At 66.7% G+C, this 226,826-nt stretch carries 201 protein-coding genes and 2 pseudogenes (2 of these 203 running past the window's edge); 109 read left to right on the top strand and 94 right to left on the bottom strand.

Going from position 1 to position 226,826, the window contains the following annotated elements; translation table 11 throughout:
* The 3 genes in view from HB681_RS01555 to ccsA are tightly spaced (each overlapping or abutting the next) and all read right to left on the bottom strand, a layout consistent with a single transcriptional unit that may run on beyond the window.
* Positions 1–690: the beginning of an ATP-binding protein gene (locus tag HB681_RS01555; protein WP_213952979.1), read on the bottom strand. Its footprint begins 1,011 nt before the window's first position; 690 of the gene's 1,701 nt are visible here — the first part of the coding sequence; it begins with the start codon at positions 688–690; its stop codon lies off the left edge, out of view.
* Positions 687–932, bottom strand: a complete 246-nt coding sequence (locus HB681_RS01560) for a PP0621 family protein (RefSeq protein WP_213952980.1) — start codon at positions 930–932, stop codon at positions 687–689. Before HB681_RS01560 ends, HB681_RS01555 begins: the two co-directional genes overlap by 4 nt.
* On the bottom strand, positions 929–1,726 hold the full coding sequence (gene ccsA / locus HB681_RS01565; RefSeq protein WP_213952981.1) for a cytochrome c biogenesis protein CcsA: 798 nt from the start codon (positions 1,724–1,726) through the stop codon (positions 929–931). The genes HB681_RS01560 and ccsA overlap by 4 nt, the downstream gene beginning before the upstream one ends.
* 193 nt (positions 1,727–1,919) lie before the next feature.
* Between ccsA and ffh the strand changes: the two genes are divergently transcribed.
* Both ffh and HB681_RS01575 read left to right on the top strand, forming a co-directional pair.
* Positions 1,920–3,308 (top strand): signal recognition particle protein, encoded by a 1,389-nt coding sequence (gene ffh, locus HB681_RS01570; protein ID WP_213952982.1) that lies wholly within the window; start codon positions 1,920–1,922, stop codon positions 3,306–3,308.
* 159 nt (positions 3,309–3,467) lie between these two features.
* A complete protein-coding gene (locus HB681_RS01575) occupies positions 3,468–4,214 on the top strand; it encodes a sterol desaturase family protein (protein ID WP_213952983.1) in 747 nt (248 codons plus the stop codon).
* Between the two features lie 128 nt (positions 4,215–4,342).
* Here the strand turns inward: HB681_RS01575 and mdoH are convergent, their stop codons facing one another.
* The 6 genes from mdoH to HB681_RS01605 all read right to left on the bottom strand — a co-directional run bounded on the left by mdoH (position 4,343) and on the right by HB681_RS01605 (position 12,311).
* Positions 4,343–6,355: a glucans biosynthesis glucosyltransferase MdoH gene (mdoH, locus tag HB681_RS01580; RefSeq protein ID WP_213952984.1), complete on the bottom strand. Its 2,013-nt coding sequence runs from the start codon at positions 6,353–6,355 to the stop codon at positions 4,343–4,345.
* A gap of 394 nt (positions 6,356–6,749) precedes the next feature.
* Complete coding sequence (locus tag HB681_RS01585; protein WP_213952985.1) at positions 6,750–8,159, bottom strand: sigma 54-interacting transcriptional regulator; 1,410 nt, start codon at positions 8,157–8,159, stop codon at positions 6,750–6,752.
* A 43-nt stretch (positions 8,160–8,202) separates the two neighbouring features.
* Positions 8,203–8,790 carry a hypothetical protein gene (locus tag HB681_RS01590; protein ID WP_345944607.1) on the bottom strand — a complete coding sequence of 196 codons (588 nt, stop codon included), beginning with the start codon at positions 8,788–8,790 and terminating at the stop codon, positions 8,203–8,205.
* A 58-nt stretch (positions 8,791–8,848) separates the two neighbouring features.
* On the bottom strand, positions 8,849–10,276 hold the full coding sequence (locus HB681_RS01595; protein ID WP_213952987.1) for a HAMP domain-containing sensor histidine kinase: 1,428 nt from the start codon (positions 10,274–10,276) through the stop codon (positions 8,849–8,851).
* Positions 10,276–11,646: a tRNA (N6-isopentenyl adenosine(37)-C2)-methylthiotransferase MiaB gene (gene miaB / locus HB681_RS01600; RefSeq protein WP_213952988.1), complete on the bottom strand. Its 1,371-nt coding sequence runs from the start codon at positions 11,644–11,646 to the stop codon at positions 10,276–10,278. The genes HB681_RS01595 and miaB overlap by 1 nt, the downstream gene beginning before the upstream one ends.
* Positions 11,647–11,834: 188 nt before the next feature.
* The gene (locus HB681_RS01605; protein ID WP_213952989.1) at positions 11,835–12,311 is read right to left on the bottom strand and encodes a hypothetical protein; all 477 of its coding nucleotides are present in this window, start codon (positions 12,309–12,311) and stop codon (positions 11,835–11,837) included.
* A gap of 207 nt (positions 12,312–12,518) precedes the next feature.
* Between HB681_RS01605 and HB681_RS01610 the strand changes: the two genes are divergently transcribed.
* The gene (locus HB681_RS01610) at positions 12,519–13,736 is read left to right on the top strand and encodes an efflux RND transporter periplasmic adaptor subunit (RefSeq protein WP_213952990.1); all 1,218 of its coding nucleotides are present in this window, start codon (positions 12,519–12,521) and stop codon (positions 13,734–13,736) included.
* Complete coding sequence (locus HB681_RS01615; RefSeq protein ID WP_213952991.1) at positions 13,733–16,879, top strand: efflux RND transporter permease subunit; 3,147 nt, start codon at positions 13,733–13,735, stop codon at positions 16,877–16,879. The genes HB681_RS01610 and HB681_RS01615 overlap by 4 nt, the downstream gene beginning before the upstream one ends.
* Positions 16,880–16,998: 119 nt before the next feature.
* Here HB681_RS01615 and HB681_RS01620 read toward each other — a convergent pair whose 3' ends face one another.
* The 10 genes from HB681_RS01620 to HB681_RS01665 all read right to left on the bottom strand — a co-directional run bounded on the left by HB681_RS01620 (position 16,999) and on the right by HB681_RS01665 (position 35,532).
* Complete coding sequence (locus HB681_RS01620) at positions 16,999–17,952, bottom strand: alpha/beta fold hydrolase (RefSeq protein WP_213952992.1); 954 nt, start codon at positions 17,950–17,952, stop codon at positions 16,999–17,001.
* A gap of 1 nt (position 17,953) precedes the next feature.
* On the bottom strand, positions 17,954–18,766 hold the full coding sequence (locus HB681_RS01625) for an alpha/beta hydrolase (protein ID WP_213952993.1): 813 nt from the start codon (positions 18,764–18,766) through the stop codon (positions 17,954–17,956).
* Positions 18,757–19,461 (bottom strand): 4'-phosphopantetheinyl transferase superfamily protein, encoded by a 705-nt coding sequence (locus tag HB681_RS01630; protein ID WP_213952994.1) that lies wholly within the window; start codon positions 19,459–19,461, stop codon positions 18,757–18,759. Before HB681_RS01630 ends, HB681_RS01625 begins: the two co-directional genes overlap by 10 nt.
* A gap of 8 nt (positions 19,462–19,469) precedes the next feature.
* The gene (locus tag HB681_RS01635) at positions 19,470–24,479 is read right to left on the bottom strand and encodes a non-ribosomal peptide synthetase (RefSeq protein WP_256734782.1); all 5,010 of its coding nucleotides are present in this window, start codon (positions 24,477–24,479) and stop codon (positions 19,470–19,472) included.
* The gene (locus tag HB681_RS01640; protein ID WP_213952995.1) at positions 24,476–31,768 is read right to left on the bottom strand and encodes a polyketide synthase; all 7,293 of its coding nucleotides are present in this window, start codon (positions 31,766–31,768) and stop codon (positions 24,476–24,478) included. The genes HB681_RS01635 and HB681_RS01640 overlap by 4 nt, the downstream gene beginning before the upstream one ends.
* Before the next feature lie 368 nt (positions 31,769–32,136).
* Complete coding sequence (locus HB681_RS01645) at positions 32,137–32,775, bottom strand: histidine phosphatase family protein (protein WP_213952996.1); 639 nt, start codon at positions 32,773–32,775, stop codon at positions 32,137–32,139.
* Between the two features lie 25 nt (positions 32,776–32,800).
* Positions 32,801–33,445 carry a DUF4136 domain-containing protein gene (locus HB681_RS01650; protein ID WP_213952997.1) on the bottom strand — a complete coding sequence of 215 codons (645 nt, stop codon included), beginning with the start codon at positions 33,443–33,445 and terminating at the stop codon, positions 32,801–32,803.
* Between the two features lie 8 nt (positions 33,446–33,453).
* Positions 33,454–34,362 (bottom strand): tRNA 2-thiocytidine(32) synthetase TtcA, encoded by a 909-nt coding sequence (gene ttcA / locus HB681_RS01655; RefSeq protein WP_213952998.1) that lies wholly within the window; start codon positions 34,360–34,362, stop codon positions 33,454–33,456.
* A gap of 1 nt (position 34,363) precedes the next feature.
* The gene (locus tag HB681_RS01660; RefSeq protein ID WP_213952999.1) at positions 34,364–34,753 is read right to left on the bottom strand and encodes a dihydroneopterin aldolase; all 390 of its coding nucleotides are present in this window, start codon (positions 34,751–34,753) and stop codon (positions 34,364–34,366) included.
* On the bottom strand, positions 34,750–35,532 hold the full coding sequence (locus HB681_RS01665; protein WP_213953000.1) for an SDR family oxidoreductase: 783 nt from the start codon (positions 35,530–35,532) through the stop codon (positions 34,750–34,752). The genes HB681_RS01660 and HB681_RS01665 overlap by 4 nt, the downstream gene beginning before the upstream one ends.
* A gap of 19 nt (positions 35,533–35,551) precedes the next feature.
* On the opposite strand from HB681_RS01665, the gene HB681_RS01670 reads away from it, so the two are divergent.
* From HB681_RS01670 to HB681_RS01680, 3 genes are all read left to right on the top strand, one after another.
* Positions 35,552–36,658 carry an SAM-dependent methyltransferase gene (locus HB681_RS01670; RefSeq protein ID WP_213953001.1) on the top strand — a complete coding sequence of 369 codons (1,107 nt, stop codon included), beginning with the start codon at positions 35,552–35,554 and terminating at the stop codon, positions 36,656–36,658.
* A 499-nt stretch (positions 36,659–37,157) separates the two neighbouring features.
* Complete coding sequence (locus HB681_RS01675; RefSeq protein ID WP_345944608.1) at positions 37,158–39,062, top strand: tetratricopeptide repeat protein; 1,905 nt, start codon at positions 37,158–37,160, stop codon at positions 39,060–39,062.
* Positions 39,059–40,069 (top strand): dienelactone hydrolase family protein, encoded by a 1,011-nt coding sequence (locus tag HB681_RS01680; protein WP_213953003.1) that lies wholly within the window; start codon positions 39,059–39,061, stop codon positions 40,067–40,069. The genes HB681_RS01675 and HB681_RS01680 overlap by 4 nt, the downstream gene beginning before the upstream one ends.
* Before the next feature lie 78 nt (positions 40,070–40,147).
* On the opposite strand, the gene HB681_RS01685 is transcribed toward HB681_RS01680, so the two are convergent.
* Positions 40,148–41,419, bottom strand: a complete 1,272-nt coding sequence (locus HB681_RS01685) for a porin (RefSeq protein ID WP_213953004.1) — start codon at positions 41,417–41,419, stop codon at positions 40,148–40,150.
* Between the two features lie 719 nt (positions 41,420–42,138).
* On the opposite strand from HB681_RS01685, the gene HB681_RS01690 reads away from it, so the two are divergent.
* Entirely contained in the window at positions 42,139–42,372 is a 234-nt protein-coding gene (locus HB681_RS01690) for a hypothetical protein (RefSeq protein WP_213953005.1), read from the top strand.
* The gene (locus HB681_RS01695; RefSeq protein WP_256734803.1) at positions 42,369–42,575 is read left to right on the top strand and encodes an ABC transporter substrate binding protein; all 207 of its coding nucleotides are present in this window, start codon (positions 42,369–42,371) and stop codon (positions 42,573–42,575) included. Before HB681_RS01690 ends, HB681_RS01695 begins: the two co-directional genes overlap by 4 nt.
* Positions 42,576–42,613: 38 nt before the next feature.
* Here HB681_RS01695 and HB681_RS01700 read toward each other — a convergent pair whose 3' ends face one another.
* Complete coding sequence (locus tag HB681_RS01700) at positions 42,614–42,988, bottom strand: DUF5329 family protein (protein WP_213953006.1); 375 nt, start codon at positions 42,986–42,988, stop codon at positions 42,614–42,616.
* Between the two features lie 129 nt (positions 42,989–43,117).
* Here HB681_RS01700 and HB681_RS01705 point away from each other — a divergent pair, with 129 nt between their 5' ends.
* The 3 genes from HB681_RS01705 to HB681_RS01715 are packed head-to-tail and all read left to right on the top strand — an operon-like array spanning position 43,118 to position 45,078.
* The gene (locus HB681_RS01705) at positions 43,118–43,897 is read left to right on the top strand and encodes an inositol monophosphatase family protein (RefSeq protein WP_213953007.1); all 780 of its coding nucleotides are present in this window, start codon (positions 43,118–43,120) and stop codon (positions 43,895–43,897) included.
* Positions 43,898–43,919: 22 nt separating this feature from the next.
* A complete protein-coding gene (locus HB681_RS01710) occupies positions 43,920–44,114 on the top strand; it encodes a DUF2905 domain-containing protein (protein WP_213953008.1) in 195 nt (64 codons plus the stop codon).
* A 19-nt stretch (positions 44,115–44,133) separates the two neighbouring features.
* On the top strand, positions 44,134–45,078 hold the full coding sequence (locus HB681_RS01715; protein ID WP_213953009.1) for an ROK family protein: 945 nt from the start codon (positions 44,134–44,136) through the stop codon (positions 45,076–45,078).
* A gap of 42 nt (positions 45,079–45,120) precedes the next feature.
* On the opposite strand, the gene HB681_RS01720 is transcribed toward HB681_RS01715, so the two are convergent.
* A complete protein-coding gene (locus HB681_RS01720) occupies positions 45,121–45,879 on the bottom strand; it encodes an SDR family oxidoreductase (protein ID WP_213953010.1) in 759 nt (252 codons plus the stop codon).
* Positions 45,880–45,987: 108 nt separating this feature from the next.
* On the opposite strand from HB681_RS01720, the gene HB681_RS01725 reads away from it, so the two are divergent.
* Positions 45,988–46,911, top strand: coding sequence for a LysR family transcriptional regulator (locus HB681_RS01725; protein ID WP_213953011.1), 924 nt, complete (start codon positions 45,988–45,990; stop codon positions 46,909–46,911).
* Here HB681_RS01725 and otsA read toward each other — a convergent pair.
* The 3 genes from otsA to HB681_RS01740 form a co-directional block, all read right to left on the bottom strand.
* Complete coding sequence (gene otsA / locus HB681_RS01730) at positions 46,901–48,289, bottom strand: alpha,alpha-trehalose-phosphate synthase (UDP-forming) (protein WP_213953012.1); 1,389 nt, start codon at positions 48,287–48,289, stop codon at positions 46,901–46,903. The genes HB681_RS01725 and otsA overlap by 11 nt on opposite strands.
* Positions 48,286–49,056 (bottom strand): trehalose-phosphatase, encoded by a 771-nt coding sequence (gene otsB, locus HB681_RS01735; RefSeq protein ID WP_213953013.1) that lies wholly within the window; start codon positions 49,054–49,056, stop codon positions 48,286–48,288. The genes otsA and otsB overlap by 4 nt, the downstream gene beginning before the upstream one ends.
* A 232-nt stretch (positions 49,057–49,288) precedes the next feature.
* Positions 49,289–50,416: a multifunctional CCA tRNA nucleotidyl transferase/2'3'-cyclic phosphodiesterase/2'nucleotidase/phosphatase gene (locus tag HB681_RS01740; RefSeq protein WP_213953014.1), complete on the bottom strand. Its 1,128-nt coding sequence runs from the start codon at positions 50,414–50,416 to the stop codon at positions 49,289–49,291.
* Between the two features lie 207 nt (positions 50,417–50,623).
* On the opposite strand from HB681_RS01740, the gene HB681_RS01745 reads away from it, so the two are divergent.
* Positions 50,624–51,352 carry an OmpW family outer membrane protein gene (locus HB681_RS01745; RefSeq protein WP_213953015.1) on the top strand — a complete coding sequence of 243 codons (729 nt, stop codon included), beginning with the start codon at positions 50,624–50,626 and terminating at the stop codon, positions 51,350–51,352.
* A 16-nt stretch (positions 51,353–51,368) separates the two neighbouring features.
* Here the strand turns inward: HB681_RS01745 and HB681_RS01750 are convergent, their stop codons facing one another.
* The 3 genes from HB681_RS01750 to HB681_RS01760 form a co-directional block, all read right to left on the bottom strand.
* Entirely contained in the window at positions 51,369–52,064 is a 696-nt protein-coding gene (locus HB681_RS01750) for a glutathione S-transferase family protein (RefSeq protein ID WP_213953016.1), read from the bottom strand.
* A gap of 98 nt (positions 52,065–52,162) precedes the next feature.
* The gene (locus HB681_RS01755; RefSeq protein ID WP_213953017.1) at positions 52,163–52,717 is read right to left on the bottom strand and encodes an MgtC/SapB family protein; all 555 of its coding nucleotides are present in this window, start codon (positions 52,715–52,717) and stop codon (positions 52,163–52,165) included.
* Positions 52,718–52,989: 272 nt separating this feature from the next.
* Positions 52,990–54,990, bottom strand: coding sequence for a lytic transglycosylase domain-containing protein (locus HB681_RS01760; RefSeq protein WP_213953018.1), 2,001 nt, complete (start codon positions 54,988–54,990; stop codon positions 52,990–52,992).
* 9 nt (positions 54,991–54,999) lie between these two features.
* Here HB681_RS01760 and HB681_RS01765 point away from each other — a divergent pair, with 9 nt between their 5' ends.
* Positions 55,000–55,617 (top strand): 5-formyltetrahydrofolate cyclo-ligase, encoded by a 618-nt coding sequence (locus tag HB681_RS01765; protein WP_213953019.1) that lies wholly within the window; start codon positions 55,000–55,002, stop codon positions 55,615–55,617.
* A gap of 67 nt (positions 55,618–55,684) precedes the next feature.
* On the opposite strand, the gene HB681_RS01770 is transcribed toward HB681_RS01765, so the two are convergent.
* On the bottom strand, positions 55,685–56,692 hold the full coding sequence (locus HB681_RS01770) for a tripartite tricarboxylate transporter substrate binding protein (protein WP_213953020.1): 1,008 nt from the start codon (positions 56,690–56,692) through the stop codon (positions 55,685–55,687).
* Positions 56,693–56,803: 111 nt separating this feature from the next.
* Entirely contained in the window at positions 56,804–57,787 is a 984-nt protein-coding gene (locus HB681_RS01775; RefSeq protein ID WP_213953021.1) for a LysR substrate-binding domain-containing protein, read from the bottom strand.
* 126 nt (positions 57,788–57,913) lie between these two features.
* Between HB681_RS01775 and HB681_RS01780 the strand changes: the two genes are divergently transcribed.
* A complete protein-coding gene (locus tag HB681_RS01780; protein WP_213953022.1) occupies positions 57,914–58,225 on the top strand; it encodes a DUF2917 domain-containing protein in 312 nt (103 codons plus the stop codon).
* A 49-nt stretch (positions 58,226–58,274) separates the two neighbouring features.
* On the opposite strand, the gene HB681_RS01785 is transcribed toward HB681_RS01780, so the two are convergent.
* The gene (locus tag HB681_RS01785; RefSeq protein WP_213953023.1) at positions 58,275–58,673 is read right to left on the bottom strand and encodes a BLUF domain-containing protein; all 399 of its coding nucleotides are present in this window, start codon (positions 58,671–58,673) and stop codon (positions 58,275–58,277) included.
* A gap of 163 nt (positions 58,674–58,836) precedes the next feature.
* Here HB681_RS01785 and HB681_RS01790 point away from each other — a divergent pair, with 163 nt between their 5' ends.
* Both HB681_RS01790 and HB681_RS01795 read left to right on the top strand, forming a co-directional pair.
* A complete protein-coding gene (locus HB681_RS01790; protein WP_256734804.1) occupies positions 58,837–59,538 on the top strand; it encodes a Crp/Fnr family transcriptional regulator in 702 nt (233 codons plus the stop codon).
* A 17-nt stretch (positions 59,539–59,555) separates the two neighbouring features.
* Entirely contained in the window at positions 59,556–60,842 is a 1,287-nt protein-coding gene (locus tag HB681_RS01795; protein ID WP_213953025.1) for a hypothetical protein, read from the top strand.
* On the opposite strand, the gene HB681_RS01800 is transcribed toward HB681_RS01795, so the two are convergent.
* Positions 60,824–61,708 carry a DUF6279 family lipoprotein gene (locus HB681_RS01800; RefSeq protein WP_213953026.1) on the bottom strand — a complete coding sequence of 295 codons (885 nt, stop codon included), beginning with the start codon at positions 61,706–61,708 and terminating at the stop codon, positions 60,824–60,826. The two genes, HB681_RS01795 and HB681_RS01800, sit on opposite strands and share 19 nt — an antisense overlap.
* On the opposite strand from HB681_RS01800, the gene glmU reads away from it, so the two are divergent.
* Entirely contained in the window at positions 61,707–63,119 is a 1,413-nt protein-coding gene (gene glmU / locus HB681_RS01805) for a bifunctional UDP-N-acetylglucosamine diphosphorylase/glucosamine-1-phosphate N-acetyltransferase GlmU (RefSeq protein WP_213953027.1), read from the top strand. The two genes, HB681_RS01800 and glmU, sit on opposite strands and share 2 nt — an antisense overlap.
* Before the next feature lie 13 nt (positions 63,120–63,132).
* On the opposite strand, the gene HB681_RS01810 is transcribed toward glmU, so the two are convergent.
* Complete coding sequence (locus tag HB681_RS01810) at positions 63,133–63,624, bottom strand: Lrp/AsnC family transcriptional regulator (RefSeq protein WP_213953028.1); 492 nt, start codon at positions 63,622–63,624, stop codon at positions 63,133–63,135.
* Between the two features lie 367 nt (positions 63,625–63,991).
* On the opposite strand from HB681_RS01810, the pseudogene HB681_RS37895 reads away from it, so the two are divergent.
* Both HB681_RS37895 and glmS read left to right on the top strand, forming a co-directional pair.
* Positions 63,992–64,807 (top strand): annotated as a pseudogene (locus HB681_RS37895) (DUF481 domain-containing protein).
* A 303-nt stretch (positions 64,808–65,110) separates the two neighbouring features.
* Complete coding sequence (gene glmS, locus HB681_RS01825; RefSeq protein ID WP_213953031.1) at positions 65,111–66,991, top strand: glutamine--fructose-6-phosphate transaminase (isomerizing); 1,881 nt, start codon at positions 65,111–65,113, stop codon at positions 66,989–66,991.
* Positions 66,992–67,110: 119 nt separating this feature from the next.
* Here glmS and HB681_RS01830 read toward each other — a convergent pair whose 3' ends face one another.
* From HB681_RS01830 to HB681_RS01840, 3 genes are all read right to left on the bottom strand, one after another.
* Positions 67,111–68,673 carry an arylsulfatase gene (locus HB681_RS01830; protein WP_213953032.1) on the bottom strand — a complete coding sequence of 521 codons (1,563 nt, stop codon included), beginning with the start codon at positions 68,671–68,673 and terminating at the stop codon, positions 67,111–67,113.
* A 310-nt stretch (positions 68,674–68,983) separates the two neighbouring features.
* Positions 68,984–69,361: a hypothetical protein gene (locus tag HB681_RS01835; protein WP_256734783.1), complete on the bottom strand. Its 378-nt coding sequence runs from the start codon at positions 69,359–69,361 to the stop codon at positions 68,984–68,986.
* A gap of 157 nt (positions 69,362–69,518) precedes the next feature.
* Positions 69,519–69,806, bottom strand: coding sequence for an acylphosphatase (locus HB681_RS01840; protein ID WP_213953034.1), 288 nt, complete (start codon positions 69,804–69,806; stop codon positions 69,519–69,521).
* A gap of 444 nt (positions 69,807–70,250) precedes the next feature.
* On the opposite strand from HB681_RS01840, the gene HB681_RS01845 reads away from it, so the two are divergent.
* The 3 genes from HB681_RS01845 (at position 70,251) to HB681_RS01855 (ending at position 73,673) form a co-directional block, all read left to right on the top strand.
* Positions 70,251–70,580: an NIPSNAP family protein gene (locus tag HB681_RS01845; protein WP_213953035.1), complete on the top strand. Its 330-nt coding sequence runs from the start codon at positions 70,251–70,253 to the stop codon at positions 70,578–70,580.
* Between the two features lie 115 nt (positions 70,581–70,695).
* Positions 70,696–72,468 carry a serine/threonine-protein kinase gene (locus HB681_RS01850; RefSeq protein WP_256734784.1) on the top strand — a complete coding sequence of 591 codons (1,773 nt, stop codon included), beginning with the start codon at positions 70,696–70,698 and terminating at the stop codon, positions 72,466–72,468.
* Complete coding sequence (locus tag HB681_RS01855; protein ID WP_256734785.1) at positions 72,465–73,673, top strand: OmpA family protein; 1,209 nt, start codon at positions 72,465–72,467, stop codon at positions 73,671–73,673. The genes HB681_RS01850 and HB681_RS01855 overlap by 4 nt, the downstream gene beginning before the upstream one ends.
* Positions 73,674–73,689: 16 nt before the next feature.
* Here the strand turns inward: HB681_RS01855 and HB681_RS01860 are convergent, their stop codons facing one another.
* From HB681_RS01860 to cphA (HB681_RS01875), 4 genes are all read right to left on the bottom strand, one after another.
* Positions 73,690–74,295: a hypothetical protein gene (locus HB681_RS01860; protein WP_213953037.1), complete on the bottom strand. Its 606-nt coding sequence runs from the start codon at positions 74,293–74,295 to the stop codon at positions 73,690–73,692.
* A 156-nt stretch (positions 74,296–74,451) separates the two neighbouring features.
* Entirely contained in the window at positions 74,452–74,841 is a 390-nt protein-coding gene (locus HB681_RS01865; protein ID WP_213953038.1) for a hypothetical protein, read from the bottom strand.
* A gap of 351 nt (positions 74,842–75,192) precedes the next feature.
* Positions 75,193–77,760 (bottom strand): cyanophycin synthetase, encoded by a 2,568-nt coding sequence (gene cphA / locus HB681_RS01870; RefSeq protein WP_213953039.1) that lies wholly within the window; start codon positions 77,758–77,760, stop codon positions 75,193–75,195.
* A 4-nt stretch (positions 77,761–77,764) separates the two neighbouring features.
* Entirely contained in the window at positions 77,765–80,005 is a 2,241-nt protein-coding gene (gene cphA, locus HB681_RS01875; RefSeq protein ID WP_213953040.1) for a cyanophycin synthetase, read from the bottom strand.
* Positions 80,006–80,131: 126 nt separating this feature from the next.
* Between cphA (HB681_RS01875) and HB681_RS01880 the strand changes: the two genes are divergently transcribed.
* Positions 80,132–82,405 carry an ABC transporter ATP-binding protein gene (locus HB681_RS01880; RefSeq protein WP_213953041.1) on the top strand — a complete coding sequence of 758 codons (2,274 nt, stop codon included), beginning with the start codon at positions 80,132–80,134 and terminating at the stop codon, positions 82,403–82,405.
* The gene (locus tag HB681_RS01885) at positions 82,402–82,863 is read left to right on the top strand and encodes a DUF1854 domain-containing protein (protein ID WP_213953042.1); all 462 of its coding nucleotides are present in this window, start codon (positions 82,402–82,404) and stop codon (positions 82,861–82,863) included. The genes HB681_RS01880 and HB681_RS01885 overlap by 4 nt, the downstream gene beginning before the upstream one ends.
* A gap of 131 nt (positions 82,864–82,994) precedes the next feature.
* Here the strand turns inward: HB681_RS01885 and HB681_RS01890 are convergent, their stop codons facing one another.
* On the bottom strand, positions 82,995–84,227 hold the full coding sequence (locus HB681_RS01890; protein ID WP_213953043.1) for a DUF1254 domain-containing protein: 1,233 nt from the start codon (positions 84,225–84,227) through the stop codon (positions 82,995–82,997).
* A 297-nt stretch (positions 84,228–84,524) separates the two neighbouring features.
* Between HB681_RS01890 and HB681_RS01895 the strand changes: the two genes are divergently transcribed.
* Positions 84,525–84,752: a hypothetical protein gene (locus HB681_RS01895; RefSeq protein WP_213953044.1), complete on the top strand. Its 228-nt coding sequence runs from the start codon at positions 84,525–84,527 to the stop codon at positions 84,750–84,752.
* Here HB681_RS01895 and HB681_RS37900 read toward each other — a convergent pair.
* Positions 84,719–85,168, bottom strand: a complete 450-nt coding sequence (locus HB681_RS37900) for a hypothetical protein (protein WP_256734786.1) — start codon at positions 85,166–85,168, stop codon at positions 84,719–84,721. The two genes, HB681_RS01895 and HB681_RS37900, sit on opposite strands and share 34 nt — an antisense overlap.
* Before the next feature lie 19 nt (positions 85,169–85,187).
* The gene (locus HB681_RS01905) at positions 85,188–86,396 is read right to left on the bottom strand and encodes an AGE family epimerase/isomerase (RefSeq protein ID WP_213953046.1); all 1,209 of its coding nucleotides are present in this window, start codon (positions 86,394–86,396) and stop codon (positions 85,188–85,190) included.
* Between the two features lie 92 nt (positions 86,397–86,488).
* Here HB681_RS01905 and queC point away from each other — a divergent pair, with 92 nt between their 5' ends.
* Complete coding sequence (gene queC, locus HB681_RS01910; RefSeq protein WP_213953047.1) at positions 86,489–87,208, top strand: 7-cyano-7-deazaguanine synthase QueC; 720 nt, start codon at positions 86,489–86,491, stop codon at positions 87,206–87,208.
* On the opposite strand, the gene HB681_RS01915 is transcribed toward queC, so the two are convergent.
* From HB681_RS01915 to gspF, 5 genes are all read right to left on the bottom strand, one after another.
* A complete protein-coding gene (locus HB681_RS01915; RefSeq protein ID WP_213953048.1) occupies positions 87,169–87,510 on the bottom strand; it encodes an antibiotic biosynthesis monooxygenase in 342 nt (113 codons plus the stop codon). The two genes, queC and HB681_RS01915, sit on opposite strands and share 40 nt — an antisense overlap.
* A gap of 70 nt (positions 87,511–87,580) precedes the next feature.
* Positions 87,581–89,350: an ABC transporter ATP-binding protein/permease gene (locus tag HB681_RS01920; protein ID WP_256734805.1), complete on the bottom strand. Its 1,770-nt coding sequence runs from the start codon at positions 89,348–89,350 to the stop codon at positions 87,581–87,583.
* 198 nt (positions 89,351–89,548) lie between these two features.
* On the bottom strand, positions 89,549–90,889 hold the full coding sequence (gene argG / locus HB681_RS01925) for an argininosuccinate synthase (protein WP_213953050.1): 1,341 nt from the start codon (positions 90,887–90,889) through the stop codon (positions 89,549–89,551).
* Between the two features lie 257 nt (positions 90,890–91,146).
* Positions 91,147–92,046 (bottom strand): 5'-nucleotidase, encoded by a 900-nt coding sequence (locus tag HB681_RS01930; protein WP_213953051.1) that lies wholly within the window; start codon positions 92,044–92,046, stop codon positions 91,147–91,149.
* Positions 92,047–92,185: 139 nt separating this feature from the next.
* On the bottom strand, positions 92,186–93,418 hold the full coding sequence (gspF, locus tag HB681_RS01935) for a type II secretion system inner membrane protein GspF (RefSeq protein ID WP_213953052.1): 1,233 nt from the start codon (positions 93,416–93,418) through the stop codon (positions 92,186–92,188).
* Between the two features lie 99 nt (positions 93,419–93,517).
* Between gspF and HB681_RS01940 the strand changes: the two genes are divergently transcribed.
* Complete coding sequence (locus HB681_RS01940; RefSeq protein ID WP_213953053.1) at positions 93,518–94,084, top strand: hypothetical protein; 567 nt, start codon at positions 93,518–93,520, stop codon at positions 94,082–94,084.
* 182 nt (positions 94,085–94,266) lie between these two features.
* Here HB681_RS01940 and HB681_RS01945 read toward each other — a convergent pair whose 3' ends face one another.
* The 10 genes from HB681_RS01945 to gspG all read right to left on the bottom strand — a co-directional run bounded on the left by HB681_RS01945 (position 94,267) and on the right by gspG (position 103,840).
* Positions 94,267–95,658: an ATPase, T2SS/T4P/T4SS family gene (locus HB681_RS01945; protein WP_213953054.1), complete on the bottom strand. Its 1,392-nt coding sequence runs from the start codon at positions 95,656–95,658 to the stop codon at positions 94,267–94,269.
* A gap of 15 nt (positions 95,659–95,673) precedes the next feature.
* On the bottom strand, positions 95,674–97,977 hold the full coding sequence (gene gspD / locus HB681_RS01950) for a type II secretion system secretin GspD (protein WP_213953055.1): 2,304 nt from the start codon (positions 97,975–97,977) through the stop codon (positions 95,674–95,676).
* A gap of 7 nt (positions 97,978–97,984) precedes the next feature.
* Positions 97,985–98,785 carry a type II secretion system protein N gene (gspN, locus tag HB681_RS01955; protein ID WP_213953056.1) on the bottom strand — a complete coding sequence of 267 codons (801 nt, stop codon included), beginning with the start codon at positions 98,783–98,785 and terminating at the stop codon, positions 97,985–97,987.
* 8 nt (positions 98,786–98,793) lie between these two features.
* Positions 98,794–99,420, bottom strand: a complete 627-nt coding sequence (gene gspM, locus HB681_RS01960; RefSeq protein ID WP_213953057.1) for a type II secretion system protein GspM — start codon at positions 99,418–99,420, stop codon at positions 98,794–98,796.
* Positions 99,417–100,628, bottom strand: a complete 1,212-nt coding sequence (gspL, locus tag HB681_RS01965) for a type II secretion system protein GspL (RefSeq protein ID WP_213953058.1) — start codon at positions 100,626–100,628, stop codon at positions 99,417–99,419. The genes gspM and gspL overlap by 4 nt, the downstream gene beginning before the upstream one ends.
* A 129-nt stretch (positions 100,629–100,757) precedes the next feature.
* Positions 100,758–101,888 (bottom strand): type II secretion system minor pseudopilin GspK, encoded by a 1,131-nt coding sequence (gspK, locus tag HB681_RS01970; protein ID WP_213953059.1) that lies wholly within the window; start codon positions 101,886–101,888, stop codon positions 100,758–100,760.
* The gene (locus HB681_RS01975) at positions 101,885–102,535 is read right to left on the bottom strand and encodes a prepilin-type N-terminal cleavage/methylation domain-containing protein (RefSeq protein WP_213953060.1); all 651 of its coding nucleotides are present in this window, start codon (positions 102,533–102,535) and stop codon (positions 101,885–101,887) included. The genes gspK and HB681_RS01975 overlap by 4 nt, the downstream gene beginning before the upstream one ends.
* Before the next feature lie 15 nt (positions 102,536–102,550).
* The gene (gspI, locus tag HB681_RS01980; protein ID WP_213953061.1) at positions 102,551–102,952 is read right to left on the bottom strand and encodes a type II secretion system minor pseudopilin GspI; all 402 of its coding nucleotides are present in this window, start codon (positions 102,950–102,952) and stop codon (positions 102,551–102,553) included.
* Positions 102,949–103,425: a prepilin-type N-terminal cleavage/methylation domain-containing protein gene (locus HB681_RS01985; RefSeq protein WP_213953062.1), complete on the bottom strand. Its 477-nt coding sequence runs from the start codon at positions 103,423–103,425 to the stop codon at positions 102,949–102,951. Before HB681_RS01985 ends, gspI begins: the two co-directional genes overlap by 4 nt.
* Complete coding sequence (gene gspG / locus HB681_RS01990) at positions 103,400–103,840, bottom strand: type II secretion system major pseudopilin GspG (RefSeq protein ID WP_213953063.1); 441 nt, start codon at positions 103,838–103,840, stop codon at positions 103,400–103,402. The genes HB681_RS01985 and gspG overlap by 26 nt, the downstream gene beginning before the upstream one ends.
* A gap of 48 nt (positions 103,841–103,888) precedes the next feature.
* Between gspG and HB681_RS01995 the strand changes: the two genes are divergently transcribed.
* Positions 103,889–104,482, top strand: coding sequence for a type II secretion system protein N (locus HB681_RS01995; RefSeq protein WP_213953064.1), 594 nt, complete (start codon positions 103,889–103,891; stop codon positions 104,480–104,482).
* A gap of 49 nt (positions 104,483–104,531) precedes the next feature.
* On the opposite strand, the gene ilvA is transcribed toward HB681_RS01995, so the two are convergent.
* Positions 104,532–106,076: a threonine ammonia-lyase, biosynthetic gene (ilvA, locus tag HB681_RS02000; protein ID WP_213953065.1), complete on the bottom strand. Its 1,545-nt coding sequence runs from the start codon at positions 106,074–106,076 to the stop codon at positions 104,532–104,534.
* A gap of 265 nt (positions 106,077–106,341) precedes the next feature.
* Here ilvA and HB681_RS02005 point away from each other — a divergent pair, with 265 nt between their 5' ends.
* Positions 106,342–106,791 carry an OsmC family protein gene (locus HB681_RS02005; protein ID WP_213953066.1) on the top strand — a complete coding sequence of 150 codons (450 nt, stop codon included), beginning with the start codon at positions 106,342–106,344 and terminating at the stop codon, positions 106,789–106,791.
* Positions 106,792–106,923: 132 nt separating this feature from the next.
* Here the strand turns inward: HB681_RS02005 and coq7 are convergent, their stop codons facing one another.
* A complete protein-coding gene (gene coq7, locus HB681_RS02010; protein WP_213953067.1) occupies positions 106,924–107,553 on the bottom strand; it encodes a 2-polyprenyl-3-methyl-6-methoxy-1,4-benzoquinone monooxygenase in 630 nt (209 codons plus the stop codon).
* Positions 107,554–107,838: 285 nt separating this feature from the next.
* Here coq7 and HB681_RS02015 point away from each other — a divergent pair, with 285 nt between their 5' ends.
* The 7 genes from HB681_RS02015 to HB681_RS02045 all read left to right on the top strand — a co-directional run bounded on the left by HB681_RS02015 (position 107,839) and on the right by HB681_RS02045 (position 116,395).
* Positions 107,839–109,134 carry a porin gene (locus HB681_RS02015; protein ID WP_213953306.1) on the top strand — a complete coding sequence of 432 codons (1,296 nt, stop codon included), beginning with the start codon at positions 107,839–107,841 and terminating at the stop codon, positions 109,132–109,134.
* Positions 109,135–109,271: 137 nt separating this feature from the next.
* The gene (locus HB681_RS02020) at positions 109,272–110,252 is read left to right on the top strand and encodes an ABC transporter permease (protein ID WP_213953068.1); all 981 of its coding nucleotides are present in this window, start codon (positions 109,272–109,274) and stop codon (positions 110,250–110,252) included.
* Positions 110,252–111,505 carry a M20 aminoacylase family protein gene (locus HB681_RS02025; protein WP_213953069.1) on the top strand — a complete coding sequence of 418 codons (1,254 nt, stop codon included), beginning with the start codon at positions 110,252–110,254 and terminating at the stop codon, positions 111,503–111,505. The genes HB681_RS02020 and HB681_RS02025 overlap by 1 nt, the downstream gene beginning before the upstream one ends.
* Before the next feature lie 90 nt (positions 111,506–111,595).
* A complete protein-coding gene (locus tag HB681_RS02030; RefSeq protein WP_213953070.1) occupies positions 111,596–113,179 on the top strand; it encodes an ABC transporter substrate-binding protein in 1,584 nt (527 codons plus the stop codon).
* Between the two features lie 159 nt (positions 113,180–113,338).
* The gene (locus tag HB681_RS02035; protein WP_213953071.1) at positions 113,339–114,250 is read left to right on the top strand and encodes an ABC transporter permease; all 912 of its coding nucleotides are present in this window, start codon (positions 113,339–113,341) and stop codon (positions 114,248–114,250) included.
* Entirely contained in the window at positions 114,247–115,245 is a 999-nt protein-coding gene (locus tag HB681_RS02040; RefSeq protein WP_256734787.1) for an ABC transporter ATP-binding protein, read from the top strand. Before HB681_RS02035 ends, HB681_RS02040 begins: the two co-directional genes overlap by 4 nt.
* A gap of 109 nt (positions 115,246–115,354) precedes the next feature.
* Complete coding sequence (locus tag HB681_RS02045) at positions 115,355–116,395, top strand: oligopeptide/dipeptide ABC transporter ATP-binding protein (protein ID WP_213953072.1); 1,041 nt, start codon at positions 115,355–115,357, stop codon at positions 116,393–116,395.
* Positions 116,396–116,652: 257 nt separating this feature from the next.
* Here the strand turns inward: HB681_RS02045 and zwf are convergent, their stop codons facing one another.
* Positions 116,653–118,128, bottom strand: a complete 1,476-nt coding sequence (gene zwf, locus HB681_RS02050; protein WP_213953073.1) for a glucose-6-phosphate dehydrogenase — start codon at positions 118,126–118,128, stop codon at positions 116,653–116,655.
* 171 nt (positions 118,129–118,299) lie between these two features.
* Between zwf and HB681_RS02055 the strand changes: the two genes are divergently transcribed.
* From HB681_RS02055 to HB681_RS02070, 5 genes and pseudogenes are all read left to right on the top strand, one after another.
* Positions 118,300–119,310, top strand: coding sequence for an ABC transporter substrate-binding protein (locus HB681_RS02055; protein WP_213953074.1), 1,011 nt, complete (start codon positions 118,300–118,302; stop codon positions 119,308–119,310).
* Positions 119,307–121,508, top strand: coding sequence for an iron ABC transporter permease (locus HB681_RS02060; protein WP_345944609.1), 2,202 nt, complete (start codon positions 119,307–119,309; stop codon positions 121,506–121,508). The genes HB681_RS02055 and HB681_RS02060 overlap by 4 nt, the downstream gene beginning before the upstream one ends.
* 154 nt (positions 121,509–121,662) lie before the next feature.
* Entirely contained in the window at positions 121,663–122,709 is a 1,047-nt protein-coding gene (locus HB681_RS02065) for an ABC transporter ATP-binding protein (protein WP_213953076.1), read from the top strand.
* Between the two features lie 852 nt (positions 122,710–123,561).
* Positions 123,562–124,179: pseudogene (locus tag HB681_RS38675) on the top strand (PQQ-binding-like beta-propeller repeat protein); the annotation flags it as partial.
* A 177-nt stretch (positions 124,180–124,356) separates the two neighbouring features.
* The gene (locus HB681_RS02070) at positions 124,357–126,876 is read left to right on the top strand and encodes an alkaline phosphatase family protein (RefSeq protein WP_345944611.1); all 2,520 of its coding nucleotides are present in this window, start codon (positions 124,357–124,359) and stop codon (positions 126,874–126,876) included.
* Between the two features lie 176 nt (positions 126,877–127,052).
* On the opposite strand, the gene HB681_RS02075 is transcribed toward HB681_RS02070, so the two are convergent.
* The 6 genes from HB681_RS02075 to HB681_RS02100 form a co-directional block, all read right to left on the bottom strand.
* Positions 127,053–128,039 carry an acryloyl-CoA reductase gene (locus tag HB681_RS02075; protein WP_213953078.1) on the bottom strand — a complete coding sequence of 329 codons (987 nt, stop codon included), beginning with the start codon at positions 128,037–128,039 and terminating at the stop codon, positions 127,053–127,055.
* 25 nt (positions 128,040–128,064) lie between these two features.
* Positions 128,065–129,249 (bottom strand): acyl-CoA dehydrogenase family protein, encoded by a 1,185-nt coding sequence (locus tag HB681_RS02080; RefSeq protein ID WP_213953079.1) that lies wholly within the window; start codon positions 129,247–129,249, stop codon positions 128,065–128,067.
* Positions 129,246–130,223 (bottom strand): tripartite tricarboxylate transporter substrate binding protein, encoded by a 978-nt coding sequence (locus HB681_RS02085; protein ID WP_213953080.1) that lies wholly within the window; start codon positions 130,221–130,223, stop codon positions 129,246–129,248. Before HB681_RS02085 ends, HB681_RS02080 begins: the two co-directional genes overlap by 4 nt.
* A 140-nt stretch (positions 130,224–130,363) precedes the next feature.
* Positions 130,364–131,524, bottom strand: coding sequence for an acyl-CoA dehydrogenase family protein (locus HB681_RS02090; RefSeq protein WP_213953081.1), 1,161 nt, complete (start codon positions 131,522–131,524; stop codon positions 130,364–130,366).
* A gap of 151 nt (positions 131,525–131,675) precedes the next feature.
* A complete protein-coding gene (locus tag HB681_RS02095) occupies positions 131,676–132,905 on the bottom strand; it encodes a CaiB/BaiF CoA-transferase family protein (protein ID WP_213953082.1) in 1,230 nt (409 codons plus the stop codon).
* Between the two features lie 95 nt (positions 132,906–133,000).
* Positions 133,001–133,705 carry a lipocalin family protein gene (locus HB681_RS02100; RefSeq protein WP_213953083.1) on the bottom strand — a complete coding sequence of 235 codons (705 nt, stop codon included), beginning with the start codon at positions 133,703–133,705 and terminating at the stop codon, positions 133,001–133,003.
* 181 nt (positions 133,706–133,886) lie between these two features.
* On the opposite strand from HB681_RS02100, the gene tal reads away from it, so the two are divergent.
* From tal to xylB, 11 genes are all read left to right on the top strand, one after another.
* On the top strand, positions 133,887–134,837 hold the full coding sequence (gene tal, locus HB681_RS02105; RefSeq protein ID WP_213953084.1) for a transaldolase: 951 nt from the start codon (positions 133,887–133,889) through the stop codon (positions 134,835–134,837).
* Positions 134,834–136,381 (top strand): glucose-6-phosphate isomerase, encoded by a 1,548-nt coding sequence (gene pgi / locus HB681_RS02110; RefSeq protein WP_213953085.1) that lies wholly within the window; start codon positions 134,834–134,836, stop codon positions 136,379–136,381. The genes tal and pgi overlap by 4 nt, the downstream gene beginning before the upstream one ends.
* Before the next feature lie 72 nt (positions 136,382–136,453).
* Positions 136,454–136,786: a DUF805 domain-containing protein gene (locus HB681_RS02115; protein ID WP_213953086.1), complete on the top strand. Its 333-nt coding sequence runs from the start codon at positions 136,454–136,456 to the stop codon at positions 136,784–136,786.
* 219 nt (positions 136,787–137,005) lie between these two features.
* A complete protein-coding gene (locus HB681_RS02120) occupies positions 137,006–138,313 on the top strand; it encodes a sugar ABC transporter substrate-binding protein (protein WP_213953087.1) in 1,308 nt (435 codons plus the stop codon).
* A 104-nt stretch (positions 138,314–138,417) separates the two neighbouring features.
* Complete coding sequence (locus HB681_RS02125; protein ID WP_213953088.1) at positions 138,418–139,275, top strand: sugar ABC transporter permease; 858 nt, start codon at positions 138,418–138,420, stop codon at positions 139,273–139,275.
* A gap of 14 nt (positions 139,276–139,289) precedes the next feature.
* Positions 139,290–140,111, top strand: coding sequence for a carbohydrate ABC transporter permease (locus tag HB681_RS02130; protein WP_213953089.1), 822 nt, complete (start codon positions 139,290–139,292; stop codon positions 140,109–140,111).
* Between the two features lie 20 nt (positions 140,112–140,131).
* On the top strand, positions 140,132–141,163 hold the full coding sequence (gene ugpC, locus HB681_RS02135) for a sn-glycerol-3-phosphate ABC transporter ATP-binding protein UgpC (RefSeq protein ID WP_213953090.1): 1,032 nt from the start codon (positions 140,132–140,134) through the stop codon (positions 141,161–141,163).
* Entirely contained in the window at positions 141,163–142,596 is a 1,434-nt protein-coding gene (gene dalD, locus HB681_RS02140; RefSeq protein WP_213953091.1) for a D-arabinitol 4-dehydrogenase, read from the top strand. The genes ugpC and dalD overlap by 1 nt, the downstream gene beginning before the upstream one ends.
* A gap of 4 nt (positions 142,597–142,600) precedes the next feature.
* Positions 142,601–143,554, top strand: a complete 954-nt coding sequence (locus HB681_RS02145) for a carbohydrate kinase (RefSeq protein WP_213953092.1) — start codon at positions 142,601–142,603, stop codon at positions 143,552–143,554.
* Positions 143,555–143,566: 12 nt separating this feature from the next.
* Complete coding sequence (locus HB681_RS02150) at positions 143,567–144,505, top strand: AraC family transcriptional regulator (protein WP_213953093.1); 939 nt, start codon at positions 143,567–143,569, stop codon at positions 144,503–144,505.
* 181 nt (positions 144,506–144,686) lie between these two features.
* Positions 144,687–146,138, top strand: a complete 1,452-nt coding sequence (gene xylB, locus HB681_RS02155; RefSeq protein WP_213953094.1) for a xylulokinase — start codon at positions 144,687–144,689, stop codon at positions 146,136–146,138.
* Here xylB and msrA read toward each other — a convergent pair.
* The 3 genes from msrA to groES form a co-directional block, all read right to left on the bottom strand.
* Entirely contained in the window at positions 146,135–146,878 is a 744-nt protein-coding gene (gene msrA, locus HB681_RS02160) for a peptide-methionine (S)-S-oxide reductase MsrA (protein ID WP_213953095.1), read from the bottom strand. The genes xylB and msrA overlap by 4 nt on opposite strands.
* 188 nt (positions 146,879–147,066) lie before the next feature.
* Positions 147,067–148,719 carry a chaperonin GroEL gene (groL, locus tag HB681_RS02165; RefSeq protein WP_213953096.1) on the bottom strand — a complete coding sequence of 551 codons (1,653 nt, stop codon included), beginning with the start codon at positions 148,717–148,719 and terminating at the stop codon, positions 147,067–147,069.
* Between the two features lie 29 nt (positions 148,720–148,748).
* On the bottom strand, positions 148,749–149,039 hold the full coding sequence (gene groES / locus HB681_RS02170) for a co-chaperone GroES (RefSeq protein WP_093109638.1): 291 nt from the start codon (positions 149,037–149,039) through the stop codon (positions 148,749–148,751).
* 245 nt (positions 149,040–149,284) lie between these two features.
* On the opposite strand from groES, the gene HB681_RS02175 reads away from it, so the two are divergent.
* On the top strand, positions 149,285–150,274 hold the full coding sequence (locus HB681_RS02175; RefSeq protein WP_213953097.1) for an ABC transporter substrate-binding protein: 990 nt from the start codon (positions 149,285–149,287) through the stop codon (positions 150,272–150,274).
* A 21-nt stretch (positions 150,275–150,295) separates the two neighbouring features.
* Here the strand turns inward: HB681_RS02175 and HB681_RS02180 are convergent, their stop codons facing one another.
* From HB681_RS02180 to HB681_RS02230, 11 genes are all read right to left on the bottom strand, one after another.
* On the bottom strand, positions 150,296–151,525 hold the full coding sequence (locus tag HB681_RS02180) for an aminotransferase class I/II-fold pyridoxal phosphate-dependent enzyme (protein ID WP_213953098.1): 1,230 nt from the start codon (positions 151,523–151,525) through the stop codon (positions 150,296–150,298).
* Positions 151,526–151,570: 45 nt separating this feature from the next.
* A complete protein-coding gene (locus HB681_RS02185) occupies positions 151,571–153,106 on the bottom strand; it encodes a M20/M25/M40 family metallo-hydrolase (RefSeq protein ID WP_213953308.1) in 1,536 nt (511 codons plus the stop codon).
* 111 nt (positions 153,107–153,217) lie between these two features.
* Positions 153,218–153,853 carry a phosphatase PAP2 family protein gene (locus HB681_RS02190; RefSeq protein ID WP_213953099.1) on the bottom strand — a complete coding sequence of 212 codons (636 nt, stop codon included), beginning with the start codon at positions 153,851–153,853 and terminating at the stop codon, positions 153,218–153,220.
* Positions 153,854–154,056: 203 nt separating this feature from the next.
* Positions 154,057–154,959, bottom strand: a complete 903-nt coding sequence (locus tag HB681_RS02195; protein WP_213953100.1) for a polysaccharide deacetylase family protein — start codon at positions 154,957–154,959, stop codon at positions 154,057–154,059.
* An 8-nt stretch (positions 154,960–154,967) separates the two neighbouring features.
* Positions 154,968–156,011 (bottom strand): bifunctional UDP-4-keto-pentose/UDP-xylose synthase, encoded by a 1,044-nt coding sequence (locus tag HB681_RS02200; protein WP_213953101.1) that lies wholly within the window; start codon positions 156,009–156,011, stop codon positions 154,968–154,970.
* Positions 156,012–156,034: 23 nt separating this feature from the next.
* On the bottom strand, positions 156,035–156,976 hold the full coding sequence (locus tag HB681_RS02205; RefSeq protein WP_213953309.1) for a formyltransferase: 942 nt from the start codon (positions 156,974–156,976) through the stop codon (positions 156,035–156,037).
* Positions 156,976–157,968 carry a glycosyltransferase gene (locus HB681_RS02210; protein ID WP_213953102.1) on the bottom strand — a complete coding sequence of 331 codons (993 nt, stop codon included), beginning with the start codon at positions 157,966–157,968 and terminating at the stop codon, positions 156,976–156,978. Before HB681_RS02210 ends, HB681_RS02205 begins: the two co-directional genes overlap by 1 nt.
* Complete coding sequence (locus HB681_RS02215) at positions 157,965–159,122, bottom strand: DegT/DnrJ/EryC1/StrS family aminotransferase (RefSeq protein ID WP_213953103.1); 1,158 nt, start codon at positions 159,120–159,122, stop codon at positions 157,965–157,967. The genes HB681_RS02210 and HB681_RS02215 overlap by 4 nt, the downstream gene beginning before the upstream one ends.
* Positions 159,119–159,508, bottom strand: coding sequence for an SMR family transporter (locus HB681_RS02220; RefSeq protein ID WP_213953104.1), 390 nt, complete (start codon positions 159,506–159,508; stop codon positions 159,119–159,121). The genes HB681_RS02215 and HB681_RS02220 overlap by 4 nt, the downstream gene beginning before the upstream one ends.
* The gene (locus tag HB681_RS02225) at positions 159,505–161,154 is read right to left on the bottom strand and encodes a glycosyltransferase family 39 protein (protein ID WP_213953105.1); all 1,650 of its coding nucleotides are present in this window, start codon (positions 161,152–161,154) and stop codon (positions 159,505–159,507) included. Before HB681_RS02225 ends, HB681_RS02220 begins: the two co-directional genes overlap by 4 nt.
* 86 nt (positions 161,155–161,240) lie before the next feature.
* Positions 161,241–161,684, bottom strand: coding sequence for a hypothetical protein (locus tag HB681_RS02230; RefSeq protein ID WP_213953106.1), 444 nt, complete (start codon positions 161,682–161,684; stop codon positions 161,241–161,243).
* 262 nt (positions 161,685–161,946) lie between these two features.
* On the opposite strand from HB681_RS02230, the gene HB681_RS02235 reads away from it, so the two are divergent.
* A complete protein-coding gene (locus tag HB681_RS02235; RefSeq protein ID WP_213953107.1) occupies positions 161,947–162,288 on the top strand; it encodes a hypothetical protein in 342 nt (113 codons plus the stop codon).
* 59 nt (positions 162,289–162,347) lie between these two features.
* Here HB681_RS02235 and HB681_RS02240 read toward each other — a convergent pair whose 3' ends face one another.
* The gene (locus HB681_RS02240) at positions 162,348–162,629 is read right to left on the bottom strand and encodes a hypothetical protein (RefSeq protein ID WP_213953108.1); all 282 of its coding nucleotides are present in this window, start codon (positions 162,627–162,629) and stop codon (positions 162,348–162,350) included.
* A gap of 211 nt (positions 162,630–162,840) precedes the next feature.
* Here HB681_RS02240 and HB681_RS02245 point away from each other — a divergent pair, with 211 nt between their 5' ends.
* Positions 162,841–164,955, top strand: coding sequence for a TonB-dependent receptor (locus tag HB681_RS02245; RefSeq protein ID WP_213953109.1), 2,115 nt, complete (start codon positions 162,841–162,843; stop codon positions 164,953–164,955).
* A gap of 41 nt (positions 164,956–164,996) precedes the next feature.
* On the opposite strand, the gene metK is transcribed toward HB681_RS02245, so the two are convergent.
* Positions 164,997–166,223, bottom strand: coding sequence for a methionine adenosyltransferase (gene metK, locus HB681_RS02250; RefSeq protein ID WP_213953110.1), 1,227 nt, complete (start codon positions 166,221–166,223; stop codon positions 164,997–164,999).
* A gap of 183 nt (positions 166,224–166,406) precedes the next feature.
* On the opposite strand from metK, the gene HB681_RS02255 reads away from it, so the two are divergent.
* Positions 166,407–167,279 (top strand): lysophospholipid acyltransferase family protein, encoded by an 873-nt coding sequence (locus tag HB681_RS02255; protein ID WP_213953111.1) that lies wholly within the window; start codon positions 166,407–166,409, stop codon positions 167,277–167,279.
* A 61-nt stretch (positions 167,280–167,340) separates the two neighbouring features.
* On the top strand, positions 167,341–168,225 hold the full coding sequence (locus HB681_RS02260; RefSeq protein WP_213953112.1) for a lipid A biosynthesis acyltransferase: 885 nt from the start codon (positions 167,341–167,343) through the stop codon (positions 168,223–168,225).
* A gap of 77 nt (positions 168,226–168,302) precedes the next feature.
* On the opposite strand, the gene HB681_RS02265 is transcribed toward HB681_RS02260, so the two are convergent.
* Both HB681_RS02265 and yihA read right to left on the bottom strand, forming a co-directional pair.
* A complete protein-coding gene (locus HB681_RS02265; protein ID WP_213953113.1) occupies positions 168,303–169,214 on the bottom strand; it encodes an alpha/beta hydrolase in 912 nt (303 codons plus the stop codon).
* Positions 169,215–169,282: 68 nt separating this feature from the next.
* Positions 169,283–170,020, bottom strand: coding sequence for a ribosome biogenesis GTP-binding protein YihA/YsxC (gene yihA / locus HB681_RS02270; protein WP_213953114.1), 738 nt, complete (start codon positions 170,018–170,020; stop codon positions 169,283–169,285).
* 76 nt (positions 170,021–170,096) lie between these two features.
* Between yihA and HB681_RS02275 the strand changes: the two genes are divergently transcribed.
* The 5 genes from HB681_RS02275 to HB681_RS02295 all read left to right on the top strand — a co-directional run bounded on the left by HB681_RS02275 (position 170,097) and on the right by HB681_RS02295 (position 176,215).
* On the top strand, positions 170,097–170,753 hold the full coding sequence (locus HB681_RS02275; protein WP_213953115.1) for a c-type cytochrome: 657 nt from the start codon (positions 170,097–170,099) through the stop codon (positions 170,751–170,753).
* Positions 170,754–170,862: 109 nt separating this feature from the next.
* A complete protein-coding gene (locus HB681_RS02280; protein WP_213953116.1) occupies positions 170,863–173,019 on the top strand; it encodes a cytochrome c biogenesis protein ResB in 2,157 nt (718 codons plus the stop codon).
* A complete protein-coding gene (gene ccsB / locus HB681_RS02285; RefSeq protein WP_213953117.1) occupies positions 173,016–174,332 on the top strand; it encodes a c-type cytochrome biogenesis protein CcsB in 1,317 nt (438 codons plus the stop codon). Before HB681_RS02280 ends, ccsB begins: the two co-directional genes overlap by 4 nt.
* 234 nt (positions 174,333–174,566) lie before the next feature.
* Positions 174,567–175,565: a protein-methionine-sulfoxide reductase catalytic subunit MsrP gene (gene msrP, locus HB681_RS02290; RefSeq protein WP_213953118.1), complete on the top strand. Its 999-nt coding sequence runs from the start codon at positions 174,567–174,569 to the stop codon at positions 175,563–175,565.
* Between the two features lie 8 nt (positions 175,566–175,573).
* Positions 175,574–176,215, top strand: coding sequence for a protein-methionine-sulfoxide reductase heme-binding subunit MsrQ (locus tag HB681_RS02295; protein ID WP_213953119.1), 642 nt, complete (start codon positions 175,574–175,576; stop codon positions 176,213–176,215).
* 94 nt (positions 176,216–176,309) lie between these two features.
* Here the strand turns inward: HB681_RS02295 and lysA are convergent, their stop codons facing one another.
* Together lysA and HB681_RS02305 are read right to left on the bottom strand one after the other, a co-directional pair.
* The gene (lysA, locus tag HB681_RS02300; protein ID WP_213953120.1) at positions 176,310–177,581 is read right to left on the bottom strand and encodes a diaminopimelate decarboxylase; all 1,272 of its coding nucleotides are present in this window, start codon (positions 177,579–177,581) and stop codon (positions 176,310–176,312) included.
* A complete protein-coding gene (locus HB681_RS02305) occupies positions 177,578–177,889 on the bottom strand; it encodes a lipoprotein (RefSeq protein ID WP_256734788.1) in 312 nt (103 codons plus the stop codon). The genes lysA and HB681_RS02305 overlap by 4 nt, the downstream gene beginning before the upstream one ends.
* Positions 177,890–177,901: 12 nt before the next feature.
* Between HB681_RS02305 and cyaY the strand changes: the two genes are divergently transcribed.
* Positions 177,902–178,237 carry an iron donor protein CyaY gene (gene cyaY / locus HB681_RS02310; protein ID WP_213953121.1) on the top strand — a complete coding sequence of 112 codons (336 nt, stop codon included), beginning with the start codon at positions 177,902–177,904 and terminating at the stop codon, positions 178,235–178,237.
* Between the two features lie 10 nt (positions 178,238–178,247).
* Here the strand turns inward: cyaY and HB681_RS02315 are convergent, their stop codons facing one another.
* A complete protein-coding gene (locus HB681_RS02315) occupies positions 178,248–180,665 on the bottom strand; it encodes a penicillin-binding protein 1A (protein WP_213953122.1) in 2,418 nt (805 codons plus the stop codon).
* Positions 180,666–180,907: 242 nt separating this feature from the next.
* Between HB681_RS02315 and HB681_RS02320 the strand changes: the two genes are divergently transcribed.
* From HB681_RS02320 to hisA, 32 genes are all read left to right on the top strand, one after another.
* Positions 180,908–181,987: a pilus assembly protein PilM gene (locus HB681_RS02320; protein WP_213953123.1), complete on the top strand. Its 1,080-nt coding sequence runs from the start codon at positions 180,908–180,910 to the stop codon at positions 181,985–181,987.
* Positions 181,984–182,610 carry a PilN domain-containing protein gene (locus HB681_RS02325; protein WP_213953124.1) on the top strand — a complete coding sequence of 209 codons (627 nt, stop codon included), beginning with the start codon at positions 181,984–181,986 and terminating at the stop codon, positions 182,608–182,610. The genes HB681_RS02320 and HB681_RS02325 overlap by 4 nt, the downstream gene beginning before the upstream one ends.
* Before the next feature lie 5 nt (positions 182,611–182,615).
* Positions 182,616–183,299 (top strand): type 4a pilus biogenesis protein PilO, encoded by a 684-nt coding sequence (locus HB681_RS02330; protein WP_213953125.1) that lies wholly within the window; start codon positions 182,616–182,618, stop codon positions 183,297–183,299.
* Entirely contained in the window at positions 183,296–183,838 is a 543-nt protein-coding gene (locus tag HB681_RS02335; protein WP_213953126.1) for a pilus assembly protein PilP, read from the top strand. Before HB681_RS02330 ends, HB681_RS02335 begins: the two co-directional genes overlap by 4 nt.
* Positions 183,835–186,051, top strand: a complete 2,217-nt coding sequence (gene pilQ, locus HB681_RS02340) for a type IV pilus secretin family protein (protein WP_213953127.1) — start codon at positions 183,835–183,837, stop codon at positions 186,049–186,051. The genes HB681_RS02335 and pilQ overlap by 4 nt, the downstream gene beginning before the upstream one ends.
* 22 nt (positions 186,052–186,073) lie before the next feature.
* Complete coding sequence (locus HB681_RS02345; protein WP_213953128.1) at positions 186,074–186,634, top strand: shikimate kinase; 561 nt, start codon at positions 186,074–186,076, stop codon at positions 186,632–186,634.
* Between the two features lie 31 nt (positions 186,635–186,665).
* Positions 186,666–187,766 (top strand): 3-dehydroquinate synthase, encoded by a 1,101-nt coding sequence (gene aroB / locus HB681_RS02350; protein WP_213953129.1) that lies wholly within the window; start codon positions 186,666–186,668, stop codon positions 187,764–187,766.
* A 46-nt stretch (positions 187,767–187,812) separates the two neighbouring features.
* Entirely contained in the window at positions 187,813–188,949 is a 1,137-nt protein-coding gene (locus tag HB681_RS02355) for a deoxyguanosinetriphosphate triphosphohydrolase (protein ID WP_213953130.1), read from the top strand.
* A gap of 61 nt (positions 188,950–189,010) precedes the next feature.
* Positions 189,011–190,264 (top strand): MFS transporter, encoded by a 1,254-nt coding sequence (locus HB681_RS02360; RefSeq protein WP_213953131.1) that lies wholly within the window; start codon positions 189,011–189,013, stop codon positions 190,262–190,264.
* Positions 190,261–190,821: a DUF1415 domain-containing protein gene (locus HB681_RS02365; protein WP_213953132.1), complete on the top strand. Its 561-nt coding sequence runs from the start codon at positions 190,261–190,263 to the stop codon at positions 190,819–190,821. Before HB681_RS02360 ends, HB681_RS02365 begins: the two co-directional genes overlap by 4 nt.
* Positions 190,818–191,717 (top strand): SAM-dependent methyltransferase, encoded by a 900-nt coding sequence (locus HB681_RS02370; RefSeq protein WP_213953133.1) that lies wholly within the window; start codon positions 190,818–190,820, stop codon positions 191,715–191,717. Before HB681_RS02365 ends, HB681_RS02370 begins: the two co-directional genes overlap by 4 nt.
* A 15-nt stretch (positions 191,718–191,732) precedes the next feature.
* A complete protein-coding gene (locus tag HB681_RS02375; protein WP_213953134.1) occupies positions 191,733–192,434 on the top strand; it encodes a transposase in 702 nt (233 codons plus the stop codon).
* Positions 192,435–192,620: 186 nt separating this feature from the next.
* A complete protein-coding gene (locus HB681_RS02380; RefSeq protein ID WP_213953135.1) occupies positions 192,621–197,360 on the top strand; it encodes a glutamate synthase-related protein in 4,740 nt (1,579 codons plus the stop codon).
* 33 nt (positions 197,361–197,393) lie between these two features.
* Positions 197,394–198,872, top strand: coding sequence for a glutamate synthase subunit beta (locus tag HB681_RS02385; RefSeq protein ID WP_213953136.1), 1,479 nt, complete (start codon positions 197,394–197,396; stop codon positions 198,870–198,872).
* 87 nt (positions 198,873–198,959) lie between these two features.
* Positions 198,960–199,781, top strand: a complete 822-nt coding sequence (locus tag HB681_RS02390; RefSeq protein WP_213953137.1) for an ABC transporter ATP-binding protein — start codon at positions 198,960–198,962, stop codon at positions 199,779–199,781.
* A 217-nt stretch (positions 199,782–199,998) separates the two neighbouring features.
* Positions 199,999–200,781 carry a lipid asymmetry maintenance ABC transporter permease subunit MlaE gene (gene mlaE, locus HB681_RS02395; RefSeq protein WP_213953138.1) on the top strand — a complete coding sequence of 261 codons (783 nt, stop codon included), beginning with the start codon at positions 199,999–200,001 and terminating at the stop codon, positions 200,779–200,781.
* An 18-nt stretch (positions 200,782–200,799) separates the two neighbouring features.
* Positions 200,800–201,285, top strand: a complete 486-nt coding sequence (mlaD, locus tag HB681_RS02400) for an outer membrane lipid asymmetry maintenance protein MlaD (RefSeq protein ID WP_213953139.1) — start codon at positions 200,800–200,802, stop codon at positions 201,283–201,285.
* Entirely contained in the window at positions 201,282–202,037 is a 756-nt protein-coding gene (locus HB681_RS02405) for a VacJ family lipoprotein (protein ID WP_213953140.1), read from the top strand. The genes mlaD and HB681_RS02405 overlap by 4 nt, the downstream gene beginning before the upstream one ends.
* Before the next feature lie 121 nt (positions 202,038–202,158).
* Positions 202,159–202,821: an ABC transporter substrate-binding protein gene (locus HB681_RS02410; RefSeq protein WP_213953141.1), complete on the top strand. Its 663-nt coding sequence runs from the start codon at positions 202,159–202,161 to the stop codon at positions 202,819–202,821.
* Between the two features lie 5 nt (positions 202,822–202,826).
* Complete coding sequence (locus tag HB681_RS02415; RefSeq protein WP_213953142.1) at positions 202,827–203,099, top strand: STAS domain-containing protein; 273 nt, start codon at positions 202,827–202,829, stop codon at positions 203,097–203,099.
* 34 nt (positions 203,100–203,133) lie between these two features.
* On the top strand, positions 203,134–204,081 hold the full coding sequence (locus tag HB681_RS02420) for an ABC transporter ATP-binding protein (RefSeq protein ID WP_213953143.1): 948 nt from the start codon (positions 203,134–203,136) through the stop codon (positions 204,079–204,081).
* A 64-nt stretch (positions 204,082–204,145) separates the two neighbouring features.
* Positions 204,146–204,910: an ABC transporter permease gene (locus HB681_RS02425; RefSeq protein WP_213953144.1), complete on the top strand. Its 765-nt coding sequence runs from the start codon at positions 204,146–204,148 to the stop codon at positions 204,908–204,910.
* Positions 204,911–205,031: 121 nt separating this feature from the next.
* Positions 205,032–205,271 carry a BolA family protein gene (locus tag HB681_RS02430; protein WP_213953145.1) on the top strand — a complete coding sequence of 80 codons (240 nt, stop codon included), beginning with the start codon at positions 205,032–205,034 and terminating at the stop codon, positions 205,269–205,271.
* Between the two features lie 34 nt (positions 205,272–205,305).
* Positions 205,306–206,586 (top strand): UDP-N-acetylglucosamine 1-carboxyvinyltransferase, encoded by a 1,281-nt coding sequence (gene murA, locus HB681_RS02435; protein WP_213953146.1) that lies wholly within the window; start codon positions 205,306–205,308, stop codon positions 206,584–206,586.
* Positions 206,583–207,227 carry an ATP phosphoribosyltransferase gene (hisG, locus tag HB681_RS02440; protein ID WP_213953147.1) on the top strand — a complete coding sequence of 215 codons (645 nt, stop codon included), beginning with the start codon at positions 206,583–206,585 and terminating at the stop codon, positions 207,225–207,227. The genes murA and hisG overlap by 4 nt, the downstream gene beginning before the upstream one ends.
* Positions 207,228–207,231: 4 nt before the next feature.
* Positions 207,232–208,620: a histidinol dehydrogenase gene (gene hisD, locus HB681_RS02445; protein WP_213953148.1), complete on the top strand. Its 1,389-nt coding sequence runs from the start codon at positions 207,232–207,234 to the stop codon at positions 208,618–208,620.
* A gap of 62 nt (positions 208,621–208,682) precedes the next feature.
* On the top strand, positions 208,683–209,474 hold the full coding sequence (locus tag HB681_RS02450) for a hypothetical protein (protein ID WP_213953149.1): 792 nt from the start codon (positions 208,683–208,685) through the stop codon (positions 209,472–209,474).
* Between the two features lie 32 nt (positions 209,475–209,506).
* Positions 209,507–209,896 carry a hypothetical protein gene (locus tag HB681_RS02455; RefSeq protein ID WP_213953150.1) on the top strand — a complete coding sequence of 130 codons (390 nt, stop codon included), beginning with the start codon at positions 209,507–209,509 and terminating at the stop codon, positions 209,894–209,896.
* Positions 209,897–209,904: 8 nt separating this feature from the next.
* Entirely contained in the window at positions 209,905–210,996 is a 1,092-nt protein-coding gene (hisC, locus tag HB681_RS02460) for a histidinol-phosphate transaminase (protein WP_213953151.1), read from the top strand.
* Positions 210,993–211,622 (top strand): imidazoleglycerol-phosphate dehydratase HisB, encoded by a 630-nt coding sequence (gene hisB, locus HB681_RS02465; protein WP_213953152.1) that lies wholly within the window; start codon positions 210,993–210,995, stop codon positions 211,620–211,622. The genes hisC and hisB overlap by 4 nt, the downstream gene beginning before the upstream one ends.
* Before the next feature lie 52 nt (positions 211,623–211,674).
* Complete coding sequence (gene hisH, locus HB681_RS02470; protein WP_213953153.1) at positions 211,675–212,331, top strand: imidazole glycerol phosphate synthase subunit HisH; 657 nt, start codon at positions 211,675–211,677, stop codon at positions 212,329–212,331.
* A 24-nt stretch (positions 212,332–212,355) separates the two neighbouring features.
* Entirely contained in the window at positions 212,356–213,102 is a 747-nt protein-coding gene (hisA, locus tag HB681_RS02475) for a 1-(5-phosphoribosyl)-5-[(5-phosphoribosylamino)methylideneamino]imidazole-4-carboxamide isomerase (RefSeq protein WP_213953154.1), read from the top strand.
* Positions 213,103–213,185: 83 nt separating this feature from the next.
* Here the strand turns inward: hisA and HB681_RS02480 are convergent, their stop codons facing one another.
* The 4 genes from HB681_RS02480 to HB681_RS02495 form a co-directional block, all read right to left on the bottom strand.
* Complete coding sequence (locus HB681_RS02480) at positions 213,186–214,130, bottom strand: amino acid ABC transporter substrate-binding protein (RefSeq protein ID WP_256734789.1); 945 nt, start codon at positions 214,128–214,130, stop codon at positions 213,186–213,188.
* A gap of 8 nt (positions 214,131–214,138) precedes the next feature.
* Complete coding sequence (locus HB681_RS02485) at positions 214,139–215,455, bottom strand: dicarboxylate/amino acid:cation symporter (protein WP_213953156.1); 1,317 nt, start codon at positions 215,453–215,455, stop codon at positions 214,139–214,141.
* A 266-nt stretch (positions 215,456–215,721) separates the two neighbouring features.
* Positions 215,722–216,600 (bottom strand): amino acid ABC transporter substrate-binding protein, encoded by an 879-nt coding sequence (locus HB681_RS02490; protein ID WP_256354309.1) that lies wholly within the window; start codon positions 216,598–216,600, stop codon positions 215,722–215,724.
* A gap of 56 nt (positions 216,601–216,656) precedes the next feature.
* Positions 216,657–217,964, bottom strand: a complete 1,308-nt coding sequence (locus HB681_RS02495) for a dicarboxylate/amino acid:cation symporter (protein ID WP_213953158.1) — start codon at positions 217,962–217,964, stop codon at positions 216,657–216,659.
* A gap of 232 nt (positions 217,965–218,196) precedes the next feature.
* On the opposite strand from HB681_RS02495, the gene HB681_RS02500 reads away from it, so the two are divergent.
* The 9 genes from HB681_RS02500 to tatC all read left to right on the top strand — a co-directional run bounded on the left by HB681_RS02500 (position 218,197) and on the right by tatC (position 223,044).
* The gene (locus tag HB681_RS02500) at positions 218,197–219,027 is read left to right on the top strand and encodes a D-hexose-6-phosphate mutarotase (protein ID WP_213953159.1); all 831 of its coding nucleotides are present in this window, start codon (positions 218,197–218,199) and stop codon (positions 219,025–219,027) included.
* Between the two features lie 11 nt (positions 219,028–219,038).
* A complete protein-coding gene (hisF, locus tag HB681_RS02505; protein WP_213953160.1) occupies positions 219,039–219,839 on the top strand; it encodes an imidazole glycerol phosphate synthase subunit HisF in 801 nt (266 codons plus the stop codon).
* A gap of 84 nt (positions 219,840–219,923) precedes the next feature.
* Positions 219,924–220,313, top strand: a complete 390-nt coding sequence (hisI, locus tag HB681_RS02510; RefSeq protein WP_213953161.1) for a phosphoribosyl-AMP cyclohydrolase — start codon at positions 219,924–219,926, stop codon at positions 220,311–220,313.
* Positions 220,310–220,687, top strand: coding sequence for a phosphoribosyl-ATP diphosphatase (locus HB681_RS02515; RefSeq protein WP_213953162.1), 378 nt, complete (start codon positions 220,310–220,312; stop codon positions 220,685–220,687). The genes hisI and HB681_RS02515 overlap by 4 nt, the downstream gene beginning before the upstream one ends.
* Before the next feature lie 14 nt (positions 220,688–220,701).
* The gene (locus HB681_RS02520) at positions 220,702–221,091 is read left to right on the top strand and encodes a hypothetical protein (protein ID WP_213953163.1); all 390 of its coding nucleotides are present in this window, start codon (positions 220,702–220,704) and stop codon (positions 221,089–221,091) included.
* Positions 221,081–221,440: an HIT domain-containing protein gene (locus tag HB681_RS02525; RefSeq protein ID WP_213953164.1), complete on the top strand. Its 360-nt coding sequence runs from the start codon at positions 221,081–221,083 to the stop codon at positions 221,438–221,440. Before HB681_RS02520 ends, HB681_RS02525 begins: the two co-directional genes overlap by 11 nt.
* Before the next feature lie 46 nt (positions 221,441–221,486).
* The gene (gene tatA, locus HB681_RS02530; protein ID WP_213953165.1) at positions 221,487–221,729 is read left to right on the top strand and encodes a Sec-independent protein translocase subunit TatA; all 243 of its coding nucleotides are present in this window, start codon (positions 221,487–221,489) and stop codon (positions 221,727–221,729) included.
* A gap of 6 nt (positions 221,730–221,735) precedes the next feature.
* On the top strand, positions 221,736–222,194 hold the full coding sequence (gene tatB, locus HB681_RS02535; protein ID WP_213953166.1) for a Sec-independent protein translocase protein TatB: 459 nt from the start codon (positions 221,736–221,738) through the stop codon (positions 222,192–222,194).
* A gap of 55 nt (positions 222,195–222,249) precedes the next feature.
* Positions 222,250–223,044 carry a twin-arginine translocase subunit TatC gene (gene tatC / locus HB681_RS02540; protein WP_213953167.1) on the top strand — a complete coding sequence of 265 codons (795 nt, stop codon included), beginning with the start codon at positions 222,250–222,252 and terminating at the stop codon, positions 223,042–223,044.
* Positions 223,045–223,129: 85 nt separating this feature from the next.
* On the opposite strand, the gene HB681_RS02545 is transcribed toward tatC, so the two are convergent.
* Positions 223,130–224,293: a Do family serine endopeptidase gene (locus HB681_RS02545; RefSeq protein WP_213953168.1), complete on the bottom strand. Its 1,164-nt coding sequence runs from the start codon at positions 224,291–224,293 to the stop codon at positions 223,130–223,132.
* A 142-nt stretch (positions 224,294–224,435) separates the two neighbouring features.
* On the opposite strand from HB681_RS02545, the gene HB681_RS02550 reads away from it, so the two are divergent.
* Both HB681_RS02550 and pdxA read left to right on the top strand, forming a co-directional pair.
* Complete coding sequence (locus tag HB681_RS02550) at positions 224,436–225,209, top strand: Nif3-like dinuclear metal center hexameric protein (RefSeq protein ID WP_213953169.1); 774 nt, start codon at positions 224,436–224,438, stop codon at positions 225,207–225,209.
* The gene (pdxA, locus tag HB681_RS02555) at positions 225,206–226,237 is read left to right on the top strand and encodes a 4-hydroxythreonine-4-phosphate dehydrogenase PdxA (RefSeq protein WP_213953170.1); all 1,032 of its coding nucleotides are present in this window, start codon (positions 225,206–225,208) and stop codon (positions 226,235–226,237) included. Before HB681_RS02550 ends, pdxA begins: the two co-directional genes overlap by 4 nt.
* Here the strand turns inward: pdxA and mscL are convergent.
* Positions 226,224–226,655 carry a large conductance mechanosensitive channel protein MscL gene (gene mscL, locus HB681_RS02560; protein ID WP_213953171.1) on the bottom strand — a complete coding sequence of 144 codons (432 nt, stop codon included), beginning with the start codon at positions 226,653–226,655 and terminating at the stop codon, positions 226,224–226,226. The two genes, pdxA and mscL, sit on opposite strands and share 14 nt — an antisense overlap.
* Before the next feature lie 162 nt (positions 226,656–226,817).
* Here mscL and petA point away from each other — a divergent pair, with 162 nt between their 5' ends.
* Positions 226,818–226,826: the start of a ubiquinol-cytochrome c reductase iron-sulfur subunit gene (petA, locus tag HB681_RS02565; protein WP_213953173.1), read on the top strand. 606 nt of this gene lie beyond the right edge of the window; only the first 9 of its 615 coding nucleotides appear in the window; the start codon lies at positions 226,818–226,820; its stop codon lies off the right edge, out of view.

Raw genomic sequence — 226,826 nt, forward strand, 5'->3', positions numbered from 1 at the left:
CACCAGCACGCCTTCGCTCAGGGTCTCGATGACCAGGTCGTTCACCTGCGCATGCAACTGCGCGGTGCTGCGGCTGCGCAGAGCCAGGGCCTCCTCGCGGGCCAGGCGCAGGGCCAGCTGGTGCGCCAGCAGCGCCACGACGAAGAGGCCGGTGCCGGTGAGCGCGGCCTGCAGGAAGCGGGTCGACGGATCGCCCGAATGGTCGAGCCATTGCCAGCCCGCGTCGCCCAGCAGCAGCAGCGAAACCGCCGCCGTGGTGCCGAGGCCGACCGAAGCCGTGCCCAGTACCGCGCCCATCAGCACCGGCAAGGCGAACAGCGGCGTGTAGTTGATGCTGCCCGGCGACTGCACCAGTTGCAGCACGGTGAAGGTGGCCAGGTCGATGCCGATCGAGGCCAGCCATGCGCCCCGGAAGCCGCGGATGGGCGGGCGGAAGGGCACATAGCGCATGGCGCCGAGCACGGCCGCCAGGTAGAGGAGCGAGATGACCAGCGCGGTCGGGTGGATCGCCGGGCTGATGCCGACGCTCACGCCCTGCAGCATCACCAGCACGGCGGCCACGAAGCTGCGCGCCGTCATGAAGCCGCGCCAGAGGCGCTGCAGCGCCGGGCTGTCCGCCTGCGGTGTCTTGTCGAGGGTGCCCCATTCGCTGCCGGGCTCGCCGCGCGACCAAAGCAGCGGGGAACTCATCCGGCCGCGGCCTGGCGGTGCGCGATGCTGCAATAGACGCCACCGCCGGGTCCGGCGATGGCGTCGCTCGCCGGCAGGTGCAGGCCGCAATGGGCGCAGCGCACCATCTCTTGCGGCTCACCCGCGCGCCGGGGCGCGGATGGTTTCGCGGCCCGTGCGGCCTCTTCCATTTCCTCGCGGCGATTGCGGCGCCACAGCCAGATCGCCACCGCGACCACGAACAGCACGAGCAGGTATTTCATGCGACGCGGTCCAGCATGACTTCGAGCACGAAGCGCGAGCCCACATAGGCCAGCACCAGCAGCGCCGCACCCGCGTAGAGCACGCGCCGCGCCGTACGCCCGCGCCAGCCGACACGCGCACGTCCGGCCAGCAGCACCGCGAAGCAAAGCCAGGCCAGCACCGAGAGCACGGTCTTGTGGTCCCACTTCCAGGCGCGGCCATAGAGCGTTTCGCTGAAAAAGAAGCCGGCCAGCAGCGTGGCCGTCAGCAGCGCGAAGCCGGCGGTGACGAAGCGGAAGGTCAGCCGCTCCAGCGTGAGCAGGGGCACGCCGGCCTCCGGATCGTTGGCGCGGCGGATCTGCTTCTCTGCGCGGGTGATGAGCCACGCATGCACCACGGCCGCGCCAAAGAGCCCGTAGGACGCGATGCCCAGCGCCAGGTGCAGGGGCAGCCACGGCGACGCGGACACATCGAGCGGCTTGCCGGGAAAGAAAGTGGCCACCAGCACCGTGGCGGCCGCCAGCACAGCCAGCGCGCGGCGCACGGTGAGTTGGGGGTACATGCGGCTTTCGATGCCGTAGACCGTGAGCACCAGCCAGGCCGTCACGGAGAGCGCGGGCGCCCAGTCGAACCGGGGTTGTGCGCCGACGAGACCCTGCACCAGCGCGATACCGTGCAGCACCCACGCGAGGATCAGCAGCCATTGCGTGGCCGAGCGGCTCAGGCGGGAGGCCGCGACCGCGGTCACGCCATAGGCCGACGCGGCGGCGATGCCCAGTGCCACGCCGAGCGGGGAGGGGCTCGCTAAAATCATCAGCCGAGTTTAATGCGCTGGAGATTGTCACCAGCCTCCTGCGTCGGCCCGTTTCCGGCGTCGCGGCCCGTCGGCAGGCAGCCCGGCGCCACCGGCTCCGCGGCATTCCCCGCAGCCACCGGGCTCACGCATACTGTCCGGGTTTCTTTCGTCTTCCATCGGCTCGCGGCAGCGGGCAACAAGGCATCTCTTCATGGCCAACGCTCTCTCTGAAAAGTTCTCGCGCCTCGTCAAGCAGGTCAGCGGCCAGGCCCGCATCACCGAGGCCAACGTGCAGGACATGCTGCGCGAAGTGCGCATGGCACTGCTGGAGGCCGACGTGGCCTTGCCGGTGGTGCGCGATTTCGTCGCGCGGGTCAAGGAAAAGGCGCTCGGCCAGGAAGTGCTGGGCTCGCTGAAGCCGGGCCAGGCGCTGGTCGGCATCGTCAACCGCGAGCTGGCCGCGACCATGGGCGAGGGCGTGTCGGACATCAACCTCGCGGCGCAACCGCCGGCGGTGATCCTCATGGCCGGCCTGCAGGGCGCCGGCAAGACCACGACCACGGCCAAGCTGGCCAAGCACCTGATCGAGAAGCGCAAGAAGAAGGTGCTGACCGTGTCGGGCGACGTGTACCGTCCGGCCGCCATCGAGCAGTTGAAGACCGTGACGAAGCAGGCCGGCGCCGAGTGGTTCCCGAGCACCGCCGACCAGAAGCCGCTCGACATCGCCCGCGCCGCCATCGACCATGCGCGCCGCCACTTCTTCGACGTGCTGCTGGTCGACACGGCCGGCCGCCTGGCGATCGACGAAGTGCTGATGACCGAGATCAAGCAGCTGCATGCGGCGTTGAACCCGGTCGAGACGCTCTTCGTCGTCGACGCCATGCAGGGCCAGGATGCGGTCAACACCGCCAAGGCCTTCAAGGACGCGTTGCCGCTGACCGGCATCATCCTCACCAAGACCGATGGCGATTCGCGCGGCGGCGCGGCGCTGTCGGTGCGGCAGATCACCGGCGTGCCGATCAAGTTCGCCGGCACCAGCGAGAAGATCGATGGCCTCGAGGTGTTCGACGCCGACCGGCATGCCGGCCGCATCCTGGGCATGGGCGACATCGTGGCGCTGGTGGAGCAGGTCACGGCGGGCGTCGACGTTGCCGCGGCGCAGAAGCTCGCGAACAAGGTCAAGAGCGGCGGCGGCTTCGACCTGGACGACTTCCTCGGCCAGTTGCAGCAGATGAAGCAGATGGGCGGCCTCTCCAGCATCATGGACAAGCTGCCTTCGCAGATGGCGGCCAAGGCGACCGAGGCCGACCTCACGCGCGCCGAGCGCGACATCCGCCGCAAGGAAGGCATCATCAACAGCATGACCCCGCTGGAGCGCCGCAAGCCGGAGCTGCTCAAGGCCACGCGCAAGCGCCGCATCGCGGCCGGTGCCGGCGTGCAGGTCCAGGAAGTGAACCGGCTGCTCAACGAGTTCGAGCAGATGCAGGGGATGATGAAGAAGATGAAGGGCGGCGGCCTCATGAAGATGATGAAGCGCATGGGCGGCATGAAGGGCATGCCGGGGATGGGTGGGGGCGGGGGCGGAATGCCGCGCTTCTGAGCCTTCAATCCGGTGGGTAAGGCATAGCCACTCGGATTGGGGAGACGTGGCACATTCCACGGTTCGTCTGCGGCAAATCGCTGGAGTCGCACCGTCGGCCCTTCGGTGCCGCGCGACTGCCTGACACTCCGAAGCCAGTCCAATCTCCATCGAACACCCGTGTCCACTCTCCTCAGCTACCCCCTCGTTCTCAAGGGCTCCGCCTTCCTGTTGATGGTGACGATCTTCGGGCTGCTCGAATGGCGCTGGGGCGCGCGCGAAATTGAGTGGCGCAAGGTGCTATGGCGCGACCTCGTGGCCCAGGCCTTCTATGCGTTCGTGGTGATCAAGGCGGCGTTCTTCCTGAATCTCTGGTTCCATGTGCAGGGCCCTTGGCCCGAGGCCATCGGAACCTGGCCCTTCCCGGTGCGCTTGCTGGCCTACCTTCTGGTCGCGGATTTCGGCGCGTACTGGATGCACAGGCTCGTGCACGTCGGTGTGCTATGGCATGTGCACCGCTGGCACCATTCGCCGACACACATGTACTGGCTGGCCGGGTGCAGGGGTTCGATCCTGCAACAGGTGCTGTTCAACCTGCCCTACATCTTCGCGAGCCCGCTGCTCGGCGTCTCGCCCTGGTGGCTGGCGAGCGGCTTGTTCGGCCTCTATGCGCTGACCAATGCCTGGATGCACATGAACGTACGCTGGAAGCTGGGCTGGGTCGACTGGCTGCTGGTCACGCCGCGCACGCACGAGATCCACCACAGCGACAACCCGGCGCACTACAACAGCAACTTCGGCGTGCTGCTGTCGATTTGGGACCGGATGTTCGGAACGTACAGGAGCCCGAAGGATGTGGATTCCGCGGCGCTGAAGTTCGGGATTCCGGAGACGGTGCCGGTGGGGCGGATGGCGATCGGGTTTTGAATGTGGGAGGGTGATGCCCGGGCGTTCGGGTGCGTGAACGGAGCAAGGTACGCCGTCGGCGTGCTCCCGCTCCAGAACCCAAGAAAAAGCGCCCCAACAAAGTGGGGCGCTCATTGCCAGAAGCGGTCTCAGGCAGTCAGCGCCGCAGGACGCGCCAGACGCACCGCGTGCATCCACGCCCGGCGCAGCACCGCAGGCGAGCGGGACTCTTCCGGAATCAGCAGGTAGCCGCGTTCGCGCAGGCTGGTGCCCAGCCCGATCTGGCTCGTCAGCACGGTCAGCGGAATCGCCAGCAGCAGCGGCAGGCCAACCGGCATCAGCCAGATCAACGCACTCGGGTCGATCAGCGCGATGCCCAGGGCCAGGGCCAGCACGACCAGGCTCATCGGCGCCAGCGTCGAAGCCGCATCGCGCCACGGCACGGCATTGGCTTCACGCGGAGGCGACTTCCAGTCGAGCTTGATGCCGGTGAGGGCGACCACCACGAACAGCGAGTGCGCAATCATGCGGACCGGCGCCTGCACGATGGCCAACGCGCTCTCGAGCGCGGCGCTCTTGACCAGGCCCCACAGCCCGCCGTACTGGTTCTGCTCGCCACGCATCATCACGGCGGCAATGCCGAGGATGCGGGGCAGGAACAGCAGGCACAGCGTCCAGACCCACAGCCCGGCGAGTTCCGCCGGAAGCACGTCCCATTGGCCCAGCAGGCTGGTGCCGCTCAGCCAGAGCGCGGTGCCCAGCGTCAGGAACGCGAGCCACAGCGGGGCCGAGACATAAGCCATGGTGCCGGTCACGAACATCGCGCGGTGCACCGGGTGGATGCCGGGCTCGGCCACCAGGCGGGCGTTCTGCAGGTTGCCCTGGCACCAGCGGCGGTCACGCGTCAGCTCGGCCAGCAGATCCGGCGGTTGCTGTTCGTAGCTGCCGACCAGGTCGGACACCAGCCACACGTGATAACCGGCGCGGCGCATCAACGCGGCTTCGACGAAGTCGTGCGACATGATGCCGCCCGACATGCCGCCGGTGCCCTTGATCGGGGCCAGCGCGCAGTGGTCCATGAAGGGCTTGACGCGGATGATCGCGTTGTGGCCCCAGTAGTGCGACTCGCCGAGTTGCCAGAACTGCATGCCCAGCGTGAACAGGCGACCCGTGACGCGCGATGCGAATTGCTGCGCCCGGGCGTGCAGCGTGACGTGGCCGATGGCCTGCGTCGCGGTCTGGATGATGCCGGCGCTCGGGTTGGCTTCCATCAGCTTGACCATCGAGCTCAGGCAGTCGCCGCTCATCACCGAGTCGGCGTCGAGCACGACCATGTAGCGGTAGTCCTTGCCCCAGCGGCGGCAGAAGTCGGCGACGTTGCCGGCCTTGCGGTGCGTGCGACGGGTGCGCAGGCGGTAGTAGACCTCGACCTGCGGCTGGCTCGGGTTGGTGGCCAGCGCGGCGCGCAGGTCTTCCCAGGCGGCGCGCTCGGCGGCGGCGGTCTCGGGGGCGTAGCTGTCCGACAGGATGAACACGTCGAAGTGCCTGGCATTGCCGGTGGAGGCGACCGATTCGCAGGTTGCGCGCAGGCCGGCGAACACCGTGGCCACGTCTTCGTTGCAGATCGGCATGATGATCGCGGTGCGGGCTTCCGGGTTCATCGGATGGTCCGCCACCTGCTTGACCGACAGCGCATGCTTGTCTCCGCGCACGGAAACATAAAAACCCATCAGCGCGGTCACGAAGCCGGTGACGACCCAGCCGGAGAGCAGCGCATAGAGGCCGATCTGGCCGTATTCGAGCCAGGCGTTGTCGTAGTCCGGCTGGATGTTGGCAAACAACATGGCGGCGATCACGGTGCTGAACAGGGTCAGCGCCATGAAGGCGAGCCGGCGTCGTTGTGCGGCGCGTTCCCACGCCTCTTTCTTCGGCGCCGCGACAGGCGCCGAACGGCGCGCGCCGCCGGCGCCCAGGCGCACGAGCATGGCGGTGCCGATGCTGTTCCAGAAGCCGCGCCACGGCCGCGGCGCCATGGAACCGCGGTTCACCGGCGGGGCCGTGACGGAGTTCGGATGACGCTCTTCGCGCAACGGGCTGCGCGCCGGGGCGCTTTCAACCAGCGCCTGAAGTGTGCTCAGCTGTGAATAGTTGCTCGGCTTCATGGGGGCGGCCTACCAGTGTTGCCTGGCAGAGCCAAGCGTGTCGCCGATTGCCGGAAAGCGCTTGAAGACGCAATCAGGCGCCGCGCCGCTGGACGCATCGTGCGCCGCGTGCGGATGTGCCGCGCCACGGGGACGCGAGAGCGAAACCCGTTTTTGACGGAGGCCGTCGCGCTGCGAACGCAGTGCGAATGTGGGGCTGAGATGTGCTGTCATGCCAGTACAGGGGCAATACCTGTGCCAGCAGGGAATTCAGCTTGTGCATCAACGACTTGCGTCGCTTTACATGGGGTTTACCCGAGATTTCGGGTCCGGGAGGGGTGGAAACCTCCGCTTTTGTCGCCGCACGGCGACAAGCCCCGCCGTTCAATTTCGATAACTCAATGAAATCAAAGACTTAGCTGCGTCGCTCCTCGGCGACAGGCTCGCCGGGGCCGCCGCCGGCGTCGGACTTGAACAGGCCTGGTGTCAGTTCGTGCTTCTGCAGCAGCCGGTAGAACTCGGTGCGGTTGCGGTCGGCCATGCGGGCCGCATCGGCCACGTTGCCGTCGGTCAGCTTCAACAGGCCCACCAGGTAGTCGCGCTCGAAGCGCTGCTTGGCTTCGGCGTAGGTCTGCACCTCGACCGTCGGCACGCGCAGCGCCCGCTGCACCAGCGACAGAGGGATCAGCGGCGAGGTCGACAGGGCGCACACCTGTTCCACCACGTTGAAGAGTTGCCGCACGTTGCCGGGCCACGCGGAAGTCGTCAGCGCCTTGAGCGCCTCGGGCGCGAAGCCCGAGAGCCGCTTGCCGTACTTCGCCGACAGTCGGTTCAGGAAGTGGTTGGCGAGCAGCGGGATGTCTTCGCGCCGCGCGCTGAGCGGCGGCAGCGTCAGTGTCACGACGTTGAGACGGTAATAGAGGTCTTCGCGGAACTGGCCGGCTTCCATCGCGGCATCGAGGTCGCGATGGGTGGCCGAGATGATGCGCACGTCGACCGCGATCGACTGGCTGCCGCCGAGCGGCCGCACCGCGCGCTCCTGCAGCACGCGCAGCAGCTTGACCTGCAGGGCCGGCGGCATGTCGCCGATCTCGTCGAGCAGCAGCGTGCCGCCGTCGGCCTGCTGGAACAGGCCCTTGTGGTTGGCCACGGCGTCGGTGAAGGCGCCCTTCATGTGGCCGAACAGTTCCGACTCGAGCAGCGCCTCCGGGATCGCGCCGCAATTGACGGCGACGAAGGGCTTCTCGGCGCGCGCGCTGGCACGGTGGATGGCCCGGGCCAGCAGTTCCTTGCCGGCGCCGCTGTCGCCGCGCAGCAGCACACTGGCGTCCGACTTGGCGATCATGCGGGCCTCGGCCAGCACTTCGGCCATGCGGTTGCTGCGGCTCACGATCTCGGCGCGCCAGCTTTCGTCGCTGCCCTTGCTGGGCAGGTGGACCGGGGCGCCGAGGGCCAGCGCCTGGCCGATCTTCTCGAGCAGCTCGCGCGCCTCGTAGGGCTTGGTCAGGTAGGTGAAGACGCCGCGCGCGGTGGCCTCGACCGCATCCGGAATGGTGCCGTGCGCGGTCAGCAGGATCACCGGCAGGGAAGGATGGCGCTTGCGGATCTCGTCGAACAGCGCGAGGCCGTCCTTGCCGGGCAGCCGCACGTCGCTCAGCACCAGTTGCGGGTGTTCGATTTCCAGCTGCGTGAGCGCGGATTCGGCCGAGGTCACGGCCGTGACCTGGTAGCCGGCCGAGTTCAGCCGCATCGAGAGCAGGCGCAGCATGTCGGGGTCGTCGTCGACCACCAGCAGGCGCGCCCCGGGCGATGTCGTATCGGTCACGGGACGACTTTCGTGGTGCTTCGCACTGCGGTGCGACCGGCGTTCATGGCGTGGCCCTGATGGTGTTGCTGGGGCGGCCGAAGCTTCGCTCGATGGCGCGCAGCGCTTCCATCCGGTCGTTCAACTGGTCGATGCGCCGCTGAGCTTCGCGCACCTGCTGCGCCTGGCGGTCGCGATCTTCCTCGACGCGGCGTTGTTCCACATAGCGCTGTGCGAGCGCACGGGCCAGCGGCTGCAGCGACTGTGCCTCGGCGGCTGGGTTGCCGATCACGCGCTGCATCAGGCTGAGCGCGCGCACCAGGTCGGGCGGGTTGCGTGTCTGCGCCAGCGCGATCGCCAGTTGCATCTGTCCTACCGGGGAATCGGCGGGATCGCCGAGGCGCGCGATCTCGTTGCCCAGTTCGTTCCCGCCAAGGGGCCGGATCCGGTCGGCGTAGGCGAGAACTGTCGCGCTGGGCGAAGGGCTGTCGGCGGACGGCGGCAACAGGCGCGTCGCCGGCGCGGTCGGCTCGACTTCGACCGGTGTCACGCGCGGCATCGGCGGTGGCGGCGGCGGAGCCTGGACCGCGGGCTTGATCACCGAGGGCAAGGCGCAGCCGGCCAGGAGCAACGGCAAAGCAATCGCGGTCACCCGCGAGGTTCTGCGAACGATGTGGAACAACATGAAAAGGGAAACAGGGATATCCGGCTCATGCGGCGCGGGGTAGCTCGATGCGAAAACGTGCGCCGGGGCCGTCGGGCAGCAGCGTGATATTGCCACCATGTGCAGCAATGTACTCCTGCACGATCGAAAGGCCGATGCCTGTGCCTTTGACCGCATGCTCCGGCTGGCGTTCGCCGCGGAAAAAGGGTTCGAAGACGCGGTCGCGATCGGCCGGTGCAATGCCGGGCCCGGCGTCGCTGATGTCGATGCGGGCCACGCCTGGCTCATGCGACACGGCAATGGTGATGGTGCCGCCGCGCGTCGAGAAGCGGATCGCGTTCGACAGCAGGTTGGCGATGGCCGTGCCCAGCTTGACCGGGTCGACCGTGGCCGTGACGGGCTCGCCTTCGGCCCGTACCTTGAGGCCCTGGGCCTGCCATTGCAGGCGTTGCGCGTCGATCTGTTCCTCGATCAGCGGCAGCAGCGCGGTGCGCTCGCGCCGCAGTTCGCGCGCCTCGAAGGCTGCTGCATTGAAGCGCAGCAGCGCCTCGATCTGGCCCTGCAGCGACAGCGTGTTCTGCTGCAGGATCTGCGTGACCTCGCGCTGGGCCGGGTTGAGCGCGCCGGTCACGCCGTCCTCCAGCAAGGAAACGCCTTCGCGGAGCGCGGCGAGTGGGGTCTTGAGTTCATGCGACACGTGACGCAAAAAACGCGCCTTGTCGGCATCCAGTTCGGTCAGCCGCAGGCGCAGCCATTCGAGCTGCTGCGACACGCGCCGCACGTCGACCGGGCCACGGATGTTGATCGGCTCGTCCAGGCGGTTCTGCCCGAGCCCGACGATGGCGCGCTCGATGCGCTTGAAGGGCCGTGCCAGCCACACGCCAAAGGCCAGCGCCAGCGAGACCGCCAGCGCGCTGGCCGCCAGCACCTGGCGCATGAGCCGTTCGCCGGCGTTCTGGATGCGTTCGGCCAGCGCATTGTTCTGCGTCTCGATCAGGTTCTGCGCCTGCTGCGCGATGGCCGTGTTGAACCCGTCGAGTTCGCGGAACTGCAGGGCCACGCTGTTCTCGCGGGCCAGCGCGGTGTCGCCGGGGCCGTCCATGAGCCCTTCGATCGCGCCGAGCTGCTCGCGCCAGCCGACCACCGACTCCGGCGGCAGGCCGTTGTCCACCAGCTTTCCGACGACGGCGGTGGCGTCGCGCACCGCATCGTTGAAGCGGCGGCGCAGCATCGCGTCGTTCAGCACCAGCGACTGCCGGCCCGCGCGCTCCATCGCCGCGCTGCGCTCGGCCAGCGACTGCGCGCCGCCGGACAGCGCCAGCGCGCGTGCCGCCGCGTTGCGGCTCTCGGTCATCAAGGTTTCGTACTGGAACAGCGAGCGCAAGGCCACACCCACCAGCAGCGCAGTGATGACGAGGAACGCGAACAGCAGCAGTTGCTGGAACGAGCCGCGGGAATATTTTGATGTGGGCATCAGGTGGCGAGCGCCGCGGGGGCGGTGGCCGGCGCGGTGATGTCGTCGCGGATCGGCACCTCGCCGCGCAACGTGTAGGCCAGCGACTTCGTGATGCGCAGGTCGATCATCTGGCCGACCAGGCGCGGGTCGCCGGCGAAGTTGACGACGCGGTTGCATTCGGTGCGGCCCATGAGTTCGGTGGCGTCCTTGCGCGAGGCGCCTTCGACGAGCACGCGCCGGGTCTGCCCGACCAGCGCGTTGCCGAAGCGCTTGACGTTCAGGTCGATCACGGCCTGCAGTTCGTGCAGGCGCGCGAGCTTCACGTCGTGCGGCGTGTCGTCATGCAGCGCCGCGGCCGGTGTACCAGGGCGCGGGCTGAAGATGAAGCTGAAGCTGGCGTCGAAGTCGCAGTCGTGGATGAGCTTCATCATCTTCGCGAAGTCCTCGTCCGTCTCGCCAGGGAAGCCGACGATGAAGTCGCTGCTCAGGGCCAGTTCCGGACGGATGGCGCGCAGCTTGCGGACCGTGCTCTTGTATTCCATCGCCGTGTAGCCGCGCTTCATCGCCATCAGGATGCGGTCGCTGCCGTGCTGTACGGGCAGGTGCAGGTGCGAGACGAGTTGCGGCACCTTCGCATAGGCCTCGATCAGGCGCGGCGTGAACTCGTTCGGATGGCTGGTCGTGTAGCGGATGCGCTCGATGCCGGGGATCTCGGCGATGTATTCGATCAGCAGCGCGAAGTCGGCGATCTCGGCGGTGTCGCCCATCTTGCCGCGATAGGCATTCACGTTCTGGCCCAGCAGCGTGATCTCGCGCACGCCCTGGTCGGCCAGCCCGGCGACCTCGACCAGCACGTCGTCGAACGGGCGGTTGACTTCTTCGCCACGGGTGTAGGGCACCACGCAGTAGCTGCAGTACTTGGAGCAGCCTTCCATGATCGACACGAAAGCCGTCGCGCCCTCGACGCGCGCTGGCGGCAGGTGGTCGAACTTCTCGATCTCGGGGAAGCTGATGTCCACCTGCGGCCGGCCCTGCGACTCGCGCTGGTTCAGCATCTCGGGCAGGCGGTGCAGGGTCTGCGGGCCGAACACGATGTCGACGTAGGGCGCGCGGGCGATGATCGCCTCGCCTTCCTGGCTGGCCACGCAGCCGCCCACGCCGATCTTCACGCCCTTGGCCTTCAGGTGCTTCACGCGGCCGAGGTCGCTGAACACCTTCTCCTGCGCCTTCTCGCGCACCGAGCAGGTGTTGAACAGGATCAGGTCGGCCTCGTCGACGTTCTGCGTGGGTTCGTAGCCCTGGGCTGCGTTCAGCACGTCGGCCATCTTGTCCGAGTCGTACTCGTTCATCTGGCAGCCGAAGGTCTTGATAAATACTTTTTTGGACATGTTGTTTCCCTGGGGGCGATGTCCATCGTGGGCACTGTCGCACGCGATGGACGCAAACGAATTCGTGGAGGGCGGGATGCAGCCACAAGGAGCGTAGGCCGGATCGCCGGCATTTCTCCCGCGGCAGTTGCGAAGCCCTTGCGCCCCCTGTGTTCAAGGGTTCCTGGCGCAGGGCCCTGTTCGCGGCCCTATTCGCCGTATTTCGGCAGTTGGTCGAACGGCGTCTTGCCGTCGTCATGGGGCCGGCTGGCGGCTACGAAGGGCCAGAAATTCAGGAACGGCCGCTCGGCCGTTTCCCGCTCGATGGAGGCTTCCTCTGGCGTCAGGATCCACACCTGCGACACCAGTCCGGCCGGGTCGCGCGTGTAGTTGACAAGGAACTTCTGCCCCTGGATGGCGCCCACCATGACCAGCATGTTCTGCGGGCTGCGGATGCGGGCGCCGGGCGAGAGCCGGCCGGGCTGGCCGTCGAGCATGACCTCGGGAGCATTGAGGATCAGCAGCTTGCCGCGCAGGGTGCCGGTCGGAAAGTTGCGACCGCCGATGACGGCCTCGGGCGAGACCTGGGCTTGCGCGTCGGTGGCGAGAGGGCCGACCGCACTGGCCAAGCCAAGGGAAAGCGCTAGCAGGATTTGAGTTGTGGCGGATTTTTTGCAGCGATTCATGGGGTATATCCAGAGGCTGTGAAGCGGCGATTCTACCGAGGGGCCTCAGGGAATTCCCCAAGGGCTGGAATGCGATCCTTCGCTGGCGTTGGATCAATCTTTTTGCCGGTTGTGGACTCCACCCCTCGACCACTGGTCCAATGGTGACTATTCGTAAACAAGCTGGCGTTTTTTACTCGATGCTGGCAGTACCTTGCAAGTCGTTCCATGAAGAAAAAAATTGTTGTCACCCTTGCCGGCGTGTTGGCCGTCGCCGCAGCCGGGGGCTGGTGGTGGGCGGGCCACAGGCAGCAGGCCGCGGCCAAGGCCGATGGCGCCGGCGCGCCGGTGGCCGCGCCGGCACTGGTGACGCTCAGCGCCGCGCTGAAGCAAACCGTGCCGGTCACGGTGGAAGTCAACGGCAGCGTGGTGTCGCTCAACAGCGTCGACCTGCGTCCGCAAGTCACCAACACCGTGCGCGAGGTGCATGTGAAGGAGGGGCAGTTCGTCAAGGCGGGGCAGTTGCTGTTCACGCTCGACGACCGGCCCGACCAGGCCAACCTGGCCAAGGCCCGCGCCCAGCAGCAGAAGGACGAGGCCACGCTGGCCGACTATGAGCGCCAGTACCGGCGCGGTCAGGAAATGGTGGGGCAGGGCTTCATCGCCAAGAGCGCGGTCGACACGATCCTTTCGCAACTGGAAGCCCAGAAGGCCGCCATTGCCGCGGACCGTGCCGCCGTGCAATCGGCGCAGGTGGCGCTGGGCTATGCGACCTTGCGCGCACCGATCGCCGGGCGCATCGGCGCGGTCGCCATCTATCCGGGCAGCCTCGCGCAGCCCACGGTGCCGATGGTCACCATCACCCAGTTGGACCCGATCGCGGTGAGCTTCCCCGTGCCGGAAGGGCAGTTGCAGGACCTGTTGGCCGCGGCGCGGACGCAGACGCCGGTGGAGGCCGTGGTTGCCGGCCGGAAGAAGCCGCTGATGGGCGTGCTGAACTTCGTCGACAACACGGTCGACCCGCAGATCGGCACGGTGCGCGCCAAGGCGGTGTTCGGCAACGAGGACCAGGCGCTGTGGCCCGGCCAGTTCGTGGCCACGCGCGTCACCGTGCGCACGCTGCGTGACGCGACCGTGGTGCCCGCTGCCGCGCTGATGATGCTGGGCGACGGCGTGTCGGTTTATGTGGTCGACGCCGAGCAGAAGGCGACGCGGCGCCAGGTCAAGACCCCGTACACCTTCGGCACGCAGGTGGTGGTGACCGGGATCGAACCGGGCGAGCAGGTGGTCATCGAGGGCAAGCAGAACGTGCGCCCGGGCGGCAAGGTGCGGGTCGAGAAGCCGGCCGCGCCCAGGACTGCACCGGGCGAGCCTTCGTCGGCCGTGTCGCCCGCGTCGCTTTCGCCGGGGCAAGCGGACGCGCTGCCCAGGCAGGTGAAGTCATGAACGTCTCGGAGCTTTGCATCCGTCGTCCCGCGATGACGGTGCTGCTGTCCGCGGCGGTGGTGGTGATCGGCATCTTTGCCTACTTCAGCATTCCGGTGGCGGCCCTGCCGAGCTACAACACGCCGGTCATCAACGTCAATGCGCAACTGCCGGGCGCGAGTCCGGACACGATGGCCTCGTCGGTCGCGCTGCCGCTGGAGAAGCAGTTCTCCACCATCCCCGGCCTGCAGACCATCAGTTCGACCAACACGCAGGGCGTGACCTCGCTGACGCTGGAATTCGTGAGCACCCGCGACATCGACGCGGCCGCGGTCGACGTGCAGGCTGCGCTGCTGCGGGCGCAACGCCAGCTCCCGGCGGAACTGACGCAGATGCCGTCGTACCGCAAGGTCAACCCGGCCGACGCACCGGTGCTGTTCATCTCGCTGCAGTCGGATTCGATGAACCCGACCGAGCTGAACGACTATGCCGAGAACCTGATCTCGCCCACGCTCTCGACCATCGACGGCGTGGCGCAGGTGGCGGTGTACGGGCGCAAGGCCTTCGCGGTGCGCATCAAGGCCGACGCCAATCTGTTGAACGCCCGCAACATCACGCTCGACGAACTGGCCAACGCGGTGCGCCTGGCCAATGCCAACACGCCGGTGGGCGTGCTCGACGGCCCGCGCCAGACGCTGACCATCCAAGCCAACGAGCAGATGCTGAAAGCCGCCGACTTTGCCCGCGTCATCGTCGGCCAGCGCAACGGTGCGCCGGTGCGGCTCGACGAGGTCGCGACCATCGAGGACAGCTTCGAGTCGGTGAAGACGGCGAGCAGCTACAACGGCAAGGACTCGATCACGCTGGCCGTGCAGCGCCAGCCCAATGCCAACACCGTGCAGGTGGTCGACGCGGTTCGTGCGCTGCTGCCGCGCTTCAAGGCCGAGCTGCCGCAGTCCGTGCAGATCGACATGGTCAACGACCGGTCCCTCTCGATCCGCGAGGCGGTGCATGACGTGCAGCTCACGCTGATCGGCACCATCCTGCTGGTGGTGCTGGTGATCTTCCTGTTCCTGCACCGGCTGGTGGCCACGCTGATCCCGGCCGCCACCATTCCGATCTCGCTGATCGGAGCCGTGGCGCTGCTCTATGCCTTCGGCTACAGCCTCGACAACGTGTCGCTGCTCGGCATCACGCTGGCCGTGGGGCTGGTGGTGGACGACGCGATCGTGGTGCTCGAGAACATCATGCGCTACGTCGAGAAGGGCATGCCGCCGATGGCCGCCGCGCTGCGCGGCGCGCGCGAGGTGGGCTTCACCATCGTCTCGATTTCGATCTCGCTGGTGGCGGTGTTCATCCCGATCTTCTTCATGCCGGGCGTCATCGGCCTCTTGTTCCACGAGTTCGCGGTGGTGGTGGCGCTGGCGGTGCTGGTGTCGGCGATCGTGTCGCTCACGCTGGTGCCGATGCTCGCGAGCCGCTTGCTCAAGCAGGTCGACCACGAGCCCGGCAAGCTCGACCATGAGGAAGTGCATCCCGAGCCCGGCACCGCGATCGGCCGCGCTTTCGAACGCCTCTACCAGGCCACGCACGGCGGCTACATGCGCTCGCTCGACTGGACGCTGAAGCACCGTCCGATCATGCTGGGCTTGGCCGGCCTGACCTTCGTCGTCACCGCCTGGTTGTTCGTCACCATCCCGAAGGGCTTCTTCCCCGAGGAAGACATCGGCCAGATCCAGATCACGACCGAGGCCTCCGAGGACATCTCCTTCACCGCCATGAAGACCTTGCAGGCACGCGTGTCCGACGCGCTGCAGGCCGATCCCAACGTGGCCTACGTGACCTCCTTCGTCGGCGCCGGCGGGCCGACCGCCACGCAGAACGCGGGCCGCCTGTTCGCCGTGCTCAAGCCGCGCAGCGAGCGCATGAAGATGCCGCAGGTGCTTGAATCACTGCGCAAGCGTTTCCGCGAGATCCCGGGCATCGCCGTCTACATGCAGCCGGTGCAGAACCTGCGCCTGGGTGGTCGCCAGAGCAAGGCACGCTACCAGTACACGCTGCAGAGCGTGAACGCCGGCGCGATGGGCGAATGGGCCGGCAAGATGATGGAGCGCATGCGCGCCGACCCCGACTTCCGCGACGTCACAAGCGATTCGCAGAACCGCGGCCTGCAGGCCACGCTCGACATCGACCGCGACAAGGCCGGCGTGCTCGGCGTGCAGGTCGGCGACCTGCGCACCGCCCTGTACAACGCCTACGGCGACCGCCAGATCGGCAGCATCTACGGCGCCAGCAACACCTACCAGGTGATCCTGTCGGCGGCCGACAACGACCGCCAGTTCGAACAGGACATGTCGCGGCTGTCGGTGCGCAACAAGGCCGGCCAACTGGTGCCGCTGACCGCGTTCACCACCGTGCGCCGCACCATCGGCCCGACGGCGGTCAACCACCAGGGCCAGTTGCAGGCCATCACGCTGTCCTTCAACCTCGGGCCCGACGTGCCGCTGGGCAATGCGACCGCGAAGATCGACCAATTCAAGCAGGACATCAAGATGCCCGAGTCGATCATCACCAGCTACGGCGGCGATGCGGCGGTATTCCAGAGTTCGCAGGGCAGCCAGGCGGTGCTGCTGATCCTGGCGGTGCTGGTGATCTACGTGCTGCTGGGCGTGCTGTACGAGAGCTACATCCACCCACTCACCATCCTCGCGGGCCTACCCTCTGCGGCGGTCGGCGCGCTGCTGTCGCTCAAGCTGTTCGGCTTCGACCTGACGCTGATCGCGACCATCGGCATCCTGCTGCTAATCGGCATCGTCAAGAAGAACGCGATCATGCTGATCGACTTCGCGCTGGACGCGCAGCGCACCGAAGGCATGCGGCCGGTCGACGCGATCCGCGAGGCCTGCCGCCTGCGCTTCCGCCCGATCCTGATGACCACGCTGGCCGCGCTCATGGGTGCGCTGCCGCTGGCGCTGGGCCTGGGGGCGGGCGCAGAGTTGCGGCAACCGCTGGGCGTGGCCGTGGTGGGCGGGCTGATCTTCTCGCAGGTGATCACGCTCTACATCACGCCGGCGATCTACCTGGCGCTGGACCGGTACAGCGGCACCGGGCCTTTGTTGAGCTTGCCGGGGGAGCGCACTGTGGGCGTGGTGGCTCACCAATAGCCGGGGTCAGCGGCGAGCAACAGCGAAGCCTGTTCGTGGGCACCCGCGGAACCGGCTTTGCCGGGCCGCTGGGTGCGCCCTCTTGAAGGGGGTAGCGCCGCAGGCGCTTCGGGGGTGGGCTAATGTGACCCGACCGGGCCCAGCAGGCGCGGCGTCACGCTCGCCTGCAGCGGCGCGTTCACCGTCACCGGCTTGCTTCCCGCTGCGCGATGCTGCTGCGCCGGCGTCCGCCCGGCCACCACCCGCAGCACCCATTCGCTCACCACTGCCTGGAAGGTGTGCTGCGAGGCCAGCGTGGTGATGCTGTGGTCGATCTCGGCGATGAACTGGTAATCGATGTGCTGGGCGTACGGCTCCGACGCGAAGCGGCCAAGCTGGTCGCGGCCGCGGTCGCGCACGTGCTTCGTCCCGGTGTAGAGGAAGAACAGCGCGACGCCACGGCCCACCAGTTCGGTCATCGAGCGGTGGAAGGTCGCTTCCGTTTCCTCGCGCGACACGGCCCGCATGAAGTTGACCGGCGCTGCCGCCGCCGCTGCCTTGGCCGAGAACTTGCGATGCAGCCAGCGGATGGACTTGGCGATCACGGCCGGGTTGGTCGGCGCGGCCATGGCGCGGCGCAGGGTGAGTTCCAGCTGCGCGCGCCGGGTCGGGAACGCGTAGCTGTCGAACATCAGGATGCCGACGATGCGCGGGTCCACCATCGCGGCGGCCATGCCGTTGGTCGAGCCGGAGCACAGGCCGATCACGATGAAGCGGCGGATGCCGAGCATGGTCTCGATGAGGTTCATCGCGGCCTGCATGTCGAACACCACCTGCGTCATGTAGTGGTTGGCGCTGGCCGGCGCGCCGCTGTCGCCCAGGCCGGCCAGGTCGAAGCGGATGCTGCTGATGCCGTACTCCGACGACATGTGCCGTGCCAGCTTGACGTTGGCGCGGTGCGGGCCGACGCGGTGCGTGGCACCCATGTTGAGCATGAGGCAAGCGACGGGCGCCATGCGTCCTTCCTCGCTCGGCGTCGTGACGATGCCGACGAGGGAACTGTCGCCGCCGAAAAGAACCGGTGTTTCTTTCATGTCACTTACCTACTTCCGCCAGCAGGCGCTGCACAGCTTCGGCTGGCACCATGGCATTGTGGGGATGTGGATCGGAGACCCATTCCATTGGATGCTTGAAGGGCAGCAGGCGCAACGGCATGTGCCGCGCCAGCTCGCCCTCGGCCCAATGGCGGGTCGCGACGTCGTCTTCGCTCGCGAGAGCGGTTGTCTGGTAGAGCGCGGTCAGCGGCAGCGAGGCGGCGTCGAGCGCGCGCAGCTGCCCATGCAGCACCGGCGAGATCTCGAAGCCGAGCAGTTCGCCGGTGAAGGTCTCGGGCGGCTGGGCCAACTGGCGGCGCCATTCGGCCTTGGGCACGACGAAGGAGCGCTCCAGTGCGTCGACGTGCCGCTCCCGCAACTGCGAGAGGTAGTCCTTGCCGTCGACGATCGGGTCCCATAGCAACAATCGCGCAGGGTCGCAGCGCCCGCTGTGCGCAGCCATGATCGCCACCGCCGCACCGAGCCGGGCGCCGAGCCAGACCACGTTGCGCGCCTCGGTCAGGCGGACCAGTTCCTCGTGGGCCACGCAGACATCGCGACGCCAGCCTTCGAGCTCGGCCTCGGATTCGTCGCCGGGCGAGTCGCCGCTGCCGTAGTAATCGAAGCGCAGCACCGACACGCCGGAGCGCGCCAACCGATCCGCCAGCACGCGCACCAGCCGATGCGCGCGGATGGCTTCCTGGCCGAAGGGCGGGCAGATCAGCACTGCCGTTGCGCCGACCCGTTCGGCAGGGTGGAACAGCCCGAACAACTGGCGTGATGAAGGTCCGAACATGAGCGGGGTCATGCGCATGCCTCGCATTCCTCGGTTGCGCCGGCCTTGACGGTCAGCACCATGGCCAGCGCCGCCACCGCGCCGTCGCCGCCGTCGGTGGACACCAGCGCCAGGTGCATCGGCCCGCCGTCCAGCGGCATCGCCACGTGCATCGCCACCGGCCGGATGCCGACATGGAACGAGCGCGTGTCGAGCCCGAGGCCCACGCCGACAGCCTTGAGGCAGGCTTCCTTGCGCGTCCAGCAGCGGAAGAAGGCGAGGTCATGCGCCGGCCCGGGCTCGATGGCCGCGAGCGCGGCCTGCTCGGCCTCGTCGAAGTAGTTGGCGGCGAGTTCATCCGCATCGGGCATGGGGCGCACCAGTTCGATGTCGACGCCGATCTCGGCCTGCTCGCTCAGCGCGATCAGGCCCACGCCCTGGCTGTGGCTCAGGTTGAAGTGCACGCCCGTCGCGGCCTCCAGCTTCGGCTTGCCGAAGCTGCCCGCGGTGAAGTGCAACTGGGCCGCATGGCGGCGCGCCGGGCCGGCAAGCGTCTGGCGCAGCGCGACGTGGGCCGCCTGGTAGCGGCTGCGGTCGCGTGCGAAGACGAAGCGGCGTGCCCGGTCAGCCTCGGCCTGCGACAGGCCGCGCAGCGCGTCGGGCGCGGGCGGGGTATCGAGGTCGACGCGCCAGAGCGCGCAGGCCAGTGCCGAGGGGAGTGCCGTGATGGACATGCGCAATCCTAGTTCTTGCGGCCCCAGCCGAGCACGCGGCCGAGCAATCCGCGCTTCACAGGTGCGCGTTCTGTGCCAAATGGCGCAGCCGATGGGTCGAGGGGTGTGCCCAGCTCGGCGGTGGCGAGTTGGCCGAGGTTCTCGAACACGTAGCGGCGCGGCTCGACCCGGAAGCCGAGTACTTGTTCGGCCTGCTGGACGATGCGCATCGCCTGCATCGACTCGCCGCCGAGGTCGAAGAAGTTGTCGGTGCTGCGGATGTCGTTCACGTCGATGCCCAGCGTGCTGGCCCAGAGCTGCGCCAGTTGCGCCTGCTCGGGCAGCAGCAGTGGTTGCACGTTGCCGGGAGACGCCGCGGGCTGCGCCGGCGCGGCCGCGGGCTTGACCTCCGCCGAGCCCTTGCCCAGCCGTTGCAGGTGCGCGGCGGCGGTCGAATCACCGGGCGCGGTGAGGTCGTCGAGCTGGCCGTCGGGCTGCGCGGCGGCCGCACGCAACACCTCGATGTAGCGGTCGCGGAAGGCGGCGGCGGTGTCGCGGCGGTAGATGTCGGCGTTGTAGACCACGGCGCCTTCCAGGCCCTGCGCCTTTTCCATCAGCCAGACACCGAGGTCGTCGGTGGCGCCGCGCTGCAGCAGGTGCATCTGCCGGTCCTGCAGGCCGCCCAGGTCGCGCGGACGTTCGCGGGTGTCCTGGAACGAGAAGAGGGACTGGTAGAGTCCGCCGCCCTTGACGCGGGCCGAGAATTCCGGCTCGGCCACGAGGCGCTCGAAGGGCACCTGCTGGTGGCCCATGACGCCCAGCAGTTCGCGCTTGACGTACTGCAGGAAGTCGCCGAGGCGCTGGCCTTGCTTGACCTCGAAGGCGAGCGGCAGCACGTTGTTGAAGAAGCCCATCACGTTTTCCAGTTCGGGCTGCTCGCGGCCGCGCACCGGCATCGCGATGGTGACGGCGTCGCCCTCGGTCACGCGGCCCAGCATCGCGAGGTAGAGCGCGAGCGTCAGCATGTTCAGCGTCACGCCGTGTTCGAGCGCGACCTGGCGCAAGCGGTCGGCCAGCGTCTTGTCCACGCTGATCCACTGCGTGCCACCCTGGCCGCTCATGCCGGCCTTGCGCGGCATGTCGGTCTTCAGCGCGCTCGGTGTTGGCGCATTGGCGAAGCGGGCCTTCCAGTAGCGCAGTTGCTCCTCGAATTCCGGTTGCTTCAGCCAGTTGCTGTACCAGGCGGCGAAGTCGCCGGCATCGACCGACAACTCGGGCAGGCCGTGCGGCTCGCCCTTCACCAAAGCGCTGTAGATGGTGGCGAGTTCGCTTTGCAGCAGGTCGAAGGACCAGCCGTCCCAGACCAGGTGGTGCGGCACGAACACGAAGGCATGGTCGTCCGGCGCCATCCGGAACAGCGCGGCATGGAACAGCGGCGCGCGGTGGATGTCGATGGGTTGGTCGGCCAGGGTCTGCATGCGCTCGCCGAGTTCGGCTTCGCGCTGGTCGGCCGGGACCGATTGCAGGTCGATGATCGGCAGGTCGAACGCGATGGATGGCTCGATGCGTTGCACCGCTTCACGCGTGGCAGGGTCCACGCCGATGCTGGTGCGCATCGCGGGCTGGCGACGGATGATCTCCTTCAGCGCGGCGGCGAACTTGACGGCGTTGAGCGGCCCGGTGAAGCGGTGCGCCGAGGGCTCGTTGTAGACCGAGCGGCCCGGGTGCAACTCTTCCAGGAAGCGGATGCGCTCCTGCATCGGCGTGAGCGGCGCGCTGGTGCGGCCGGGCTGGTGCGGGATCTGCGTGGTGGTCGCGCCGGCGTCGAGCATCTCGGCGATGACGACGGCCAGTTGCTCGGTCGTCGGCGCCTCGAACAAGGTGCGCAGCGGCACGGTGATGCCGAACGTCCGCCCGAGCTGGGTGGTGAGGCGCGCCGCCAGCAGCGAGTGGCCGCCGAGGGCGAAGAAGTCGTCGCGAATGCCGAGGCCCGGCAGGTTCAGCACCTGCTCCATGGCTTGCAGCACGGTTTGCTCGCGCGGGTTGCGCGGCAGCACGCGCTCGGCAGAATCCACTGCCGCGGCTTGCGGCGCGGGCAGCGACTTGCGGTCGATCTTGCCGTTGGGCAACTGTGGCAATGCATCCAGCGTGACCACGTGCTGCGGCAGCATGTACTGCGGCAGGTGGGCGCGCAGGTGGCGGTCGAAGGCGGCGGCGTCGAAGGTGGCGCCGGGCGTCAGTGCGAGGTAGGCGACCAGGCGCACGTCGCCGGGCCGGTCCTCGCGGGTGATGACCACGCTGCGCGCCACGCCGGGGGCTTCGTTGGCGCGCGATTCGATCTCGCCCAGTTCGATGCGGTAGCCACGCACCTTCACCTGGAAGTCGAAGCGGCCCATGTGTTCCAGCAGGCCGTCGTTGCGCCAGCGGCCCTTGTCGCCGGTGCGGTAGATCAGCGTCTCCTGCCCGTCGATCAGCGTGGTGACGAACTTCTCTGCGGTGAGTTCGGGGCGATCGAAATAGCCCAGCGTCACGCCCGTGCCGCTGATGCAGATCTCGCCGGGCACGCCGACCGGGCAGGCTTGCAGCGCACTGTCGAGGATCCAGATGCCGGTGTTGTCGATGGGCTGGCCGATCGACACGCCGCTCTGCCTGATCTGGTCGCGGTCCATTTTCCAGACGGTCGACCAGACGGTGGTTTCCGTCGGGCCGTACACGTTCCAGACTTCGGCGCAGTTGTCGAGCAGCGCCAGGGCCAGGTCGGCCGGCACGCTCTCGCCGCCGATCCAGCCGCAGATCTGCGGGCCGCCGGTCCATTGCGCATCGAGCAGCAGGCGCCACATGCCGGGCGTGGCCTGCAGCACGGAAACCTTCTCGGTTTCGAGCAGCGCGCGCAATTGATTGCCGTCCATCGACACTTCGCGCGGCACCATGATGATCTCGGCGCCGGCGGTGAGCGGCAGCATCAGCTCGGCCACGGCAATGTCGAAAGAGAGCGTGGTCACGGCGGCCAGGCGGTCGCGCGGGCCGATGCCGGGGGCGCGCTGCATGCTCTGGATCAGGTTCGACACGGCGCGGTGCGGCACCACGACGCCCTTGGGCTTGCCGGTCGAGCCGGAGGTGTAGATCACATAGGCCGGGTCTTCTTCCTGCGCGTCGAGTGCGCTTGGGGCCAGCGCCTCGGCGCTGCCGGACTTCCATTCGCTCTCGGCGTCGATCTCGAACACGCGCTGGGCCGCATCGACGCACCAGCTGCGCGGCGCGCCGGACAGCAGGGCAGAGGTGAGCAGCAGGCTCAGGCGGGCGTCCTCGGCGTAATAGTCGAGCCGGGCCTTGGGGAAGGTCGGGTCGAGCGGGACATAGGCCGCGCCGGCCTTCAGGATGCCGATGAGCCCGATCAACATGTCGAAGCCGCGCTCGATACACAGGCCGACCAGCTGGCCATGGCCGACGCCACGTGCACGCAAGGCATGCGCGAGCTTGTTGGATTGCTCGTCCAGCTCGCGGTAGCTCATGGTGCGCGCGCCGTGACGGATCGCGCGGCGCTCCGGCTGCAGCGCCGCCATGGCGGTGAAACCGGTGTGCATCAGCGCAGGCACGGGCAACGCGGTGGGCTCCGGCTGCATCTCGGCCAGCGCCTGTGCCTCGACCGGCGACACCAGGTTGATCTGTGCCAGGGCCTGCTTCGGGTCCTGTGCGAGCGAACGCAGCAGGGTCTCGTAGATGGAGAGCCAGTGGACGATGGCGGCTTCGTCGAACAGGTCGGTGTTGTATTGCGCCTCGATGCGCATGCCGCCCGCGGCCGGCGTCAGGTTGACGAACAGCTCGAAGTTCTCGAAGGCGCGCGGGATGCTGCGCTGCTCGACTTCGAGGCCGGGGAAGCCGGCGCTCGGCGTCGCATCGCCGTCGACATTGAACAGCACGCTCACCAGTGGCAGGCGGCTCGGGTCGCGACGCACGGCCAGCTTGGTCAGCAGCGAGCCGTAGGTCAGGGTCTGGTGCTCGAAGGCGTCCATCAGCACGCTCGACGATGCGCGTGCAAACGCGTCGAAAGGCATCTTCGGGTCGACCGCGAGGCGCAGCGACAGCGTGTTGACGCAGTGGCCCACCAGCTTGGGCATGTCGCTGGCCAACTGGCCGGCAGCGGCGATGCCGACCACCAGGTCGTCCTGCCCGGTGAGGCGGTGCAGCAGCGCGCCAAAGCCGCTGAACAGCGTGGCGAACAGGCTGACGCCGGTGCCGGCGCCGACGCGGCGCAGTTCGCCGAGCAAGGCCGGATCCAGCAGGTGGTCGACGCGGCGTGACTTGAAGGTGCGGACGGCGGGGCGCGGGCGATCGAGCGGCAACTCCAGCACGGGCAGGTTGCCGCCGCCGAAACGGCCGAGCCAGTAGTCCACGTGCCCTTGCATGGCCGGGCTGGCAGCCTCGACCGCCTCCCAGGCCGCGTAGTCTGCGTAGCCGGTGGCAGGGTCGAGGGCAGGGCCCTCGCCGGTCTGTTCGGCATAGAGCTGTGGCAGTTCCTCGGCAATGACGCCCCAGGACCAGCCATCGCAGATTGCATGGTGTGCGGTCATCACGAGTTCATGCTCGGCCGCGCCCAGCTTGTAGAGCGCAGCACGCAGCAACGGACCTTGTGACAGCGGAAAGGGCTGGTGCATGGCCGCGGCATGTGCGGCGGCCAGGGCTTGTTGCCGCGACGACACGTCACCGGAGCTCAGGTCATGCTGCACCAGCGCGAGCGGCGCGGCTTCGCCGATCACGAGTTGCGTGCCGTCGGCCGAGAAGGTCGCGCGCAGCGACTGGTGCCGCTGGACCAGTTGATCCAGCGCCAGCGACAGCGCCTGCACCTGCAGTGCGCCCCGCAGGCGGAACACCATGGACTCGTTGTAGGCCAGCGAGGCTTCGGCGCTGAGCTGGTCGCCCAGCCAGACCTCGCGCTGGGCTTCGGTGCTGGGAACGATCTGCTCGATCTGGCCCGACGCAAAAGGGTCGAATGCAACCGCGTCGTCGTTTTCAAATGCCATGCTGCTTGCGTCGATCATGGTTGGATCTTGATGAACTTGCCCTGTGCGGAGGGGTCAGGAATGAACCACGCGGGTTGGCCGTCCTTGTCGCGGCCGAGCCGGGCGTTCGGGACGGGGGGATGGGCGGCGTCGAAGCGCTGCACGGCGGCGGCGCGGCGCGGCAGGAATTCAGCTTCCTGCATTTCCGCGATGGATTCCTTGAAGGCCGACTTGATGGTGGCGATGTCCTGCTGCGAATGCGCGGTCGTCATGAAGCAGGGGAAGTTGTCGAGGATGTGCACGCCGCGGCTGCGCATCATCGCGAACAGCAGGTCCTGCAGCGGGTGGTCTTCCAGCCAGTGCACGCGCCACAGCGAGGCAAAGTAGCGGATCTCCAGCGGCGCGCCGACTTCGCGGCAGAAGGCCGTGAGTTCGTCGGCCATTGCGGCCGTGTGCAGGTTGAGTTGCGTCTGCAATGCGTTGCCGGCTTCCTTCAGGTGCAGCAGCGAGGCCTTGCAGGCGGCCAGCGCCAGCGGGTGCCGCACGAAGGTGCCGGCGAAGTAGGTCACGCCCACGGTTGGCACCGAGGCGTCGCCGTATTGCCAGGCACCGCCGTCGAGCGCGTCCATGAACTCGCGCTTGCCGGCCACCACGCCGACCGGGAAGCCGCCGCCGATCACCTTGCCGTAGCAGGCCAGGTCGGCGCGGATGCCGAAGATCTCCTGCGCGCCGCCGAGATGCGAACGGAAGCCGGTGATGACCTCGTCGAAGATCAGGCAGGTTTCGGACTTCTCGGTGATGGCGCGCACCTCGCGCAGGAACTCGCGCGGCTGGAAGTCGGGACGGCGGCTCTGCACCGCCTCGCAGACCACGCAGGCCAGGTCGTCGGCGTTGGCACGGATGAATTCGAGCGATTCCGGCGTGCCGTAGTCGAGCACGCGCACGTCGCCGAACATGCCCTGCATCACGCCAGGCGCGGCGGACATGCCCTTGGCGTTCTTGCCGGCGCGCACCAGCACTTCGTCGAAGGTGCCGTGGTAGGAGCCGCTGAACAGCACGATGGTGCTGCGCCCGGTGACGGTGCGGGCGATGCGGATCGCGGCCATCACCGATTCGGAACCGGTGTTGCAGAGGGCGGCGCGATCGAAGCCGGTGAGTTCGCAGACCAGTTGCGTGACCTCGGCGGCCAGCGGATGCTGCGGGCCGATCTCGTAGCCGGCGTCGAGCTGCTTGCGGACCGCCTCCTGCACGAACTCGGGCTGCCAGCCGAACATGTTCATGCCGAAGCCGTTCAGCACGTCGACGTATTCATTGCCGTCGATGTCCCAGAGGCGCGAGCCCTTGGAGCGCTCGACCACGACCTGGTAGGTGATCTCCTTGGTGGCCGGGCGGAAGCCGTTGACCACGCGCGGATCGGCCATGTGCGAGCGGTTGTCCTGGGTGAAGGCCTTGCTCTTGGCGGTGCGGTCGGTGTAGCGGCGCATGAAGGCGGCCAGCCGCGCGCGCTGGCGCTCGGTCGGGTCCTTGCTCTGCGTGTGGATGCGGGCGATGGCGCCGAAGGCCTTCTTCACGTCGTACTTGATCGGGCCCTGGGGCTCGGACGGGTCGGCGGGGTCGGTTGCGGCGGTGGCGGGTGCGGCGGCCATTGCGACAGGTGCCGCGACAGGCGTTGCGGGTGCGACAGGCACGCTCGCCGCAACGGTGGGGACCACCATGGCGGCCGCTTGCTGCGGTGCGCCGGAGAGCAGCATCAATTGCTGCTGCATGAGTTGCATCTGCTGGGCGATGACCTGCTGCATCAAGGTACCGCCGGCGGCCGGCAGCGCCAGCGCTTGCACCGGCATCGCCTGCATTGGCATGGCGGCCTGCGGCAGGAGCTGTGGCGCGGCGGCGGTCGCCGGGGCAGTCGCCTGGGCTGCGATGGCAGGCGCCGCTGCGGGCGTGGCATCCGGCGGCAGTGTCACGTCGAGGAATTCGCCGAGCGCGTCGAAGCTGCGATAGCTTTCCATCAACTGGCGGAAGCTCAGGTTGACCTTGAAGTGCTTCTTGACCTGGGTGGCGGCCTGGGTCAGCGTGAGGGAGTCCAGGCCCATTTCGACGAAGGGCACGCCGCCGTCGGCGTCGCCCATCTCGATGCCGGAAATCTCCTCGAACAATTCGCGCAGGCGTGCCGTCAGGGCGGCGCGGCGCGCAGGGGCGGCGGTAGTGGGTGGGAGTACGGCAGTCATGGTCGGCTCCGGGAGGGGCTGTGAAAGTGGGGCGGCAAGGGCGGGTGCGGAAGGGGCGATCGCGGCGGCTGGGACAGGGGCCGGCACAGGGGCCGTGGCTGCGATGTCGACCCAGAAGCGCTTGCGCTCGAAGGGGTAGGTGGGAAGACGCAGGCGCAGCTTGCGCGCCCGTTCGTCGAGATTCAGGAGATCGATCTCGACGCCAGTGGCCCAGAGCCGGCCGGCGCCGAGCCGCCATGCGGCGCATTCGTCGGCCGGCTGGTCGCCCAGCAGCGCGACGGCGGGGGCGGGGAAGGACTTGGTCGCATGCTGGCGCACCAGCGTGGCGAGGGTGTTGCGCGGGCCGACCTCGATGAAGGTGGCATACGGCACCTCCGCCATCACGCTGCGCACGGCGGGGGAGAAGCGCACCGCTTCACGCAGGTGGCGGGCCCAGTAGCGCGGGTCGGTGGCTTCGGCGTCGGTCAGCAGGTGGCCGGTCAGCGTCGAGTAGATCGGCAGCGTGGGGGCAGAGAGTTGCACCTCGCGCACCAGCGCCTCGAAGGGCGCCACGGCCGCGTCCATCATGGACGAGTGGAAGGCATGCGAGGTCTGCAGCAGGCGCACCGCGACGCCTTCGGCTTCGAGCGTGGCGCGCAGCGTCTCGATGGCTTCGAACGGGCCGGCGGCGACGCAGGCAGTCGGGCCGTTCTCGGCGGCCAGCGAAATGGCGGTCGGCAGGCGGGCTTCGAGGTCGGCCGCTGGCAGGCGCACGCTGAGCATCGCGCCGGCGGGCAGGGCCTGCATCAGCGCGCCGCGGCGCGCGACCAGGCGGGCCGCGTCCTCCAGCGACATCACGCCGGCCAGCACCGCGGCGGCGAACTCACCGACGCTGTGGCCGATGAACGCGGCCGGCTTCAGGCCGAGCGACAGCAATTGGCGCGCAAGTGCATATTCCAGCGTGAACATGGCTGGCTGGGTCACTGACGTCGGTGACAACGCAGCCAAGTCCGCTGACAACATGCGCTCGCGCATATCGAAACCAAGCACGCCGTCGAAGGCGCGCAGGCATTCATCGAAGGCGGCGCGGAACACGGCGTCGCCTTCATGGAGGCCCTGGCCCATGCGCGGGTACTGCGCGCCCTGGCCGGGGAACATCAAAACGGGTTGCGGCGCCGATGCCGCGACGGTGGCGCTGGCGCGCATCGGCGAATCGGCCTTGCGCAGCGCGGCGACGGCTTGCGCCACGTTGCCCGCGACGACGACGGCGCGTTGCGCGAATGCCTTGCGGCCGACGCGCAGGGTGTGGGCAACGTCGGGCAGCGACACGTCCGGGTGCGCGTCGAGGTGGTCGGCCAGGCGCTGGATCGCGGCGGCCAGCGCGGCGGGCGTGCGGGCGGAGACCTGCAGCAACTGTGGCAGCGACGATGCATCGGAAGGCGCCTGCAGCGGCGCTTCCTCGACGATCACATGCGCGTTGGTGCCACCGACGCCGAATGCGCTCACGCCGGCGCGGCGCGGCTGTTGCGAGCGCGGCCAGGCGGCGCGTTCGTGCTGGACCTTGAAGGGCGTGGCGCTGAAGTCGATGGCTGGGTTGGGCGCGTCGTAGTGCAGCGTGGCCGGGAGGGTCTCGTTCTCGAGTGCCAGCACGGTCTTGATCAAGCCACCGGCGCCTGCCGCCGTGACCATGTGACCGACGTTGCTTTTTAGGGAGCCGATGGCGCTGAAGCCGAGGTCGCTGGTGTAGCGGGCGTAAGCCTGGCGCAGGCCTTCGACCTCGACCGGGTCGCCCATCGGCGTGGCCGTGCCGTGCGCTTCCACATAGGAGATGCTGCGGGCATCGACGCCAGCGTTGGCCAACGCCGCCGATACGACCGCCGCCTGGCCCTTGACGCTGGGCGCCGTGAAGCTGGCCTTGGCGCCGCCGTCGTTGTTGATGGCCGCGCCGCGCAGCACTGCATGGATGGTGTCCCCATCGGCGATCGCGTCGGACAGGCGCTTGAGCAGCACCACCGCCGCGCCGTCGCTGAACACCGTGCCCCTGGCCTGTGCGCTGAAGCTGCGTGTGTGGCCGTCGGGCGACAGCATCGAGCCTTCGTTGTAGAGATAGCCGCTGCGCGGCGGGCAGGTGACGGATGCGCCTCCGGCCAGCGCCATGTGGCATTGGCCGCTGCGCAGCGCATGGAAGGCTTGCGCAATCGCCACCAGCGAGGTCGAACAGGCGGTGTGGATCGCGACGGCCGGGCCGGTGAGATTGAGCCTGTTCGCCACGCGCGTGGTGATGTAGTCCTTCTCGTTGCCCAGCATCACCTGGAACTCGCCGACCGCCTCGATCAGGTCGGGCCGCGTGCTGACGTGGCGCTGGAAGTAGGTCGCGTTGTACATGCCCGCGTAGACGCCGACCGGTTCGACGCATTGGTCCGGCGCATGGCCTGCGCGTTCGAGGCATTCCCAGCACAGTTCGAGGAACACGCGCTGCTGCGGATCCATCAACTCGGCTTCCTTCGGGTTGATGCCGAAGAAGGCGGCGTCGAACATCTCGATGCCGTCGATCACGCCGCGCGCCCGCACATAGGACGGGTCGGCGCGGAGGGCGGCGCTGACGCCGGCGTCGAGCGTGGCGTCGTCGAAGAAGCTGATGCTTTCGCGGCCCTCGACGAGGTTGGTCCAGAACTGCTCGACGTCGGCTGCGCCGGGGACGCGGCAGGCCATGCCGATCACGGCGATGGGTTCCTCGGCATCCTTGCGTGCTGCGGGTGCAGCGGCTTGTGCTGCGGCCACCGGCGTGTCTTCCAGTTCCGCGGCGATCGCCAGCGGCGTCGGGTCGGTGAAGAAGAGGTTGGCGGACAGCGTGCGGCTGCTGTTGCGTTGCAGTTGCGCCAGCACCTTCAGCACCAGCAGCGAGTTGCCGCCCAGGTCGAAGAAGTTGTCGCGGCGGCCGATGCGGTCCAGGCCCAGCGCACTGGCGAAGGCCTCGCAGACTTTGCGTTCGGCCTCGCTGCGCGGCGCTTCGAAGGGCTGGGCAAGTTCGGGGCGTTCGCGGGTCGGCTCCGGCAGGGCGCGGCGGTCGAGCTTGCCGTTGGTCGTGACGGGCAGGCGCTCCAGCCAGACCTGTGCGGCCGGCACCATGACTTCGGGCAGGCGGGCCGCGATGTGCGCGCGCAGTTCGTCCCACGGCACCGGCGCGTCGCTGGCCACCAGGTAGGCCACGAGCCGGGTCTCGCCGCTGGCGTCCGGCCGCGGCACCACCGCACTGGCGCGCACGCCGGGATGGGTGTTGAGGGCGGTCTCGATCTCGCCGGTCTCGATGCGATGGCCGCGAATCTTGACCTGGCCGTCGGCGCGGCCGAGGAATTCAATGGTGCCGTCGGCCAGCCAACGGGCTTGGTCGCCGGTCCGGTAGAGCCGGTCGCCAGGTGCGCCGAAGGGGTCGGGCACGAAGCGTTCGGCCGTCAGGTCGGGGCGCTGCAGGTAGCCGCGCGCGAGGCCGCGGCCGCCGATGCAGAGTTCGCCGACGAAGCCGGCTGGCAGCAGGCCGAGCGTGGGCGAGAGGACGTGCAGCGTGGTGTCGGTGATCGGCTTGCCGATCGGCACCGAGCGCGCATCGGCCGGCAGGTCGTGCGGGATGCGATGCGTCGCGGCGAAGGTGGTGCACTCGGTGGGACCGTAGCCGTTGATCAGCGTCAGGCCCGGCAGCGCAGCCAGCGCGCGGCGCACATGGGCCACCGACAGCGCCTCGCCGCCGGCCAGAAGCTGGCGCAGGCCGGAAAGATGCGCGGGGTTGTCATCGATCACGGCGTTGAACAGCGCGGCCGTGAGCCAGGCGGTCTTGACGCCGTGGCTGCCTATGGTGCGCGCGAGGCCGGCGCCGGTGGGCATGTCCTCGTCGTGCACGACGCAGCAGCCGCCGTTGAGCAAGGGGCCCCAGATCTCGAGGGTGGAGGCGTCGAAGCCCAGCGGCGCCGCATGCAGCATCGGCTCGTCGGCACGCAGGTCCACATAGGCGGCGTCGACGACCAGACGCAGGATCGAGCGATGGCAGATCTCGATGCCCTTGGGTACGCCGGTCGAGCCGGAGGTGTACATGACGTAGGCGCGGGCATCGCCATCGACGTCGATGGCCTGTAGCGGCGCGAGGGTTGCCGCGTCGTCGGCTTGTGCATCGTCGAGCCACAGCGTGACCAGCCCGGAAGGAACGGCCGCGGCGTGTGCATGCTCGCTGACCAGCACCTTGACGCAGGCGTCGGCCAGCATGAACCCGAGTCGCTCGTGCGGGAAATCAGGTTGCACCGGCACGTAGGCCGCGCCGGCCTGGAGGATGCCGAGCAAGGCGGCGATGGCGTCGGGCGAGCGTCCCAGCAGCACGCCGACGGCATCGCCCGCGCGCACGCCTTGCGATTGCAACCGGCGGGCGATGCGTTCGGCGCGCTGGCTCAGTTCGACATAACTCATCGACTGGCCGGCGCCGATCAGCGCCGTGCGCCCGGCCGCCGCGGCCACCTGCTTCGCAAACAGGCCGTGCACTGTGAGCGCGGGATCGTAGGCGGAAACCGGGCGGTTCCATTCGCTCAGCATGCGCTGGCTGTCGGCCGGCGTCACGGCGGGCACCTCGGCCAGCGGCGCATCCAGGTCGGCCAGAAGCGCTCGCAGCGTCGTCGCCAGTGTTTCAAGCAGGTGCGAGGCGGTGGCCGGGTCGGCCTGGCCCGCGGCCGCATCCAGGTGCAGCGCCTGGTGATCGCCGGCCAGGCGCAGTTGTCCCTCGGCGGCGGCGCCGGGGAGGATGGCGCCCATCCAGCCGATCGCGGTGTCAGCCATGCCGCCCTCGCGCCGTGCGGCATCCACGCTGGCGATCCATTCGCGGCAAGTGCCCGCCCGTTCGGTGGGCACGGCGTCAAGCCACAGTTGGCGCAGCAATGACAAGGCCGCGACGTGCGGCGTGCCGGGCAGCCAGCCGGCCTCGGCGGTGGCGCGGCGAAGTCTCTCGCCGAAGGCCTCGTCGAAGCTGTGATGGAGGATGCAAGGGGCCGCTTGGGCGGCGCTGGATCCGGCGACCGGCGGGAACAGGCCGGGCAGCGACCCACCGATCTGCGCGGAGGTCACGGGTTCCTGTTGCGTAGCCATGGAGTCTGGGTCAGTCGGTTAGCAGTTGATTAACATTGGAGCAGTGAACACGCCGCCACTTGCTGCAAGAGAGGAAACATGATGTTTCTGGAGGTAGAAAGTAATGCAAAAGAGTTCATGGCGTGTCCGGTCCCGATATTGCCCTCTTGCAGCCCAAGGCACATTCACCAAATGGGCTGACCGAACGGCCTATTGCGCTGCACAATCTGTGTCAGTCCATATGCAATCGGTTTCGATTGAGTGGTTGACACCGGAAAAACTTCACACTCAAAAGATTCTGCGCCCGGTCACGTAGTTTGAATACGAAAAGCCTCGCACACGGGGCGCTCTCCCACGTAAAAGTTACGGGAAGCTGCCAAATTCCGGATTTAAGGGGCGTTCTCGTCCAGCGCATCACCTGTCAGATGGGTGGTGTCGCTCCAGCCCACGAGGGTGAAGCCCTCCGGCGTCCAGAGCAGGCGGTTGACGGCGGCGTTGCCCAGTTGCCAGGTGCGCGGCGCCTGTAGTTCCTGGCGAGTGGCGGCGCGGTAGAGCACGTCCATGACGCCGCCATGAGCCACCAGCACGATCAGCTCGCCCGGATGGCGCGCCGCAATGGCCGTGGCGGTCATGACCACACGGTCGCGGAAGACGACCAGCGACTCGCCGCCCTCGGGCGCGAAGGCGGTGTCCCGGGTGCGCCAGAGGCGAGCCTGCTCCGGCATCTCGGCCTCGATCCAGGCGAAGGTCTTGCCCTCGAAATGACCGAAGCCGCGTTCCCGCAGCCCTGCATCGCTGACGATGTCGATCCCGTGAGGCGCGGCAATCGCCTGCGCCGTCTGCCAGGCGCGGCTCAGGTCGCTGGCATAGACCGCCGCAATCGGCTCGCTGGCCAGGGCCTCGCCAAGGCGCGCAGCCTGCCAGGCGCCGGTGGCGTTCAAGGGGATGTCGAGCTGACCCTGCAGCCGCGCGTCGACATTCCAGGTGGTTTCCCCGTGGCGAACGGCGATCAGTCGGGTCACATCCATCGGGGCGAGCTTAGAACTTTCTGGTTCAGGGCCGGGGCTGGAGGGGAATATTGACCACTCGCTCGCCCGGCGGCGGATTCGGAAAGCCTTGCAGGGCCGCATCGAACATGACTGCGAGCACGACGCCGCTCGATGCGTAGGGGCCGTCGTTCCGGGCCCTCGTTTCGTAGACCACCTGCCCGGACTTCAGGTCGCGCAGCACGAGGCCCACTTCACGCTCGTACCAAGGGTTGGCAGCAGGCGGGATGAACGCAGACCCGTACCACCCGCCGCCGTACCAGCCGCGTCCGTAGCGAGGGCCGTAGCCGTAGCCGGGCCCCCAGCCCGGACCCCAGCCCCATCCGGGCCCCCAGCCCGGTGGGTAGAGCCATGGATCGGCCCACGGAGAGAGCGTCGCGGCCACGCGGGCCGTGATCTGCGCGCTGTAGACCGCCCGGACGTCGTCGCGCTGCAACCCGACGCGGGCCAACGCGGCGCCGGCCATGCTCTCCAGTTGCTCTTGCTGCGGCTCGGCAGCCTGCTGCGACGGCAGGCGTTCGAACCGGTAGGCGGTTCCGGCAGGCACTGCGTCCAGCTTGGAAAAGCTCTTGACGTTGCTGTCGACCACCCAGGTGGATGCGCAGCCGCTGAGGCTTGCAATCAGGAAGAGGGCCGCCAGCGCACGTCGCATGAGAACTCCTAGGCCATTCGCAGGACCCCGATGCCGGGGGACGGAAGTTCGGGCGGGTCGAAGGCCCTGTCGCCATCCTCGTCGGCCACGCCGGTCGCTTTCAGACCCTTGAAGTCGTGCAGCGTTCCGTCGAGCAGGTGCGAAGGCGCCACGTTCTGCAGCGCGGTGAACATGTTCTCCACACGGCCGGGGTGCTTCCTGTCCCATTCGCGCAACATCTCGCCGACCTGCTTGCGCTGCAGGTTTTCCTGGCTGCCGCACAGGGTGCACGGGATGATGGGGAATTCGCGGTGCTGGGCCCAGCGGACCAGGTCCTTTTCCGCGACGTTGGCGAGCGGGCGGATCACGATGTGCTTGCCGTCGTCGCTCACCAGCTTGGGCGGCATGCTCTTCAGCTTGCCGGCGAAGAACATGTTGAGGAAGAAGGTCTGCAGCATGTCGTCGCGGTGATGGCCGAGCGCGACCTTGGTGGCGCCAAGCTCGTCCGCCACGCGGTAGAGGATGCCGCGCCGGAGCCGGCTGCACAGGCCGCAGGTGGTCTTGCCCTCGGGAATGACGCGCTTGACGATGCTGTAGGTGTCCTGGTTCTCGATGTGGAAGGCCACGCCCAGCTCGCTGAGGTACTTCGGCAGCACTTCCTCGGGGAAGCCCGGCTGCTTCTGGTCGAGGTTGACCGCGATCAGGTCGAAGTGGATCGGCGCGCGGGCTTTCAGCTTCAGCAGGATGTCGAGCATCGCGTAGCTGTCCTTGCCGCCCGACACGCAGACCATGACCTTGTCGCCATCCTCGATCATGTTGTAGTCGACGATGGCCTGGCCGACCTGGCGGCACAGGCGCTTCTCCAGCTTGTGGGTTTCTCGTTCGATCTTGAAGGCGGCGGTCGTCGGGGCGACCTCGTCGATCCAGATGGCGCTCATTTCATTTGCTCCGGAATACTTCGACCCCGACCGCATCGCAGTCGGGATATACGTCGGGTTTGGCGGTGGACACGCGCACGGCGTGCACCTTCGGGTGGGCCAGCATGGCGGCGAGCAGGTCGTCGCACAGCGTCTCCTGCAACTGCACGTGGCCCTTGCTCACGCGCGTGGCGATGGTGCGGCGGATGAAGTCGTAGTCGACCACTTCGTCCAGTTCGTCCGCCTTCGGCGTTGAAAGTTCCAGCGGCACGTAGAGGTCGACGTTGATGATCACGCGCTGCTCGGCCTTCTTCTCGAAGTCGTGCACGCCGATGTTGATCCACACCTCGTAGTCGCGCAGGAACACGCGACGGCACGACAGCAGCAGGGGGTCGAGGGCGGCAAAGGTCAAGGGGTGGCTTTCAGGAGGTCGTCGACCACGAACATGATGTCGCGCTCGGTCGGCACCAGGTGCTGGCCGTTGTCGACGCAGAGGGTGGTACCGGTCACGCTGGGCGTGCCGGCGAGGAAGACGCAGGTCCTGGCCACGTCGGCGGGGTCGATCGGGCGGCGCAGCAGGTTGGCGCGCGCGGCCTTCTCGAAATTGGATGTGTTCTGCGGGCCGCTCGTGAACAGGATGCCCGGCGCCACGCCGCACACGCGCACGGCCGGCGCGAGCGCCTGCGCCTGCAGCGACACGGCGCGTTCCAGCGCGAGCTTGGACACCGTGTACGAGAAGTAGTCCGGGTTCAGGTTGAACACCTTCTGGTCGAGGATGTGGATGGCACAGCGGTCGGCGCCGTCGGCCGGTTGGCGGGCCAGCAGGCGCGCGAAGGACAGCGGCGCGACCAGGTTCACGCCCCACTGCTTCATCGCCGCGTCGGGGTCGAAGTCGAGGGCTGTGTCGGGGTCGAAGGCGGACGCGTTGTTGACGATGCAGTGCAGCGGGCCGTTTGCCGTGACGTGCGCGATGAGCGCCTCGCGTGCCGGTTCGCTCGTGATGTCGGCCTCGATGGCCTCGGCCGCGTGCCCGTCATCGCGCAGTCGCGCGCACAGCGCTTCGGCGGCCTCGCGCGAGGCGCGGTACTGGCACCACACGCGCCAGCCGGCATGCGCGAAAGCCGTGCAGATGGCGGCGCCGAGCCGCTGTCCGCCGCCCGTGACGAGTACGCCCGGAGCCGTTTTTGCCATGCTGATAGATTCCCGTTCCATGAAATTGGAGCCCGGCGCAGAACGCGCCCATCCGTTGACCCGGATTATCGACGCCACGCTCGCCCGCTCGGGCGGCTGGCTGCCCTTCGACCGGTTCATGGCGCTGGCCCTCTATGCGCCGGGCCTCGGCTACTACGCCAACGACAGCCGCAAGTTCGGCCAGATGCCGGAGTCCGGCAGCGATTTCGTCACCGCGCCGGAGATGACCCCGTTGTTCGGGCAGGCGCTGGCCGTGCAGGTGGCCGAGGCGCTGGAGAAAACCGGCACCGACACGCTGTGGGAATTCGGCGCCGGCTCCGGCGCGCTGGCGGCGCAACTGCTCGACGCCCTCGATGCAATGGGGCGTCGCGTGAAGCGCTACCGCATAGTCGACCTGTCCGGCAGCCTGCGCGCGCGCCAGCGCCTGAGGCTCGACCGCTTCGGCGACCGTGTCGAATGGCTCAGCGCCTTGCCCGATGCGATGCAGGGCGTCGTCGTCGGCAACGAAGTGCTCGATGCGATGCCCGTGCAGTTGCTGGTGCGCGTCAAGGGCCGGTGGTTCGAGCGCGGCGTGGTGGCGCACGGCGACGGCTGGGCCTGGGAAGACCGCCCGACCGAACTGCGTCCGCCAGTCGAGCCCGCAGGCCCGCAGGACTACCTCACAGAGATCCACCCGCAGGCCGAGGCCTTCATCGCCACGCTGGCCGACCGCCTGACGCAAGGCGCGGCCTTCTTCCTCGACTACGGTTTCCCGGAGGCCGAGTACTACCACCCGCAGCGCCACATGGGCACGGTGATGTGCCACAAGTCGCACCAGGCCGACCCTGATCCGCTGGTCGACCTGGGTGCCAAGGACATCACCGCCCACGTCAACTTCACCGGCATCGCGCTGGCGGGGCAGGACGCCGGCTTGCATGTGCTCGGTTACTGCAACCAGGCGCGCTTCCTCATCAACTGCGGCCTGGCATCGAAGATGGAACTGGCCCCGCTGGCGCAACGCACGCTGGCGGCGCGGCTCATCCATGAGCACGAGATGGGCGAGCTGTTCAAGGTGATCGGCTTTTCCGTCGGCGAGCCGTGGGACGCCGTCGGGTTCGCGGAAGGTGATCGCTCGCACACGCTGTGATGCTGGCGGCCTACGTCAGCCCGATGCAGTTCGAGCAGGACTGGCTCGCCAATCAACTAAAGCAAGCCAACTCATGAGCTCCGCTATGGGATACGGAATCAGGGGCAAGGTCGCTCAAAGCCTGACCGCCACATGAAAATCGCTATGCGCGCGCATGACACCATCGGTCTCCGTTGGATCGCTTGAGCGATCGCTCGTCGTTCTACCTAAGCTCGATGGCCTCAGTACTGTTAGCGGGCGGCAATCCCCACCTTGCTGAAATCTCGAGCAGTCGGATAGGCCGCCCGAAGGCGGACCCATTCCACCTCAAAATTGAGACGCATGGCGGATTGCTGCAGATAATCTTCGGGCAAGCTCTCGTCTGCCGTCTCCAACGGTGCACCTGAGTGCAACGATCCCGAAGCTTGCGTAGCGAAAGGTCGCGATGTCCCCTGGCGTCAGGCATCGACTTCTGGCCATCTTGGCCGCGGACGCGGCGAGTTACTCGCGCTGGATGTCCGTGGACGACCTCGCGACGCTGAGCGCCTTGGACATCGCGCGGCAGGTTTTCCGCACGGAGGCCGAGGCAAGCGACGGGCGGGTTGTCGACACCGCTGGCGATTCCGTGCTCCTGGTCTTTGAAACGGCCATTGGCGCGGTACGGGCGGCAGCAGCCATCCAACACCATCTCTCGCAGGCACATCACGATTCGACGAGCCTCAGCTTGCGCTTTCGAATCGGTATCCACCTGGGCGATGTCATCGAAAAGGCGGACGGTACCGTCTATGGCGACGGCGTGAACATCGCCGCGCGCCTGCAAGCGATTGCGGAGCCGGGCGGCGTGGTCGTGTCCCAGTCCATCCACGATACGTGCGCGGATCACCTCGGCGCTGCCTTCGAGGACATCGGCCAGCAGCGGGTGAAGAACATCGCCAAGCCCGTCCGTGCGTTCCGCCTGGTCCGTCTGCGGGACGTCCCGGTCAACGCGCACGGCGAAGGACGCGGGACCGCTTCAACGCAGGATGCCGGACGCTGGAGCCTCGCCGGCTGGACAGGCCGACTCGCGTCCTCGAAGCGATGGCGAGTGGGGTTGTCGGGCTTGTTCGGCGCATGCCTCGTCGGCGCAGCCTTGCTGGTTGCGCAAGGCTTCCGATCCGAAGGCGCCAGGCAGCCGCCCCCGGCCGTCGCATCACCCGTGAACATCGACCAGGAGATCATGTCCAGGCGCGCGACTGCCGTGCTCGCCTTCGTCGACAAGCAGGGGGCGAAGTCGAGTTCCACCCTGGGCGACGACCTGGCCGACGCGGTCGCCGCCCGCCTGCTGCGCGACGGCCAGCGCGTGATCGGGCGTGCGGCGACGATGCACCAGGACCCGTCCGCCCCCGACTTCGTTCGCATCGGCCAGGAGCAAGGCGTGCGCTTCGTGCTGGCCGGCCGCATCCGGCGCGAGGCAGACAACATCCAGGTCGACGCCTACCTGACCGAGATCGCATCCGGTGCCGTCTTCCGGCTGCATGAAGACGAGTTCAAGAGCGAGGAGGAAGCCATGCGCTCCGCTTACGGAAGTGCGGTGGTCCGCGCGCTCAACGCACGCTATTACGAGATCGAGACCGTGCGTGCCAGGCTCCCGGGCCATGAGAAGGATCCTGTCGACGTGCTCGCCCTGGCCTTGCGCGACTTGGATCGAGCGAACACGCCGGAAGAGCTGGACCGCGCGCGCAGTCAATTCGAGTTTGCCGCGAACGCCGACCCGGGTTCGGTGGAGGCGTCTTCCGGCTTGGCCCTGGCGCATCTCGCGCAGTTCTATTGCCTGTGCAGCGCCTCGCCCCGCGAAAAGCTTGATGTCGCGGAAAAGGCCGTCAGGCGGGCGTTGGACCTGGCACCGGACAGCCCGCAGAGTCTCGTGGCCTGGGGGGACATCCTCTTTCTGCGGCGGCGGCCCGAAGACGCCCTGCGGGTCTGGCGCAAGGCGCTTGAAATCACGCCGGACTACCAGAACGCACACGTTCGCATGGCGAGCGCGCTCATCAACCAGGGCCAACTGGCGGATGCCCGAGTCCATCTCGCCCGCGTGACGGACCTGCGCCCTTTCCAGATGCGTCGGCAGCAATGGCTGCTTCAAAGCCTTGCCGACGCTTCGTTCTCGCAAGGTCATGACGATGAAGCCTACGAAATCCTCAGGAACTGGACCGCGGAGTTTCCCAACAACGGAAAGCCCTACCTGATGATGGCGGCGATCGATGTCCTGCACGGTCGCAACGCCGAGGCCGCGGCCAACATGGCGAGACACCGCCAGATGCTGCCGCTCAGCACCATCTCCTATGTGGTCCTGACCTACCCGTCCACCAATCCTGGCTTTCTGTCCCAGCGCGAAAGACTGGTGGCCGGACTGCGCAAGGCAGGCCTGCCGGAGGGAGACAAATGACAAGTAAAACGACAACGCCAAAAGCAGCCATCGTCGCGCTGCTGGGGGCGATCCTGGCAACCAGCCTGCATGGCCAGCCGAAACTGCCGGCACCCATCGGCGCACGGCCGGGCGTGACGGTACCCATGAACGAACAGCCCCAGGGGGGCAAGCGCGTGACGTTCAACTCACCGCAGGCGGATGCCACCGATCTCCCCATCGATGCGATGCTCTACAAGCCCGACACCACGGCGCGGGGCGCCGTGGTCGTCGTCAATGCGGCGCCGGGCTGGAGCGACTTCCGGGAGGGCCAGTACGCCAGGGCACTGAGCTCGGCAGGCTACGCCGTGCTCACGATCGACACCTATGGTCCGCGTGGCATCGACGGAACCCAGGCGGACAATGCAAGTCTGAGCACTCTTGTGCAGGCGCGCGACGCCCTTGCGGCGAGACGGTACTTGGTTTCCATCGGCTATCCGGTGGATCGGATGGCCGTCATGGGCACCGGCCGGGGCGGGACGATCGCCCTCCTGGTCGCCGACCGGACATTCGTCCAGAACGAGCGCGAACGCTTCGTGGCGGCGATGGCGATCAGCGCGAGTTGCATCTTCCGTCCGAAGACGCCCAAGCCCGCATCCAGGGTGTTCATCGCCATCGGCGATAAGGACGACGTCGCGGGGGTTCAGCCCTGCAAGGATTTCGCGAGCGAGTTCGCGAACGCCGGCGGACGCGTCGACGTCAAGGTGTACCCGGGTGCGTCCAGCGGCTTCGACGGCCACCCTGGCGTCCTGGGCGTCATCAGGGATCCTTTCATGGAGACCTTCGTGAATTGCAGCGTCGCGGTGGAACCGGACGGACGATCCTCGTACAACGGCAAGACGTTCGCCGAAAGCGACACGGCCGCGCTCATTGGGGAAATGCGCAAATCATGCATCAAGCGCGGCGGATCCGGCTGGACCAATCTCACGCAGAAGGCGGCGGTGACCTTCGACCTGATCGAGTTCCTGGATGCCAACTTCCGTCACTGAGCAAGGCTCAGCGGCTGATCCACGACCCGGTCGGCAGGCCAAGGGTCAAACGTCGATTGCGTACGGCCGCCGAGTCCATCAAAAAGCGTGATGGATACCGAAGTCGTAGCCCATCACGTGATCGGCCTTGTAGCCAGAACCCGTGGTGAAGTAGTTGTTGGTGAAGAGGGGAAAATTGTTGCTGACGGGCATGATGAACGCAGCGCCGTTCTTTTCCTTGACGTAGGCAGCCGTCGCGTACAGTGCCGTGCGCTGCGACAGGTTGTACACATAGCCGACCGCGAACTTGTCAGCCGATGGATCCTGCGCGGTCGCGCTCACGATCGCAGCGACACCCGTCGGCGGCGACGTGTAGTTCAGCTTGACGTGCGACCATGCCACGCGGATCAATCCGACGCCGATCGGCACGGTGGCGCCGAGCAGGAAGCCGTCACCCTTGAAGTCGCCCGTGCCGATGATCGGCGGAACCACGTAGTCGTTCTTGTTCTGAGTGCGCGAGATCTCGCCGAAGAGCTTGACGACGCCGAAGTCATAGGAAGCGCCCAGGTTGGCGATGTCGACCTTAGTGGTGATGCCCTGGTAGTAGTTGTCGCCGCTGGTGCTCTCGCCATAGGAGGCAGAAACATCCAGCGGGCCGTAGGCATAGCCGAAGCGGCCGCCGACATAGCCGCCAGTGCGTTGGTTGTTCGCCACTGCCGGGGTCGTGGTGCCCGGGTCGTACTTGATGGCCTCGCTGAACGCATACATCACCTGGCCATAGAAGCCACCGAGGTTCGGCGGCAGGAAGTAGCCGATGCTGTTCGACGCGCGAACGTAGTTGGGGTTGCCGAACAGGCCGCGGTTCACGCCACCGAAGCTGACGGTGCGGGGACCGCTGTTCATCAGGTAGACCTGGCTGGCGCCAACGCCATTGGTGCCGAATGGATCGAACACGGAGTCGTTCCAGAACGTGGGCGTGTAGTCGCGGCCGAGCCGGACCTCACCGAGGCCACCCAGCAAGCTCACTGTCGAACGACGATCGAAGGCCGCAAGGCCGACAGCGCCATCGTCATTGGAGATAGCGGCTTCCAACCAGAAGGCTACAGCCACGCCACCACCGAGGTCTTCCGTTCCACGGAAACCGAGGCGACTCGCGTAGTGTGCCGAGTTGGTCATGGCCCACTGGCTCTGATGCCTGTCGGGCGCACCAATGAAGTTGAGACCTGGCGCACCGGGAACGCCAACGAACGAACTCGTCGTCTGGATGTAGGTGAGGGCCGTGTCAACCACACCGAACAGGGTCATGGACGACTGCGCCGAAGCGACTCCGGCAGCAGCCAGCGCGGCCAGGGATACCAAGGACTTCTTCATCGCAAGCTTCTCCTCGTTGAGCACAAGGTGCCGGCGCGGCAATCTCAACGCGGCGGGCACTTTTTCCTGCGCTTCATCAACCTCGGGCCACTCTTCTTCGAGAGTTGCAGCTATTGCACCAGACGCTCCGGATCGTGGCAAAAGAATTCGTCCAAATCGCCTGCCGGCCGACGTTTTGCGGACACATTGAGGCTCTTTGGGGGGATCCACTTCCTCGCCGGCGCTCGCATCCCAGGAGGGAGGCAGCCGCACGGTGGCATCTTGGCCCGTGTCAGTGCCCACGAAATCAGCAACGACCGGCACGCGCCCGTCGCCATCGAGGGCACGCTCCGATGCCGTGATCTCCCTGGCCCGGAATCACACAGCGTGCGCTCGCCAAGCGGGCCGCGAAGGACAGCAACCGCGCGGCATACCAGCGGCGCGGTCGCTGGTGGCGACAGACCGGGTTGGGCCCGGTGCCGCCGTCCGTCGGTGCGGAGGGACCGAGAGGTAATGCGGCAACTCTATTGAAAGTCGGTCAACTCGAGCGGCGGTCATGAAACCCGGATCCGCACCTACTGCGGGAAGGAGGCAACGTCACTGGCAATGCGAGCAGCGGCACCGAGATGCTTGCAAAACGTGTGCAATACATTGCCGAGGCAGCGGGTAGGCCCGCACGCATCGGCTACCTTACAACCCGTCGGTCAGTTTTCTCCCGGAATTTCAGTGAGTACAAGGCCATGCTTGACGCAGCCATCAGTTCCGTCGGTGCGGAACTGCAAATACTGCGAGTGGAAGACCCTGAGGAAGTCGACCCGGCGTTTGATGAAATGGAACGCTTGAAAATCGGAGCCCTTGTCGTCGACACGCCACCACTTTTTTACTTGAATCGAGACCGCATCGTGGACGTGCGGCCAAGCATCGCCTGCCTGCCATCGCTCAAGGACGGGCCTGGGCGGACTCGGGACTTCTGATGACTTTCGGGCTGGACTATCTCGACGTGGCACGCAGGACAGCCGACTGTACGGACCGGATCCTCAAGGGCGCGAAACCGGGAGACTTGCCGGTCCAGCAAGCATCGAAATTTGAGATGGTCATCAACCTGAAAACAGCCGACGCGCCGGGAATCAGGATCCCTCGTTCAATGTTGCTGCTGGCGGATGAAGTGATTAAATAGTCCGGGCGAACCGTGCCCGATGGATAGCGCGGGCCTGCCTAATGCGCCCGCAACGCGCGCAGCTCTTCCCGCAGGAAGTCACCCGCGTCGCGCACCGTGCCATCCGCCGTCCTGACCTTGTAGGCCTTGCGCGTCAGTTCGGAGCGTGAGCCGCAGCGCTCGATGAAGTCTTCCGCATCGATCAGTTCGACCTTGAAGTACTTGTACTTGCTGCGCAGGTGGGTGGCCGCTTCGGCCGCGTTGTGGTCGCTGCCGTTGCGCACGAACACCAGGTCGGTCCGTGCTTCCACGCGCTGGATGAGGGCCAGGATGATCTGGTCTTCCTTCGGTGGCGGCGTGGCGCCTGCGATACCCGCCAGCAGCACCAGCGCGAACAAAAGGTGGCGCAGGCCGTTGCGAACGATCAGTCTCATGCCGACTCCGTGCCGCGGGCCTCGTGGCGGGCGCTGGGCGAGTGCGTCGGATGCTAGGCGGGGCCCACAGGCCCTGTCAAATCAGGGCGGCTCGGTTCTAATCGACGCCTGTTCTGCATTCGAGAAGTCATGAGTTCCAGATCCCCCGAGGAATCCCTGCGGATCGCGCATGCGCTGGCCGACGCGGCGGCGGCCGAGTCGATGCGCTGGTTTCGCACCCCGCTCGATGTCATCACCAAAGCCGACGAGAGCCCCGTCACGCTGGCCGACCGGGCGGCCGAAACCGCCATGCGCGAAATCCTCGGCACGCTGCGCGCGGCCGATGGCATCTATGGCGAGGAGCACGGGCTGGAGCGGCTCGATGCGGAATGCGTCTGGGTGCTCGACCCCATCGACGGCACGCGCAGCTTTATCACCGGCTCGCCCTTGTGGGGCACGCTGATCGGCCTGCTCGAAGGCGGGCGCATCACGCTCGGAATGATCGACATGCCGGTACTCGGCGAGCGCTGGATCGGCCAGGCCGGCGAGGGGGCTACGCGCAACGGACAGTACGTCGGAGCGAGCACCGTGAGCGAGGTGGGCAAGGCTCGCATCGTCACCACCTCGCCCGACATCTTCGGCGCGGCCGACTGGCAAGCCTTCGACCGGCTCAGCCGCGAGTGTGCGATGCGGCGCTTCGGCGGCGACTGCTACGGCTATGCGCAGCTGGCCGGCGGCACCATCGACCTCGTGGTCGAGGCCGGCCTGCAACCCTACGACTACCTTGGCCCCGCAGGCCTGATCGAGGCCGCGGGCGGTGTCATCACCGATTGGAGCGGCCAGCCCCTCGGCCTGAAGTCCGACGGCCGCGTGATCGCCGCCGCCACGCCCGCATTGCATCGCGCGGCACTGGCGCTGCTGAACGGATGATCGGCCCGCCCGAGGAGGTCGCATGATCCGCTGGCTCATCGTCGTCGTGCTGGCCTTGCTGCTCATGAGCGGGCTGACCGAGTGGCTGCGTCGACACGGGTTCGGGCGCCTCCCCGGCGATTTCGAATTCAGGGCTTTGGGGCGAAACTGGCAGTTGCCCATCGGAAGCACGCTGGTGCTCAGCCTGATCGCCGCGCTGATCGCGCGCTGGATATGACCACAAGGACAAGGATTCCATGAGAGCCTGTGTAGACATCGGCGGCACCAAGATTGCCGTGAGCCTGGCGGCCGACGGCGAATCGCTGGACGGCAGCCCGCGGCCCCTGCTCGGCCGCCGCAGCGAACCCACCGCCAAGACCGGCGACAACCTCGCGGTGTCGCGCCAGATCCTGCGCATGGTGGACGAGGTGTGCGCGGAGCAGGGCATCGGCGCCGAGGCCGTGAGGCGCGCCGGCGTGTCGTCGGCCGGCCCGTTCGTCATTCGAGCTGGCGCCCTCGAACTGGCCACGCCCAACATCTGCGGCGGCATGGCCGGCCCGGCGCGCGGCTTGCCCAACAACTGGATGACGGCACCCATCGAGCAGCCGCTGCGCCAACGCTTCGACGTGGTGCGCGTGGAGAACGACGCGGTCGGCGCGCTCGAGGCGGAACGGCGCTGGGGCGCACTCAAGGGCGTCGACCATTGCGCGTACGTCACATGGAGCACGGGCATCGGCGTCGGCATCTGTGTCGACGGACGCGTGCTGCGCGGCAAGAACGGCAACGCCGGCCATTCAGGCCACAGTTTCGTGGTGGATGACGACACCAACGCCCTGTGCGGCTGTGGCAATGTCGGCGACGTCGAGGGATTGGTCGCCGGCAATGCCATCGCGCGCCGCTTCGGCCTGCCGGCGGAGCAACTGTTTCCCGCCGCGGTCGCGGGCGATCCTGCGGCGCTGGCGCGCGTCGACGAACTGTGCCGTGTGATGGGCCGCATGCTTTACAACCTCGTCGCCACGCTCGACCTGGAGCGCATCAGCCTCGGCGGCAGCGTGTTCTGGAACAACCGCGCCTTCCTGCTGCCGCGATTGCAGGCCGAAATCAAGGGCAAGTTGCCGTCATTGACGGAAGGGGTCACGCTGGAGCCGGCGGGGCTGGGCGACAAGGTCGGCGACTACGCGGCGCTCGCGCTGCTGGATTGAGCGGGCGCCGCGCCGCAGGCGCTTTCGGGGGTGGGCTCGACCTCAGAGGAACATGCCGCCCGACGCCTCGATGCGCTGGCCGGTGATCCAGCGGTTGCCGGGCTGCAGAAGCATCGAGATCGCGCCGCCGATGTCGTCCGGCAGGCCGGCCCGGCCGAGCGCGGTCTGGGCGGCGACCACGGCGTTCACCTGAGCGTTGTCGCGCACCACGCCGCCGCTGAAGTCCGTCTCGATGGCGCCGGGCGCCACCACGTTGACCGCGATGCCGCGCGGGCCGAGTTCCTTCGCCAGGTAGCGCGTCAGCACCTCGATGCCGCCCTTCATCGACGCATACGCGGCTTTGCCCGGAAAGCTGAAGCGCGCAAGCCCGCTCGACACGTTGACGATGCGCCCGCCGTCGGCGATCAGCGGCAGCAGCTTCTGGGTGAGGAAGAACGGCCCCTTGAGGTGGATGTTCATCATCTCGTCGAACTGCGCTTCCGTGGTGTTCGCGAAGCTCGCTTCGAGGCCGGTGCCGGCGTTGTTGACGAGGTGGTCGAAGCGGTCGCGCTGCCAGGTCGTGGCGAGCGCGCCCTTCACCGCGACGACGAAAGCGTCGAAGCCGGCGCTGTCGGCCACGTCGAGTTGCAGGGCCACGGCGCGGCGGCCCAGCGCCTCGACCTGCCGCACGACCTCCTGCGCTTCCGCGGCGCCGCTGCGGTAGGTGAGGATCAGGTCGCTGCCCTGCTGCGCGAGGTTGAGGGCGGTGCTTTTGCCGAGGCCGCGGCTGGCGCCGGTGATGAGTGCGATCGGGGTGGTCATGTCGGAGTCCTTGTGGAAGTTGATGGGATGGGTGAACTTTAGGATGGAACAATCAGGCGATAAACTCGTCTGAACTGACTTCATCGTTCTCTCAAAAAGAACAATCCATTGGACCTCGCCCTGTTGCAGACCTTCGTGCAAGTCGCCGAACTCGGCAGTTTCACGCGCGCCGCCGATCGGCTCGGGCTGCCGAAATCGCGCGTTTCCGCCAGCGTGCAGCAGCTGGAGGCGCAGCTCGGCACCCGCCTGCTGCACCGGACCACGCGCAGTGTTCGCATGACGCCCGACGGCGAGCAGTTCCTCGAGCGCGCCAAGGCGCTGCTGGCCGATGCGGAGGAACTGCGCACGCTGTTCCAGCAAGCGCCGAGCAGCCTGCGCGGCCGCCTACGCGTCGACCTGCCGACCGCCATGGCGCGCACCATCGTCATCCCGCGCCTGCCGGAATTCCTGGCGGCCCACCCGCAGCTCGAAATCGAACTGAGTACCACCGACCGCCGTGTCGACGTCGTGCACGAAGGCTTCGACTGCGTGTTGCGCGTCGGGCACCTGCAGGACTCGGGGCTCGTTGCGCGGCGACTCGGGCAGCTGGTGCAGGTCAACTGCGCGAGCCCGGCCTACATCGCGCAGTTCGGCACGCCGCACACGCTCGAAGACCTCGCGCACCACCGGGTCGTGCGCTGGGCGCCCACGCTCGGCGGCGCCGCGGCCGGCTGGGAGTACCACGATGGCGAACGCTACCGCCTGCTGGAGATGCAGGGCGTGGTCACCGTCAATCACACCGATGCGTACCAGGCCGCATGCCTTGCCGGCCTGGGCCTGATCCAGGCGCCGCGCCTGGGCGCTGCGGCTGCCCTGGCCGCGGGCTTGCTCGTGGAGGTGATGCCGGGGTTCACCGCCGAGCCGATGCCGGTGTCGCTGGTCTATCCGAACCGGCGCAATCTCTCGAAGCGTGTGCAGGCGCTGATGGGATGGCTCGCTGAGGTGCTGACGCCGCACCTCGACCCGGAAGGCCGAAGCCCGCTCAATCCGTGACCTGCGTGGTCCCGGCCAATGCCGTGAGGAACGCCTTGCGCCACCAGTGCACGTCGTATTCGCGGATGCGCTGCAGCAGCTTCTGGTGCCGGTGCCGCCGTTCCTCCAGCGGCATTTGCAGCGCCTGCTGCATGACCTCGGCCGTCCCGTGGATGTCGTAGGGGTTGACCAGCAGGGCTTCCTTCATCTGCTCGGCGGCACCCGCGAAGCGCGACAGCACCAGCACGCCCGGGTCGGCCGGGTCCTGCGCGGCCACGTATTCCTTGGCGACCAGGTTCATGCCGTCGCGCAGCGGCGTCACCAGGCCCACCGCCGCCGCGCGGCACAGCCCCGGCACACGCTTGCGCGCCACCATGCGGTGGATGTAGCGCACCGGCATCCAGTCGAGCTCGCCGTAGTCGCCGTTGATGGCGCCGCACAAGGATTCCAGTTCGCGCCGGATGTCGCCGTAGGCATCGACGTTCTCGCGCGTGGGCGAGGCGATCTGGATCAGTGTGGCGCTGCGCCGGTTCTCGGGGTAGTGCGCCAGCAGTTCGCGAAACGCCCGCACCCGGTGCGGGATGCCCTTGGAATAGTCGAGCCGGTCGATGCCGATCATCAGGCGCCGCTGCGAGTACTCGCGCCGCATCGTCTGGCACATCTCCTGCGCGTCCCTGGCATGCGTGAGCTCCATGAACTCGTCCACGTCGATGCCGATCGGAAAGGCGCTGCACCGCACCGATTGCCCGTAGCCCTGGTACACATCGCCCGGCAGCGCGGCGCCGTGCGCCTCGTTCAGCACATAGCGTTCGAAGTGCTCCTGGTCCTGGTGCGATTGCAGCCCGATCAGGTCGTAGGCGAACAGCGAGCGCATCAGCCACTCGTGCTGCGGGATGGCCGCCATGATGATCTGCGGCGGCAGCGGAATGTGCAGGAAGAAGCCGATGCGCTGGCGACAACCCATCGCGCGCAGTTCGGCCGCCAGCGGAATGAGGTGGTAGTCGTGGATCCAGAGGATGTCGTCGGGCTTGAGCAGCGGCATCAGCTTGCGCGCGAACAACTGGTTCACGCGACGGTAGCCGCCGATGAAGCCGGCGTCGAAATGCGCCAGGTCGAGCCGGTTGTGGAACACCGGCCACAGCACGTCGTTGCTGTAGCCGAGGTAGTAGCTGTCGTGGTCCTCGCGGCTCAGGTCGATGGTGGCCAGCGTGACCTTGCCGGCTTGCTGGCGGTGCAGGTCGCCTTCACCCGAGGGGCCGCCCTCGACGACCGTGCCGCTCCAGCCGAACCAGAGTCCGCCACTTTGCTGGAGCGACTCGCCCAGCGCCACGGCCAGCCCGCCGGCCGCGGGCTTGCGCGGGTCGGCCACCCGGTTGGAAATGACGACGAGGCGGCTCATGCGTCCGCTTCGGGTGCGGCCCTGGGCGATCCCGGCGCTGCGGCGAGAAGGTCGCGCGCCTGGAGCAGCCACTCGAACACCGCGCGCGTCGATTCGAGCCGGTGGGTCGCCAGGCTCGGCCCGCCGCCCACCTTGATCGCAATGCCGCCGCGAGGCTGCACCACGGCGAAGCCGCTCTCGTCGGTGGTGTCGTCGCCGGCGAACACCGGCACGCGGCCGGCGAAGGGCGGCTCTTGCAAGAAGGCATTGATGGCCACGCCCTTGTTGATGCCGGCCAGCTTCACCTCGAAAACGAACTTGCCGTGCAGCATTTCCAGTTGCGGTTGATGGGCAATGATGGCCCACATCGCGTCGCGGCAGACGGCTTCGAGATCGGGCGCCATGCGGTAGTGCAGCGCCACGGCTGCATGCTTGCGCTCGACCAGCAGGCCGGGATGCGCGCCGGCCAGCTTGTTGGCCACGTCGAGCACCGCCTCCAGGTCCGGCGGCTTGTGCTCCTGCATGCGGCCGGTCGCGTCGCGGCGCTGCACGCCGTGCTCACCCGCGGCCGGCAGGCGCAGCGGCGCCAGGAAGCGGTCGATCACGTCGATCTGCCGGCCCGACACCACGGCCAGCGCGCCGCCGCAGAGCTTGTGCAGGTCGCCCAGCAGCGCAACCAGTTCGGGCGGCACCTCGATCGCCTCGGGCGTCTCGGCGAGCGCGACCAGCGTGCCGTCGAAGTCGAGGAACAGGGCCGCGTCAGGGGTGAGTTGGGGGGGAGCGGTCATCAACCGGGCACGATAACAGCGCGATGGGATTTCGCGCGTCGGTTAAAGCCGCGATCGGAAAAGGGCCCAGGAGTCGGCCGCGGGATTTGCTGGACTGCGCCGCGGCGGACGGCGGCCCAAGCTTCATGCGCGTCTCCCTTGAATGCCGTGCGCGGTGCGCCACGTCGAGGGCACGGTGCGAACCCGGCGTGGCACGGCCCACCGCCTGCGCCAAGCGGCGCGCGAGTCCGGGTCAGTCGAGCGCCTGCGCCACCGCCGCAATGCGTGCACGCCGGATCGCAGCACCGATCTTCGGGCCCGACTCCCCGGCCATCTGCGCCTCGCGAGCAATGACATCCGTGGCGACGGCCTGCGCCGCTGACAGCGCCACGCGCAGGCGCTGGCCGGCCGCGATCGCATCGCCGACTTCGCAGCATTCGCAGGCCTGCAGGAGTTGCGCAAGACGCGCCGGCTTGCGAATGGCGTCGCAGCGTTCGAGAAGGACGACGATGTCCGTGGCGCCCAATGCCGTGCTTGCCCCTACGGCAGAACCTTCGCGCGCGAACAGCAGCGCCAGGTCGCGTTCATCGGTCGGTGCGCGCAGGCGCTCGCAGACACCGAGCACCGACGGCGTCGGCAGTCCCCATGTGAGGCAGCCAAAGCGAACCGGCAACGGCGCCTGCAGCCGCGCCGCGCTGTCGACATGACGAAGCCGCTCGGCGCGCGTGTCGACTTCGGGCAGCAGCCTCTGCATCGCGCCGCATTCCTGCAACACGCTGAACATCCGCGACGGCACTGCCTCCATCAGCCCGCGCGCGAGTTCCTGCCATACGCGCTCCGGCACCAGCGCGTCGACCTCGCCGGCCTCGACCATGCCGCGCATCAGGTCCATCGTCTCGGGCGCGACGCTGAAATCGTGGAAACGTGCGGCAAAGCGCGCCACGCGCAGGATGCGTACAGGGTCTTCGCGGAACGCGTCGGTGACATGCCGCAGTACCTTGTCGCGCAGGTCGCGCTGGCCGTGGAAAGGGTCGACCAGTGCGTTCGCGTCCGTAGTCGGCGTATCGGCCAGTTCGGCAGGCAGGGCGATCGCATTGATCGTCAGGTCGCGCCGTGCGAGATCTTCCTCGATGGTGACCTCGGGCGAGGCATGGATGGTGAAGCCGCGGTAGCCCGGCGCGCTCTTGCGTTCGGTGCGGGCCAGCGCGTGCTCTTCGCGCGTCACCGGATGCAGGAAGACGGGGAAGTCGCGGCCCACCGGCAGGTAGCCGCGCGCCGCCATCTGCTCGGGCGTGGCGCCGACCACCAGCCAGTCGCGATCGGAGACCGGCAGGCCGAGCAGCCGGTCGCGCAGCGCACCGCCCACGAGATAGGTCCGCATACCAGATGTCATCCGACCGAGTGTAGGGGTGGGTTGTTTGCAATTTGAGACAATCTGGCTCGTTCTGGCACCAATACGGGGCCAACTTTTTGGGCTCTCCCAGGTCGAATCATTTTGCGATCTCGACTTGATCTCCCTCGGGGAGGAAGCCGGGCAACGCCCGGCCCTGGGGCTCACGACAACATCGAAATCCAAAGGAGGATCCCCATGAACAAACAAGCATTGCGCGCGCTCGCCGTCCTGGCCGGGCTCGCATCGGGCAGCGCCATGGCGCAAAAGGCCGGCGACTGGGTCGTCGGCGCCGGCTGGCTGCACCTGTCGCCCCAGGATTCAAGCCAACCCTTGACCCTGACCTCGCCGGTACAAATGGCCGTGCCGGGCTCCGGTGCGCGCGTGAGCGATTCGGACACGCTGGGCCTGAACGCGATGTATTTCCTCGACAGCCACTGGGCCGTCGAGGGCGTGCTCGGCGTGCCGCCCAAGTTCAAGCTCTACGGCACCGGCACCCTGGAATCGGTCGGCCAGATCGGCGAAGCCCGCCAATGGAGCCCGACGATCCTCGGCAAGTACTACTTCAACGATGGCGAGGCGAAGTTCCGACCTTACGTCGGCCTGGGCGCGACCTACGTCTGGTACTCCAACGTGAACCTCACGCCCAGCCTGCAGGGCGCCATGGGCAAGCTGCCGCACGCGCCGGCCGGCGCGACGGTGACCACGGCCAAGCTCGACGGCACTTTCGCACCGGTGGCCAACGCGGGCGTGGCCTGGCAGTTCGACCCGCACTGGGGCCTGTCGGCATCGGTCTCCTACATCCCGATGAAGACCACCGCCAAGCTCACGACCACGACCGTCGCCGGCTTCCCCGTGGCCACGAGCCAGGCCAAGCTGACGCTGAACCCGATCGTGCCGTACGTGGCCGTGACCTACAGGTTCTGACGGTCGGCGCGCGGCCTCAGCGTTTCAGGCGGTAGGGCTCGTCGAACGCGACGAAGTGGTGCTCGGCCAGCGCGGCGTCGATCCAGGCCTTGACGCCCGGCAACGCCTCCACGCGCTTCAGGTAGGCCGCGATATCCGCCGGCACCGGCAGGGCATAGCGCGTCAGCCGCATCACCACCGGCGCGTAGTACGCGTCGGCGATGCTGAAGCGGCCGAACAGCATGCCGTCGGCATGGCTGGCCGCATGGTCGGCCAGCAGTTCGCTCCACATCGAGACGATGCGCGCCACGTCGTCGCGCACGCCGGCGTTGTCGCGCCAGATCAGGGCCCCTTGCTGCGCCAGGTCGGCCTCGATGTTCATGACGCAGGCCGAACGCAGCGCGCCGAAGCCGGCGTGCATCTCGGCGCAGATGCTGCGCGCGCGGGCGCGCTGCTTTCGGTCGGCCGGCCAGAGCTGGGCCTCGGGGCAGGTCTCGGCCAGGTACTCGGCGATGGCCAGCGTGTCCCAGATGGCCAGTCCGTCGTCGACCAGCACCGGCACCAGGCCATTTGGGTTGAGCGGGAGCATGGTGCGCTTGAAGGCGGAGTCCTCACCGAAGGAGTCGAACTTCACCGCCACCTCGTCGAACGGGATGCCGGCCTGCTTCATCAGCACCCACGGCCGCATCGACCATGACGAATAGTTCTTGTTGCCCACGTACAGCTGGCGCATGGCTTGGACCTTTGGTGATTTGCAGGAGAGCCCGCGATGCTAGCGTCTCGTCGCGACTGCGTTGATGACGAAATGCGGCTCGATTGATGCGCGTTGCGTCAGGGGCCGCGCATGTCGTGGGGGTGGTCGTGCGGATCGCCGTCCTTGTCGCGGGGCACGCCGCGCGCGCGCTCCATCAGGCTCACGACATGCGGCACCAACGCCAGCACCGCCAGCGCGAGCAGGGCGCTCGTCACAGCGGTCGTCTCCCGGCCGAGACCACAGGCCATGCCGATGGCCGCCGTCATCCAGAGCCCCGCGGCAGTGGTCAGGCCCTGCACCTGCTGCTCGTCCTTGCCCGGCTTGAGGATCGTGCCCGCACAGAGGAAGCCCACGCCAGCCACCAGTCCCTGGATCACGCGGCTGATGTCGGAAGGCTCCATGCCCGTCTGGAGCGGAACCAGCACGAACAGCGCCGAGCCGATCGCCACCAGCATGTGCGTGCGCACGCCCGCCGCCTTGCCCTTCTCCTCGCGCTCGAAGCCCAGCACGAAGCCGAGCAGCGCGGCGAGCAGCAGCCGCACGGCGATGCGCGTGAGTTGCGCGAGGTCCGGTACGTCCGAGAACTCGGCCGCGACGGTGTCGGTGATGGTGGTCCAGTGCGATGCGGCCATGGACCCACGACTCTAGCCAGCGCGCAGTCGGTCGGCTGTAGGAACTGGGCGTGTCAGGCGCCCGTCGACACTACCTGTGCAGAGGCTCAGAGGGTGTGAAGATTTCGTAGCGAGGGCGCCGCCGGAGGTCGTCTCGCGCAGCGCAGCCGCACTCTCGTGCGGCGACAACGAAGTTGCTGCAGAGGCTGGCAACTGCGCGAAACGCTTGCTACGCCAGAGCCAACACCGCAGGCCCGAGATCGGCGTCCGCAGTAGAAATATTCACACCTTCGTCAGGGGAGGTCCTTGTTGGGTTCGGCTATCGCCGCATCGCGCGGCCCGATGCTGCCCAGCCGCGCCTTCAGCGACTGCGGCTTGCCCGTGATGATGGCCGCATAGTTGGTGGTGTTGGCCAGCACCTTCTTGACGTAGTCGCGGGTTTCGGCAAAGGGCACGTTCTCGGCCCAGATCGCCGCTTCCATCACCGGCCCGTTGCGCCAACTGCGCGGACGTCCCGGGCCGGCGTTGTAGGCCGCCGCGGCCAGCGGCATCGAGCCGTCGAAGTCGTCGAGCGCAAGCTTCAGGTAGCTGGTGCCGATGACGATGTTGGTCTCGCGGTCGTTGATCTGGTTCGGCGTGAAGCCGGCCAGGCCGATCTTGCTGGCGGTCCACTTTGCCGTGGCCGGCATCACCTGCATCAGGCCCGAGGCGCCGACGCCGGAGCGCGCATCCATGATGAAGCGGCTCTCCTGGCGGATCAGGCCGTAGACGTAGGCCGGATCGAGCCCGATGTCGGCGCTCTTGCGCAGCACGGTGTCGTGGAAGGGCATCGGAAAGCGCTGCTCGGCATCGATCACGCCCTTGGTGCGCTCGCTGGTGTTGATGCAGCGGTCCCAGAGCTCGCGCTGGCAGGCGAGGTCGGCCGCGGCCAGCAGCGCCCGGTCGTCCATGCCGCCCTTGTCGTGCAGGTTGGTGGCGTAGTTCCATTCGCGCGTGCCCTCGGGGCGCAGGCCCATCGAGATGGCGTAGAGCGCGCGATTCAGCGACGGATTGCCAGCGGCAGTGCGCTTTTCGTCGACGGTGAGTGGTGCGGGCCGGGTCGGCATGCTGGTGCGCTGTCCGAGCTCCTCCAGCGCCAGCATTTCGTAGAACCCGCGCGAGCCGGCGATGGTCTCGTACAGGCGTCGGGCCTCGGCGCGGCGATCGTCGCCGCCGATGGCCTGCAGCGAACGGGCGCGCCAGTAGGTCCATGTGGGGTCCTGCTGCGCCTCCGGGCTCATGGCGGCGGTGGCGGCCTGGACTTCCTTCCAGTTGCCCATGCGCAATGCGGCACGGGTCTTCCAGCCGAGCATGTCGTCGTTGAGGTCGCCGTTCTTCGTCACGTTGCCGTAGTAGCCCATCGCCTGCGGCGAGAGCTTGCTCGCGGCCTGCTTGCCGATGATGCCCCAGAGCCAGTTGCGCTCCTCGGGCGAGAGCAGGGTGCTCCACCGGTCGTCCAGCAGCGCGGCGGCCTGGTCGGGATCTGCCACCGCGATGCGGATCAGCGCCAGCACCACGATCTCCCGGCGCGCCTTGCCCGCCACCGGGCCGCTCTTGATGAGGTATTTGGCCGCGCCGGCGTTCATCTCGTCGAACTGCGGCACGGCATCGGGCGAGGCGATGAGCACGGCGCCGCGCGCGGCGCCCGGGCGGTTGGCCTCGATGGCAAGCCGAGCCTTCTTCCAGGCTTCGTTGGGCGAGAGCATGCGGGCCGATACCAGGCGGTCCGCGGCGGTCAGGCAGCCGTCGTCGTTTTCCTTTTGTGCGAACCAGGTGCGCCGCACTTCGTCAGCCTGCGCGGCGGTGGGATTGCCGCTGCGCAGCATGTCGACCAGCACGGCATAGCAGCGCACCTGTCCGTCGTCGCGCATGCGGTAGGCGTCGTGCATGCTGGCGAAGGCGTCCCAGTCGCGGCGCTGGCCGAGCAGCAGCAACCAGTCGTTGCGCAGCCGGTCTTCCTGATAAGTGCCGGCGTAGCGCGTTAAAAAGTCCTGCACTTCCTGCGGACTGGCTTCCTGCAGGCGGGCCTTCAGCTCCCAGTAGGCAGCCCAGGGTTCGAGGATGTGGCCGCGCGCCTGCGGCAGCAGTGCGGACAGCCGGGCCTTGTCGCCCCGCTGGGACGCCTGCTTCATCTGCAGCAGCACGTCGTCGTTCTGGTTGCTTTGCGCGAGGGCTGGCGGCGACAGGGTCGTTGCAGCCAGAACAAGAATGGAGAGGAAGGTACTCGTGGGTGCCAAAATGCTTCGGAACTGCATCGGGGGATTATGGACAAGTCAAACGGCGCCGACACCTCGGCCACCGCCAGTTTTCTCAAGCGTCAGCTGCGCAATGCACTGATCGAGCAACGTCTTGCGCTGCCCGACCGGCAGGAGCGCGCCGACCTGCTGCAGCGCGTGATGCGCATCTGGCTGGTCGGCCGGCCCGACACGGTGATTGGCGCCTACTGGCCGATCAAGGGCGAGTTCGACCCGCTTCCGGCGCTGCACCGCTGGAAGGAAGACGGCGAATTGCAAGGCGCGCCGCAACCGCGGCAGATCGGCCTGCCGGTGATGAACCGGCAGCACAAGACGCTGACCTTTCATTCCTGGTATCCCGGCTGCCCGATGGAGCACGATGCCTTCGACATCCCCAAGCCCAAGGACACGATGTTGATCGTGCCCACGCTGCTGTTCGTGCCCTGCCTCGGCTACAGCGCGGGCGGTTACCGGCTCGGCTACGGCGGCGGCTTCTACGACCGCACGCTGGCGACGCTGCAGCCGAAGCCCTTCACCGTGGGACTCGGCTTCACCCAGGGCTTCCTGGACGATTTCGAACCCGAGGAGCACGACGTCCCGCTGGACGCCATCCTCAACGACAACGGCGTGGTCTGGCCGGTGGGCTGACGCGCCGTCGGTGAATGCGGAACCTTCGCGTCCTCTGCGTCCGGATCTGGATGTCCGCATTGGAGCGTCAGTCCAGCCTCGCCCCCGAAGCCTTGACCATGCGCCCCCATACCGGCATGTCGCGCTTGTAGGACGCGGCAAAGGCCTCGGGCGTGCCGGCGGAGACGGTAAAGCCCATGCTGGCCACGCGCTGCACGATGTCGGGCGCTTCGAACATGGCCTGGACCTCGCTCGACAGGCGCTGCACGATCTCGCGCGGCGTTTTCGCAGGCGCCGCCATGCCGATGAAGCCCACGATCTGGTAGACCTCGTCCTGCAGCCCTTGCTCCAGGATGGTCGGCGTGTCGGGCAGGATCGCCATCCGCTTGGCGCCGGTCACGCCGATCAGCTTGAGCTTGCCCGCGTCGGCATGCGGCTTCGAGTTGAGCGCGCTGGCAAAGGCCATCTGGATCTGCCCGCCGATCAGGTCCTGGATCATGGCGGCCTCGCCCTTGTAGGCGGCATGGGCCATGTCGGCGCCCGTCGCCTGGCTCATGTGCGCGCCCGCCATGTGCGCATAGGAACCATTGCCCCAGGAGCCGTATGAAAGCTTGCCCTTGTTGGCCGCGATGTACTTCAGCAGTTCCGGCATGGTGCTCGCGGGCACCGAGGGATGCACCGCCAGCGTCACCGGCGCCACCGCGATCTGCGAGATCAGCGCCAGGTCGCGTTGCGGGTTGTAGGGCAGGTTTTCATAGAGGAACTGATTGGTCAGCATCGACGTGGTGAGTGCCACCAGCAGGGTGTGGCCGTCAGGCGCCGCCTTGGCCACGGCATCGGTGCCGACGATGCCGCCCGCGCCGCCCTTGTTGTCGATGATCGCGGGCTGCCCGAGACGGGCGCCGAGCTTGTCCCCGACGATGCGGGCGATGTTGTCGGTCGCACCGCCTGGCGGGTAGGGCACCACGATGCGAATGGGCCTGGATGGGTAGGCTTGGGCGTGCGCCGTGGGAAGCACCAGCGTGGCGGCGGCGCCTACCGCGAGGGCGAGGCAATGGCGGCGCGTGGGTGCCGACGGCGGGTTCGAAATCGTCATGTCTCCTCCTTGATTTGTGGGCTGATTGTCTGGCTGCGGGCGCAGCGATACAACCCGGCCCGAGGAGGGTCACTGGAGGCCTTGAGCAAGTTCTCCGCGCAACGGGCCTCTTCAATCGATGAAGTCGACCGTGTCCGGGTCCGGTACCTCGCCGATGGTCTCGCGCGTGACGGCGGCCTGCGTCTGCAGCCAGTCGCGGAAGGCCTTGATCTCCGGGCGCTGCGCGCTGCGCGGGCCGACCAGCAGCCAGTAGGCCATCGGTGAATCCATGCGGTGTTGCGGCAGCACTTCCACGAGGTCGCCGTTGGCCAGGCTCTCGGCGATGAGGGAACTGCGCGCCAGCACCAGGCCCTGTCCGGTCAAGGCCGCCTGCACCATCTGGTAGGCATAGTTGAAGTAGAGCCAGCGTGGCGGCTGCGCGCGCGTGAGGCCTGCGGTTTCGAACCAGCGGCGCCAGGTCAGCCATTCAAGGTGCGAGCGGTGCGCGTCGCCGGCCTCGATGAGCGTGAAGCTCACGATGTCGGCCGGCTTCCGGATGGGCGGGCTGCTCTTGATGAGCCAGGGGCTGGCCACGGGCGTGAGCGTCTCGCCGAACAGGCGCACTGCGCCCGGCGGCATCGTGCTGGCCGGGCCGTAGCGCAACGCGATGTCGACGTCGGCCATCTCCAGGTCCATGGCCACGTCGCTGGCGTCGATGCGAATGTCGATGTCGGGGTTGTCGCGCTGGAAGGCTTCGAGCCGCGGGATCAGCCACATCGACGCGAACGAGGCAAAGGTGGTGAGCGACACGCTCTTGCGTCCCGCGCTCTGCCGGATCTGCCGCACCGCACCGTCGATGCGCGGCAGCGACTGCTGCACGGCGAGCAATAGTTGCGCGCCGGCACTGGTGAGCTCGACCGCGCGCGTGTGGCGCAGGAACAGCCCGACGCCGACTTCCTCCTCGAGCGACTGGATCTGCCGGCTGACGGCCGATTGGGTGAGCGCCATCTCCTCGGCCGCCGCGCGGAAGTTGAGGTGCCGGGCGACCGCCTCGAAGGCGCGCAAATGACCCGCCGAGATCGGCCGGGAGCGCAGGTGGGTCTGGGAATATTGCACGGTGATTGATGCGAAAACGGAATCAGTAGCCTATCTCGTATTCATTGGACTGCCAACGGGGCAAGACGGATCATTCATTCCGGATTCGCGATTTTGCGAAATCCGGCAACCATCCAGGAGTCCACCATGTCCACCGCAGTCTGCACCTCGTCCCCGTCCGTATCGTTGCCCGCTCGCCCGGCCACCGTGCCGGCCGCGACGCGTCGCGGTGCGTGGCAGATCGACCCCGGCCAGGCGATCAGCCTGAAGGCCTCATCGAACAGCATCATGCGCATTCGCCAGGGCCGCGTCTGGGTCACGCTCGACGCCAACGGCGCACATGCCAGCGAAGACATCGTGCTGGCGCCCGGCGAGTCGCTGCGCGTCGCTGCCGGTGAGCGCCTCGTGATGGAGCCGTGGGACGGCTACGGCGCGACCTACACCTGGGACGTCGCCTAGAAGGTGTGAATCTTTCTACTGCGGCCACCGCGCGGCGCGGCCCCGGGGGTCAGGAAACGTCGTAGCCGGGTCGCAGCTGCAGGAAGCGCGCGAGTGCTTCGTTGCCGTCGAGCCCTTCCAGGTCCGGGAAATTCAGATCCGCATCGGCCAGACCCATCTCGAAGCGCGGATAGCGCCGCTGCTCGAGTGGGCCTTCGTAGACCACGCGCACGTCCGTGTGGCGCGGGTCGTCGCTGATGCGGTCCATGAGCCGCACGGTGGTGTCGCGCGGCCCCTCGAAGTGGTGGCAGAAGCGATAACCATCGAACACCAGCAAGCCCGTGACGCCGCGTTGCGCATTGCGCACGCGCGCATGCGCGACGATGGTGCCGACCACTGCGGGCGACAGGCCCGTGGCGAGGTTGCTGCAATAGAGGATTTCGTGAAGGTCCGGATTCGCGTGGGGCATGAGGTCCGGGAGTCTAGGGAGCAATGCACGGTCCGAAAATGTGAAAAGACACAGTGCCGCGCGCGAGCCCGGGTTCGCGGCCTATAGTGCGCCGGTGAAACTCGAGGACTACGCCGCCCCCGTCTACCCACCGCAGTGCACCCACCCGTGCGAGTCGTGCGGGCTGCGTGCCAGTCCCGCATTCACGCCGGTGTCGGCCGAGGAACTCCTTGCGATTCAGTCGTTCCGCCACGGCGAGCGCATGGTGCAGGCGGGTCGTCCCATCGTCGAGGAGTTCCACGCGAGCCCGCAGCTCTTCACGCTGTACTCGGGTTGGGCATTCCGCTTCAAGACGCTGAGCGACGGCCGGCGGCAGATCCTCAGCTTCCTGTTGCCCGGCGATTTCATCGGCGTGCAGGACGAGTTCGCGGATGGCCAGACGCACGGCGTGGAGGCGGCAACGATGGCCACGCTGTGCGTGTTTCCGCGCGATAAGCTTTGGCCCTTGTTCAACAGCCAGCCACGGCTCGGCTACGACATCACCTGGCTCGCCGCCCGCGAAGAAAAGATGGTCGACGACAATCTCGTGACCGCGGGCCGGCGCAATGCCACGGAGCGCATCGCGATGCTGCTCATGCATCTGTATCGCCGCGCCCAGCGGGCCGGCCTCGAGCGCGACGGCTGGGTCGAGTTTCCCTTCAACCAGCAGCACATTGCCGATGCGATCGGCCTGTCCCTTGTCCACACCAACAAGACCCTGCGGCGACTTCAGCACCTCGGCCTGCACCAGTTCGACAATGGCTGGCTGCGCATCCTCGAGCCGAAGGCGCTCGAAGCGCTCGGCGACTACTTCGAAAGGCCCTTGCGGCCGACCCCACTGATCTGAAAGCGTTCCCGTCGTCCATGAATCTCAAAGCCCGTTTGCGCCAGGTGTTGGCGGTCGGCGGTATCGAAATGCTCGGGGTGGTCTTCGCAGGCATTGCCGGGCTGCTCATCGTCAATGTCCTGCCCAAGGATCAATATGCCCAGTACACCTTCCTCGTCGCTGCCTCGAACCTGATGCTGGGCGTGAGCGATCTCGGCCTTGCGCATTGCGTGTTGCCGGTCATCGGCACGCGTGCCGGCGAGCATTCATGGGTGGTGGGCGTCTGCAAGCAGGTCTTCAGCTGGCGCTGGGTGATGCTGACGGCGGGCCTGCTGGTGGTGGGGCCCTACTGGTACGTCAACTCGAGTGGCCGCGGTTGGCTGGAGCCGGCCTACCTGGTCGGCACGGTGCTGTACTTCGCCATCGTGCTGCTGCAGCTGCGCGAGCACTATGCCAACTCGGTGGCGGTGGTGCTCGGGCATATCTCCGCCACCAACCGCATCGCCGCCGCCGCGCTGACGACCCGCCTCGTGCTGATCGGCGTCGTGCTGCTGCTGCCGGTCACGGATTGGTCGGTCACGGGCATCCTCGGCGCGACGACGGCCTCGGGCATGGTGGCCGTGCAGTTGTACCGAATGGCCTTGCGCAAGCTGGGCGTGCCCGATGTGCGGCTCGATGCGGCCGATCGCAAGAAGGTGGACCGGCAGGCGCTGAAGATCGTGCTGCCCCTGTTGCCGGCCGGGATCTTCCTGCAGGTCCAGGGCGTGGCCACCATTTTCCTCGCCTCGCTGTTCGGCTCGACCGACTTGCTGGCCGACGTGGGTGCGTTCGGCCGGCTCGCGATCGTGCTGACGGTGGTGGATCGCGTGACCGTCGTGTTGCTCTTTCCCGCGCTTGCGCGTGCGCCCGCGGGGCCGCGGCTGGGCAGGATCGTGCTGCGGGTGCACGCCGCCTACTTGGGCGCGATGGCGCTGGTGCTGTTGAGCGCCGTGTATGGCGGGCACCTGTGGGTCATGTTGCTCGGGGCGAAGTACAACAACCTGGAGCCCTACGTGTGGATGGTGATTCTCTCGGCCATCCTCATCAATGCCTCGGGCTTCGCCTTCCGCACGCTGGCCGCGCGTGGGCTCACGGCCAAGCAGCACTACACCGTGCCGGTGATCATTGCTGTGCAGGTGCTGTATTTCTGGCTGTTCGGCATTTCCGACCTGGTGTCGGTGCTGGGCTTCGGCGTGGCGACCAGCCTGGCCAATTTCGTGGCGCAATACGCGCTGCTCGGCGCGCGCCTTTCGCACCTGCACGCCGATCAGGACGCCGCCAGCTGACGCACGTCGTTCTCGTAGTCGCGCAGCCGCCGCGCCGCACGTTCGCGCTGGGACGCGGTGGTCGCGTTGTGCAGGGCGGCGAGGTTGCGGCAACCCTCCACCGACAGGGCTTGCTGGTAATCGCGCCAGGGGCCGGGCGGCGGATAGGCGATCCTTTGCACGTAGGCGTTCAGCGCGGCCTGCGTGTCCGCCGATGACGGCGGGTCGGCCCGGAGTCCGCGCAGCAGGGCCAGTGCTTCCTGTTGCCGCAGGCGCCGCTGGGCATCCATGCGCTCGGCGCTGAAGGCGGACGCCGCGACGAGCCGCCGCAGCAGCTCGCGCTGCGATGCGTCGAGCGGCCCATAGAAATCTTCATAGCGGTCGAGCATCTGGTCGAAGCGCTTGTCCTGGCGCTGCTCCGGATCGAGCGCGAGCCAGTCCTTGCGCCAGGACTCGTTGACCTTGGCGTACTTGCGTTGCAGGTGTTGAAGCTGGGCATCGCCCAGGCTCAGCGCCAGCGTCGCGCCCGGCGCCTCGGCACGCACCGCGAAGGCCAGCAGGCGGTCGCGGATCTCGTCGCTGAAGGCGCACACCTGCTCTGGCGTGAGCGTGTCCGGGGCCAGCGCTTGCGCCTTTTGCAGCAGGGCGACGAACTTGGGCAACTCATTGCGGCGATGCCACTCCAGCAGCTGCGCCAGCGCTTCGCGCACGCGCGGCGATTGGGTGGCGTCCAGGTCGACATAGCCATCGAGCCACCACCATGTCACGGTCGGCAGGTTGTTGTAGGCCAGCCTGACCGAGCTGCAGGCCCCCAACAGCGCGCATCCGAGCACGGCGACGATAATCCGCGCCAACTTCCAGCATTGATCGAGCGAGTACGCAGGCATGACAGATTTTTCCAACAACAACGAGGGGCCGGTCGACATCGTCGTCATGGCGGCCGGCAAGGGCACGCGCATGAAGAGCAGTTGGCCCAAAGTGTTGCATCGTTTGGCAGGGCGCGCGCTGGCGCTGCACGTCCTGGACACCGCAGCGCGCCTGCACGCGCGCTGCGTGGTGGTGGTGACCGGGCATGGCGCCAACGAAGTCGAGGCCGCGCTGGCGGATGCGCCCTGCGCGCCGGTCTTCGCGCGCCAGATGCCTCAGCTCGGCACCGGCCATGCGGTGCAGCAGGCAGCGCCGCTGCTGCCCGATGACGGCATCGTGGTCGTGCTGTCGGGCGATGTGCCGCTGATCCGAGAGGACACCTTGCGCGCGTTGATCGCGGCCTGTGCTGGCCGCCGGCTTGCGCTGCTGACGATCGACTTCGAGAATCCGACCGGCTACGGTCGCATCCTGCGCGATGGCGATGCGGTGCAGGCCATCGTCGAGCAGAAGGACGCGACCGAGGCGCAGCGCGCCATCAAGGAGGTCTACAGCGGCGTCATGGCGGTGCCCGCGCGGCTGCTCAAGCCGTGGCTGGCGCGACTGGACAACCGCAATGCGCAGGGCGAGTTCTACTTGACCGATATCGTCCGCATGGCCACGCTCGACGGCGTGCCGGTGGTGGCCCATCGCACCGACGACCACCTGCAGGTCACCGGCGTCAACGATCCGGCCCAGCTCGCGGGCCTGGAGCGCGCATGGCAGCGCCGCCTGGCCGATGCATTGATGGCGCAGGGCGTGCGGCTGGCCGACCCGGCGCGCTTCGACGTGCGCGGTTCGCTGGTGTGCGAGGCCGATGTGGAGATCGATGTCAACTGCGTCTTCGAAGGCGCGGTGTCGTTGGGCGCCGGCGTGACGATCGGCGCCAACTGTGTGATCGCCAACGCGCGCATCGAGACCGGCGCGGTCATCCACCCGTTCACCCACATCGACGGCGAGAAGGCCGGCGTGACCGTGGGCGAGGGCTCGCGCATCGGTCCGTTCGCGCGGCTGCGTCCGGGCGCGCGCCTGGGCGCCGAGGTGCACATCGGCAACTTCGTGGAGGTCAAGAATTCGACGCTCGACGCGGGCGCCAAGGCCAATCACCTGGCCTACCTGGGCGACGCCACGGTCGGTGCGCGGGTGAACTACGGGGCGGGCAGCATCACCGCCAACTACGACGGCGCCAACAAGCATCGCACCATCATCGGCGACGACGTTCACGTGGGCAGCAACTGCGTGCTGGTGGCGCCGGTGACCATCGGCGCGGGCGGCACGGTGGGCGGCGGCTCGACGGTGACCAAGTCGACCGCGCCGGGCGCCCTGACCATCGGGCGCAGCAGGCAAGTGAGCTTCGAGGACTGGAAACGGCCTGTGAAGCAGCCCAAGGGCTGAAAGCGCCCGCCGCCTATGCGGGCGCGCCCATCGGCACCAGCGGTGCGAACTTCGCCCGCTTCAGGCTGAAGTACGCCTTGACGTTGCGCACGTTCGCATCGGCCGTGAACAGCCGTTGCTGGAGCGCCAGGTAGTCGGGCATGTCGCGCGTCGCGACGATCAACACGAAGTCGGGTCCAGGCGACACCCGGTAGCACTGCTGCACCGCGTCGTCGGGTGCGACGCGCGCCTCGAAGGCGTCCAGCGCCTCGCTGCCCTGGCGGTCCAGCGAAATCTCAACCACCGCCTGCAGGCCATGGCCGAGCAAGGGCGCGAGCTTGTCGGGCGAGAGCAGGGCGATCTCGCGCTCGATGAGGCCGGCGCCGCGCAGGCGTTGCACGCGGCGCAGGCAGGTGGGCGGCGAGAGATGGAGATCGGCGGCCAGTTGCTGGTTGGTTCGCGATGCGTCGCGCTGCAAGGCATCCAGCAGGCGCAGATCGGTGGTGTCCAGTGAGATTGATTCCATGGTTGGCGCGATTCTGGAGGAAAACTCCGTCGATCGGGATTCATGGCATCGGATTTCATGAATCGATGTGCAATGAAATGTTGACTCAAGCGCGGGTTCGGCGCGAGTCGCTTTTGGCCCCAGAGTTGCAATGCAAAGGTCGAACGAGACCAATGCCGCGCGCTGGATTTGACTTATTTCACGGTTCGCGCGCCTGTACGCCGAAAGTTCGATTTGCGTGGGTCGCGGCGGCGCAAGCGGGTCAACTCGGTCGTCCAAAGAGGCGTTCCGGGCCAGTGAATACAAGCCCTCCGTGCCTATGAAACCTTGATTCCTCCCGCACCTCCCCACGCGCTTCAAGAACACATGACTTCGATTTCAGGGACCCATGAACCGTACTTCTTCCAGACTGTCACAAATCACCCGCCTGTCTGCGGCCTTCGTCGCAACGCTGGGCGCCCTCGCCACGGCGCAGGCGCAAACCGTGAAGGCGCCGCCTCCAGTGGCCGCCCCGGCACCCGCAGCGGCGCCCGTCACGCCGCTGGACAACCAATGGCATGGCGGCATCTCGATCGGCGGGGCAGCCGCGTCGGGCAATGCATCTTCCTTCGTGCTCTCTGGCGCGGCGGACGGCGTCAAGGCGACAGCGCAGGACAAGATCTCGCTGTGGGGCATCGCAAACTACGGCACCAGCAAGAACAACGGCGTGAAGACGACCAATTCCGACAGCCTGCGCCTGGGTGGCCGCTACGACTACAACCTGACGCAACGCGTGTTCGCATTCGGCACGGCAGAAGGCGAGACCAACTAGGTGGCCGGGCTGCGTTCACGCATCGGCGCGGACGTGGGCGCGGGCTATCACATCGTCCAGACGCCGGACACCAGCTTCGACGTCTACGCCGGTGTCGGTGCGGCGAACCTGCGCTACACGGACGGCACCTCGGCCAGCGGCGCTGAACTCCTGTTTGGCGAGCAATCCTCGCATCGGCTGAGTTCGACCACGACGTTCAGGCAACGGCTGGAATTCCGCCCGGGCAGTGGCGACCTCGGCACGCTGACCACCTTCGACGCCGGCCTGGCCACCGCCATTTCCGGCGCCTGGACGCTCAATACCGGCGTGACCGTGCGCCATGCCTCCAAGGTGCCGGTGGGCCGCAAGACGACCGATGCCCTGCTCACCGTGGGCTTTGGCTACAAATACTGAGCGACCCCGTTGACGGGCCGCGCCCGGCTCCCGCTCCGCGGGGGATCGCGTCGGATGGCACGGCCAGTTTGAGAAGAGCCATCGCCACCTGTGACTTCGGCCCCGCTTCGGCGGGCTTTTTCTTGGTCGGCAACGGCAGCGATGTGGATTTTTATTCCGAAATAAAAAGTAAAAGGGAATAAACATTCAAAAATGACTATGGAAGAAATTTGTAGTCAATTTATGGTGATTATTGGAAGCTTAGTTTTTGTCCTGACGCCTACCATTCGCACTCTCTGGTCAATCTCAACAAGGCAATTTCCTATGTGCGGCATCGTCGGCGCGGCTTCCCATCGCAACATCGTCCCGGTCCTGGTCCAGGGCCTTCAGCGGCTCGAATACCGCGGCTATGACTCCTGCGGCGTGGCCGTGCACGCGGGCGGGCTGACGCGCGCACGCACCACCTCGCGCGTCGCGGACCTGCTGACCCAGGTCGCAGAAGACAAGATCGAAGGCCTCACCGGCATCGCCCACACGCGCTGGGCCACGCACGGCGCGCCGGCCGTGCACAACGCCCACCCGCATTTCAGCCACGGCGCAGGCGAGGGCGCGGAAACCATCCGGCCGGCCCGCATCGCGCTGGTCCACAACGGCATCATCGAGAACCACGAGTCGCTGCGTGCCGCGCTGCAGGCCAGGGGCTACGTCTTCCACAGCCAGACCGACACCGAGGTCATCGCCCACCTGATCGACAGCCTCTACGACGGCGACCTGTTCGAGGCGGTCAAGGCCGCGGTGCTGCAATTGCACGGCGCCTATGCGATCGCAGTGATCTGCCGCGACGAGCCGCATCGCGTGATCGGCGCGCGCGCCGGCTCGCCGCTGATCCTGGGCGTCGGCAAGGACGGCACCGAGAACTTCCTGGCCAGCGACGCGATGGCGCTGGCCGGCGTGACCGACCAGATCGTCTACCTCGACGAAGGCGACGTGATCGACCTGCAGCCAAGCAAGTACTGGATCGTCGACCGCGCGCACAAGCCGGTGACGCGCCAGGTTCGCACCGTGCAGGCGCACAGCGGCGCGGCCGAGCTCGGCCCGTATCGCCACTACATGCAGAAGGAAATCTTCGAGCAGCCGCGCGCCATCGCCGACACGCTCGAAGGCGTGGTGGGCATCGCGCCCGAACTGTTCGACGGCGTGACGAATGACGGCAGCACCGGCGCCAGTGCGCACCGCGTGTTCAAGGAGATCGACAAGGTCCTGATCCTGGCCTGCGGCACCAGCTACTACAGCGGCTGCACGGCCAAGTACTGGCTCGAGAGCATCGCCAGGATACCGACGCAGGTGGAGATCGCCAGCGAATACCGTTATCGCGATTCGGTGCCTGACCCGAAGACGCTGGTCGTCACGATCACGCAGTCCGGCGAAACCGCCGACACGCTGGCCGCGCTCAAGCATGCGCGCAGCCTGGGCATGGAACAGACGCTGACCATCTGCAACGTGGCCACCAGCGCGATGGTGCGTGAATGCAAGCTGGCCTACATCACGCGCGCCGGCGTCGAGATCGGCGTGGCATCGACGAAGGCCTTCACGACGCAGCTGGCGGGCCTGTTCCTGCTGACGCTCGCGCTCGCGCAAGCCAAGGGGCGGCTCACGGACGAGGACGAGGCGAAGTACCTGCAGGAGATGCGACACCTGCCGGTGGCGCTGCAATCGGTGCTGGCGCTGGAGCCGCAGATCATCAGCTGGTCGGAGGACTTCGCACGCAAGGAGAACGCGCTCTTCCTCGGCCGCGGGCTGCACTACCCGATCGCGCTCGAAGGTGCGCTCAAGCTCAAGGAAGTCACGTACATCCACGCCGAGGCGTATGCCGCCGGTGAACTCAAGCACGGACCGCTGGCGCTGGTGACGAGCGAGATGCCGGTCGTGACCGTGGCGCCGAACGATGCACTCCTGGAGAAGCTCAAGAGCAACCTGCAGGAAGTCCGCGCGCGCGGCGGCGTGCTGTACGTGCTGGCCGACGGCGACACCAGGATCGAAAGCAGCGATGGCGTGCACGTCATTCGCATGCCGGAGCACTACGGTGCGCTGTCGCCGCTGCTGCATGTGGTGCCGCTGCAGTTGCTGGCGTATCACACGGCGTGCGCGCGTGGAACGGACGTGGACAAGCCGCGCAACCTGGCCAAGAGCGTGACGGTGGAGTGATGCGATTGTGGTGTTCCGGCCGCCGCCGATGAGCGCGATGGTCGGCGAGCCGCGGGAATTCCTGCCCCACCAGCGTCGCTGGCGAGGCAGGCACTTGCGGACCGGCGGTTACAAGGCCACTAGTTGCTGCTGCCGTGCGGCGACTCGAGCTTGGCCATCGCCATCTCGATGTTCTTCTTCATGCTCAGCGAGTCCGCACCCTGTGACGGCGGGAACTCCGCCAGGCTCTGCAGGTGTGCCGCCAGGAACGGACCGCCGGCGGTCGGCGCCCACAGCTTGGAGGCGAGGAACTTGCGCCCGACGTAACCCCACTCGTGCGACTCGGGGTCCATCTTCTCCATCGGATCCATCAGCAGGTTGAACACGTAGGGCACGCTCGGGTACTGCTTGGCGTTGAACCAGCTGCCGTCCTTCTTCACGCCGATGTGCATCTTCCAGCCATCGACGCGCACCGCCATCAGGTCGGTCTCGTCGTAGTAGTAGATCTCGCGACGCGCCGACTTGGCCGCCTTGCCGGTCCAGTGGTCAAGGTTGTTGTAGCCGTCGAGGTGCACCTTGTAGGTGATGCCGTTGGCGGCCTTGTGGCCCTTGAGCAGCTCTTCCTTGATGTTGGGCATGCCGGCGGCGGCGCACAGCGTGACGAACAGGTCCTCATGGTTCTGGATGCCGTTGGAGACACTTCCCGCAGGCACCTTCGCCGGCCACTTGGCCAGGCACGGCACGCGCACGCCGCCTTCCCAAGTGGTGCCCTTCTCGCCGCGGAACGGGGCATAGCCGCCGTCCGGCCACATCATGAGCTCGTTGCCGTTGTCGGTGGTGTAGATGACGATGGTGTTGTCGTCCACGCCCAGGTCCTTGAGCTTCTTCAGCAGTACGCCGATCTGCTCGTCGTGCTCGATCATCTTGGCGCGCACCACGTCCTCCTCGGCACGGCCCTCGTCGACCGCGGCCTGGACGTACTTCTTCGGCGGGTGCGACCAGATGTGGATCGCAGTGGTGTTGAACCAGCAGAAGAAGGGCTTGTCGGTCTTGGCGGTGCGGTCCAGCCAGTCGAGGGTCTTGTCGAGCACCTCGCCGTCGAAGGTCTCCATGCGCTTGCGCGTGAGCGGGCCGGTGTCCTCGATCTTCTGCTTGCCGGTCTTGCCGAACTTCGGGTCCTCAGTCGGGTCGTCCTTGTCGGTGGCCCAGCAGTGCAGCACGCCGCGCGGGCCGAACTTCTTCTTGTACTCGGGGTTCTTCTGGCCAGGGTAGTCGAGCTCCTCGGGCTCTTCCTCGGCGTTCAGGTGGTACAGGTTGCCGAACCATTCGTCGAAGCCATGCGAGGTCGGCAGGAACTCGTTGCGATCGCCCAAGTGATTCTTGCCGAACTGGCCCGTGGCATAGCCGCCGGCCTTCAGCACTTCGGCGAGGGTCGGGTCTTCCTTCTGGATGCCGCGCGCGGAGCCCGGGATGCCGATGGTGGTCATGCCGGTGCGCACCGGCAACTGGCCCATGATGAATGCCGCACGTCCCGCGGTGCAGCTCGGCTGGCCGTAGTGGTCGGTGAACAGGATGCCGTCCTTGGCAATGCTGTCGATGTTGGGGGTGTGGCCCATCAGGCCGTGCGTGTACGCGCCTACGTTCCACATGCCGATGTCATCCCCGAAGATGACCAGGATGTTCGGCTTGCTCTTGTCTGCCATGATTCGGCTCCTTTGTGTGTGAGTGAACAGTCAAAGGTTTTAGCCCGACGCAGGCTGGCGTGAAACTAGTCTTTGGTTAAGCGATGAGGCGCACGGCCCGGCATACGCCTCGAGCGGATCCCCGAACGCTGCGGGACGCAGCCGACCATCTTGTGAGCAGTGGCGAGGGATAGCGCTCACGCACAACCGCGCAGCAGCAAGTCGCGAGCTTTCATCCGGCGATCGCCCCTGAATTGGGTGCGTACTGAATTTCCGCGATTGCCCTGCGAGCCACCGTTTGGTTCGTCGGCGGACCTTCGATTTGCATTTCTTAACGGCTCGGCGCCGGAACGGTCGTCACGGTTTCCCGGATCACCCCGCCGCCCATCACGCTGCCGCTGGTCGTGGTGGTGCCGCTTCCGGTGCCCTGCATGCGCGCCTCGCAGTCCGCGCGCTCGGTGGCGGGGAGTGCCTGGCAGCGCGCCGACGCATTCTGGTTGGCTGCGGTGGCGCCGGGCTGTGTCAGGCCGCCGCGCGCGGCCTCCTGACGCGCCGCGCCGGCCTCGCGCAGGCAGGCGGCCGTGTCCTGGCGCGCGTCGCAGTTGGCCGCCTGGGTGGCTTGGGTGGCTTGGGAATAGGCCACGCCGCAAGCCAGGATGCCCGCAACTGCGATCAACGCGCTACATGCCGATGAGCGAAGGGTTTTCAATTGGATCTCCTGGGGGTGCGGCTGGAGCATGCGCCCGTCCTCGCGGACCGGTGTAAGCGGGAGTCGCGACTTGCGGGAAGCACTCGCCGGGTGATGGATCCGCGTCGGGGCCGAGCAAAGGATGCGGGGTCTGCGGAGGGCTTGATCGGGAGTCGCGCTAAAGCGTGTCGCGCGCCCCGAATCCTTCGAATGCGCTGTCCGGCGCAGGCGCTTGCACTACGTCCACGCGCTCGACGCGCCCATCCGGCGGGCCGCGATGGGCCCACGCGACCAAGGCATCCACGGCGGCCGCGTCGCCCGACACGAAAACCTCCACCGTGCCATCGCGCCGATTGCGCACCCAGCCCTGCACGCCCAGTCGCTCGGCCGCCTGGACCATGGACCAGCGATAGCCGACGCCCTGTACCAGGCCATGCACGGTGAGATGCCTGTGGACGGTTGTCATGCGGATCGATCCGGCCGGACTTCAGGCTCAGGCAGCCGCGGAAAGTTGCGGACCGCGTGTCGGCTCGAAGGCAAGGGCTGGCGGCTGAATTGCCGGCGTTCAGGGGCGCGCGCATCGCCGACCAATGCCTGCACCCGCGCGGCCAGTTGCGTCCGGTTCGTGTTGAGGTGCATGTTGTGATTGAAGCAAGGACCGTGCGGGGTCGAGTCAGGTGGCCATGCTAGTCCCGATGTCGTTGAACTGCAGGAGGGGTGCCGCTCCATTCACTTCATGGCCCCGACGCGCGGCTCATTTCCGCGCCCCCGCGATCGACCACGGCGAGTGCCTGCTCGCCGGCGAGGCGGCCACCTTTTCGAGGGAAACCCTGGAGGCGCACCCGATGGTGTGAGCGCGGCGATTCGCGGAAGATGCACGCCCACCTCTACACACCCCTGGAGCCCCCGGATGATCTATGAATTGCGGATCTATCGCACCCTGCCGGGCCGCATGCCCAACCTGCTGGCCCGGTTCAACGATCACACCATCCACATCTGGGCCCGGCTCGGCATCCAGCCGGCCGGGTTCTGGACCACGCTGGTCGGGGATTCGGAATTGAACGTGCTGACCTACCTGATCGCATGGGAGTCGCTGGCCGACCGGGAGGCGAAATGGCCGGTGTTCCTGGCCGACGCCGAATGGATCCGCGTGAAAACCGAAAGCGAGAAGGACGGGCCGATCGTAGGCAACATCACCAACGAGCTGCTGACGCCGACGAAATTCTCGAAGATGCAGTAGCCGCCCGCGTGTCACCCCGCCCCGAGCTACGCCAGGCGCTGAAGGGCTGGTGGCGCGACGGCCGATGGCCAAAGGGGCATCGCCACGGGCCCCAGCCTGTGCAATGCTTCGCGCCATGACTCCGCGCCCGCCGCCAGACGACGATGAGCGCACCGTGATGCCAGGTGCGACGCGCCCCGCTGGCTCGGCCGACATCAGCGAGCACGCCCTGCCCGATGGCACGCTGATCGAGGGATTCCGCATCACCCGCGCCCTCGGAGAGGGCGGCTTCGGCATCGTCTACCTGGCATGGGACGTGGCGCTGGAGCGCCCCGTGGCGATCAAGGAATACATGCCTTCCTCGCTGGCGGTGCGGGCCCATACCTCCCTGGGCGTGTCGGCGCGATCGGAGCAATACCGCGACACCTTCGCGGCCGGGCTGAAAAGCTTCCTCAACGAGGCCCGGCTGCTCGCACGCTTCGACCATCCGGCGCTGGTCAAGGTGCTGCGCTTCTGGGAGGCCAATCGCACCGCGTACATGGCCATGCCCTACTACGAAGGGCCGACGCTCAAGGCCGCGCTGGCGCTGCGCGAAGGCCCGGTGCCGGAAGCGCAACTGCGCGCCTGGCTGAAACCACTGCTCGACGCGCTGGCGGCGATCCATCGCGAGCAGTGTTATCACCGCGACGTTTCGCCGGACAACATCCTGCTCACGGCCGCAGGGCCGCTGCTGCTCGATTTCGGAGCGGCCAGGCGCGTGATCAGCGACATGACGCAGGCGCTGACGGCGGTCCTCAAGCCCGGGTACGCGCCGATCGAGCAATATGGCGGCGCCATGGCGCAGGGGCCGTGGACCGACCTCTACGCGCTGGCAGGGGTGGTGCACTTCGCGATCACGGGCCGCCCGCCCGTGCAGTCGGTGGAACGCGTCGTCAACGACACGCAAGCGCCGCTGGCAACGACCCATGCCGGCCAATACGGCGAGGGCTTCCTGCGCACGATCGACGCCGCGTTGTCGGTGCGGCCCGAGGCCCGGCCACGGGACGTGGCGCAGTTCATCGCGATGCTCGATGCGGCCCCGGCCTCGGCCCCGTCGCAGGCACCCTCGCCGGCATCGGCCCCCGTGCCGGTGGGCGCGGCGCCGGAGACCGCTTCGGTGTTCCGGCGCATGGGCAACGCGGTCACGCAGCGACTGTCCCCGCCGCGCGACCGGCCGCGCACCAAGGCTCGCGGGCAACCGCCGCCCAGCGCCAGCGTCCCTCCGCGACCGGCGTTGGCGCCGCGCGAAGTCACACCGTCGCGCGGCACGGGCAAGACCGTCGTTGCGCTCGCAGTCGCGGCCTTGCTGCTGGCGGGCGGGGCTGCATTGTGGTGGAAGACGCGTGGTTCGACCGCTCCGCCCGCGGCATCCATCCCTTCGACGGCGGAAACCCCGACGCCGGCGACTGCCGCTCCGGCATCGCAGCCCACGTCCGCAACGGGACCTGCACCCACGTCTGCACCCACGGCCGCCGTCCCGCCCGCGCCATCCCCTCCGCGGACGCCGGCCGAAGCGCCAGCCGCCACACCGCCGCCGATGGCCGAGCGCCCGTCGACCCCGGCGCCAGCGCCGGCAGCACCGCCTGCGCAATCGCCGGTGGTCGAACCGCCCGTCGCGAGCCAGGCGCCGGCCCCCGCGATACGCCCGCGCCCGGCCAAGCCGCCGGCACCCGCGGTCGAGCGAGCCAGACCCGTGGCCAGCAGCCGCCCCATCGCCGAATCCCGGCCCGAGACGCCGTCCGAAACCCCTCCCACAACTCCACACAACGTGGGACGCAGGCCGGCAAGGTGCGGTGATATTGTTCTGAAAGCGTCGATGGAATCGCTCAGCCCGGAGGAAGTCGCTTTCTTGAAGAGGGAATGCAAATGACACGCACCAGCACCTTTTCCATGATGACCGGGCTCTGGCTGAGCGCGGCAGCGGCCTTCTTGCTCCTGCAGGGCTGCGGAACGCCGACCGCCACCGTCAGCAACAACGCGCTGCCATTCGAAGAGGCCATCGCCGTGGCCACCGACGGGCTGGTGCAGCAGACCCGCAGGATCCCCGGGATGCCCGCCATGCTGGCCAAGGTCGAGGCCAAGGTGAGCAAGCACGCCGTCGTGCTCGACCCGACGCTCGATGCCGGCAGCGGCCAGCAGACCGCCGCGACGCAGCAACTCGACCGCGCAGTCACCGAGCGCATGACGAAGAACTTCGAGCAGATCGAGGTGCTGCCGTTCCGCGCCGCCAACCTGGCCAAGGCCGAGTACCTGCTGACGGGCACGCTGGTGCGCGTGCAGGCGGCCTATCGCCTCAACCTCGCGCTGGTCGACATCAAGGGCGGCACGGTGGTGGCCCAGTCTTCGGCGCTGGCGCGGCAGGACACGGTCGACATGAAGCCATTGCCCTACTACAGGGACAGCCCCGTGGTCATCAAGGATCCGGTCATCGACGGCTATGTGCGCACCAGCGCCCTGACGCCGGGCCAGAAGGCCGACCGCACCTACCTCGACCGCATTTCCACGGCGACCGTCATCAACGATGCCACCAACCTCTACAACGCCGCGCAATACCAGGAGGCGCTGGGCCAGTATCGAAGTGCGCTGGCCACCCCGGCGGGGGAGCAGATCCGGGTGCTCAACGGCATCTACCTCAGCTACATCAAGCTGGGCCAGATGCAGGAGGCAGAGGCGGCCTTCGGGCGCGTGGTGGCATTCGGCATCGCCTACAACCAGCTGGGCGTGAAGTTCCTGTTCAATCCCGGCAGCACCGAGTTCTGGTCCGACCCGAACATCAGCAGCGCCTACGGCATGTGGTTGCGGCAGATCGCCCGGGAAAGCGGCACCGCCAAGGTCTGCATGAACATCGTCGGCCACACCAGCAAGACCGGCTCCGAGCAGACGAATGACGCCCTGTCGCTCAAGCGCGCCGCCTACATCAAGCAGCGCCTGACCTCCGAGTCGCCGGAAGTCGGCAGCCGGACCCGACCGCAGGGCATGGGCTACAAGGAAAACATCGTTGGCAGCGGGACCGACGACCTGGTCGACGCACCGGACCGGCGGGTGGAATTCAAGATCAGGGACTGCCGGGCATGAGTCCGCGATCGCGCGGCTAGGCGGCGGCGCGACCCGTCACCCACTGCCGGATGGCCCCCAGCACCTTCGAACGATCCGGCGTGCGGGAGCCGATCGGCCGCTTCCGGTAGAGCGCGCGCTCCTCCTCCAGCACCTGTTTCAGCGCGGCCACGTTCTGTTCGCTGTACGCCCACACGCCCGACACCACGAAATGCCCCGGCAGTGCGTTCGGCTTGGGCCGGATGCGTACGTTGATGGCGCCGATGCGGTCCATCGCCTCGGCGCGCTCCATGGCTTGCTGCTCGCCGCCGCCAAGAATGTCGACGCGGCGCGAGAAGGCGAAGTTGATGGCCTGGATCTGAGGGAAGCGCTCGGACACGAAGGCGCAGATCTCCAGGAAGATCAGCCGGCCCACGTGCCGGTAGTCCTGGCGCACCAGGTGTGTCGGATTGAAGGACTCGACGTGGATCTCGGTGCCGCTCTTGAGCAGCGGAACGGGCTCCAGCGTGGCCAGCAGCATGTTCCGGTCATAGACGAACATCGGCTGGTCCAGCGCATAGGGCTGCGCGCCGGGGCCGGTGATCCGGAGTTTCCTGAAATGCTGCATCGACGACGGTGTGCGGGCGCCGCGTCGGCTGGCCACGAAGGAGCCGGCCGCGATGCGCGTACTAACTCCCTGGGCCGTCGATTATTGCGCGGACGCGAGCCGTGGCGTTCGTTTTCCACTCGATGACCCCAGCCTCTGCGCCCGGGCTTGACAATCCCGGAAAGCCGCAATCTCGGCGGCGGCGGAAAGGGCTCAATTGACCGGCGTGACCGTCTCGCGGATCACCCCGCCGCCCAGCACGCTGCCCTCGATGCTGCTCACGCCCGTGCCCGTCACGCGTTGCTCGCAGGCGAGCCGCTCAGCCGGCGGTTGCAACTGGCACCGGGCCAATGCGTTCTGCTGATACGAGGCCGGTGCAGCGCTCGTCAGGCCGTTGCGACGCGCTTCCTCGCGCGCCGCGCCGGCTTCGCGTATGCAGGCGGCATGGTCTTGCTGGATCGTGTTGCAAACGGCCAGTTCGTTTTGATAACGGGCGTCAGAGCCCGGGCCTCGCGCCGGCGGTGCGGCTACGGCGGCGGCGCTGGCGAGCGTCGTGGTGATCGCCAGCGCCAGAAAGCGGGTGCGGAAAGCGGTTGAAGACATGGATGCGCTCCTGTTGGATGGGCCCGACCAGAAGGTCGAGCCGGTATGCAAGCATGGCCTGCGCATGACTGAAACCACGTCGGACGAGGCGCTCAGGAAACGGCAAGCGCTCGGCAAATCCCGTCGGACAAATCCTTCAGGGGCTTACTCAGCGGGTCATCGCCGCACCGGCCCGAGAAGGTGTGAAGATATCGTAGCGAGGGCGCCGAGGTCGGGTCTGAGGCGCGGAACCGCACTCCCGTGCGGTGACAACGAAGTTGCGGCGAGGCTGACAACTGCGAAGCGCTTGTCGTGCCGGAGCCAACACCGCAGACCCGAGATCGGCGTCCGCAGTAGAAAGATTCATGCCTTCTAACCGGCGGCGATGCGCTTGGCCAGGTGCGCCAGCGCTTCCTCCACCTGGTCGACCAGGATCAACGACAAATCGCCCGGCTGCAGGCGTTCCAGCGCCAGGTCGATGGCGATGAACTCCCCGCGGATTTCCTCGATGTGGCGCGTGCGGCCCGCGCCGGCCAGGCCCTGCCGCAGCAGCGCCATCACCTCGCCGTCGGCACGGCCGCGCTGGGCCGCGTCCTGGTAGAGGATCACGTCGTCGAAGGCCTCGCCGAGGATGGCGGTCTGGTCGCGGATGTCGCTGTCGCGCCGGTCGCCCGCGCCGCTGATGACCACCGAGCGCTTCTTCGCCGGCATGGTGTCGACGGCGGACACCAGCGCCTTCATGGCGTCGGTGTTGTGACCGTAGTCGGCGATCACGGTCGCGCCTCGGAACTCCATGACGTTGAAGCGCCCGGGCACGCCGGCCGCGTCGTTCTTGAAGCTGGCCAGGCCGCCGCGGATGGTGTCCCAGTCCATGCCGATGGACCATGCCGCGCCCACCGCCGCCATCACGTTCTCGACCTGGAACATCAACGTGCCGCTGCGGGTGATCGGCACGTCGCGCAGCGGCACGCGTTCGCGCCACGAGCCCTCGGCGGCCACCAGCGTGTCGTTGTCGACGTAGATGGTGCGCTTGCCCTGGGCCCGGTGCGTGGCCATCACCGGATGCTGGCGGTCGGCCGTGAAGAACACGATGCTGCCGGGGCAACCGCCCGCCATCGCGGCCACGTTGGGATCGGCCGCGTTCAGCACCGCGTAGCCCTTGGGCGCCACGTTGCGCACGATCACGCGCTTGAGCACGGCCAGGTCTTCCACCGTGGTGATGTAGTTGAGCCCGAGGTGGTCGCCGCTGCCGACGTTGGTCACCACGGCCACCTGGCAGCGGTCGAAGCCGAGGCCTTCGCGCAGCACGCCGCCGCGCGCGACTTCGAACACGGCCGCATCCACGTCCGGGTGCAGCAGCACGTTGCGCGCGCTCTTGGGGCCGCTGCAGTCGCCGCTGTCGGTCTGCCGGCCGTCGACGTAGACGCCGTCGGTGTTGGTCATGCCGGTGCGCAGTCCGCTGGAGGCGAGCAGGTGGTTGACGAGGCGTGCCGTGGTGGTCTTGCCGTTGGTGCCGGTCACGGCGATGACCGGGATGCGGCCGTCGTCGCCCGGCGCGAACATGGTGTTGATGACCGCCTCGCCGACCGCCCGGCCACGGCCGAACGAGGGCGAGATGTGCATGCGCAGGCCCGGTGCGGCATTCACCTCGACCACGCCGCCGTGCTGCTCCTCCAGCGGGCTCAGCACGTTCTCGCAGACCATGTCGACGCCGCAGATGTGCAAGCCCACCATCTGCGCCGCATCGACCGCGCGTGCGGCGATCTCGGGGTGCACGGTGTCGGTGACATCGGTGGCGCTGCCGCCGGTCGAGAGGTTCGCGTTGTTGCGCAGCACCACGCGCTGGCCGCGGGTGGGCACGCTGTCGGGCGTCAGGCCCTGCGCCTCCAGGCGGCCGACCGCGATGTCGTCGAGCCGGATCTTGGTGAGCGAGGTGGCATGGCCTTCACCGCGGCGCGGGTCGAGGTTCACCGTCGCGACGAGCTGGCGCACCGTGGACGTGCCATCGCCGATCACCTGGGGCGGATCGCGGCGCGCGGCGGCCACGAGCTTGTCGCCCACCACGAGCAGGCGGAAGTCGAAGCCGGGCAGGAATTTCTCGACCATCACCTCGCCGTACTCGGCCGCCGACGCGAAGGCCGCATCGAGCTGTTCGCGCGAGGTGATGTTGACCGTGACGCCCTTGCCCTGGTTGCCGTCCTGCGGCTTGACCACCACCGGCAGGCCCACGTCCTGCGCGGCGGCCCAGGCGTCGTCCGGGTCGGCCACGGGGCGGCCCAGCGGCACCGGCACGCCGGCCGCGTTGAGCAGTTGCTTGGTGAGCTCCTTGTCCTGCGCGATCGATTCGGCCACCCCGCTGGTGCTGTCGATCTCGGCCGCCTGGATGCGCCGCTGCTTGGCGCCCCAGCCGAACTGCACCAGGCTGCCGCTGGTGAGGCGCCGGTACGGAATGCCGCGCGCCACGGCCGCATCCACGATGGAGCCGGTGCTGGGGCCGAGGCGTTCCGATTCGTCGAGGTCGCGCAGCTCGGCCACGGCGGCCCTGGCGTCGAAGGCGGTGTCGTCGAGCGCGGCCTGGATCAGTTGCTCGGCCTGCCTGAAGGCGAGCCGGCCCACGGCTTCTTCCGAGTACTGCACGGTGACCTGGTAGACGCCGGCTTCGGTGGTCGGCGCGGTGTGGCCGAAGCTCACTTGGCAGCCGGCCTGCGTCTGCAAGGCGATGGCGGCGTTCTCCAGCACGTGGGCCAGGGCCAGCGGATGGCCGTGCACGATCGGATGCAATTCGCCGATGTCCGGGAACAGGGCGCGCAGGCGGGCTTCGAAGCCGGGGAGTTTCTCGATCGCGTTTTCGTCGCCGGGGCAGGCCACGATGGCTTCGATGGCGGTGTGGCGGCTCCAGAGGTTCGGGCCGCGCAGGGCGCGAGTGCGTGTGACTTCCATGGGGTCAGGCGTGTTGTTTTTCTTGAAAGGGAGCGGACTGGGACAGTTGCAGCGATGCGAGCGCGGCCTGCAGGTCGGATTCGAAGGCTTCGACACCGGCGCCGATCAGGTTGAGCGGAATGCCCAGCGCCCAGGCGGCCGCCACCGCGGCCAGCAGGCTGTCGATGCTCACGCCGACGTGGCTGGCGCGCCAGAGGGTCAGGCGGCCCAGGCCGGGCAGGAAGGATTCGCTGCTGCCATTGGCCAGCACCACGCGGTCCTGCCGCACGATTACGGACTTGCCGCCCGCATCGCGGTGCGCGGCGAGCGGCTCGGCGCCTGCGTCGCTGGCGTAGAGGATGACGGCGCCGTCGCACAGCGGCGCCAGCCCGGCCACGCGCGGATCGGCCGCGTTGAGCACTGCCGTGCCCTCGGGCAGCACCACGTCGACCTGGGTGCGCAGCACCTTGACCATCTGGTCGCTCTCGGTGATGTCGTATTCGGCCAGGCTCTCCGCGCCTTCGAGGTCGGTCACGATGCCGACCTGGCAGCGGTCATAGGCCAGGCCGTCGCGCAGGATTGTCCCGGCGCCGCTTTCGATCACCACGGCCTGCACCGCGCGGTTCACCAGCAGGCGGTGCCCGGCTTCCCAGTTGGCGCTGTCGCGCGCATCGACGCGGCGCCGCGCGAGAAACAGGCCGTCGCGGCAGGCGAGGCCGGTGTGGCGTCCGCCGAGATCGATCAGCCACGCGACCAGGCGCGCCAGCACGGCCGTGTCCTGCGAGCCGGTGACGCCGACGACCGGGATACGGCCAGGCGCATCGTCCGGGAACAGGTGGTCGCAGATGGCGCGGCCGACCGGTCGCGGCGAGCCGACGGCCGGCTTCAGGTGCATCAGCAGCCCGGGCCCGGCATTGACCTCGACGATGGCGCCGCCCTGCGGCCCGAGCGGGCGCGAGATGTCCTGCGCGACCAGGTCGATGCCCGCGATGTCGAGGCCGACCACGCGTGCCGCCAGCGAGGCCGCATGCGCCACCTCCGGATGAACCTGGTCGGTGCAATCGACGCCGAGGTTGCCGTTGCGCTGGATGACGACGACCTGCCCGGCCTGGGGCACCGACTTCACGTCGAGCTTCTGCCGCTGCAGTTCGAGCAGCAGCTTGGAGTCGGTGTTGACGTCGATGAAGTCGAGCGGGTATTCCTCTTCCACGCCGCGCCGTGGGTCACTGTTGAGCTGGCTGTCGATCAGCGCCGCCACGTTGGCCTGGCCATCGCCCGTCACCGTGATGATCTCGCCGCGCGCCGCCGCCACGACCTGGCCGCCGACCACCAGCAGCCGGTGCTCCGAGCCGCGGATGAAGCGCTCGACCATCACGTCGCTGCCCTCCGGCTCGGCCACCGCGAAGGCAGCCTCGACTTCCTCGCGTGTCGTCAGTTCGAGCGAGACGCCGCGGCCATGGTTGGCGTCGGACGGCTTCACGACCACCGGCAGCCCGATGTCTTCCGCCGCCTCCCAGGCTTCCGCCGCGTCGGCCACGACCTGGCCTTCGGGCACCGGTACGCCGCAGCCCGCGAGCAAAGACTTGGTCAGTTCCTTGTCGCTGGCGATCGATTCGCCGATGGCGCTGGTGTAGTCGGTCTCGGCGGTCCAGATGCGCTGCTGCGCCGAGCCGTAGCCCAGCTGCACCAGGTTGCCGTCGTTGAGCCGGATGTGCGGGATGCCGCGGTCCGTGGCCGCGCCGACGATGCAGGCGGTGCTCGGGCCGAGGTAGCAGTCCTCGACCTTGCCCTTGACCACGTCGACGCAGGCTTGCACGTCGGCGGCGGTGAACGGGTCGTTGTTGATGGCCGCCATCAGCAGGCGATGACCCTCGGCCAGTGCGGCGCGGGCCACTTCTTCGTCGCGTGCTCGGAACACCATGCGGTAGACGCCGGTCTTCGAGGTGCTGCGGGTCTGGCCGAAGCCGGTGGGCATGCCGGCCAGGTTGAGCAGCTCGATCACCACGTGCTCCAGCACATGGCCCGCCCACGTGCCTTCGACGAGACGCTGGATGAATCCGCCGCGCTCGCCGACGCCGCAATGGTGCTCGATGAGGGCGGGCAGCAAGGCGGTCAGTCGGTCGGTGAAGCCCGCGACCTGGTTGGATGGAAAGTCTTCCAGCCGGCCCAGATCGAGCCACACTTCGAGCACGGGGCGGTAGGTCCAGAGATTGGGGCCGCGCAAATAGCGGATGCGAGGGAGCTGGATGTCGTCGAAACGGGTCATGAAAACGTTCGATGTGTTTGGTCTATTGCGGGGCCGCCTTCAGGCGTGCCCTCCGCGATGGGTCAGAATCGGCGCCCATCGAGCGCCATGATGCGGCCTGCTGCGGGCCAGAGTTACGAAACCACAATGCAACATCACGATCCAGTCGGCACCCCGGAGGGTGAAGCAGGAGCGGCCTTGAAAAGTCGGCTCACAGCCGCGGAAAACGTTCTGGCCACGCTCACGGTTGACCTCGACGGCGAACTCCGCTTCGGCAACGGCCTGCTTGCGCTGACCGATTCACGCCTGCTCGCACGCGACCCCGATGGTAGCTGGCGCGAGTGGGCCTTGGCGCCTGCCGGCCAGGTACTCCATTTGATTGACCATGCGGGCGTCGGCACGCTCGACTTCCTCGACGACACGGCCTTGCTGGGCCGCTGGCGCTACACGCTGGCGCACCAGGCCGCCGCGCTGCGCCTGCTCAAGCTGTTCGAGCAGCGCGCCGCCAGCGCCGCGCAAGTGAGCGCCGCCGCCGCCGAGGCTGCCGAACGCGACGACATCGCCGCCGGCGAGACCGAAGCGCAGAAGCCGCCCTCGACCTGGGTCCTGTTGCGCCTGGGCCGCTTTGCCAAGCCCTACCGCAAACAGCTCATCACCGGCTTCCTGCTCACGCTGGCCTCGACCGCGGCCACGCTGGTGCCACCCTACCTCACCATCCCGCTGATGGACGACATCCTGATCCCGTTCCAGAACGGGCAGCAGATCGCGGTGGCCAAGGTGGTGATGTTCCTGGGGGCGCTGCTGGTGTCGGCACTGGCCGGCTGGGCGCTGGGCTGGGCGCGCACCTACCTGCTGGCGCTGGTGTCGGAGCGCATCGGGGCAGACCTGCGCACCACCACCTACGAGCACCTGCTGACGCTGCCGCTTGACTACTTTGGTGGCAAGCGCACCGGCGACCTGATGGCGCGCATCGGCTCCGAAACCGACCGCATCAACGTTTTCCTCTCGTTGCATGCGCTGGACTTCCTCACCGACGTGCTGATGATCGCGATGACGGCCATCATCCTGGTGTCGATCAACCCGCTGCTGGCGGTGGTCACGCTGGTGCCCTTGCCTTTCATCGCCTGGATGATCCACGTCGTGCGCGATCGCCTGCGCACCGGCTTCGAGAAGATCGACCGCGTGTGGAGCGAAGTCACCAACGTGCTGGCCGACACCATTCCCGGCATCCGCGTGGTCAAGGCCTTCGCGCAGGAAAAACGCGAGGCGGATCGCTTTCGCGAGGCCAACAAGTACAACCTTCAGGTCAACGACAAACTCAACAAGACCTGGTCGCTGTTCACGCCGAGCGTGTCCTTGCTCACCGAGATCGGCCTTCTCGTGGTGTGGGGCTTCGGCATCTGGCAGGTGGCGCGTGGGCGCATCACTGTGGGTGTGTTGACGGCCTTCATCGCCTACATCGGGCGCTTCTACACGCGGCTGGATTCGATGAGCCGCATCGTCTCGGTCACGCAGAAGGCGGCCGCCGGCGCCAAGCGTATCTTCGACATCCTCGACCATGTGAGCAACGTGCCGGAGCCGGCGAATCCGGTGAAAGTCGACAAGATCAGGGGCCAGATCGAGATGAAGGGCCTGGGCTTCCGCTACGGCTCGCGCGCGGTCATCCGCGACCTCGACCTGGTGATCGAACCGGGCGAGATGATCGGGCTGGTGGGCCACAGCGGCTCGGGCAAGAGCACGCTGGTGAACCTGATCTGCCGCTTCTACGACGTGACCGATGGCGCCATCAAGGTCGACGGCACCGACATCCGCCGCTTCGCCGTGGCCGACTACCGGCGGCATGTGGGGCTGGTGCTGCAGGAGCCCTTCCTGTTCTTCGGCACCATCGCGCAGAACATCGCCTACGGCAAGCCGGATGCCACGCGCGAGGAGATCGTGGCCGCTGCGCGGGCGGCCCATGCGCATGATTTCATCCTGCGTCTTGCGCATGGCTACGACTCGTTGGTGGGCGAGCGCGGGCAGGGCCTGTCGGGCGGCGAGCGCCAGCGCATCAGCATTGCGCGGGCCTTGCTGATCGACCCGCGCATCCTGATCCTCGACGAAGCCACGTCGGCGGTGGACACCGAGACTGAGAAGGAAATCCAGAAGGCGCTCGACAACCTCGTGAAGGGCCGCACCACCATCGCGATCGCGCACCGCTTGTCGACCTTGCGCAAGGCCGATCGGCTGGTGGTGATGGACCGCGGCGAGGTCGTCGAGGTCGGGCCACACGACGCGTTGATGGAGAAGCAGGGCGCCTACTGGCGGCTGTACCAGGCGCAACTTCGGCAGGCTGACGACGAGGAAGAAGCGCAGGAGCAACGCAGCGAGGTTTCCGCCGTGCTGCACACGCACGCGGCGCATCCGGCGGGGCACGCATGAACATTCATATCGAACGCGATGCATTCGGCCATCTCGTGCTGACCGACGTGGACGGCGAGCGGCACGTCGGCATCGTGCCGGTGCGCGCCTTTCCACTGACGGCGCCGGACCACGGCATCTCGCTGGTCGGCAGCGACGGCAAGGAGCAGGTGTGGGTCGACCGCATCGAAGACCTGCCGGCCGGCACGCGCGCCTTGCTGCTGGAGGAGCTTGCCGCACGCGACTTCGCGCCTACCTTGCAGAAGCTGCACCGCGTGTCGAGCTTCGGCGTGCCGAGCACGTGGTTCATCTCCACCGATCGCGGCGAAACCAGCTTCGTGCTGAAGGCCGAGGAAGACATCCGCCGGCTCGAAGGCGGCGCCTTGCTCATCGGCAGCGCGCAGGGCGTCCAGTTCCGCATTGCCGACGTGAAGGCGCTGGACCGGGCGTCGAAGAAGCTGCTCGAGCGCTTCTTGTGAATTCAGAAGGCGTGAAGACTTCATAGCGAGGGCGCCGAGGTCGGGTCGAGCAGCGCAGCTGTACGTCGGTACGGCGGGCAGCGCAGGCCCGAGTTCGGTGGCCGCAGTAGAAGGATTCGCACCTTCGGCGGCTACTGCCCTGCAACAGGCGTCAGCGGCGGCAGCTTCCACGTCCCGTTCATCGCCGCTTCGCTGGGGCCATAGATGCGCCCGACGGCGCTGTACCTGCCCTCCGGCGTCGGCAGCCAGTTGGACTCCTTCTCGGCGCCTGGCGATGCATGGCCGAGGTACAACGTGAGGCCGCCGTCTGCATCGCGCTTCAGCCCCTGCGTGCGGTCGCCTATCGAATAGCGCTTGAGCGGATTGGCATAGAGAAAGCGGTCGGGCAGCGTGTAGAGGGTCATCGACCAGAAGAACCTGGCGGGCGGGAGTTGTCCCGGCGCGAAGTGAATCGTCGACAGCTTGCTGCCATCGCCGAGATAGCCGCCGTACCAGGCCTCGGCGAGCGAGTTGCCGTACAGGCCCTTTTCCGCGGCGACGGCGCGGATCAGGTAGTCGTTCTTCAGTTCCGCCCGGCTGCCGAAGATGCCGTTGGAAGAGAGCGTGACCTTCGACTTCGCGGCCAACGCCTCCTTCGCGTCCGACACGCCGTCGTCGATGGCGGCCAGGGTCGCGGGCGGCAGCTTGGTCGCGTCGAAGGGCAGGCCGGGTCCGATGCCGATGGTCGCGAAGCGCTTCATCAGGTCGACCTCGCTGGGGTGCGGCGGTTGCGTGAATTGCAGCAGGAAGTTGAGATAGCCGATGAAGTCGCGCGAGCGTGCCTTGGCAACGTCGTACGGCGGCAGGGCGATCGTCGGCGCCGCCGGTGGTGCAGCGGTCTTCAGGAAGCTGCTCAAGGGTTGCAGCTTCATGCCGGCCTGCACGGCCTTCACCGCTTCCACATCGTCCGGCCCATTGAGCGCGGTGCGGGTCAATGACAAGACGATGTCCGTCTCGGAATGGAAGACCTGCTGGATGCCGGGTGGCGTCTCGCCTTTCCAGCGAGGGCCGGCGAACAGGTAGTTGCCTGCCTGGTTGCCCGTCGCCCGCGAACCGATGTAGGCGAAGTTGTGCGTGAACAGGTCGATCCATTGCTGGACGTAGTAGCGCTTGCCGGGCACTGCAGGAACGCTCACGACCCAGGGCTCGGCGCGCAAGTCCAGCCAGGCCCACGAGTACGGGGTGTCGTTGTTGGGCGTCACGATGTCCCGGTTCTCGGGCGTGAACGCCTCCGAATAGTGGCGGAACCTGCCGAAGCCGCCCACGTACTCGCGCCCCGCCGGGTCGGAGAGTTGCTTGTACATGGTGTTGTAGCCCTCGGTCATCGCGAAGGCATAGATGTAGGCCTCCTTGGCGATGGCGCGAGTTTCAGCAGGGGACGGCGGCGGCGTCTGCGCGGCGGCCGGCTACCCGACAAGAAGACCGATTCCCAGAGCCACGGCGCCTGTGGATTTTGAAAGCATCGTTTGTCCTTTCGGTTGGCAGGGTGCGCAGCTTAAGTCGGGCTTGCACTCGCGCGCCACCTTCGCGGGATTTGGCCCGATTTCTCCCGTAGCCGGGGCTTTCATCGTGTGCGATCAAATCCGATAGACTGCATCACTTTCAATAAAATGCATCAAACTATGCGCACCACGGTTACGCTCGAAGATGACGCCTTTGGCCTTGCGCAAAGCTACGCTCAGGCGCGCGCGCTCAAACTGGGGCAAGCGATCTCCGAATTGATCCGCCGCGGAAGCGGCGAGCGTCTTCCCATGCGCAAGGTGGGCGGGGCCTGGGTATTCGATCTGCCGGCAGATACCCCCACGGCAACCGAGCGTCAGGTCAAGAGCTTGCTGGACGAAGCGCCTTGAGCTATTTGCTGGATGCGAACGCTCTGATTGCCTTGGCGTGGCCGGCGCACGAACACCACGAACGGATGATTCGGTGGTTCAAATCGCACGCTCGCCAGGGGTGGTCGACTTGCGCGCTCACGCAGGGTGCGTTCCTGCGTGTCATTTGCCAGCCGGCGTTCGCAGGGCGACTCGTGGAAGTCAGCGAGGTCGCGGAACTCCTTTTGCGAAATACCGCTCACCCGCATCACCAGTTTCTGCCCCTTGATTTCGGGTTTGCAGAAGTATTGGGTCATTGCACCGGCGGCGTGCGTGGCCACCGCCAGATCACGGATGCGTGGTTGCTGACGCTCGCCGCTCGACATGGCATGAAGTTGCTGACCTTCGACACGGCGATCTTGCAACTGCTTGCCAGCGTTGCAGAGCGCGAGCTGCATCTGAGCGTGCCCTCTTGAATCAACGCAACCCGAGCCCTCGCAGCACGTCGTAGCACGCGCCCATCGTGTGGTAGTCGGTCTTGCCGGCGGGGCTCTTGTGGTCTGACAGCGCGCGGTTGTCGTTGCCGCGCTTGAAGTACCAGGCGCCGTGCTGGTGGTCGATCATGTGGGCCCAGCTGTAGGCCCAGATGCGGTCGTACCAGTCCCAGTACGCCGGCTCGCCCGTGCGCAAGCCCAGCAGCGCGGCGGCGGCGAGGCTCTCGGCCTGCACCCAGAAATACTTTTCGCCGTCGCACACCTGCCCGTCGGGTGCGCTGCCGTAGACCAGGCCGCCGTGGGCGTGATCCCAGCCGCGTTGCATGGCGGTGTCGAAGAAGTGGCGCGCGGTCGGCAGCAACCATGCGGGGCGCCGTGCTTCGGGCAGGCGCGCCTCCAGCTGCAGCAGCAGCTTGGTCCATTCGGTGAGGTGGCCGATCTGGTAGCCCCAGGGGCGGAAGATGTTGGTGTTGTCGTGGCGGTTGTAGTCCCAGTCGACCGACCAGTCGCTGCGGTAGTGCTCCCACACCAGCCCGCCGCCGAGCGCGGCCTGGCGTTGGGCGATGTTTTCGGCGAGCGTGACGGCGCGTGCGAGGAAGGCCTCGTCGCCGGTGGCTTCGTGCGCCGCGAGCATGGCTTCGCAGCCGTGCATGTTGGCGTTCTGGCCGCGGTAGTCGCTGAGTTGCCAGTCGGGCGTGGCGTCGTCGGCATAGAGACCGTGGGCCGGTTCCCAGAAGCGCTGTTCCATCAGCGCGAAAGTCGCGTCCAGTCCGGCACGCGCTTCGCTGGCGCCGGCCATCAGCGCATGCGCATGGGCCAGCAGCACGAAGGCGAGCCCGTAGCAATGCCGGGTGCCGTCCTTCACGCTGGCGCGTTGGCCGTCCCAATCGATGATCCAGGCATGGCCGCCTTGCGGCTGCGCGTGGGCGTGCTGCAGGAAGCGCAGGCCATGGCGCACGATGTCCAGGTCGCGCGGACGCTCCGTGGCACCGAACTGCCGCAGCGCCATCGCATGGTTGAACACGAAGCGCGTGCTGCTGACCAGGTGCCGCGTGCGCGTGTCGAACACCACGCCGTCATCGCGGAAGTAGTGGAAGAACCCGCCGCTCGGGTCGACGTCGCGCCCGTCGTAGAACGCCAGCGTGTGGCGGATGTGGTCCAGCAGGAATTCGGGTGATCGGAAGTCGGGCATGGTGTCTTGACGTTGGGTCGAATGCCAGTGTCGGCGATTCGGCGAAACTTGCGGGCTCGCCCTGCAGCGCTCCATCGGGGGATTTTTTCAAGATGCACACCACCGCACTCGTCCTTTTCTCTGGCGGCCAGGATTCCACCACTTGCCTGGCGCAGGCGCTGTCGAAGTACGAACGCGTCGAGACGTTGGGCTTCGACTACAGCCAGCGCCATCACATCGAGATGGATGCGCGCCGCGTGGTGCTCGCGAACCTGCGCGAGCGCTTTCCGCAATGGGCGCCGCGCATGGGCGAGGACCACGTGCTCACGCTGGCGGCGCTGCAGCAACTCGGCGGCTCGTCGCTCACCGACGAGGTCGCCTTCGCGATGCAGGCGGACGGCCTGCCAAACACCTTCGTGCCGGGGCGCAACCTGCTGTTCCTGACGCTGGCCGGCGCGCTGGCCTACCGGCGCGGCCTGCAGGTGATCGTCACGGGTGTCTGCGAAACCGATTTCTCCGGCTACCCCGACTGCCGCGACGACACGATGAAGGCCATGCAGATCGCGTTGTCGCTCGGGCTGGAACGGCGCCTGCTGATCGAGACGCCGCTGATGTGGATCGACAAGGCCGACACCTGGAAGCTGGCGCACGCGCTCGGCGGGCAGGCGCTGATCGACCTGATCGTCGAGGACACCCACACCTGCTACCTCGGCGACCGCGTGCATCGCCACGCGTGGGGCTACGGCTGCGGCACCTGCCCGGCCTGCGACCTGCGCCAGCGCGGGTGGGCGCGCTATTTGGAGCGCGAGGCGAACGCGTCGTCCAGCCCGTAGTCGCGCTCGACCTTGCAGATGCGCGTCTTGTAGTCGCTGTACCAGGTGCTGCGGCCGGTCTGCTGGGCGAACAGGTGCTCGGCGTTGGCCTTCCAGGCACGGATCGATTCGAGGTCACGCCAATAGCTCACGGTGAGGCCGAGCCCCTCGCGCGCCGACTCGATGCCGAGGTAGCCGGGCTGCTGTGCGGCGAGCTCGCCCATGCGCTGCGCCATCGCGCCGTAGCCGTTGTCGCCCTCGGTGCGCAGCGACGTGAAGATGACGGCGTAGTAGGGCGGCTCGGGTGTATTGGCGATGGTCATGGGTGCGTCTTTCAGCCTGCGGCCTGTCCCGCCAGTCGGCAGCAATGCCTGGGGCGGCCCGGCGCCGCGCTCACGCAGGCGCTCCTTGCGTGACCAGGCGATAGCGAGGCGCTTCCCCGTCCCCCTGCGGCGCCAGCGTCCAGCGCTGGCGATGGTGGTCGCCGACGGCGGCGCGGTGGGCGATGGAGACCATCGCGCCGCCGGCCTGCTGCACGGTCGCCGTCAGCCTTTCGTACAGGGTGCTCTCGGCCTCCGCATCGAGCGCGCTGGTGGCCTCGTCCGCGAACAGCCAGGCCGGCTTCTTGAGCAGCACCCGCGCAATTGCCAGGCGCTGCCGTTCGCCGCCCGACAGCTTCTGGCTCCAGGCGTCGCTGTCGTCCAGCCGGCTCGCCAACTGCGGCAACAAGGCATCGTCGAGCGCCTTGCGCAGCGCCTCGTCGCTGAAGTCCGAGGCGGGGCTGGGATAGGCCAGTGCATCGCGCAAGGTGCCGTCCGGCACATAGGGCCGCTGCGGAATGAACATCGCGTTGTCGGGCACGCTCATATGCCCTTTCGCAAAGGGCCAGATGCCGGCGAAGGCGCGGAACAGGGTCGACTTGCCGCTGCCCGACGGCCCTTGCAGCAACACGCTGTCGCCGGCTTGCACGCTGAGCGCCGCATTGGCGAGCAACTGCGTGCCGTTGGGCAGCGCGACGCTCAGGTCGTCGGTGTGCAGCGACGAGGCACCTGGCTCGCGCGCCAGCGAATCGTGGGTCTTCGCATGGGCCTCCATGGCGTCATCGAAGCTGGTCAGGCGATCGGCGGTGGCACGCCAGACGGCCACGCGGTCGTAGTTGTCGACGAACCACGAGAGCGCGTCCTGCACTGTGTTGAAGGTGCGCGAGACCTGCATCAGCTCGCCGAACTGGATCGCGCCGCTGAAGAAGCGCGGCGCCGCCAGGAAGAACGGGAACACCACCGACAGCTGCGCGAACGACGAGGTGAAGGCCACCAGGTTCTTCTGCTGCTTGATCAGCGACAGGTAGTTGCGCAGCACGCTGCCGAAGCGCAGGTCGAGCTGGCCGTGCTCGACCTTCTCGCCGCGGTCCAGCGCGATCGCCTCGCTGTTCTCGCGCACGCGGATCAGGTGGTGCCGGAAGTCGGCCTCGTAGCGCTGCTGGTTGAAGTTGAGGCCGATCAGCGGACGCCCGATGAAGTGCGTGAGGGTCGTGCCGACCACGCAATAGATCAACGCCACCCAGACCATGTAGCCGGGGATGGTGATGTCATGCCCGCCGAGCGCGAACGAGAACGGGCCCGACAGGCTCCACAGGATGCCGATGAAAGTGACCAGCGTCACGACCGAGTTCAGGATGCCCATCGACAGCGTCACCGTGTAGTCGGTGAAGAGCTGCATGTCCTCCTGGATGCGCTGGTCGGGGTTGTCGGCGGTGGCCTGGCCCTTGCCTTGGCCCGAAGCGCCCGCGGCGGCGGTGTAGCGCGCCAGTTCCAGCCGGTAGAAGGTGCGGTTGGCGAGCCAGCGGCTCATGTAGCTGCGCGTCATCCAGGCGCGCCAGCGCAATTGCAACAGTTGCGTGAGGTAGTACTTCAGCACCGAGACGAGGATGCCGCCCATCGCCAGGTAGGTGAAGCGCAACAGTTGCTGCCAGAACACCTGCTGGTCCTTGGCCTGCAGCGCGTCGTAGAAGACGCGGCTCCAGTCGTTGATCAGCACCGTCACGTAGACCGTGCCGAGGTTCAGCAAGATCACCGCGAGGAACAGGGCGCGCGCCCTCCACTTTTCTTCCGACCGGAAGTAGGGCGCCGCGAGCCGGCCGATGCGGCGCACGGCACCGAGCATCGAGGTGGAAGGGGCGGGGGGGAGAGCAGTTGTAGTGGCTGTGGGAGACATGGACCGCCATCGTTGAGCCGCACGCCCGTTGCGTGCGATGGCGGCCATCCTAGCGGGGGCTTCGGCGCCTGTCTTAGGCGATGCTGAAGCCGCCCGGCTGGCGGCGTCGGCGATCCGTCTCCCCGGATGCGCCGACGCTTCGTTCGATCAGGCCTTCTTGCCGTCGTTGCCGAGTTCCGGCACCAGCGGGCTCGACCCCGGCAGCAGCAGGCCGGAACGTGCATAGCTCTGCAGCTTGTCGCGCGTGTCGACGATGTCCAGGTTGCGCATCGTGAGCTGGCCGATGCGATCCTGCGGCGAGAACGCGCCTTCGACCTTTTCCATGCTCAGCCGCTCGGGCTTGTAGGTGAGGTTCGGCGAATCGGTGTTCAGCAGCGAGTAGTCGTTGCCGCGGCGCAGTTCCACCGTCACCTCGCCGGTGATGGCGCTCGCGATCCAACGCTGCGCCGTCTCGCGCAGCATGATCGCCTGCGGGTCGAACCAGCGGCCCTGGTAGAGCAGGCGGCCGAGCTTGAGGCCGTTCATGCGGTACTGCTCGATGGTGTCCTCGTTGTGGATGCCGGTGACCAGCCGCTCGTAGGCGATGTGCAGCAGCGCGAGGCCGGGCGCCTCGTAGATGCCGCGGCTCTTGGCCTCGATGATGCGGTTCTCGATCTGGTCGCTCATGCCCAGGCCGTGGCGGCCGCCGATTCGGTTGGCTTCCATCAGCAGGTCGACCGGACTGGCGAAGGTCTTGCCGTTCAGCGCGACCGGCATGCCCTCTTCGAAACGCACCGTGACCTCTTCGGCCTTGACGACCACGTCGTCCTTCCAGAAGGCCACGCCCATGATCGGGTTGACGATCTTGATGCCGCTGTTCAGGTGCTCCAGGTCCTTGGCTTCATGCGTGGCGCCGAGCATGTTGGAGTCGGTCGAGTAGGCCTTCTCGGCCGACATCTTGTAGCCGAAGCCATGCTGCGTCATGAACGCGGACATCTCGGCGCGGCCGCCCAGTTCATCGATGAACAACTGGTCGAGCCAGGGCTTGTAGATCTTCAGCGAAGGGTTGGTGAGCAGGCCGTAGCGGTAGAAGCGCTCGATGTCGTTGCCCTTGTAGGTGCTGCCGTCGCCCCAGATGTTGACGTCGTCTTCCTTCATCGCCGCCACCAGCATCGTGCCGGTCACGGCGCGGCCGATCGGCGTGGTGTTGAAGTAGGTGATGCCGGCGGTCGAGATGTGGAAGGCGCCGGCCTGCAGCGCGGCAATGCCCTCGGCCACGAGCTGGCTGCGGCAGTCGATCAGGCGGGCCTTCTCCGCGCCGTACTCCATGGCCTTGCGCGGGATCTCGTCGTAGTCCGGCTCGTCCGGCTGGCCGAGGTTGGCGGTGTAGGCGTAGGGCACGGCGCCCTTTTGCTTCATCCAGAGCAGCGCGGCGCTGGTGTCGAGGCCGCCGGAGAACGCGATGCCGACCTTCTGGCCGACGGGAATGTGTTGGAGGATGGTGGACATGGGCAATGGGTGGGCCGAAGCCGTTGAATGGCCGTTCAACGACGGCGCAGGGAAAAATCGGGAATGGGCTATTTTCGGTGGTTTTTCGATCGGCCCATCAAGGTGCCGGATCGCCGCGGCCCGTCACACGCCAACGATCAGGCCAGCGGACTCATCAGCGCGTGATTTTCATGGCGCTGTGCGCCGAGGACAAAGTGGGTGGTGCAGCCGCATCGTCGGTCCGGCCCGCCCGAATGGTCGGTTCGCCGGTCACTGCGCTACTGCGGATTGCTGATCCCGCTGGCCACATGTCCCGAAGGCACATGCCGCGCTGCCGAGTTGACATGTCCCGTCTGGTCATCGAAGAAGAAGTCCGGCTCGAACTCGCGCAGGAACTCGCCCTTGGGCAGTCCGCCGAGGAACATCGCTTCGTCGACCTTGATGTTCCAGTTCATCAGGGTGCGAATCGCGCGCTCGTGGGCTGGTGCGCTGCGGGCCGTGACCAGTGCGGTCCGGATGCGCATGTTCGCGTTGCCCGCCTTCTGCAGCCGGTGCAGCGCGGCCAGCAGCGGCTTGAACGGGCCGCCCGGCAGCGGCAAGGTGGCCTTGCTCAATTCGTGGGCCTGGAACGCGTCCAGCCCTTCGCTCTGGAACACGCGTTCCGCCTCGTCGCTGAACAGCACGGCGTCGCCGTCGAAGGCGATGCGCACTTCATTCGGCCATGCATCGCTGGCCTTCACCGACTCGACCAGCACCCGCGCTGCCGGAAAGCCCGCGCCCAAGGCCTCGCGCACATCCCCCGCATTCACCGACAGGAACAGGTGCGCTCCCAGTGGCCGCAGGTAGCCGTACGGTGGCCGGCCTTGCGTGAACACGCCGCGCTGCAACTTGATGCCGGCCGCACCGCCGGAACGGAACACGCGCATGCCCGACACCGGATCGTTGCGCGACAGGATCACCACCTCCACGCGCTCGGTGCCGTCGTCGTTGAAGCGCAGCAGCTTCTGCACCAGCGAGTACGCGATGCCCGGTTGCGCCGGCACGTCGAGCCGCTCGAACTGCAGCCGCATGTAGCCCTCGGAATCGCCGGACTCGAACAGCCGGTTTTCTTCCTCCAGGTTGAACAGCGCGCGCGACGAAATCGCCACGACCAGTTTGTCGCCTAGGCTGGCTGGCATGGAGCCTCCCATTCGCCCGACGACTTCTCGGGCTTGTTCAAGCGAACGCCGCGGAACCGGCTTCGCCGGGCCGCTGGCATTGCCCTCGGACGGGGGGGAGAGCCGCGACACGCAGTGCGCGACGACCTGGGGGCGAGCTTCATTTGACGAATTGGTTGAGCTGGATGATCGGCATCAGCACCGCCAGCACGATCAGCATCACCACCGCGCCCATCGCCACGATCAGCAGCGGCTCCAGGATCGTCGCCAGGTGCATCGCGCGGCGCTGCACGTCGGCGCCGAGCTGGTTGGCGGCGCGCTGCAGCATCTGCGGCAACTGGCCGGTCTGTTCGCCGAGCCGCGCGAACATCGGCACGATGCCGGGAAAGCGCTTCTTCTGCGCCAGCGCCGAGGCCAGCGGCGCGCCCTCGCGCACCAGCACCAGCGCATCGAGCGCATCGGCGCGCATGGCGTGGTTGCCGAGCGTTTCCGCCGCCGCCTGCAAGGCGCGCAGGATCGGCACGCCCGCCATCGCCAGCATCGCCAGCGTGCTGGCAAAGCGCGCCGCGTTGTAGCCGCGCGAGAGCTTGCCGACCAGCGGCAGCTTCAACCAGGCGGCGTCGAACTTGAGCCGCATGTCAGGCTGGGCCAGTGCGATACGGGCACCGATGACGATGAGCACGATCGCGATCAACATCACCCAGCCGTAGTCGCGCACGAACGCGCTGATGGCCAGCATGGCCGAGGTCAGAATCGGCAGCGCGCGCTTGGTGCCTGCGAACACATTGGCCACCTGCGGCACCACGTAGGTCACGAGGAAGATCACGATCACGATGGCCACCAGCGTCACGATGGCGGGATAGAGCGCCGCGCCCACCAGCTTCTGCTGCAAGGCCTGGCGTTGCTCCAGGTCGTCGGCCAGGCGTTCGAGCACCATGCCCAGGTTGCCGGTCTGCTCGCCGGCGCTGATCACCGACGAATAGATCAGCGAGAACTCGCGCGGGTGGCGGGCCAGCGCGCGCCCGAAGGACGAGCCCGCATTCACCTCGGCCCGCAGCGAGGCGTTGAGGTTGCGCTCCGGCTCGGTCTCCGATTCCTCGGTCAATGCGGTGAGCGCGCGTTCCAGCGTGAGGCCGGACGACACCAGCCCGGCCAGTTGCCGCGTCCACACGGCGAGGCCGCTGGCGCTGAACACCCGCGCACCGCCGAACCAGCGTTGAAAGCCGCCGGGGCTGGACGAACCGGCGCTCTGGCTGGCCACCGAGGTGACCTCGATCGGGATCAGCTTCTGTGCGCGAAGCAGCCCGCGCGCCGCGCGCGCGGTGTCGGCCTCCAGGACGCCCTTGCGGGACTGCCCCTGAGGGTCTATGGCTTCGAAGGAATAGGCGGGCATGTTCGTAATCGGCAAAATGCGCGAAGCCGCATTGTCGATGCTTGGCACACCCAACGCTCCCGCATGCGCCCCGCCACCGCGACTCAAGGAGTTATTGTCATGTTGCTTCGATCCATCGCCGGCGCCGCCCTGCTGGGCGCTCTCTCGTTGGGCGCGCATGCCCAGGAGACTTTCGACGGATACCTCTGTTGCAATTTGAGAACCGACGGCAGCTGGATGAGCGACGCCAACTACGCCGAGAGCGGCAAACGCATCGTTCCGGCCGGCACGCCCGTCCGCGTGACCGGCTACGGTCGCCAGCGCGTGCTCGTCGAAGTCAACGGCGGCAAGCAGGCCATCGGCAACGACTACAGCCGCGACCTCGACCTGGGCGCCTTTGCGAGGCGCTGGGTGGTCGCAGAAGACCCGTCCCGCAAGATCGCCGGCTACTCGCCGAAGATCCGCGAAGCCATCAAGTCCGCGCGCATCACCAAGGGCATGACGCGCGAGCAGGTCGCGATGGCCGTGGGCTGGCCGATCAGCAGCGAGAACCCCAACCTCGACGTTCCGATCTGGCGCATGTGGATCAGCAGTTTCGGCGGGTACACGGTGAACTTCGACAAGGCCGGCAGGGTGACCGGCGTGGAGACGGATCCGCAGACCAGGGTTCTTGTCTACGTGGATTGATCGGATGCGCCGGATGCGCTGCGAAAACGGACATCCGGCCGCGAAGGACGCGAAGGTTCCGCGAAGGAAATTCCAAGAAGACTTCTTGATTCTTCTTTTGTCTTCTTTCGCGTCCTTCGCGTAACCTTCGCGTAACCTTCGCGTCCTCTGCGTACGGTATCCGCTCCCGAATTCGGCGGCCCTCAGTCCCGCGTCACCCGCAACAGCTCCGCGCGTGACGTGATCCCCGCCTGCACCAGCCGTTCCCCGTCTTCGCGCATCGAGCGCAAGCCGGCCTTCTCGGCGGCCACGAACAACTGGCTTTCCGCCGCACGGTTGTGGATCAGCGACTGCACGACCTCGTCGGCCACCAGCAGTTCGAAGATGCCGGTGCGTCCCTGGTAGCCGGTCTGGCCGCAGGCGTCGCAGCCGGTGCCGCTGCACACCGGGCACACCTTGCGCACCAGCCGCTGGGCCAGCACCCCGAGCAGCGATGAACTCAGCAGGAAGGGTTCCACGCCCATGTCGGTGAGCCGCGTCACCGCGCTCACCGAATCGTTGGTGTGCAGCGTCGCCAGCACCAGGTGGCCGGTGAGGGAGGCCTGGATGGCGATCTGCGCGGTCTCGAAGTCGCGGATCTCGCCGATCATGATCACGTCCGGGTCCTGCCGCAGGATGGCGCGCAGGGCCTTCGCGAAGGTCAGGTCGATCTTCGCGTTGACCTGCGTCTGGCCCACGCCGCCCAGCTCGTATTCGATCGGATCTTCCACAGTCATGATGTTGCTGCGCGCCGCGTCCAGCCGGCCCAGGGCCGCATACAGCGTGGTGGTCTTGCCCGAGCCGGTGGGCCCGGTCACCAGGATGATCCCGTGCGGCTGGCCGATCAGGTTCTCGAAGCGCGACAGCGTGTCGCCCTGCATGCCGACCGCTTCAAGCGTGAGCTTGCTTTCGGACTTATCCAGCAGCCGCAGCACCGCGCGCTCGCCGTGCGCCGATGGCAGCGTCGACACCCGCACGTCGACCGCGCGCGTGCCGATGCGCAAGCTGATGCGCCCGTCCTGCGGCAGGCGCTTCTCGGCGATGTCCAGGTCGGCCATGATCTTCAGCCGCGAGATCAGCGCCGCATGCAGCGCGCGGTTGGGCTGCACCACCTCGCGCAGCGTGCCGTCGATGCGGAAGCGCACCGAGGACGTGCGCTCGTACGGCTCGATGTGGATGTCGCTGGCGCCGTCGCGCGCGGCCTGCGTCAGCAGCGCGTTCAGCATGCGGATGATGGGCGCGTCGCCGGCGTTCTCCAGCAGGTCTTCCACGGCCGGAAGCTCCTGCATCATGCGCGCCAGGTCGGCATCGCCCTGCACTTCGCTGACCACCGAAGCCGCGCTCGATTCGCCCATCGCATAGGCCGCGCTGATGCGCTGCGCCAGTTCGTGCGGCGCGAGCGGCTCGAAGGCCGTCACGGCGTACTTGCGCACCACCTCGCTGAGCGCGCTGCGCGGCGGGTCCTGCGGCATCCACAGCGTGGCGTTGCCGTCGTCGCTTTGCTCCAGCAACAGCTGCTGGCTGCGTGCGAATGCGTAGGGGAGGGGGTAGCGCATGCGGGAACTCGCTTGCTAGGGCAACTCGCGCGCCGAAGCCGGGTCGCCCGTGGGCGGCAGCGCGCCTCTCAACGGGCCGCTGTCCAGGCGGCGGCCGTCGTAGTAGGGCGCCATCGGCGGCGGCACGAGCCGCGTGCCTTCGATGCGCTGGTTCGGCGAGACCTGGGGCGTTGGCGACGTCGAATTCAGCGGCGGGACGATGGCCGACTGGTCAACCGACTTCATCGTAAAGCTGGGTTCGGGCTGGTTGCTCAGCTGCAGCGAGCGGATGGTGTTGTAGCGGTCGGCGGAGAACGCGTCGGTGGCGGCGGCATCGCGCATCACCGTGGGGCGCAGGAAGACCATCAGGTTGGTCTTGTTGCGGCTGCGCTTCTCGCTCTTGAACAGGCTGCCGAGGATCGGGATGTCGCCAGCCAGCGGCACCTTGTCGGTGTTGGTGGAATAGTCGTCCTGCAGCATGCCGCCGAGCATGACGATGCTGCCGTCTTCCACCAGCACGCTCGACTCGATGCTGCGCTTGTTGGTGGTCGGGCCGTTGATCGCGGTCTCCGTGCCGGCCGCGACGCTCGACACCTCCTGGAAGATCGTCATCCTGACCGTGCCGTTCTCGTTGATCGTGGGCCGCACGCGCATCGTCAGGCCCACGTCCTTGCGCTCGACGGTGGTGAACGGGTTGACGGTCGAGGTGTTGCCGTTGGTGCTGGCGTAGGAACCGGTCGGGAAGGGCACGTTCTGGCCGACCACGATCTTGGCTTCCTCGTTGTCCAGCGTCAGCAGGTTGGGCGTGGACAGCACATTGCCCGCGCCGTCGCTGGCCAGGAAGCTCGCGATGAAACCCAGGATGTACTGGCCCGCCGTCATGTGCGCGACGCCGACATTGAGGCCGGCGCTCAGCGTGCTCAAGGCCGCGACGGGTGCGCTGCCGGCGAGCGCCGCGGACAGCGCCAGGATGTTGGCGCCCGTCACGGTGGAATTGGTGCCGATCAGGCCGACGTTGGTGTCGCCCTTCTGGCCCAGCGCGCTTTGCCACTGCACGCCGAACTGGGCCGCCCTGGTCGCGTTGACCTCGACGATCAGCGCTTCGATCATGACCTGCGCCCGCCGTCCGTCGAGCCGGTCGACCACCGCGCGGATCTGCCGGTACTGCGGTTCGCTGGCCGTGATGATCAGCGAGTTGGTGGCCGGGTCGGCCTGGATCTGACCGCCCGTGGAAGGCTGGTTGGAATTGTTCAGCGGCGTGGTGGCCGGTGTCGCGCCCTGCTGGAGGCCGGCCTGGTTCGCCGACGGATTGAGCGCGGCGGCGCCTGCGCCGGTGAGTCCGCCGCTGCCGCCGCGCGCATCGCTCGCGAGGGCGGCGCGCAAGGTGGTCGCGAGCTTCACGGCATCGGCGTTCTTCAGGTAGATCACGTAGATGTTGCCGGCCGCGCCATTGGTGGTGTCGATCGGCGCGCGGTCGAGCCGGTCCACCAGCGTGCGAACCAGTTGCGCACGCGCCGGGTTGGCTGCCCGCAGGATCAGCGAATTGCTGCGCGGCTCCGCGATCAGCGTGGTGCGGAAGGCCGTATCCGCCGTGCCGGGCGCCACGCCAGGGGCGCCGCCCGGGCCCGTTGCGCCGCCGCCATCGATGAGACGCTGCACCAGCGGCACCAGGTCGGTCGCCACCGAATACTTGAGCGGGATGACCTCGATGTCGGACGCGTTCGGCACGTCCAGCGCCGCGATGATGCGGCCGAGCCGGCGCATGTTGTCGGCATAGTCGGTGATCACCAGCGAGTTGTTGCCGGTGTTCACGTTGATCGTGTTGTTCGGCGGGATCAGGGGCCGCAGCACCGGCAGCAGGTTGTTCGGCGATTCGTAGTTGAGGCGGAACACCTGCGTCACGATCGAGCTGCTGCCGGCGCGCGCCGTGGCGCCGGTCGAGGTGGTCACGTTGCTGGCCAGCAGCTTGGCATCCGCTTCCGGCACGACCTTGTAGAGGCCCTCGGTCTCGACCACCGAAAAGCCCTGCAGCCGCAGCGCAGCGGCGAACTGGTTGAAAGCGGTGGCGGGCGCGATGGCGCGATCGGTCTGCAGTGTGATGGTGCCCTTCACGCGGGGGTCCACCACCACGTCGCGCCCGGTCACCACGGCCATCGTGCGGGCCACCGATTCGATATCGGCATTGGTGAAGTTCAGCGTGATCGGCTCGCCGCGGCGGGGCGCGTCGGGGTTCAGCGGCTGTTGCTGCGCGAACGCGGCCGGCATGCAGGTGGCGAACAGCAGATGCGCGGTGAGCGCCACGATGCCGATGCGAACGCCGTGTGAAAACGGGTGCTTCATGGTTGGATCAACCCAGTGTAATGAGCGAGCGCGCGCCATCGCGCCGCCCGATGATGTTCAGGAGATTGGAGAGCGCGTCCTCGCGTCCGGGCGCGGCACGGGCTTCACCGTCGAAGCGCAGCGCGCGGCCATTCCATTGGCCGCTGCCGCTCAGTTCCAGGCTGCCTTCCTGCGTGGCGAGCAGCAGCGTGGGCTGCGTGCCGCCCTCCATCGTCAGGCGGTAGCTGCCCAGCGGCTTGAGCGTCGAGAGGGCTGTCGAGATGTCCATGGCGTTGAGTGCGGCGCGCCCGCTCAAGGCGAGCTGGGGGCCGCTCCAGCGCATCGAGAAGGCCTGCGTGGAGATGTCGAGCATGCCCTCGGGCTTGAGCGAGTTCCACGGGGCGCCGAGGCCGGTCAGCATGGCGGCCGGCCAGCGCGACTGGCCGTCGCGCCAAGCGAGTTCCAGGCCGTCGGCATGCGGCAGGGCGTCGAATTCCAGCGGCCTGGCCGCGCAGCAAGGCACCGTGAGGGCGACCTGCACGCCATTCCAGGCAGGACGCAGGCGCCAATCGACCGTGCCCGGCAACGACACCGGCTGGGCGCCGCCCGGGCCGCTCGCGAACACCATGCCGGCCGTGCCGTTCCAGACCGTGCCCTGCGCGTTCACCAGCAGCAGCCGGCCATGGGTGGCCTCGCGCAGCCCCTGCGCCAGCCACCGTGCCGGCGCAAAGGCCGCCAGCGCGACCCCTCCGCCCAGCAATGCGCCAAGCACGGCCCAGCGCCAACCGGAGGCGGGGCGCGAGGAGAGGGCGTTGGCGCGGACGATCATCGGCGGCTTCAGCGCGAGGCGGCGGGCAGGGACATGACCAGCGTGCCGTCCCAGCGCGGGCGACCCTCGTCGGCGGCGCCGGCCGCGGCGGCGCTGTTGCCTGCGCCGGACTTCGTGCCAGGCTGCAGCGGGCCGCCGGGCGTCGTCGGCAGGCCGGGCGTCGCCGACGCCGAGGATGTGGCGGAAGCGCCGCCCGCGCTTGCGGCGCGTGTCAGGTGCGCCTCGCGCGGCACCGCGCGCGCATTGTTCCGGGCCTGCGCCAGCCATTGCGCCAAGGCATCGGCCGGCGCGGCGCGCATCATCACATTGGCCGCGTCGCCGGCATTGACGACCTGGGCGCTGGCCCCGAGCGACTGGCGCACCGAGCTCTCCAGCGCCCGCAGGGATTCGTCGCGGTTGGCACGCGGTTGCGACTGCAGCGCCTTGGCCTGCGCCTGCAGCGTGCTCATGCGCTGCAATTGGGCGTCGAGCCGCTTGTGCTCCTCGCGCGCTGCCGACAACGTGTTCAAGGCCGGTGCCAGCGCCACCCACCACACCAGCGCCAGCAGCACCAGCGTCACGGCAGCCGTCACCAGCCGGCGCTCGCGCGTTTCCATTTCGGCCCAGCGCGCCTGCATGACTTCGCGGAACTTCATCGCCTCGCCTCCGCCTGCACCAGCAGCAAGTCGCCTTCGCCGCGCGCCGTGTAGCCGCGCGAGGCCATCGTGTTGGTCAATGCGCCGACCTCCGTGGCCGAGAGATTGAGACCGCGCAACCGCAACTGGCCGGCGTTGTAGTCGAGCGCGGTCGGCACCCGGCCCGGCGGCAGGCTGGCGCCGAGGGCGGCCAGCATCGGTTCCAGGTCGAGCGAGGCCACGCCGCCGGTGGCCTGCTGCAGCGCCGCCACCTCGCTCGCCATCTGGAGCGGTGCATCGAGCACCACCTTCACCGAGGGAAAGGTCTGCACCAGGATCGCGTTGATGCCGGCGCGCTTGGCTTCCAGCGCGTTGCGCTCCTTCCAGGCCCAGGCATTGAGGCCGACCAGTTGCGCCAGCACCAGCACCACGGCACCCCATCGGGCGGCGCGCCACTGGGGCGCATGGCGCAGCGCATTCAGCCATGCGCCGAATTTCTTGCCGGCGCGGGCACGGCCGCTGCTGGCCAGGTCGAACTGGGCCAGGTCCCAGGGCGTGCGGGCGGCCTGCAGCCAGCGCTCGGGCGTCTGCGCGATCGGCAGGCGCTGGCCCAGCAACGCTTCCGCCTGCGCCGCGACGGCGGGCTCCGCGCTGGCCACCGCGGTGTCGAGCGGGGCGCTGCCGACCAGCGCCAGGCTGGCGGCGTTGAGCGGCAGCGTGGCCACGCCGTTGGCGTCGCAGACCGTGAGCTGCGCGGACTCGGGCTCGCCGGTGGCGAACAGCATGGCTGGCGAGTCGGCGGGCTGGGGTGCAAATTCCGGGACGATGCGCGTCACGCGCCGGCCGGCGGATTCGAGCGCCTGCACCGCGGCCCGCAGGCCGATGCGCTGGCTGGCTGCGACCCAGACCGTTGCGCCAGGCTTGGCGCCGGGTGCCAGTGCGAAGTGCAAGGACTCGGGCTCGTCCAGCAGGTGCTCTTCGAGCAGGCCGTCCAGCACGGAACGCAGCCGCGCTGCGCCGCCCAGGTTGCCTGGCGGCAAGGCCACGGCGTGCCACGACAGCGCGGCGCCCGGCACCAGCAGGGTGACGTCGTTGCCGGCGGGCAACAGCGCCAGCGGCGCGCTGCCGTGCGAAAGCAGCGTACGCCCGTCATCGGCCGCCAGCGCCCAGCCATGGTCGGCGCCGCCATGGGCGCGCGACAACGGTGGACAAACGATCAATTCAGGCATGGGCGATCCGGGAAAAGGGGGGCCATTGTAGAAGGCGCCCGCCCAACGCTATTTTTTTGATAGCGCGGGTTGCAGGCAGGACGGGCACTTCACAAAAGCATCAAAAGATAGACCCCGTCCGACCGCGGATCAACGTGGGGCGGCAGTCTGCGTTGCGCCTGCGCCACGCTCGCGCCACAGCACGGTGACCTTGATGCCGTCGCGCCGCAGCAGCGAGTTTTCCTCGACAAAGGTGTTGTCGAGCCGCAACTTGCCTTCGACCTCGAAGTAGTTGGTGGAGACGCTGTGACGTTGCGCGTTGAACGCCATGGCTTGGTCGCGCAGCACGCTGTCCGTGTCCGGGAGCTGGCTGAAGAACTTGAGCGTGCGCCGCGCCACCACTTGCTTGGCGGCAGCCATGTCCATGCCGGGCACGCTGGCGTAGATGGCCTCGGCGCTGGCGGTGTTGATGTTGAGCGGCGTGCCCGCCGGCAGCACGGTGACGTAGGGCTGCAGCGCGGCCACCGTCTGCGGCGAAAGGCCGAACCAGACCAGTTGCGAGGTGTGAATCGGCATCAGCGGAACGCTGGGCGCCTGCGCATCGTCGCCTGCCGACGTGCTGGTGGTCACCGTGGTGGTCGTGGTCGGGGTAGCAGCCGCTGGCGTCGTGGCCGTGTCGGTTGCCGCACCGGCAGCCGCCGCGGTCGGCGCCGTGGTGGTGACCGTCGTGATCCCGGTCATCGCGCGCTGCACGCCGTTGGCGAGCAGGTCCACCTCGCCGACCGGCAAAGCGAGCAGGGAGAACAGTTTCTTGAAGGAAGCCACCGCCGCGGCGTCAGGCTTGTTGCCGCTCACCAGGTTCATCACGTTGAGCTTCGATTGGGCGTCGACGATGCGGCCCGACAGCAATGCATCGGGCAGGCCCTCGAGCGAGGCGCTCGAGACGTTCTTCTCGGCAGAAAGGAAGCTCGACAGCCGGGCCTCCTCCAGCGGAATGGCCCACGGCTCGCCCAGGTGGTCCGGCCCGCCGGCGTTGCCGTCCGCCCGCAGGATCAGGCGCGCCCAATCGAGCGCGCCGATCAGCACCCAGGCCGACTGCACGCGCGCGCGCTCGGCCTGCTCCACCTCGACCGCCCGCCATTGCTGCCACAGGGCGGCCGCGGCGAGGGTGGCCACCAGCGTCACGGTCAGCATTGCGGCCAGCAACGCCGCGCCGGCCTGGCGCGTCTTCGAGGCTGCGGATGGCCGGCTCAAGCGCGGGGAGGCGTTGCGCGGCGTCATGTCTTCGGAATACTCGAGGAGGGCCGCACCCAGTCGCGCGACAGCAGGCCGGTCAGCGCCGGGCCGGGCGGCAGGTTCAGCACCAGCCGCACGCCGTCGGGCAGGGCATTGGCGCTGGCGAGCGTGGCGGCGCCGACGGCTGGGCTCCAGGTGTCGTTGCGGAAATAGTAGAGCTGCCAGCTGTCCACCGGCATCAGGCTCACGTCGAGGCCGCGCGCGGCGGAGTCGGCCGCGTCGCCCTGCGCCCAGGCGGCGGCGCTGGCCCAGGCGGCCTGCCATTCGTCACGTCGCGTCAACGGAGCCGATTGCCAGCGGCTCCAGTAGCTGCCGTCGGCCTGGGTGCGCAGGGTCCAGGCAACCACGTAGATCACCGGCCGCAGGTCGTCGACGCCGCGCCGCGTGATCCGCAACAGCCGGCCGTCCCAGTCGATGGTGCTGGTGCCATCCAGCCGGGTGATTCCGTCGAGGTCGGCGCTCCATTGCGACAGCGTGGTCTGCAGCGTCAGCACGGCATCGCCGCGGGCGCGGTTGTGCTCCTGCGCGCTCGCCATGCTCTCGATGCCGCGCCAGCTCATCAGCGCCAGCATCGCCATGACGGCGACGGCCACCATGAGCTCGATCAGCGTGAAGCCGCGTTGCCGGTTCATGAAGAACCCTTCATCCTAGTACCTGCCGACCACGGTCGACACGCGCAGCACCGGCGCATCCTCCGCGTCGCGCACCTGCACATCGACGCGGCGGAAGTCGGGATTCAGCGTGGCTGTGGTCGATACGCCTACGTTGAAATTGTTGCCGGCCTGCGTGCACACCGATGCACTGTCGCCCACCGCCGGCATCGCGCGCGCCAGCCGGACCTTGGCCAGTTCGTTCTCGGCGCAGATCTGGGCCAGCATCGCGTCGGACTGGCGCTGGGCGTTGCGGGTCAGCGCGCTGGTGGCCTGCGACCCGGCCATCAGGGCGATCGCGACGATGCCGAGTGCGACCAGCACCTCGATCAGCGTGAATCCGCGAACGGCTCGCCGGACTGCGGCGCGAGCGCCGTTAGACGGCCGGGCGGCGCTCATGGCGAAACCACTGCAAACGGCCGCAATCCATCGGTCGCGATTCGAAGACTGCGCGCGGGCGGACCCTCGGTCGTCAACACCACCTGCTGCGCCGCGATGATCGGATCGGGCCCGAGCAGCAGCGCCGGCGTGGTCCGCCCGTCGGCGGTGGCGGGTTGCGCGGCGACCCCGTTCTCGAGCCAGGTGCCCGGCAGCGCATTGGGCGGGAGGCCATCGAAGGTAAAGCCTTCAGCGGTCGTGCGCCAGCGCACGGTTGCGCCGCTGGCGCGCGACTGGGCACGCGCGGCGTCCAGCAGCACTGCCAGGCGTTCGCCTTCGCGTTCGAGGGAGGTCTGGCCGCTGTCGCGTATCGCAAAACCAAGGCCAGCCGTGGCAATCGCGATGATGGTGATCACCACCATCAACTCGAGCAGCGTGAAGCCACTCGCGTGGCGGGGGCTGCCGGGCCTACTGCCAGCTGCCGATGTCGGCATTGTTGCCTTCGCCACCCGGCTGGCCGTCCGCACCGAACGAGAACACGTCGATCTCGCCCTTGATGCCGGGGTTCAGGTACTGGTAGGGCTTGCCCCAGGGGTCGTTGGGCAGCTTGTCGATGTTGGGCTTCCAGTTGGGCGCGGCGGGGCCGGTGGTGGGCGGCACGACGAGCGCCTGCAGGCCCTGCTCCGCGGTGGGATAGCGCTGGTTGTCGAGGCGGTAGCGCTTGAGCGCCTGCATCAGGTTGGCGATGTCGGTGCGGGCGCTCTGCACGCGGGCTTCGTCGACACGGCCGATGACGTTGGGCACGATCAGGGCGGCCAGCACGCCGATGATGACCAGCACGACCATCAGTTCGATGAGGGTGAAGCCGCGTTGCAGGGAGGCACGCAGTGGGCGGGGCGAAGGTGTCATGGGGAAGTCGGGCTTGGTTCGTGCGGCGCTGCATGATAATCCGCCCACATGTCGGTCCCGTCCACGCTCCAGGCCCCTTTTGCCACTTCTTCGCGCTGGCCTGTGGCCCTCGCCACGCTGCTCGTGTGGGGGGTGGCCGCCGCGAGCCTCGTGTTCTGGGGCTTGCGCCTCGCAGCCCCGGCCGATTCCGCCCCGCCGCCGGCGGTGGCCAGTGCGCCGGTGACGGTCGATCCGACTTCGGTCGCGCGCTTCCTTGGCGCGGTCAACACCCCTGTGGCCGCCGCGGCCACGCCCGATGCGGCAAGCCGTTTCGTGCTGCAAGGCGTGATTGCCGATACCGATGGCCAGGGCGCCGCCCTGATCGCCGTCGACGGCAAGCCGGCGCGCCCATTCCGTGTGGGCGCCAGCATCGGCGACAGCTACGTATTGCAGTCGGTCGGTGCGCGCGCGGCATCGCTGGGCGCTGTCGCGCGGGGGCCGGTCGCCTTCACGCTGAAGCTGCCCGATCGCCCGATGGCCATCCCCGGCGTCGCCGGCCCGGCGAGCCCGGCGGCCAGCAGTCCCGGCGGCTTCGGCAGCCCGGGCGGTCCTGGCAGTCCCGGCAGCCCTGCCACTTTCGGCGGCCCCGCCCGCGGGCCCTGAGCCCGATCAGGCATCACGCCGCCGATCCCAAGGGCGGCGTGCCTGACGTCTATGCCTTCAGGAACAACTGGTAGACCGGGTTCGCCGTCTCCTCGACGTACGGATAACCCAGGGTCTGCAGGAATCCATCGAAGGCCGCGTGGTCGGCCGTCGGCACCTGCACGCCGACCAGGATGCGACCGTAGTCGGCGCCCTGGTTGCGGTAGTGGAAGAGGCTGATGTTCCAGTTCGGCCGCATCAGGTTCAGGAACTTCAGCAGCGCGCCGGGACGCTCCGGAAAGACGAAGCGGAGCAGCCGCTCGTCATGCGCCAGCCCTGTGCGACCGCCCACCATGTGGCGGATGTGTTCCTTGGCCAACTCGTCATGCGTCAGGTCGAGCGCGCCGAAGCCGTGTTCGACGAAGGTGTTGGCTATCGTCGTCGACTCGCCGCGCGTCGAGGTGGTGAGGCCGACGAAGACATGGGCTTCGGCCGTGTCGCTGATGCGGTAGTTGAACTCGGTCACGTTGCGCGAAGCGCCCGGCAATTCGCCGACCAGTTCGCAGAAGCGGCGGAAGCTGCCGCGCTCCTCGGGGATGGTCACCGCGAACAGCGCCTCGCGCTCCTCGCCGACTTCGGCGCGCTCTGCGACGAAGCGCAACCGGTCGAAGTTCATGTTGGCGCCGCAGAGGATCGCCGCGTAGGTCTCGCCGCGCGTGCCGTGTTGCTCCACGTATTGCTTGATCGCGGCCACTGCGAGCGCTCCAGCCGGCTCGACGATGCTGCGGGTGTCGACGAAGATGTCCTTGATGCCGGCGCACACGGCATCGGTGTCGACGGTGATGAACTCGTCGACCAGTTCGCGCGCGATGCGGAAGGTTTCCTCGCCGACCAGCTTCACGGCGGTGCCGTCGGAGAACAGGCCGACATCGGGCAGCGTGACGCGTTCCTTCGCGCTCACCGACTGCATCATGGCGTCGGAGTCGTTCATCTGCACGCCGATCACCTTGATCTCGGGCCGCACGGCCTTGATGTAGTTGGCCACGCCGGAGATCAATCCGCCGCCGCCGATGGCGACGAAGACCGCGTCGAGCCTGCCTTGGTGTTGCCGCAGGATTTCCATGGCGATCGTGCCTTGGCCGGCGATCACGTCAGGATCGTCGAAGGGGTGTACGAAGGTGAGGCCTTGTGCGGCCTGAAGTTCGAGCGCGTGTCCGTAGGCGTCGGAATAGCTTTCGCCGAAGAGGGCGACCTCGCCGCCGAGCGCGCGCACGGCGTCGACCTTGAGCTGCGGCGTGGTCACCGGCATCACGATCACGGCGCGCGTGCCGAGCGTGCGCGCACTGAGCGCGACGCCCTGCGCATGGTTGCCGGCTGAGGCGCAGATGACGCCCTTGCCCAGTTGCTCTGCGCTCAGGTGCGCCATCTTGTTGTACGCGCCGCGCAGCTTGAAGCTGAACACGGCCTGCTGGTCCTCGCGCTTGAGCAGCACCGTGTTGCCCAGGCGCAGGCCCAGCGCGCGCGCCGGTTCCAGCGCGGATTCCACGGCCACGTCATAGACGCGCGCGGTGAGGATTTTCTTGAGGTAGTCGGCGGGGGTGAGCGGGCTGGGCATAGGGCCGCGATCATAGGACGCGGCGGGCGGGCCTTCCCTGGCGCAGTGCGCAGCGCATAAAAAAGCCCCGAGTCTTGCGACTCGGGGCTAAATCCACCAATTGGGAGGGTGGAGGAGACAACCGGTGCACAACCATTGGTTGCGCGATGAAATAAAGTATATCGATTGTTTGCTGCAACGCAACACGCAATAGTGTTTTTCCCCACACAAACTGGCGATCCCGTGGATTTTTGCGCGGTCGCCTTCAATCGGAGTAAGTCTTTCGATGGAATGCACAGTGAGTTGGACCGGCGCGGCCGGAACGCGGTCGCCCATGGGCTTTGTCGCGGAGACGGGCAGCGGTCACGTCCTGACCATGGATGGCGCCCCGGACGAAGCCAAGCCGGAGAACGGCGGCCGCAACCAGGCGCCGCGGCCGATGGAGACCTTGCTGGCCGGAACCGGCGGCTGCACCGCCTATGACGTGGTGCTGATCCTCAAGCGCGGCCGCCACAAGGTCGACCGCTGCAGCGTCAAGCTCACCAGCGAGCGGGCTGAAAAGGACCCCAAGGTCTTCACGAAGATCCACATGCACTTCGCGGTGGCCGGCAAGGGCATCCCGGAGGCCGCCGTGGCCCGCGCCATCGCGCTGAGCCACGACACCTATTGCTCCGCCACGGTCATGCTGGGCAAGACCGCCGAGATCACGACGAGCTTCGAACTGCTGGAAAGCTGAAGAAGGTGTGAATCGCGCCGGCCGTTTCATACGACTTTGCAATCAAGCGCAGAACAAGGCGCAGCCCCGCAGACAGTGCTGTAGTAAGGCAAGGCGATCCAACGCGGTTATGCGTTTGATCGCGGAGTCGCATCAGATGCGGTGCGCGACGGTCGTCATGACACGGGCGGCCAGCCGCATTGCCGCGCGTGCAGGCGCCGGCAGCTCGCGCGCACCGGCGCTGCGTGCCTGCGCGCCGTGACGCGCCTCGTCGTCCTTCATCTGCGCCACGACCGCACGCGACGCGGAATCGGCGGCGGGAATGCGGTCGAGGTGACCGTCCAGATGCGCCTCGACCTGGCGCTCCGTCTCGGCCACGAAGCCCAGGCTCAGGGCATCGCCGAGCCGCCCGGCCACCAGCCCCAAGCCGAACGCGCCGGCATACCAGAGCGGATTCAGCAGCGACGCGCGGGCGCCGAGCTCGTCCAGGCGCTGCTGCGTCCAGGCCAGATGGTCGGTTTCCTCGTGCGCCGCTTCCAGGAGCTGTTCACGCAGGGCCGGATCGCGCGCGACGGCCGCCTGCGCGGTGTAGAGCGCCTGCGCGCAGATTTCGCCGACATGGTTGACGCGCATCAATGCACCCATCTCGCGGCGCTCGGCGGCGGTCAAATTACCCGGCGGGGTGGCGGGTGGCGGCGCTTGCCGTGTTGCCCGGGGGCGGGTGAACAGCGTGCGCAGAGCCGCATCCGCCGCGGTCAGGAGAGGGTCAAGTGAACGGGTCATGGCGCCATTGGAACGCAACTGGCCAGCCGCCGATGGCAGGCATTCCATCGTTTCACATCGTGAATTGGGCGGCGCCCTGCGGCTTTGTTGCACTGGTGCAACGAAACGCCGAACCCTTCCGCGATTTAGGCCGAATTCTTTTGCCCTGATGCGGCGCGTCTGGTGCAATAGCGACAACTTCCCAAAAGGAGGTTGGCCCGGGGTCCGGTGGGAGCACAGAAAAGTGCCCAGTCACGGTGAGCCCTCTGCACCGGAGCCCTATGTTTAACCTTGGAGAAACTTGCAATGAAAAAATCCCTAGTTGCTCTGGCTGCCCTGGCTGTTGCTGGCGTTGCCTCGGCTCAGTCGTCTGTCACGTTGTTCGGCGTGGTTGACGCGTCAGTCAGCTACTACCAAACGACCAGCAAATTCGTCGGCTTTGCCGGTACCCCGGTGCTGAACGCGATCGGCACTGGTGACCTGAAGCAAAGCCAATGGGGCCTGCAAAACTCGGGTTACAACTCGAGCCGTCTCGGCTTCCGTGGCACGGAAGACCTCGGCGGTGGCTTGGCTGCAAGCTTCTGGCTCGAAGCGCCCATCACCAACGACGACGGCGCTACTGGCGTTTCGACCTTCGCACGTCGCTCGACCGTGAGCCTGTCGGGTGGTTTCGGTGAACTGCGTCTTGGCCGCGACTACACGCCCACGTTCTGGAACGACACCGTGTTCGATCCGTTCGGCACCAACGGCGTCGGCACCAACCTGATCTTCTCGATGAACGCTGGCCCGCGTACGCTGGTTGCCAACCCCGCCGGCGGTCCCGCCATCAACCGCGGCCTGTTCTCGAACACCAACTACATTCGCGCCAGCAACTCGGTCGGCTACTTCCTGCCGCCGAACCTGGGTGGCTTCTACGGTCAAGTCCAGTACGCCTTCAACGAAGCCATCAAGTACGATCCGGGCACCACGACCCCGAACGTGCTGAACAGCCAACGCGCTGGCCGTTATGTCGGTGGCCGTTTCGGTTACGCGAACGGCGGCCTGGACATTGCTGCTGCCTACGGCGAAAGCACGACCGGCGACGACTTCTACGCTGGCTCGACCACCACGGTCAAGATCGCCAACCTCGGCGCTTCGTATGACTTCGGCGTCGTCAAGCTGTTCGGTGAAATCTCGCGCACCAAGAACGACATCGACGTTGACAGCTTCGTGCCGGTCTTCGGCACGGGCTCGTTCAAGGGTGACGGCTACCTGCTCGGCGCTACCGTGCCGGTCGGTCCTGGCCTGATCCGTCTGTCCTACTCGGCGGTCAAGCTGAACTACACCTCGACCCCGACGTTGCCTACGATCGGCTTGGGCACGCTCACGGATGATCCGAAGGCTGACAAGTTTGCCATCGGCTACGTGCACAACCTGTCGAAGCGCACGGCTCTGTACGCGACGGCAGCGTTCATCAAGAACAAGAACGGCCTGAACCTGAACGCCAACAGCAGCTTCACCGCTGGTCCGCAGTTCACGAACACGTTCCTGCTGACCCCCAACGGTGGTTACCAAGCTGACAAGGCCTACGGCTACGACTTCGGTATCCGTCACGCTTTCTGATCTGACGCTGGCTTCCGCCAGTTGAAGTTGAAAGACTCGAAAAGCCACTCGATGAAAGTCGAGTGGCTTTTTTCATGGTTAGTCCCCTCGCGGGCACGCGGATTGCTCTGCTATCGTTAGTAACAAATAGTTTCTCGATGCTTGTTTTCGTACTGCGCCGCCTTATCCAGGCCGTGATCGTGATGGTCGCGGTGGCTTTCATCGCGTTCCTGCTCTTCCAGTACGTGGGGGATCCGGTTGTCTTCCTCTTGGGCCAGGACGCCAAGCCCGAACAGATCCGCCAGCTGCGCATCGACTTGGGGCTCGACCAGCCCTTCGTCGTGCAGTTCTGGCATTTCATCGTCAACGCGGCGCAGGGTGAGTTCGGCCTGAGCCTGCGCCAGGGCGCCAAGGTCTCGCGCCTGATCGGCGAGCGCCTGCCGGCGACGCTGGAACTGACGGTGGTGGCGGCCCTGCTGGCGCTTGCCGTGGGCCTGCCCATGGGCGTGTATGCGGCCCTGCGGCGCGGCTCCGTGGGCAGCCAGACTGTGATGGCGCTGTCGCTGCTGGGCGTGTCCCTGCCGACCTTTCTCATCGGCATCCTGCTGATCCTGGTGTTCTCTGTCTGGCTGGGCTGGCTGCCGAGTTTTGGACGCGGCGAGGTGGTCAAGCTGGGCTGGTGGAGCAGCGGCCTGTTCACGCGGGACGGCTGGAGCCACCTGGTGTTGCCGACCGTGACGCTGGCGATCTTCCAACTCACGCTGATCATGCGGCTGGTGCGCTCCGAGATGCTGGAGGTGCTGCGCACCGACTACATCAAGTTCGCCCGCGCGCGCGGCCTGTCGGATCGCGCCATCCATTTCGGGCATGCCTTGCGCAACACGATGGTGCCGGTGATCACCATCACGGGGCTTCAATTGGGCTCGCTGATTGCGTTCGCGATCATTACCGAGAAGGTCTTCCAATGGCCCGGCATGGGCCTCCTGTTCATCGAGGCGGTGACCTTCGCCGACATCCCGATCATGTCGGCCTATCTCTGCCTCATCGCATTGATTTTCGTGACGATCAATCTCGTGGTGGACCTGCTGTATTTCGCGGTCGATCCGAGGCTGCGGGTTTCCACGACAGGGGGGCATTGATGGGTCCGGTACGTTGGCAGGTGGCGGGAAGGGCGTTTGCGCACATCGCGCGTTTCCATCCGGAGATCACGGCGTTGCGCCGCGACCTGCATGCGCATCCGGAACTGGGCTTCGAGGAGGTCTATACCGCGGCGCGGGTGCAGGAGTCGTTACGCGCCTGCGGGGTCGACGAGATCCACGCCGGCATCGGCAAGACCGGCCTGGTCGGCGTGATCCGAGGCCGCTCCACGGCCAGCCGCCGCATGATCGGCCTGCGCGCCGACATGGATGCATTGCCCATGTGCGAGGACAACGGCTTCGATTGGCGTTCGGCGAAGAAGGGCCTGATGCACGGCTGCGGCCATGACGGTCACACGGCCATGCTGGTGGGCGCCGCGCGCTATCTGGCGGAGACGCGCAATTTCGACGGCACGGCAGTGCTCATCTTCCAGCCCGGCGAGGAAGGCTTTGCCGGCGCCCGGGTGATGATCGAGGACGGACTGTTCGATCGCTTTCCGGTGGAGTCGGTGTTCGCCATGCACAACTGGCCCGGCATGCAGCCGGGCACGATCGGCCTGAACCATGGGGCGATGATGGCAGCGGCCGACCGCATCACGATCGAGGTGACGGGCAGAGGCGGCCATGGCGCACATGCCTACCAGACCATCGATCCGGTGCTGGTGTCGGCCCACATCATCACGGCGGTGCAGAGCATCGTCTCGCGCAACGTGCGGCCGATCGATGCGGCGGTGATCAGCATCTGCGCAGTACAGGCCGGCGACCTTGGCGCGATGAGCGTGGTGCCGGGCAAGGCCACGCTGGTGGGCACGGTGCGCACCTTCAGCGACGCGGTGCAGGAGCAGGTCGAGCAGCGGCTGGCGGAGTTGTGCGGCGCCGTGGCCACGGGCTTTGGCGCGAGCGCCACGGTGCGCTTCGAGCGGATCTATCCCGCGACCATCAACACGCCCACAGAGGCGCTGTTTGCCGGCGACGTGGCGCAGGGGCTGGTGGGCGCACGCAACGTCGAGCGCAACATGGAGCCGAGCATGGGCGCCGAGGACTTCTCCTTCATGCTGCAGAAGAAGCCGGGCGCCTACCTGCGCATCGGCCAGGGCGTGAAGGACGGCGCGTTCCTGCACAACAGCCGCTATGACTTCAACGACGAGATCCTGCCGCTCGGCGCGGCGATGCACGCGAGCCTGGTCGAGCAGGGCATGCCCTTGCAGCTTGCCGCCGCGCCCAAGGTAAACGCCAAGGCCCGCGCCTTGCAATAGCCCGCATCATCGGGCTGCCGTGCACCGGCCGCGAGATTGCCCCGCCACTCATCTGAGTATCTGTTCCAACCCATCGAGGAGTGTCTTTCCATGAGTTTCAAGTCCAAAGTGCTGACGGCCGCTGTCCTGGCGACGCTGGGCGCGACGAGTCTGCTGGCCAATGCACAGACGATCCGCATTGCCAACCAGGGCGACGCACTCTCGCTCGACCCGCACTCGCTGAACGAGTCGCTGCAGCTCAGCACCGATGCGAATGCCTATGAGCCGCTCGTCGGGCGCAACAAGGACCTGAGCCTGGCGCCCTTGCTGGCCACGAGCTGGAAGCAGAGCACGCCTACCGTCTGGACCTTCGAACTGCGCAAGAACGTCAAGTTTCACGATGGCACGCCCTTCACCGCCGACGACGTGGTGTTCAGTTTTGCGCGCGCGGCCGGCGACGGTTCGGACGTGAAGACCAACACCTCCGACATCAAGGAGGTGCGCAAGGTCAACGACTTCGTCATCGAAATCGAGACCAAGGGCCCGTTCCCGATCCTGCCGGACGTGATCTCGCAGCTCATGATCCTGAGCAAGAAATGGTGCGAGGAGAACAAGGCGACGATGCCGGTGGACCGGCGCAAAGGCATCGAGAACACGGCCTCGTTCAAGGCCAACGGCACCGGCCCGTTCCGCGTGCGCGAGCGCCAGCCGAACGTGCGCACGGTGTTCACGCGCAACCCGACCTACTGGGGCAAGATCGAAGGCAATGTGCAGGAAGTGATCTTCACGCCGATCTCCAATCCGGCGACGCGCGTGGCGGCCTTGCTCTCCGGCGAGATCGACGTGATGGAGCCGGTGCCGGTGCAGGACATCGAGCGCATCAACAAGAGCGCGAACGCACGCGTGATCAGCGGGCCTGAACTTCGCACCATGTTCCTCGGCATGGACCAGAAGCGCGACGAGTTGCTCTATTCCAGCGTGAAGGGCAAGAACCCATTCAAGGACAAGCGCGTGCGCCAAGCCTTCTACCAGGCGATCGACATCGTGGGCATCCAGAAGACGGTGATGCGCGGCGCATCGCGCCCGACCGGACTGATGGTCGGCCCCGGCATCAACGGCTGGACGGAAGCGCAGGACAAGCGCCTGCCCTATGACGTCGAAGCCGCGAAGAAGCTGCTGGCCGAGGCGGGCTATCCGAACGGCTTCGAAGTGACGATGAACTGTCCGAACGACCGCTACGTGAACGACAGCCAGATCTGCCAGAGCGTGGCGGCCAACCTGGCGAAGATCGGCGTGAAGATCAACCTGGCCGCGGAAACCAAGGGCACCTACTTCCCGAAGGTGCTGCGCCGCGACACCAGCTTCTACATGCTTGGCTGGACGCCGACCACCTACGACGCGCACAACGCATTGAGCGCATTGATGGCCTGCCCGGACGACAAGACCGGCACCGGGCAGTTCAACCTGGGCGCGTACTGCAATCCGAAGGTGGACGACCTGACCAAGAAGATCCAGTCCGAGACCGACAAGGCCAAGCGCGACGCGATGATCAAGGAAGCCTTTGCGCTGCACATCGACGACATCGGCCACCTGCCGCTGCACCAGCAGACGCTGGCCTGGGGCGTGAGCAAGAAGGTGGAGCTGACGCAGATGGCGGACAACTACATGCCGTTCAAGTGGATGAGCGTGAAGTAAGGCTCTCCCCCAGGTCGCTGCGCACTGCGTGCGCGACTCCCACCCCCTCACCGGGGGCGACACCAGAGGCCCGGCAAAGCCGGTTCCTCGGTGTCCCTGGAATGGGAGCGCGTCGCGTCAACCGGGCGTGATCCTTGCGGCGAGTGGTTGATACCAACGATGAAAAAAATACTGTTCCGCTGGCTCGACGGCGATGTGGGCTACAGCTTCCGGCATTCGCCGATGGCGATCGCCGCTGCGGTGGTCGCGTTCGTCTGCGTCTTCTGCGCGGTATTCGCGGGATGGGTGGCGCCGCATGATCCCTACGACCTGGCGACGCTCGAACTCGGCGATGCGCGCCGGCCGCCAGTGTGGATGGAAGAGGGCACGACCAAGTACCTGCTGGGCACCGACGAGCAGGGCCGCGACATCCTGTCGGCCTTGATGTATGGCTCGCGGGTGTCGCTGGTGGTGGGCTTTGTCTCGGTGCTGCTGTCGATGCTTATCGGTGTGACGCTGGGGTTGCTGGCGGGCTTTCGCGGTGGCTGGCTCGATTCGTTCCTGATGCGACTTTGCGATGTAGTGCTGTCCTTCCCTGCCATCCTGGTGGCGCTGCTGATCGCAGGAGTGGGGCGGGCGTTGTTTCCGAACGCGCCCAACTCGGTGGCCTTCGGCGTGTTGATCCTGGCGATCTCGCTGACGAAATGGGTCGACTACGCGCGCACGGTGCGCGGCTCCACGCTGGTGGAACGAAACAAGGAATACGTGCAGGCGGCACGCGTCACCGGCGTGTCGTCGCTGCGCATCATGCGCAAGCACGTGCTGCCCAATGTGCTGGGGCCGGTGTTCGTGATCGCGACCGTGCAGGTCGCGACCGCGATCATCACCGAGGCCACGCTGTCCTTCCTGGGCGTGGGCGTGCCACCCACGTCGCCTTCGCTGGGCACGCTGATCAGCAACGGCAACCAGTTCCTGTTCAGCGGCGAATGGTGGGGCGTCGTGTTTCCCGGCGTGATGCTGGTCTTGATTGCGCTGAGCGTGAACCTGCTGGGCGACTGGCTGCGCGATGCACTGAATCCGAGGTTGGGATGATGAAGGCATCGCATCCGTTGTTGCAGGTGCAGAACCTGGTGGTCGAGTTCCCGGGCCGGCGCGGCACGCTGCGGGCGCTCGACGACATTTCCTTTTCGATCGCGCCCGGGGAGATCCTGGGCGTGGTCGGTGAATCGGGCGCGGGCAAGTCGCTCACCGGTGCGGCGATCATCGGGCTGCTGGAGCCGCCGGGGCGCATCGCCGGCGGACAGGTCCTGCTGCAAGGCGAGCGCATCGACAACCTCGACCATTCGAAGATGCGGCACATCCGCGGCCGGCGCATCGGCGCGATCTTCCAGGACCCGCTGACCTCGCTGAACCCGCTCTACTCGATCGGGCGGCAGCTCACCGAGACCATTCGCACGCACCTGCCCGTGACCGAGGCGGAGGCGCGCAAGCGCGCCATCGGGCTGCTCGAGGACACCGGCATTCCGGGCGCCGCGCAACGCATCGACCACTATCCGCACCAGTTCTCGGGCGGCATGCGGCAGCGCGTGGTGATCGCGCTGGCGCTCGCGGCCGAGCCGATGCTGATCGTGGCGGACGAGCCGACCACGGCGCTCGACGTGTCGATCCAGGCGCAGATCATCACGCTGCTCAAGCGGCTCTGCCATGAGCGCGGCGCCGCCGTGATGCTGATCACGCACGACATGGGCGTGATCGCGGAGACCTGCGACCGCGTGGCGGTGCTGTATGCGGGGCGCGTCGCGGAGATCGGGCCGGTGCACGAGGTGATCCACGCGCCGGCGCATCCCTATACGAGCGGGCTGATGGCGGCGATTCCGGACATGGCGATCGAGCGCGAGCGGCTGAACCAGATCGACGGCGCGATGCCTCGGCTGAACGCCATTCCCGTCGGATGCGCCTACAACCCGCGCTGCCCGCGTGCCTTCGAGCGTTGCACGCGCGAGCGGCCGGATCTCATCGAGGCCGGTGCGACGCGGGCGGCCTGCTGGCTGCATGACGCGACACAGGGCGCGGGAGTGGTCGCATGAGTGCCGCCCGGCCGTTCCGAAGGCGCTCGCACGGCGGTGCGCAGCGCGGAGGTTATCCAATGACCGCCGCGCCGGCAGGCCCCGCAATGCATTTCACCGAGGTCGTGCGATGACTTCCACCGTTGTCGAGCACATCGACCTTGCCGTGCCCCCGGAGAACAAGCCGCTGGTCGTGGCCCATGACATCGCCCGGACATTCGACGTATCCGCCCCGTGGCTCAACCGGGTGATCGAGCGCCAGCCGCGGCTGCTGCTGCATGCGGTCGATGGCGTCAGCTTTGCCATCCCGCGCGGGCGGACACTGGCCCTGGTCGGCGAATCCGGCTGCGGCAAGAGCACCGTGGCGCGCGTGCTGGTGGGGCTCTACAAGCCGAGCCGGGGGCACGTGCACTTCGCGGGCAAGGACGTGCACGAGACCTTTGCGTCGCCGCAGGGCCGGGCGCTGCGCCAGCACATCCAGATGATCTTCCAGGACCCGTATGCGAGCCTGAACCCGCGCTGGAAAGTCGAGGGCATCGTCGGCGAGCCGTTGCTGGAACATGGCCTGGTGACGGAGAAGGGCGCGCTGCGCGACCGCGTGGGCGAGCTGCTGCAATCGGTGGGACTGAGCCCGCACGACATGGTGAAGTACCCGCACCAGTTCTCGGGCGGGCAGCGCCAGCGCATCTCGATCGCGCGGGCGCTGGCCACGGCGCCTGAGTTCCTGGTGTGCGACGAGCCGACCTCCGCGCTCGACGTGAGCGTGCAGGCCCAGGTGCTCAACATCATGAAGGACCTGCAGCGCGAGCGCGGGCTGACCTACCTCTTCATCTCGCACAACCTGGCGGTGGTGCGCCATGTGAGCGACCAGGTGGGCGTGATGTACCTGGGCCGGCTGGTCGAGGTGGCCGACAAGCGCACCCTGTTCGCGACGCCGCGCCATCCGTACACGCGCATGCTGCTCGACGCGATCCCGCAGATGCACGCCACCGGCCGCGCGCGCACGCCGGTGCAGGGCGAGGTGCCGAATCCGCTGTCACCGCCGACCGGCTGCGCCTTCCATCCGCGTTGCCCGCATGCGAATACGCGCTGCTCGGCGGACCGGCCGAAGCTGCAGACCTTCGAGGGGATCCAGGTGGCTTGCCATGCGGTGGAGGAGGGGCGGATCTGAGGCCGTTCCGGGTCGGGATTTGACGGGACGGGACGGACGCAGGAGGAGGGCTGGTTCCAAGGCCCCTTGAATACGGACTTGGCCTTACGCGAAGGACGCGAAGGTTCCGCGAAGGACGCGAAAGAATTCAATAAAAGAAGTTGAAAAGAAGAATCCGGGTTTGATTTTTCTTGGGTCTTCTTTCGCGTCCTTCGCGGAACCTTCGCGTCCTCTGCGTACGGCTGTCCGATCCCGGCTCCGACCCCCCGCACCCAGAGCTACTGCTCCTCGCCCCAGGCAAACCCGTCCCGCGCAATCATCGCGCTCGACGCACTCGGACCCCAGGTACCCGCTGCGTAAGGCCGCGGCCCGCCGTCGATGCCCCAGCTGTCGATCAGGGGCTCGACCCAGTGCCAGGCGGCTTCCTGCTCGTCGCTGCGCACGAACAGGTTGAGGCGGCCGTCGATCACGTCGAGCAGCAGGCGCTCGTAGGCGCCCACGCGCTCGGTGCCGAAGCGCTTGTCGAAGTCGAGGTCGAGTTGCACCGGTGCCAGCGGCAGCATGCCGCCGCGCACGCCGGCCTTGGTGTTCACGCGCTGGTCCTGCGCTTGCGCCAACAGGTGAAGTTCCAGCCCATCCTTCGGCTGCAGGTTGATCACCAGCTTGTTCGCGATGCCGGCGGGCGTGCGGAAGATGGCATGCGGCGCGGGGCGGAAATTGATCTCGATGCGCGCGTCGCGGGACGCGAGGCGCTTGCCGGTGCGGATGTAGATGGGCACGCCGGCCCAGCGCCAGTTCTCGATCTCGGTGCGCAGCGCCACGAAGGTCTCGGTGCGGCTCTCGGGGTCGACGCCGGGCTCTTCCTTGTAGCCTTGCACGCGCTCGCCATACGCGGTGCCTGCGGTGTATTGGCCGCGAACGGCATGCAGGCCCAGCGAATCGGGCGTCCAGCGTTTCAGCGAGCGCAGCACCTTCAGCTTCTCGTCGCGGATGGCATCGGCATGCGCGTTGATCGGCGGCTCCATGCCGATGGCGCAGACCAGTTGCAGCGCATGGTTCTGCACCATGTCGCGCAAGGCACCGGTCTGGTCGTAGAAGGCGCCACGCTTTTCGACGCCGAGGTCTTCGGCGATGGTGATCTGGATGTTGGCGATATGTTCGCGGCGCCACATCGGTTCGAACAGCGCATTGCCGAAGCGCAGCGCGAACAGGTTCTGCACCGAGGGCTTGCCGAGGTAATGGTCGATGCGGAAGACTTGGTTCTCCTTCAGCACCTTGCCGACCGCTTCGTTGATGGCGCGGTTGGAGGCGAGGTCGTGGCCGAGCGGTTTCTCGAGCACCACGCGCGTCTTCGGCCCGTTGAGGCCGGCCACCGCGATCTGCTCGACGGTCTGCGTGAAAAGTGCCGGTGCCGTTGCGACATACATGATGACGTTGTCGGCATTGCGCGTGTTGAGCATGTCGGCCAGGCGGGCATAGTCGGCCGGCTTGGACAGGTCGAGCCGCAGGTAGTAGAGCATCGAGGCGAAGGCCTTGAACTCATCTTCGGTGGGGCGCTTGGCGCCTTCGACCGCCTTGAAGCGCGACTGGATCAGTTCGCGGTACTGGTCGTCCGAAAGGTCGTCGCGCGCGACACCGATGATGCGGCCATTGGCGGGGAGGCTGCCGTGGCGGAAGGCCTGGAACAACGCCGGCATCAGCTTGCGCCATGCCAGGTCACCGGTGCCGCCGAACAGAACGAGATCGAAACTCATGTGGTTTTCCGTGAGGTGGGGAAGTCGACTTCCGAGCAAGTCGAGATGGCAAGCCACATCGACTTGAGAGCCCGACTTTAATGGTAGTTGTACGGATGACCGATACGTTCACGCGCCACTAAGCTGGTTTGTCGCCAAGGGAGGCCCTTCTCTTTTAATGTTATTCATCATATGAAAAAGATCCTCTTCTCGGCCTTGATTCTGGGCATGTCGTCGATGGCTTCGGCGCAGCAGGTCAACGTGATCTGCTCGGTGCAGGCCGACTGGTGCAACATGATCGCGACCGTCTATGCGCGCACCACGGGCGTCAAGATCAACCTGGCGCTCAAGGGCTCGGGCGAGGCGCTGGCGCAGCTCATGGCCGAGAAGGAGAACCCGAAGACCGACGTGTGGTTCGGCGGCACGGGCGACCCGCACCTGCAGGCGGCTGAACTGGGCCTGACGCTGGAATACAAGTCGCCCTCGCTGACGCAGCTCTATCCCTGGGCACAGGAGCAGGCGCAGCAGTCGGGCTACAAGACCGTGGGCATCTATTCGGGGCCGCTGGGCTTCGGCTACAACACGGAGCTGCTGAAGAAAAAGAAGCTCGACATTCCAAAGAGCTGGGCCGACCTGCTGAAGCCCGAATACAAGGGCGACATCCAGGTGGCCAACCCCGCATCGAGCGGCACGGCCTACACGATGATCGCCACGCTGGTGCAACTGATGGGCGAGGAGAAGGCCTTCGACTATCTCAAGGGGCTGCACAGGAACGTGGGCCAGTACACGCGTACGGGCGTCGGGCCGATCAAGGCGGTGGCGCGCGGCGAGACGGCGGTGTCGATCAGCTTCGTGCACGATGCGCCGCAGGAAAGGATGGCGGGCTTCCCGGTCGAGACGGTGACGCCGTCGGAGGGCACCGGTGCGGAGATCGGCTCGATGAGCATCGTCAAGGGGGCGCGCAACCTGGCCGAGGCGAAGAAGTTCTATGAATGGGCATTGACGCCGCAGGCACAGACCTTCGGCGCGAATGCCAAGCAGTACCAGTTGCCGTCGAACAAAGCCACGCCGGTGGACGCCAACGTACCGGACTTCAAGAAGATCAAGATGATCAACTACGACTATGCGAAGTACGGAAAGAGCGATGAGCGTCGGCGGCTGATCGGGCGGTGGGAGAAGGAAGTCAACTCGTTGCCGAGGTGACACGCAAGCCCAACGCCGCCATCGCCTCCTGCGTGGCGGCCGGCCTCGTCGGCTATCTGCTGCTGCCCTGGTACGCGATCCAGGACACCAGTTGGTATGAAGCCTGGCCGCGCATCTTCAGCGAGGGTGATGCGGCCAATGGCGTGTTGCAGGCGTTGCTGCAGGGGCGTGGCTGGTTGCTGGTGGGCGTGCTCGGGCTGGCGCTTTGCGGTGTCGGCGCAATGTCGGCGCCGGGGCGCGCGCAAGGGCGGTGGTTGCTGGCGGGCGGGCTGATCGGAGCGGTCGGGCTGGCGGTGTCGGGCTTCACCATCGGCGCGCGTGGATGGAGCGTCACCGCGCTCAACAGCGCGTTCGGCGAATTGTCGGTCAACCAGTTCGGCATGGGTGCCGGCGGGTCCGTCGCGATCGCGGCCTTGGTGCTGCTCCTGGCTTTCGGGCTGGCGCGGCTCGGGTACTTCAAGGGTGACCTGTTCGTCGCGGGCGCGGTGATCGGCTGCGGCGTGACGATGGCGCTGTTCATCGCGTACCCGGTGAGCAAGGCGCTGGCAGGCGCGTTCTTCGACGAGGACGGCAAGTGGTCGCTTGCCGCGTTCGCAGCGCGTGTCTTCACCGAGCGGATCTGGGGCCTGGGTTGCGTGGCGGGCGGCGTGCGCTGCGGTGTCGCGTGGAACACGCTGGTGCTGGCCTTGCTCACCGCCACCGGCACCACCTTGCTGGGCACGTTGATGGCGCTGATGGCGGAGCGCGGCGGCAAGCGATGGCAGGCGCCGCTGCGCGTGCTGGCGTTGCTGCCGATCATCACGCCGCCCTTCGTCGTCGGGCTGGGGCTGATCCTGTTGTTCGGCCGCGCGGGCGTGGTCAACCAGGTGCTCGAAACCTGGTTCGGCATCGAGCCCACGCGCTGGTTCTACGGCATGCTTGGCGTGCTGGTGGCGCAGTTGTTCGCCTTCACGCCGATCGCTTTCATGATCATGCGCGGCGTCGTGCAGGGCATTGCGCCGAGCATGGAAGAGGCGGCGCAGATGCTGCATGCGGACCGTCGCCAGACCTTCTTCACCATCACGCTGCCGTTGATGAAGCCGGGGCTGGCCAATGCCTTCCTGGTCGGCTTCATCGAGAGCATCGCGGACTTCGGCAACCCGGTGGTGGTGGGCGGCCAGTTCTCGGTGCTGTCGACCGACATCTTCTTCGCCATCGTCGGCGCGCAATATGACCAGGGCCGTGCGGCATCGCTCGCGTGGGTGCTGACGATCTTCGCGCTCGGCGTGTTCGCGTTGCAGCGCGGCGTGCTGGGCAAGAAGAACTACACGACCGTCAGCGGCAAGGGCGATGCGGGCATTGCGATGGCGTTGCCGGACGGCGTGCGGCGCACGGTCTACGCGATCGCGTTTCCGTGGATCGTGTTCACGCTGGTGGTGTATCTCTTCGCGTTCGCCGGCGGCTTCGTGCAGACCTGGGGGCGCGACTACAGCCTGACGCTTAACCACTTCAAGACCGCGTTCGCGCTGGAGTGGGGCCAGTTCGGGCTGGTGTGGGCGGGCACGGCGTGGAATTCGCTGCTGACCACCTTGAAGCTGGCGGGCATCTCCGCGCCCGTGACGGCCGCGCTGGGCTTGCTGATCGCGTGGCTGCTGGCGCGCAACGAGTTCAGGGGGCAGGGTGTGTTCGAGTTCGGCGCGCTGCTGGCCTTTGCGATTCCGGGCACGGTGCTGGGCGTGAGCTACATCCTTGCGTTCAACGTCCCGCCGTTCGAGCTGACGGGCACCGGGCTGATCATCGTGCTGTGCTTCATGTTTCGTAACTTGCCCGTGGGCGTGCGGGCCGGCACGGCGGCGTTCAAGCAACTGGACCGCTCGCTCGACGAGGCCTCGCTGATGCTGCGTGCATCCACCTCGCAGACGCTGTTCCACGTGGTGCTGCCGCTGTTGAAGCCCGCGCTGGTGGCTGCGCTGGTCTACAGCTTCGTGCGCGCGATGACCACGGTGAGCGCGGTCATCTTTCTTGTGACGGCCGAGAACGAACTGGCCACCACCTACATCATCGGCCGCGTCGGCAATGGCGACTATGGCGTGGCGCTGGCCTACTGCACGGTCTTGATCGTGCTGATGTCGGCGGCGATCGCGTTGATCCAGTGGCTGGTCGGTGAGCGCAAGCTGGGGCGGCGCAGGGCTGTGGTTGCGCCTGTGGTGGCGCAGTAGGAATGCAATACGGGCAGGAGAACGCGGAAGTCCCAAAGGTTTCGCAGAAGTCGCAAAAGAACAGCCAAGTTTTTGAATTTCTTTTGCGACCTTTGCGAAACCTTTGGGACTTCCGCGTTCGGCTGTCCGAATCCGATTTTGGAGTCTTGTCCTCATGAGCAACGGCATCGAATTCCGCAACGTGACCAAGCGCTATGGAACCGACCCGTCGGCGCCGTTGGCGGTGAAGGGCATCAGCTTCGAGGTGCCGGTCGGCACGCTGACCACCATCCTCGGGCCTTCGGGCTGCGGCAAGACAACCACCTTGCGCATGATCGCAGGGCTGGAGTCGCCGACCTCGGGCGCGATCCTCATGGGCGGGCGCGATGTCACCACGCTCGGGCCGGCCGAGCGCAACGTGAGCATGATGTTCCAGAGCTACGCGCTGTTCCCGCATATGAACGTGATCGAGAACGTGGGCTACGGGCTGAAGATGAGCGGCGTGAAGAAGGACGAGATCGCGCGCCGCGCACGCGAGACGCTCAAGGGCGTGGGCCTGGTCGACTTCGACGAGCGACTGCCGAGCGAACTGTCGGGCGGCCAGCAGCAACGCGTGGCACTGGCGCGCGCCCTGGTGCTGGAGCCGGCGGTGCTGCTGTTCGACGAGCCGCTGTCGAACCTCGACGCGCGGCTGCGTCGCGAGATGCGGGAGGAGATCCGTGGCCTGCAGCAGCGGCTGAAACTCACGGTGGCTTACGTCACGCACGACCAGAGCGAAGCGCTCGCGGTCAGCGACCAGATCATCGTGATGGACCACGGCGTCATCGCGCAGACCGGTACGCCCGAGCAGCTCTACAACCGGCCGGAGAGCGAGTTCGTGGCGGGCTTCATGGGGGAGGCTTCGGTGTTTCCCGCGATGGCGCTGGCGGATGGGCGGGTGGCGCTTGGTCCGCTGTGGCTGGAGCCGCGCCATGCCGTGGCGCCGGGTGCGGTGAAGGTGGCGGTACGGCCGGAGGCGTGGGTGATCGGCGAGCCGGGCGGGCTGCCGGCTACCTTGCGCAAGGCAGCGTATCTGGGTGGGTACTACGAGTATGGGTTCGACACGGCGCTGGGGCCGGTGTTCGTGGTGTCGACTGAGCTGGGGCGGCGGCTGGTTGAGGGGGCTGAGACGACGCTGACGCTGGGAGCGCATGGGGTGTCGGTAGTGCGTGCTCGGTCATAGGCTGGTAGGACCCCGCCGCGGTCCAAGCCATCGGCAGGCTGCCGCAGAAAGCCCCAGAGGCGTGCGAAGCCAACCCGCTGATGGGCCCTTCGCGAGGCTGCAAGCACCCGCTGCATGACCGGCCCCCGCATCGGGCGGAAATTCGCATGTATTCCTTCGCAAGGTCGGTTCGATGGGAGCGCACCGTTGACTGGCGATCCGCGCGAACGACGCGGCATTCGGTCAAGGACGACCGGCAACTCCGGGCCCGAAGAGGTCCGTCGACATCGTCGACTCAACGGTTGGTAGGTGCGTGATGGCGCCAATGATGAACAGGCTGGTCGATCCCGCGACCAGTGCCACCGTTTGAGGGCAATCGCGTCACGAAGAAGGCGTGCCTGCAATATGGCGGTCGTCGCGTCGCCGGCGCCCAGCAATGAAACGTGTGGCGCGAAGTCGCGACCGCTCTATGGATCATCGCTGCGAGCGCGGCGCGCGCAAGTGCGAAAACGAAGGTAGCCGGCAGGTCGCATGAACGCTGGTGCAAGCGTATGGCACAGGCTGATTCCTCGGGTGGATCACTGAAGGCAAGTGCATCGCGCCGCACGCAACTTGCAATGGACAAGAGCGAACCTCCCGTGCCAATATGCTTGGCCACACCTCCCTCCGAGAGCATCGCCTCCCGGTCCCGCCCCATCGACGTGGGCCCCTGCCAAGGAGCAGCGGGCCACGTCGATGTTGCACACCTTCCTGCGCAACCAGAGGGGAATCGAGATGACGGAAAAGATCACGATCCGGGTCGGAGCCAATCCGAGTGCCCTGGCTTTCGACGGCGCCTGCGTCTGGGTGGCCAACTGGGGTAGCAACAACGTGATGCGGATACGGGCCGCCACGGCCGAGGTTATCGGCACCTATCCTGTCGTCGCACCGGCGGGGCTGGCCTTCGACGGTACCCACATCGTCGTTCTGTCGAACGGTGGCGCGGTCAAGTTGTCGATCGAGACCGGCGAGGTGGTCGGCAACTATGCCTTGGCCTCCGACGATCAACCGTCCACGATCACCGCCGACGGAACCAATGTTTGGACGGCGAACTACCGTCGCCACAGCGTGTCGAAGCTGCTCACGCACTCCGGCGAACTGATCGGCACTTATCCCACCGGCGAGCGGCCCTCGGCTTTGGCGTTCGACGGGACGCACATCTGGGTCGCCAACCAATACGGCGAGAGCGTGACCAAGCTCATGGCGGCCACGGGTGCCGAGGTCGGCACCTATCGGGTCGCCGAGTCGTCGGGCGGTCTGGTCTGCGACGGTACCCACGTCTGGGTCTCGGGAACGGGCCGGGCCATCGTGACCAAGCTCGCTGTCGACACCGGCGCGGTCGTCTGGGAATGCCCTGCCGGCAATAGTCCCCAGCAAATCGCCTTTGACGGCGCCTGCATATGGGCCGCCGACCAGGCCCGAGGCGTCCTCACAAAGCTGGATGCCGCCTCCGGCGCGGTCGTGGAGACGATCGACGGCCTGCCCAGCCCCGCCGTCATGGTCTTCGACGGAACCTGCATGTGGGTCGCGAATTACGCCGACGAGCGCGTGACCCGCATCGTGGCCACCGGCGTCGCAGGCACATCGGGCCGGCCAATGCAGCAGATCGAACACGTCGTGCTGCTGATGATGGAGAACCGATCGTTCGACAGTCTGCTTGGCTGGCTCTACGAACAAGGCCACCCGGCCCGGCACGTGCCGCCGCTTCGGCAGGGACTGCGCGCCTACGAAGGCCTGCAAGGACTCGATCTGGGCGCATTCGAGAACGTCGATGCGACCGGGCGGATCAAGGTCAAGCCGACCCGTGGCGCGCAGGGGCTCAACGTCCCCAACATCGCTCCAGGCGAGAACTTCGCGCAGGTCGCCACGCAGTTGTACGAATGGCCGTTCGAGATGACCTTCGCGCCGCCCATCCAGATGACGCCCGGCGGCGTTCTGGCGGCAGGCGGATGGCGCACCCACGACGCCGTGAAAGGCATGTCGTCCGCGCAAGTGCACGAGGCGCTGAGTGGCGCGATGGCCGGCAACAGCAGCCAGAGCCATGCCTACTTCTCGGCCTTCCCCGACAGCCGGCCCCTGAATGGTCCGCCGGCCAGCGACCTGGCCGGCAAACTGGCCATCGTCGTGTTCTTGCGAGACGCGAAGATCCGCGACGTGCCGTGGCTCAAGTCGCAAACCGACGACGATCACCGCAACACTGTGATCGCGTGGCTGGCGAATACCTTCTCCATTCCGGTGGGCGAACTCCAGGCCAGCGCTAACGAGGACCTCGTGCTCATGGCGTGGACGCGCTCGCGCAAGGCCAGCATGAAAGGCTATGTGCGCGACTACACGAACGTGCTGCGGCACCTTGCCTTTCCGGAAGAAGTTGTCGGGCGATACGCCTCACAGGTGATGCAGAGCTTCACGCCGGATCAGTTGCCTGTCATCAATGGATTGGCGGAGCACTACGCCGTCTCGGACCTGTGGTTCTCGTCGGTGCCATCGCAGACGAACCCCAACCGCGCTTTTGCGATGTGCGGGACCTCGATGGGCCTGGTCAACAACGGCTTCCTGGAGAAGGATTCGCGCGCGGCCGCCATCGAGAGCGCCTTCGGATACCTGATCGGCGACGACCGCTTCGAGTCGAAGACGATCTTCAATGCGCTGGAGGAGGCCAATTCGACGTGGAAGGTGTTCTACCAGAGCGGCTATCTGCCGAGCAACATCTGCAACGCTATCCAGGTCGCCACGGGCGGCAGTGTCGCGGCGGGGATCGGGCTTGCGGCGCGGGCACCCCTGCTTGCGCTCGGGCAATTGATCGTCGGGGCCATCAGCGCGAACCACGCGCAATACCTCAAGGAGTTGAGCTCTCCGGACGTGGTGTCCGACTACACCCACCGCCTTTTCCCGGAGATGCTTCGCGTCGCAAATGCGGACACCCATTTCGCGAAACTCGACGACTTCCACACGCTGGCGCGCGCCGGAAAACTGCCGCACTTCTCCTATCTGCAACCCGAATGGACGATCGCCCACGCCGGCACCGGCGGTGGCTTCGGCTCGACGCTGGGCATCCAGAGCGTGCTCTTCCATCAGGGCCGGGACTACCACCCGCCCGGCAATCTCGATGCCGCGGAGAATCTGGTCAAGGACATCTACGCCAGCCTGATCGCGAACCGGGCGGCTTGGGAAAAGACCCTGTTTGTCATGACGTTCGACGAGCCCGTCGGCGCGTTCGACCACGTGCCGCCGCCCGCGGCGATACCGCCCTGGGGCGACGGGCCTTCGCCCGTCAAGCGGGAATCGAATTTCGACTTTCGCCGGTATGGCGGTCGCGTACCTGCCATCCTGGTGTCGCCATGGATCGAGAAGGGCACCGTGTTCAGATCGACAACAGATGTGCCCTACGATCACACGTCGCTCATCGCGACGATCCTCAAATGGCGCGGCCTGGAGAAGCACATCCCGGATTTCGGCAGCCGTACCGCGAAGGCACCCACGTTCGACGCCGTGCCTTGCTTGAAGACCGCACGGCGCGACGAGAAGGCGGTCCGCTTCCTGAAATCACACACGAACGGCGAACCGCTCGCGTATCACGATCGCTTCTGGCTGAAGGATCACAAGGGCCGGTACGTCGCTGGATTTGCGGAACACTACGTCGTGCCGTTCTCGACAGTTTCCGCCGATCCGAACATCAGCGAGTTCTTTCCGATTCTGAGCAATTCGGCTCCCGCCGCGAAGCGCACCGAGTTCTATTTCGAGAACGCCGAGGATCGCCCGTACGCGGGTAGCGTCCAGGCGATCCGCGGCGCGAAGATGAGGCTGGTGGCCGCCGAGAGCGGGCTCGGCGCCTACAACGTGCTGGGCGCATGGAAGGACTCCACCGACGCCTACTATTTCAACGACTACATGGAAGGCGACAACAACACGCGCCAGACCTGGATGCTCGTGAAGGAGAAGCCGGGCCCTGTCCTTTTCGGTGATCGTGTCGGCATCCAGAGCGCATATGAGTTCGGATGGGCAACCGGCGGCAGCGGGCAGTGCCTGGTGCCGTGCTATGACCATGAAAACTACCTGACCACCATCGTGCCGGGTAATCGGAGCTGGTACATGCATTTCTACGAGAACAGTGAATATCTTTGGACGCTGGAGCCTGTCGACAGGCGCTGAGGGTCCGGACCGGAGGCGACCTTTGGCGCTTCGTCGGCGACGAGGTTTGCATGTGCCGCGGACACGCGCGAAAAGCCACAAAGAGTGCCCGCAATGCCTGGTACGAAGAGCCTTGCCACGCAGTAGCCCGCGACGACATCGAATCGCGGCGGCGTGCCGCGGATGCCGGCACCTGCCTAACGCCGCATATCAATCACAGTCCGCCCCCGCACCTTCCCTTCCAGCGTCCGATCCAGCCACTCCGGCAATTCTTCCAACCCGATCACATTGGCAATCTGCGCGAGTTGCGCGGGCCGGTATTCGTTCGCCATCTTCTTCCACACCATCTCGCGCAGCGGCATCGGGGAGTTGGCGTTGATGCCCAGGAGGCTCACGCCGCGCAGGATGAAGGGCAGCACGGTGGTGTTCAGCTCCGCGCCGCCGGCATTGCCGAAGGCCGCGATCACGCCGCCGGGCAGGGCGGTCCGCGTCAACCATGCGAGGGTGTCGCCGCCAACCGAATCCACCGCACCGGCCCACTGGCCCTTCTCCAGCGGCTTGGGTCTTGCCTGCGCGTCGATGCGGCCGATGACCTCGCTCGCGCCCAGCGACTGCAGATAAGGCACGGCCTCGGGCTTGCCGCTCATCGCCGTCACGCTGTAGCCGCGCTGCGAGAGCATGTCGATCGCCACGCTGGCCACGCCGCCAGTGGCGCCGGTGACCAGCACCGGGCCCTGTCCGGGCGCCAGTCCGTTGAGTTCCATCAGGTGCAGCGAGTAGCCCGCGGTGTAGCCGGCCGCGCCCAGCACGGCGGCATCGAACAGGCTGAAGCCCTGCGGAATGCGCATGACCCAGTCGCCCGCCACGCGCGCCATCTGCGCATGCCCGCCGTCGTGGTCGACGCCGATGCCGAAGCCGTGCACCACAACTTCGTCACCGCGCTGCCAGCGTACGTCGGCGGACTCCAGCACCGTCCCTGTCAGGTCGATGCCGCCGATCCGCGGCCAGGTGCGGATGATGCTGTTGAGTCCCTTGGAGGCCAGCGCATCCTTGTAGTTGATGCTGGAGTACGCGACCTCGATGAGCACGTCGCCGGGGCTGAGATCGGCTGTCGTGAGTTCGCAGATCTGGCGCACCGGTGCGGTCTCGCCCGCCAGCAGGCGAAGGGCCTTGAAATGTTGCATGTCGTCGAATTCCAGTGGAAGGTGTTCAGGCGCGCAGGTTGCCCTTCAAGATGCGCCGCGCCAGTGTGGCGCGGTGCAGCTCGGTGGCACCGTCGTAGATGCGGAAGGGCCGCAGTTCGTTGAAGATCAGCGCCACCGGCGTGTCTTCCGACATGCCCAGCGCACCCATCATCTGGGCGGCGCGGTCGGCCACGCGAAACACGGCCTCGGACACGAAGACCTTGGTCATCGCCGATTCATGCTTGACCGATTCGCCCGCGTCCATGAGGGCGGCCGTGTGCCACGTCATGAGGCGGCAGGCATGCAGGTCGATGTGCGAATCGGCCACCATCGCCTGGACCTGCTGCTGGTCGGCCAGGCGCTCGCCGAAGGAGCTGCGCGCGTTGACGTAGTCCTGCGCGATGCTCATGGCGCGCGAGGCGCGGCCGATGAAGCGCATGCAGTGGGACAGGCGGGCCGGCTCCAGGCGCTGCTGCGCATAGACCAGGCCCTGGCCCACCTCGCCCAGCACCGCGTCGTCGCCGACTTCGCAGTTGTCGAGCCGGATTTCCCCATGCCCGCCGATCTGGAAGCCGCCCAGGCCCGGGATGTTGCGGACCAGCCGGTAGCCGGGGTTGTCGGTGTCCACGATGAAGGTGGTGGCGCCTTCGTCGGTCTGGGCCAGCACGATGGCAAAGGCCGCCCCCACCGCGCCGCTGATGAACCACTTGTGGCCATCGATGACCCAGCCGCCGCCCGCGCGCCGCCGCGCAGTCGTGCGCAACATCGACGGGTCGGAACCCGCGCCGGGTGCTGGCTCGGTCATGGCGAAGCAGGAGCGCATGTCGCCGCGGATCAGCGGTGCGAGGTACCTGGCCTTCTGCGCCGGCGTGCCGTGCTGGACCAGGTTGATCATGTTGGGCTGGTCGGGCGGCGCGCAGTTCATCGCACCCGGCGCCAGGAAGCTGCGGCCCGCTTCCTCCAGCATCACGGCACGCTCGCGCCAGGAGAGGCCGAGGCCGCCCAGCTCCGCCGGCAACTGCGGCGCGTAGATGCCGGCGTTGCGGGCCAGGGGGCGCAGCGTGCGCATCACTTCATCCAGCGCGTCGACATCGTGCGCGAGCGCGGGGCTTTCGCGTGGGATGCACTCGCGCTCGACGAAGTCGCGCACCCGATCGCGCAGCTCGACCATGCGCCCGGTCAGCGCAAAGGGATTGGCGCCCGGCGTCATTCCAGGACAGTGCCGGTGGACTTGACCAGCGCGCCCCACTTCTTCGTCTCGGCCTGGATGAACTGGGCGAACTGCTCGGGTGTGTTGCCGGCGGGCTCGGCGCCCATGTCGATCATGCGTTTCTGCACGTCGGGCATGGCCAGCACCTTCACCACCGCGGCATGCAGCTTGTCGATGATCGGGCGCGGCGTGCCGGCCGGCGCCATCAGGCCCTTCCAGGCTGTCACGACGTAGCCCGGCAGGCCGGCTTCGGAGACGGTCGGGATGTCGGGCGCGGCGGCGGCGCGGCGTTCGCTCGCCACGGCCAACGCGCGCAGCTTGCCGGCCTTCACCTGCGGCAGGTAGGGCGGCATGTTGTCGATCGCCATCGTCACGTTGCCGCCCAGCAGGTCGGTGATGGCGGGGGCGGTGCCCTTGTAGGGCACATGCACCATCTTCAGGCCCGCCATCTGGTTCATGAGTTCGCCGGCCAGGTGCGCGGGCGAGCCGTTGCCGGGTGAGGCGAAGGTCACCTTGTCGGGGTTGGCCTTGGCATAGGCGATGAATTCGGCGAGGTTCTTCACGCCGATGGTGGGCGTGACCACCATCAGGTTGTGTTCGTTCTGCACCAGCGAGATCGGCGCCAGGTCCTTGACGGGGTCGAAGGTCATCTTCCGGTAGAGCGCCGGGTTGATGACGATCTGCGCAGCCGCGGCCAGCAGCAAGGTGTAGCCGTCGGGCGCGGCGCGCGCCACGGCCTCGGCGCCGATGTTGCCGGCCGCGCCGGCGCGGTTGTCCACGATGATGGGCTGCTTGAGCTCGGCGCCGAGCTTCTCGGCCATCAGCCGCGCCGCGATGTCGGCCGAGCCGCCCGGCGCGAAGCCGACGATGATCTTGATCGGCTTGCTGGGGTAGGCGTCTTGCGCCAGCGCTAGGCCGGAGGATGCGAGGAATGTTGCGCCGATGGCGGCGGCGATGAGGCTTCTGCGTTGCATTTGGCTTGTCTCTTTCTGTTCAGGATGCTTGTCTATTCAGGTTGCTTTGCGGGTGGATCCGACGCATGGCCAGTGCCCCACGAAGCCAGGGCGAGCAAGGCTCCGGTGGCCGCCCGGGGCGCTCTGGGCGTTTCGGGGGGTTACCTGATTTCATGACCGGCGGCGGCGTACGTGCGCCGCGCGATGTTGAGTTGATGGATCTGGCTGGTCCCCTCGTACAGGCGGAACAGGCGCACATCGCGGTAGAAGCGTTCGATGCTGTTGTCGGCGATGAAGCCATAGCCGCCCAGCATCTGCACGCAGCGGTCGGCCACGCGGCCGCACATCTCCGAGGCGAAGTACTTGCAGATCGAGGCCTCCATCGTCACGTCCAGTCCCTGGTCGCGCTTGCGGGCGGTCTCCAGCACCAGTGCGCGCGCGGCGTGGATCTCGGTCTGGCAGTCCGCCACCAGCGCCTGCACCAGCTGGAAGGCGCCCACGGGCTGGCCGAATTGCTCGCGTTTGGCGGTGTGCGTGACCGCGTCGTCCAGCATGCGGATGGCCGGCCCGATGCACAGCGCTGCAAGATGGATGCGCTGCTTGTTGAGCACCCGCATCGCGACCTTGAATCCTTCGCCCTCGGCGCCGATGCGCTGGCTGGCGGGCACGCGGCAGTTGTCGAAGTGCACCTCCGACACTGGCGAGCCGGCCTGTCCCATCTTGGCGTAGGGCGCGCCGGTGCTCAGTCCCGGCGTGGCGCGCTCGACCAGGAAGGCCGTCACGCCGGAGGCGCCGGGCTTCGACTTGTCCGTGCGCGCCATCACGGTGAAGAGCCCGGCGATGGGCGCGTTGGTGATGAAGCACTTGGTGCCGTTGAGGACGTAGTCGTCACCGTCGCGCACGGCGGTGGACTGGAGCGCCACCGCATCCGACCCGGCGCCGGGCTCGGTGAGGGCGAAGCAGCCGGTGAGCTCGCCCGACGCCATGGTCGGAAGGTAGCGCCGCTTCTGTTCCTCGTTGCCGTCGACCACCAGGGCCTCGGAGCCGATGCCGGTGTTGGTGCCCACGCGTGCGCGAAACGCCACCGAGCACTGCGACAGTTCCATCGCCGCGCGCACCAGCTCCTCGGTCGTCATGCCGGCGCCGCCGTAGGCCTCGGGAATCGAGAAGCCGAACAGGCCCTGCGCGGCCATCGCGGCCACCAGGTCGACCGGCACTTCGTCGTTGCGGGCCACCTCGGCTTCGCGCGGCATCAGGCGTTCGCGGCAAAAGCGGCGCAGGCCGGCGAGGAAGGTCTCGAAGCCTTGGGGGTCACGTATCACTGGTTGTCTCCTGTTGTTGCCACGGCGTAAGCGCGTGGGGTGGGCGCAGTCTAGGGAGATGCGCGCAAGGGTCGAGTGCTTGTTTCGTCAAATTAAACAAGTGCGTGTTGCAGCGGCCTGCAGCGCGGCTCGCGCGCGACACGACGAAGATTCAAATGACGCCTTCGGCCTCCAGCGCGCGCAACTCGATTTCGCTCACTCCCAGTTCGGCGAACACCGCGTGGTTGTGCTGGCCTACCGCAGGCCCCGTCCGTGGCGGCTCGCCCGCAAAGCCCGAGAAGCGCGGCACGATGCACGGCGCCGGCACGCTGCCCAGTTGCTCGTCCGGCAGCCGGATGATGGCGCCGCGCGCCTGGAAGTGCGGGTCGGCCAGCACGTCGTCGATGCCGTAGACCTTGCTGAACGGCACCTCGTGCCGCTGCAGCGCGGCCGAGAGCGCGTCGAAGCCCTGCGTGCCGCACCAGGCCGCGACCAGCCCGTCGATCTCGTCGAGGTTCCTGACGCGCGCCGGGTTGGTGGCGAAGCGCGGATCCGCCGGCAGTCCGGGGCGGCCCATGGCCTCGCAGATGCGGCGGAAGATGACGTCGGAGGAACCCACCACCGTCACCCAGATGCCGTCCGCGGACTTGTACATGTTGGACGGCGCCGTGTACGTGGCCCGCGAACCCGCGCGCTGCCGCACCTGGCCGAGCTGCTCGAACTCGACCGCCAGCGTCTCCAGCACGCGCATCAGGGCCTCGGTCGCGGACAGGTCGATCTCGCGCCCGGCCCGCTCGGGGTGCTGCCGCATCTCCACCATGGCAGACGCGATCGCGAAGGCGCCGAACAGCCCCGCGACCGCATCGCCGACCGGGTAGTTCATGTGCTGCGGGCTGCCATCGGGCTCGCCCGTGAGATGCGCAAAGCCGCTCATCGCCTCGAAGATCCGCGCGAAGCCTGGCCGCCCGGCGTAGGGTCCCGTTTGCCCGAAGCCGGTGAGGCGCAGCACGGTGAGCCGCGGGTTCGCCGCGTGCAGCGTTTCCATGTCCAGACCCCAGCGGTCCAGCGTGCCGGTGCGGAAGTTCTCGACCAGCACATCGAAGCGCGGCAGCAGGCGCAGCAACAGTTCGCGTCCCCGGGGCTTGCGCACGTCGAGCGAGATACCGCGCTTGCCTCGGTTGGTCACCTTCCAGTGCAGGGCGTGCTCGTCCTTCACGGGCGCAAGGCCTCGCAGCGCGTCGCTGCCATCGGGCAGTTCCAGCTTCAAGACGTCGGCGCCGAGGTCCGCGCACAGCGTGGCGGAGAACGGCGCGGCGATGACCGTGGCCATGTCGAGGATGCGAACGCCGGCCAAGGGGCCGGCCGAGAGCGTGGAGGCGGTTGGGGAAGCGGTGCTGTTCATGACGCGAGCATCCCCGCGCCGGCAGCACGCTACAACAACTGTTTTGACATGTTAATCAACGACCCCGTTACCGCATCCGGGGCTGGCCCGCAGCGTCAAGCCGGCGTGGTCTCCAGCGCAGGCAGCGCGCGCCCGGTCCGCACCACCTTGTCCACGTCGAAGCCGAGCGTGCGGGCGTATTCGAGTTCGGCCTCGATCGTTGCCGAATCCAGTTGCGGCACGCGCGACAGCACCCAGAGGAAGTCCCGGTTCGGCGTGCCGACCAGCGCGACCCGGTAGTCGCGGTCGAGCTTGAGGATCCAGTAGTCGCCCCAGACCATCGGCAGCCACGACAGCCATTCGGGAGCGAAGCGCACTTCAAGACGCCCGGCGCCGGGCTGTCCGGCGACCGGCACGACACGCGCGGTGCCGATCGCTTCGTCGACCGTGCCATCGGCCATTTCGCAGCGATTGCGAACCTCGACGGTGCCATCGTCGCGCAGCGAATATTCCGCAGTGACCGGGCCGTCGCAATCCTTCTCGAAACGGTTGGGCAGGCGGGCCTGCTCATGCCAGAGGCCGGCGTAGCGGATCAGGTCCACCGGGGCGACCACCTGCAACGGCGCACGCATCAGCGGCGCGCCGTCGGCGGGCCCCGCCGGTGCACCGATCCGCGCATTGCGCGCCTGGTTGAACGCGTACAGGGTCAGGGCGCCGCCCACGCAGAACGCGGCAGCCAGCGTGCCGATGGATGAACTGGTGTACTGGTCATCGAAGGTTGCGGGCGGGGATGCCCGGCGGCGCGCGGAACGGTAGGACATGGGTGGCTCCTCGGAAGTCGAAGCTGCCATGTTGCGCTCCTGCGCCAGAAGGGCCGTCAGCGATGGACCACAGCCCTTGTCGGCATGCGGGCCGGATCGGGTGCCGCGATGGGCCCAGAAAGCGCAGGGCGCGGGCATGAACGTACATGCCGAGTGCATACGGAGGTTTCATAATGATCCGATGAACCAACTCGATGCCCTCCGCCAATGGACCACCGTGGTCGCAGACTCCGGTGATTTCAAGCAACTCAGCGCCAGCAAGCCGCAGGACGCGACGACCAACCCGTCGTTGATCCTCAAGGCGGTGCAGAAGCCGGAGTACCGGCCACTGCTCGACGAAGCGGTCAAGAAGCACGCCGGCAAGCCGATCGACGAGGTCATCGACCGCCTGCTGGTGCGCTTCGGCACGGAGATCCTGACGCTGATCCCGGGCCGCGTGTCCACCGAGGTCGATGCGCGCATCTCCTTCGACACCGCCGCCACCATCGCGCGCGCCGAGCGCATCGTCGCGATGTACCGTGCCGAAGGCATCGACACCAGCAAGCGGCTGCTCGTCAAGGTGGCCTCGACCTGGGAAGGTATCCAGGCCGCGAAGGCGCTGGAGCAGAAGGGCATCCACACCAACCTGACGCTGCTGTTCTCCTTCGCGCAGGCGGTGGCCTGCGGCGAGGCCGGCGTGAAGCTGATCTCGCCCTTCGTCGGCCGCATCTACGACTGGTACAAGAAGTCGGCCGGCGCCAAGTGGGACGAAGCCGCCAACGCCGGCGCCAACGACCCCGGCGTGAATTCGGTGACCGAGATCTTCAACTACTACAAGCGCAATGGCATCCAGACCGAGGTGATGGGCGCGAGCTTCCGCAACACCGGCCAGATCGCCGCGCTGGCGGGCTGCGACCTGCTCACCATCAGCCCCGAACTGCTGGCCGAACTGGCCGCGAGCGAGGCGCCGCTGAAGCACGCGCTCGATGCCAAGGCGGCCCAGGCGCTCGACCTGCCCAAGCGCAGCTACGACGAAGCGAGCTTCCGTTACGCGCTCAACGAAGACGCGATGGCCACCGAGAAACTGGCCGAGGGCATCCGCGCATTCGCCGCCGATGCGGTCAAGCTCGAAAAGCTCATGGAGGCCGCATGAGCAACAAGACCCGGTGCGACAAGGCGCCGTCCTGGGCCAAGCTGCGGGCGCACTACGACGAGAAGGGCCGCAGCCTCGATCTGCACCAGGCCTTCGCCAGCGACGCCGGCCGCTTCGCCGCGCTGAGCCAGGAAGCTCCGTACGTCTTCGGCGACCTGTCGAAGAACCTCATCGACGCGCCGACGGAGGCGCTGCTGATGTCGCTGGCCCGCGAGTGCGGCCTCGAGGCCCACCGCGACGCGATGTTCGCCGGCGAGCACATCAACAACACCGAAGACCGCGCCGTGCTCCACACGCTGCTGCGCGCGCCGCCCGACGCATCGAGCACCGACGACAAGCTGCGCGACGTGCACGCCACGCTCGACGCGATGCTGAAGTTCGCCGACCGGGTGCGTGCCGACCACACGATCACGGACGTGGTCAACATCGGCATCGGGGGCTCCGACCTCGGGCCGCAGATGGCAGTGCTGGCGCTGGAGGAGTTCGTGGCGCGGGGCAAGCACTTCCACTTCGTCTCCAACGTCGATGGCCATGAACTGGCTGGCGTGCTCAGGGGCCTCGCGCCGGAACACACGATGTTCCTCATCGCGTCGAAGACCTTCACCACGGCCGAGACGATGACCAACGCGATCTCGGCCAAGCGCTGGTTCGAGCAGTCCAGCCGGCTCGACGTCTCGCGGCACTTCGCGGCACTCACCACCAACGTCGAGGCGGCCAAGGCCTTCGGCATCGACACCACCTTCGGCTTCTGGGACTGGGTGGGCGGTCGCTATTCGCTGTGGTCGGCCATCGGCCTGCCGATTGCGCTGGCGATCGGCTCGGACGGCTTCCGCCGCCTGCTGGCCGGAGCGCATGCGATGGACGAGCACTTCCGCACCGCGCCGCTGGAGCGGAACCTGCCGGTGCGGCTCGGCCTGCTCGACGTCTGGTACCGCAACTTCCACCGCTTCACCACGCGCAGCATCGCGCCGTATCACAGCGCCTTGAAGCGCGTGCCGGCCTACCTGCAGCAGCTCGAAATGGAAAGCAACGGCAAGCAGGTCGACGCCAGCGGGCAGCCGCTGCCGTATGGCACCTCGCCGGTGTTGTGGGGCGAGCCCGGCACCAACGGCCAGCATGCGTACTTCCAGATGCTGCACCAGGGCACCGATGTGACCCCGCTCGAATTCGTGGCCGTGCGCGATGCCTCGCACGACCTCGAAGGGCATCACGACAAGCTGCTGGCCAACGCACTGGCGCAGGCGCAGGCGCTGATGCAGGGCAAGGCCGATGCGGGCGGCCACAAGAACTTCCCGGGCAACCGGCCCAGCACCTTCTTCGTGTTCGAGAAGCTCACGCCGGAAGCCCTCGGCGCCTTCCTCGCGATGTACGAGCACCGCGTGTTCACCAGCGGCGCGCTGTGGGGCATCAACAGCTTCGACCAGTGGGGTGTGGAGCTTGGCAAGGTCCTTGCAAAGGACATCGAGCCGCGGTTGGCATCGGGTGATGCGAGCGGTCTCGACGCTTCCACCGCGGGATTGATGGAGCGACTGAGGCCGCGCTGAATTGCCTTCGAAATTCACCAACCCGTCGATATGATGCCCGGCAAGGGGAGATCCAACACCGAGGAGTTGTTCATGAATTTCATGCAAGCGGTTCAGGTCTGTCTCAGCAAGTACGTGGACTTCAAGGGGCGAGCGCAGCGCCCCGAGTTTTGGTGGTTCTTCCTCTTCCAGGTCATCGTGGCCATCGTGGCTTCGTTCCTGGGCGACGTCATTTCCTCTATTGCCGGGCTGGCCTTGTTGCTCCCTGCGATCGCCGTCGGTGCTCGCCGCCTGCACGATGTCGGCAAGTCGGGATGGCTGCAACTGATTGCGCTGATCCCCTTGATCGGATTCATCGTGCTGATCTATTTCTGGGTGCAGCCGGGCTCGACCGAGCCCAACGTGCATGGGGAAATCGTTGTCTGACGCATAGCAAGCAACCCGCGAAAGGCCGCAATTGCGGCCTTTTTTACAGCCGGTTGCTGGATTTTGTTACATCCTGTATTGCATCGATTAGGGATAGCACTAGGCAATCAGTGCAACAGGGTATCAGCGGCGGCAAATCAAGTACCAAGCACGCATGAGTGCGTCTCCAGAATTCGGGTCAGGCCGTGAGGGGCCGTCCAACCCAAAAGGAGACACACCATGAAGCGTTTCATCCAGACCGGCCTCGTCGTTGCGCTTGCCAGCGCCGGCATGGCCCAGGCTGCCACCGAACTCGTCATCGCCACCGTCAACAACGGCCACATGATCGAGATGCAGAAGTTGACGCCCTTCTTCGAGAAGGCCAATCCGGACATCAAGCTCAAGTGGGTCACGCTGGAAGAGGGCACGCTGCGCCAGCGCGTGACCACCGACATCGCCACCAAGGGCGGCCAGTTCGACGTCATGACCATCGGCCTGTACGAGGCGCCGATATGGTCGAAGAAGGGCTGGCTCAAGCCGATCGCCACCGACGCCGCCTACGACGTGGACGACATCCTGCCCGCGATCCGCAATGGCCTTTCCTACGAAGGCAAGCTCTACGCGGCACCCTTCTACGGTGAAAGCTCGATGCTCATGTACCGCAAGGACCTGGCCGACAAGGCCGGCATCAAGATCCCGGACCAACCCACCTGGGCGCAGGTCAAGGAATTTGCCGAGAAAGCCAACGACCCGAAGGGCGGCGTCTACGGCATGTGCCTGCGCGGCAAGCCGGGATGGGGCGACAACATGGCTTTCCTGACGACCTTGGTCAATACCAACGGCGGCCAGTGGTTCGACATGAAGTGGCAGCCGCAGATCGACACCAAGCCTTGGCATGACGCGATCAACTTCTACGTCGACATCATGAAGAAGAACGGCCCGCCCGGCGCGTCGGCCAACAGCTTCAACGAGAACCTGGCGCTGTTCAACGAGGGCAAGTGCGCGATGTGGGTGGATGCAACCATCGCCGCCTCCTTCATCTCCGACCCCAAGCAGTCGAAGGTCGCCGACAAGGTGGCCTACGCGCAGGCCCCGGTGGCCGTCACGCCCAAGGGCGCGAACTGGCTGTGGTCGTGGAACCTGGCCATTCCCGCCAGCTCGACCAAGGACGAGGCGGCGCAGAAGTTCATCAAGTGGGCCACGTCGAAGGAATACATCCAGCTCGTCGCCAAGGAAACCGGCTGGAACACGGTGCCCACCGGCACGCGCAAGTCGACCTATGCGAACCCCGAGTTCCAGAAGGTCGCGAAGTTCGCCGATGCCGAGAAGAAGGCGATCGATTCGGCCAACCCGAACGACAGCACCTTGCCCAAGTCGCCGTACGTGGGCGTGCAGTACGCGGCGATTCCGGAGTTCCAGGCGATCGGCGTGGCCGTGGGCCAGCAGATGAGCGCGGCGCTGTCGGGCAAGGTCACGGTGGACCAGGCGCTGAAGACCGCGCAGACGACGGCGGAGCGCGAGATGAAAAAGGGCGGCTACTACAAGTAAGCCTTCCTTCCCTCTCCCCCGCGGGGAGAGGGCCAGGGTGAGCTCTCACCCCAACCTTCTCCCGCCGGCGGGAGAGGGGGTCCATCGCCAGAGAGGAACCAAGAATGAACAGACTCCTGCCCCGGGCGCTGATGGCGCCAGCCGTGCTCACGCTCTTCCTGTGGATGATCGTGCCGCTCGTGATGACCTTGTACTTCTCCTTCGTGACGTACAACCTCATGCAACCCGGCGACCGCCCCTTCGCCGGCCTCGAGAACTTCCACTACTTCATCACCGACCCCGACTTCTGGCCGGCGGTGGCCAACACGATGACGCTGATCGGCAGCGTGATCGTCATCACCGTGATCTTCGGCGTGCTGCTGGCGCTGCTGGTGAACGAGCCGTTTCCGGGGCGTGGCATCGTTCGCGTGCTGCTGATCTCGCCCTTCTTCGTCATGCCCACGGTCAACGCGCTGCTGTGGAAGCACATGATGATGAACCCGATCTACGGCGTACTGGCAGACGTGTGGCGCGCCTTTGGCGCCGAGCCGGTCGACTGGCTGACCGACCTGCCGCTGTTCTCCGTGATCATCATGGTGGCCTGGCAATGGCTGCCCTTCGCCTGCCTGATCTTCATCACGTCGCTGCAGTCGCTCGACCGCGAGCAGATGGAAGCGGCGCGCATGGACGGCGCCAATTCGTTCCAGCGCTTCTTCTACCTCACGGTGCCCCATCTGGGCCGGCCGATGGCGGTGGTGATCATGATCGAGATGATCTTCTTGCTGAGCGTGTTCGCGGAGATCGCCATCACCACCAACGGCGGGCCGGGCAACGAGAGCACGAACCTGACGTACATGATCTTCAAGCAGTCGCTGATGAACTTCGACGTGGGCGTGGCTTCGGCGGGTGCACTGTTCGCGGTGATCCTGGCCAACATCGTGGCGGCCTTCCTCGTGCGCATCATCGGCAAGAACCTCGACTAAGGGAGCGACACATCATGCAACCCAATCCCTTGTTCACCGTCCTGCGCACCCTCGGCGCGTGGGGCGCGGCGCTCCTGCTGTTCTTCCCGCTGGGCTGGCTGTTCCTCACCGCGTTCAAGACCGAATTGCAGGCCATCCACGTGCCGCCGCTCTTCATCTTCGAGCCGACGATGGAGAACTTCAGCGAAGTGCAGCGCCGCAGCGACTACCTGCTGTATGCGCGCAACTCGATCATCACCAGCGTGGGCTCGACCATCCTGGGTCTGCTGATCGCCGCGCCGGCTGCGTACTCGATGGCCTTCTTCCGCACGAAGAGGACGCGCGACATCCTCATGTGGATGCTGTCGACCAAGATGATGCCGGCCGTCGGCGCGCTGGTGCCGATCTACGTCCTGGCGCAGACCGCGGGCATGCTGGACTCGATCCCCGCGCTGATCATCGTGTTCACGCTGTCGAACCTGCCGATCATGGTGTGGATGCTCTACACGAGCTACAAGGACATCCCCAACGAGATCCTCGAAGCGGCACGCATGGACGGCGCGAGCGTCTGGACGGAGTTTCGCCACGTCGTGATGCCGCTGTCGGTCGGTGGTCTCGCATCCTGCGGCCTGCTGTGCCTGGTGCTGAGCTGGAACGAGGCCTTCTGGGCACTCAACCTGGTGTCGGCCAAGGCGGGCACGCTGGCCACGCTGATCTCGCAGTACTCCAGCCCCGAGGGCCTGTTCTGGGCCAAGTTGTCGGCCGCCTCGCTGATGGCCATCGCGCCCATCGTGGTGTTCGGCTGGTTCAGCCAGAAACAACTCGTCCAAGGCCTGACCTTCGGCGCCGTCAAGTAATAAATCAAGGAGAGACACACATGGCCTACCTCGAACTCCGCAACATCAAGAAGAGCTTTGGCGACGCGCACATCATCAAGGGCGTCAACCTCGAGATCGACAAGGGCGAGTTCATCGTCTTCGTCGGCCCCTCGGGCTGCGGCAAGTCGACGCTGCTGCGCCTGATCGCCGGGCTGGAGCCGACCAGCAGCGGGCAACTCATGCTCGACGGCCGGGACATCACCAACCTCGCGTCCGGCAAGCGCGACCTGGCGATGGTGTTCCAGAGCTACGCGCTCTATCCGCACATGAGCGTGGCCGACAACATGTCCTTCGCGCTCAAGCTGGCCAACGTGCCCAAGGACGAGATCCGCAAGAAAGTCGACTACGCGGCCAAGCAGCTGAACCTCACGCAATACCTCGACCGCACGCCAAAGGAGCTGTCCGGCGGCCAGCGCCAGCGCGTGGCCATCGGGCGGGCCATCGTTCGCGCGCCCAAGGTGTTCCTGTTCGACGAGCCGCTGTCCAACCTCGATGCGGCGCTGCGTGGCAACACGCGGGTGGAGATCCACAAGCTGCACGTCGCGCTCGGCGCCACCAGCATCTACGTGACGCACGACCAGGTCGAGGCCATGACCCTGGCCGACCGCGTGGTGGTGCTGAAGGACGGCCTGATCGAGCAGGTCGGCACGCCGATGGACCTGTACGACCATCCGGTCAACAAGTTCGTCGCGCAGTTCATCGGCATGCCGTCGATGAACATGGTGCCGGCCGCCGCCATCCCGACCTTCTCGGCGGCCACCGGCGGCAGGCTGCCGAGCGACGGCTTCCTCGGCGTGCGACCCGAAGGCCTGCAAGTGCATGCCGGCGTCGGCGCGGGCGTGCCGGGCAAGGTCGACCTGATCGAGGCGCTGGGTTCCGACACGCTGATCCACGTCGACGTCGGTGGCATCCCGCTCATCGCGCGGCAGAACGAGCGCACGCCGCTGCGCATCGGCGACGACGTGGGCGTTGAGTTGGATCCGTCAGTGCTGCACCTGTTCAATCGCGAAGGCCTGGCGGTCGCCGCGTGATGACGCTCGCAGCCGTTCCGGACGCCACGTCCGTCATCCTCCACCTGGGCCTCGGCTCTTTTCACCGGGCGCACCAGGCGGTGTACGTGCAGGCGCTGCGCGACACCGGCGACAAGGCCTATGCGATTTCCGGCGCCAACCTGCGGCCGGACATGCCCGAGGTGCTGGGCGCGTTGCGCGCACAAGGCGGCGCCTACACGCTGGAAACCGTGTCGCCCGCGGGCGAGTACCGCTACCAGCGCATCGAGTCGATCCGCGAGGTGCTGCCCTACGAGGCCGACCTGGCGAGCGTGATCGAGCGGGGCGCCGACGGGGCCACGCGCATCATCTCCTTCACCGTCACCGAGGCCGGCTACTACCTCGATGCCAAGGACAAGCTCGACCTGTCCTTCGCCGACCTGGCAGCGGACATCGAACGCGCGCGCAGTGGCGAACCGGGCAGCACGATCTACGGCGCCGTCTGCGCCATCCTGCGCGCGCGCAAGCTCAAGGGCAGCGGCCCGGTCACGCTGCTGAATTGCGACAACCTGCGCCACAACGGCGATCGCTTCCGCAAGGGCCTGCTCGAATTCATCGAGCGCAGCGGCGACGTCTCGCTGCAAGCCTGGGTGCAGATCAACACCACCTGTCCCAACGCCATGGTCGACCGCATCACGCCGCGTCCCCCGCCGGAGTTGCGCGAGCGCGTGTTGAAGGCCACCGGCCAGGATGACGCGGCGCCCATCACCGGCGAAAGTTTCATCCAGTGGGTCATCGAGGACAACTTCATCGGTGGCCGGCGACCGGCGTGGGAGCGCGTGGGCGTGCAGATGGTGGAATCGGTGCAGCCGTACGAAGAGGCCAAGATCCGCCTGCTCAATGCCACGCACAGTTGCATCGCGTGGGCCGGTACGCTCATCGGCCTGCAGTTCATCCACGAGGGCACGCACACGCCCGCGATCCGCAAGATGGCCTTCGACTACGTCACCGACGACGTCATCCCCTGCCTGAGCCGCCCCGGCACGCCGAGCCCGGTCGACCTGCCCGCGTACCGCGACGTGGTGCTCGACCGCTTCGGAAACCCGTCGATCCGCGACACCAACCAGCGCGTGGCAATGGACGGCTTCTCGAAGATCCCCGGCTTCATCGCGCCCACCGTGCGCGAGCGCCTGGCCCGCGACGAAAGCATCGACAGCGTCGCGATGCTGCCGGCGCTGTTCCTGGCTTTCCTGCAGCGCTGGCACCGCGGCGAAATCCCGTACACCTACCAGGACCAGGTCATGGACCCGGCCGTGGGCCATGCGATCTGCGAGGCCGCCGACCCGGTGGCGGCCTTCTGTTCCGACACCGCGCTGTGGGGACCGCTGGCCGGTGATACTCGGCTGGTTGACGCCGTGCGCCGCGCCGGTGTCCGGGTCCAGGCATTTGTGGCGGCGACAACGAAGGCAACCTGACACTATGCGAATCGCACTGGCCGGCGAGGCCCTGATCGACTTCACTTGCAGTTCGGGCCTGAGCTTCGAGGGCCACGAAGGCGGCGCGCTGACCAACAGCGCCATCGCCGCCGCGCGGCTGGGCCAGCCGACCGGCTTCATCACGCAGCTCTCGACCGACATGTTCGGCGAGCGCCTGCTGCAGCATCTGCAAGGCAACGGCGTCGACACGCAATTCGTGCTGCGCAGCGCGGCGCCGTCGACGCTGGCTTTCGTCGCGCGCACGCCGACCACCAATCACTACGCCTTCTACACCAAGGGCACCGCCGACACGCTGTGGGCGCCGCCGGAATTGCCCGCACTGCCCGACAGTTGCCGCTTCCTGCACTTCGGCGGCATCTCCATCCTCACCGAGCCTGCCGCCACGCGCATCACCGAACTCGTCGAAGCGCAGCGCGGCCAGCGCATCGTGCTGTTCGACCCGAACGTGCGGCCCAGCCTGATCCCCGACATGGACGCCTACCGCGCGAAGCAGCCGCGTTGGCTGGCCGCCAGCGACGTGCTCAAGTTCAGCGACGAAGACGCGGCCTACCTTGCGCCGGGCAAGAGCCTGGCCGAGGCGGCCGCGATGTTCCTCGCGCCGCACGCAGCCGGCGGGCAGGGGCCGCGCGCCGTGGTCGTCACCCGGGGCGGCGACAGCGCCGGCGTGTACCGCGCAGGCCATGCGCCGGTGGAGGTGAAGCCGCCCAGGATCACGGTGGCCGACACCATCGGCGCGGGCGACACCTTCGCCGCCGGCATCTCGGTGGCGCTGCTGGAGCAAGGCGTCGAGCACGCGGCGCAACTCGACGCATTGGCCGACGATGCCTGGGGCGAAGTGCTGCGTTTCGCCGCCACCGCTGCCGCGCTCAACTGCACCCGCGAAGGATGCGACCCGCCCACCCGCGCGGAACTGCAGGCCGCGCTGTCCGCCCCATGAGGGAGGCCTGAAATGCCGAGCACACGCTCTCGCCAAACCCCGCGCCAACGCCAACCCGAGCTGGAACACGACTTCGCCCGCTCGCCCTCGCTCGGCTACGAAAAGCCCGAGGAAGTGGGCTGGGTCCGCTGCCTGTCGCACGGCTACCCGAGCCAGCTGGCGCGCTGGCATTGCCATGACGAATACGAACTGCACCTGATCACGGCCACCTCCGGCAAGGCCTTCGTCGGCGACTGGATCGGCCCGTTCCAGCCCGGCCACCTGGTGCTGTGCGGCCCGCGCCTGCCGCACAACTGGATCTCGCTCGATGCGCCGGCCGACGGCGTGAGCACGCGCGACCTGGTGATCCAGTTCCGGCACGAGCCCTTTGCGCAGGCAGCGTCTGAAATCCCGGAGATCGCCGAAGTCATGCAACTGCTGGAGCGCGCGCGCCGCGGCATCGAGTTCTTCGGCTTGTCGGAGCGTGCCGAGCAGCATTGGCGCGCAGTCAAGGCCTCGCACGGGCTGCGCCGGCTGGGCGCGTTCTGCGACTACCTGGCCGACCTCGCCGAATGCACTGACTACCGGCTGTTGTCGAGCGTGCAGATCAAGGGCGCCGAGGGCGACGCCGAAGGCGACCAGATCAACGCCATCGTCAACCGCATCACCGACAACGTGGCCGAGCCCATCGCGATGGCCGACGTGGCGGCAGAACTCGGCATGAGCGAAAGCCGCTTCAGCCGGTTCTTCCGCAAGTCGACCGGCAACAGCTTCACCGACTTCGTCAACCAGGTCCGTATCAACAATGCCTGCCACCTGCTGATGCAGACCGACCACTACGTGACAGACATCTGCTACCAGGTCGGCTTCAACAACGTCGCCAACTTCAACCGGCGCTTCCTGGAAATCAAGGGCATGACGCCGAGTGAATTCCGCCGGCAGGCAGACAGCCGCTTTGGCGGGGCGCATTGAATTCGGACATCCGAAATCGGACATCCGGCCGCGAAGGACGCGAAGGTTCCGCGAAGGACGCGAAAGAAGACAGAAAGAATTTGAGTTTCTTCTTTGGATTTCCTTTTGCGTCCTTCGCGAAACCTTCGCGTCCTTCGCGGCCGGCTGCCCGTATTCAAGTCTTCCAACACCCTGACCCACCATGTATCTCGGACTTGACCTCGGCACCTCCGAATTGAAGGCGCTGCTCCTTGCCGACGACCATCGCATCGTCGGCGTGGCCCGTTCGGCACTGACCGTGAGCCGGGCGCGGCCGCTGTGGTCGGAACAGGCGCCTTCGCAGTGGTGGGCAGCGTTGGAAGACGTGATGCAGCAATTGTTCGCAGCACATGCCGATGCGCTCGCGGCCGTGCGCGCGATCGGGCTGTCGGGGCAGATGCATGGCGCGGTGCTGCTCGACGAAAGGGATGAAGTCCTGCGGCCGGCGATCCTCTGGAACGATGGCCGAAGCGCAGCGCAGTGCGAGCAGCTCACCCAAGCCGTTCCGCGGCTGGGCGAAATCGCCGGCAACCTCGCCATGCCCGGCTTCACCGCACCCAAATTGCTGTGGGTGCGTGAGCATGAGCCCGACGTGTTCGCCCGTACTCGTCGCGTGCTGCTGCCCAAGGACTGGCTGCGCCTGATGCTCGGTGGTGAAGCGGTGAGCGACATGTCCGATGCGTCCGGCACGCTATGGCTCGATGTCGGCCAGCGCGACTGGTCGGACGAAATGCTGGCCGCCACCGGGCTCACGCGCGCCCACATGCCGCGCCTCGTCGAAGGCAGCGAAGCCTCGGCGACGCTCAAGCCTGAACTGGCCGCGCGCTGGGGCATGGCGCGCGGCGTGCGCATCGCGGGCGGCGCCGGCGACAACGCGGCGAGCGCGGTCGGCATGGGCCTGGTCGCGCCAGGCGAAGGCTTCGTTTCCCTGGGTACGTCAGGCGTGATCTTCGTGTCGGGCGCGGCCTTCGCGCCCAATCCGACGCAGGCTGTCCATGCCTTCTGCCACGCACTGCCGGGGCGCTGGCACCAGATGTCGGTGATGCTGTCGGCGGCCAGCGCGGTGAGCTGGGCCGCGCGCAGTTTCGGGTTCAAGGACGAGGCGAGCCTGATCGCGGCGGCCGCGACGCTGGCTCCGGACGCCCGGCAACGCGCGCCGTTGTTCCTGCCCTACCTGTCCGGCGAGCGATCGCCGCACAACAATCCGCAGGCGCAGGGCGCGCTGTTCGGCCTGACCCATGCGCATGCGGCGGCCGACATGGCCTATGCAGTTGTCGAGGGCGTGAGCTTCGGCCTGCGCGACGGGCTCGACACACTGGAGCGGCCGACGAGTGATCTCTCGCTCGTCGGTGGCGGTGCGCGCAGCGCCTGGTGGGCGCAGTTGCTGGCCGACATCCTCGAAGTGCCGCTGGCGCTGGGCGAGGGTGGCGAGGCGGGTGGCGCGCTGGGCGCGGCGCGATTGGGCTGGCTGGCCGATGGCGGCACTGTCGATGCGGTGTGCCAGCGGCCGGCAGTGCAGCGGCGCTTCGTGCCCGACACCGGGCAAGCCGGCGCGCACCGCGCGCGACAGGCGCGATTCCGTGCGCTGTACCGCGCGCTCGAACCCTGCTTCTAGGCCCCGTTCTTCACCAGCACCGGCCGCGGCGAGTACCGGTCGGCGAACAGCTTCTTCAGGTTGTCGACCTTGGGCAGGTCGTTGTAGGCGATGTACGGCTCGTCCGGATGCAGCGTCAGGTAATCCTGGTGATAGGCCTCGGCCGGATAGAAGCGCTTCTGCAGTTCGACGGTCGTGACAACCGGCTTGCCGCCGAAGGTCTTCGCCTCGGTCAGTTGCGCGATGTAGGCCTGCGCGATGCGCGCCTGCTCGACGTTCTGCGCAAAGATGGCGGAGCGGTACTGCGTGCCGGTGTCGGGGCCTTGCCGGTTCAGTTGTGTCGGGTCGTGCACCACCGAGAAGTAGATCTGCAGCAGCCGCGCATAGCTGACCTGGCGCGGGTCGAAGCTGATGCGCACGGCCTCGGCATGGCCGGTGCGGCCTGATCCGACCGATTCATACTTCGCCGTACTTTCGTCGCCGCCCGCATAGCCCGACACGGCGCTCGTCACGCCCTTGACGTGCTGGTACACCCCTTGCACGCCCCAGAAGCAGCCACCCGCGAGCACTGCCGTGGCCGAGGCATCGAGGCTGGCCGGATCGATCTTCGGCGCCGGCACGGCCACCGCGGCCTCGGCAGCGAACGATGGCCGGTGCCACCAGATCGCGCCGCCCGCGACAAGCGCCAGCGCGCCCAGGACGCTGCGGCGGGTGGGTGTGCCGGATGAGCGGCGGGTGTTGGGGCGAGGTGGGGTGTTCATGGGCTCGGGTTTCCTTCTTGGGCGATTCTGCGCGTGCGCTCGCTGCGCCGCCATCCGGCGCAGAGCGTCCCTGCCGGTCACTTGGGCATCGCATCGGCAAAAAAGAACGGCCGCCGAAGCGACCGTTCTCTTTTCGCGAGACACCTGGAAACCGGCTTGGCCGGGACCCAGGCGCCAGCGGCGGGCAATTACATGCCCATGCCGCCCATGCCGCCCATGCCACCCATGTCGGGCATGCCGCCGCCAGCGCCGGCTTCGTCCTTCGGTGCGTCGGCGACCATGGCTTCGGTCGTCAACAGCAGCGAGGAGACCGATGCTGCGTTCTGCAGCGCGGTGCGGGTGACCTTCGTCGGGTCCAGGATGCCCAGCTCGAGCATGTCGCCGTACGTGTCGTTCGCAGCGTTGAAGCCGTAGTTGCCCGAACCGGCCAACACAGCGTTCACCACCACCGAGGCTTCGCCGCCGGCGTTGTTCACGATTTCGCGCAGGGGCGCTTCGATGGCCTTGAGCACCAGCTTGATGCCGGCTTCTTGATCGGCGTTTTCGCCCTTGATCGAGTCGCCCACAGCTTGCTTGGCACGCAGCAGAGCCACGCCGCCGCCAGCCACAACGCCTTCTTCCACTGCAGCGCGGGTGGCGTGCAGGGCGTCTTCGACGCGAGCCTTCTTTTCCTTCATTTCGACTTCGGTGGCAGCGCCAACCTTGATAACGGCAACACCGCCGGCCAGCTTGGCCACGCGCTCTTGCAGCTTTTCACGGTCGTAGTCGCTGGTCGCTTCTTCGATCTGAACGCGCACTTGCTTGACGCGGGCTTCGATGTCACCAGCAGCGCCAGCGCCGTCGATGATGATCGTGTTTTCCTTGCTGACTTCGATGCGGGCAGCCTGGCCCAGATCGGCCAGGGTGACCTTCTCGAGCGTCAGGCCGACTTCTTCGGCGATGACCTTGCCGCCCGTCAGGATGGCGATGTCTTCCAGCATGGCCTTGCGGCGGTCGCCGAAGCCAGGAGCCTTGACAGCCACGACCTTCAGGATGCCGCGGATCGTGTTCACGACCAGAGTAGCCAGGGCTTCGCCTTCGACTTCTTCGGCGATGATCAGCAGCGGACGGCCAGCCTTGGCGACTTGTTCCAGCGTCGGGAGCAGGTCACGGATGTTGCTGATCTTCTTGTCGAAGAGCAGGACAAACGGGTTTTCCAGGATCGCCGATTGCTTTTCCGGGTTGTTGATGAAGTAGGGCGACAGGTAGCCGCGGTCGAACTGCATGCCTTCGACGACGTCGAGTTCGCTGTCGAGCGACTTGCCGTCTTCAACGGTGATCACGCCTTCCTTGCCGACCTTGTCCATCGCGTCAGCGATGAGCTTGCCGATGGTTTCGTCGCTGTTGGCCGAGATCGAGCCGACTTGAGCGATTTCCTTCGACGTGGTGGTGGGCTTGGAAGCCTTCTTCAGCTCGGCGACCAGGGCCGTGACAGCCTTGTCGATGCCGCGCTTCAGGTCCATCGGGTTCATGCCCGCTGCGACCAGCTTGAAGCCTTCGCGAACGATGGCTTGTGCCAGGACCGTGGCGGTCGTGGTGCCGTCACCAGCGTTGTCGCTGGTCTTGGAGGCCACTTCCTTCACGAGCTGGGCGCCCATGTTCTGGAGCTTGTCCTTGAGTTCGATTTCCTTGGCGACGGACACACCGTCCTTGGTCACCGTCGGGGCGCCGAACGAACGCTCGAGCACCACGTTGCGGCCCTTGGGGCCCAGGGTCACTTTGACTGCGTTGGCCAGGATGTTGACACCCTCGACCATGCGTGCGCGGGCTTCGCCGCCGAAGACTACGTCTTTTGCTGCCATGTTTGTTTACTCCAATGAGGATGGGTTGATTACTTCTCGACGACTGCGAACAGGTCGTCTTCCTTCATGACGAGGAGCTCGTCGCCATCGACCTTGACGGTCTGGCCGCTGTACTTGCCGAACAGGACGCGGTCGCCGACCTTGACGCTCATCGCGCCCAGTTCGCCCTTGTCGTTCTTCTTGCCAGGACCGACGGCCAGCACTTCGCCCTGGTCAGGCTTCTCGGCGGCGTTGTCGGGAATGACGATGCCCGAGGCGGTCTTGGTTTCGCTTTCAATGCGCTTGACGATCACGCGATCGTGCAAAGGACGAAGTTTCAATTGCATCTCCTGATATGGATAGAAACGGGGTTGAATCCGGGCGCCAGCGAGGTTGCCGGCTGCCGATCGACCCAAAGGGGTGCTGTTAGCACTCACCTTGAGCGAGTGCTAATGATAAGGGCATTTTTTGCGGTTTCAAGGGGCTGGAAGGGGCTTTCGCCGCCGTGGCTCCAGTACGTTGGAACGCGCGTACTCCGTGGCATGATGGCCGGGCGCTCCCCCTACCCGGCAGAAAGGTGGTGCGAATGATCGACAGACGCGGATGGACGAAGGCGGCATTTGCAGCGATCGCGCTCGGCGTGCCGCTCGTCAGCGCATCGCAATCCGGGGAGCAGATCCGTCGAATCGGATTCCTGTCGGGAGGCCCGCGGCCCCCCGACGGCCTGGCTCCGGCGCCGTTGCGAAACGCACTGGACGCTGCAGGCAGCGCCGACGGCAGGCGGATCGTCTACGAGGCCCGCTGGTCCCAGGGGCACCCCGAGCAGTTGCCGGGCCTGGCCGCGGAACTGGTCGCGCTCAAGGTCGACGCCATCGTGACGGTGGGGGGACCCCCCGCGGCAGTGGCCAAGCAGGCAACGAAGACGGTGCCGGTGGTCGTCATCAACGCCGGCGACGTGGTCGAGACGGGCCTGGTGGCCAGTCTCGCCCATCCGGGCGGCAACATCACGGGCATCGACGACCCGGCGGCAGTGCTGAGCGCCAAGCGGCTGGAGTTCGTGAAGGAACTCGTTCCCCGCGCCCAGCGCGTGGCGGTGCTCTGGAACGCCGGCGACGGCGCGATGACGCTGCGCTTTCACTCGATCGAGAAGGCCGCGCCGGTGTTGGGCGTAGCGATCGATCCCCTGCCAGTGCGCGAGCCGGACGATTTCAACGTGGCGCTGGCCGCCATGAACAAGGCACGGCCCGACGCCGTGATGATGATCACCGACGCCCTCACGATCCTCAATCGGAAGCGCGTGATCGACTACGCGGCAATGCAGCGCATCCCCGCAGTCTACGAATATGCCGCCGAAGTCCGCGCGGGCGGCCTGCTGTCGTACGGCGCGGACGCCGGCGAGAACATGGCTCTGGCGGCGGACTACGTCTACCGCATCATCAAGGGCGCCAAGCCCGCCGACCTGCCCGTGGCGCAACCCAAGCGCTACCACCTGACGATCAACATGAGCACCGCCAGCAGCCTCGGCCTCTCGATCCCGACCTCGCTTCTCATTCGCGCGGACGAGGTGATTCCTTAGGCGCAGCGTCCCGCGCCATCTTCAGGCGACCACCGGCCCCAGTGTGTCGTCAAGCGCTGCCTTGATATCCGCGATGAGATCCGCCGGATCCTCCAGCCCGATCGACAGGCGCATGTGACCGTAGGTCTGGAACGCGTCCGGATAGGCGCTGGAGCCGCGACGCGCATTCTTTCCGACGTGCACGATCAGGGAAACATCGTGGCCGAGGGACACCGCCGAGACGATCAGGCGCAGGTTCGCCACGAAGCGGTTCTGCAGTTCGGGCCCGCCGTCGACGGCAAAGGCCATGACTGCGCCATATCCTTCGAACTGGCGTGACGCCAGGTCATGCTGCGGGTGCGATGTCAGTCCAGGGAATGCCACGAACGCGACGCGAGGGTCCCGGTCCAGGAAATCAGCCACCCTCTGCGCCGTGGACAGGTGCTTCGACAAGCGCAGCGGCAGCGTGACGGAGCCGCGCATGATCAGCCACGCATTGAAGGGCGAGATGGAGCCCCCGACGTCGACGAGAGCGTCGTTCTTCAACTGGCGAACCAACTCCGCGCGGCCGATCACGGCGCCACCCATCGCATCGCCATGCCCGTTGATGTACTTTGTCAGCGCATGCGCAACGAAGTCCGCCCCATGTTCCAGACCCCGGAACATCGGGGGCGGCGTGAATGTCGCGTCGATCGACAGCATGGCGCCCCGCGCATGGGCGATGGCGGCAAGCGCCCGGACATCGGCCACCTTGGTGGTCGGATTGGCAATGGTCTCCGCGTGCACGAGCCTCGTGTTCGGCCGCATGGCGGCCTGGACCGCGGCGAGGTCGCTGATGTCCACGAAGGTCGCCTCGATGCCGTACCGCTGCGGAAGCAACTCGCGGAACAGGCGGGCGACGGCCTCGTACGTGACGTCGCTGACGACCACATGGTCGCCACTCTTCAGGAAAGTGAAGAAGATCGCGTGCAGCGCGGCAACGCCGGTGCTGAACACGGCTGCATCCTCGCCGCGCTCCAGTGCAGCCAGCTTGCGCTCGAGGCACATCTGGTTGTGACCCGAGTTGCGCGTGTAGAACAGCGTCCGGGAGTCCGACCAATCGAGCGCAGAGGGATCGTCAGGCAACTGGTAGGAGTTGGACATGACGATCGGCGTCAGGATGGCCCCTGTCGTGGCATCCGGGCTGTTCCCGGCATGCACGGCCTGGCTGTCGAAAGAGAGGCTTGCGGGTTGCTTCCTGTCCGGGCGTTGCGCTGGCTTGCGGCTGTCCATGTATTTCCTCCTGGGCTATCGGGCGGCGAGACAGCCGCAGAAGTTCTAGCGCGCTGCAAAGGGGTGCGTGATCAGGCTGTAGATGGTCCGCGTGCCATCGATGTAGTTGCCCATGCGCATGTTCTCGTTGCTGGCGTGCTGGTTGTTGTCGGCGTTGACCAGCGGCACGATCGCGAAGGGCACCTTCAGCGCCTCGACGATCTCGGCAGTGGGCACGGTGCCGCCCATCATGCGGATGCGCACCGGTTCGGGCTTGGCGCCAAAGGCGTCGACCATCGCCGTGTAGGCCCATTGCCCGACGGCTGAATCCATCGGCGTGCCGGCCGCGTCCCCGCCCTCGGTCTGCATGTCGAAGCTGGCCAGCTTGTCGTAGCGGGCGCGGTCCTCGTCGGTGGGCTTGCCCTTGACGAGGTGGTAGCCCTGCTTCTGGATGTGCGCCTCGACCAGCTTGCCGAGGTAGACGGCGGTGGAGTCGGGCGTGGTGCGCACGTCGATCTCGGCCACCGCGGTGTCGGGCACGATGTTCGCCGCCTTGTCGCCCACCGCCGCGGACTGCATGCCGCGCACGTTGAGCGAGGGGTACTGCATCGCCTCCTGGTAGTTGGCGCCGACCGCATCCGTCTTCGCGATGCCGAGCCGTTTTTTGAGCGCGGCTTCGTCGTCCGGCACGGCGGCCATGATCTTGCGCTCCGCGTCGCCGAGCTTCACGTGGTCGTAGTAGCCCTGCACCGTGACGCGCCCCTGCTCGTCCTTCATCGAGGCCAGCAAGGTGGCCAGGCGCTGCGCCGGGTTGGGCGAGTAATTGCCGTAGTGGCCGCTGTGCAGCGACACCTTGGCGCCGTACACGGTGAGCCGCGCCATGGCCGCGCCGCGGTTGCCGAAGATCAGCGTGGGCCGGTTGGTGGCGTGCATCGGGCCGTCGTGGATGACGATGGCGTCGCTGCGCAGCAAGTCGCGGTGCGCGAGCATGACCTTGCCGATCGAGGGCGAACCCTTTTCCTCCTCGCTGTCGAGCACCACCTTGACGTTGACGCCGGTGGCGTCGCCGCTGGCCTTGAGGGCGTCGATGGCGGCCAGGAACATCATGATCGGCGCCTTGTCGTCGGCCGATGACCGACCGAACACGCGCCACTCCGGGTCGACCGGGCCGTTGAACAGCGGCGCCGAATCGATCTCTTCCCAATCGCCCTTGGCATCCTTGCGCTTGAGCACGGGCACCCAGGGGCTCTTCTGCTGCCATTGCTCCGCGATCACGGGTTGGCCGTCGAGGTGCATGTAGAACAGCACCGTCTTGCGCTTCGGGTCGGCGCCGGGCCATTCGGCGAAGAGCATCGGCTTGCCGTCGTTGGGCAACTGCTGCGTGGCGAAGCCCCGCTTGCGGAACGCAGCTTCGAGCCACTCCACGTTCTTGCGGATGTCCGCCGACGCGATGGCGTCGTTGGGCAGCGCGAGCAGGTCGAAGTACTCGCGGAAGGTGGCCTGGGCGTACTGCGTCGCCACCGCGGGCGAAAGCTCGGCGGCATGCACGTGGCTCGCGCCAAGGGCGGCTGCGAGCGTGGCAACAAGGGAGAAGTGGCGCATGGTGTTGTTCATGCGCTCGAAGATAACGTCCTGTGGCTTGCGCGTGAAGGCGCACCCGTTCGAAAAAGACCTGCGCCCTACGCGTTGCAGACGCAGAAACCGCGGATGCGGTCAGCGCCCATTCATCAATGCCGCACCCAGCCTCGGTCGCGCCGCCCGGTGGGCGCGCGTTCGCGCGTCGCGCCACGCGACCACCAGGGCGAGCCAGCAGATGCCCTCCAGGGCGGCGCCGACGACATCGCTGAAATAGTGCGCGCCGAGGTAGACCCTGCTGAAGCCGACCAGGATGATCATCGCGGCGCAGGCCGCAGCGGCGAGACGTCGCGCAGGCGTCGGCGTTCCGGACAGCAGCGCGCAGATCAGCACGCCGTAGCACAGCATGGCGCCCTCCGTATGGCCGCTCGGGAAGCTGTAGGTGCCGAGCGCCTGCTGCGCGAGTCCGAACGAGGGCCGCGCCCGCATGAACACATGCTTGACCGCAAAATTCACAGCCATGCCCGAAGGGATCGCCCAGAAGGCCACCAGGCTCCAGAAATACCTGCGCGTCACGAACAGCCAATAGGCCAGCGCCACGGCGTAGCCCAGCATGGCGATCTCGTTGTTGAGCAGGCTCACGATCGTCATGACCCGGGTGCCGATCGCGGAACTGTTCGCGGCGAACCACATGCCGATCGCGGTGTCCCACTGGACGAGGGCGCTCCCCTTCCGGATCGCGACCGCGACCACGGCGAAAGCCAGTGCGGCCATCGCCGCGATGAGAAGAGGCGCCCGGGAAGGGGTGTGCAGGCGGATCGGCAGCGGGGAGGACGGCATCAGGAATTCACAACAAAGACAAAGGCTGCCTCGAGCATCTCTCGCGGCAACTGACCAGGACGTTGACCGGCATTGCCGCAGGAGGGTCTTTGCGTGCCAGGTTCCGCGATTCTGCGCAGGGTTTGAAGCTGGCCTGCCTACGCCGCCTCCTGCACCGCAAGCAAGCCCGAGCGGCCTTCCACGGTCCCTTGTGCGATGCGACGCCGCGGCAGCGTGCTGATGTCCGTCGCCCCATGAAGCGCGCCCATCGTCACGAGCGCGTGACCTTGGGCCTTCCATCCGGCCAGCAGGCGCTCGAACACAGGCATCAGCTTCTGGCCTTCCAGCTCCGCATGCAGCGTGTAGACCTGATCCTCGTGCGTCCCGGCGGTCATCCGCAGGATGTGCTCCGCCACGTTGTCGACCGTGATGTCGTCCACGCCGATCAGTTCATCGAGCGTGGGCAGCGTGGTCGGATACTGCGGCGGGCCGATCACCGCGCCGGCCGCGTCGACCGGCAGGAAGGGCCGCCCGCCGCGGGTGTCCGATGCATGGGCGATGCCCAGCTTCATCTCGGCCCTGGCCGCGGCATCGTTGAATTGCCACCCAGCCGCACCGTGCAGCCGCGGCGGCGTGCCGAACACCTCGGCGAAGCGTTGTGTCGCGCGGTGCATTTCGCGCTCTGCCCAGGCGGCGTCGTGCTTGAGCAGCTGGTCCTGCCAGCGCACGTGGTCCCAGCAATGCACGCCGACTTCGAAGCCGGCGTCGCGCACGCTGCGCAGCGTGCCGGCCTCGCGCTTGCCGATGTCGGGGCCGGGCAGGGCGACGCCGTACATCAGCGTCTTCACGCCATAGTGCTCGACCACCGAGGTGCGCGACACCTTCTTCAGGAAGCCGGGCCGCAGCGCGCGGAAGATCGCGCGCCCGGTGTGGTCCGGCCCCAGGCTGAACAGGAAGGTGCCGCCGGCGCCGGCCTGCGCCATTGCGCGGACCAGCGCGGGCACGCCCTCTCGGGTGCCGCGCCAGGTGTCGACGTCGACCTTCAATGCGATGCGGGCCATGGTTGCGGTCAGAGCTCCAGGTCGGCCGCCGCGGCGGCGTGGTCCTGGTAGTAGTCGAACAGCTTGGCCAGCGCGTCGCGCATGTCGACGGTCGGCTTCCAGTCCAGGTCCTTCATGGTGGCCTGGATGTCGGGCACGCGACGCGTCACGTCCTGGTAGCCGCCGCCGTAGTACTCCGCCGACGCGACGTCGACCAGTTGCACGCGCGAGGCGGCGTCCTTGTAGTCGGGCAGCGTCGCGGCCAGCGCCAGCATCATCTCGGCCAGCGCGCGGATCGAATGGTTGTTGGCCGGATTGCCGATGTTGTAGATCCGGCTGTCGGCCACGCCATCCTTGTTGGCGATGATCTTTACCAGCGCGTTGATCCCGTCCTCCACGTAGGTGAAGGCGCGCTGCTGGCTGCCGCCGTCGACCAGCTTGATGGGTTCGCCGCGCACGATGTGGCCGAGGAACTGCGTGATCACGCGGCTGGAACCTTCCTTGGGTGCGTGCAGGCTGTCGAGGCCCGGGCCGATCCAGTTGAAGGGGCGGAACAGCGTGTAGCGCAGGCCTTCCTGCTGGCCGTAGGCGGCGATCACGCGGTCCATCAGTTGCTTGGAGCAGGCGTAGATCCAGCGCGGCTTGTTGATCGGGCCGTAGACCAGGTTGGAGGTCTCGGGGTCGAAGCCGTCGTCGGTGCACATGCCGTAGACCTCGCTGGTCGACGGGAAGACCACTCGCTTGTTGTACTTGAGGCACATTCGCACGATGGGCAGGTTGGCCTCGAAGTCGAGTTCGAACACCCGCAGCGGCTCGCGCACATAGGTCGACGGCGTGGCGATCGCGACCAGCGGCAGCACCACGTCGCACTTCTTCACGTGGTACTCGATCCACTCCTTGTTGATGGTGATGTCACCCTCGAAGAAGTGGAAGCGCGGATGGTCCATCCACGGTGCGACGCGGTCGGATTGCATGTCCATGCCGTAGACCACCCAGTCGGTGTGGTCGATGATGTGGCGCGTGAGGTGATGGCCGATGAAGCCGTTGACGCCGAGGATGAGGACTTTGAGCATGGGAGCGGTCTCGTGGGAGTGAGTCAGGAGTCGACGGAAACGCTGCGGCCGCCAAAGCGGCGCGCGAATCCGGCGGGGTCGATGGGGCCATCGCTGTCGTGCGCGGCCAGGACGTGGAGCATGCTGCCGTCCGCGGCCTGCAGCCACAGGGCGTTGTTCTCGTTGATCAGGCGCAGCGCTGCATCGGTATTGGGCTTCTGCTCGACGAGTCTGGTTCGATCGATGACGATCTCGCACCCCCCGAAGCGGCAGAACGCGCCGGGATAGGGCGCCGCCAATGCGCGAACCAGGTTGTGGATCTGCTGGGCGCTGGCACTCGGGGGAATCCGGCCGTCTTCCGGCTTGCGGCCGCCGTAGTACCCGCCTTGCGAAAGGTCTTGCGCGCGCTCGGTGGCCGTGCCGTCCAGCATGCGTGGGAGGCTGCGCGCCAGCACGATCTCGGCAGCCGTCACCACCTTGCCGAACACTTCCGACGCCGTGTCGTCCTTCAGGATCGGCACGGCGCATTGGTCGACGATCGCGCCGTTGTCGGGCTTCTCGTTCATGCGATGCAAGGTGGCGCCGGTCTCGCGTGCGCCTTCGATCACGGCCCAGTTCACCGGCACCCGCCCGCGGTATTGCGGCAGCAGCGAGCCGTGCATGTTGAAGGCGCCGCAACGCGGCACGTTCAACCATGCGGCCTTGAGCATGTGGCGGTAGTAGAACGAGAACAGGAAATCCGGATTCGATGCAGCCGCCTCAGCCAGCAATTCAGGCAGATGTGCATCGCTCGGCGCCACGCAGCGCAGGCCGTTCTCGGCCGCCACTTGCGCCACGCTGGCAAACCAGATGTTCTCGCCCGGCGAGTCTTCGTGTGTGATGACCAGCGGCACTTCGACGCCCGCGTCGAGCAGCACGCGCAGACAGCGCACGCCGACGTCGTGGTACGCGAACACGATGGCGCGCGCGGGAAGATCGGGCTTCATCATCGGCGCTCGCGTTCCAGGATCGCGGTGATCACGTAGCGCGGCCGGGCGCGCACTTCCTGGTAGATGCGCCCGATGTATTCGCCCAGCAATCCGATGCCGAACAGCGCCAGGCCCATCAGCAGGAACAGCAGCGCGAACAGCGTGAAGACGCCGCCTTCTTCGGGTCCGAGGATGAGCCGTCGGCCCGCCAGGATCACGAACAGCAAACCCGACATCAGCGACACCACGATCCCGAGCATCGAGAACGCCTGCAGTGGCACCAGCGAGAAGCCCGTCACCAGGTCGAAGTTGAGCCGCACCAGGCTGTAGAACGAGTACTTCGATTCGCCCGCGTGCCGTTCCTCATGGCCCGTGACCACCTCTGTCGGGTTGCGCGAGAACTGCAGCGCCAGGGCCGGGATGAAGGTGTTCATCTCGTTGCACTGGTTGATCAACTGGATCACGTTGCGGCTGTAGGCCCGCAGCATCGAGCCGTGGTCGGTCATCTCGATGCCGGTCAGGCGAAGGCGCAAGCGGTTCATGGCGCGGGACGCCCAGCGCCGCCACGCGGAATCCTGCCGGTCCTGGCGGATCGAGCCGACGCAGTCGTGGCCCTTGTCCATCGCATCGAGCAGCAGGTGGATGTCCTCCGGCGGGTTCTGCAGGTCGGCGTCCAGCGTGACGATGCGATCGCCCCGGCAGTGCTCGAAGCCCGCAAGGATCGCGCGATGCTGGCCGAAGTTGCCATTGAACAGGATCACGCGCGTCACGTCGGGCCGGCGTTCGAACTGCTCGGCGAGCAACGCCGCCGAGCGGTCGCGGCTGCCGTCGTTGATGAAGATGACCTCGTAGTCGACGCCCAGTGCATCGAGTGCCGGATAGAGCCGCGCGAATAACGCGGCCAGGCCTTGCTCCTCGTTGTAGACGGGGATGACAACGCTCAGGGCGCGTTCCGCCGCGCGGTCGGCCGGCTGGAATCCGGCCAGTGGCACTTCGTATCCGGCGCTCATCTCGCTGCCCTCACGACCGCGCTGCCCCGCAGTTCCGCCACCACCTCCGCCACGGCCCCGACGACGCGATCGACGTCGGCATCGTCCATGGCGGGGAAAAGCGGCAGCGTGACCGTACGCTGGCCGATGTCCTCGGCCACCGGGAAGTCGCCGGGCGCATGGCCCATCGCGCGGAACATCGAGAACAGGTGCATCGCCGGGTAGTGCACGCCCACGCCGATGCCGCGCGCCTTCATGCCCTCGAGGAAATCGGCGCGCCGCGCGGCCAGGTCGCGTGGCAGAAGCGGCTGGAACATGTGCCAGTTGCCGTTCCCCTCCAGGTCCTCCGGGGGCATGTCGAAGCCGAGCGTCATGTCCCACAGCTCGAAGTAGCGCCGCACCAGCACGCGACGCCGCGCCGTGGCTTCGTCGATGGTCCGCAACTGGCCCAGGCCGATCGCGGCGGCGATGTCGGTCATGTTGGCCTTGGCGCCCCATGCTTCCACTTCCAGTTCGCCGCCGGGCAGGCGTGCGACGCCCTGCAGCCGCAGCAGCTCGAAGCGCCGGGCTTCTTCGGCGTTGTTCAAGACGAGGCACCCGCCTTCGCCCGTGGTCAGGTTCTTGTTGGGATGAAAGCTGAACGACACCATGTCGCCAAAGCTGCCGATCGCGCGTCCGTTCCACTGCGAGCCGAAGGATTGCGCGGCGTCTTCGACCACGCGCAGGCGATGCTTCGCGGCCAGCGTATTGAGGCGATCACGGTCCACCGGCAGGCCCGCCAGGTCCACCGGGATCAATGCGCGCGTGCGCGGCGTGATGGCCTGCTCGATGAGGTCCAGGTCGATGTTCCGCGTCACGGGATCGGCGTCGACGAACACCGGCTTGGCACCGACCGCGAGCACCACGTTCGCGGTGGCAACCCAACTTAGCGGCGTGGTAATCACCTCGTCGCCGGGACCGACGCCGCAGATGCGCAACGCCAGTTCCAGCGTGGCCGTGCCCGAATTCGCGAGGCGCACCGGACGGCCGCCCCATCGTTCGGACAGCGCGGCTTCAAGCGCCTGGCATTTCGGACCGGTGGTCAGCCAGCCGGAACGCAGCACATCGCCGACTTCTGCGATGGTGCGCTCATCGACCGAGGGACGCGTGAAGGGCAGGAATGGGACTGCGCTCATTGCGTGCTCCCGCTGCGTGCAACAAGAATCACGCCGACGATGATGACGGCGATGCCCAGCCAACGCTGCGCATTGACCTGCTCGCCGAAGAGCCACCACGCAAGCGCCGCGTTGACCACGTAGCCGATGGACAGCATCGGATAGGCGATGCTGACCTCGACGCGCGAGAGCGCGACGATCCAGACCACCACGCTTATCGCGTAGCACGCCAGCCCGCCGAGGATGCCCGGATGCAGCGCCAGCCCGGTGGCCGTGCGCCACAGCGCGGCGGGGCCGGCCGACATCGAGATCTCGCCGGCGGCGCTCGCCCCCGCCTTGAGCAGCAGTTGCGCCGCCGCATTGAGCAGGACGCCTGTCAGCACCCACAAAAAATCAATAGCTTTCATTGCCTGGATACCACTACTCGTCGTTGGTCCTGGTAGAGGACGCGCATGGGAAGGCCGCGCCGGTGCATGTCAATGTAGCTCGCGATATCCATGTAGGCCGCAGCCTGGGGAAGCGCTTGCCAACGTTGCGCGAACTCGTCGAGCGATTCAATCGAACGCCCGGGTTCCTTCAGCTGGCCCATCGCGAATTCGTCGGTGTAATCCACCAGGATGACTTCCTGGCGAAGGTAGAAGGGCAGCGTCTGGTCATAGCCTCCGACCGAGAACACGGGCGCCCCGGATTGTATGAGCGGCTGCAGCAGCGCGACGTATGGCGTGGCGCTCTTGAGCCGGCCGAAAGGTTCGTGTGCCGACAGTGCGACCGCAATGCCCGCGACGTGCGCGAGCGCCAGCGTCATGATCGCCAGCGTGTTGCGATTGCGGCGCAGCCACCACCATGCCAGCGCCGCGCCGCCCAGGAAGAGCAGGGCGCCGGTGCGCAGGCCCGCGCCCAGTTGCGCGAACACCTCGGGCGGCGTCGAGTTGGAAGCCACGCGTGCGCTTTGTGTCGACGCGGCCAGCGCAATCGCCCAAAGCAGGACGGGCACCAGCATGTGCAGGCGCAAGGTCTTCGCCGGGACGGCCACCAGCCGTTGGCCGAGCAACAACGCCATGGCCGGGAACATCGGCAGGATGTAGGACGGCAGTTTCGACCCGCTGGCGCTGAAGAACAGCAGCACGAAAGCCGAGTAGGCGACGAGCACGTCCGTGGCCGAGATGGCACTTTGCTGCGGCGTGGCATGGCGCTTCACCAGCCACGGCAGCCCGCTGAGCCAGGGCAGCATCCCGCCGAGAAGGAAGGGCAGGTAGTACCACCAGGCGCCTTCGCGCTGGTGCACCTTGGTGAGGTAGCGCGCAAAGTGCTCATGGATGAAGAAGAACTCGGCAAAGCCCGGGTTGCGCAGGGACACCAGCACGAACCACGGCGCGGCCAGCGCCAGGAAGATCAGCAGGCCCGAGATCCAATGCATGCCGCGCCACAACGACAAGTCGCGGCGCCAGATCGCGGTGATGACCAGCGCCGCCCCCGGTATCACGATGCCGACCAGGCCCTTGCTGAGAACCGCCCCGGCCATGGCTGCCCAGGCGAGCCAGATCCAGCCGCGCCGGGCTTCCGGCGTGGCCGTGGCATAGCGGGCGATCAATACCGCGCACAGCGAGATTGTCAGGAACAGCGTCAGGCCCGCATCCAGCGTCAGGAAATGCGCGTTGCCGAACACCCATGTCATCGACGCGGCAATGGCCAGGCTGCGCAGCCCCGCTTCCCTGCCCCACAGGCGATGGGCCGTGGCCCCCACCACCAGTGGCGTGAGGAATCCCGCGAGCCCCGGCCACAGCCGTGCGGAAAACGCGTTGAGCCCGAAAAGCTTCATGAAGATCGCACCCAGCCAATACTGCAACGGCGGCTTCTCGAAATAGAGGATTCCGTTCAGCCGCGGCGTGATCCAGTCGCCCGTGCGCAGCATCTCCCAGGACAGCGTGGCATAGCGGCCCTCGTCGGGGCTGATCAGCGACCTGGTCGCCAGCGAGCCGAACCAGAGCAACGCGAGCAGTGAAAGGAACAGGGGAAAGGCGACCCGGAGCGTCGGGTCCTCGTTTTTATTCATGGGCGCGATTTTCGAACACGTTGGAATGGCCGGCGGCAATGGCCACGGCAAGACGAGCAGCGCCGTCGGCGCCGCAGAGAACGTGCTCAGCGCGGAGGCGCAGTCTCGGGTGGACGGGTGCGCCAGAGCTGGGTGGACGGGGGCGCGCCGCCCGCATTCGGCACCGGCGCTGCCTCCGTGCTGTCGAAGACCCCCAGGAAGGCCGCCAGCACAACCCGCAGCGGAGCCGCGAGGATCACCAGGCAGAGGAAGGCCGCCAGTCCGCTGATGAATGCCAGCGGCAGGTCGATGCTGGCGGCCGACGGCACGAACAGCTTGACCTCGACGGCCGAAGGACCGGGGCCATCCTCGTCCGGCTGGAACTGCGCATCTTGCCCGAAGGCGCGAATGCTCAGTTCCTGCCGCTCGACCAGCCCGTCGACATCGAAATGCACCGACAGGAAGGGCTGCAAAGCGCTCACCAGCAACAACAGGGCGCACCACCCCTTCCATTGCCTGGCAATGCAGCGGGAGAAGCGCCGGGTCGACATCGCAGGGATCGTATGCAGCGTTGCTGTCGGCAACCTGAATACCCTTCGCACTGACTCTCGCACGCGATCATTTCCAGGGCCTGACGCAGCCGGCGCGTCTTTCCGGGCAGCAATTCACCCACCCGTTGTGCGCCTACGGGCAATACATCACACGGCTGATCCCGGCACGGTGTAAGACGGGCTTACTATCGAACGCGCGCACGGAGGCGCAAGCAACGGAGGCAATTTGAGAACGCGTAAATCAATCGGGTCGATCCTGTCCATGGCCGCACTCGGCCTGGGCTATGCATGCCCGTCCATGGCCGGGGCGACGGAGCCCGCGGTTAGCGGAGAACAACAGGAAGCGGACTACCGGGTGATCGCCGCGCGCTGCGGCACACCAGCATTCGAGCGGCGCTTCTACCACCAGTCCAGGGCCGCGGTGGCCGCCGGCCTGGTTTCCACCAACCGCGACACGGCGGCCGTCGAGAAGACGATCACCTCGCTGCGGCGAAGCCCATTCGTGCTGGTCGCCGCCTCGTCTGACTGCAAGGCGCAGATGGCGCAGCTCGAGGCGCTGCAGAAGCAGCGCAGCAGCCTGGTGAGGATTTCGAAAAGCAAATAGGAAACGGGGCGAAAGCCCCGTTTTTGCATGCGCGCGTCACGCGCATCCTGCGCGGTGATTCATGCGCGATGCGATTGGCGCCGGCCGTGCGAGAAGCCGGCCGAGAGTTGCCGCAGGGTCTGCAACTGGCGCGCTTCCTCAGCATCCCGCAAGCTCTTGGCAGCCCGCGCGGCCGCGTAAGTCACAAACACCACGTTCACCGTCGCAGCCCACGCATCAGCGCTCAGGGCTGGTTCGGCGGTGGACGAAGCGTCCATTCCGGGCACCGGCTCGTCAGGTCCGGGCGGGACGGGAATTCCCGCCTTGCGAAGGATGTTGGCTTTCTGGGCAACCGTCAGCATGTCAATCTCGAATGTCTTTGCCGCAGCGTATCCGGCGCCCCCTACGCAAGCCATTGGCTGTAAGTCGTATGTACGCGTAGGCCATTGCCAACTGCTTCCGCTTTTGCGGAGTTTCTTGCCGAGGCCGTGTATGCGTGCGCGTCGGGGGCGTTCCAAGGCATCGGGTTCGCGCGGGTTACCGCGCGTCCGCAACCCCGGAAGAATCGAATCGATGAAACGCCTGCACACCTTCGCCGCCCCGCTGATCCTCGTCACGCCCTGGGCGGCGCAAGCGCAGGAGGCCGCGCCCGCCGTCCTCAAGGAAATCACCGTCACGACCCCGAGCGGACAGGTCCGCCCGTTCGATGTCGCCGGCTCGGCCGACCGCGTCGAGGGCGAGGACATGCGCGATGCGCGCCTGCAGGTCAACCTCTCGGAAAGCCTCGGTGCGGTGCCGGGCATCCAGGTGCAGAACCGCCAGAACTATGCGCAGGACCTGCAGATCTCGATCCGCGGCTTCGGCGCGCGCTCCACCTTCGGGGTGCGCGGCGTGCGCCTCTACGTCGACGGCATCCCGGCCACGCTGCCGGATGGGCAGGGCCAGACCTCGAACATCGACATCGGCTCCGCGGACCGCGTCGAGGTGCTGCGCGGGCCGTTCTCGGCGCTCTACGGCAACTCCTCCGGCGGCGTGCTCCAGGTCTTCACCGAACGCGGCGAGGGCGCGCCCAGGATCGACTATTCGCTGGCGGGCGGCAGCTACGGCACCTTGCGCCAGAGCGTCAAGGCATCGGGCTCCAGCGGCGCGCTCGACTACCTGCTCAGCGGCAGCTACTTCCAGACCGACGGCTACCGCGATCACAGCGAGGCGCGCCGCAGCATCGAGAACGCCAAGCTCGGCATCCAGCTCGACAACGACAGCCGCCTCACCCTGATCCTGAACAGCGTGCAGATGCATGCGCAGGACCCGCTCGGCCTCACCGCCGAGCAGGCCGCGGCCAACCCGCGCGGCGCTGCGCTCGCGGACCAGTACGACACCCGCAAGACGGTGGAGCAGACCCAGGCCGGCCTGCTCTACGAGCGGCGCATCAACGCCAGCAACGACCTGCGCCTGATGGTCTACGGGGGCGAGCGCCAGACCACCCAGTACCAGGCCATTCCGCCCGCGGCGCAGGTCAATCCGCAGCAGTCCGGCGGCGTGATCGACCTGTCGCGCAACTACAGCGGCCTCGACGCCCGCTGGACCGCGCGCACGCAGCTTGGCGCAATGCCGCTCGAGATCGTGACCGGGCTGGCCTACGACACCCTGCGCGAGCAGCGCCGCGGCTTCGAGAACTACCTGGGCGGCGTGAACGCGCCCATCCTCGGCGTGCAGGGGCGCTTGCGCCGCAATGAAACCAACGAGGTCTACAACGTCGACCCCTACGTGCAAGGCACGCTGCACCTGTCCGATCGCTGGACGTTCGAGGCCGGCGTGCGCCACAGCAGCGTGCGCTTCGACTCCTCCGACCATTACATCGCCCGCGGCAACGGCGACGACAGCGGCGCGGCGGACTACAGCAAGACCTTGCCGGTAATGGCGCTGCGCTTTGCCGCCACCCGGGACCTGAACCTCTACGTCACGGCGGGACGCGGCTTCGAGACGCCGACGCTGAATGAACTCGCCTACCGCCCCGACGGGCGCGGCGGCCTCAACTTCGCGCTGCAGCCGGCGGTCAACCAGAGCGTCGAGGTGGGCGCCAAGGCACGGTTGGGCGGCGGCGTCCTGACGGCGGCACTGTTCGAGACACGCACCTCCGACGAAATCGTGACCGCCACCAACGTCGGTGGCCGCGCCACCTACCAGAATGCCGGCGACACCAGGCGCGACGGCTTCGAACTGAGCTGGTTCCACGAGACCGAAAGCCATTGGCGCACGCAGCTCGCCTACACCTGGCTCGACGCGCGCTACAGCGACGGCTTCTGCGCCTCGTCGCCGTGCACGCTGCCGAACATCGTGCGCTCGGGCAATCGCATACCGGGCATTGCGCAACAGTCGTTCTACGCGTCCTTCGGCTATGTGCCGGAACAGGGCTGGCGCGCGGGCGTGGAGGCGCGCGCGCTCGGAAACATCCAGGCCAACGACGCCAACACCGCGCAGGCGCCCGGCTACGCCATTGCCTCGCTGTACGCGGGCTATGTGAAACGCTGGGCGAACTGGGACTTCAATGCCTTCGCACGCATCGACAACCTGTTCGACAAGCGCTACATCGGCTCGGTCATCGTCAACGAGGGCAACGCGCGCTACTACGAGCCCGCGCCGGGCCGCACCTGGCTGGTGGGCGCCGGGGCGAGCTACCGGTTCTGATCAGGGTCGGCCGCAGCGTTGCGGCGGCCGGGGTGCCTCGATCAGGCCGAGGCGTCAGCCAGTTGCTTCGCGACGCCTGCCGGGCCCTGCAGTCCGGCCGCAGCCCGCAGCGTCGCCGCGGCCTTGGTCGATTCCCAGGTGAATTCGGGCTCCTCGCGGCCGAAGTGGCCATACGCGGCGGTCTTCTGGTAGATCGGGCGCAGCAGGTCGAGCATCTGGATGATGCCCTTCGGACGCAGGTCGAAGTGCTCGCGCACGAGGGCGGCGATCGCCTCGTCGGGGATCACGCCGGTGCCTTCGGTGTAGACCGTGATGTTCATCGGCTGCGCCACGCCGATCGCGTAGGCCACCTGGATCTGGCACTGGCGCGCCAGGCCGGCGGCCACGATGTTCTTGGCCACGTAGCGCGCGGCATAGGCGGCCGAACGGTCGACCTTCGACGGGTCCTTGCCCGAGAACGCGCCGCCGCCGTGCGGGCAGGCGCCGCCGTAGGTGTCGACGATGATCTTGCGGCCTGTCAGGCCGCAGTCGCCTTGGGGGCCGCCGATGACGAAGCGGCCGGTCGGGTTGATCAGGTAGCGCGTGTCCTTCAGCCATTCCTTCGGCAGCACCGGCTTGATGATCTCCTCGATGATGGCTTCGTTGAACGAGGCCTTCATCTTCGTCGGCGTCTCGCTCTGGTCGGGGTGGTGCTGCGTGGAGAGCACCACGGTGTCGATGCTGTGCGGCTTGCCGTCGACATAGCGCATCGTGACCTGGCTCTTGGCGTCGGGCCGCAGGAAGGGCAGGCGGCCGTCCTTGCGCAACTGCGCCTGGCGCTCGACCAGGCGGTGCGCATAGTAGATGGGCGCGGGCATCAACTCGGGCGTCTCGTCGCAGGCATAGCCGAACATCAGGCCCTGGTCGCCGGCGCCGGTGTTGAGGTGGTCGTCGCTGGCGTGATCGACGCCCTGGGCGATGTCGTTGGACTGCTTGTCGTAGCAGACCATCACCGCGCAACCCTTGTAGTCGATGCCGTACTCGGTGTTGTCGTAGCCGATGCGCTTGATGGTGTCGCGCGCGACCTGGATGTAGTCGACGTGCGCGTTGGTCGTGATCTCGCCGGCGAGCACCACGAGGCCGGTGTTGGTCAGCGTTTCGGCTGCAACCCGGCTGCGCGGGTCCTGCGCGAAGATCGCGTCGAGGATGGCGTCGGAGATCTGGTCGGCGACCTTGTCGGGGTGGCCTTCGGAGACGGATTCGGAAGTGAAGAGAAAGTCGTTCGCCATTTGCTTGAAACTCCAGTGAAGTTGAAAGGGCGCGTTGCCGATTCCATCTGGAGCTCTGGCGAACGCTTTAGCAGTACTGTTTAACGTCGCCCTGCAAGTAGTTCTTTAACTCGGCGACAATTTGGATTCTATTCGAGCCGCGCCGTCACTGCGCGCGCGTCAGGTATTACTCCCTTCGTCGTAATGTCCGTCCTCTTCCGATTGCTTGCCCGTGTGCCGCTGCCGCTGATGCATGGGCTCGGCATCGCGCTCGGCTGGCTGGTGTGGTGGTGCGCGCCTGACTACCGGCGCCGCTTCAAGGCCAATGCAGGCAACGCCGGCTTCGCGCCCGCACAGTACCGCCCGGCCATCGGCGCGGCCGGCGCCATGGCGGCAGAACTGCCTTGGCTCTGGTGCCGGCCCAAGGAGGAAAGCGTGCTGCCCAAGGTCGTCCGCTGGGATGGCATCGAGGCCTTCGAAGCCGCCCTCGACGAGCGCAAGGGCGTGATCCTGCTGACGCCGCACATCGGCAGCTGGGAACTCTTCGGCCAGGCCGTCGGCGAGCGTTTCATGTCGTCGCACGGGCCGATCACCGCGCTCTTCAGGCCGCCGCGCAAGGCCTTCATGGCCGGGCTGATGGACGGCTCGCGCGACCGGCCCGGGCTGCAGACGCTGCCGACCACCGTGGCCGGCGTGCGCGGCCTCATGCGCGCGTTGCGAGGCGGCGGCTACACCGGCATCCTGCCCGACCAGGTGCCGCCGGAGGGGCAGGGTGCCTGGGCGCCGTTCTTCGGCAAGCCCGCCTACACGATCACCTTGCCGGGACGGCTGGCGCAACAGACCGGCGCCCACGTGTTCCTGGGCGTCTGCGAGCGCCTTCCGCGCGGCAAGGGCTATGCCATTCGCTTCGAGGCCTTCGACGGCACCGCCTTCAGCGACCGAAAGGCCACGCCGGAGGCAGCAGCGGCGGCGCTCAACGTGGGCATCGAAGGGCTGATCCGCAGCCTGCCCGGCCAGTACGTGTGGGACTACGCGCGCTACAAGCAGCCGCGAGCGGAGCAGGAAACCGCGCAATGAATACGGCGTCGAATCTTGCGAGGCCGGCGCGCATCGCACAAGGCAACGCGAGGATGCACGGATGAGCGTTTCCGCGCGCCTTGGCATCGGCTTCATGAAGGCGCTGTCGCACGCGCCGCTGCCGCTGATTCGCGGCTTCGGCTATGTGCTCGGCCGCATCCTGCACACGGCTGCGGTGCCGCGCCGGCGAGTGGTCGACAGGAACCTCGAACTGTGTTTCCCCGGTAAATCGCTCGCGGAGAGGAAGCGCATCTCGCGCGACACCTTCGTCTACGTGGCGCAATCCTGGCTCGACCGTGCCTGGCTCTGGCACGCGCCGCGCGAGGTCGTGGAGCGCCGCACCACGGTGATGGGGGCGCCAGTCGATGTCGACGAGGTGCTGGGCGGCACCACGCCGCTGATCCTGTTCGCGCCCCACTTCTATGGTCTCGACGCCGCAGCCACCGGCCTGACGATGCGCTCGCCGCGCGAGTCGACCACGATCTACACCACGCAGCGCGATCCGATGCTGGACGAGTGGGTGTGCAAGGGCCGCGAGCGCTTCGGCAACGTGAAGACGCTGAACCGCGTCGACGGCATCAAGCCGATCGTGGCGGCACTGCGCAAGGGCGGCTTGCTCTATCTGCTGCCCGACATGGACTTCGGCCGCGACCAGTCGGTGTTCGTCCCGTTCTTCGGCGTGCAGGCGGCGACGATGCCCTCGCTGTCGCGCTTTGCGCGGCTGGGTCGTGCCAAGGTGATTCCGATCATTTCGCGCGTCACCCGGCAGGGTTACGAGATCGAGGTCCTGCCCGAGTGGAAGGATTTTCCGAGCGACGATCCAGTCGCCGACACGGCGCTGATGAACGAACGGCTGGCCGGCTATATCGAGACGATGCCCTCGCAGTACTACTGGGTGCACCGCCGCTTCAAGACGCGGCCTGAGGGCGCGACTTCGGTGTATTGAGCCGGACCTTGCCCGGCCCACCCCCGCAGGGGATCAAGTCGAGATGGCAAAGCCACATCGACTCGGGATCGCTGCTCTCAATTGCGCCGCATGAACGCTTCGATCTCGCGGGCCACGTTCTGCGGTTGCTCATGAACGATCCAGTGCGTGGCATTCGGCACCTTCCGGATCTCCAGCTTCGGCACGTAGTCTTCCAGCCCCTCCAGCAGGCCGGGCAGCAGCGCCGCATCGTCCAGCGCCCAGAACACGAAGGTCGGCACGTTGATGACCAGCCGTTCGCGCGGCAGCACCGGGATCGGCGGCGCAGTCTGGCCCGGCACGGCGGGTTTCATCGGCGTCACGCGGTAGAGGTTGCAGGCGCCCGTCAGGCCGGCGTTCCACACTTCGCGGTACTGGTCCTTCACTGCGTCGGTGAGCCAGCCGAAGCCGTCGGCGCCAGCCTTCATGCCGAGGAAGAAGGGCCACATGCGCCGGTAGTCGTCTTCCGCGAGCATGGCCTCGGCCTTCGGGTGCGCGAGGAAGTTCATGTAGGCGCTGGCCTTCTGCTGCGCCGGGTTGTGGGTCAGTTCGCGCGCGAAGGTGCCGGGGTGTGGCGAATTGATGATCACCAACTTGCCGACCTGTGCCGGAAACACGTTGGCATAGCCCCAGGCGAATGCGCCACCCCAGTCGTGCGCGACGAGGGTGTCGATGTTGCCGCTGGCGCTCTCGGTGGCGACCAGTTGCTGGATGTCCTGGATCAGCAGAGGCGCCTTGTAGGCCTCCACCTCGGTTGGCGAACTGGATTTCTCGAAGCCGCGCAGGTTGGGCGCGACGCAGCGATAGCCGCCGTGCTCCGGCTGGGCGAAGTATTCGAGCAACGGGTCCCAGATGAACGCCGCCTCCGGAAAGCCATGCAGGAACACCATCAGCGGCCGGCCGGGTTCGCCGGTGGCGCGGCAACTCAGGGTGATGCCATTGGGCAGCGTGCGCTGGAAGGTCTGGACCATGCAATCGTCTCCTGTTGCTGTCGTTGTCGGGATCGCCGCCAGAAGGCCGGGGCGCTTGCGGCCTGAAATCAGTCGGACGCCGGCTGCGCCGCAGGTTCCTGCTGCACCGCGGGTTCCGGATGCACCCACTCCCACAGCAGCTCGGCGGCCTCGTCGACGCCCTGCTTCTTCAGCGCCGAGAACAGTTTCACCTCGCCGCCGCCGGCCTGCAGTCGCGTGATCGACAGGACCTTGGCGCCTTCGGAACGCGTGAGCTTGTCGGATTTGGTCAGCAGTACCAGGAACTTGAGCCCTTCGGCCACGCGCGGGCGGATGACGTCGAGCAGGATCTCGTCGAGTTCGGTCATGCCGTGGCGAGGGTCGCACATCAGCACCACGCCGCGTAGCGTCTCGCGCGTCATGAGGTAGTTGCCCATCACCCGTTGCCAACGCAGCTTGGCCTCCTTGGGCACGGCCGCGTAGCCGTAGCCGGGCAGGTCGGCGAGCACGGCGTCGTCGACCTTCTGCTTGCCGACGCCGAACAGGTTGATGTGCTGCGTGCGGCCCGGCGTCTTGGAGGCGAAAGCCAGCCGTGTCTGCTGCGTGAGCGTGTTGATGGCGGTGGACTTGCCGGCATTCGAGCGGCCCACGAAGGCGATCTCCGGCAGGTCGAGCGTGGGCAGGTGCTCGAGCTGCGGCGCGCTGGTGAGGAAGTGCGCGGTGTGCAGCCAACCCATGGCAACGCGGCCGCGTTCGGCCTTGGCGGGGTCCGCCACAGCGGGCGGACGCGAGGAAATGAAGGCCTGCTTGCGCGGCGGGGAGGTCATCAACGGGCTTTCGTAGCGGGGGGCCATTGTAGAATTACCGGGTTTTGCGCCAACGAATCGAATCAAACCCCCCGATATGAAGTTGTTCGTCCCCTTCCTGCTCGCTGCCCTGCTGGGCGCCACCGGCACTTCCAGCTTCGCGGCTGACGAGCATGCGGCAGCACCCGCTGCCGCCGCACCGGCCAAACCCAAGCCGGACCTGGCAAAGGGTGACACGGTCTACAACGCCAAGGCCTGCGCCTCATGCCACAACCCGGACGGCAACTCGGCGGTCCCGGCGAATCCCAAGCTGGCGCAACAGCATCCGGAATACATCCTCAAGCAGCTGGAAGAATTCAAGTCCGGCAAGCGCAAGAGCGCCATCATGTCGCCGATGGCCGCGACCCTGAGCGACCAGGAGATGCGCGACATCGCCTGGTTCGTGGGCTCGAAGACCGCCAAGCCCGGCTTCGCCAAGAGCAAGGAAACGGTCGAGCTGGGCGAGCGCATCTACCGTGGCGGCATCGCCGACCGCCAGGTGCCGGCCTGCGCAGGCTGCCACAGCCCGAACGGCGCCGGCATCCCGGCCCAGTACCCGCGCCTTGGCGGCCAGCATGCCGACTACCTGGTCACGCAACTCGTCGCCTTCCGCGACGGCGGCCGCACCAACGCACCGATGATGACGGGCGTGGCTGCCAAGCTGAACGACCGCGAGATCAAGGCGGTTTCCGATTACATCGCCGGATTGCGCTGAAACCACGCATTCCGGCTGAACCAAACGCCAACAGAGAACCCCAAGCAAGGCGGGTCCGTCCATCCGGATGGCCCGCCTTTGTCTTTGGCACCAGCGCTTTCCATTCTTCATGTCCGTCTCCGTCTCCACCCACGGCCTTCGCCTGAAACGCGGCTCGCATGCCCTGCGCGCCGCGGTGGAGCTGCTGTCGTCGATGCGCTTTGCCATCGCGCTGCTCACGGTGATCTGCATCGCCTCGATCATCGGCACCGTGCTCAAGCAGCACGAACCCGTCGGCAACTACGTCAACCAGTTCGGTCCGTTCTGGGCGCAGGTGTTTCGCGCGGCGCTGCTCGACTCGGTCTACAGCGCCTGGTGGTTCCTGCTGATCCTGCTGTTCCTGGTGATCAGCACCTCGCTCTGCGTGGCGCGCAACACGCCGCGCATCCTGGCTGACTTCAAGGTCTTCAAGGAAGACATCCGCGCCCAGAGCCTGAAGGCCTTCGGCCAACGGGCCGAGACGGTGCTGGTCGAGACGCCCGACATGGCGGCCAACCGCATCGGACAGTTGCTTTCGGGCGGCGGCTGGAAGGTCAAGCTGCAGCGGCGCGAACTGCCTGGTAGGGAGGGTGGCTGGATGGTGGCCGCCCGCGCCGGCGGTGCACACAAGCTGGGCTATATCGCCGCGCACAGCGCCATCGTGCTGGTGTGCATCGGCGGCCTGCTGGACGGCGACCTGATCGTCACGGCGCAGACCTGGTTCGCCGGCAAGAGCGTCTACACCGGCGGCGGCATGATCGCCGACGTCCCGCCGCAGCATCGCCTGTCGGCGAGCAATCCCACCTTCCGCGGCAACATCCTGGTGCCCGAGGGTGGGCAGGCCGGCGTGGCGATCCTGAACCAGTCGACCGGCGTGCTGCTGCAGGAACTGCCCTTCTCGATCGAACTGAAGAAATTCATCGTCGACTATTACTCGACCGGCATGCCCAAGCTGTTCGCCAGCGAAGTGGTGCTGCACGACCGGCAGACGGGTGAGAGCAAGACGGCGCGCATCGAGGTGAACCATCCGGCGAGCTGGAGAGGCATCGAGATCTACCAATCCAGCTTCGACGACGGCGGCTCTTCCGTGACGCTCAAGTCGGTGCCGATGGCCGCTGCGGCCAAGCCATTCGAGATCGAAGGCACCATCGGCAGCAGCGCCCAGCTCACCAACGGCTCCGAGAAGCTCACCCTCGAATACACCGCGCTGCGCGTCATCAACGTCGAGAACTTCGGGGATGCAGCCAGCGGCAGCGGCGCCGACGTGCGCAAGGTGGACCTGGTGCACGACCTGCAATCGCGGCTCGGCGCGGCCAACAAGACCGACAAGCCGAAAACGTTGCGCAACATCGGCCCCAGCATCAGCTACAAGCTGCGCGACGCTTCGGGCCAGGCGCGGGAGTTCCAGAACTACATGGCCCCCGTCGATGCAGGCGATGGCATGCCCGTGTTCCTGCTGGGCGTTCGCGAGAAGCCCGAAGAGCCCTTCCGCTACCTGCGCGTCCCGGCCGACGACAAGGGCACGATGGACGGCTTCGTCCAGATGCGCGCCGCCCTGGCCGACGCCGCCCTGCGCGAAAAGGCGATCGACCGCTACATCGCCCGCGTGGGCGATTCGAAGCGCCCTGAGCTGGCCGAGCAACTGCGCGTGTCGGCCGCGCGAGCACTGGGCCTGTTCGCCGGCGCCGAGCGCGTCAAGCCCGACAGCCCGGGCAGCGGCGGCTGGCAGGCCATCGCGGATTTCATGGAAGTCAACGTGCCGCAGGCCGAGCGCGAGCGCGCGGGCACGGTGCTGGTGCGTATCCTGAACGACGTGCTGTTCGAGGTGCTCAACCTGAGCCGCGAAAAGGCCGGCCTGCCCGAGATGCCGCCGGACCAGCAGTCGCAGGCTTTCCTGACGCAGTCGGTGCTGGCCATCAGCGATTCGGCCTTCTATCCGGCGCCCATGGCGCTCATGCTCAGCGACTTCAAGCAGGTGCAGGCCAGCGTGTTCCAGGTGGCGCGTGCGCCCGGCAAGAACATCGTCTACCTGGGCTGCCTGTTGCTCATCATCGGCATTTTTGCGATGCTGTACGTGCGTGAGCGCAGGCTCTGGGTCTGGCTGACGCCCGACGGCTTGCGGGCCGGCGATACGGCGGCCACCATGGCGTTCTCGGTCAATCGCAAGACCATGGACAGCGACCGCGAATTCGAGCATCTCAAGGCAAGGCTGCTCGCCATCGACACAAGCAAGGAGACGGTGTCATGACCACGACAACCCTGACGCTCAACGACAGCTGGCGGTCACGCCGCAATGCCTTCGACTGGCTCTTCGCGGTGCTGGTGCTGGCGGGGGGGGCCTTCGTGTTCTCGCGCTACTCGGCCTCGATGGACTACTACGAGAAGCCGATCCTCGTCGCTGCGATGGCGGCCGGCATATCGCTGGGCTGGTTCTGGCGACCGCTGCGCGTGCTGGCGCTCGTCGTGGCTGCCGCTTCATTGCTGGCGATCTCGTCGTACCAGGGTGACCTGGCGCGCGCCGACACGGTGTTCCAGCTCAAGTACTTCCTGTCGAGCCAGTCGGCCATCCTCTGGATGAGCGTGCTGTTCTTCATGAGCACGATGTTCTATTGGCTGGGCCTGTTCGGCGGCAAGCAGGGCGACGCGATGGAACTCATCGGCTCGCGCGTCGCGTGGGCGGCGGTGACGATGGCGCTCATCGGCACCATGGTCCGCTGGTACGAAAGTCATCAACTCGGCCCGGACATCGGCCACATCCCGGTCAGCAATCTGTACGAGGTGTTCGTGCTGTTCTGCTGGATCACGACCGCGTTCTACCTCTTCTTCGAGTCGCGCTACAAGACGCGTTCGCTTGGCGCTTTCGTCATGCTGGTGGTCAGCGCGGCCGTGGGCTTCCTGCTCTGGTACACGCTGGTGCGGCAGGCGCATGAGATCCAGCCGCTGGTGCCCGCACTTCAAAGCTGGTGGATGAAGCTGCATGTGCCGGCCAACTTCATCGGCTATGGCACTTTTTCGCTGGCCGCGATGGTTTCGTTCGCCTACCTCATCAAGCAGCAGGCGGATGAAACCCGCTTGTACAAGCTCACGCCGATCTGGCTCTTCGGCATTGCGTTGTGCTTCGTGCCGGTGGCCTTCCGCCAGCGCGTGCAGGAGGCGGGCGGCAGCTATTGGTTGGTGTACGCGGCCATTTCGGCCGTGATCGCGGCCGGCATCCTGATGGGGCGCAGGCGCATCGCCTCGCGGCTGCCGTCGCTGGAGGTGCTGGACGACGTGATGTACAAGTCGATCACCGTCGGCTTCGCGTTCTTCACCATCGCGACGGTGCTCGGCGCACTCTGGGCGGCCGATGCCTGGGGCGGTTACTGGAGTTGGGACCCGAAGGAAACCTGGGCGCTCATCGTCTGGCTCAACTATGCAGCCTGGCTGCACATGCGGCTGGTCAAGGGCTTGCGTGGCACCGTGGCTGCCTGGTGGGCGCTCGGCGGCCTGGCCGTGACCACCTTTGCCTTCCTCGGGGTGAACATGTTCCTGAGCGGCTTGCACAGCTACGGAACGCTGTGAGCCCGCAGGGTCGCGCCCGGCCCACGCCACCCCGGCAATCTCGCGGTGCTGCCGGCGGCACTTTCATGACGTTTGAAACCGATCGGATCATCGGCGCGTAACCAGAGCGTGGTTCCATACGAACTACCCAGCGAGCCCCCAGGGCCGGGCCGCCCAGTCCGCCCCCGTGGGACCGCGTCGAGACGGCAAGGCCACATCGACTCCAGAGTACAACGAGCCCAGCGAAAGGCGATCATGCTGATTCAGTCCCGTCACAACGGCTTCGACCACCCGGTCCCGAGCGACATCACGCCACGCGGCGTCTACGAGAGCCGGCGCGACATGCTCAAGCTGCTGGCTGGCGGCGCGGCCGGCGCGCTGCTCTCGTCGTGGGCCGCACGCGATGCCATGGCCGAGACAGCGGCCCCGGGCAAGCTGGCTGCGCTGGTCGGCGCCAAGTCTTCGGTGGCGGGCGCCATGACCACCGAAAAGGTGAGCGACTACAAGGACGTCACCAGCTACAACAACTACTACGAGTTCGGCACCGACAAGGCCGACCCGGCGAAGAACGCCGGCACGCTGAAGACGAAGCCGTGGACCGTCGAGGTCGAGGGCCTGGTCAAGAAGCCAGGCAAGTACGGCATCGAGGACCTGGTCAAGCTCAGCGCACAGGAAGAGCGCATCTATCGCCTGCGCTGCGTCGAGGGCTGGTCGATGGTGATTCCGTGGGTCGGTTATTCGCTGGCCGAACTCATCAAGAAGGTTGAGCCGCAGGGCAATGCGAAGTTCGTCGAGTTCGTGACGCTGGCCGACCCGAAGACGATGCCTTTCGTCGGCTCACGCGTGCTCGACTGGCCTTACGTCGAAGGCCTGCGCATGGACGAGGCGATGCACCCGCTCACGCTGCTGACCTTTGGCATGTACGGCGAGGTGCTGCCGAACCAGAACGGTGCGCCGGTGCGCATCGTGGTGCCATGGAAGTACGGCTTCAAGAGCGCCAAGTCGATCGTCAAGATCCGCTTCGTCGAGAAGGAGCCGGGCACGGCCTGGAACAAGGCCGCGGCCAACGAGTACGGCTTCTATTCGAACGTGAACCCGAACGTCGATCATCCGCGCTGGAGCCAGGCAACCGAGCGCCGCATCGGCGACGGCGGCGGCCTGTTCGCCAAGCGCACCAAGACACAGATGTTCAATGGCTACGAAGCGCAGGTCGGCCAGCTCTATGCGGGCATGGACCTGAAGAAGAACTACTGAGCGCGGCCATGAACAAGCTGCTCATGCATCCGGCGGTCAAGCCGGTGTTGTTCGTGCTGTGCCTGCTGCCGTTCGCGTGGATGGTCTACGGCGCATTCACCAATGGCCTGGGCGCCAATCCCGCCGAATACCTGATACGCAAGAACGGCGACTGGACGCTGCGCTTCATCTGCATCGTGCTGGCGGTGACGCCGCTGCGCGTCATGACGAAGTGGAATGCGCTGGCGCGCTTTCGCCGCATGCTGGGGCTGTTCGCCTACTTCTACGTGGTGTTGCACCTGCTGAGCTACAGCTGGTTCGACATGGGCTTCGAACTTGGCGACATCGCGAAGGACATTGCGAAGCGGCCCTTCATCCTGGTCGGCTTCACGGGGTTCCTGCTGCTCACACCGTTGGCTGCGACCTCCTTCAATCGCGCGATAAAGGCGATGGGTGCGAAGCGCTGGCAACTATTGCACAAGCTCGTGTATGTGATCGCGGGACTGGGCCTGCTGCACTTCTTCTGGATGCGCGCAGCCAAGCACAATTTCAACGAAGTGTTCGTCTACGCCGCGATCATCGGCGTGCTGCTGGGCTGGCGCGTGTGGAACTTCGCGAGCAAGAAGATCGCCCCCGCGCCCGCGGGGCGGCCGCAATTGTCGAAGCGGTAGGGGGCTGGCGCGGGGAGCGCTCGCAAAAGCGCTGCGCGATTGACTTGCGCTCCGCTGACGCAGCCCTCGCTGGCGGATCGAACGTTGCAGCCGACTAGATTTTTTCGCTCAGCAACTGATCTTCCACCGACTCACGCCGCCGGATCAGCTTCGCGCTGTCGCCGCTGACCAGCACCTCGGCCGCACGGCCCCGTGTGTTGTAGTTGCTGGCCATGCTCATGCAGTAGGCCCCCGCCGACAGCACGGCCAGCAGGTCGCCCGCCTCGACCGCCAGCGCCCGGTCGCGGCCGATCCAGTCGCCGCTCTCGCACACGGGGCCGACCACGTCGTAGATCGTCGCGTCGGTCGAACGCTCGTGCACCGGCACGATCGCATGGAAGGCCTGGTACATCGCTGGACGCGGCAGATCGTTCATGGCCGCGTCGATGATGCAGAAGTTCTTGTCTTCGCCGGGCTTGGTGTAGATCACCTCGGTCACGCAAACGCCGGCATTCCCGACCAGCGAGCGGCCGGGCTCGATGATGAACTTGCGGTCGCCAAAGCCGCGCGCGTCCACGCGTGCGAGCAACTGGGCCCAGAGGGCGTCGGCCGCTGGCGGCGTATCACCCTGGTAGTTGATGCCGAGTCCGCCGCCGAAGTCGATGTGGTGCAGCCGGATGCCGTCCTGCTCCACCGCTTCCACGAGGTCCAGGATCCGGTCCATGGCGTCGAGATACGGCGAGGCCTCGGTGATCTGCGAGCCGATGTGGCAGTCGATGCCCACGATCTGCAGGCCGGGCAGGGAGGCGGCATGCCGGTACGCTACGGGCGCGTGATCGTGCGCGATGCCGAACTTGTTGCCCTTCAATCCGGTGGAGATGTAGGGGTGCGTCTTCGGGTCGACGTTGGGGTTGATGCGCAGGCTGACCGGGGCGCGCTTGCCCATCGACAAGGCCACCTCGTTCAGCACGTCGAGTTCGGCTTCGCTCTCGACGTTGAAACAGCCGATGTTGGCGGCCAGGCCTTCCCGCATTTCATCGCGCGTCTTGCCAACGCCGGAGAACACGATCTTGGCCGGGTCGGTGCCGACCGTTAAAGCGCGCGCCAGTTCGCCGCCGGACACGAGATCGAAACCGCAGCCCGCCTCGGCAAACACGCGCAACACACCCAGCGAGGAATTCGCCTTCATCGCATAGCAGATCAGGGCATTGCGGCCTGCAAAGCCGCGCTGGTAGGCGGCGAGCGCATCGAGCATCCATTGCCTGGAATAGACGAACAGGGGCGTGCCATGTTCGCGCGCCAGCGCATCGAGCGCCACGCCTTCGACGTGCAGTTGGCCATCGCGTCGAGCGACATGGGGATGGCCGGGCAGGGGGGTGATGTTCACTGGGTGGGTTCCGTGGTCTGGTCGGCGGGTGCGGGTGCGGGTTCGGTCGAGGTCGAGGTCGAGGTCGAGGTCGAGGTCGAGGTCGAGGTCGAGGTCGAGGCCGGGGCCGTCGCCGCGGGGGCTTGTGCAGGTGCCGTGGCGGATGGCTTGCGCGTTCCCGGGATCACCAGGTCAGGCAGGGTCGCACGGTTCGCGGCGGCCGGCTCGGTCGGCATGTAGAGGCTCCCACGTTGACCGCAGCCGGTGATGCCGACCACGACCGATGGAAGGCCAAGCGCGATCACTAGAATTTGAGTGACTTTCAACATCGTGAAATTGTAATGACCGACCCTGAGTACCTCGACCGCGCGGAAGCGGCGCTTGCCGCCATCGAACAGGGCTGCGACCGCCTCAACGACGCGACCGACGCGGACATCGACAACCAGCGGGTGGGCGGGATGATCACCATCACCTTCCCCAACAAGAGCCAGCTGATCGTGAACCTGCAGCCGCCCCTGCAGGAGATCTGGCTGGCGGCGCGCTCGGGCGGCTATCACTACCGGCAGGTCGAGGGGGTGTGGCGCGACACCAAGACCGGCGAGGAACTGTTCGCCAACCTCTCGCGCGAGGCAACGGCGCAATCGGGCCAGCCGCTGCAGTTCACCGCAGCGCGCTGAGCGACGGCGCTCAGTTCCGGAACAGGTCGAGGATGCGGTTGCGTTCTTCCGGCTGTGCCGGCGGGGCGACCGGTGCGCCCGTCAACGATTCGGCGGCAGGCGCGGACGACGAACCACTGTTGTCCACACCCAGGCTGGACACGCCGCGGCCCGGCGCGTAGTCGTCGAAATACCACTCGCTGCCCACATTGACCACGCCAGGCGGCGCCGCCAACTCGGCCACCGGAACGCCCTTGAGCGCGGTTTCCATGAAGGAGATCCAGATCGGCAGGCTCAGGCCGCCACCGGTCTCCTTGTCGCCGAGCTTGCGTGGTGTGTCGTAGCCCATCCAGGCGATGGCCGCGATGGTGGGCTGGAAGCCGGCGAACCACGCGTCGAGCGAGTCGTTGGTGGTGCCGGTCTTGCCGTAGAGGTCGGTACGCTTCAGCGTGGCCTGCGCCTTGGCCGCGGTGCCGCCGCTGGCGACCGATTGCAGCAGGCTGTCCATGATCCAGGCGTTGCGCTGCGGGATGGCGCGCATGCTGTCGTTCAGCACAGGCGGCTGCCGGTCGACCAGGACCTTGTCCTTGTGGTCGGTCACGCGCGACACGAGCACGGGGGGGACTCGGTAGCCGCCGTTGGCGAAGACCGAATAGGCGGTCGCCATCTGCATCGGCGTGACCGAGCCGGCCCCGAGCGCCATCGGCAGGTAGGCCGGGTGCTTGTCGCGGTCGAAGCCGAAATTGGTGATCCAGTCTTGCGCGTAGTGCGTGCCGATCGACTGCAGGATGCGGATCGACACCATGTTCTTCGACTTCATCAGCGCGCGCCGCAGCGGCATCGGGCCTTCGAAGGTGCCGTCGTAGTTCTTCGGCTCCCAAGGCTGGCCGCCGGTGGTGCCCGCGTCGAAGAACAGCGGTGCGTCGTTGACCACCGTGGCCGGCGAGAAGCCCTTTTCGAGCGCGGCCGAATAGATGAAGGGCTTGAAGCTCGAGCCCGGCTGGCGCCAGGCCTGCGTCACGTGGTTGAACTTGTTCTTGTCGAAGTCGAACCCTCCGATCAGTGCCTTGATGGCGCCGTCGCGCGGGTCCATCGCGACGAAGGCGCCTTCGACTTCGGGCAATTGCGTGATTTCCCAAGTGTTCTTCGGCGTCTTGGCGATCCGGATCACCGCGCCGCGGCGGATCCGGATGTTGGGCGCGGCCTTGTCGGCCAGACCGGACTGGGCCGGGCGCAGGCCTTCGCCGCTGATGGTCAGGGTTTCGCCGTTGCCGCGCACGGCGGTCACTTCCTTTGCGGAGGCCTTGAGGACCACGGCCGACATCACGTCGCCGTTGTCGGGGTGGTCGGACAGGGCGTCGTCGACCGCGTCGTCCAGTTCCTTGGGGTTCTGCGGGAGGTCGACGAACTTCTCGGGGCCGCGGTAGATCTGGCGCCGCTCGTAGTCCATGATGCCCTTGCGCAGCGCCTTGTAGGCGGCGGCCTGGTCGGCAGCGACCAGCGTGGTGTAGACCTTGAGGCCGCGGGTGTAGGTGGTGTCGCCGTACTGGGCGTACATGAGCTGGCGCACCGTCTCGGCCACGTATTCCGCGTGCAGGCGGTTCGGGTCCTGGGCATCGCGCAACTGGGGTTCTTCCTTGCGGGCTTCGTCGGCCTGTTCCGCGGTGATGAAGCCGGCGTCCTGCATGCGGTCGATCACGTAGAGCTGGCGGCCGCGGGCGCGCGAGGGGTTGTTGACCGGGTTGTTGGCGCCGGGCGCCTTGGGCAGGCCGGCCAGCATCGCGGCCTGGGCGATGGTGATGTCCTTCAACGGCTTGCCGAAGTAGGCCTCCGACGCCGCGGCAAACCCGTAGGCACGGTTGCCGAGGTAGATCTGGTTCAGGTAGATCTCGAGGATCTGGTCCTTGGTGAGCAGGTGTTCCAGCTTGAAGGTCAGCAGGATCTCGTAGATCTTGCGCGTCAGCGTCTTCTCGGAACTCAGGTAGACGTTGCGTGCCACCTGCATCGTGATGGTCGAGGCCCCCTGGCTCTTGACCTTGTTGAGGTTGGCCAGTCCCGCGCGCAGCATGCCCTTGTAGTCGACGCCGCCGTGGCTGTAGAAGCGGGCGTCTTCGGCGGCCAGCACCGCATCCTTCATGACCTTGGGAATCGTGTCGATCGGTGTCAGATTGCGACGCTCTTCGCCGAACTCGCCAATCTGGATGCCTTCCGATGAAAATACGCGCAGCGGGAGCTTCGGGCGGTAGTCGGCCAGTTCGGAAATATCGGGAAGATTGGGATACGCAACCGCGAGTGCGACGGCCACCACGAACAGGATCGACAGCACGCCCGCAATGGCGAGGCCGGTGGTCCAGAGGAAAAATCTCAACAGCCAGGTGATCCAGGCGGGACGCCTTGGTCGGGCAGCAGGGGTTTTGGCGGGCCCGGAGGCTTTTGTTTTTTCGGGCATGGAAAGTGGCGGAGTCAGCCGGGCATTATAAAAAGGCGCCCTTGCTTCGGCCGGGCGAAATGCGGTCTTAATACAGACCGATTCAATCCGTGATGTAAGTTGCAGAAGTGAAGATTAGCGTCTACTTTTGACAACGAACTGTTTCTGATTCAAGGTCGGGCGCTTGGTTCGGTGCTGTGCTTACTGCTAGCATGCAACCACTCGCAAATATTTCCAATCGTTACAAGCGGATGGGATTCAACTTGACTGCACTGGGATCGTTGTTTCGTCGTCAGCCCGCTCCCCTGCTTGGGTTGGACGTCAGTTCGTCCAGCGTCAAGCTGGTCGAACTCGGCCGCGACGCCACCGGAAAGCTGGTGCTGGAACGCTGCGCCATCGAGCCGCTGGAACGGGGATGGATCACCGACGGCAACGTCGAGAAGTTCGACGAGGTGGCCGAAGCGGTGCGTCGCGTGGTCCGCAAGAGCGGCACCCGCACCAAGAACGCGGCCCTGGCATTGCCGCCGTCTGCAGTGATCACCAAGAAGATCGTTCTGCCCGGCGGCATGAGCGAACAGGAACTCGAGATCCAGGTCGAGTCCGAAGCCAATCAATACATTCCTTTTTCGCTCGACGAAGTGAGCCTGGACTTCTGCGTGATCGGCCAGAACGCGAGTTCGGCGGGTGATGTCGAGGTCCTGATTGCTGCTTCGCGCAAGGAAAAGGTCCAGGACCGCCAAGGGCTGGCCGAAGCGGCCGGGCTCAAGGCCCTGATCCTGGATGTGGAGTCCTATGCATCGCGGCTGGCAACGGCGCGCCTCATCGAGCAATTGCCCGGGCAGGGCCGCGATGCCGTGGTCGCGCTGTTCGAGGTGGGCGCCTACACCACCAGCATGCAGGTGCTGCGCAACCAGGAAGTGCTCTATGACCGCGACCAGGCCTTCGGCGGCGCGCAACTGACGCAACTGATCGTGCGCCAGTACGGTTTCTCCGCGGAAGAAGCCGAGACCAAGAAGCGCAGCGGTGACCTTCCGGACGACTACAGCGCCGGCGTGCTCAAGCCTTTCGTGGCCAGCATTGCGCAGGAAATCGCGCGTGCCTTGCAGTTCTTCTTCACCAGCACGCCGCACAACCGTGTCGACTATGTGTTGCTGGCGGGCGGCTCGGCTGCCCTGCCGGGCTTGACCAGCGCGGTCACGCGCCAGACCTCGTTCGCCTGTTCGCTCCTGAATCCGTTCGATGGCATGGAGATGGGCCCTGGCATCCGCGAAAAGAAGGTTCGACGCGAAGCGCCGTCCTACCTCACGTCCTGTGGACTGGCCATGCGGAGGTTCGTGCAGTGATCCTCATCAATCTGCTCCCTCACCGGGAGGCGGCGCGAAAGCGGCGTCGCGAGACCTTCTATGCGTCGCTGGGCGCCGCCGCGCTGGCGGGTGGCCTGATCGCCGGCGGAGCCTATGTCTGGTTCGAGGCGCAGATCTCCGCGCAGCAGGACAAGAATGCCTACCTGCAGTCCGAGATCACAAAGCTCGAAGCCGAGATCAAGGAGATCTCCACGCTGCAGGCCGAGATCGCCGCCTTGCGTGCACGGCAGCAGGCCGTGGAAGACCTGCAGGGCGACCGCAACATGCCGGTCCACCTGATGAACGAACTGGTGCGGCAACTGCCCGACGGCGTCTACCTCATCAACATGAAGCAGGACAACCAGGCGGTGACCTTGCAGGGCGTGGCGCAGTCCAACGAGCGCGTCTCGGAACTGCTGCGCAACCTGGGCAACAGCAGTCCGTGGCTGGTCAAGCCGGAACTGGTTGAAATCACCGCCGGAACCGTGGCGTTGAGCCCGCGCGACACGCGTCGCGTTTCCAACTTCACGATGAAGATCGGCCTCAAGCGGCCGACCGATGTGCAAAAGCCGGCCGACGGTGCGATACCCGCCGCCGCGCCCGCGGCACCGGTGAAAGGATAAGCGCCATGGCAACACGACGCTCCGCCCCGAATATCGACGTCTCCGCATCGCTGCGCCGCTTCGGCGACCAGTTCCGCGGCCTGAATCCCAACGACCCGTCCGTCTGGCCGGCGGTGCCGCGCTACGCGCTGTGCGTGCTGGTGACGGTGCTGGTGCTGGTGGCGCTCTGGTTCGTCTGGCTCACCAACTCGAACGACACGCTCGAGGCCGAGCGCGCGAAGGAAGTGACGCTGCGCGCCGACTACCAGAAGAAGGTCGTCCTCGCCGCAAATCTCGACATGCTGAAAAAGCAGCGCGAGCAGGTCCAACAATACGTCACGTTGCTGGAAAAGCAATTGCCCAGCAAGGCCGAAATGGACGCATTGCTGTCGGACATCAACCAGGCCGGTCTAGGACGAAGCCTACAGTTCGAACTGTTCCGGCCCGGCACGGTGGTGGTCAAGGACTACTACGCCGAATTGCCGATCGCGGTGCGCGTGACCGGCCGCTATCACGACATGGGCTCGTTCGCGGCCGACATCGCGAACCTCTCGCGCATCGTGACCCTGAACAACATTGCGCTGGCGCCGGCGAAGGACGGCTCCCTCACGATGGACGCCACCGCACGCACCTTCCGTTACCTCGACGCGGAAGAGCAGAACATGCAGAAGAAGGCAGCCGCGGCAGCAGCGGCGGGGGCTAAGAAATGAAGTTGCTGCAGGTATTGCTGATGGCCGCGGCGGTCGTGGGCCTGGCCGGATGCGGCCACTCCGACCGCGAGGAGTTGCAACAGTGGATGGTCGAGCAGCGGGCCCAGGTGAAGCCCAGCGTCACGCCCATTTCCGAGCCGAAGAAGTTCACGCCGCAGGCCTACACCGAAGTCGGTGCGACGGAACCCTTCGACATCCAGAAGTTGACCCAGGCGCTGCGGCGCGACTCGGCCCAGCCCAGCACCTCGGGGCTGATCGGGCCTGAACTGGCAAGGCGCAAGGAGGCGCTGGAAGCCTTCCCGCTCGACTCGATGGCGATGGTCGGCAGCCTCAACCGCAACGGCAAGCCCGTAGCGCTGATCAGCGTCGACAAGCTGCTCTACCAGGTGCGCGTCGGCGAGCACCTGGGACTCAACTACGGGCTCATCACCCGCATCACAGAAACCGAACTCGGCTTGCGTGAAATCGTGCAGGACGCCGCCGGTGAATGGATCGAACGCGTGGCGACGCTGCAACTGCAAGAGAGGCCGACCAAATGAAGCAAGTACAAACCATCGCCGCCAAGTGGCTCAGAGCCGCCGGCACGACGCTGGTGGCGCTCGGCGCCGCCGCGGTCGTTCATGCGCAGAATGCCATCGAGAACGTGACAAGCTCGATGCAGTCCGGTGCCGAAGTGATCCGCATCGACCTGACGCAGCCGCTGACCGCGCCGCCGACCGGCTTCGCGATCCAGACGCCCGCGCGCATCGCGCTCGATTTCCCGGGCGTGACGAACGGCATCGGCCGCTCGGCCATCGAAATCAACCAGGGCAACCTGCGCTCGGTCAACGTCGTGCAGGCCGGCGAACGCACGCGCCTGGTGTTGAACCTCAAGCAGGCCACCGCGTACAAGACCGAGATCCAGGGCAAGTCGCTGCTGGTGTCGCTGGAGCCGGTCGTCGGTCCGGCGCTGGTCGCGTCGCAGCAAGGCGCTTTCGCGGAGAACCGCAACCGTGACATGCTGCCGATCAAGGATGTGGACTTCCGCCTCGGGCCTGACCGCACCGGCCGCGTGATCGTCGACCTGCCGAACAACCAGGTGGGTGTGGACATTCGCCAGCAAGGCAAGAACCTGGTGGTGGAATTCACCAAGTCGACGCTGCCCGAGGGCCTGCGCCGGCGCCTCGACGTGGCCGACTTCGGCACGCCGGTGCAACTGATCACCACGCAGCAGTCGGGCGACCGCGTGCGCATGACCATCGAGCCCACCGGCGAATGGGAGCACAGCGCCTACCAGAGCGAGAACCAGTTCGTGGTCGAAGTGCGCGCCCGCAAGGTCGACCCGACCAAGCTGACGCGCGGCCCCGGCTACTCTGGCGAGAAGCTGTCGCTGAACTTCCAGAACATCGAGATCCGCTCGCTGCTGCAGGTCATCGCCGACTTCACGAACTTCAACATCGTGACCTCCGACTCGGTGACGGGCTCGCTGACGCTGCGCCTGAAGGACGTGCCCTGGGACCAGGCGCTCGACATCATCATGCAGGCCAAGAACCTCGGCATGCGCAAGAACGGCAGCGTGCTGTGGATCGCACCGAAGGATGAGATCAATGCCAAGGAAAAGGTCGAGTTCGAGGCCGCCGCAGCGATCGAGACGCTGGAGCCGCTGCGCACCCAGTCCTACCAGCTCAACTACACCAAGGCCGCGATCGTCCAGCAGCAGCTGAGCGGCACCGGCGTCGGCGGCGGCGGCGGCGTCACGACGACGCGACTGCTGAGCGCTCGCGGCTCCGTCATCGCAGAGACGCGGACGAACCAGCTCTTCGTGTCCGACATTCCTTCGCGACTGGCGCAGGTCACCGAGATGATCCAGAAGCTCGACGTGCCGGTTCGCCAGGTGCTGATCGAGGCGCGCATCGTCGAGGCTTCGGACACCTTCGGCAAGTCGCTGGGTGTGAAGCTGGGTGGCGGTGTGCTGAATTCCACCAGCAGCTTCGGCGTGCAGCCCGCGATCACCAACGGGGTGCGGACGGCCGGCATCAATACCTACGGTCCGGGCACTTTCGCTGGTCCGAATCCCCTGGTCAACGGGCTGGTCAACAACGCGCTGGTCGGTGCCACGAGCACGACCTACACCAATTCGACGGCCAACTCGTCGACGGCCAGCTTCGCCAACAGCAACTTCATCAACCTGCCCGCGGCCCTGGCCAGCGGTGCGCAGCCGGGTGCGTTCGCACTGTCGCTGTTCAGCTCGAGCCTGTCGCGGATCCTGAACCTCGAGATCTCCGCGCTGGAAGAAGACGGCAAGGGCAAGGTCGTGTCCAGCCCGCGTGTGGTGACGGCCGACCAGACCAAGGCGCTGATCGAGCAGGGCACCGAACTGCCCTACCAGGTGGCCACCTCGAGCGGCGCGACTTCCATCGCATTCCGCAAGGCCAACCTGAAGCTGGAAGTGACGCCGCAGATCACGCCTGAAGGCAACATCATCCTGACGCTGGACGTCAACAAGGACACCGTCGGCCAGGCGACGACGGCAGGCTTCGCGATCAACACCAAGCACGTGCAGACCGAGGTGCTGGTGGAGAACGGCGGCACGGTGGTCATCGGTGGTATCTTCGAGCTCACCGAATCCACCGACGATACGCGTGTGCCTGTGCTGGGCGAGGTGCCTTACCTCGGCGCACTGTTCCGCACGAAGAATCGCACGTCCAACAAGACAGAAATGCTGATTTTCATCACCCCGAAAATGATCACTGACCGCAACGCCGCGCGCTGATGCGCGGCCGTTGCTGAACCGCATGGCGGTCGCACTCGTCGGCTTGCCCGGCGCCGGAAAATCCGCAGTGGGCAGGCGCCTTGGTCAGCGCCTGCAACTCCCCTTCATCGACAGTGACAACGTGATCGAGCAGCGCATAGGCTGCTCGATTCGCGATTACTTCGAGCGCGAAGGCGAGGCAAGCTTCCGTGACATCGAGCAGCAGGTCATCGCAGACCTGGCCCGGACCGCCAGCGGCGTGGTGGCGACCGGCGGCGGCTCGGTGCTGCGCGAGGCCAACCGGGCCATGCTGCGCGGCAGCTTCCACGTGATCTACCTGCGGTCCTCGCCCGAAGACCTGTTCCGGCGCCTGCGTCACGACGTGAAGCGACCGTTGCTCCAGGTGGCCGATCCGCTGGGGCGGCTGCGCGAACTGCATGGCGCGCGGGACCCGCTGTACCGGCAGACTGCGCACGACATCGTCGAGACCGGGCGGCCTTCGGTCGCCATGCTGGTCAACATCATCGTGATGCAACTGGAACTGGCGGGCATCGTGGTTCCGTCGGCGCCGCCCGATGTCCCGCCCGTTGACCCCCACGAATAAGCGCCCAGCCTGCTGGGCCTAAACTCGCGGGATGCCTTTGACCGCGACCCTGGAACGTGTCGAGATAAACCTCGGCGACCGCAGCTACCCCATCCTGATTGGCGACGACCTGCTCGACGATGCGTCGCACTATGCGGGCCTGCCGGCATCGGCCAGCGCGCTGATCGTCAGCAACACCACTGTGGCGCCCCTCTACGCGCAGCGCCTGCGCGCCGTACTGGAACCACGCTTCCGCTCGGTGCACCTGCTGGAACTGCCCGACGGGGAGGTCTACAAGGACTGGGCCACGCTCAACCTGATCTTCGATGCGCTGCTGGGCCGTGGTTGCGACCGCAAGACCGTGCTGTTCGCGCTGGGCGGCGGTGTGGTGGGCGACATGACCGGCTTCGCGGCTGCCAGCTACATGCGCGGCGTGCCCTTCGTCCAGGTGCCGACGACCTTGCTGGCGCAGGTCGATTCCTCGGTGGGTGGCAAGACGGCCATCAACCATCCGCTCGGCAAGAACATGATCGGCGCGTTCTACCAGCCGCAACTGGTGCTGTGCGACCTGGGCACGCTGAAGACGCTGCCGGCGCGCGAACTCAGCGCGGGCCTTGCCGAAGTGATCAAGTACGGGCCGATCTACGACATGGCCTTCTTCGACTGGATCGAGGCCCACATGGACGCGATGGTGGCGCGCGACGGCGCTGCGCTGGCCCTTGCGGTGAAGCGCAGTTGCGAGATCAAGGCCGAGGTCGTCGGTCAGGACGAGCGCGAATCGGGGCTGCGGGCCATCCTCAACTTCGGCCATACCTTCGGCCATGCCATCGAGTCGGGCCTGGGCTATGGCGAGTGGCTGCACGGCGAGGCCGTCGGTTGCGGCATGGTGATGGCGGCACAACTGTCGCAGCGCCTGGGGGGCGTGGATGCGGCTTTCGTGGCGCGACTGACTCGGCTCATCGAACGCGCGGGCCTGCCAATCGTGGGGCCGGCACTGGGGGCGGAGCGCTACCTCGAACTGATGCGCGTGGACAAGAAGTCCGAGGGCGGCGAGATCCGCTTCGTACTGCTCGACCGACCCGGGTCGGCAGTCATGCGCGCCGCACCCGAGGCGCTGGTGCGGGAAGTGCTGGCGCAATGCTGCCGGGCCTGAAGCCCATCGTTTCTGCAACCGGTCCTTGTCCGGGCCCTGAAACGGAATGACGCCGTCGCTTGCCTGCTATGCCTGCGACCCCGCGCACTCGCGCGGCCGGCGCCATCCGGAACTGCCCGCGCCCACGCGCAACGCATTCCAGCGCGACCGCGACCGCATCGTCCATTCCACCGCCTTCCGGCGGCTGGTCTACAAGACGCAAGTATTCCTGAACCATGAAGGCGACCTGTTCCGCACGCGGCTCACGCATTCGCTGGAGGTCGCGCAGCTGGGGCGCTCCATCGCCCGTGCGCTGGGGCTCAACGAGGACCTGGTGGAGGCCATCGCGTTGGCGCATGACCTCGGCCACACGCCCTTCGGACATGCGGGGCAGGATGCGCTCGATGCCTGCATGGCGGACCACGGCGGCTTCGAGCACAACCTGCAAAGCCTGCGCGTGGTGGACGAACTCGAGCACCGCTATCCGCAGTACGACGGCATCAACCTGAGTTTCGAAACGCGCGAAGGCATCCTCAAGCACTGCTCGCGCGTGAATGCCGAGCGGCTCGAAAAGCAGGAGCCCGATGGCGTAGCGCGGCGATTCCTCGACCGCATCCAACCCTCGCTGGAAGCGCAGCTTTGCAACCTGGCCGACGAGATCGCCTACAACGCGCACGACATTGACGACGGCGTGCGCTCCGGGCTGATCCGCATCGAGGACCTCGCGGGAGTTGAATTGTTCGAGCGCCATCGGGCGCAGGCGCTCGCCGAGTATCCGGAGCTGCAAGGTCGCCGGGTGCTCTACGAGGCGATCCGGCGCATGCTGAGCGCGCAGGTCTACGACGTGATCGACACCACCCGGGCTGCCCTGGACGCCGCTGCGCCAGCGGACGCCCATGCAGCGCAACGCTGCGGGCCGCTGGTGCTGTTCGGCGATGCGATGCGCGCCGAATCCGCCGCGCTCAAGCGCTTTCTCCTGCACAACCTGTACCGCCATCGGCAGGTCATGCAGACGACCGAGCAGGCCAAGGACGTCGTGGCCGGGCTGTTTGCGGCCTACCTCGACAAGCCCGCGGAGATGCCCGATTCCTTTGCCGGCCGCACCGACAAGGAGCGCGCCGTGGCCGACTACATCGCCGGCATGACCGATCGATTCGCGATGCGCGAACACGAGCGGCTGACGGGAAAGCGGTGGATGGCGTGAGCGCAGCGCCGGGCCGCCCCAAGCAAGCTCGCGCCGCAGCGGCAAGCGCGGCGGGCCTTCGATGACCGTCCGCGTGCCAATGGCCGCACTCGCCGTCGTGGCGGCCGGCGTGAGCGTGGCCTTGCACCTGGGCAAGCTGTCGCCGGCCATTCCTGCTCTCCAATCCACGCTCGGGTTGTCCCTGGTCGAGGCCGGCTTCATGCTCTCGCTGGTGCAACTGGCGAGCATGACGCTGGGCTTGGCGGTCGGCTTGGCCGCCGACGCGATCGGCTTGCGGCGCAGCATGCTGATCGGCCTCGTGATTGCGACCACGGCCAGCGTCCTGGGCGGTGTCGCGGGGCAGTTTGCATCCCCCTGGGTCGTGGCGTGGCTGCTCTTGCTGCGCGCCATCGAAGGCCTGGGATTCCTGCTCGTAGTAATGCCCGCGCCGGGGCTCATCCGCGCGATGACGCCGCCGGGCGCCGAGAAGGCCGCGCTGGGCATCTGGGGCGCCTACATGCCGTTGGGCGTGGCTCTGGCACTGCTCTGCGGCCCTGGCCTGATCGCGTGGGCGGGCTGGCCCGGATGGTGGTGGGTGCTGTCGCTGCTGTCCGGCGGCGCCGCCTTGTGGGTGGCCCGGGTGGTTCCCGCGGATGGCCCGCGCGGCAAGGGACCCGCCGAAGCGGACTGGCGCAGCCGCCTGAAGACGACGCTCGCCGCGCCGGGGCCATGGTTCGTGTCGCTGGCCTTTGCCGTCTACTCATCGCAATGGATGGCGGTGATCGGTTTCCTTCCCTCGATCTATGCCGAGGCGGGCGTGCCATCGGGATGGAGCGCCGTGCTCACCGCGACCGCGGCGGCCATGAACATCGTGGGCAATATCGCCGGCGGGCGCTGGTTGCAGCGGGGCCTGGCGCCCGCGCAACTGTTGCGCATCGGCTATGGCGTCATGGCGCTCGGCAGCATCATGGCGTTCGCGCAGTGGGGGCAAGGCGCCCATGCGATGGGCTTGCCGCCGGCCTTGCGCTACGTGGCGGTGTGCGTGTTTTCGCTGTTCGGCGGCGCGGTGCCGGCTACGCTGTTCATGCTCGCCGTGCGCCTGGCGCCCGGGCCCGCCACCGTGTCGACGACCGTGGGCATGATGCAGCAGGCCTCGGCATTCGGGCAGTTCATCGCGCCGCCGCTGGTCGCATGGATCGCGCATCGCGTCGGTGGCTGGCAATGGACCTGGACGGTGACCGCGGCATGCTCGATCGCGGGCATCGTGCTGGCATCGCGCCTGCCCGGCATGGGGCGGCGCGCGACCGCCGGAATTGCAGTGAAGAAATCGCGATGATCGATGAAGCACACGCCGTCGCCGATACCCGCCGCTGGCTCGAGCGGGCCGTGATCGGGCTCAATCTCTGCCCCTTTGCCAAGGCGGTGCACGTCAAGGCGCAGATCCATTGGGCGGTCTACCTGGCCGAAAGCGATGGCGGCCTGCTCGACGCGCTGCTGGCCGAGGCGGCGGCGCTGCTCGCACAGGATGCCGCGGTGCGCGACACTACGCTTTTGATCGCGCCCAACACCTTGCCTGACTTCCTCGACTTCAATGACTTCAGCGCGCGCGCCGAACGCCGGCTCGCGCGCGCCGGCTACGACGGCGTGCTGCAGCTCGCGACCTTCCATCCGCAGTTCCAGTTCGGCGGCACGGAGCCGGATGACATCGGCAACGCCACCAATCGCGCGCCCTATCCCGCCTTGCACCTGCTGCGAGAAGACAGCGTGAGCCGCGCGGTCGAGGCCTTCCCGGACGCGGAAGAGATCTTCGAGCGCAACATCGAGACGCTGGAAGTGCTTGGCGCCGAAGGCTGGGCCGCGCTCGATGTCGGACCCCGGGCGGCCACGCCATGAAAGCAAGCGCGAAAGCCCTCAAGGCCGAGGCCGAACTGGCCGACGCCGTGCGTCCGGGCCAGTCGACCGAGCTGCTGAAGGAACTGCACATCCTCACGCGCGAGGGCCGCCTGAACCAGGACTCGCGCCGCAAGCTGAAGCAGGTCTATCACCTGTTCCAGTTCATCGAGAAGCTGCTGCGCGAATTGCCGGGCGAGGGCGCGAGTGCGACGCTGGCCGACCACGGCGCCGGCAAGTCGTACCTTGGTTTCATCATCTACGACCTGTTCTTCAAGGCGCTCGGTGGCGGGCACGTCTACGGCATCGAGACACGCGGCGAGCTGGTCGCCAAATCGAAGGCCCTGGCGAGCCAGCTCGGCTTCGACCGCATGTCGTTCCTGAACCTGAGCGTGGCCGAGTCGGCGCATTCGGCGGAACTGCCCGCGCAGATCGATGTGGTCACCGCGCTGCATGCCTGCGACACGGCCACCGATGACGCGATCGCCTTCGGCCTGGCCAAGAACGCGCGCTACATGGTGCTCGTGCCCTGCTGCCAGGCCGAATTGGCGGCCTGCCTGCGCGAGACCAAGGCGCTGGCCCTTTCGCGCACGCCGCTCGCCGAGCTGTGGCGGCATCCGCTGCACACGCGCGAGATCGGCAGCCAACTCACCAACGTGCTGCGCTGCCTGCTGCTGGAGGCGCACGGCTACCAGGTCACGGTGACCGAACTGGTCGGTTGGGAGCACAGCATGAAGAACGAACTGATCATCGCGCGGCGAACCGGCCATCGGAAGGCCGGCGCGGCGCAGCGCCTGCGCGAACTGCTGGCGCAGTTCGGGCTCGATGCGCTGCAGCCGACGCGTTTTCCGCTGCCCGAAGTCCCGCGTTCGCCAGAACCTGTCGCGTCGCCAGCCTGAGCCGGCCTATACGCCATGGCCCGCCTGCCCCGCCTCACGCTCGCGGACCAGCCGCACCACGTGATCCAGCGTGGCAACAATCGGCAGGCGATCTTCATTGACGCAGAAGACCATCAGCGCATGCTCGCGCTGCTTGGCGAGAACGCGCCGCGCTTCGGCGTGGCGCTGCATGCCTATGTGCTGATGGGCAATCACTTCCACCTGCTGGCCACGCCCGCGACGGTCGAGGGGCTGCCCAAGCTCATGCAGGCCGTCGGCCGCAGCTACGTGCGCTGGTTCAACGACCGCCATGACCGCAGCGGAACGCTCTGGGAAGGGCGCTACCGCTCCACCTTGATCCAGGCCGACAGGTACCTGCTGGCCTGCATGGCCTACATCGACCTCAATCCCGTGCGCGCGGGCGTGGTCCGCGAGGCGCGCGACTACCCGTGGTCGAGCCACAACCACTATGCGGGGCTGCGCACGGATCGCCTGTTGACGCCCCATCCGCTGTACTGGACGCTTGGAAACACTCCGTTCGCGCGAGAGGCGGCTTATGCTGAATTGGTGCGTGCAGGCGTGTCGGCGCGGGACCAGAGCTTGCTTACCGAATCGGCGTTGCAGGGGTGGGCCGCGGGAGACGCAGACTTTGTCGAAAAACTGCAGTCAGCGACGCCACGGCGCGTTGCCAAGGTGCGAGCTGGACGTCGGCCGCAATCGCTGAAATCTACCGGTTGAAAAGTGACTTGAAGGCTTGTTTTTCGGGCCCTCATTGCTATCAAGTCTGATGTGTCCCCAATTAATACTTGATTGATTGATTCGGAAATTATTTGGAATCTGACCCCAATTAAAGTTCTTGGCACTGTTTGTGCAATGCAATATTCTCCGTTTCCCCCGCGAAAAAATTGAAGAAGGAGTACGCCCATGACCACGGACGCAGAGATCCAACACCTGGAAAAACACGGGCTGTATTCGTCCGCCAACGAGCATGACGCCTGTGGCCTCGGCTTCGTTGCCCACATCAAGGGCGAGAAGCGCCACGACATCGTCACCCAGGCGCTCAAGATCCTCGAGAACATCGACCATCGCGGCGCCGTGGGCGCTGACAAGCTGATGGGCGACGGCGCCGGCATCCTGATCCAGATTCCGGACGCCTTGTACCGCGAGGAAATGGCCAACCAGGGCGTGGCCTTGCCGCCGTATGGCGAATACGGCGTCGGCATGATCTTCCTGCCCAAGGAGCATGCCTCGCGCATGGCCTGCGAGCAGGAGATGGAGCGCGCCATCAAGGCCGAAGGCCAGGTGCTGCTCGGATGGCGCGACGTGCCGGTCAACGCCGAGATGCCGATGTCGCCCGCGGTCAAGAAGACCGAGCCGATCCTGCGCCAGGTCTTCATCGGCCGCGGCAACGACGTCATCGTGCAGGACGCGCTGGAGCGCAAGCTGTACGTGATCCGCAAGACCGCCAGCGCAAACATCCAGAACCTCGCGCTCAAGCACAGCAAGGAATACTACGTTCCGAGCATGTCCAGCCGCACGGTGGTCTACAAAGGCCTGCTGCTGGCCGACCAGGTCGGCGTGTACTACAAGGACCTGTCGGACGAGCGTTGCGTCTCCGCGCTGGGCCTGGTGCACCAGCGCTTCTCGACCAACACCTTCCCCAAGTGGCCGCTGGCCCACCCGTACCGCTACGTCGCCCACAACGGCGAAATCAACACGGTGCGCGGTAACTACAACTGGATGCTGGCGCGCGAAGGCGTGATGTCCTCGCCCGTGCTCGCGGCCGACCTGAAGAAGCTGTACCCGATCAGCTTCGCCGGCCAGTCCGACACCGCCACCTTCGACAACTGCCTCGAACTCATGACCATGGCCGGCTACCCGATCAGCCAGGCCGTGATGATGATGATCCCCGAGCCGTGGGAGCAGCACGGCAACATGGACGAGCGCCGCCGCGCCTTCTACGAATACCACGCCGCGATGATGGAGCCGTGGGACGGCCCGGCCTCGATCGTCTTCACCGACGGCCGCCAGATCGGCGCCACGCTGGACCGCAACGGCCTGCGCCCCTCGCGCTACTGCGTCACCGACGACGACCTGGTCATCATGGCTTCCGAATCCGGCGTGCTGCCGGTGCCGGAGCACAAGATCCTCCGCAAGTGGCGCCTGCAGCCGGGCAAGATGTTCCTGATCGACCTGGAACAGGGCCGCATGATCGACGATGACGAGCTCAAGGCACAGATCGTCAATACCAAGCCCTACAAGCAGTGGATCGAGAACCTGCGCATCAAGCTCGACAACGTGCAAACGCCGACGGCAGAAGTGCCGACCAGCGAGGTCTCGCTGCTCGACCGCCAGCAGGCCTTCGGCTACACGCAGGAAGACATCAAGTTCCTGATGAGCCCGATGGCGCAGGCCGGCGAGGAGGGCATCGGCTCGATGGGCAACGACAGCCCGCTGGCCGTGCTGTCGAGCAAGAACAAGACGCTCTACAACTACTTCCGCCAGATGTTCGCGCAGGTGACGAACCCGCCGATCGACCCGATCCGCGAAGCGATCGTGATGTCGCTCAACAGCTTCATCGGCCCCAAGCCGAACCTGCTGGACATCAACCAGGTCAACCCGCCGATGCGGCTGGAAGTGACGCAGCCGATCCTCGACTTCACCGACATGGCGAAGCTGCGCGACATCGAGAAGCACACGCAGGGCAAGTTCAAGAGCTCCACGCTGGACATCTGCTACCCGGCCGACTGGGGCCGCGAGGGCATCGAAGCCAAGCTGGCCTCGCTGTGCGCCGAAGCCGTGGATGCGATCAAGGGCGGCAGCAACATCCTGATCGTCAGCGACCGCGGCATGACCGCGACGCGCGTGGCGATCCCGGCGTTGCTCGCATCGAGCGCCATTCACCAGCACCTGGTGCGTGAGGGCCTGCGCACGACGGCCGGCCTGGTCGTGGAGACCGGCAGCGCCCGCGAAGTGCATCACTTCGGCGTGCTCGCCGGCTACGGCGCGGAAGCCGTGCATCCGTACCTCGCGATGGAAACGCTGGCCTCGATGCACGCCGACCTGCCCGGCGACCTGTCGGCCGAGAAGGCGATCTACAACTACGTGAAGGCGATCGGCAAGGGCCTGTCGAAGATCATGTCCAAGATGGGCGTGAGCACCTACATGAGCTACTGCGGCGCCCAGTTGTTCGAAGCCATCGGCCTGAACAGCGACACCGTCGGCAAGTACTTCACCGGCACGGCCAGCCGCGTCGAAGGCATCGGCGTGTTCGAGATCGCCGAGGAAACGCTGCGTACCCACGCGGCCGCCTTCAGCGACGACCCGGTCCTGGCAAACATGCTCGACGCCGGCGGCGAATACGCCTGGCGCACGCGCGGCGAAGACCACATGTGGACGCCCGACGCGATCGCCAAGCTGCAGCACAGCACGCGCGCCAACAACTGGAGCACCTACAAGGAATACGCGCAGATCATCAACGACCAGAGCCGCCGCCACATGACGCTGCGCGGTCTGTTCGAGTTCAAGATCGATCCTGCGAAGGCGATTCCGGTGGAGGAAGTCGAGTCGGCGGCAGATATCGTCAAGCGCTTCGCCACGGGTGCGATGTCGCTCGGTTCGATCTCGACCGAAGCGCATGCCACGCTCGCCGTGGCCATGAACCGCATCGGCGGCAAGAGCAACACCGGCGAGGGCGGCGAAGACCCTTCGCGCTACCGCAACGAACTCAAGGGCATCCCGGTGAAGGTCGGCGACACGCTCAAGAGCGTCGTGGGCGAGGCCAACGTCGAAGTCGATTTGCCGTTGAAGGCCGGCGACTCGCTGCGCTCGAAGATCAAGCAGGTCGCGTCGGGCCGCTTCGGCGTCACCGCCGAGTACCTGACCTCGGCCGACCAGATCCAGATCAAGATGGCGCAGGGCGCGAAGCCCGGCGAAGGCGGGCAATTGCCGGGCGGCAAGGTGTCGAACTACATCGGCGCGCTGCGCTACTCGGTGCCGGGCGTGGGCCTCATCAGCCCGCCGCCGCACCATGACATCTATTCGATCGAGGATCTGGCGCAGCTTATCCACGACCTGAAGAACGTCGCGCCGCATGCCAGCATCAGCACCAAGCTGGTCAGCGAAGTGGGCGTGGGCACGGTGGCCGCGGGCGTGACCAAGTGCAAGAGCGACCACATCGTGATCGCGGGCCATGACGGCGGCACGGGCGCATCGCCCTGGTCGTCCATCAAGCACGCGGGCGGTCCGTGGGAAATCGGCCTGGCCGAGACGCAACAGACGCTGGTGCTGAACCGCCTGCGCGGTCGCGTGCGTGTGCAGGCCGATGGCCAGATGAAGACCGGCCGCGACGTCGCCATCGGCGCGCTGCTGGGTGCGGACGAGTTCGGCTTCGCCACCGCGCCGCTGATCGTCGAAGGCTGCATCATGATGCGCAAGTGCCACCTGAACACCTGCCCGGTGGGCGTGGCCACGCAGGACCCGATCCTGCGCAAGAAGTTCTCCGGCAAGCCCGAGCACGTCGTCAACTACTTCTTCTTCATCGCGGAAGAAGTGCGCCAGATCATGGCGCAGCTGGGCATCCGCACCTTCAACGAGATGATCGGCCGCGCCGACCTGCTCGACATGAAGAAGGGCATCCAGCACTGGAAGGCCAGCGGCCTGGACTTCAGCCGCCTGTTCGCGCTGCCCGAGGTGCCGGCCGACGTGCCGCGCTTCCACGTGCAGGACCAGGACCATGGCCTCGAGCACAACCTCGACACCAAGCTCATCGAGAAGTCGCGCGCGGCCATCGACAAGGGCGAGAAGGTGCAGTTCATCGAAGTGGCGCGCAACGTCAACCGTACCGTCGGCGCCAAGCTGTCGGGTGCGCTGACCCGCGTGCATCCCGAGGGCCTGCCGGACGATTCGATCCGCATCCAGCTGGAAGGCACGGGCGGCCAGTCCTTCGGTGCTTTCCTCGCGCGTGGCATCACGTTGTACCTGATCGGCGACGCCAACGACTACACGGGCAAGGGCTTGTCGGGTGGGCGCATCGTGGTCCGGCCCAGCCTCGACTTCCGCGGCGAAGCGGTGCGCAACACCATCGTGGGCAACACCGTGATGTATGGCGCCACGACCGGCGAAGCGTACTTCTGCGGCGTGGCGGGCGAGCGTTTCGCGGTACGCCTGTCGGGTGCCACGGCGGTCGTCGAAGGCACGGGCGACCACGGTTGCGAATACATGACGGGCGGGACCGTGGCGGTGCTGGGCAAGACCGGTCGCAATTTCGCGGCCGGCATGAGCGGCGGCGTGGCCTTCGTCTACGACGAGGATGGGCAGTTCGCATCGCGCTGCAACCTGTCGATGGTCTCGCTTGACAAGGTGCTCACCAGCGCCGAGCAGACCGCGAGCATGCACAAAAAGATCTGGCACACCGGCCAGACCGACGAGGTGCAGCTCAGGAAGCTGCTCGAGGATCACCATCGCTGGACCGGCAGCAAGCGCGCACGCGAGTTGCTCGACGACTGGCCGACGGCCCGCACGAAGTTCGTGAAGGTGTTCCCGAACGAATACAAGCGCGCCCTCGCCGAGATCCACGACCGGCAGGTCGAGCTCGCCAGCAGCGGCAACGATGCGCATGCCGGCCTGGAGCCGCACGCGATGCGCAAGCCGGCCAAGGTCTGACGCGAAGCACAAGAAAGAACAGAGGACATCACGATGGGAAAAATCACGGGCTTCATGGAGCATGAGCGCATCGAGGAGGGCTACAAGCCCATCGACGAGCGCGTCAAGCACTACAAGGAATTCGTCGTCGGCCTGACGCCTGCGCAAGCCAAGGTGCAGGGCGCGCGCTGCATGGACTGCGGCACGCCGTTCTGCAACAGCGGCTGCCCGGTCAACAACGTCATCCCCGACTTCAACGACCTGGTCTACCGCGACGACTGGCAGAACGCCTTCGCGGTGCTGGACTCGACCAACAACTTCCCGGAGTTCACCGGCCGCATCTGTCCCGCACCGTGCGAAGCAGCCTGCGTGCTGAACGTGAATGACGATCCGATCGGCATCAAGTCGATCGAGCACGCGATCATCGACCGCGCCTGGGACGAAGGCTGGGTCGACGCGCGACCTGCCAAGCACAAGACCGGCAAGAAGGTCGCGGTGGTCGGCTCCGGCCCGGCCGGCATGGCGGCGGCGCAACAGCTCGCGCGCGTCGGCCATGACGTCACGCTGTTCGAGAAGAACGACCGTGTCGGCGGCCTGCTGCGCTACGGCATCCCCGACTTCAAGATGGAGAAGACCCACATCGACCGCCGCGTCGAGCAGATGAAGGCCGAGGGCGTGACCTTCCGTCTTGGCGTAATGATCGGTGCCGCCAAGGATCCGCTCGGCAAGGGCTCCAAGGTCATCAACTGGGCCAAGGAAACGATCACGCCCGAGCAGCTTGACAAGGAATTCGACGCCGTGCTGCTGACTGGCGGCGCCGAGCAGTCGCGCGATCTGCCCGTGCCTGGCCGCGATCTGGATGGCATCCATTTCGCGATGGAATTCCTGCCGTTGCAGAACAAGGTCAACGCGGGCGACAAGGTCAAGGGCCAGATCCGCGCCGACGGCAAGCACGTCATCGTGATCGGCGGTGGCGACACCGGCTCCGACTGCGTCGGCACCAGCAACCGCCATGGCGCCGTTAGCGTGACGCAGTTCGAGGTCATGCCGCAGCCGCCCGAGGAAGAAAACCGTCCGATGACCTGGCCCTACTGGCCGATCAAGCTGCGCACCAGCTCCAGCCATGAGGAAGGCTGCGAGCGCGAGTTCGCCATCTCGACCAAGGAATTCATCGGCGACAAGGGCAAGGTCACCGGCCTGAAGACCGTTCGCGTCGAATGGAAGGACGGCAAGATGGTCGAGGTCGCCGGCAGCGAGAAGATTCTCAAGGCCGACCTGGTGCTGCTGGCCATGGGCTTCGTGAGCCCGGTCGCTGGCGTGCTGGATGCCTTCGGCGTCGAGAAGGATGCGCGCGGCAATGCCAAGGCGACGGTGGAATTTACCGGCGGCTACGCGACCAACGTGCCGAAGGTGTTTGCCGCAGGCGATATCCGCCGCGGCCAGTCGCTGGTGGTCTGGGCCATTCGCGAAGGCCGCCAGGGCGCGCGTGCGGTGGACGAGTTCCTCATGGGGTACAGCGACCTGCCGCGCTGACCGCTGCAGGAGGGCACCCCATGGTTCATTTATCATAGGGGACCGCTGAGCCGGGACGCCTGAAGAGGTTCCCGGCTTTTCTGTTTCATGAGCACTCCATTCCCTCCACTGGTCGAATTCAAGGACGTCACGTTCGGCTACGGCGCGCGCGTCATCCTGAACGAGGTGTCCTTCAGCGTGCCGCGTGGCAAGGTGACTGCGCTCATGGGCGCGTCCGGCGGCGGCAAGACGACAGTGTTGCGCCTCGTCGGCGGCCAGCAGCGCGCCCAGTCCGGCCAGGTGCTCTTCGACGGACAGGACGTGGGCAAGATGGCCCCGGCCGCCCTCTATGCGGCACGACGTCGCATGGGCATGCTGTTCCAGTTCGGCGCGCTGTTCACCGACATGAGCGTGCTGGACAACGTCGCCTTTCCCTTGCGCGAACACACCAGGCTGCCCGAGGCCCTGGTGCGCGACATCGTGCTGATGAAACTCGACGCGGTCGGCCTGCGTGGCGCGCGTGACCTGATGCCGAGCGAAGTGTCGGGCGGCATGGCGCGTCGGGTGGCACTGGCCCGCGCCATCGCGCTCGACCCCGATCTCGTCATGTACGACGAGCCTTTCGCCGGCCTCGACCCGATCTCCCTCGGCACTGCAGCGCGGCTGATCCGGCAACTGAATGACACGCTTGGCCTGACCAGCATCATCGTCTCGCACGATCTCGAGGAAACCTTTCGCATTGCCGACCACGTGATCGTGCTGGCCAACGGCGTCATCGCCGCGCAGGGCCGGCCCGACGAGGTGCGCCAAAGCACCGATCCGCTGGTGCACCAGTTCGTGAATGCGCTGCCCGATGGGCCGGTGCGTTTTCACTATCCGGGCGTGAGCGTGGCGGACGACTTCGGCAACTCGCACGGGGGGCGGGCATGAGCGCCGCCCGGCCGCCCGAAGGCGCTCGCACCGCAGCGCGCAGCGCGGAGGTTGCCCAATGAGCGCCGCCCGGCCGCCCGAAGGCGCTCGCACCGCAGCGCGCAGCGCGGAGGTTGCCCAATGAGCGCCGCCCGGCCGCCCGAAGGCGCTCGCACCGCAGCGCGCAGCGCGGAGTTGACCCGATGAACGCGGCAAGACGCCAGTCGCGGGGCCTGCGATGAGTTGGTGGCGGCCTTCGGACATCGGTTTCGCCGTGCGAAGCAAGCTCGCGAACATCGGCCATGCGGCCGGGTTGTTCGTGCGGCTGCTCGGCCCCGGCGCCACGACCTTCCGCCGCTTCGGCCTCGTGCGGGACCAGATTCATTTTCTCGGCAACTATTCGCTCGCCATCATTGCCGTGTCGGGGCTTTTTGTCGGTTTCGTGCTGGGCCTGCAGGGCTACTACACCTTGCAGCGCTACGGATCGGCCGAAGCCCTGGGCCTGCTGGTGGCGCTGGGACTGGTGCGCGAGCTCGGCCCGGTCGTGGCCGCGCTGCTGTTCGCGGGCCGCGCGGGAACCTCGCTCACGGCGGAAATCGGCCTCATGCGGGCGGGCGAACAACTCAGCGCGATGGAGATGATGGCCGTCGACCCCGTGGTGCGCATCCTGGCGCCGCGCTTCTGGGCGGGCGTCATCACCATGCCACTGCTGGCGGCTGTGTTCAGCGCGGTCGGTGTGATCGGCGGCTATGTCGTCGGCGTGGTCATGCTCGGCGTCGACGCCGGCTCGTTCTGGGGCCAGATGCAGGGCGGCGTGGACGTGTGGCGCGACGTCGGCAACGGCGTGATCAAGAGCGTCGTGTTCGGCTTCACCGTCACGTTCATCGCATTGCTGCAAGGCTACGAAGCGCAGCCGACGCCCGAGGGTGTCTCCCGCGCCACCACGCGCACGGTGGTGATGGCCTCCCTCACCGTGCTGGGCCTGGATTTCCTGCTGACGGCGATGATGTTCAACATTTAAAAAAGGGGACGTAGACACATGCAACGCTCCAACAAAGACATCTGGGTCGGCTTGTTCGTGCTGATCGGCGCGGCGGCCCTGCTGTTCCTCGCACTGCAATCGGCCAACCTGCTGAGCCTCAATTTCCAGAAGACCTATGCCGTCAAGGCGCGCTTCGACAACATTGGCGGCCTGAAGCCCCAGACCGCGGTCAAGAGCGCGGGCGTCGTGGTGGGACGGGTCGAATCCATCGCCTTCGATGACAAGAATTACCAGGCCACCGTCACTTTGGCCCTGCAAACTCGCTACAGTTTCCCCAAGGACAGTTCGCTCAAGATCCTGACCAGCGGCTTGCTCGGCGAGCAGTACATCGGGATCGAGGCGGGCGCCGAAGAAAAGACGCTGCAGGGGGGCGACACGATCACGGCCACCCAGTCGGCGGTGGTGCTGGAGAACCTGATCAGCCAGTTCCTCTACAGCAAGGCCGCCGAGGGCGGTTCGCAGCAGAACAACAGCAAGAAATGAAACGCAGTCCCTTTCCACGCAATGCCATCCGGAAGATGGCCAGGCGTATTTGCCTCGCGGGCGCCGCGCTCGGCCTCACCCTGATCGCCGGCCATGCCAGCGCGCAGGCAGCCAACCCTGCCGACCCGTTCGAACCTTTCAACCGGAGCATCTTCCGCTTCAACGATGCGGTCGACGAAGCCGTGCTCGTGCCCACGGCCAAGGCCTACCGCGCCGTCTTGCCGCAGCCGGTGCGCACCGGGGTGAGCAACTTCTTCAACAACATCGGGGACGTCTGGAACTTTGCCAACAGCGTGATGCAGTTGCGGGCGCAGAACAGCGCACAGACCTTCATGCGCCTGAACGTCAACACCGTGTTCGGCCTGGGCGGGATCCTCGACGTGGCCACCGAACTCGGCATCGAGCGGCACCGGGAGGACTTTGGCCAGACGCTGGGTCGCTGGGGCGTACCGCCCGGCCCCTTCGTCATGCTGCCGGTGCTCGGGCCGTCGACGGTGCGCGATACCGCGGCGCTGCTGGTGGACCTCAATGGCGACGGCGTGGCCGCGATCCGGCCCGTGGCGGCGCGCGATGTGAGCTACGTCCTGCGCGTGGTGGAGGAGCGTGCGAAATACCTGCGCGCCAGCCAGTTCCTGGGCGATGCCGCGCTCGACAAATATTCGTTCGTACGCGACATCTGGCTCCAGCGCCGCCAGGCAGACGTGGACGACGGCAAACCACCAGGTGCCGACGACGACGGCGGCGGCCGTTGATCACGCTTTGCTTGCATTTCGTAGCGGGCGCGCCACTGGCTTCGGGAACCGTGTCCGCCGCGCGAAGCTCTGACGCGTTAGGGCCCCTTGAGGCCCGTTTTGACAATAAGGACTAAACCCGATGAACCAGATTCTGAAACGCCGCGCATTCGGCCGTCTTGCGATGGCGAGTGCGCTGTTGTTCAGTGGGGCGGCCGTTTACATGCGCCCCGCCAGTGCCGCCGACGAGGCGCCCGACGCGCTGGTCAAGCGCCTGACCACCGAAGTGCTCGACATGATCCGCAACGACAAGTCGATCAAGGCCGGTGACATCAACAAGATCATGGCGCTGGTCGACACCAAGGTCATGCCGAACCTGAATTTCCAGCGCATGACTGCCTCGGCCGTAGGCCAGGCATGGCGCTCGGCCACCCCCGAGCAACAGAAGCGGCTGCAGGAAGAGTTCAAGCTCCTGCTTGTGCGCACCTATGCCGGCGCGCTCGACCAGGTGACCGACCAGACCGTGAGCGTGAAGCCGTTCCGCGGCTCGCCTGACGACAAGGACGTGCTGGTGCGCACCGAGGTCCGGGGCGCCAGCGGCGGCGAGCCGATCCAGCTCGACTACCGGCTCGAGAAGACGCCTGGCGAAGGCAGCGGCTGGAAGATCTACAACCTGAACGTGATGGGCATCTGGCTGGTCGATACCTACCGCACCCAGTTTGCGCAGGAGATCAACAGCAAGGGCATCGACGGCCTGATCGCCGTGCTGGCCGCGCGCAACAAGGGCAACAGCACCAAGAGCTGATGACCATGCTGGTGTTGCCAACCCGCCTGCTGCATGACGACGCCCCGGCTTGCCTGCGCATGCTGCAGCAGGGGCAGGCGGCCACGCAGGAGTCGGTGACGGTGGTGGACGCCAGCGCGTTGACGCATTTCGATTCCTCGGCCATCGCGGTGCTGCTCGAATGCCGCCGCGAGGCGAGCGCCTGCGGGCGCGGGTTCGCGGTCAAGGGCTTGCCGCCCCGGCTGCGCGAACTGGCCGCGCTGTATGGCGTGGCGGGCCTTTTGCCGGCCGCACCCTGAGAAATCCGGGCGCAGCATAAAATCGTGGGCTCCCATGCCCGCGATCACGTTCCAATCGGTCTCCAAGACCTATCCTCCCTCACGTCAGCAACGGGCCCAAGGCAAATCGGGCCTGCGCGCGGTCGATGAGGTTTCCTTCCAGATCGAAGAGGGCGAATTCTTCGGCTTGCTCGGTCCCAATGGCGCCGGCAAGACCACCCTCATCAGCATGCTCGCCGGGCTTTCCCGTCCCACGGCGGGCAGCATCAGCGTGCACGGATTCGATGTCCAGCGCGACTATGCGCAGGCGCGGCGCCAACTCGGCATCGTGCCGCAGGAGCTGGTGTTCGACCCCTTCTTCAATGTGCGCGAGTCGCTGCGCATCCAGTCGGGCTACTTCGGCATCAAGAACAACGAAGGCTGGATCGACGAGTTGCTGCATAGCCTCGGGCTGACCGACAAGGCCTCGGCCAACATGCGCCAACTCTCCGGCGGCATGAAGCGGCGCGTGCTGGTGGCGCAGGCACTGGTGCACAAGCCGCCCGTCATCGTGCTGGACGAGCCTACCGCCGGCGTCGATGTCGAACTGCGGCAAACGCTCTGGCAGTTCGTCGCCAAGCTCAACAAGCAGGGCAGCACGGTCCTGCTGACCACCCACTACCTGGAAGAAGCCGAGGCGCTGTGCAACCGGATCGCCATGCTGAAACTCGGCCGCGTGATCGCGCTCGACAGCACCAGCGCCTTGCTGAGTGCCTCCCACAGCAACGTGCTGCGCTTCAAGACCGATGCCGATCTGCCCTGGGCCATCGCGCAGCATGCCCGCATCACGGGACGCATCGTGCAACTACCGGCGCGCAATGCGCTCGAGGTGGAGCAGTTGCTGGCCTCCATCCGCGAGGCCGGCGTGGCGGTGGAAGACGTCGAGATGCGCAAGGCCGACCTGGAAGACGTGTTCATCGACCTGATGGCGGGCGAGCAGACGCCGCTGGAGGTGGCGCGATGAGACCGATTCCGCTCGCTGGCATCGAACGGGTGCCAGCCCAAGTACCGAGCCCGGGAGGTTGCCCATGATGGCCGTCACCGGTTGGCGCGCGCTGCTCTACAAGGAGACGCTGCGCTTCTGGAAGGTCGGCTTTCAGACGGTCGGCGCGCCGGTGCTGACGGCGCTGCTGTACCTGATGGTGTTCGGCCATGTGCTCGAAGGCCGCGTGACGGTGTACGGCACGGTCGGCTACACCGCGTTCCTGGTGCCGGGCCTGGTGATGATGAGCGTCTTGCAGAACGCCTTCGCCAACAGCTCGTCCTCCATCATCCAGAGCAAGATCATGGGCAACCTGGTCTTCGTGCTGCTCACGCCGCTGTCGCACTGGGGCTGGTTCCTGGCCTATGTCGGGTCGTCGATCATCCGCGGACTGGCGGTCGGCATCGGCGTGTTCGCCGTGACCATGTTCTTCGCGATGCCGGATTTCGTCGCGCCGCTCTGGATCATCGTCTTCGCGTTCCTGGGCGCCGCAATGCTCGGCACGCTGGGGCTCATCGCGGGGCTCTGGGCCGAGAAGTTCGACCAGATGGCGGTGTTCCAGAACTTCCTGATCATGCCGATGACTTTTCTCTCCGGCGTGTTCTATTCGATCGGGTCGCTGCCGCCGTTCTGGCAAAAGGTCAGCCACCTGAATCCGTTCTTCTACATGATCGACGGTTTCCGCTACGGCTTCTTCGGCGTGAGCGATGCGTCGCCCTGGCTGAGCTTCGGCATCGTCGGCACGGCCTGGTTGTTCGTCAGCGCCGTGGCCGTTCACCTGCTGCGCATTGGCTACAAGATTCGCGGATAGAACATGGCTCTCCCCCAGGTCGCTGCGCACTTCGTGCGCGACTCTCACCCCCTCACCGGGGGCAACACCGACAGCCCGGCAAAGCCGGTTCTGTGGTGTTTCCCGAATGGATGCGTTTCACATGACCGCTGACGAACTCAAGGCCATCATCGCCGCCGGGCTGCCGTGCGAACACCTTTCGCTCGAAGGCGACGGCCGCCATTGGTTCGCCACCATCGTGTCGGCGGAGTTCGAAGGGCAGCGCGCGATCAAGCGGCACCAGAAGGTCTACGCCACCCTCGGTGCGAAAATGCACACCGACGAGGTGCATGCGCTCTCGATGAAGACCTATACGCCGGCCGAATGGGCGGCGCAGAAATAGAACCGGGCCCTTTCGGCCACTCCCTGGATTCCTGATGGACAAATTGTTGATTCGCGGCGGGCGCAAGCTCAGCGGCGAGGTACTGATTTCTGGCGCCAAGAACGCCGCCTTGCCCGAGTTGTGCGCCGCGCTGCTGACCGACGAACCGGTCACGCTGCATAACGTGCCCCGCCTGCAGGACGTGACGACCATGCTGAAGCTGCTGCGCAACATGGGCGTGACGGCCGAGCGCGACGACAACGGCACCGTCCGCATCGATGCCGGCCCGCTGCACAACGCCGAAGCGCCGTACGAACTGGTCAAGACCATGCGCGCCTCCGTGCTCGCGCTGGGCCCGCTGCTGGCGCGTTTCGGCAAGGCACGGGTCTCGTTGCCCGGCGGCTGCGCGATCGGCTCGCGCCCGGTGGACCAGCACATCAAGGGCCTGCAGGCCATGGGCGCGGACATCACGGTCGAGCACGGCTACATGGTGGCGGGCGTGCGCGGCGGCGGGCGGCGCCTGCATGGCGCACGCATCACGACCGACATGGTCACCGTCACCGGCACCGAGAACTTCCTCATGGCCGCCGCGCTGGCCGAGGGCGAGACGGTGCTCGAGAACGCGGCCCAGGAGCCGGAGATCCCCGACCTGGCCGAGATGCTGATCGCGATGGGCGCCAGGATCGAAGGCCATGGCACGAGCCGCATCCACATCCAGGGCGTGGAGCGCTTGCACGGCTGCACGCACCGCGTGGTGGCCGACCGCATCGAGGCCGGCACCTTCCTCTGCGCGGTGGCCGCGGCCGGCGGCGACGTGCTGCTGCGCCATGCGCGCGCCGAGCACATGGAGGCGGTGGTCGAAAAGCTGATCGAGGCCGGCGCGACGGTGACGGCGGTGCAAGGCGGCGTGCACGTGCAGGCCGCAGGCCGCCTCAGGGCGCAAAGCTTCCGCACCACCGAATACCCGGGCTTTCCCACCGACATGCAGGCGCAGTTCATGGCGCTCAATGCGATCTCGACCGGCACCTCGACGGTGACCGAGACCATCTTCGAGAACCGATTCATGCACGTCGACGAATTGCTGCGACTCGGCGCCCACATCCAGCACGACGGCAAGGTGGCCGTCGTCGAGGGCGTGGAACAGTTGTCGGGTGCGACGGTGATGGCGACCGACCTGCGCGCCTCGGCCAGCCTGGTCATCGCCGGCCTGGTGGCCGATGGCGAGACGCTGGTCGACCGCATCTACCACCTCGACCGCGGCTACGACCGCATGGAAGCCAAGCTGCGCGGCATCGGCGCGGACATCGAGCGCATCAGCGAAAGAGTCACCGCATGACGATCACGATCGCCCTGTCCAAGGGCCGCATCTTCGACGAGACGCTGCCATTGCTGGCGGCTGCCGGCATCGAGGTCACCGAAGACCCCGAGAAGTCGCGCAAGCTGATCCTGCCGACCTCGCAGCCGGACGTCCGCGTGCTGCTGGTGCGCGCTTCCGACGTGCCGACCTACGTGCAGTGGGGCGGCGCAGACCTCGGCGTGACCGGCCTCGACACCATGATCGAGCACGGCACGGCCGGCCTCTACCTGCCGCTGGACCTCAAGATCGCCGCCTGCCGCATGAGCGTCGCCGCGCGGGAAGATTTCGACTATGCCCACGCGGTGCGCCAAGGTGCGCGCCTCAAGATCGCGACCAAGTTCGTCGCCATCGCGCGCGACCATTTCGCCACCAAAGGCGTGCACGTCGACCTGATCAAGCTCTACGGCAGCATGGAACTCGCGCCGCTCACCGGGCTGGCCGATGCCATCGTCGACATCGTCTCGACCGGCAACACGCTGCGGGCCAACCACCTGGTCGAGGTCGAGCGCATCATGGACATCAGCGCCCGCCTGGTCGTCAACCAGGCCGCGCTCAAGCTCAAGCGCGAACCCATCCGCCGCATCATCGACGCCTTCGCGTCCGCCATCCAGCCTTCCTGACGCCATGACCCTGACAGCCGCTCCTCTCCGTCTTTCCACGACTTCCGCCGCCTTCGAGGCTGAATTCAAGGCGCGGCTGCATTGGTCCGCGGATGCCGATGCGGCCATCGAGAAAGTGGTGGCCGACGTGCTGGCCGATGTGCGCCAGCGCGGTGACGCCGCGGTGCTGGAATACACGCGCCGCTTCGACGGCCTCGAAGCGGCGTCGATGCACGAACTGGAACTGACGCAGGCCGATTTCAAGGAGGCCTTCGATTCTCTGCCGCTCGCGCAGCGCGACGCCTTGCAGGCGGCAGCGGCGCGCGTGCGCAGCTATCACGAGGCCCAGAAGAAGGCGAGCGGCGAAAGCTGGACCTACCGCGACGCCGACGGCACCTTGCTCGGACAGAAGGTGACGCCGCTGGATCGCGTCGGCATCTACGTGCCGGGCGGCAAGGCGGCCTATCCGTCGAGCCTGCTGATGAATGCGATTCCGGCGAACGTGGCCGGCGTGGGCGAGATCATCATGGTCGTGCCCACGCCCGCGAAGGGCAGCGTGGCGACTGGCGGGTCAGGGGACTCCGGCTCGTCGAAGGGCGAGCGCAGCGTGCTGGTGCTCGCCGCCGCCTATGTGGCCGGCGTCACGCGCGCATTCACCATCGGCGGCGCGCAGGCCGTCGCAGCGCTGGCCTACGGCACCGAAACCATTCCGGCCGTCGACAAGATCACCGGACCGGGCAATGCCTACGTGGCCGCGGCCAAGCGCCGCGTGTTCGGCACCGTGGGCATCGACATGATCGCCGGTCCGAGCGAGATCCTGGTCCTGGCCGATGGCTCAACGCCGCCCGATTGGGTCGCCATGGACCTGTTCAGCCAGGCCGAGCACGACGAGCTGGCGCAGAGCATCCTGCTGTGCCCCGATGCGGCCTACATCGACGCGGTGCAGGCCTCCATCGACAAGCTGCTGCCGCAGATGCCGCGCGCGGAGATCATCGCCGCCTCGCTCAACGGCCGTGGCGCGCTGATCCAGACGCGCAACATGGAAGAAGCCTGCGACATCAGCAACCGCATCGCGCCCGAGCACCTGGAAGTCAGCAGCCAGGAGCCGCATCGCTGGGAGCCGCTGCTCAAGCATGCCGGCGCGATCTTCCTTGGCGCCTTCACGAGCGAGAGCCTGGGCGATTACTGCGCAGGGCCGAACCATGTGCTTCCGACCTCCGGCACGGCGCGCTTTTCGTCGCCGCTGGGCGTCTACGATTTCCAGAAGCGCTCCAGCCTGATCGAGGTCAGCGCGCAGGGCGCCCGGGTGCTGGGCCCGATTGCGGCGGAACTGGCCTATGGCGAAGGCCTGCAGGCCCACGCGCGCGCGGCGGAAATGCGACTGGAGCCGGTGCCGTCGTCAGCCAAAGAATAAGAGCTTCCCGGGAGAGACAAATGATCCGATCAAGGACGAAAGCCGGGTGGCCTCGGCGCCTGATGGCCATTGGCATCGCCGGGCTGCTCGCCGCGTGCGCGCAACTGCCGCAGGCCCCGCGCGCGCAGGATCCGAATTCGCAGGTGACCGCGGGCATCCCCGCGCTTGCGCCGGCGGCAGGCGCCAGCGCCTCCCCGGGCGCGGGCATCGTGTCGCCCACCAGACCGCTCCTGGTTGCGCGCCTCACGCCGACGCAGCCGGATCAACTGGCCTCGATCGCCTACAGCGACGCGGCCGTGCTGCGTCGTTCCCTCGGCAAAACCGTTGATCGGCGGATGAACCTGGAGCTCGCGCAAGGCAACATCGAATGGTCGGTGGTGGACGACTACAAGCGGCCGTTGCCGCTGCTGCGTTCGCGCCGTGGTGACGGCGCATTCCAGTTGGGCGTGACTGAAGGGGCGCCTTTCTGCCTGGTGTTCCGCAACCTGGGCGAGCGCAACTATGAAGTCGTCGCCACGGTCGACGGCCTGGACGTGCTGGGCGGCAAGACGGGCAGCGCCACCCACCGGGGCTACCTGCTGGCCGCCCATGACGAACTGGTCATCAAGGGATTCCGCAAGAGCAGCGACGCCGTGGAGCCGTTCCGTTTCGCCGCGCCCCGCCGCGCGCATGCTGGCAAGACCGAGGTCGGCGATGGCGGCGGCGTCGGCGTGCTGGATGTGTCGGTCTTCCGGCTCGGTGAAGTCGACGCACCCGCATCGCAACGCACCGCCGCGCTTCAAGGGCAGCAGATCGACCTGTTCCCGATCGGCGTGCGCTCCGGCAGCGCATCGCCGCCTCGCCAGCGAAACTGAGTCGCCGCCTGGCAAGAACCCACCGATCCTTCATGAGCACCCTCGCCCCCGTCTCAGTCGCACGTTGCCGTCCGACAGTTCGCGCCGCCGTCCTGCTGGCGCTGCTGACATGCGGCGCCATGGCGCACGCCATGTCGATCCGTGAAATGCGCACGCTCGAAGCCACCGAGAAGGACGGCAAGGCCTACGCGGGCTACTACCTCGTCGGCGTCCTCGAAGGGCTGCGCGAGGCCAGCGATGCCGAGCGGCGCGCCGGCCGAAAGCCCCTGTTCTGCGTCGGCGACCGGCGCCTTGAGCCGGCCATGGCCCGTTCCCTCTACCAAGGTGAACTCGCCCGCAACGCCGACAGCTACGAAGCCGACATGCCGGTGCAACTGGTCATGTCGAATGCATTGCAAAGCAGCTACCGCTGCACCCAATGAACACTGAAATGAACGCTCCACAGACCCAGGCCGGCGCGCTCGGCCGCATCCGCGCCGACGTCCAATCCATGCACGCCTATGCGGTGCAGGACGCGCGCGGGCTGCTCAAGCTCGACGCGATGGAAAACCCCTTCGGCCTGCCGCCTGCGCTGCAGGCCGCGCTGGGCCAGCGCCTGGGCGCACTCGCGCTGAACCGCTACCCCGGCGATCGCGGCAACGACCTCAAGCGGGCGCTCGCCGCCCACGCCGGCATGCCTGCGGGATTCGACCTGATGCTGGGCAACGGCTCGGATGAATTGATCTCCCTGCTGGCCATCGCCTGCGACCTGCCGGGCGCCACCGTCTTGGCGCCGCTGCCCGGCTTCGTGATGTACGCGATGAGCGCGCAACTGCAGGGCCTGAAGTTCGTCGGCGTGCCGCTCACGGCCGATTTCGAACTCGACCAGGAAGCCATGCTGGCCGCCATCGCGCAGGAAAAGCCGGCGATCGTCTACCTCGCCTACCCCAACAATCCGACCGCGAACCTCTGGGATGAAGCCGTCATCGACCGCATCATCGCGGCGCAGGGCGAGCAGGGCGGCCTGGTCGTCATCGACGAGGCCTACCAGCCCTTCGCCGGCAAGAGCTACATCGGCAAGGCTGCACAGCACAGCCATGTGCTGCTGATGCGCACGCTGAGCAAATTCGGCCTGGCGGGCGTGCGGCTCGGCTACCTCATGGGGCCGGCCGCGCTCATCGCCGAGATCGACAAGGTGCGCCCGCCCTACAACATCAGCGTGCTCAACTGCGAGTGCGCGCTGTTCGCGCTGGAGCATGCGGACGTGTTCGATGCGCAGGCCGCGCAGATCCGCGCCGAGCGTGCGCGCATCCTCCTGGCGCTGGGCCGGCTGACCGCCGTGAAGAGCTGGCCGAGCGACGCCAACATGGTGCTGATCCGTGTACCCGATGCGACAAAGACCTTCGAAGGACTGAAGGCTCGCGGGGTGCTCATCAAGAACGTTTCTAGAATGCACCCCTTGCTGGCCAACTGCCTGCGCCTCACGGTCGGGACTTCCGGCGAAAATGCGCAGATGCTGGCAGCACTCGAAGCATCCTTATGAACACCCCCACGGCACCCGAGGCAGTCGTCGCGGCCGGCGCACGCACCGCGACCGTCACCCGCAACACCGCCGAGACAAAAATCACCGTCAGCGTCAATCTGGACGGCAGCGGCAAGGCCAGGCTCTCGACCGGCATCGGCTTCTTCGACCACATGCTCGACCAGATCGCCCGGCACGGCCTGATCGACCTCGACATCGACTGCAAGGGCGACCTGCACATCGACGGCCATCACACGGTCGAGGACGTCGGCATCACGCTGGGCCAGGCCGTCTTCAAGGCGGTCGGCGACAAGAAGGGCATCCGCCGCTACGGCCATGCCTACGTGCCGCTCGACGAGGCGCTCAGCCGCGTGGTCATCGATTTCTCCGGCCGGCCGGGGCTGGAAATGCACGTGCCCTTCACCAGCGGCATGATCGGCACCTTCGACAGCCAGCTCACCTACGAGTTCTTCCAGGGCTTTGCCAACCATGCCCTGGTCACGCTGCACATCGACAACCTCAAGGGCGTGAATGCGCACCACCAGTGCGAAACCGTGTTCAAGGCCTTTGCGCGCGCCTTGCGCGGCGCGCTCGAACTCGATCCGCGTTCTGCCGGCGTCATTCCCTCGACCAAGGGCTCCCTCTGAAAATTTCCAGCTTGTCCGGATTGCGGCGACCCTCCTGCCCGCGCGCCCTGCCATGAATTCAACAGCGAACACCGTCGCGGTGGTGGACTACGGCATGGGCAATCTGCGCTCGGTTTCGCAGGCCGTGCAGCATGCGGCCGACCAGGTCGGCGTGCAGGTCTTCGTCACGTCCGACCCGGAAGTGGTGCGCAAGGCCACCCGCGTGGTGCTGCCGGGGCAGGGCGCCATGCCCGACTGCATGCGCGAATTGCGCGATTCGGGCCTGCAGGAGTCGGTGCTCGAGGCGGCCGCCAGCAAGCCCCTGTTCGGCGTGTGTGTCGGCATGCAGATGCTGCTGTCGTCCAGCGACGAGGGGCCGACCGATGGCCTCGGGTTGATTCCGGGGCGCGTCGTCAAGTTCGATCTCGCTGGCCGCACCCAGCCCGACGGCAGCCGCTTCAAGGTGCCCCAGATGGGTTGGAACCAGGTCACGCAGGCGCAGCCGCACCCCGTGTGGGCGGGTGTACCCGACAACAGCTACTTCTATTTCGTGCACAGTTTCTACGCACGCCCCGCCGACGTGAAGCACAGCGTGGGCGAAGCCGACTACGGTTCGCGCTTTACGGCGGCCATCGCACGCGATAATATTTTTGCGACCCAGTTCCACCCTGAAAAGAGTGCGGACCACGGGTTGCAGCTCTACCGCAACTTCCTCCACTGGAACCCTTAAAGCCTCCCTCCGGGTTGCCTTGCCATGCTGCTGATTCCCGCCATCGATCTCAAGGACGGTCACTGTGTTCGCCTCAAACAGGGCGACATGGACCAGTCCACCATCTTCAGTGAAGACCCGGCCGCGATGGCGCGCAAGTGGCTCGACGCCGGCGCACGCCGCCTGCACTTGGTCGACCTGAATGGCGCCTTCGCCGGCAAGCCGCAGAACCATGCCGCCATCCGCGCGATCCTGCGTGCCGTGGGCGACGAAATCCCGGTGCAGCTCGGCGGCGGTATCCGCGACCTCGACACCATCGAGCGCTACATCGACGACGGCCTGCGCTACGTGATCATCGGCACTGCCGCGGTCAAGAACCCGGGTTTCCTGAAGGACGCCTGCAGTGCCTTCGGCGGGCACATCATCGTCGGACTCGACGCGAAGGACGGCAAGGTTGCCACCGATGGCTGGAGCAAGCTGACCGGCCACGAAGTCTCCGACCTCGGCAAGAAGTTCGAGGACTATGGCGTCGAGTCGATCATCTACACCGACATCGGCCGCGACGGCATGTTGTCGGGCATCAACATCGAGGCCACGGTGCGCCTGGCGCAGGCGCTGTCGATCCCGGTGATCGCATCGGGCGGGCTGTCGAACATGGCCGACATCGAGAAGCTGTGCGCCGTCGAGCCTGATGGCGTCGAAGGCGTGATCTGCGGCCGCGCGATCTATTCGGGTGACCTCGACTTCGCCGCCGCCCAGGCACGCGCCGACGAGCTGGCCGACGCTGCCTGAACGCGGTCGCGTTCCACGCAGCACAAAAGAGGCCCGCAACCGTTGCCGGTGCGGGCCGCGTGTGACTTCGGCGGCTTCTTCTTTTATTCCGACTTGACCGACATGGTCTGGAGGATCGTTTCGAGCTGCGGGCTCATCGGCAGGTCGAGGCTGGTGCCCGATGGCAGCTTGCGCAGGAACCAGCGCTTGTACTGGCGCTCGATCTCTCCCTCTTGCGCGAGCATCTGGAACGATTCATTGATGAGCTTGGACATCTGTGGATCGTCCTTCCGGAACATCACGCCGTAGGGGTCGTACGAGAGGAAGTCGCCGACCACCTCGTAGTCGCTCTGGCCCCTGGATGCGGCCTTGTCCTCGGCGATGAAGCCGTAGAGCAGCACGTCGTCGGTCGCAAAGGCGTCGGCCTTGCCTGCCTTCACGAGGCTGAACGATTCGGCATGGTCGGCCGACACCACGATGTTCAGGTTGAGCTTGAAGCGTTCCGACAAGTCCTTCATGGTCTTCTCGTTGGTGGTGCCCGAGGTCACCGCCACGGTCTTGCCGGCCAGGTCGCGATAGCCCTTGACGGGCGAACCCTTCCTGACCAGCAACTTGGTGCCCGAGACAAACATCGTCGGCGAGAAGGCGACCCGCTTCTGCCGTTCCAGGTTGTTCGTGGTCGAGCCGCACTCCATGTCCACCTGCCCTTTGGCGACCGCGTCGATGCGTGAGGCCGACGTCACCGGCACCCACCTGATCGCGAGCGTCTTGTGGACCGCATCGCCCATGGCGTCGACAAGCTGCCTGCACAACTCGATCGAATAGCCGATGGGCTCCTTGCGGCTGTTGAGGTACGAGAACGGGACCGACGACTCGCGGTAGCCGACAGTCACCGCACCGGCGCTGCGGACCTTGGCCAGCGTGCCGCTGAGAGCCGAATCGGCCTGCGCCTGGGCGCTGACCATGCTGGCGGCCAGGGCCGTGGCTGCAAGAAGCCCCGCAGCCGTCATTCCCTTCGCCAGCCTCCATGCCGAGCATGCGAAGTTCATGGTCATGCTCAGGCGTGCGCCGGCTGGGCCGTGGTGGCCGCGCTGGTCGCGGCTTCGGCGTCGAGCAGCTTCGCATTCGCGGCAGCCTGTGCTTCCGGCAGCAGTTCGCCCTCCCACTTGGCGACCACGGCCGTGGCGAGCGAGTTGCCGACCGCGTTGGTGGCCGAGCGACCCATGTCGAGGAAGGTGTCCACGCCCAGGATCAGCAGCAGGCCAGCCTCGGGGATGTTGAACTGGTTCAGCGTCGCCGCGATCACCACCAGCGAGGCGCGCGGCACGCCGGCCATCCCTTTCGACGTGAGCATCAGGATCAGCAGCATCGTGATCTGCGTGCCGATCGACAGCGGGATGTTGTAGGCCTGCGCGATGAACAGCACGGCGAAGGTGCAGTACATCATCGAGCCGTCGAGATTGAACGAGTAGCCCATCGGCATCACGAAGCTGGAGATCTTGCGCTTGACGCCGAAGCGGTCGAGTGCGTCCAGGATCTTCGGATAGGCCGCCTCGGAACTCGCGGTGGCAAAGGACAGCAGGAAAGCCTCCTTGATCAGCACCAGCAGCTTGAACACGCGCGGGCCCAGGAACAGGAAGCCGGCGCCGATCAGGACGCCCCACAGTACGAAGAGGCCGAGGTAGAAATCGCCCATGAAGACCGCGAACTTCAGCAGGATCTCCAGGCCGTTGACGGACACGGTGGCCGCCATCGCGGCCATCACGGCCAGCGGCGCCAGCTTCATCACGTAGCCGGTGATCTTGAGCATCGCGTGCGAGAGCTCGTCGATCGCATTCACGAGTGTCTTGGCCTTTTCACCCAGCGACGCCAGCGCCACGCCGAAGAACATCGAGAACACGACGATCTGCAGGATCTCGTTGTTGGCCATGGCCTCGGCGAACGACTTGGGCACGAGGTGGCTCACGAAGTCCTTCAGCGTGAACTTGGAGGTGGCCAGGTTGGCCGAGGCGCCGATGTCCGGCAGCGGCAGCCCCAGGTTGTGGCCCGGCTGCAGCAGGTTGGCCATGATGAGGCCGAGAATGAGCGAGACCAGCGAGGCGGTCACGAACCACCCCAGCGCCTTGCCGAACACGCGCCCGACCGAGGCAGCGTCTCCCATATGCGCGATGCCCACGACCAGCGTCGAGAACACCAGCGGGCCGATCAGCATCTTGATCAAGCGCAGGAACACATCCGACATGATCGAGATATAGCCCGCGATTTCAGCGGCAGCCTTCTTGTCCGGAAAGCTCTTGAAAACCATGTAGCCCAGCACGATCCCGATCACCATCGCGATCAGGATCCATACGGCCGCAGGTATTTTTTTCTTCATTCTTCCCCCCTCTGTTTTGCTTTGTAGTGAAACTGGACTTGCAGTCCGGCAGCGATTTCATGTCAAAACCGTGCCATCGCCAACAGCCAGTCATGCAAATCATGCCTGTGGTTATGCAGGCGGCGGCCATATGTGGGGCTTGGCGCCAAGGGGTTCGGGTAAACGACAACGCGTGTTTCGCGCCGATTGCAACGCGGAAACAATCAGGCAAAACTGCAAACGCGCCGGCAAGGGCGGGAGGCGCGAGGCGGGAGGGCGCCGTGCAGCTATTCCGACTTCACCGCCATGGTCTGGAGGATGGTTTCGAGCTGCGGGCTCATGGCGAGGTCCAGGCTGATGCCCGAGGGCAGCTTGCGCAAGAACCAGCGCTTGTACTGGCGCTCGATCTCGCCGTCCTGCGCCAGCACCTGGAACGAGTCGTTGACCAGCCGCGCCATTTGTGGATCGTCCTTGCGATACATGACGCCATAGGGGTCGTACGAGAGGAAGTCGCCCACCACCTGGTAGTCGCCCGCACCCTTGGTGGCGGCCTTGTCCTCCGCGATGAAGCCGTAGAGCAGCACGTCGTCGGTGGCGAAGGCATCGGCCTTGCCGGCTTTCACCAGGCCGAAGGACTCGGCATGGTCGGTCGACACCACGATGTTGAGGTTGAGCTTAAAACGCTCCGACAACTCCCTCATCGTCTTCTCGTTGGTGGTGCCCGAAGTCACCGCCACGGTCTTGCCGGCCAAGTCGCGATATTCCTTCACCGGCGAACCCTTCTTCACCAGCAGCTTGGTGCCGGAGACGAAGATGGTCGGCGAGAAGGCCACGCGCTTCTGGCGTTCGAGGTTGCTCGTGGTCGAGCCGCATTCGAGGTCGACCTGCCCGTTTGCCACTGCATCGATGCGCGAGGCCGCGGTCACCGGAACCCACTTGATCGCCAGCGTCTTGTGGACGGCATCGCCGACCATGTCGACCAGTTGCTTGCACAGTTCGACCGAGTAGCCGATGGGTTCCTTGCGGGCATTGAGATAGGAAAACGGGATCGACGATTCGCGAAAGCCGATGGTCACGGCGCCCGCGTTGCGCACCTTGGCCAGCGTGCCGGTCAACTCCGCGTCGCTCTGGGCCTGGGCGCTTGCCATTCCAAGCCCCCAGGCCATCAAGGTCGCGGCGGCCAGCCGCATGCATGCGGTGTTCATGGCTTGTCTCACGTTCTTCAGGCGTGCACCGGATGCGCCAGCGTCGCGGCGCTCTCGACGTCGAGCTTGCGCGCGTTGGCCTCGGCCTCCGTCTCGGGCAGCAGTTCGCGTTCCCACTTGGCGACCACGGCGGTGGCAATCGAGTTGCCGACCGCATTGGTGGCCGAGCGACCCATGTCGAGGAAGGTGTCCACGCCCAGGATCAGCAGCAGGCCGGCCTCGGGGATGTTGAACTGGTTCAGCGTGGCCGCGATCACCACCAGCGAGGCGCGCGGCACGCCGGCCATCCCTTTCGACGTGAGCATCAGGATCAGCAGCATCGTGATCTGCGTGCCCAGCGGCAAGGTGATGTTGTAGGCCTGGGCGATGAACAACACGGCGAAGGTGCAATACATCATCGAGCCATCGAGATTGAACGAGTAGCCCATCGGCATCACGAAGCTGGAGATCTTGCGCTTGACGCCGAAGCGGTCGAGCGCGTCCAGGATCTTCGGATACGCCGCCTCGGAACTCGCGGTGGCAAAGGACAGCAGGAAGGCCTCCTTGATCAGCACCAGCAGCTTGAACACGCGCGGGCCCAGGAACAGGAAGCCGGCGCCGATCAGGACGCCCCACAGTACGAAGAGGCCGAGGTAGAAATCGCCCATGAAGACCGCGAACTTCAGCAGGATCTCCAGCCCGTTCACGGCCACCGTGGCAGCCATCGCGGCCAGCACCGCCAGCGGGGCCAGCTTCATCACGTAGCCAGTGATCTTCAGCATCGCATGGGCGAGTTCGTCGATGGCGTTCACCAGCGTCTTGGCCTTGTCGCCCAGTGACGCCAGCGCCACGCCGAAGAACATCGAGAACACGACGATCTGCAGGATCTCGTTGTTGGCCATGGCCTCGGCGAACGACTTCGGCACGAGGTGGCTCACGAAGTCCTTCACCGTGAACTTGGAAGTGGCGAGGTTGGCCGAGGCGCCGATGTCCGGCAGCGGCAGCCCCAGGTTGTGGCCCGGCTGAAGCAGGTTGGCCATGATCAGCCCGATGATCAGCGAGATCAGCGAGGCGGTCACGAACCAGCCCAGCGCCTTGCCGAACACCCGCCCGACCGAGGCCGCGTCTCCCATGTGCGCAATGCCCACGACCAGCGTCGAGAACACCAGCGGGCCGATCAGCATCTTGATGAGTCGCAGGAACACATCCGACATGATCGACACATAGCCCGCGATCTCCGCGGCGGTCTTCTTGTCCGGGAAGCTCTTGAAGATCATGTAGCCGACCAGGATGCCGACCACCATCGCGATCAGGATCGACAAGGCCGGCGGGAACTTCTTTTTCATGCTGCGAACCCCTTCGTCGAGATAGATATCCGGGAGGGGCGTCCGGCGGCGGTTCAGTCGAATCCGGGCCGGCGCCCACTGCGTGGCATTCATTTCCGCCCTGAAGCACGCAGTCTGCACTGAACGGCCGGCGAGTGCCACTGTTGGAAGCGCTGTACGTGCGCTGCGCGGTGTGCGCAAGCTCCGTGCGCCCTCGGGAGACTTTGTCCGGAGCGTCCCTAGAATCGGAAGCATGCCGATCCAATCCCTCCAGTTCCGTGGCCAGCCCGCGTTGGCGCTCGACCTGCCTGCCGGCGATCGCGCCATCGTCGCGATGCATGGCGCGCACCTGCTCTCCTGGACCACCGCCGACGGTGTCGAGCGCATCTACCTGAGTCCCGAAGCGCTGTTTGACGGCAGCAGCGCCATCCGTGGCGGCATCCCGGTCTGCTGGCCCCAGTTCAACGTGCGCGGCACGCTGCCCAAGCACGGCTTTGCACGCAACCTGCCCTGGCAGGCGATGCCGTCCGCCGACGGGCAACTGGTGATGGCGCTGCGCGACGACGAAGCCACGCGCACCCTCTGGCCGCATGCCTTCAGCCTCCGGCTCACCGTCACCCTCGCGCCGCGGCAACTGCGCGTCACGCTTGATGTAGCCAACTCCGGTGCGACGCCGTTCAGCTTCGCGCTGGCGTTGCACAGCTACCTGCAGGTCGACGACATCGCGGATGCCCGGCTCGAGGGATTGCAGGGTGCCCCGTGCTGGGACTCGTTGCGCGACCTTCGCGACGTCGAATCGGCGCAAGCCCTGCGCTTCACTGCCGAATTCGACAGCGTCTACGGCGCCCCGCCTGCACCGCTGAAACTCGTCCAGCCATCGGGCACCCTGCAGATCGCCCAGAACGCCACCTGCACCGAAACCGTGGTCTGGAACCCCGGTCCCATCCTCAGCGCCAAGCTCGCGGACATGCCCGACGACGGCTACCGCCAGATGCTGTGCGTGGAGGCGGCCCGCATCGACGAAAACATCATCCTTCCACCCGGCGCCCAATGGCAGGCGTGGCAGGAACTCACCGTCCTCTGAATCCCCGAACCATGCTTGCCAAACGCATCATTCCCTGCCTCGACGTGACCGGTGGCCGCGTCGTGAAGGGCGTCAACTTTCTTGAACTGCGCGATGCCGGCGACCCGGTCGAGATCGCGGCCCGCTACAACGCGCAGGGCGCCGACGAACTGACTTTCCTCGACATCACGGCCACCAGCGACGGCCGCGACCTGATCCTGCCGATCATCGAGGCCGTCGCGTCGCAGGTGTTCATCCCGCTGACCGTGGGCGGCGGCGTCCGCACCGTGGCCGACGTGCGCCGCCTGCTCAATGCGGGCGCCGACAAGACCAGCTTCAACTCGGCCGCCATCGCCGACCCCTCCGTCATCGACGCCGCATCGCACAAATACGGCGCCCAGTGCATCGTGGTGGCGATCGACGCCAAGCGCCGCACCGCCGGGGAAGAAGCGCGCATCGGCGCCGACGGCAAGGCGGCCGGGCCAGGCTGGGATGTCTACAGCCACGGCGGCCGCAAGAATACCGGCCTGGATGCCGTTCGATGGGCCGCCGAGATGGCGCGCCGTGGCGCCGGCGAGATCCTGCTGACCAGCATGGACCGCGACGGCACCAAGAGCGGCTTCGACCTCGCCCTGACCCGCGCGGTGAGCGACGCGGTCGGCGTGCCCGTGATCGCGTCCGGTGGCGTCGGCACCCTTGATCACTTGGCCGACGGCGTGCAACAGGGCGGCGCCGATGCGGTCCTGGCGGCCAGCATCTTCCACTATGGCGAGCACACCGTCGGCGAGGCCAAGCAGCGCATGGCCGCGCGCGGGATTCCCGTGCGGATCTGACCGCACGCCGGTCCGCCGGTCCGGCGTGGCGTATCCACATCCCGCCGGGGAAAACTGCCTTTGCCAATCACCGACAATGCGCTGATGAATTGGCTTGATCAAGTGAAATGGGATGCGAACGGACTCGTGCCGGTGATCGCGCAGGAGCAGGGCAGCAACGACGTATTGATGTTCGCCTGGATGAATCGCGAGGCGCTCGGCAAGACGGCCGAGCTCGGCCGCGCCGTGTATTTCAGCCGCTCCCGCAACAAGCTCTGGTTCAAGGGGGAAGAGTCCGGCCATGTGCAGACCGTGCACGAGATCCGCGTCGACTGCGACAACGACGTGGTGCTGCTGAAGGTCACCCAGCTCGGTCATGAACCCGGCATCGCGTGCCATACCGGCCGCCACAGCTGCTTCTTCAGCAAACTCGAAAATGGCCAATGGACGGCAGTGGAGCCTGTCTTGAAAGACCCCGAGTCGATCTACAAGTGATGAACAGCATGAACATCGACAGCCTGGACCGCCTCGCCGCCGTCATTGAAAGCCGCCTGCCCGCGCGCGGCGGCGATCCGGACAAGAGCTACGTGGCCCGCCTCTTGCACCGGGGTCCCGACGCCTTCCTGAAGAAGATCGGCGAGGAGGCCACCGAAGTCGTCATGGCGGCCAAGGATGCCGACCACGGCGGAGACCGCGCAAAAATAGTGAACGAAGTGGCTGATTTGTGGTTCCACAGCATGGTGGCGCTGGCGCACTACGGCCTGTCGCCACGTGATGTCGTTGCCGAACTGATGCGCCGCGAAGGCACCAGCGGCATCGAGGAAAAGGCCCTGCGCAAGGCGCAGGATCGGGAAGCGTCCAACGATTGAACTAAGGACACGCCATGACGAACGACATCGTGCCAGTCCCCGCCAACGATTCGCTCAAGACGATCGGCTGGATCAGTTATTTCATGCATTTGATCGTCGCGGTCGGTGCTGTCCTGCCGGGGGCGCAGGCATCCATCGCGCTGCTGCTGATCGCGCTGGTCATCGACCTGGTCAAGCGCGACGAAGCGGTGGGCACCTGGCAGGAATCCCACTTCTCCTGGCGCATCCGCTCGGTGCTGTGGGCCGGCCTGCTCTACGTGGTGACGTCGCCGCTCTGGCTGCTGCTGTTCCTGCCCGGCTGGATCGCGTGGGCACTGATTTCGCTATGGTTCCTGTACCGCATCATCAAGGGCATGGTGCGCATGAATGCCGGCCAACCTATGGAGACAACGAGTGTCGTCTGATCCCAATTGCATCTTCTGCAAAATCATCGAAGGCAAGATCCCGTCGCGAAAGATGTACGAAGACGACGACCTGTTCGGCTTCCATGACATCGCGCCGTGGGCGCCGGTCCATTTCATGCTGGTGCCGAAGCGCCATATCCCCTCGATGGCGCAACTCACGCCGGAAGATTCTGCGCTGATGGGCAAGATCATGACGCTCGCGCCCAAGCTCGCGGTCGAGGCGGGATGCAATCCGTATCCGAAGGGCGGTTTCCGCGTGGTGGTCAACACCGGTGCGGAGGGCGGGCAGGAGGTTCATCATCTCCATGTTCACGTCATGGGCGGCCCGCGCCCGTGGCTCAGGGGCTGAACCGGCGGCCCGCATAAAATTAGTCACAATTTTTCAGGAGTCATCCATGGGTTCTTTTTCAATCTGGCACTGGCTGATCGTGCTGCTGATCGTGGTGATGGTGTTCGGCACCAAGAAGCTGCGCAACATGGGCAGCGACCTCGGGGGCGCTGTCAAGGGGTTCAAGGACGGCATGAAGGACGGCTCCGCCGCTGACGCCGCCGGCAACGCGCCCGCCGCGCAAGTGACGGCCAACGCCGCCGCTGCCGACAAGCCGACGATCGACGTCGAAGCCCGTCAAAAGTCCTGATCCCGCGTGCTCGACCTCGGCATCGAAAAGATGGCGCTGATCGGCGTGGTGGCGCTGATCGTCATCGGGCCTGAAAAGCTCCCGCGCGTGGCGCGCACCGTCGGCACCTTGCTCGGCAAGGCGCAGCGGTATGTCAATGACGTCAAGCAGGAGGTCAACCGCTCGATGGAGCTCGACGAGCTCCGCAAGATGAAAAGCACCGTCGAAGACGCGGCGCGCGATGTGGAGCAGAGCATCCACAGCGAGGCGAACGCGATCGAGAAGAGCTTCAAGGAAATCGACGACAGCTCCGCCTCCTCCTCCGAGGTCGCGCAGGTGTTCCCCGAGTACAAGCATCCCCGCAAGAACTGGCGCCTGAAGCAGGGCGCCACGCCGCAGTGGTACAAGTCGCGCAACGGCGTGCGCACCAAGGCGCTTTCCGGCGCGGCGCGCGTGGCGCGTTTCCGTCCGCACAAGATCAACTGAGTCCACCCTGCGCCCGCGCGCGCCGGATTTCGCACCGGTCAATGCACCTTTCCCAATGGCCGAACCCACCAACAACAAAGAAGACGAACTCGCAGGCACCGAACAGCCGTTCGTGCAGCACCTGGTCGAGCTTCGCGACCGCCTCCTCTATTGCTGCTATGGCCTGGCCGTGGCAGCAGCATTGCTCGCCGTCTGGCCCGGCCCGAGCGGGCTGATCGATTTCATCGCGATACCGATCCGGGCCCACATGCCCGAAGGGGCGAAGCTCATTGCCATCGGCGTGTTCTCCCCCTTCTTCGTGCCGCTCAAGGTGCTGGGCATGACGGCGGTGCTGCTGGCGCTGCCGTGGCTCATGTACCAGATCTGGATGTTCGTGGCGCCCGGCCTCTACAGCCATGAAAAGCGTTTTGCCCTGCCGCTGATCTTCTTCGGCAGCCTGCTGGCCTATGGCGGCATCGCGTTCGTGCAGTTCTTCGTGCTGGACAAGATGTTCACCTTCATACAGCGCTTCGCCCCGCCATCCGTGCAGGCGACGCCCGACATCGCGTCCTACGTCGAGGCCATCCTGTCGCTCTACATCGCCTTCGGCGTGGCCTTCCAGGTCCCGATCGTGGTGATGCTGCTGGTGCGCTTCGAGATGGTCACGGTCGAGAAGTTGCGCTCGTTTCGCGGCTACTTCATCGTCGTCGCGTTTGTCGTGGCGGCCGTGCTGACGCCACCTGATGTGGTGTCGCAACTGGCGCTTGCCATACCGATGTGCCTGCTCTACGAAATCGGCATCATCGGCGCCAAGCACTTCGTGCGGCACTCCAGGGCGCCCGATGAGAGCGCCGATTCACCGGCGCCCTGATCGGAACCGGATTGGGCGATCTTGATCAAGGCCGCTGTCCCGGCCGAGGATGCGCGGGCGGCGGAGGGCTTGATCCGGCGCTCTGCTACTCCTGTTCGCGCTGAGGAGCGCGGCGCGGCGAGGTCTTCGGCCGCTGGCCGGAAGTCACGTCCAGGTCCAGCTTGTCGCTGCCGCGTTGCAGCGCAAAGCGCGCGGCGGTGCCGGGCTTGAGGCCGGCCACGGCGGTCAGCAGTTCCTGCACGTTGTCGACCTTCTTCTCGCCCACGCCGGTGATCACGTCGCCGGGCCGGATACCGGCCTTGGCGGCAGGGCCGGCCTGCAGCACGCCGGTGATGATCACGCCCTTGGTGGCCTTCACGCCGAAGGTTTCCGCCAGTTCGGGCGAGAGTTCGTTCGGCTCCACGCCGATCCAGCCGCGCGTGACCTTGCCGTCGCGCACGATGTCTTCCAGCACCAGCTTGGCGGTCGAGACCGGAATGGCAAAGCCGATGCCCATGCTGCCGCCGGAGCGCGAATAGATCGCCGTGTTGATGCCTTCCAGGTTGCCCACCACATCCACCAGCGCGCCGCCCGAATTGCCGGGATTGATGGCCGCATCGGTCTGGATGAAGTTCTCGAAGGTGTTGATGCCCAGCTGATTGCGACCCAGCGCCGACACGATGCCGCTGGTCACGGTCTGGCCGACGCCGAAGGGGTTGCCGATCGCCAGCACCTGGTCGCCGACCTGGAGCGAGTCGGAGTTGCCGAGGACGATCACGGGCAGCTTGTCGAGATCGATCTTCAGCACGGCCAGGTCGGTATCGGGATCGGTGCCGACCACCTTGGCGGCAACATGGCGGCTGTCATTGAGGGTGACTTCGATTTCGTCGGCGCCCTCGACGACGTGGTTGTTGGTGAGGATGTAGCCGTCGCCGCTGACGATCACCCCGCTGCCGAGTCCGACCTGCGGTTGCTCGTCGCCCTGGTCGCCAAAGAAGAAGCGAAACCACGGATCGCTGTTGCGCGGATTGCGCTGCGCCGCCTTGCTGGTGTTGATGCTCACCACCGCCGGCGATGCCTTCTTCGCGGCGGCGCTCAGGCTGCCGGGCGCCACCGCTTGTGCGAGCCCGGCCGGCGCCTCGATCACGGAGACCTGCCCGCCCAGCGAGCCGCGGCGGTTCAGCCAATCAGGCTTGAGCGTGGCGACGACGAAATAGGCCGCCAGCAGGACGGTCACGGTTTGGGCAAAGAGCAGCCAGGTGCGTTTCATTGAAAGGCGACGACGATGAGGATTGCACGGAGATGGCCGGCAGCGGCGCCGGTACACGGATTCGGCATTGTCCCCCAACGGCCTCCCTGCGATGACCGGCGGCATGTGGCACTTGGGGGCAAGACGGAGCCACAATCGCGGCATGAGCACCACTCGCCACGAACTGCTGCACGCGCTGGATGTCCTGCTGGCGCCTGGCCGATTCAAGGACTACGCGCCGAACGGCCTGCAGGTGGAAGGACGCACCACCGTACGCAAGATCGTCTCCGGCGTCACCGCGAGTCGCGCGTTGATCGAGGCGGCCATCCATGCGGACGCCGACGCCATCTTCGTGCACCACGGCCTGTTCTGGCGCGGCCAGGACGGCCGCGTGACCGGCTGGATGCGGCAGCGGCTCGGTCTGCTGCTGGGCGACGACGTCAACCTGTTCGCCTACCACCTGCCGCTCGACGCGCATCCGGAGTTGGGCAACAACGCGCAACTCGGCCTGCAGCTTGGATTGATCGCGCAGCCGGGGTCGGCGGGGCGCTTCGGCGAGCAGGATCTCGGATTCTTTGGCGGGCGCATCGACGGCGAGGGCTTCTCAAGCGCGACGGCCTTGTCGCTGCATATCGAGAAAGTGCTCAAGCGACCGGTGGCGCTGGTCGACCCGACGCACCGCCCGATCAAGAAGATCGCCTGGTGCACCGGTGGCGCGCAGAGCTACTTCGAAGCTGCCATCGCCGCTGGCGCCGATGCCTTCATCACCGGCGAAATCTCGGAGCCGCAGGCGCACTACGCGCGCGAGATGGGCGTCGCCTTCCTGGCCTGTGGACACCACGCGACCGAGCGCTTCGGCGCGCCAGCGGTCGCCGCGCACGTGGCCGCCACGCTTGGCCTGAAACACGAGTTCATCGACATCGACAACCCCGCGTGAAGCCCATCGCCATCACCCAGGGCGACCCGGCAGGCATCGGGCCGGAGATCATTGCCAAGGCATTTCGCGACGAGAGCGAACTGACACGCGCCTGCTTCGTGGTGGGCGACCTCGCCACGATGCGGCAGGCCAGCCAGTCACTCGCGGCATTCGGTCGCCCCTCCGCTCCGGTGGCCCTCATCGAATCCGTCGAACAGGCGGGCAGCGTCCCCCCGCATTGCATCCCGGTGCTGCAGGCCATTGCACCGCCCTTGGGCGTGGTAGTGGGTCAGGTTGGCGCCGCTGCGGGTCGTGCGGCCGGGGATGCGGTCGTGTGGGCCGCGCGTGCGGCACTGCGCGGCGACATTGCCGCAATCGTCACGGCGCCGCTCCACAAGGAATCGCTTCACGCGGCCGGCTTCGCCTTTCCCGGCCACACCGAATTGCTTCAGGCCGAGGCCGCCGCGTGGCTGAACCGCCCGGTGGCAGATGTGCCCGTGCGCATGATGCTGGCCAATGACGAATTGCGCACCGTGCTGGTCAGCATCCACATGTCGCTGCGCCATGCGATCGAGGCAGTGCACTTCGACGGCGTGCTCCAGACCCTGCGCATCACGCACGCGGCGCTCGGCGCTGCGTTGGGAAAGGCTCCCAGGATCGCGGTGGCCGGCCTCAATCCGCATGCGGGGGAAGGTGGACTGTTCGGGTCCGAGGAGCGGGAGATCATCGGGCCCGCCATCGCGGCGGCTTGCGCGGAGGGCATCGATGCCCATGGACCCTACGCGCCCGACACCGTGTTCATGCGTGCGCGCACCGGCGAGTTCGACGTCGTGGTCGCGATGTACCACGACCAAGGTCTGATCCCGGTCAAGTACCTGGGCGTGGAACAGGGAGTGAATGTGACGCTGGGACTGCCGCTGGTGCGCACCAGCCCCGATCACGGTACCGCCTTCGATATTGCCGGCACCGGCATTGCCGACCCCGCCAGCCTGCTCGCGGCCATTCACATGGCGCGAGCGCTGGCATGCACCCCGGTCAGCGGCGGTTGAGGCTGTCGCGGATTTCGCGCAGCAACACGACGTCCTCGGGTGTCGCCGGCGGGGCTGCGGGCGCGGGTGGTTCGATGTTGCGCAGCCGGTTGATCTGCTTGACCATCATGAAGATGATGAAGGCCAGGATGACGAAGTTCACCGCGATGGTGATGAAGTTGCCATAGGCCAGCACCGGCACGCCGGCTTTTTTCAGGTCGGCCAGCGTGTTGGCCACGCCCGCGGGCGGCGTGCCGAGAACCACATAGAGATTCGAGAAGTCCAGCTTGCCGAAGACCATGCCCACCAACGGCATGATGATGTCTGCCACAAGCGAGTCGACGATCTTTCCGAAGGCCCCGCCAATGATCACGCCGACGGCAAGATCAATGACATTTCCCTTCACCGCGAACTCGCGGAATTCCTTCAAAACGCTCATGTGGACTGTCCTCTCTACTGGTTATTGAAACTCGCCGAATACTAGGCGTTATGCGGGGCGCGCACCACCCATTCAACGCATTTGCATCGTTGAATCGGCGTCTAACGCTCCGCTACAATCTCGGGTTGACCGAAGCATCCCGCGAAGATTTTGAGGACCCCCATGAGTGAC

Origin of the sequence: Variovorax sp. dw_954, from assembly GCF_018449755.1 — a bacterium.
Taxonomy (GTDB): domain Bacteria; phylum Pseudomonadota; class Gammaproteobacteria; order Burkholderiales; family Burkholderiaceae_C; genus Variovorax.

What these genes read in the sequence shown, in the direction of transcription:
- msrA (WP_213953095.1), bottom strand. Translation starts at nt 146,878, where the DNA reads ATGAACACCCCACCTCGCCCCAACACCCGCCGCTCATCCGGCACACCC.
- HB681_RS01720 (WP_213953010.1), bottom strand. Translation starts at nt 45,879, where the DNA reads ATGACCACCCCGATCGCACTCATCACCGGCGCCAGCCGCGGCCTCGGC.
- HB681_RS02390 (WP_213953137.1), top strand. Translation starts at nt 198,960, where the DNA reads ATGAGCACTCCATTCCCTCCACTGGTCGAATTCAAGGACGTCACGTTC.
- HB681_RS01760 (WP_213953018.1), bottom strand. Translation starts at nt 54,990, where the DNA reads ATGCAGTTCCGAAGCATTTTGGCACCCACGAGTACCTTCCTCTCCATT.
- glmS (WP_213953031.1), top strand. Translation starts at nt 65,111, where the DNA reads ATGTGCGGCATCGTCGGCGCGGCTTCCCATCGCAACATCGTCCCGGTC.
- HB681_RS01715 (WP_213953009.1), top strand. Translation starts at nt 44,134, where the DNA reads ATGAGAGCCTGTGTAGACATCGGCGGCACCAAGATTGCCGTGAGCCTG.
- HB681_RS01690 (WP_213953005.1), top strand. Translation starts at nt 42,139, where the DNA reads ATGCTTGACGCAGCCATCAGTTCCGTCGGTGCGGAACTGCAAATACTG.
- HB681_RS02480 (WP_256734789.1), bottom strand. Translation starts at nt 214,130, where the DNA reads ATGAACTTCGCATGCTCGGCATGGAGGCTGGCGAAGGGAATGACGGCT.
- HB681_RS01930 (WP_213953051.1), bottom strand. Translation starts at nt 92,046, where the DNA reads ATGCCAGCCAGCCTAGGCGACAAACTGGTCGTGGCGATTTCGTCGCGC.
- HB681_RS01865 (WP_213953038.1), bottom strand. Translation starts at nt 74,841, where the DNA reads ATGTCTTCAACCGCTTTCCGCACCCGCTTTCTGGCGCTGGCGATCACC.
- HB681_RS02490 (WP_256354309.1), bottom strand. Translation starts at nt 216,600, where the DNA reads ATGGCCTGGGGGCTTGGAATGGCAAGCGCCCAGGCCCAGAGCGACGCG.
- HB681_RS01650 (WP_213952997.1), bottom strand. Translation starts at nt 33,445, where the DNA reads ATGCGACGTGCGCTGGCGGCCCTCTTCCTGATTGCAAGCCTCAGCGGC.
- ffh (WP_213952982.1), top strand. Translation starts at nt 1,920, where the DNA reads ATGGCCAACGCTCTCTCTGAAAAGTTCTCGCGCCTCGTCAAGCAGGTC.
- HB681_RS01840 (WP_213953034.1), bottom strand. Translation starts at nt 69,806, where the DNA reads ATGACAACCGTCCACAGGCATCTCACCGTGCATGGCCTGGTACAGGGC.
- cphA (WP_213953040.1), bottom strand. Translation starts at nt 80,005, where the DNA reads ATGACCCGTTTCGACGACATCCAGCTCCCTCGCATCCGCTATTTGCGC.
- HB681_RS02030 (WP_213953070.1), top strand. Translation starts at nt 111,596, where the DNA reads ATGAGTTTCAAGTCCAAAGTGCTGACGGCCGCTGTCCTGGCGACGCTG.
- HB681_RS02375 (WP_213953134.1), top strand. Translation starts at nt 191,733, where the DNA reads ATGGCCCGCCTGCCCCGCCTCACGCTCGCGGACCAGCCGCACCACGTG.
- HB681_RS01605 (WP_213952989.1), bottom strand. Translation starts at nt 12,311, where the DNA reads ATGAATCGCTGCAAAAAATCCGCCACAACTCAAATCCTGCTAGCGCTT.
- gspI (WP_213953061.1), bottom strand. Translation starts at nt 102,952, where the DNA reads ATGAGCGCCGCCCGGCCGTCTAACGGCGCTCGCGCCGCAGTCCGGCGA.
- mdoH (WP_213952984.1), bottom strand. Translation starts at nt 6,355, where the DNA reads ATGAAGCCGAGCAACTATTCACAGCTGAGCACACTTCAGGCGCTGGTT.
- HB681_RS02360 (WP_213953131.1), top strand. Translation starts at nt 189,011, where the DNA reads ATGACCGTCCGCGTGCCAATGGCCGCACTCGCCGTCGTGGCGGCCGGC.
- HB681_RS02255 (WP_213953111.1), top strand. Translation starts at nt 166,407, where the DNA reads ATGTCCGTCCTCTTCCGATTGCTTGCCCGTGTGCCGCTGCCGCTGATG.
- gspL (WP_213953058.1), bottom strand. Translation starts at nt 100,628, where the DNA reads ATGCCTGAATTGATCGTTTGTCCACCGTTGTCGCGCGCCCATGGCGGC.
- HB681_RS01995 (WP_213953064.1), top strand. Translation starts at nt 103,889, where the DNA reads ATGTCGGTCCCGTCCACGCTCCAGGCCCCTTTTGCCACTTCTTCGCGC.
- HB681_RS02235 (WP_213953107.1), top strand. Translation starts at nt 161,947, where the DNA reads ATGGCCGCACTCGGCCTGGGCTATGCATGCCCGTCCATGGCCGGGGCG.
- HB681_RS02335 (WP_213953126.1), top strand. Translation starts at nt 183,296, where the DNA reads ATGAAGTTGCTGCAGGTATTGCTGATGGCCGCGGCGGTCGTGGGCCTG.
- ccsB (WP_213953117.1), top strand. Translation starts at nt 173,016, where the DNA reads ATGACCACGACAACCCTGACGCTCAACGACAGCTGGCGGTCACGCCGC.
- hisC (WP_213953151.1), top strand. Translation starts at nt 209,905, where the DNA reads ATGAACGCTCCACAGACCCAGGCCGGCGCGCTCGGCCGCATCCGCGCC.
- miaB (WP_213952988.1), bottom strand. Translation starts at nt 11,646, where the DNA reads ATGTCCAAAAAAGTATTTATCAAGACCTTCGGCTGCCAGATGAACGAG.
- murA (WP_213953146.1), top strand. Translation starts at nt 205,306, where the DNA reads ATGGACAAATTGTTGATTCGCGGCGGGCGCAAGCTCAGCGGCGAGGTA.
- otsA (WP_213953012.1), bottom strand. Translation starts at nt 48,289, where the DNA reads ATGAGCCGCCTCGTCGTCATTTCCAACCGGGTGGCCGACCCGCGCAAG.
- HB681_RS02075 (WP_213953078.1), bottom strand. Translation starts at nt 128,039, where the DNA reads ATGCAACATTTCAAGGCCCTTCGCCTGCTGGCGGGCGAGACCGCACCG.
- HB681_RS02200 (WP_213953101.1), bottom strand. Translation starts at nt 156,011, where the DNA reads ATGCTCAAAGTCCTCATCCTCGGCGTCAACGGCTTCATCGGCCATCAC.
- HB681_RS02040 (WP_256734787.1), top strand. Translation starts at nt 114,247, where the DNA reads ATGATGAAGGCATCGCATCCGTTGTTGCAGGTGCAGAACCTGGTGGTC.
- yihA (WP_213953114.1), bottom strand. Translation starts at nt 170,020, where the DNA reads ATGACCTCCCCGCCGCGCAAGCAGGCCTTCATTTCCTCGCGTCCGCCC.
- gspN (WP_213953056.1), bottom strand. Translation starts at nt 98,785, where the DNA reads ATGATCGTCCGCGCCAACGCCCTCTCCTCGCGCCCCGCCTCCGGTTGG.
- HB681_RS01670 (WP_213953001.1), top strand. Translation starts at nt 35,552, where the DNA reads ATGAAATTGGAGCCCGGCGCAGAACGCGCCCATCCGTTGACCCGGATT.
- HB681_RS01770 (WP_213953020.1), bottom strand. Translation starts at nt 56,692, where the DNA reads ATGACGATTTCGAACCCGCCGTCGGCACCCACGCGCCGCCATTGCCTC.
- dalD (WP_213953091.1), top strand. Translation starts at nt 141,163, where the DNA reads ATGACGCTCGCAGCCGTTCCGGACGCCACGTCCGTCATCCTCCACCTG.
- HB681_RS02120 (WP_213953087.1), top strand. Translation starts at nt 137,006, where the DNA reads ATGAAGCGTTTCATCCAGACCGGCCTCGTCGTTGCGCTTGCCAGCGCC.
- cphA (WP_213953039.1), bottom strand. Translation starts at nt 77,760, where the DNA reads ATGGAAGTCACACGCACTCGCGCCCTGCGCGGCCCGAACCTCTGGAGC.
- HB681_RS02420 (WP_213953143.1), top strand. Translation starts at nt 203,134, where the DNA reads ATGCCCGCGATCACGTTCCAATCGGTCTCCAAGACCTATCCTCCCTCA.
- hisA (WP_213953154.1), top strand. Translation starts at nt 212,356, where the DNA reads ATGCTGCTGATTCCCGCCATCGATCTCAAGGACGGTCACTGTGTTCGC.
- HB681_RS02070 (WP_345944611.1), top strand. Translation starts at nt 124,357, where the DNA reads ATGGAGAACCGATCGTTCGACAGTCTGCTTGGCTGGCTCTACGAACAA.
- HB681_RS02095 (WP_213953082.1), bottom strand. Translation starts at nt 132,905, where the DNA reads ATGAACAGCACCGCTTCCCCAACCGCCTCCACGCTCTCGGCCGGCCCC.
- HB681_RS02545 (WP_213953168.1), bottom strand. Translation starts at nt 224,293, where the DNA reads ATGAAACGCACCTGGCTGCTCTTTGCCCAAACCGTGACCGTCCTGCTG.
- hisG (WP_213953147.1), top strand. Translation starts at nt 206,583, where the DNA reads ATGACGATCACGATCGCCCTGTCCAAGGGCCGCATCTTCGACGAGACG.
- cyaY (WP_213953121.1), top strand. Translation starts at nt 177,902, where the DNA reads ATGACCGACCCTGAGTACCTCGACCGCGCGGAAGCGGCGCTTGCCGCC.
- HB681_RS02195 (WP_213953100.1), bottom strand. Translation starts at nt 154,959, where the DNA reads ATGGCCCGCATCGCATTGAAGGTCGACGTCGACACCTGGCGCGGCACC.
- mlaE (WP_213953138.1), top strand. Translation starts at nt 199,999, where the DNA reads ATGAGTTGGTGGCGGCCTTCGGACATCGGTTTCGCCGTGCGAAGCAAG.
- HB681_RS02225 (WP_213953105.1), bottom strand. Translation starts at nt 161,154, where the DNA reads ATGAATAAAAACGAGGACCCGACGCTCCGGGTCGCCTTTCCCCTGTTC.
- HB681_RS02190 (WP_213953099.1), bottom strand. Translation starts at nt 153,853, where the DNA reads ATGGCCGCACTGGCTTTCGCCGTGGTCGCGGTCGCGATCCGGAAGGGG.
- HB681_RS01845 (WP_213953035.1), top strand. Translation starts at nt 70,251, where the DNA reads ATGATCTATGAATTGCGGATCTATCGCACCCTGCCGGGCCGCATGCCC.
- HB681_RS01615 (WP_213952991.1), top strand. Translation starts at nt 13,733, where the DNA reads ATGAACGTCTCGGAGCTTTGCATCCGTCGTCCCGCGATGACGGTGCTG.
- HB681_RS01940 (WP_213953053.1), top strand. Translation starts at nt 93,518, where the DNA reads ATGTTGCTTCGATCCATCGCCGGCGCCGCCCTGCTGGGCGCTCTCTCG.
- tal (WP_213953084.1), top strand. Translation starts at nt 133,887, where the DNA reads ATGAACCAACTCGATGCCCTCCGCCAATGGACCACCGTGGTCGCAGAC.
- hisI (WP_213953161.1), top strand. Translation starts at nt 219,924, where the DNA reads ATGAATTGGCTTGATCAAGTGAAATGGGATGCGAACGGACTCGTGCCG.
- HB681_RS02220 (WP_213953104.1), bottom strand. Translation starts at nt 159,508, where the DNA reads ATGAAAGCTATTGATTTTTTGTGGGTGCTGACAGGCGTCCTGCTCAAT.
- HB681_RS02080 (WP_213953079.1), bottom strand. Translation starts at nt 129,249, where the DNA reads ATGACGCCGGGCGCCAATCCCTTTGCGCTGACCGGGCGCATGGTCGAG.
- HB681_RS02455 (WP_213953150.1), top strand. Translation starts at nt 209,507, where the DNA reads ATGAGCACCCTCGCCCCCGTCTCAGTCGCACGTTGCCGTCCGACAGTT.
- HB681_RS01610 (WP_213952990.1), top strand. Translation starts at nt 12,519, where the DNA reads ATGAAGAAAAAAATTGTTGTCACCCTTGCCGGCGTGTTGGCCGTCGCC.
- HB681_RS01620 (WP_213952992.1), bottom strand. Translation starts at nt 17,952, where the DNA reads ATGAAAGAAACACCGGTTCTTTTCGGCGGCGACAGTTCCCTCGTCGGC.
- HB681_RS02315 (WP_213953122.1), bottom strand. Translation starts at nt 180,665, where the DNA reads ATGCCCGAAAAAACAAAAGCCTCCGGGCCCGCCAAAACCCCTGCTGCC.
- HB681_RS02215 (WP_213953103.1), bottom strand. Translation starts at nt 159,122, where the DNA reads ATGAGCGCAGTCCCATTCCTGCCCTTCACGCGTCCCTCGGTCGATGAG.
- hisH (WP_213953153.1), top strand. Translation starts at nt 211,675, where the DNA reads ATGAATTCAACAGCGAACACCGTCGCGGTGGTGGACTACGGCATGGGC.
- HB681_RS02385 (WP_213953136.1), top strand. Translation starts at nt 197,394, where the DNA reads ATGGGAAAAATCACGGGCTTCATGGAGCATGAGCGCATCGAGGAGGGC.
- ttcA (WP_213952998.1), bottom strand. Translation starts at nt 34,362, where the DNA reads ATGAGCGCCATCTGGATCGACGAGGTCGCCCCGACGACCGCCGCCTTC.
- HB681_RS01800 (WP_213953026.1), bottom strand. Translation starts at nt 61,708, where the DNA reads ATGCCTGCGTACTCGCTCGATCAATGCTGGAAGTTGGCGCGGATTATC.
- otsB (WP_213953013.1), bottom strand. Translation starts at nt 49,056, where the DNA reads ATGACCGCTCCCCCCCAACTCACCCCTGACGCGGCCCTGTTCCTCGAC.
- HB681_RS02100 (WP_213953083.1), bottom strand. Translation starts at nt 133,705, where the DNA reads ATGTCCTACCGTTCCGCGCGCCGCCGGGCATCCCCGCCCGCAACCTTC.
- HB681_RS02260 (WP_213953112.1), top strand. Translation starts at nt 167,341, where the DNA reads ATGAGCGTTTCCGCGCGCCTTGGCATCGGCTTCATGAAGGCGCTGTCG.
- HB681_RS02425 (WP_213953144.1), top strand. Translation starts at nt 204,146, where the DNA reads ATGATGGCCGTCACCGGTTGGCGCGCGCTGCTCTACAAGGAGACGCTG.
- HB681_RS02115 (WP_213953086.1), top strand. Translation starts at nt 136,454, where the DNA reads ATGAATTTCATGCAAGCGGTTCAGGTCTGTCTCAGCAAGTACGTGGAC.
- HB681_RS02205 (WP_213953309.1), bottom strand. Translation starts at nt 156,976, where the DNA reads ATGAAGCCCGATCTTCCCGCGCGCGCCATCGTGTTCGCGTACCACGAC.
- gspF (WP_213953052.1), bottom strand. Translation starts at nt 93,418, where the DNA reads ATGCCCGCCTATTCCTTCGAAGCCATAGACCCTCAGGGGCAGTCCCGC.
- HB681_RS02245 (WP_213953109.1), top strand. Translation starts at nt 162,841, where the DNA reads ATGAAACGCCTGCACACCTTCGCCGCCCCGCTGATCCTCGTCACGCCC.
- HB681_RS01755 (WP_213953017.1), bottom strand. Translation starts at nt 52,717, where the DNA reads ATGGCCGCATCGCACTGGACCACCATCACCGACACCGTCGCGGCCGAG.
- HB681_RS01780 (WP_213953022.1), top strand. Translation starts at nt 57,914, where the DNA reads ATGTCCACCGCAGTCTGCACCTCGTCCCCGTCCGTATCGTTGCCCGCT.
- mscL (WP_213953171.1), bottom strand. Translation starts at nt 226,655, where the DNA reads ATGAGCGTTTTGAAGGAATTCCGCGAGTTCGCGGTGAAGGGAAATGTC.
- HB681_RS02345 (WP_213953128.1), top strand. Translation starts at nt 186,074, where the DNA reads ATGGCGGTCGCACTCGTCGGCTTGCCCGGCGCCGGAAAATCCGCAGTG.
- HB681_RS02380 (WP_213953135.1), top strand. Translation starts at nt 192,621, where the DNA reads ATGACCACGGACGCAGAGATCCAACACCTGGAAAAACACGGGCTGTAT.
- HB681_RS01915 (WP_213953048.1), bottom strand. Translation starts at nt 87,510, where the DNA reads ATGACCATCGCCAATACACCCGAGCCGCCCTACTACGCCGTCATCTTC.
- HB681_RS01645 (WP_213952996.1), bottom strand. Translation starts at nt 32,775, where the DNA reads ATGGATGTGACCCGACTGATCGCCGTTCGCCACGGGGAAACCACCTGG.
- HB681_RS02355 (WP_213953130.1), top strand. Translation starts at nt 187,813, where the DNA reads ATGACGCCGTCGCTTGCCTGCTATGCCTGCGACCCCGCGCACTCGCGC.
- groL (WP_213953096.1), bottom strand. Translation starts at nt 148,719, where the DNA reads ATGGCAGCAAAAGACGTAGTCTTCGGCGGCGAAGCCCGCGCACGCATG.
- HB681_RS02180 (WP_213953098.1), bottom strand. Translation starts at nt 151,525, where the DNA reads ATGGACAGCCGCAAGCCAGCGCAACGCCCGGACAGGAAGCAACCCGCA.
- HB681_RS02305 (WP_256734788.1), bottom strand. Translation starts at nt 177,889, where the DNA reads ATGTTGAAAGTCACTCAAATTCTAGTGATCGCGCTTGGCCTTCCATCG.
- HB681_RS01945 (WP_213953054.1), bottom strand. Translation starts at nt 95,658, where the DNA reads ATGCGCTACCCCCTCCCCTACGCATTCGCACGCAGCCAGCAGCTGTTG.
- HB681_RS01795 (WP_213953025.1), top strand. Translation starts at nt 59,556, where the DNA reads ATGAATCTCAAAGCCCGTTTGCGCCAGGTGTTGGCGGTCGGCGGTATC.
- HB681_RS02065 (WP_213953076.1), top strand. Translation starts at nt 121,663, where the DNA reads ATGAGCAACGGCATCGAATTCCGCAACGTGACCAAGCGCTATGGAACC.
- HB681_RS02275 (WP_213953115.1), top strand. Translation starts at nt 170,097, where the DNA reads ATGAAGTTGTTCGTCCCCTTCCTGCTCGCTGCCCTGCTGGGCGCCACC.
- HB681_RS02495 (WP_213953158.1), bottom strand. Translation starts at nt 217,964, where the DNA reads ATGAAAAAGAAGTTCCCGCCGGCCTTGTCGATCCTGATCGCGATGGTG.
- HB681_RS01830 (WP_213953032.1), bottom strand. Translation starts at nt 68,673, where the DNA reads ATGGCAGACAAGAGCAAGCCGAACATCCTGGTCATCTTCGGGGATGAC.
- HB681_RS02025 (WP_213953069.1), top strand. Translation starts at nt 110,252, where the DNA reads ATGGGTCCGGTACGTTGGCAGGTGGCGGGAAGGGCGTTTGCGCACATC.
- HB681_RS02365 (WP_213953132.1), top strand. Translation starts at nt 190,261, where the DNA reads ATGATCGATGAAGCACACGCCGTCGCCGATACCCGCCGCTGGCTCGAG.
- HB681_RS01765 (WP_213953019.1), top strand. Translation starts at nt 55,000, where the DNA reads ATGGACAAGTCAAACGGCGCCGACACCTCGGCCACCGCCAGTTTTCTC.
- HB681_RS01850 (WP_256734784.1), top strand. Translation starts at nt 70,696, where the DNA reads ATGACTCCGCGCCCGCCGCCAGACGACGATGAGCGCACCGTGATGCCA.
- mlaD (WP_213953139.1), top strand. Translation starts at nt 200,800, where the DNA reads ATGCAACGCTCCAACAAAGACATCTGGGTCGGCTTGTTCGTGCTGATC.
- gspK (WP_213953059.1), bottom strand. Translation starts at nt 101,888, where the DNA reads ATGACGCCGCGCAACGCCTCCCCGCGCTTGAGCCGGCCATCCGCAGCC.
- HB681_RS02240 (WP_213953108.1), bottom strand. Translation starts at nt 162,629, where the DNA reads ATGCTGACGGTTGCCCAGAAAGCCAACATCCTTCGCAAGGCGGGAATT.
- HB681_RS02330 (WP_213953125.1), top strand. Translation starts at nt 182,616, where the DNA reads ATGGCAACACGACGCTCCGCCCCGAATATCGACGTCTCCGCATCGCTG.
- HB681_RS01750 (WP_213953016.1), bottom strand. Translation starts at nt 52,064, where the DNA reads ATGCGCCAGCTGTACGTGGGCAACAAGAACTATTCGTCATGGTCGATG.
- HB681_RS02045 (WP_213953072.1), top strand. Translation starts at nt 115,355, where the DNA reads ATGACTTCCACCGTTGTCGAGCACATCGACCTTGCCGTGCCCCCGGAG.
- HB681_RS02210 (WP_213953102.1), bottom strand. Translation starts at nt 157,968, where the DNA reads ATGAGCGCCGGATACGAAGTGCCACTGGCCGGATTCCAGCCGGCCGAC.
- HB681_RS01665 (WP_213953000.1), bottom strand. Translation starts at nt 35,532, where the DNA reads ATGGCAAAAACGGCTCCGGGCGTACTCGTCACGGGCGGCGGACAGCGG.
- argG (WP_213953050.1), bottom strand. Translation starts at nt 90,889, where the DNA reads ATGTCCACCATCCTCCAACACATTCCCGTCGGCCAGAAGGTCGGCATC.
- ugpC (WP_213953090.1), top strand. Translation starts at nt 140,132, where the DNA reads ATGGCCTACCTCGAACTCCGCAACATCAAGAAGAGCTTTGGCGACGCG.
- HB681_RS01700 (WP_213953006.1), bottom strand. Translation starts at nt 42,988, where the DNA reads ATGAGACTGATCGTTCGCAACGGCCTGCGCCACCTTTTGTTCGCGCTG.
- hisB (WP_213953152.1), top strand. Translation starts at nt 210,993, where the DNA reads ATGAACACCCCCACGGCACCCGAGGCAGTCGTCGCGGCCGGCGCACGC.
- HB681_RS02015 (WP_213953306.1), top strand. Translation starts at nt 107,839, where the DNA reads ATGAAAAAATCCCTAGTTGCTCTGGCTGCCCTGGCTGTTGCTGGCGTT.
- zwf (WP_213953073.1), bottom strand. Translation starts at nt 118,128, where the DNA reads ATGAGTTTCGATCTCGTTCTGTTCGGCGGCACCGGTGACCTGGCATGG.
- HB681_RS02020 (WP_213953068.1), top strand. Translation starts at nt 109,272, where the DNA reads ATGCTTGTTTTCGTACTGCGCCGCCTTATCCAGGCCGTGATCGTGATG.
- glmU (WP_213953027.1), top strand. Translation starts at nt 61,707, where the DNA reads ATGACAGATTTTTCCAACAACAACGAGGGGCCGGTCGACATCGTCGTC.
- gspM (WP_213953057.1), bottom strand. Translation starts at nt 99,420, where the DNA reads ATGAAGTTCCGCGAAGTCATGCAGGCGCGCTGGGCCGAAATGGAAACG.
- HB681_RS02085 (WP_213953080.1), bottom strand. Translation starts at nt 130,223, where the DNA reads ATGCAACGCAGAAGCCTCATCGCCGCCGCCATCGGCGCAACATTCCTC.
- HB681_RS02145 (WP_213953092.1), top strand. Translation starts at nt 142,601, where the DNA reads ATGCGAATCGCACTGGCCGGCGAGGCCCTGATCGACTTCACTTGCAGT.
- hisD (WP_213953148.1), top strand. Translation starts at nt 207,232, where the DNA reads ATGACCCTGACAGCCGCTCCTCTCCGTCTTTCCACGACTTCCGCCGCC.
- xylB (WP_213953094.1), top strand. Translation starts at nt 144,687, where the DNA reads ATGTATCTCGGACTTGACCTCGGCACCTCCGAATTGAAGGCGCTGCTC.
- HB681_RS01630 (WP_213952994.1), bottom strand. Translation starts at nt 19,461, where the DNA reads ATGTCCATCACGGCACTCCCCTCGGCACTGGCCTGCGCGCTCTGGCGC.
- HB681_RS01710 (WP_213953008.1), top strand. Translation starts at nt 43,920, where the DNA reads ATGATCCGCTGGCTCATCGTCGTCGTGCTGGCCTTGCTGCTCATGAGC.
- HB681_RS02415 (WP_213953142.1), top strand. Translation starts at nt 202,827, where the DNA reads ATGCTGGTGTTGCCAACCCGCCTGCTGCATGACGACGCCCCGGCTTGC.
- tatC (WP_213953167.1), top strand. Translation starts at nt 222,250, where the DNA reads ATGGCCGAACCCACCAACAACAAAGAAGACGAACTCGCAGGCACCGAA.
- HB681_RS02405 (WP_213953140.1), top strand. Translation starts at nt 201,282, where the DNA reads ATGAAACGCAGTCCCTTTCCACGCAATGCCATCCGGAAGATGGCCAGG.
- HB681_RS02520 (WP_213953163.1), top strand. Translation starts at nt 220,702, where the DNA reads ATGACGAACGACATCGTGCCAGTCCCCGCCAACGATTCGCTCAAGACG.
- ccsA (WP_213952981.1), bottom strand. Translation starts at nt 1,726, where the DNA reads ATGATTTTAGCGAGCCCCTCCCCGCTCGGCGTGGCACTGGGCATCGCC.
- HB681_RS02125 (WP_213953088.1), top strand. Translation starts at nt 138,418, where the DNA reads ATGAACAGACTCCTGCCCCGGGCGCTGATGGCGCCAGCCGTGCTCACG.
- HB681_RS02055 (WP_213953074.1), top strand. Translation starts at nt 118,300, where the DNA reads ATGAAAAAGATCCTCTTCTCGGCCTTGATTCTGGGCATGTCGTCGATG.
- HB681_RS01880 (WP_213953041.1), top strand. Translation starts at nt 80,132, where the DNA reads ATGCAACATCACGATCCAGTCGGCACCCCGGAGGGTGAAGCAGGAGCG.
- HB681_RS01740 (WP_213953014.1), bottom strand. Translation starts at nt 50,416, where the DNA reads ATGCGGACCTATCTCGTGGGCGGTGCGCTGCGCGACCGGCTGCTCGGC.
- HB681_RS02150 (WP_213953093.1), top strand. Translation starts at nt 143,567, where the DNA reads ATGCCGAGCACACGCTCTCGCCAAACCCCGCGCCAACGCCAACCCGAG.
- HB681_RS01685 (WP_213953004.1), bottom strand. Translation starts at nt 41,419, where the DNA reads ATGAAGAAGTCCTTGGTATCCCTGGCCGCGCTGGCTGCTGCCGGAGTC.
- HB681_RS02005 (WP_213953066.1), top strand. Translation starts at nt 106,342, where the DNA reads ATGGAATGCACAGTGAGTTGGACCGGCGCGGCCGGAACGCGGTCGCCC.
- HB681_RS02370 (WP_213953133.1), top strand. Translation starts at nt 190,818, where the DNA reads ATGAAAGCAAGCGCGAAAGCCCTCAAGGCCGAGGCCGAACTGGCCGAC.
- HB681_RS02295 (WP_213953119.1), top strand. Translation starts at nt 175,574, where the DNA reads ATGAACAAGCTGCTCATGCATCCGGCGGTCAAGCCGGTGTTGTTCGTG.
- HB681_RS01810 (WP_213953028.1), bottom strand. Translation starts at nt 63,624, where the DNA reads ATGGAATCAATCTCACTGGACACCACCGATCTGCGCCTGCTGGATGCC.
- HB681_RS02430 (WP_213953145.1), top strand. Translation starts at nt 205,032, where the DNA reads ATGACCGCTGACGAACTCAAGGCCATCATCGCCGCCGGGCTGCCGTGC.
- queC (WP_213953047.1), top strand. Translation starts at nt 86,489, where the DNA reads ATGCACACCACCGCACTCGTCCTTTTCTCTGGCGGCCAGGATTCCACC.
- HB681_RS01705 (WP_213953007.1), top strand. Translation starts at nt 43,118, where the DNA reads ATGAGTTCCAGATCCCCCGAGGAATCCCTGCGGATCGCGCATGCGCTG.
- HB681_RS02500 (WP_213953159.1), top strand. Translation starts at nt 218,197, where the DNA reads ATGCCGATCCAATCCCTCCAGTTCCGTGGCCAGCCCGCGTTGGCGCTC.
- HB681_RS01680 (WP_213953003.1), top strand. Translation starts at nt 39,059, where the DNA reads ATGACAAGTAAAACGACAACGCCAAAAGCAGCCATCGTCGCGCTGCTG.
- ilvA (WP_213953065.1), bottom strand. Translation starts at nt 106,076, where the DNA reads ATGCCCAGCCCGCTCACCCCCGCCGACTACCTCAAGAAAATCCTCACC.
- tatA (WP_213953165.1), top strand. Translation starts at nt 221,487, where the DNA reads ATGGGTTCTTTTTCAATCTGGCACTGGCTGATCGTGCTGCTGATCGTG.
- HB681_RS01975 (WP_213953060.1), bottom strand. Translation starts at nt 102,535, where the DNA reads ATGAACCGGCAACGCGGCTTCACGCTGATCGAGCTCATGGTGGCCGTC.
- HB681_RS01625 (WP_213952993.1), bottom strand. Translation starts at nt 18,766, where the DNA reads ATGCGCATGACCCCGCTCATGTTCGGACCTTCATCACGCCAGTTGTTC.
- aroB (WP_213953129.1), top strand. Translation starts at nt 186,666, where the DNA reads ATGCCTTTGACCGCGACCCTGGAACGTGTCGAGATAAACCTCGGCGAC.
- msrP (WP_213953118.1), top strand. Translation starts at nt 174,567, where the DNA reads ATGCTGATTCAGTCCCGTCACAACGGCTTCGACCACCCGGTCCCGAGC.
- HB681_RS01595 (WP_213952987.1), bottom strand. Translation starts at nt 10,276, where the DNA reads ATGCCCACATCAAAATATTCCCGCGGCTCGTTCCAGCAACTGCTGCTG.
- HB681_RS01890 (WP_213953043.1), bottom strand. Translation starts at nt 84,227, where the DNA reads ATGACCGAGGGCTACAACACCATGTACAAGCAACTCTCCGACCCGGCG.
- HB681_RS01640 (WP_213952995.1), bottom strand. Translation starts at nt 31,768, where the DNA reads ATGGCTACGCAACAGGAACCCGTGACCTCCGCGCAGATCGGTGGGTCG.
- HB681_RS02450 (WP_213953149.1), top strand. Translation starts at nt 208,683, where the DNA reads ATGGCCATTGGCATCGCCGGGCTGCTCGCCGCGTGCGCGCAACTGCCG.
- HB681_RS01855 (WP_256734785.1), top strand. Translation starts at nt 72,465, where the DNA reads ATGACACGCACCAGCACCTTTTCCATGATGACCGGGCTCTGGCTGAGC.
- gspD (WP_213953055.1), bottom strand. Translation starts at nt 97,977, where the DNA reads ATGAAGCACCCGTTTTCACACGGCGTTCGCATCGGCATCGTGGCGCTC.
- HB681_RS01920 (WP_256734805.1), bottom strand. Translation starts at nt 89,350, where the DNA reads ATGCTCGGTGCCGTGCGCCGCATCGGCCGGCTCGCGGCGCCCTACTTC.
- HB681_RS02175 (WP_213953097.1), top strand. Translation starts at nt 149,285, where the DNA reads ATGATCGACAGACGCGGATGGACGAAGGCGGCATTTGCAGCGATCGCG.
- HB681_RS02035 (WP_213953071.1), top strand. Translation starts at nt 113,339, where the DNA reads ATGAAAAAAATACTGTTCCGCTGGCTCGACGGCGATGTGGGCTACAGC.
- HB681_RS37900 (WP_256734786.1), bottom strand. Translation starts at nt 85,168, where the DNA reads ATGCAGCTCGCGCTCTGCAACGCTGGCAAGCAGTTGCAAGATCGCCGT.
- HB681_RS02230 (WP_213953106.1), bottom strand. Translation starts at nt 161,684, where the DNA reads ATGTCGACCCGGCGCTTCTCCCGCTGCATTGCCAGGCAATGGAAGGGG.
- hisF (WP_213953160.1), top strand. Translation starts at nt 219,039, where the DNA reads ATGCTTGCCAAACGCATCATTCCCTGCCTCGACGTGACCGGTGGCCGC.
- HB681_RS01635 (WP_256734782.1), bottom strand. Translation starts at nt 24,479, where the DNA reads ATGATCGACGCAAGCAGCATGGCATTTGAAAACGACGACGCGGTTGCA.
- HB681_RS02265 (WP_213953113.1), bottom strand. Translation starts at nt 169,214, where the DNA reads ATGGTCCAGACCTTCCAGCGCACGCTGCCCAATGGCATCACCCTGAGT.
- pilQ (WP_213953127.1), top strand. Translation starts at nt 183,835, where the DNA reads ATGAAGCAAGTACAAACCATCGCCGCCAAGTGGCTCAGAGCCGCCGGC.
- HB681_RS02130 (WP_213953089.1), top strand. Translation starts at nt 139,290, where the DNA reads ATGCAACCCAATCCCTTGTTCACCGTCCTGCGCACCCTCGGCGCGTGG.
- HB681_RS01985 (WP_213953062.1), bottom strand. Translation starts at nt 103,425, where the DNA reads ATGCCGACATCGGCAGCTGGCAGTAGGCCCGGCAGCCCCCGCCACGCG.
- HB681_RS02410 (WP_213953141.1), top strand. Translation starts at nt 202,159, where the DNA reads ATGAACCAGATTCTGAAACGCCGCGCATTCGGCCGTCTTGCGATGGCG.
- HB681_RS01895 (WP_213953044.1), top strand. Translation starts at nt 84,525, where the DNA reads ATGCGCACCACGGTTACGCTCGAAGATGACGCCTTTGGCCTTGCGCAA.
- HB681_RS01885 (WP_213953042.1), top strand. Translation starts at nt 82,402, where the DNA reads ATGAACATTCATATCGAACGCGATGCATTCGGCCATCTCGTGCTGACC.
- HB681_RS02280 (WP_213953116.1), top strand. Translation starts at nt 170,863, where the DNA reads ATGTCCGTCTCCGTCTCCACCCACGGCCTTCGCCTGAAACGCGGCTCG.
- pgi (WP_213953085.1), top strand. Translation starts at nt 134,834, where the DNA reads ATGAGCAACAAGACCCGGTGCGACAAGGCGCCGTCCTGGGCCAAGCTG.
- HB681_RS02485 (WP_213953156.1), bottom strand. Translation starts at nt 215,455, where the DNA reads ATGAAGAAAAAAATACCTGCGGCCGTATGGATCCTGATCGCGATGGTG.
- gspG (WP_213953063.1), bottom strand. Translation starts at nt 103,840, where the DNA reads ATGACACCTTCGCCCCGCCCACTGCGTGCCTCCCTGCAACGCGGCTTC.
- HB681_RS01560 (WP_213952980.1), bottom strand. Translation starts at nt 932, where the DNA reads ATGAAATACCTGCTCGTGCTGTTCGTGGTCGCGGTGGCGATCTGGCTG.
- HB681_RS02185 (WP_213953308.1), bottom strand. Translation starts at nt 153,106, where the DNA reads ATGCGCCACTTCTCCCTTGTTGCCACGCTCGCAGCCGCCCTTGGCGCG.
- HB681_RS02550 (WP_213953169.1), top strand. Translation starts at nt 224,436, where the DNA reads ATGAGCACCACTCGCCACGAACTGCTGCACGCGCTGGATGTCCTGCTG.
- HB681_RS01785 (WP_213953023.1), bottom strand. Translation starts at nt 58,673, where the DNA reads ATGCCCCACGCGAATCCGGACCTTCACGAAATCCTCTATTGCAGCAAC.
- HB681_RS01905 (WP_213953046.1), bottom strand. Translation starts at nt 86,396, where the DNA reads ATGCCCGACTTCCGATCACCCGAATTCCTGCTGGACCACATCCGCCAC.
- coq7 (WP_213953067.1), bottom strand. Translation starts at nt 107,553, where the DNA reads ATGACCCGTTCACTTGACCCTCTCCTGACCGCGGCGGATGCGGCTCTG.
- metK (WP_213953110.1), bottom strand. Translation starts at nt 166,223, where the DNA reads ATGGCGAACGACTTTCTCTTCACTTCCGAATCCGTCTCCGAAGGCCAC.
- HB681_RS01745 (WP_213953015.1), top strand. Translation starts at nt 50,624, where the DNA reads ATGAACAAACAAGCATTGCGCGCGCTCGCCGTCCTGGCCGGGCTCGCA.